This is a genomic window from Comamonas sp. 4034, assembly GCF_050434545.1.
GTDB lineage: Bacteria > Pseudomonadota > Gammaproteobacteria > Burkholderiales > Burkholderiaceae_C > Comamonas > Comamonas odontotermitis.
Map to the genome: position 1 here is coordinate 1 of NZ_JBNDIT010000007.1, position 222,373 is coordinate 222,373.

The window sequence follows — 222,373 nt, forward strand, 5'->3', positions numbered from 1 at the left end:
TCACCGAGCTGGGCACGCCCCAAACGGTGGCCGTGGCATAACTACGTCTGGGGTTTGGGGAGACTCAGTCCCAAACCGATTTATGCAACAAGGCCCCGCGGATGCATTGTCGAAAATTGGGGTAAATATCTAAAAAATAGATATATCTGAAGTCAGGTCTTGCCTGTTTCATGGTCGGGTTGTTGATTATTTGCTATCGATGAGCATATGTTGATTGCGTATGGCTTTCAACAACCAAATGACAGAAGGCGCACCATGACGTGGGAGGAATGATGCAAGTCAGGTCTGTCTGATGCTTCATAGCGAAGATGCTGACGATGTGTGGCAGGAATGCTCAGCGCTTCCAGCCCGCTATCAGGCGCGCGGCATGTACCGTTTTTGACTTGAAGAGCTGATCGCCGGGCGACAGTTTTATGCGTGGCTGGCTACCACAGGACGGAGACCCTTAGCCGTGGCATGGCTCACGCCTTCTTGTCGATGCCCAGCATTCTCCACAACCCCGGATATTCTGATACCGCGCCAAAGTCGGTAACTTCCAGCCTGGCGCGGTAGTGGTGCTCGGGGGATGTGTAGTCGTAGGCGTGTGGGCTGACGCGGTGGTAGGTTTGCTGCAGCCTCTTCACCTGCCAATCATCGGCGTCCAGCCACACGGCAATGGTTGAAGCAGTCTCGGAGGCTTGCAGGTTCAAACGCCGTATGGCGTTGGTATTGCTGGCCGGGGTGAAGCCCAGGTCGATGTCGACCAGTCCGTCAAGGCCGTGATCGGGCTGCGCGTTGATGAGCCATGTTCCGCCGGCACCACGGGCGATGTGCAGGTCAATGTTTCTGGTGCCCACCCAGCCCTGCACGGTTGCTTCCTGGCTGGCCCAGTGGCTATCGCAGCGCAATTGGTAGTGCAGGTTGGCAGTGCTGGCAATGTTGCTCTGGTGGTGGAATATGGCTGTGCCTTCGATTGTCCAGCCACCCGGGCCTTGGGTGATGCGGCAGGCGTCCAGGCCTTCCTTGTCCAGGCATTTCCAGAGTACGGTGTACATGGGCTCACTCCTGATTTGGATGGTGGCGGACTCCATGGTGAACGCGCTATTCGTTCGCCGCTTTCAGCATTCCACCTTGGCAAACTCCACTGCCAGATGGTCGATCAGCGCGCGCACCGCGGGCAGCATGCCGCGGCGGCTGGCAAATACGGCGTGCACGGCTTCTTCGCGCGGGCCCCATTCGGGCAGCACGCGCACCAGGGTGCCGGCGGCAATCTGTTCGTGGATCATGATCATGGGCAGCTGCACGACGCCCAGGCCTGCCAGCGCCGCGCCGCGCAGGGCCACCATGTCGGTGGTGATGAGGCGGGGCTGGTGGGCTATGCTGATGGCCTTTTCCTCTGCATGCTGCAGGTGCCAGACGAACTGCTGCTCGGGTGAGCCGAGCCACAGGCTGGGCCAGGTCGAGAGATCCTGCGGCGCGCGCGGCTGGGCCTGGCGTGCCAGCAGGATTGGGCTGGCCACGAGGTGCTGCTTGTGTACGGAGAGCATGCGCACGGACAGTTCGCTGTCTTCGAGTGGCATGGTGCGTACGCGAATGGCCAGGTCCAGCCCTTCGCCGATGACGTCGACGCGGCGGTTGGTGGCATCGAGCTGCACCGTCACATCGGGGTACATCACCATGAAGTCGGTGAGCATCTTGTGCGCCAGCTCGTGCAGCAGGGTGATGGGGCAGGACAGGCGTACCACGCCGCGCGGGGTAGCCTGCACGGCTTCCACGCTGCGCTGGGCCGCATCGGCCTCCACCAGCATGGCCTTGCAGTGCTGGTAGTAGGTCTGGCCGATTTCGGTGACGGCAAATTTGCGGGTGGATCGCAGGAGCAGGCGCACGCCCAGGCGCTCTTCCAGCAGGGCAATGCGGCGGCTGAGCTTGGATTTGGGCATGCCGAGCGCGCGGCCGGCTGGGGCAAAGCCACCGTGGTCCACCACCTGGACAAAGTAATACAGGTCGTTGAGGTCTTGCTGCATGGGCGGTTTCTATATCGTTCTTCAAATAGAACGAATTAGGCCAATTATGCCCTCTAGTGCGAGCAGTGTTCCATCTCCATAATTGCAATACGGCCTCCGGCACGATGGACTGGCGGGCCATAGAAGGAAATACTCTCATGAAAAACGTTCTGCAGGTTCAAGACGCACCCCGCCAGCACTGGGTGGGCGATGGCTTTCCCGTGCGTTCGCTTTTTTCGTACCAGAGCCATGGCAAGGCGCTCAGCCCTTTCCTGCTGCTCGATTTTGCCGGCCCTGCCGAATTCACTCCCGCCACCACGCCGCGCGGCGTGGGCCAGCACCCTCACCGGGGCTTCGAGACGGTGACCATCGTCTATGACGGTGAAGTGGCGCACCGCGATTCGACCGGCCAGGGTGGCGTGATCGGGCCTGGCGATGTGCAGTGGATGACGGCGGGCGCTGGCATTCTGCATGAGGAGTTCCACTCGCCCGCCTTCACGGAGAAGGGCGGCCCGCTGCGCATGCTGCAGCTGTGGGTGAACCTGCCAGCCAAGGACAAGAGTGCGCCTGCGGGTTACCAGGGCATTGGCAATGCGCAGATTCCTGCGGTGGCGCTGCCCGGCGATGCGGGACAGGTGCGGGTGATTGCCGGCAGCTACGCGGGGCAAACGGGCCCGGCCCGCACTTTCACGCCGATGAATGTGTGGGATGTGCGCATCCGCGCCGGGCAGACGGCCACGCTGGAGTTGCCCGATGGCTGGAGCACGGCGCTGGCCATGGTGGAGGGTACCGCGTTGGTCAATGGCGAGCATGTGGCGCGCGAAGCGCAGCTGGTGGTGATGGAGCAATCCGGTACCACGGTCACCATTGAGGCCAACAGCGATGTGGTGCTGCTTTTGATGAGCGGCGAGCCTATCAACGAGCCCATCGTCGGCTATGGCCCGTTTGTGATGAACACGCAGCAGGAGATCGTGCAGGCAGTGAACGATTTCAACAGCGGCAAGTTCGGCAGCATGCGGGCGTGACAGGGTTTTGCCAAAATGGCTGCCAGCGCTTGATGGGTAAGCGCTGACAGCTATCAAAAGCATAGAGCGCGATAGACGCAAAAAACGGACACCTCGGTGTCCGTTTTGCTGTGTGGCACTCTGCCATGCCGGGTTGCCCCGGCGGTGGCATGACCGCCTGTTTGCCAGCTACTTATTAGTGGCTTTAATGGCTTACCAGTTGGCCTTCATGCGGTCATACACCCAATCACCAAAGCGGCGGTGCGCTTCGGGCGTGTAGTTGATCTTGTCGGAAAACACGTACTGCGAGATCTTGCCGCTGTCGACCACGGTGTCGATGGTGCACAGCGACGAGTTGATCTGGCCTGCACCGATGCCAATGCCGTTGGTGGCATCCACGGTGGTGCACAGCGGGTCGGTGTTGTTGGTGAAGTTGAAGTTGCCGGGGTTGCCGGTCATCGAGTTGAAGTAGTACTGCACGTCGGAGTACAGCACCTGGGTGCCGTCCAGATCCACCAGGGAGACCTGCATGGTCTGGTTGAACGCGTTGGTGGCGTCTTCCAGCGTCTTGGTGGGCTGGGGGTCGGCGGCCGGGTTGGCGGTATCGAGGCCCTTGGCCCACAGGGTGCGCGAGACGTTGGGGGTGCCAATGGCCAGCACGCGCGGCGCGCCAGCCACATGCAGGCGGCGCACCTGGTCGGCCATCTGTTTGCCTGCGGTCTTCATGTTGGCCAGGTACTGCTCCACGGTGGTGGTGCCAGCCAGCACTTCGTTGTAGCCCGCAATCACATCGCTCATGCCGCCGCTCAGCAGCACAAACTGCTTCTCGGGGAACTTGGGGTTGGCGGCCAGGTAGCTGTCGATCTGCGAGGTGATGGACGGAGCGTTGGTGCCGGTGGCATCGGGCAGTGCCACCCGGGCATTGCCTTGGGCGTAGGCGGTGCCGCCGGCGCGTGCTGCCGTCAAGGTCAGGTCATAGCGGTAGGCGATCTCGCGCGTCCAGTTGTTTTGGAGGCCGTCGGTGGTGGTGACGGAGTAGGGCCGACCGTTGGAGTTCTGGCCCAGGTCGGACATTGCGTCGCCGAAGGTGATGATGCTGTCGGGGCGAACACTGTTCGCCGTGGTGCTAGAGCCGCAAGCCGCCAGCAGAGCCACCGAGGCAGCTGCCGCGGCGGTCAACAGGGTACGGTGCATCCAGTTTTCTGCCATGTAGGTTCTCCAAATTTGTAGTGCGTAGTGTAGCGAGGCTGGGGGGGACCACCAAAGCACTGAGGTAAAGAGTGGTAAACCTGTATGGGCACCGCAGAGGCGCAGTCGTACGCTCGGGTTCTTACAACCAACAGCAACAGGAGACAGCATGCACGCGCAACGATTTCAAGCCGCCCGCTGGGCGCGGTGGGCTCTGTGGACGGGTGCGGCTGCCGCCGCTGCATTGCTGAGCGCCTGCGGAGGGGGCGGCAGCGATGACGACGACACCCGAGTGACCACCGTGAAGGTGATGGGCGACAGCCTGGCCGACAGCGGCACCTTTGGCTACAAATTCACCGTGCAGGCAGCGCAGGCGGTGGGTGAGGGATCGACCCCGCTGTGGGTCGATCAGGTGGCCACGCAGTACGGCACCAGCCTGTGCGCGCACTACCGTTTCAATGGCAGCAGCTTTGCCGCACAGGCCAATTGCACCAACTATGCCATTGGTGGGGGCCGTATCAACTACCTGCAGTCGGCCAGCTCGCCGCTGTCCATTCCGCAGCAGTTGCGCGATGCGGCGGCGGTGGGCTTCGGCAAGGGAGACTTGCTGCTGATCGACGGCGGTGGCAACGATGCCTCGGATCTGGTGACGGCCTACCTGAGCGCGGCCACCGACCAGGGCGCGGCCTACCAGGCTCTTTTGTCCACCCAGCTTGATGCCGCTACGGTACGAGACTTGATGGGCAAGGGCGCCAGCGGGCTGGCAACGGCAGGGGGGGCCTATCTGCAGGCCTTGGCCAAGAACTGGGCTGCCACCATCCGCAGCCAGACGGTGGACAAGGGCGCGCTGCGAGTGGCGGTGCTCAACATGCCCGATGTCAGCCTGACGCCCAAGCTCCGCGTGGTGTTGCAGGCCGTAGCGGTGCAGCAGGGCGAGGCGGCCGCGCAGCAGCTGCAGGCGCTGATCTCGGGCTGGGTGCGCGCCTTCAACCAGCAGCTCGCCAACAGTCTGGCGGGCGATACCCGTGTGGCCGTGGTCGATTTTTACGCTGCCTTGAACGATCAGGTGAGCCAGCCGCAGAAATACGGCTACACCAATGTGACGACGCCCGCCTGCCCGGCCAGCGGCGCAGATGCCAATGGCCTGCCCCAGTATGACTTGGCAACCTGTACGGCAGCGGGTTTGTCTGCCCGCATTCCTGCAGGCCAGACTTCGGCGGACTGGTGGCAGCGCTATGTGTTTGCCGACAGCTTTCACCCAACGCCACGCGGCCATACGCAGTTGGGTGTTGCCGTCAGCACGCGTCTGGTGCAGGCAGGGTGGTAATTTGCTATAGAAAAAAGAGCTTCTGGCGCTTGTTTAATAAGCGCCAGCAGCCTTTTTTATCAGGAATTGCGTTGTGCGTTGTATCAACCGGCCGCTGCGGCGCGCTGCAGCCGGTCGGCCACGCCTTCCCAGTCGGCCGTCTCGGGCGGTGTCTCGATCCAGATCAGCTTGGCGCCCCAGTCGTCAAAATTGCGCAGCATGCCAAACAGCTCGCGCGCCACGGCCAGTGGTGCCTCTGGCATGCGGCGCAGCAGCAGGTGCGTGTTGCCGGCTTTCAGAGGGCTGCGGTGGTAGATGGCGATGTTCTTGCCATCGGCGCCCAGAATGTCGAGGGCCGATTGCAGCTGCTTGGCATCCATGAGCCGTACCTTGGCATTGGGCGCATAGTGGGCCAAAAGCGTTCCTGATGCACGAGGGGTATGCGCAGGCAGCTCTTCTTTTGAGAGCGGCTGCATGCCGCAGACGCGTGCAATGTCGTCGCGCGTGATGGCGCCGGGGCGCAGCAGCACGGGCACGCCGCGCGTGCAGTCGACGATGGTCGATTCGATGCCGACCTCGCAGGCACCGCCATCGAGCACCAGAAGGTCGTCGCCAAACTCTTCGGCCACATGGCGGGCGGTGGTGGGGCTGACGCGGCCAAACTTGTTGGCGCTGGGCGCAGAGACACCCCAGACGGGAGGATCGAGCTGCTGGCAGGCCTGCAGCACGGCGTGGGCCACGGGGTGCGATGGGCAGCGCAGGCCTACGCTGTCCTGGCCGCCGGTCGAGGCCTTGGCGGCCTGCGGCAGGCGCGGCAGGATCAGCGTCAGCGGGCCGGGCCAGAAGGCGTCGATCAGCTGCTGGGCAAAAACCGGCACTTCCTTGGCGTAGCGGGTGATGGCGTCGGCGCCCGCCACATGCACGATCAGCGGATGGTTGGCGGGCCGCCCCTTGGCAGTGAAGATCTGCGCCACGGCGGCATCGTTGTCGCTGTCTGCTGCCAGCCCGTAGACCGTTTCAGTGGGCAGGCCGAGCAACCGGCCCGCCTGCAGGGCAGCAGCAGCGGTCTGGACCGAGGTGTCCAGCGTTCCATCCAGAATCACATCAAGTCCTTAAAACGCTTCGATACCCAGGATGGCGGCTGCCTTCAGCGCCGTCTCGCGTGCCTTCTCGGGCGTGGCGGCAGTGATGTTCAGGTGTCCCATCTTGCGCCCGGGCTTGGCATCAACCTTGCCATAGAGGTGCAGGTGGGCGCCGGGCAACTGCAGAATCTCGTCCCAGGCTGGCGTTTTGGCCACACCGCCGCTGAACCACAGGTCGCCCAGCAGGTTGAGCATGATGGTGGCGCTGTGCTGGCGCGGCTGCACCAGCGGCAGGTTGGCCATGCAGCGTACCTGCAACTCGAACTGCGACACATCCAGCGCATTCTGGCTGTAGTGGCCACTGTTGTGCGGGCGCGGCGCAATTTCGTTGACCACCAGCTGGCCGTTTTCCAGCACGAAGAACTCTACGCAGAGCACGCCCACGTAGTTAAGGCCAATTGCTACTGATTTTGCAGCTGCAATTGCTTGTTCGGCTTGCGTGGCGGGTACATTTCCTGCAAAAACCTCGGTCACGGCCAGAATGCCGTCGCGGTGCAGGTTGCGCTGCACGGGCAGGTTGACGATGTCACCGTTGCGGCTGCGGGCCACGATGACCGAGCATTCGTGCGCCAGCGGCAGCATTTTCTCGAGCACGCAGGCCACGTGCTTCAGTTCGTCCCAGGCGGCCACCAGTTCGGCGCGGGTCTTGACGCGGATCTGGCCCTTGCCGTCATAGCCCATGCGGGCGGTTTTCAGGATCCCGGGCAGCAAGGCGTCGTTCACGGCGGCCAGCTGCGCTGCGGTCTCGATCACCGCATAGGGCGCGCAGGGCACGCCGCATTTCACGAAATGGGCCTTTTCTGCAGCGCGGTCCTGTGCAATCGCCACGGCAGAGCCTGCGGGCGATACCGGCAGGCTGGCTGCGAGCTGGTTCAGGACACCAGCGGGCACATTCTCAAACTCGGTGGTCACGGCGTCGCACAGGCGAGCCAGCTCTGCCAGGCCTTGTGCGTCTTCGTAGCCGGTGCGGATGTGGTGGTGGCTCACCAGGCCCGCGGGGCTGGTTTCGTCCTTGTCCAGCACGGCGGTGAAGTAGCCCATGGCCTGTGCGGTCTGCACGAACATGCGGCCCAACTGGCCGCCGCCCAGCACGCCGAGGGTGGCGCCCGGCAGGATGGGGGCTGTGTCCTTGGCGGTATGGCTCATGCGTTCACCGGCAAGGTCATGTTGCGGGCCGCTTCGGTCTGCTCGGCGCGGAAGGCGTCGAGCTTCTTGCGCAGCGCGGCATCCTCATTGGCCAGCAGGGCCACGGCGAACAATGCCGCGTTGGCGGCACCGGCGTTGCCGATGGCAAATGTGGCCACGGGCACGCCCTTGGGCATCTGCACGATGGAGTGCAGCGAATCGACGCCTTGCAGGTGGCGGCTCGCCACGGGCACGCCCAGCACCGGCACGGTGGTTTTAGCGGCTATCATGCCCGGCAAATGGGCGGCGCCGCCTGCGCCTGCGATGATGGCCTTAAGGCCCCGGTCCGCTGCGCTCTCGGCGAAGCGGAACATATCGTCTGGCATGCGGTGCGCCGAGACCACCTGGGCTTCGAAGGCGATACCGAATTGCTGGAGAATGGCAACTGCGTGCTGCATGGTGTCCCAGTCGCTGCTGGAGCCCATGACCACGCCAACTTGGATGGGTGTCATAGTGTGCGTTGGCGGGTGCCCCAGGCAACAATGCCGGCCCCGCGCCAGGGTGGAACCCGCCATTTTACTTTTTGCAGTGAAGCTGCCTGATCAACACGGATTTTTAGCGACATGATCGACGTCACCATTCAGAATTTTGAAGCCGAAGTCATTGCAGCCTCGATGCAGGTGCCAGTGCTGGTGGACTTCTGGGCGCCCTGGTGCGGCCCCTGCAAGACCCTGGGCCCGATCCTGGAAAAGCTCGAAGTCGAGTACGCCGGCCGCTTCAAGCTGGTCAAGATCGATTCCGACCAGGAGCAGCAACTGGCGGGCATGTTCGGTATCCGCTCCATCCCCACCTGTGTGCTGATGATTGCCGGCAAGCCGGTGGATGGCTTCATGGGCGCTCAGCCCGAAGGCAAGCTGCGTGAGTTTCTGGACAAGCACCTGCCTTCAGAGGCGGAAATGGCTGCCGAAGCAGGCGCCGGCGAAGCACAGGCGCTGCTCGACAGCGGCGATGTGCAATCGGCCCTGCAGATGCTGCAGGAGGCGCTGGCTGCCGATCCGGCCAATGACGATGCACGCTTTGACTATGTGCGCCTCTTGATCCAGACCGGCGCGCTCGATGAAGCCGAGGCCCAGCTTGAAGAGCCGCTCAAGCGCATTCAGCATCCGCTGCGCTTCGAGGCGCTCAAGGCCTGGGCCCAGGCCATCCGCTTTGTGCACGAAGACGACCGCGGTGAATGGCCCCTGGAGCAGTTCGACGCGCTGATTACCGCCAACAAGCGTGACTTTGACACCCGCTTTGCCAAGGCGCGGGTGCTGATGGCCGAAGGCCAGTGGATGGCCAGCATGGACGAGCTGCTGGAGATCATCATGCGCGACAAGACTTGGAGCGACCAGGCGGCCCGCAAGCTTTACATTGCCATTCTGGAGCTGCTCACGCCGCCCAAGCCCAAGGATGCAGGTGCCGTACCGGGTAAAACCGCAGGCGGCATCGAGCTGACCGGTAAGGCTGGCAAGCAGGAAGACGAGCTGACAGCCATGCTGAGCAGCTACCGCCGCCGCCTGAGCATGGCGCTCAATTGAGCCCTTGCAGGTGCGCCGCCACCGGGCCAACCCTACACCCCGTTGCAACTGCGGCGGCGTAGGGCTCTGGTTTGCACCTATACTGATAGCAGCAAAGCGGCAATGGGCGCGCGCAGGTGCCCAATTCGGGCGTGCGATGGCCTACAGGAATTGGCAGACACGGCGCTCGGAGCGCATGGGGCGTGCCGCGATCGCAGGAGAGCAAATACCATGGGACTGTGGCAAAAACTGTTCGGCTGGCTGAACCCGTCGGCCACAACGGCTGCCCATACAGAGGCGGGCGCAGCGCTGCAGACCGCACCGGGGGGCACGTCGCCTTCCGGTTACCAGGCTGCCCATGAGCCAGCGTTCGATCCCCACGCCGAGCTAGTGGCCCCCACGCCTGTGGCGGATGAGCGTGACATCCCCGGCCCGTCTGACAGCGCGCAATTCCAGGACGCAGAAGACGCCGCTGCGCAAGACACCAACCAGCCCGATCTGTTTGAAGCGGCCGCACAGGCCGAAGCTGCGCGGCTGGCTGCCATTCCTGCGGTCATCAACAACCCGGGCCTGCGCGATGCGCTGTCCACCTATGCTGGCATCGCCTGGGATCGCCAGATTGACTTTGCCGAAAAGGTGGGTGACCGCCCCTGGTCGGCCGATACCAGCCAGGGCCTGATTGCGTTTGGCGATGACCTGCGCTTTCGCATGCAGGTGCTGGGCTCGTACGCGTTTGAATCAGGGTCGTGGCAATGGATCTGGGCCAACACCCAGGCCGAGGTGGCACCCGCGTTCACCGAAGTGGCCCGCCAGCTGCTGGGTTTTGGCAATGCGCAGCAACTGGCACTGTTCACCCAAGCGCGTTCTGCGCTGCGCGAGGAAGACCTGCATACCATCGGCCTGATTGCCGCTGGCGCTGACGAGAGCGCAGGTTACTACCTGGGCAATTACGGCGAAGGCATTCTGCTGGCGCTGATCGACCCGGGCCACGGTCTGCCTGCACCGGCGGCCAGCAAGCCCGAGCGTGTGCTGACCGTTGTGCCCCAGCTCATCAGCGAATTCGAGCTGAACCACCGCCTGCTGCTGCGCCACTACCTGGAGGCCAAGGGCTTTGCCGTGCAGGACGAGGGCGGGCAGATCACTGCGAGCCAGGGCGCCAACCGTGTGAGCGCCAAGCTGGATGCGCAGGGCCGCATCACTGCCATCAACGGCAGTCTCAGCGGCTAAAACCTAGTGCGAAAACGGCTGCTGGCGTCTATCCCATCAGCGCATTGCTATCTAAATTGATAGCAAATCTGTTTTGAGCGGGTTTTTCAGAACCGGAAATCGAGCGATTTGCTGCTTGCGCCAACGTCCACGGTCTGGCTTTTTTCGCGGCCATCCTTGGTAGTGGCTGTCACGGTGTACTTGCCGTGGGGCAACTGCAGCAGGCAGATCGGACCCGAGGCGGTAAACGTTGCCGTGCTGGCGCCGCTCAGGCGCACGGACACATCGGCAAGGTATTCACCATCTGCGGCGGCGAACAGCAGGGCCAGCGGATAGCTGGGCATGTCGCTGCGCATGGCGGTGGATTCGTCCAGTCCAATGCCGCCGCAGCGGTATTGCACGGCACCGACACTCTGCATGGGCGGCGGCTGCTGTGCCTGCACGGCGTTGCTGGCCAAGCCTATCGCCACGAGGGCAATGCCTGCCAATGACTGCGGAGAAGAGGAAAACCATTGCATGCTGAACTCCTGGAGACAAGGGCGCGAGTGAGCGCGCCAATACAGGCTGCAGCTTGCAACTGCGTGGCGGGCTGCATTTTTGCCATGTATCCGAGCTTTGCATGCATAGGCGCGGCTCCCTGTCAGCCGCGGCGCATGCAGCAGGTCAGCGGTGCCAGGGAGTTGGGGGCGCCGGGGGCTCATGTCCAATGAGAACGGCGACCTTGGTCGCCGTTGTGCCTAGAACCGTGCGGTTGGGGTTAAAAGCGTTCCAGCTCCGGGTGCTTGATCGCTCCCGCGCGAACCAGCATCTTGCCGTATTCGGCACAGCGGTTGAGCGTCGGAATCACCTTGCCGGGGTTGAGCAGGCCCTCTGGATCGAAGGCCGCCTTGAGGGCCAGCATCTGCGCGTTTTCCTCCGCAGAAAACTGCACGCACATGCTGTTGAGCTTTTCCACGCCCACACCATGCTCGCCGGTCACAGTGCCACCCATGGCGACGCTGGTCTCCAGAATGTCGGCGCCGAACTGCTCGCAGCGGTGCAGTTGGTCGGGATCGTTCGCATCGAAGAGGATCAGCGGGTGCAGGTTGCCGTCGCCTGCGTGAAAGACGTTGGCGCAGCGCAGGCCGTATTTCTTCTCCATCTCCTGAATCGATAGCAGGATATCGGCCAGGCGCTTACGCGGAATGGTGGAATCCATGCACATGTAATCGGGGCTGATGCGGCCGCTGGCGGGGAAGGCGTTCTTGCGCCCGCTCCAAAAGCGCAGGCGCTCTTCCTCGTTGTTGCTCACGCTGATGGCCGTGGCGCCTGCCTGGCGCAGCACGTGGGTCATGTGGGCAATCTCTTCGGCTACTTCTTCAGGCGTACCATCGCTTTCGCACAGCAGGATGGCTTCGGCCGTCAGATCGTAGCCAGCGCGCACAAAGTCTTCGACGGCAGCAGTCATGGGCTTGTCCATCATCTCCAGCCCTGCCGGGATGATGCCGGCGGCGATCACCGCTGCCACGGCGTCACCCGCCTTGCGCACGTCATCAAAGCTGGCCATGATGCAGCGCGCCAGTTGTGGCTTGGGGATGAGCCTGACCGTCACCTCGGTTGCCACTGCGAGCATGCCTTCGCTGCCGATCACGGCGGCCAGCAGGTCGTAGCCAGCCACATCGAGCGCCTCGCTGCCGAATTCAATCGGCTCGCCCGCCACGGTAAATCCCTTGATCTTGAGCACGTTGTGCACGGTGAGGCCGTACTTGAGGCAGTGCACGCCGCCCGAGTTTTCGGCGATGTTGCCGCCAATCGTGCAGGCGATCTGGCTCGACGGGTCGGGCGCGTAGTACAGGCCGTAGGGCGCCGCCGCATCGCTGATGGCCAGGTTGCGCACTCCGCACTGCACCACGGCCGTGCAGGCGGCGGGGTCCACGCGCAGGATCTGGTTGAAGCGCGCCATCGACAAGGTCACGCCCAACGCAATGGGCAGCGCGCTGCCGGAGAGGCCTGTACCCGCGCCGCGCGCTACCACGGGCGCCTGCAGCGCGTGGCAGGTCTGCAGCACAGCTTGCACCTGCTCATATGTCTCGGGCAGGCAGACGACCAGCGGGCGCTGGCGGTAGGCCGTCAGGCCATCGCACTCATAGGGCGTCGTGTCCTCGTCGTGCCACAGCAGGCAGTCATCGGGCAGCACCTTGCGCAGGGCGGCAACCACTTCACGCTGGCGCGTGGCACGGTCTGCGGTAGAGGTCGGGGGGGAGGCGTTAGCGGACATGCCCCCAACTGTATCGCCATTGGCAGGCGCTGTGGGAAAGGGGCGGGGTGGGAGAGTCGGGAAATCAAAAATAAGAGCTGCTGGCGCTTGAAGGGAGTGGTCTTCAGGCAGAAACTGCAGCAGACAGCCATGCAGCAAGCTTTGTTGTGCGGCACGGCGGCAATTTCATGGCGTGGCAAGCTTGCTGATATAGGCCATGGCGGCTTGTCCATGCGGCTGCAGGAACAATTCCACATCCTGCCCCGACTGGGGGAGGCGCAGGCGGTGGATGCCTTCGGTGACCGGCTGGCTGCACTGGAATTTCAGCGTCCATTGGTCTATACGGCGGTCCACGGCTGCGTGGGTCACATTGACCAGGGTGAGCGTTGTTCCGTTTTCCAGCGTGAATATCGTCCCTGCGAATGCCACGGGGTTGTGCATCAAGGCGTCTGCGGAAGAGGGCTGCGATACCAGTGCGGCGAGCACGGGCGAGCCACTGGCTGCCACCGCCACGCCGGTCAACGCCCGCTTTGCAAAATTCCTGCGATCCATGGCGGCCTCCTTGAGCCTGGTAAAGAGTGAAAGCCGATGACCGGCTCTGCAGACATACATGCCATTTTGACAAAAAATGATGCAAAATGCTTCTAAATATTTCTTTGGTTGGTGTGCGCCTTGGACATGGCAGGCGTGATGCCTGATTGGAAGGAGATCCGATGAGCGAATTTTTTATAGGGCAAGTCATGATCTCTGGCTTCAATTTCGCGCCCAGGGGATTTGCGCAATGCAATGGCCAAATATTGCCTATTGCCCAGAACCAAGCCCTTTTTTCGTTGTTGGGGACGCAGTATGGCGGCAATGGCACGACCAACTTTGCCTTGCCGAATCTGAAGAGCCGCACGCCCATTGGCTCCGGTAATTCTGTTGACCCAGGCTGGAACCCTTCTCCTGCCAGCATTGGCCAGGTAGGCGGCGTCGAAAATGTCACGCTGCTGTCCACCAATCTGCCATCACATACCCATACTCTGCAAGCAACTACAGCCACAGGCACTACCCGTATCCCCAAGGGAAACGCATTGGCAAGCAGTGCTTCAACGGCAATTTACGGGGCAGCACAGACCACGGTTTCCCTGTCGCAACAATCCGTTGCGCAGACGGGCAACACCCAGCCGCACTCCAACTTGCAACCCTATTTGACGCTGAACTTCTGCATTGCCCTGCTGGGGATCTTTCCCTCGCGCGATTGAGCTGCATGAGGCGGATGCCAAGCTTTCAAGACGATTTACGAGGCCTTATCCATGAGTGAACCTTATGTTGGCGAAATACGCATGTTTGGTTTTTGGCGCGTCCCCAATGGCTGGTTTGCCTGCGACGGAAGCCTGAAGTCCATAGCCGAAAATGAGGTGCTTTATGCACTTATTGGTACCACTTACGGGGGGGATGGGCAGGTCACCTTTGCAGTACCTGACATGCGCGGGCGGTTGCCGATTCATCAGGGGGCTGGGCTGGGGCTGAGTCCATACGCCCTCGGACAAAAAGCGGGTACAGAAACCGTCACACTGATTTCCTCGCAGATGCCGGCCCATACGCACACAGTATTGGCAAGTACAGCGGCTGCAACATCGAAATCGCCGACATCCAACCAAGTGCTGGCCGCCATCAGTGGGGACGGACTGTATGCCACCGAGGTTGCGGGAGACCCCATCGCAACCCATTCGCAAACTGTGGGTACTGCGGGAGGCACCCAGCCCCATGAAAACACGATGCCGACCTTGGCAGTGAATTTTTGTATCGCCTGGGCAGGCGTCTTCCCTTCGCAAGGGTAAGTGGCAGTGCCCAGCTGTGCACCGGAGACCTTTCAGAGGTAGTACACCATGTCTGAACCATTCATTGGCGAGATCCAGATTTTTGGCTTCAACTTTGCTCCCAGGGGTTGGGCGTTCTGCAGCGGAGCCACAATGCCCATTCAACAAAATACCGCGCTCTTTTCATTGCTGGGTACCCAGTATGGCGGTAACGGGCAGACCACCTACCAGCTACCCAATCTGACCGGGCGTGCTGCATGCAACCAGGGGCAAGGGCCAGGTTTGACGCCTCGTGACATTGGCGAGACTTTTGGCTCTGGAGCAGTGACCCTGACCTTGCAGCAAATACCTAACCATACCCACACCCTGCAGTTTTTCAACCAAGGTGATCCTGCCAAACGCCTGTCCACACCGCAGGCGAATGCGGCGCTCAATCTGCCGTCGCAAGCTGCATCCAAGTTCTTTGCTCCGGCTGGGGCGATGGCTCCGCTTGCGGCTACTGCGCTTCAGCCCGCAGGCGGCTCTCAACCTCATGAAAACCACCAGCCCTACCTGGCCTTGAATTTCTGCATTGCCCTGCAAGGGGTGTTCCCCTCATTCGGTTAATTGCGCAGTTGCGGGAAGGGCGGATGGGGTGCAGCAGCTTCCATCATTTCCAGGCTCCCGGTACGCGATACCACAGCCTGCTGCATGGGCGGTGCGCGGCCTGTCACTACGGCATGCCTGTGATGAAGACCTGCCCTGGCTGCAGATGCTCTACAGCCAGTCACGCGAAGCCGAGCTGGCCCCGGTGCCCTGGCCTGCAGCCATCAAGGCCGCTTTTCTGGAGAGCCAGTTTGCGCTGCAGCACCGGCACTTTGTGCAGGCGGGTACAGGCACCACCTGGTGGATCGTGTGCCAGAAGAGCGCAGGTGGCACTATTCAACCCATTGGCCGTTTGTACCTTGCCGAGGGTGTGCACACCGTCACGGTGGTGGATATCTGTCTGCTTGGTACGCACCAGTCGCAAGGGGTAGGCACGGCGTTGCTGTGCCAGGTGATGAATGAAGCAGCCCGGGCTGGGCGATCGGTAAGCCTGCATGTGGCGCATGGCAATCCCGGGGCATTGCGGCTCTACCAACGGCTGGGGTTTGCCGTGCAGGAGGATGTTGGCAGCCACTTGCGGATGCAGTGGCTACCGCCAACGGCAAGTTCGGTGCTTTCCTAGTTGAAAACGGCCTGGTAGAGAAAGCCCGTGGCGTCGCGTGCCACAGGCACCACGAAGATGGCCTGATCGCCCATGCTCGCATGGCGCATGGAATAGGTCTGCTGTGGAAACAGCACCGCCGATTCGTTGCGAAACACCAAGGAAAACGGCTGGCGGTACAGTTGCGCCCCACCCGACGATTGCAGCGGCTGTACCTCTACCAGCTGGAAAGGCACTTCGGAATCGGCCAGCAGTCCTACGAATACCGTACCGACATGGGGCTGGAAGTCTTCCAGCGTCAAGAATCTCACCTCAGGGCTCCCATTATTTGTTGTGCCAGGCGCCGCCCTTGCGGCGCGGCGCCTGGCGCCACGCCATCGCCGTCAGCAGCAGCGCAAGCAAGGCCAGCATCCATTCCGACTGGCTAGGTACCGGCACTGCCTCTGCGCTCGCTTGCGCAACACCAAACCCACCAGGATCGGCAATGACGCCGTTGGCCACCAGATCGTCGTCGCCGGTCAGTCCATCTGTCAGCGTGTAGGTGACCGTGTTGGAGCCAAAGCTTGCAGGGTATGCATACCAGGACGGCGCCTTGTTGGGCTGTGGTCCGTATTTCCAGTACTGTGCGCCGGCGGGGATGGCCGTTGGGTAGGTCAGCTCTACCGTGATCGCAGATCCCACATCGCAACCCGTGGTCTTGAAATCGAACAGCCCGTGCGGGAAGCTGACACCGGCCAGGGGTGTAGTCATCTCGGATGCGGGCAGGTAGCGGCTCGTATCAAATCCGCAACCGGCGCCGCCGCCGCTGAGTGTGGCCGTGATGATGCCGGTCCCGCTGGGTGATGGCGCGGAATAGCTCTTGGCGCTGGGAATACCGGTTTGCGCGGCAGACGCGGGGCCGGGCCCCACTTCATTGGTGGCGCTGACCGTGCAACTGTAGGTGGTGCCATTCGTCAGCCCCGTGATCTTCAAGGGGGAGCTGGTTCCGCTGACCGTGGTGGTACTTGCGCCGCACGAGGCGCTGTAGCCCGTGATGGCGTTGCCGCCATCGGAGGAGGGCGCTGCAAAGGTGATGGAGAGCTCTGCATTGCCTGCCGCTATGGCCGTGATGGACGGTGCACCGGGCACGGTCGCCGGTGTAACGCTGACTGCCGCAGATGCTGCGCTTGAGCCGATGGCATTGCGTGCGGTGACGGAGCAGCTGTAGGCCGTGCCGTTGGTCAGGCCGGGAACCATGATGGGGCCCGTGGCGGCGGTGACGGACACAGGGCCCGGCAGGCAGGTGGCGGTGAAATCGATCACGGCAAGGCCATTGGGGGCGGCGGGCGTGAAGTCAATCAATGCCTGCCCATTGCCCCGGGTGGCGAGCCCGATGGTTGGCGCGTCCGGCACGAGGCCTGGGGTCACGCTCACCGTGGCCGATGGCACTCCGGGCCCAGCGGGGTTGCTGGCCGTCACGGAGCAATCATAGGCGGTGGCGTTGACCATGCCTGTCACCACCAGTGGCGAGCTGGTGCCGTTTTGTGTGCGAGTGGGGGCGCTGGCAGCGCTGCAGCTGGCGGTGTAGCCTGAGACGGGGCGGCCTCCGTCAGCCACAGGAGGGGTGAATGTCACCGTTGCCTGCGTATTTCCCGGCGTTGCGCTGGAGATCGTGGGTGCCCCAGGCGGGCCAAATGGCGTGACTGATGCGAGTGCAGATTCGGCGCCAAAGCCTGCCGCGTTCCGTGCAGCAACCGTGCAGGTATAGGCGGTGCCATTTGCCATTCCGCCCACTTCGATCGGTGAACCCGGCCCTGTTGCGGTCAGGCCGCCACTGCAACTGACCCGGTAGTCGCTGATGGGAGCGCCGCCGTTGCTGGCAGGTGCTGAGAACACAATCGATGCTTTTCCGTTGAGCGGGTCCGCACTGGTGATGGTGGGGGCTGCGGGCATGGTTCTGGGCGTCACACTCAGCGCGTTCGATGGCGTACTGCCCAGAGCGTTGGTGGCCAACACCACACAACTGTAGGTGGCGCCGTTGCTCAACCCGGCCACCGTGATACTGGGCAGCGTTCCGTTTTGGGAGATGGTCCCTGGATCGCACACTGCCGTGTAACCGGTAATGGGATCGCCGCCATCAGACGAAGGAGCGCTGAACGTCAAGGTCGCTGAAGAATCGGCAGGCTGAACGGCAGTCAGCGAGGGGGCCTGCGGGGCGCCCTTGGGCATCACGGAAACGTTGCCAGAGGGTGCACTGGGGCCGATGGCGTTGGTGGCCGTGACGGAGCACGTATAAGTGACACCGTTGGTAAGGCCCGTCACTTCAATTGGCGATGCAGTGTCTGTCTGGCTGATCGACCCGCAGGTGGCGGTATAGGACTGGATGGCGCTGCCTCCATTGGAGGCTGGCGGAGTGAAGGCGATCTGGGCCGTACCGTTGCCGCCGATTGCCGTGCCGATGACTGGCGCACCCGGCACGGTGGCATTGGCCACCACGATGGTCAAGGTGTGTATCTCGTTGTAATCGGTATTGGGGGCGACAGGGTTCACCGAGGCATCACTGACCAGCAACTGCACTGCGTGGCTACCCGGCACGGTAGGTGTTCCGGTGATACTGCCGGAGGGGGAGAGCGTCAAGCCTTGCGGCATCACATTGCTGGGTTGCAATGAAAGCGTCAATGGCGCTACCCCACCCGGAACGGGTACCTGGGCAGAGGCAGGCATTCCGGTGGCCAGGTGGATCGTTGCAGGCGAAATCGACAGATCGGGATTGGCCAGGATGCCGGCATAGGACTTGGTGCCGCTGACTGTCAGGCTGTCCGTCGCCCTGACCGTGAAGCTGTAGTTTCCGCGCACAGTCGGTGTGCCGGAGAGCAGTCCGTCCGGGGACAGCGTCAATCCGTCTGGCAATGTGCCGGTGCTGATCACATAGCCGTAAGGCGCGGTGCCTCCGGTAGACGTGAGCGTGGTGTTGACGGCCGCGCCAGCTTGCAGCGCCAGGTTGCCTGGTGCAACAGTGATGCTGGAGCCGGAGGCAGTGATGGTGATGTTGAAAACCAGCCAATCCCCTTGCGGGTCTTCCAACGTGAAGGTATCGGAGGACGTGGCCGAGCCGTCATGGCTATACGTCACAAACTGCTGGCCGTTGATATCAGGGCCAACCACCGCCGTGCCATGCAGTGGGGCTACGGGCTGGTTGGGCGGGGCCACCACACCCTCGCCAAAACCAAAGTTGTCCGGGCCGTCAAAAGTCGAGATGTTGATGGAGACGCTGCCACCTGATGCCACCGAAGCGGGCTGCGGTGAATAAATGGAAGACGCGGCCCAGAGCCGCGTGAGCGGCACCAGGCACAAGGCGCAAAGTAGAAAAAATCCCCATATCGGTTGTCGATAAAGTGGCTTCACGGCTGCGCTTTCCGAAGAAATGGATGGCTGGTGGCGCAGATGAGGCTGTTACGGGATTTTGCCCAAATGCGTCAAATTGTGAACCAAGTATAACAATGCGACAAATTGAGTGCGACTTCTTTTTTGCGTTGCTGCAAATCGCCAGCCAATGCGTCGGCGTGGTTTTGTCGAAGCTGCAGGGACGGTGGCAGGGCAGGCCTCCATGCAAAAAAGCCAGCAGGGTGCTGCTGGCTTTTCTGGGGATGGCTGCAAATCAGCGGAAGACCACGGTCTTGTGGCCGTTCATCAGCACCCGGTGTTCGCTGTGCCACTTCACGGCGCGGGCCAGCACCTGGCTTTCGGTATCGCGGCCGATGGTGGTGAGGTCTTCGACGGTGCGCGAATGGTCCACGCGGGCCACATCCTGCTCGATGATCGGGCCTTCGTCGAGGTCGGCCGTTACATAGTGGGCGGTGGCGCCGATCAGTTTCACGCCGCGCTCGTGTGCCTGGTAGTAGGGGCGCGCGCCCTTGAAGCTGGGCAGGAAGCTGTGGTGGATATTGATGGCGCGGCCCGAGAGCTTGCGGCACAGGTCGTCCGACAGGATCTGCATGTAGCGCGCCAGCACCACGAGATCGGCCGACTCGGCCTTGATGATCTCGAACTGCTTGGCCTCCACCTCGGCCTTGTTGTCCTTGGACATCGGCAGGTGGTGGAAGGGAATGTTGTAGCTGGCCGCGAGCTGGTAGAAGTCGCGGTGGTTGCTGATGATGGCGCGGATGTCGATGGGCAGCAGGCCCGACTTCCAGCGGAACAGCAGGTCATTGAGGCAATGGCCTTCGCGGCTGACGAAAATGACCGTGCGCATGGGCTCGCTGGCCGAATACAGCCGCAGCTTCATGTCCAGTGGCTTGGCAAACTCCGTCAGGGCGCCGCGCAGCGTGTCGTAGTCGGCATTGGCGCAGGCAAAGCGCACACGCATGAAGAACAGGCCCGTGGCATGGTCGTTGAACTGCGCGGCCTCTTCGATATTGCCGCCTTGCTCCAGCAGAAATCCAGACACGGCATGCACGATGCCGGTGCGATCAGGGCAGGAAAGCGTGAGGATGTAAGCGTTGGTCATAAGTCCGCCATTGTCGCAGGACTAAGGGCTAACCCGGGAAACTCAGGCATCCATTTTTACCAAGGTAGAAATTAACCGGGTGGATGTAAATGAGTGTTAAATCAATAGTTAAAAATCATAGCATTTCTTTGCTCGTCAGTTGCGTGAGAAACGAAAAATACCAACAAAATCAAGCATCTTGTGGTTTTGGTGGAATTGCAAAAATGATAGCTAAGAAGCAAACTACAATAACGCCTGTACCCCTTGCCGGGGTGCTCCGCAGAGGGCTTTGGGCCGCTTTTGCGACAAGCCGGGTGCCAGGCTGCGGCCACACAACAGTGGTGGTCTTCGCGGTTTTCAAGCCCGGCTTTTGACGTTAGATTGGAGTGTGCCGAGCAAACGCGATGAAGTTTGTATCGGCTGATCGATTCCATAAAAATTCCCCTCATCCACGCGTTGACCAGCGCCCGGCGCAATGGTGCCCATGGTTGCGGGGAATTTGTCTGAAAAACAGGCGCGGCCCGCAGAGGTGCGCCTGTTTTTTGGGCAGGCATGCTGCACGCTTGCCATCGCAGTACCGATTTTTTGAGGAAATACAACATGAAGCGCGACAACATCACCCAGCCGCACCAGGCGCTGGCCCCCCAGGCCATCAGCATGGATGTGCTGAAAGAAAAATACTTCAAGGGCGATGAGTCGACGATTGATGACCTGTACGCCCGTGTGGCGCGCGCGCTCGCTTCGGTCGAGAAGAAAGACATCCGCGCCGAATGGGAAGCCAAGTTTGCCGCCAACCTGCAGGCCGGTGCCATTGGCGCGGGCCGCATCATGTCGGCTGCGGGAACGGACATCCAGGCCACTCTCATCAACTGCTTTGTGCAGCCCGTGGGCGACTGCATCCAGGGGTTTGATGACGAAGGCTACCCCGGTATCTATGAAGCATTGCGTGAAGCGGCCGAAACCATGCGCCGAGGCGGTGGCGTGGGCTACGACTTCTCGCGCATCCGCCCCCGTGGCGCGGAAGTGAAGGGCACCGCCTCGATGGCGTCTGGCCCCTGCAGCTACATCAACGTGTTCGACCAGAGCTGCTCGACCGTAGAATCGGCAGGCGCCCGCCGTGGCGCGCAGATGGGCGTGCTGCGCATCGACCACCCCGATGTGATGGAGTTCATCACCGCCAAGCGCACGCAAGGCCGCTGGAACAACTTCAACGTCTCGGTCGGCGTGCCCGACGCCTTCATGCAGGCCGTGGTGGACGATACCGACTGGCAACTGGTGCACACCGGCCGCCCCAATGCCAAGCTGCGTGCGGAAGGCGCCGCGCAGCGCGAGGACGGCAAGTGGATCTACAAGACCGTGCGTGCCCGCGACATGTGGGACACGATCATGACGTCCACCTACGATTTCGCAGAGCCGGGCATCCTGTTCCTTGACCATATCAACGACGACAACAACCTGCGCTATGTGGAGCGCATTGCTGCGACCAACCCCTGCGGCGAGCAGCCGCTGCCCTCGTACGGCTGCTGCGATCTGGGCCCGATCATCCTGACCAACTTCGTGCGCAACCCCTTTGGTTTCGGCGGGCTGCCCAGCTTTGATTTTGAGTATTTCCAACAGGTGGTGGCCACGCAGGTGCGCGCGCTCGACAACGTGCTGGATGTGACCTTCTGGCCGCTGGAGCAGCAACGCGAGGAGTCTGCTGCCAAGCGTCGCATCGGCGTGGGCTTTACCGGCATGGGCAACACCCTGGCCATGCTGACGCTGCGCTACTCCGACCAGGAAGGCCGTGACATGGCTCGTCGCATTGCCGAGTGCATGCGCGATTCGGCCTACCGTGCCTCGGTCGAGCTGGCCAAGGAAAAGGGCGCTTTCCCCAAGTTCGATGCCAAGGGGTATCTGGGCAAGGGCACCTTCGCCAGCCGCCTGCCCAAGGACATCCAGGAGGACATCAAGAAGCACGGCATCCGCAACAGCCACCTGCTGTCGATCGCGCCCACGGGCACGGTCTCGCTGGCCTTTGCAGACAATGCCTCGAACGGCATCGAGCCGCCATTCTCGTGGACATACACCCGCAACAAGCGCGAAGCCGACGGCAGTAAGAGCCAGTACCAGGTGGAAGACCACAGCTGGCGCCTGTACCGCGAGCTGGGCGGCGATGTGAACAACCTGCCCTCGTACTTCGTCTCGGCGCTGGAAATGTCCGCCACTGAACATCTGGCGATGATGGAAACCGTGCAACCCTATGTGGACACTGCCATCTCCAAGACGGTGAACATTCCTGCCGACTACCCGTACGAAGACTTCAAGAACCTGTACCTGCAGGCATGGCGTGCCAATCTGAAGGGCCTGGCCACCTATCGCCCCAACAGCATTCTGGGTGCGGTGCTGGAAACCACGCCCGCGCCCAAGGCGGAAGCGCCTGCCGCAGAAGCTGTGGCACCAGCTGCCGCCATCGCTGACCCGATGAAGGTCGTGATCGAACGCCGTCCGGAAGGCGAGCTGTCCGCCGTGGCCGACAAGGTGGAATACTGGACGCAGGAAGGCCAGCAGCGCCTCTACATCATCGTCTCCTTCCTGCCAGTGCCAAGTGCAGACGGCAAGAGCATGGTTGAGCGCGCGGTCGAGTTCTTCATGCCCGTGGGCCAAAGCGGCGAATCGCAGCAATGGATCACCTCGAGCATGCGCCTGCTGTCGCTGGCGGCGCGCGGCGGCTTCCTCGAGCGCGCGCTGGGCGATATGCGCAAGGTTGCCTGGGACCGTGGCCCTGTGCGCCTGGGCACCTACCAGAAGGCCGACGGCACCCATGTGCCGATGTGGCATGACTCCGAGGTGGCTGCCATCGCCTATGCGGTGCAGCAGATTCTGGAGCGCCGCCGCCAGCAGAACCTGCCCGGCGTGACCAACACCACCTGGACGCCAGTGGCCGCAGCGCCTGTGGTGACCACCGGCATGCAGACCATGGCTGGCAAGAAGTGTGCTGAATGTGGCGCGCATGCCGTGATCCGCAAGGATGGCTGCGAGTACTGCACCTCCTGCGGCGCAGTAGGCTCCTGCGGCTGATCAAGCATTGGCAAGCCATGCTGCATACCGAGCCCGGCCCTGAAAGCCGGGCTTTTTTTCGCCTTGCACCAGAAAAGGCGATAAAAAATGTGCGCTTTGGAGAGACTGGCAGGTACGTGCCAGCGTGCAAAACGGGTCTTTTTGGAGGAGAACGCGCCATGCTGGCTTTTTTCAGATTGCTTCAACTGCTGTGTCTTGGCCTCGTGATGACGGGCTTGCCTGCTGCGCATGCGGCGTGTGAAAGCCAGTCGCAGACCCAGTACAACAAGGATGGCTCGCAGATGCGGCTGATGCAGACCCGGTGCGATACCGATGGCGCTACCACCGGGGATGCCGACGCAGGCCAGGACGACGGATCTTCCACCTTCGTGCTCTCCATCAAGCCCAAGGGCAGCGACAGCTTTCGCACGGCGCTGACGCCGGACGCCTTGCCGGAGAGCTGGCGCATGGCCAGGTTGCGCGATCTGGAGGGTGACGGCAACTGGGTGCTGGAAGTGACGGGCACCAACTGCGGAGCCGGGCCCAATTGCCAGGGCTCCATCTACAAGCCCACCGCAGACCGCAAGAGCGTGTACCTGTTCTTTGATGGCGGTTACGCCGAGTTTCTGAGGATTCCCGGCTACTACGTGGAATCGGGCCGGGCCAGTTGCTGCAGCTGGGAATACCACCTCTACACACCACCGGCGCCCGGCAAGGCCATCACCCAGCAGAACTTCCGCTACCGGGTGGTGGTGGGCGGCATCAGCGATGCAACGGCCAACGCCTGCGTGATGACCGATGTGCGCCGCGAAAAGCGCGTGCCTATCCGCGACCCGCACATCCGCAAGCTGTGCAAGGTGTATGACTGATCACCTGCTCTCGAAAATAGAGCTGCCGGCGCTTTTGAGGCGGGTGCCAGCAGCCGTTTCTACCGATTATTTGCGACCCACCTTGGGCAGCAGCACCGCCACCATGCCCAGAAGCGGCAGGTAGGCGATGACCTGGTACACATAGGCGATGCTGGTGCGGTCGGCCAGCACGCCCAGCACGGCTGCGCCCAGGCCTCCCATGCCGAAGGCAAAGCCGAAGAACAGGCCGGACACCATGCCGATCTTGCCGGGGATCAATTCCTGTGCATATACAAGGATGGCCGAGAACGCGGACGAGAGCACCAGGCCGATGATGATGGTGAGCATCACGGTCCAGAACAGGTTGGCGTGCGGCAGGATCAGCGCAAATGGCGCGACGCCGAGGATCGATGCCCAGATCACCGGCTTGCGGCCAATGCGGTCGCCCACCGGGCCGCCGGCCAGGGTGCCGACCGCCGACGCGAACAGAAACACGAACAGCAGCAGTTGTGCATTCTGCACACCCACGTCAAAGCGCTGCATCAGGTAGAAGGTGTAGTAGCTCGACAGCCCTGCGACATAGAAGTACTTGGAAAAGATCAGCACCAGCAGCACGGCCACCGCGCCCAGCACCTGCCGGCGCGAGAGCCCGTTGCTGACCCGCGCGGGCGCCGCCTTGGTCGTGCGGTGCTGCTGCGCATACCAGCGGCTCACATGCGAGAGCAGCACGATGCCCACCACGGCCGCAAGACCGAACCAGGCGGCGCTGTGCTGGCCAAACGGCACAATCACGGCAGCTGCCAGCAGCGGGCCCAGCGCGCTGCCGGTATTGCCGCCCACCTGGAATAGCGATTGCGCCATGCCATGCTGGCCGCCCGAGGCCATGCGTGCCACCCGCGAGGATTCGGGGTGGAAGATCGACGAGCCGGTGCCGATCAGCGCGGCTGCTGCCAGCACGGTGGTGAAGCTGGGCGCAAACGCGAGCAGCAGCAGGCCGCACAGGGTAAAGCACATGCCTATGGGCAGCGAGTACGGCGTGCTGCGCCTGTCGGTGTACAGGCCCACCAGTGGCTGAAAGAGCGAGGCGGTCAGCTGGTAGACCAGGGTGATCAGGCCGATCTGCCCGAAGCTGAGCTGGAAATTGCCTTGCAGCACCGGGTACATGGCCAGGATCAGCGACTGCATCATGTCGTTGATCATGTGGGAGAAGCTGATGGCGCCCAGTATGCCGAAGGCCGCGCGCGGCGCGGCGGCCTGCGGGGCGCTGACGGGAGGGGACGAAGCAAGCGAGGGGTTCATGGTGGCGTGGCGCAAATAGTCTGAATGCTGGCCATGCTACGTATGGCGTGCGTGCCTGTCTTGCGCATTTTGGGTTAGAGTCTTTGCAAAAAGGACATCGCATGCCTCACCACTTTCCAACCCTGGAGGACATGGAGCGCAGCCCGGTGCCGGTGGCATGCCACGCCACCGACTACCCTGCGGGCAGCACCACCGGCCAGCACCGGCACGCGTTGCACCACCAACTCATCCACGCCCTGCATGGCGTGATGGTAGTGGTGGCCGATGCTGGCCAATGGATCGTGCCGCCCACGCGCGGCATCTGGATGCCCGCAGGCACCGTGCACCAGGTGCGCCATATTGGCGATGTGCAGATGCGCAGCCTGTTCGTGCGCCCCCATGCCGCTCCCGGGCTGGCAACGCAGGCCCAGGTTGTCGGCATCTCACCGCTGCTGCGTGAGCTGATCCGCGCCGCCATGGAGGTGGATCTGCCCTACCAGGAGGATTCGCGCGACGGCCGTCTGATGCGCTTTTTGCTGGACGAACTGCATGCCTTGCCGGTGCTGCCCATGCACCTGCCCCGGCCTGCCGATCCGCGCCTGCAGCGCATCTGCAACCACATCCAGCAGCGGCCAGACGACAATGCGACCCTGTCCGACTGGGCAGAGCACCTGGGTGTGGACCCCAAAACCCTGCAGCGCCTGTTTGCGCGCGATACCGGCATGGGCTTTGCCCGCTGGCGGCAGCAGGCGCGCCTGCTCAAGGCGCTGGAGTTGCTGGCGCATGGCGAAAAGGTGATCGATGTGGCGCTGGCTCTGGGATATGACAGCCCCGGGGCATTTGCCACCATGTTCAAGCGCCAGTTCGGCCAGACGCCGACCGGCTTTTACCGCTGAGATGCAAAAAAGCTGCTTGCGCGCAAACGCAAGCAGCTTTCGGTATTTTTGACGCCTGAGTGGCTCTGCGTGGCTTAATGCACGATCACGGGTTGCTGGGCCAGGCCGGTGTAACGGTCAAGCGTGGCTTCCACTTCTTCTTCGGTGGGGGCATTGGCCTGCCAGGCCTGGATCTGCTGGTGAAACATTTCGGCCCAGGCACCGTCCAGGTACAGTTCCTTGCCGCTGCGCTTGTCCACGATTTCAAAGCCTTGGCGCTGCAAATGGCGAAGGGGCTCGGTAACGGAGGGTGTGCTTACGGTTGCTCCGTCGGTGGACAGGGGCAATTCTGGTGTCAGGTGCAACACCACGAAAGAGTCCGAGTCGTAAATCATTTGCATGATGTTCCTCCTTGTGAACCGTAGGTGGTGGCAGACCGCCGGTTTGCAAGCCTGCGTCCACAGCACCGTTGTAGCAGGTTTTGATGGCAGTCAATGCAAACAACGGCGGTTTTGGGCAAGAAACGTAGCAAACGGGGGACAAACATGCGGGACTTTTCCGCAGCTTTACGTCCCCGAGCGCCTTTTCCTCTCGTATCAACACGTGCTAAGGCGATGCCTTCTCAACCGTGGCCGACTGCAGCTGCAGATCGGCAAAGTCGCCATTGGCCTGGGAGATGCGGATGCGCACGGGCAGGTACTGCATGGCCGGGTCGATCCACAGGTGGGCCACCTGGTCGTAGCGCTTGCGCGGTTGACGGGTGAGGCGGATGGTCTGGCGGCTGCCGGCGGGCAGCTCCAGCGTTTCGGGGCCGTCGACGGCGAAGGTCCAGACGTCGGTGGTGCGTGCGCTGGTCACATTGATGTGGATGAGGGTGCCCGGCGGGTAGCGCTCGGGGCCCGCCGCGATCATGCTGGACAGTTGCAGAAAGATGGAGAGCCGGTCCTGCACGCCGGCGCTGGCGGCCTGGGGCTCGTCGTTGCCGCTGTAGGTGATCTGGCCTTTGTCCACATCGACGTGTGCAGCCCGTTCGCTGCGGGCCTTGTCGCCAAAGCGCTGCGGCGAGAGGCCATGCGGCGTGATGCGGCCTGTGCTGGTCTGCGAGCGGCTGCCCACCAGAAAGGCCGAGACCTCTTGCCTGGCCTGGTAGGTGAGGCCATCGGTCTTGAAGCTGAGCTGCGCCTTGGCCGAATACTGAAAGCCCTTGGCCGAGCCCTTGGCCTCGAATTCCAGATGGGCCGAGGGCGGTACACGCACCGGCGGCATCGGGCCGCTGTAGCCCGGGCTGCCTATGCCGACGGGGGCTGGCGGCTCATCGCTGCTTTTGGCGCTGGCGGGAGCTTCTCCATCGCCAGTGCTGCTGCTTTCTCCACCTGCCGAAGCCGCAGGCTGGCCCGCGTCAGATGAGCTTTGTGCATCGGATGCGGTGGTGGCGGTATCGCCCTGCACGCCGGCGGCAGAATCGCCGGGCCCGTCGCCGGACAGCAGGCCATCCAGTGCCGTGGTTCGGGGCTTGGGGACCTGTGGGGTGGGGCCGAGGACGGCAAGACTGTCGGGCGCCTGCTCAGGCGGTGCCTTCTGAGGCAGCGCCTTCGGTGGCGGTGGCTTGGGTTTGGCGGGCTTGGGGGCGGCGGGCGCAGCAGTGGTGCGCGGTGTCTCGGGCGCTGGCGGGGCCGGGGGCTCTGGCGCGATCTGGCGGGTTTCAAACCGCAGCTCTTGCGGGCTGCTGCCGGTGATGCGCGCGGTGCGCCATATTTCCTGCATGCCCGGGCCTGCCAGCAGCGCCACATGGGCGGCCAGAACGGCGGCAGTCAGCAGAATCAACGGGCGTTGGCGCATGGCGGATCGGGAAGACTGCCAGTGTAGCGCTGGCGATGGGCCGTGCGGTCAACCGGGGGTAAAGCCTGTGGCATCGCCAGCCACGCGGTGGCCCAGGTCGTGCGACAGCTGCTGCGCGATCGCCTGCAGGCGCTGGTCCATCGCGCCGCCAAAGCTGGGGTCGAAGGTGGCAACGGTGCCCAGGGTGGTGATGGCGAGCACCAACTGGCCGCGCGCATCAAACACCGGGGCGCACAGTGCAACCACACTGGGCAGCAGGGTGTCGACCACGCGTGCAACACCGTGGGCGCGTACATCGGCAAACAGCTGGGCGGCTGCGTCTGCGGTATGCGGCAGGTCCTGGCGCCGGGCGTTGCGGGCCTGTTCCAGCTCCATCTGCAGTTGCTGCGCAATGCGCCCGGCGGGCAGCCATGCACCAAAGCAGCGCCCTGTTGCAGATGAGAGCAGCGGCATCACATCACCCAGGCGCAAGTGGCCGGTGGTGCCATGCGGAGGCTCTTCCCAATGCACCACGGTCGCGCCATGGTTGCCCCACACGGCCAGGGCCACGGTATGGCCCAGTGCGTCGATCCAGTCGGGCATGCGCTCGCGCGCCAGGCGCACCGCGTCGGTGCGGCGCAGCGCAGCCAAGCCCAGCTGCAAGGCCATCGGGCCCAGGTCGTAGCGGCTGGTGGCCGCATCCTGCCGGACCAGACCGCTGCGCTGGTAGCTGACAAGGTAGCGGTGCGCCTTGGCAGCGGGCATGCCGGCTGCGGCAGCCAGGTCCTTGAGAGCCAACGGGCCGGGCGCATCGATGAGCGCCTGCAGCAGCGCAAAGCCGACCTCCACTGATTGGATACCAGCGCGGTCTTTGTCCAGAGGGTTGTCCATTGCGGCAGTTTACGGTATTCTAAATAAAGGAATCAATTTCACTAATCGTAATTCAATGGTGTGGCACAGGCTCTGTGGTCAGGCTGACAAGGTCTGGCACGATAGAGGCATGTTTGACTGCGGAAACCCAGCATGAAGCTTGCAACCTACAAAGATGGATCGCGTGATGGCCAATTGGTCGTGGTGTCGCGCGACCTGCGCACCGCCCATTACGCCACTGGCATTGCCCACCGCCTGCAGCAGGTGCTGGACGACTGGGCCTTCTACGCGCCGCAACTGCAGGATCTGTATGACGCGCTCAATGCCGACCGCGGGCGCCATCCATTCGATTTCAACCCTGCGCAGTGCATGGCGCCGCTGCCCCGCGCCTACCAGTGGCTCGATGGCTCGGCCTACCTCAACCATGTGGAACTGGTACGCCAGGCGCGTGGCGCGGAGGTGCCCGCCTCGTTCAAGACCGATCCGCTGATCTACCAGGGCGGCAGCGACGATTTTCTCGGCCCCTGCGACGATATCGTGGTGGCCAGCGAAGCCATGGGCATCGATTTCGAGGCAGAGATCGCCGTCATCACCGGTGATGTGGCCATGGGTACCAGCCCCGAGGATGCACTCGATGAGGTGCGCCTGTTGATGCTGGCCAACGATGTGAGCCTGCGCAACCTCATTCCTGCGGAGCTCTCCAAGGGCTTTGGCTTTGTGCAGAGCAAGCCCGCTACCGCATTCAGCCCGGTGGCGGTCACCCCCGACGAACTGGGCGATGCATGGCGCGGCGGCCGCGTCCACCTGACTTTGCAGACCAGCTGGAATGGCCGCAAGGTTGGCATGTGCGAGGCGGGGCCGGACATGATCTTCCACTTTGGCCAGCTGATGGCCCATGTCGCCAAGACGCGCAATCTGCGGGCGGGCACGGTGTTGGGCAGTGGCACCATCAGCAACCCGGGCGTGGAAAAGCATGGCCGCATGGACTGGCCCAAGGGCTATGGCTGTATTGCCGAAAAGCGCAGCATGGAAATGATCCAGAACGGGAAATCGACCACCGAGTTCATGCAGTTTGGCGACAGCGTACGCATCGACATGAAGGGCAAGGACGGCCACAGCGTGTTTGGCGCCATTGACCAGACGGTGGCAGCACTGCACGAAGCCCGCGAAGATGCCCAGCGCGAGGCCGAAGCAGCGGCGGTGCAGTCCTCCGAAGATACCGGAGAGGCCGCCTGATGCCTGCGCTGCATGCGGCCCATGGACGTTTGCGTGCCAGTTGCACGCAAGGCCCGGAGCATGCAGCGATTGGCTTGAAGTTTGCTATTGAAGTTATAGCTTCTGGCGCTTGCCAGATGAGCGCTTGTGGTCAGAGGGGCTCAAATCTTCTTCGGCGCGTGGAAGCGGGTGCACCCATGCCGCCCATGGCTGGCGGCCCGGCATATCCCTTATTCGGGCAGGCTGGTCTTGCGGGCGTGTTGCAGCAAGCGGTCGAGCAGCACATCGAGCTGTGCCTGCTCGTCGGTTGTGAGCCCGGCCAGAATCTCCTGGTTACGGCGCGCCACCACCTCCATCACCTTGACCCACTGCTCCTGGCCCTTGGGCGTCAGCGTCAGCACCACACCCCGGCCATCCACCTCGCTGGCCTGCTTGAGCACCATGCCCTGGTCCACCAGGGCCTGTGTGGAGCGGCTGGCCTGCGCCTTGTTCAGATTGGCGCGCATCGCCAGGTCGTTGACCGACAGCGGATGGAACGCACCAATGGCCGCCAGACATCGGCCTTCGCTGATGGGAATGCCGACATCTTCCTCGTACGCCTGTTGCGTGGCGCGGTCGGTGATCTTGGCCAGCGCGTGCAGGCGATGGGTGTAGGTACGATCCAGCGGCGTGTTCACCACAATTCCTTTGGTCAAAAAGTATCCCCAGCTTGCGCACGCAGAGCGGCAACTGCCCGTTCTGGTGCCAATAAAAGCCGGGGAGAAAAACAAGTATCGCGACTATGTCACGCCCGCCCGCTTTTCGGAAGAGTCAATGTTGCGCCCGCATCTAGTGCTTTCCCTAGCCTAGGGAAAACCCATGGCGATGGATTTGCGTCATCTTTGATAATTGTTGCGCGTGCAACAAATTATCCATCCCCTGCGCTGCACGCACCGTCTTATGGACCTGGTGCAGCGTGGCCGCAGTGCGGACCTTTTTTCAGCAGCACCAGCTTTTGCACGAGGTTGTGATGTCTGCTGCTTACGAATTTGTTCCTTATCCTTTCGCCGCGCGCACCTACGGCGCGAGCCTGCCGCCGCTGCACGATGACCGCGATCCGCAACGCCGCCCGGTAGTGGTGGTGGGCGGCGGCCCGGTCGGCTACTGCACGGCGCTGGGCCTGGCCAACCACGGGGTGCCCGTGGTCGTGCTGGAGGCCGATGATTCGGTGTGCTTCGGCAGCCGCGCCATCTGCATTTCGCGCCGCAGCCTGGAGATCGTGGAGCGCCTGGGCGCGCTGCCCGGCTTTCTGGCCGAAGGCCTGCCGTGGACCGGCGGGCGCAGCTACTACCGTGATCAGGAGGTGCTGCACTTTCGGATGCCGCAGGATGCCAACCAGAAGCTGCCGCCCATGGTGAACCTGGCGCAGTACAGCATCGAGCAGTTCCTGCTGGATGCTTGCGAAAAGCGCTCCGACCTGATCGAGATCCGCTGGCAGAGTCGGCTTGCCGGCATCGACAGCCGCGATGACGGCGCGCGCCTGCAGGTGAGCACGCCCAGAGGCGACTACGCCATGGACGCCGACTGGGTGGTGGCAGCCGATGGTGGCCGCAGCTTTGTGCGCGATGCGCTGGGCCTCAAGCTCCAGGGCACCAGCTACGAAGGGCGCTACGTCATCGTCGACATCCAGATGGAAAGCAGTCGGCCCACCGAGCGCCTGGCCTATTTCGACCCGGACTGCAACCGCGGCTCCACCGTGCTGGTGCACAAGCAGCCGGGCAACGTCTGGCGCATCGATTACCAGCTGCAGGACGGCGAAGACCCGGAAGCCGCCATCCTGCCCGAGAACGTGCTGCCGCGCGTGCAGAGCCTGCTGGCCATGATGGGCGAAACCGCGCCCTGGAACCCGATCTGGACCGGCATCTACAAGGCCAATGCGCTTACGCTTGACCGCTACCGCCACCAACGCGTGCTGCTGGCGGGTGATGCGGCGCACCTGGTGCCCATCTTCGGCGTGCGCGGCGCCAATTCCGGCATCGACGATGCCGACAACCTGGCCTGGAAGCTGGCCTATGTCATCCAGGGCAGGGCAGGCGAAGGCCTGCTGGACAGCTACAGCGACGAGCGCGTCTACGCCACGCACGAGAACCTGAGCTACGGCACCAAGAGCACCGAGTTCATGGCGCCGCCGTCGTTTGCCTTTGATTTGATGCGCCGCGCCGTGCTGAGCCTGGCGGTGGCCCACCCGCAGCTCGCCAGCCTCATCAACCCGCGCCAGACATCGGCCATCACCTACCTGCGCTCGCCGCTGAACGCGCAGGATGATGGTGCGCTGTTTGGCGCAGGCCCCATCGCGGGGGCGCCGCTGCTCGAATGCCCGGTGCAGCTGGTGGAGCCGTCCACGTCTGCAGATGGGCCGCAAATGCGGGCAAGCCATGTGACCGATGTGGTGCGAAACCGCTTCACGCTGTTGGCGTTTGCACCGCAGCCCGCGCTGCTGCAGGCCCTGCAACTGCAGGCCGATGCGCTGCTTGACAAGGACATTCCCACAGCAGTGCTGCCAGTGGTGGGCGCGGTGGATGAAGCGCCCGGCGGCGCAGCTGCGGTGGTTGACGCGAAGGGGCAGCTTGCTGCCATGTATGGCGCGCAGCCCGGCGCGGTGTACATGCTGCGACCCGATGGCCATGTGCTGGGCCGCTGGCAAGGAGGCCGGCACGCGCCGGCCGATGTGGCCGCCGCCGTGCGCCACGCCATCGACAAGGCGCTGGCCTGATCGCCCGCCCACACAACAGCCAAGGACTGCAGCATGAACAACACCGCCCCCCGTTTGACCGACACCGAACTCGACGCCGCCTACACCCAGTTTTGCCGCCAGATGACGGCGCTGGGTGAGGCCCAAGCCCCCTTATTCATGGCCCGCTTTGCGCTGTTGGCGATGCACCGTATCGGCGACGCCGCTGCGGTGCAGACGCTGATTGCGCAGGCGGCCGAGGACATGGCGCCTGCGCAGGCCGCATAGCGCTTTTTTCACCCAAGGAGACATCACCATGACCGACCCACAGGCCAGCGGCGCTGACCAGCCGCACGACACCCGTCATTACATGACCGGCTTTGCCAACGAATGGGCCACCGAAGCGATTGCCGGTGCCCTGCCCGTGGGGCGCAACTCGCCGCAGGTGGCGCCTTTGGGTCTGTATGCCGAGCAGCTGTCGGGCACGGCCTTTACCGCGCCGCGCCACAGCAATCGCCGCAGCTGGCTCTACCGCATCCGCCCCGGCGCTATGCATGAGCCGTTTGCTGCCATGCAGCTGCCGCTGTGGAAAAGCCATGTCAATGGCGGCTTCGACGAAGTGCCGACGCCGCCGAACCAGCTGCGCTGGGATCCGCTGCCCATGCCCGCCGAGCCGCGCGACTTCATCGAAGGCATGGTCAGCATGGCGGGCAATGCGGCCTGTGGCATCCACCTGTACGCGGCCAACCGCAGCATGGAAGGGCGCTACTTCTACAACGCCGACGGCGAACTGCTGATCGTGCCCCAGCAAGGGCGTCTCACCATTGCCACCGAGCTGGGCGTGCTGAATGTCGAGCCGCAGGAAATCTGCGTGGTGCCGCGCGGCGTGCGCTTTGCCGTGCACCTGCCCGACGGCACGGCGCGCGGTTACGTGTGCGAGAACTATGGCGAGCTGCTCAAGCTCCCCGACCTGGGCGTGATCGGCTCCAATGGGCTCGCCAACCCGCGCGACTTCCAGACGCCGGTGGCCGCCTATGAAGACAAGGGGGGCGATTTCGAGCTGGTGGCCAAGCTGCGCGGACACTTCTGGACGGCGCGCATCGGCCACTCGCCCCTTGACGTGGTAGCCTGGCATGGCAACTACGCACCCTACAAGTACGACCTGCGCCGCTTCAACACCATCGGCTCCATCAGCTACGACCATCCCGATCCGTCGATCTTCCTGGTGCTGCAGTCGCCCACGGCGCTGGCTGGTGTCGATTCGCTCGATTTTGTCATCTTCCCACCGCGCGTGCTGGCCATGCAGGACACCTTCCGTCCACCCTGGTTCCACCGCAATTTTGCGAGCGAATTCATGGGCTTGATCGAAGGCGCCTACGATGCCAAGGCCGAAGGCTTTGTGCCCGGTGGCGCGTCGCTGCACAACTGCATGAGCGGCCACGGGCCCGATGCCGACACGTTTGAAAAAGCCAGCCGTGCCGATACCACCAAGGCGCACTACATCACCGATACCATGGCCTTCATGTTCGAGACGCCCGCTGTCATCCAGCCGACCCGGTACGCGCTGGACACCGTGCAACTCCAGCACGAGTACTACCGCTGCTGGCAGGGCCTGAAAAAGCACTTCCAGCCGCAAGGCAAATAATCACAGCACTCGCGCAGACAACGGTGTACAACAGGCTCCTGGCCTGACAAAACGCCTTGTCTGCGTTGGAACTGTGGCAATCATCAATCAAAATTGATAGCTGCCGGCGCTTGATGACAGAGCGCTGGCAGTTGTTTTTATCTGAAAGAGACAAAGCATGAGCATGCTGAACGAAACCCACGACCCTTCCCTGCAAAGCTGGGTGGCCAGCGCCAATGTGGCGGGCTGCGATTTCCCGATCCAGAACCTGCCGTTTGCCAGCTTCAAGCGCAAAGGCAGCAGCGAAGCCCTGCGCTGCGGCGTGGCGATCGGCGACCAGATCCTGGACCTGAAGGCGCTGGCAGCGCTCGGCGCCCTGCAGGGCGAGGCCCAGCAGGCGGCCGAAGCGGGCGCGCAGACGCAGCTGAACGCGCTGATGGACCTGGGCCCGCAGGTCTGGAGCGCACTGCGCCTGGCGCTCTCGCGCGGCCTGCGCACAGGCGCTGCCCAGCAAGGCGTGTGGCAGGCGTGCCTGGTGCCGCAGGCAGAGGCCGAATTCGGCCTGCCCGCGCGCATTGGCGACTACACCGACTTCTACACCTCCATCCACCACGCCACCAACATCGGCAAACAGTTCCGCCCGGACAATCCGCTGCTGCCCAACTACCAGTGGATTCCGATTGGCTACCATGGCCGCTCGTCGAGCATCGTGGTCTCGGGCCAGCCCTTCAAGCGCCCGGTCGGCCAGACCAAGGCCCCCGACGCGGCGCAACCCACCGTCAAGGCCAGCGCACGCATGGACATTGAGCTGGAGCTGGGCGTGTTCATCGGCACCAGCAATGCACTGGGCGATCCGGTGACCATCACTGAAGCCGAAGACCATGTGTTCGGCCTGTGCCTGCTCAACGACTGGTCGGCGCGCGACATCCAGCCCTGGGAATACCAGCCGCTGGGCCCGTTCCTGGCCAAGAACTTTGCTTCGCACATCTCGCCCTGGATCGTGACGATGGAGGCGCTGGCGCCTTACCGCACGGCCTTTGTCCGCCCCGAAGGCGATCCGCAGCCGCTGCCCTACCTTGACAGCGCGCACAACCGCGAGGCGGGGGCGCTCGACATCCACCTGGCCGTCGATCTGCAGACTGGCCAGATGCGCGCGGCGGGCGACAAGCCCGTGCAGATCACCAGCACCAACTACCGCCACGCCTACTGGACCGTGGCGCAGATGGTGGCGCACCATACGGTGGGCGGCTGCAACCTGCAACCCGGCGACCTGCTGGGCACCGGCACCCTCTCCGGCCCCTCGCTGGACCAGGCGGCCGCCCTGATCGAGCTGACCACCGGCGGCAAGAACCCCATCAGCCTGCCCAATGGCGAGACCCGCACCTGGCTGGAAGACGGCGACTCCATCGTGCTGCGCGGCTGGTGCGAAAAGCCGGGCGCCGCACGCATCGGCTTTGGCGAGTGCGAAGGCACCTTGCTGCCCGCACGTACTATCTAAATAATAGCTAATGGCGTCTGAATGGTGGGCGCTTCAGCCTGTTTTCATCACAATAAGGAGACACCTCATGTCCTTGCGTTTTTCTCTGCGCCACGCCGTGGCCGTGGCTGCCGTTGCGCTGCCTGCCGTCAGCTTTGCCGCCTATCCTGACCACCCGATTGAATGGGTGGTGCCCTATGCCGCCGGTGGCGGCTCGGATGTGGTGGCCCGCGTGGTGGCAGAGCCCATGGCCAAGGCCCTGGGCCAGTCCATCATCATCATCAACAAGCCCGGGGCTGCCACCAACATCGGTGCCGACTACGCCGCGCGCGCCAAGCCCGATGGCTACACCGTGCTGACGGGCGACACCGGCACCCTGGCGGCCAACCCGTACCTGTACAAGAAGCTCAGCTACAGCGCCGAGAAGGATTTCTCCTCGGTCGGCCTGCTGGTGCGCTTTCCGATGATCCTGGTTGTCAACCCCAAGCTGCCAGTCAAGAACCTGCAGGAGTTCGAGGCCTGGGCCAAGGCGCAGAGCGGCGGCGTGAGCTACGCCACGCCCGGCGCGGGTTCGCCCCACCATCTGGCGACTGAAATCTTCCGCGAGCGTGCCCACCTGAACCTGGTGCATGTGCCCTACAAGGGTGCGGCACCGGCCGTGCAGGACGTGATGGGTGGCCAGGTGCCGTTCATGTTTGTCGATTCGGTCACCGGGTACCAGAACATTCAGGCGGGCAAGCTGCGGGCCATTGGCATAGCCACGCCCAAGCGCTCCAAGGTCTTTCCCGACATTCCGACGCTGGACGAGCAGGGCGTCAAGGGCTATGAAGCCTACGCCTGGCAGGGAGTGGTTGTCCCCAAGGCGACACCCACAGACCGTACCGAACTGTTGAGTAAGCAACTACAAGCTACCTTGAAGGAGCCTGCCGTGACCAAGCGACTGGAAGAGATGGGCCTGGAGGTGACGCCTTCAAACAGCGCCGACATGGACAAATTCCTTGCCGCAGAGCGCGCCAAGCTTGGGCCTGTGATCAAAAGCAACAATATTCAACTCGATTGAGTAAAAAGTGAACAAATGCGATAAAATAGATTCGCCAGTAGGTTAACCATTCCATTGGTTGAAAAAGTTGAGTCACCAAGCGCGATGTCATAGACATCGCGCTTTTTTTGTGCGCAATAAACGTTCGAAGGCGTCCAGACACCAGGGCGATAGGACGGTGTTTCCTTTTGCTGCATGCTGTATCCATCGATTCTTTTACAAGGAATGGCGATGGAAGCTGCAGTTCTCCCAACTCCCCAGGTGCTGGCGTTCGATGTGTTCGGCACGGTCGTCGATTGGCACGGCTCCATCCTGCGCGAGATGGCGCAGCGTTATCCACAGGTCGATGGCAATGCCTTTGCCTTGGCGTGGCGCGAAGGCTACAGACCTGCGATGGAGCAGGTGCGCAACGGTACCCTGGGCTGGATGCGCATTGACGCACTGCACCGCCGCATTCTGGACAGCATCCTGCCGGAGTTTGGCCTGGGTCATATGCCCGAGGCCGAGCGCGTGGCGCTCAACCGTGTCTGGCACCGTCTCTCGCCCTGGCCGGATGCCGTGGCGGGCCTGCAGCGGCTCAAGAAACGCTTTGTCATCACGCCACTGTCCAACGGCAATATCGCGCTGCTCACCCACATGGCCAAGAATGCCGGTCTTCCCTGGGATTGCGTGCTGTCGACCGAGGTCTTCAAGGCCTACAAGCCTGATCCTGGCGCCTATCTTGGCGTGGCCGATGTGTTTGAGCTTCCGCCCGAGGCGGTGATGCTGGTGGCCGCCCACCACAGCGATCTGGCCGGTGCGCGCGCCTGCGGCCTGCAGACGGCCTATGTCGAGCGCCCGCTGGAGTTTGGGGCGGCGCGCCCCAAGGACGTCTCGCCCAGGTCCGGCAATACCTACCATTGCCGCGACTTTCTCGATCTGGCAGATCGCCTGGGCTGCTGAGAAGGGGTGGGGCCCTGGGCCTCACCGCGCCGCACTGCACCCGAAGATGCAAAAACAGCGCCCGCAGGCGCTGTGGTTGTGATGCGGGAGCGGCTTACTTCTTGCTCTGCGCCAGCCATTTGGTGGCCAGTTGTACCCAGTAGGTGGCGCCCAGGGGAATCAGGTCGTCGTTGAAATCGTAGCTGGGGTTGTGCAGGGTGCAGGGGCCGCCACCGTGGCCGATGGCGCGGTGGTCACCCTCGCCATTGGCGATGAAGCAGTAGGCACCGGGCTTGGCCTGCAGCATGAAGGAGAAATCCTCCGCACCCATGGTGGGCTCCTGCACATTCACGCGGTCTTCACCGATGATGTCCACCATCACCTGGCGGGCAAATGCGGCTTCGTCCGGGGTGTTGACGGTGGCCGGGTAGTTGCGGTTGAAGTAGAAATCGCACTTGGCGTTGTTCATTGCGCAGCAGCCTTCGGCAATCTGGCGCATGCGCGATTCGATCAGGTCCAGCACCTCCACGGTGAAGGCGCGCACGGTGCCCTGCAGCTCCACGCTGTTGGGGATCACGTTGTTGGCTTCGCCGCCATGGATCATGGTGACCGAGATCACGCCGGTGTCCAGCGGCTTCTTGTTGCGGGTGATGATGTTCTGGAACGCGGTGACGATCTGGCAGGCGATGGGAACGGGGTCGTTGCCCATGTGCGGCATGGCGCCGTGGCCACCCTTGCCGGTGATGGTGATCTTGAAGTCATTGCTCGACGCCATGACCGGGCCCGGGCTCACGGCCATCTGGCCGGCGGCCATGCCGGGCCAGTTGTGCATGCCGAACACGGCCTGCATGGGGAATTTCTCGAACAGGCCGTCCTTGATCATCTCGCGCGCACCGCCGCCTCCTTCTTCGGCTGGCTGGAAGATCAGGTACACGGTGCCTTCGAAATCGCGGTGCTTGGCGAAATGCTTGGCAGCAGCCAGCAGCATCGCGGTGTGGCCGTCGTGGCCGCAGGCGTGCATCTTGCCCTGGTGTCGGCTGGCATGGTCAAAGGTGTTGTTCTCCTGCATGGGCAGCGCGTCCATGTCGGCACGCAGGCCCACGGCATAGCCGCTCTTGCCGCCATCCTTGCCGTGCACGATGCCGACCACGCCGGTCGTCCCCATGCCGCGGTCAATGGGAATACCCCACTCGGTGAGCTTGGCTGCCACTAGATCAGCGGTGCGCACTTCTTCAAAGCACAGCTCGGGGTGGGCGTGGATGTCTTTGCGGATCTGGGCAATGCTGGCCGCTTCGGCCACGATGGAGTCAATCAGCTTCATAGCGGGTATGTCCTGGTGAAACAAGCGCTGGCGCGCGTCTGTCGCCAATGGTCACTTGAATTTTGATAGCAAAACTGACGCTGGAGCGCCAAGCCTTCTATGGTGCAGCAAAGCGGATGACCGCTGGTGCCAAATGGCCTGGGAATAACCCTTGAGAGGGGCTCCAGGTGTCACCTTTGGCACTTCTGCTTCCATTTCTGGATCACCTGATTACCCTGGCGGCTTCGCTCGTCGTGCGCAGATGATGGGGCAATGGAATGTCGCCTTTGCAGCAGCGGTGGCACATGCGCGTCGATCCCGCGCTACGATGTGCGGGCAGATCGCCTGCCGATCCATCACGAATACAAGCCCGCCACCATGAACACGCCTCCTGCCTCTTCATCCGTCATCGGCGCCTGTCCGCATGATTGTCCCGACACCTGCTCGCTGATCACCACGGTGGTGGATGGCGTGGCCACCAAGGTCAACGGCAATCCGCAGCACCCGCAGACCGGCGGCGTGCTGTGCGCCAAGGTGAGCAAGTACACCGAGCGCACTTACCACGAGGGCCGTGTGCTGCAGCCGCTCAAGCGCGTGGGGCCCAAGGGGAGTGGCCGGTTCGAGCCGGTGGGCTGGGACGAGGCGCTTTCGGACATTGCGGCCCGACTGCACGCGATTGCCGCGCGCGACCCGCAGGCCATTCTGCCGTACAGCTACGCGGGCACCATGGGCTTTGTGCAGGCCGAAAGCATGGACCGGCGCTTTTTCCACCAGCTGGGCGCCAGCCTGCTGGACCGCACCATCTGCGCGAGTGCGGGCAGCGAAGCGCTGCTGCACACCTATGGCGGCAAGCTGGGCATGCGCGTGCAGTTTTTCGCCGAGAGCCAGCTGATCCTGATCTGGGGCAGCAACAGCATCACCAGCAACCTGCATTTCTGGCGCTATGCGCAGGAGGCCAAGCGCAACGGTGCCAAGCTCATCTGCATCGACCCGCGCAAATCGGAAACCGCCGAGAAATGCCACGAGCACATCCAGATCCTGCCCGGAACCGACGCGGCGCTGGCGCTCGCTCTGATGCATGAGGTGATCGTGCACGATTGGCTGGACCACGACTACATCGCCCAGCACACCCTGGGCTGGGATGCGCTCCGGGCCCGGGCGCTGGAATGGCCGCCCGAGCGTGCCGCTGCGGTGTGCGGCATCACGGTGGAAGAGATTCGCAACCTGGCGCGCGATTACGCCACCACCAAGCCAGCCGCCATCCGCCTGAACTATGGCATGCAGCGCGCGCACGGTGGTGGTAACGCCGTGCGTGCCGTGGCCTGCCTGCCAGCGCTGGTGGGGGCATGGCGCCACCGGGCGGGCGGTCTGCTGCTGTCCACATCGTCCACCTCGCCCGCGCGCCGCGCCGATCTGCAGATGCCGCAATTGCTGGGCGCGCGCCGCCCGCGCACCATCAACATGAGCACGATTGGCGATGCGCTTTTGCACCCAGGCGGAGCCGGTTTTGGCCCCCGGGTGGAGGCGCTCGTCTGCTACAACAGCAACCCGGTGGCCGTCGCACCCGAATCGGCCAAGGTGGCAAAAGGCTTTGCGCGCGAGGATCTGTTCACCGTGGTGCTGGAGCATTTCATGACCGACACCGCAGACCATGCCGACTATGTGCTGCCCGCCACCACGCAGCTGGAGCACTGGGATATCCACACCACCTATGGCCATACCGATGTGCTGCTGAACCGGCCAGCCATTGCGCCGCTGGGGCAGGCGCGCAGCAATGCGCAGATCTTCCGCGATCTGGCTGCGCACATGGCGCAGCACGACGCGGCGTTTGCTGCCGAGCACTTTCGCACCAGCGACGAAGACCTGTGCCGCGCGGCCATGGATGCCAACTGTGTGGATTTCGACACCTTGCTGGCGCAGGGCTTTGCCGTGCAGAACCTGCCCGATGCTCCCTTTGCCAATGGCGGCTATGCCACCGCATCGGGCAAGTGCGAATTCTTCAGCAGTGCACTGGAAAAGCTGGGTGCCAGCCCGCTCCCTGACTATGTGCCCAACTACGAACCACCGACCGCAGCGCACCCCCTGGCCATGATCTCGCCGCCAGCGCGCAACTTCATGAATTCGACCTTCGTGAATGTGCAGAAGCTGCGCCAGGCCGAAGGCCGCCCCACGCTGGAGATGCATGCCCAGGATGCCGCCGCGCGCCAGATTGCCGATGGCGATGCGGTGCGTGTGTTCAATGCGCGCGGCACCCATGTATGCCATGCCAGCATCAACGGCCGGGCGCGGCCGGGTGTGGTGGTGGGCTTGGGCGTCTGGTGGCGCAAGGACGGAGCCAATGGCACCAACGTGAACGAGCTGACGCACCAGCAGCTCACCGACATGGGGCGCGCGCCATCCTTCTATGACTGCGCGGTGCAAGTGGAGCGTCTGTCTGCTGCTTGAGGCAGCCCGCCAAGGAGTTATTTTCTTCAAAAAGCATAGCTGGCTGCGTGCTCTGTCATTGATTCTTGATGAAAAAAGCATTGAAATTCAATATCAATAAGCGCCAGTTGCTCTCTTTTTTATAGGGGCTGACCGAGCAACAGGGATGCATCTCGGGCCCCAGGCGTTTCGGAGCCCACTGAAGAGCGCTGGACGCCATTTCCCAAACCACAACCAACAGGGGACAGACATGATCGGAATCCGTGACGCGTTTTCAACCAGCTATGCGAAGGCGCGCGTCAAGTTTCTGGAGGCCGCCGTGCTGGCGGGGCTGCAGGTCGAATCGCACAATCACCCTGAAGACGGCGCCGAAGACGAAACCCTGGCCATGGATGTGGCACGCGACGGCGCGCTGGATGCCGACAGGCTGCTCATCGTCAGCAGCGCCTGCCATGGCATTGAAGGCTATTGCGGCAGTGGCGTGCAGGTGCATGCATTGCACGACGAGGAATGGCTGCAAAAGGCGCGCAATGTCGGTGTAGCTGTGCTCTATGTGCATGCACTCAATCCGCACGGCTTCTCGTACGGCCGCCGGGTGACGCATGAGAACGTCGACCTGAACCGCAACTTCATCGACTTCAACCAGCCCTTGCCAACCAACCCAGCCTATGACGAGGTGCAGGACCTGATCCTGCCCGCGAAATGGCCGCCGACGCCCGATGTGCAGCAGGCGATTGACCGCTATATTGCCGAGCGCGGCCAGCGTGCCTGGCAAGGCGCTGTCGGCCAGGGCCAGTACCAGCATCCCACAGGCGTCTTCTTTGGTGGCCAGGCCCCCACCTGGAGCAATCGCACCATCCGCCAGGTGCTGCGCAAGCATGGTGGCCAGGTACGCCGGCTGGCCTGGATCGACATCCACACCGGCCTGGGCCCCAATGGCTATGGCGAGCGCATCTTCACCGGGCCGAACGATGCGCAGATGCTGGCGCGGGCACGCCACTGGTGGGATGGGGGCGGCGCCACGCCCGTCACGTCGCTGGACGATGGCAGCTCCTCCTCGCCGCCTCTCACGGGCCTGTTGTGGAACAGTGCGGTGCAGGAATGCCCGCAGGCCGAGTTCACCGGAATTGCGCTGGAATACGGCACCGTGCCGGTGCTGGAGACCACGGGCGCCATCCGCGCCGACCACTGGGTGCACAACCACCCTGATGCACCGAGCGCGCAACGAGCTGCCATTCACCAGCAGATGCGGGCGGCGTTCTATGACGAGCGCGATGCCTGGATGGGCCAGATCGTGAGCCAGGCACGGCAGGCGATGTTCCAGGCGGTGGACGGCCTGTCTGCCTGATTGATTGCCTGACTAACTGGCGGCCTGATCGGGGGGCTTCAACCGTGGTGGGGGCCACGCAGCACCGCCAGGGTCTGCATGCCCCAGTGGTGCAGGCATTCGCGCACCATGATGAGCACGGCAATCTGCCCCTGGCTCAGCGCCAGGCCGCGCAGCGGCCCTCCCATGACCGTATCTGCGTAACGGTTAAACCAGTCCTCCACCGCGTCAGTGGGGTACAAAAGCAACACTGCTGTTGCCTCGGTGACATCGGAGGGCACGGCCAGTTGCTGGAGCAGTGACGCCATCTCAGGCGCGGTACACAGCAGGCTGGTCTGCGCTGATGGTGCGGGCCACATGCGTACCAGGGGCATCACCGTATCTTCCACAGTGGCAATCGCCGCTTCCACATCGGCATCATCGGGCGGGTTGTGGCGCAGGCAGCGCCCCGCCAGGCTGGTGCTGCCGATGGGCAACGCATGGACAAGGGGGCCGGTACTTTGCTGGCGCGCAACGGTGCTCTGATCGCTGCCGATGTCCAGCCAGGCCCAGTCGCGCCCGGGCCATTGCGCCATGCAAAGCGCCAGCAGATCGTTGGATGGGGGTGTGGATGAGGCCATGGCTGCAATGTAGCGCGGCAATGTCAGACAAATGCCATTGACGGGACATGTTTGCTCACCAAAATGGGGTGCCATGAACATGCTGCAGTCCCAATTGGAGGCGAAGCTGTCGGGCCTTCCCGTGGCAGTCGCCATTGCTCTTCCTTCAGGCGAATGGATCGCCAACCCCCATGAGGCCCAGTTGCGCCTGCACTGCCGCAGTGCCAAATCGCTCGCGGCGCTGGCGTCTGGCGATATCGGGATCGTAGGCTCCTATATCGTCGAAGGCGACGTCGAGATCGACGGCAGCATGCGCGATGCCATGGCGGCAGCAGTGGCACTGATGCCGACGGACCCGGTCGCGGCACGCTCCACATGGTGGAGCCGCCTGCTGGCGCGCTCGCGCTCGGCCGCCTTGCACACGCTGACGAAGGATTCGGAGCAGATCCAGTTCCATTACGACGTCTCCGACGAGTTCTATGCGCTGTGGCTGGATCCGCGCCGTGTCTACTCGTGTGCGTATTACGCGCAGCCTGATTTCAACGTGGCGCAGGCCCAGGAGGCCAAGCTTGATCTGATCTGCCGCAAACTGCGCTTGCAGGCGGGCGAGCGCTTTCTGGATGTGGGCGCAGGCTGGGGCGGCCTGCTGCTGTGGGCGGCGGAGCACTACGGCATTCAGGGCACGGGCATCACCCTTTCCAAGAACCAGCATGCCTATGTCCAGCAGTTGATTGCCCAGAAGGGCCTGCAGGACCGTGTGCAGATGCTGCTGATGGATTACCGCCAGCTCAAGACTGTCGAACCCTTTGACAAGATTGCCTCGGTCGGCATGTTCGAGCATGTGGGCCGGGCCCATATGCATGAATACTTTGCCACCCTCAAGAGTCTGATCAAACCCGGCGGCCTGCTGATGAACCATGGCATCACCGCCGGTGGCACCGACAATGAACAGCTGGGCGCGGGCATGGGCGAATTCATCGAGAGATACATCTTCCCTGGTGGCGAGCTGCTGCATGTGAGTGTGGTGCAGCATGAAATGGCCAATGCTGGCTGGGAGATGGTGGACATCGACAACCTCCGCCCGCACTATGCCAAGACGCTGTGGGCCTGGTCCGATGCGTTGGAGGCGCAGCTGGAGACTGCGCTGCGAGTACTCTCGCAAAAGAGCAATCCCGAACAGGCGGCCAAGACGCTGCGCGCCTACCGCCTCTATCTGGCGGGTTGTGCCACCGGTTTCGAGCGCGGCTGGACGGCCTTGCACCAGATGCTGGCCACCGTGCCGGACGGCTCCATGACCACTGGTAGCATCCGTGGTGCACAATCGCATTACCCATTCACCCGGGACTACATGTACCGTTAACAACGTGTTTACGATCTCCTCGCGGAGTGTGGACGCGGACTCGGGCGGTCTGCACACACCCTCACGAAAGATCGTGAACACGTTCGAAGGAGAAGAATTTGGTCTATAAATTTGTATCGCGTGCCACGGCCGACATGATCATGCTGGAAGCGGATGCGCAAAAAATCCTGAAGATCATCGGCAAAGAGGCATCGCCCGCAGGCATCATCACCGCGGCGCAGATTCCCGCTGCCATCGGGGCCTTGCAGGCCGCTGTTGCCGCCGAAGACGAGCGCAGCAAGCAGCCTGCCGAACCAGCGGACAAGAATGCGGAAGACGAAGATGGCGATGACGTCAAGGCCACCGTGGGCCTCAAGCAGCGCGCCGTGCCCTTCATCGTCATGCTGCAGCGCAGCGAGGCCGAAGGCGCCGATGTGGTCTGGGGTCACTAGGCCTGTCATCCACGCCTCCACAAAAAGCGACTGCATGGCAGTCGCTTTTTTCATGGCCTCAGGCCCTCAATCGGGCTTGACCTGCGCGTGCTTGAGCACCTTTTGCCAGCGCGTCTGCTCCTTGGCGATGAACTGGGCAAACTGCTGCGGCGTGTCGCCTATGGGCTCCGCCGCGTCGCCCTGCAGCCGCTTGACCGAGTCGGGCGCCTTGACGGCCTTGGCGCATTCGGCGGCCAGGGTGTCCACGTGGGCTTTGGCCATCGATGCCGGGGCCAGCATGCCGTACCACTGCGTCATCTCGAAGCCGGGAAACCCCTGTTCGGCCACGGTGGGCACATCGGGCAACTGAGGCAGGCGCTGGGTCGAGCCGGTGGCGATGCAGCGCACCTTGCCCGATTTGATAAACGGCAGCAGCGCCGCCGCGCCCACCGATGCGGCATCGAGCCGGCCGGAGAGCAGGTCGGTCATCATGGGGCCCGTGCCTTTGTAGGGCACGTGCAGCATGAAGATGCCGGCCGTCATCTTCAGGTACTCGAACGCCAGGTGCCCGGCGCTGCCATTGCCAGCCGAGCCGTAACTCAGCTTGCCCGGCTTGCTCTTGGCGAGTTTGATCAGGTCCTGCAGGTTCTTGACCGGCAGGTCGGGGTGCACGACGTACAGGCTGGGCACCTTGGCAAGCAGACTCACGGGCCGGAAGTCCTTGTTCGGGTCGTAGGGCAGCTTGTCGAAGATATAGGGATTGACGGCCAGGGTGCCGATGTGGCCCAGGATGACGGTGTGCTGGTCGTCGGAGCGCGCCACTTCCTGCATGGCGATATTGCCTGCAGCCCCTGGCTTGTTTTCCACGAACACGTTCTGGCCCATGGTCTTGGCGAGTTCTGCCGCCGTGGAGCGGGCCACGATCTCGGAGCTGCCGCCCGGAGCGAACGGCACCACAAAGCGGATCGGCCTGCTCGGCCAGTCGGCTGCATGGGCAAACGCGGGCAGGCCGGGCAGGGCCAGCGCACCGCTGGCGGCAAGCCATTGGCGGCGGGTGAGGGAGGGCAGGGTCATGGGCATCTCCTGGAAGTCGTTATCGGTTGATGGATGCAGTGGGGAAAATCGGATGCCTCAGGTGCGGGGCACACGGGGAGGGCGGCTGCCGTGCAGGAGCCGTGCCTTGCGGCAACAAAAAAAGACTGCAGCAGCAGTCTTTTCTTTTGGCTGAAAGTGCTGGTGGCGCCTGCATGGCAAGCGCGTTCAGCTGTCAATGCATGAGCATTTGCCAAGTTACTCGGCAAAGGTGCCTGCCGCCTTGATGACGGGCGTCCACTTGGCGATTTCGGCCTGGACGAAGGCCTTGTGGCCCTCAGGCGTGACGCGGTTGTCATTGGCGACCACGGCGCTCAGGCCTTCTGATTTCTTGATGAACTCAGGGTCCTTCAGGGCCACCTTCAGGGCGTCGTTGACCTTCTTCAGGATGTCGGCGGGCGTGCCCTTGGGGGCGTACAGGCCGTGCCAGATGGTCACTTCAAAACCCTTGAGGCCCTCTTCCTGCAGCGTGGGCAGGTCCTTGAGCGATGGGGTGGTGAGGCGCTTGCTGGTGGTCACGGCATAGGCCTTGACCTTCTTGCCCTCGATCTGGCCGGTGGTGTTGGTGGTCTGGTCGCACAGCACATCCACCTGGTTGCCCATCAGGTCAGCAATCGCCGGAGCAGCGCCCTTGTACGGCACGGGCGTCATCGGCACCTTCAAGGTGCTTTGCAGCAGCAGGCCGCACAGGTGCGAGGCCGAACCAATACCTGCATTGGCGAGGTTGACCTTGTCCTTTTCCTTGTTGATGAAAGCAGCCAGTTCCTTGTAGTTGTTGGGCGCCAGGGTGGGCTTGCCGATCAGGGTCATCGGCACGTCGTTGATGATGCCCAGGTATTCAAAATCCTTCATCACATCGAACGACAGCTTGCGGTACAGGATGGGGGCCGTGGCAACGCCGATGTGGTTGAGCAGCAGGGTGTAGCCGTCAGGCTTGGCGCGTGCTGCCTTGGCCATGCCGATGGTCGAGCCTGCGCCGTCGGCATTGTCGATCACGATGGTGACGTTGTTGCCCAGGGGCTTGCGCAGCGACTCTGCCAGATCGCGCGCCACGCGGTCGGTCGGGCCGCCTGCCGTGAACGGCACCACGATGGTGACGGGTTTGTTGGGGTAGGAAGCATCGGCATGTGCGCCTGCTGCCGCAAAGGCGGCCAGCGCCACCACACTCCATTGCGCCATGGTTTTCATAGTCTCTTGTCTTTCTCTGTATAAAAGGTGAAGCCTTTCATGTCCCCTGTTATTGGTGATGGCGGCCCCTGCTGCTGATGCGGGAGCTGGCCTTGTCCTGGGTCAGCTTGGCGATAAAAGAGTGCCATCCTAACGACACCGGAGGACGGATTTTCCTAAGGTAAACCCTTGTTTTTCCGAAGTTTTTGGCCAGGTTTGAGGCCAGAGGCGCCGCATGACTTCAAGCCAAATTGGTTGTTTGCGCAATGGCTGTGCGCGCAATTTGCTATGAAATTTGATAGTCAAAGCGTCTGAATCCCGGTGCAATATGCATGGCACTTCAGGTGCCGGAATGACGAATTTTTGCTTTCCGTCAGGCCTTTTTGCGCAAAAGCACGGGGGTGCCAGACGCTTTTCAGCGCTTTTCGATGGGTGGTTTGCCCGGGCGGCTGGCTGCAATGCCGCGTGCCATACGCGCGTTGCGCACGGCGGCGGCCGAGCGTCCCAGTTGCAAGGCCAGCTGCGCATCGGGGGCCGTACCCAGTTGCACGATCTCGGCGTCGGTCCAGGGCTGCTGCGTCTCCTTGCCCCGGCTGGCATCCAGCGGGGCAATGCCCAGTGCCCCGCGTTTGGCCACCACGCTGGCCTTGCTGATGCCCCAGCGCGCGGCCAGCTCGGCATCGGTGCTGCGGCCCAACGCGTCCAGCATGGCCTGCGTCCACGCCACGTGGCCAAAGGCGGCAATGCCCAGGCTGTTGCGCTTGAGGTTGACGGTCTTTGCCGTGGTGCCCCAGCGCTCGGCCAGTACCGCGTCCTTGTCGGTGCCCAGTTGGGCGATCATCTCGGCAGTCCACTCTATGCTTGCGCGGCCCATGGAATTTTCGGAAAAATGTGGTTGAAGGTCTGCAGATAAAGCGCCAGATGCTCTTATTTTTGCAGCGATTGCTCAATGGCGGCAGCCATGGCAAGTAACTGGCGGTCCTGCATGCGCTGGCCCACAAGCATGATGCCCACGGGCAGTTCGGTAGCCGCACGCGGTGCGGGCAGCGAGAGGGCGGGCAGGTCGTAGAAATTGAAGATCGAGGTGTTGCGCAGAATCAGGCCATTGGCGGCAAAGAACGCGTCGTCGTCTTCCAGCAGGTCGGCGATGCGTGGCGCGGTGATGGCGATGGTGGGCAGCAGGAGCAAGTCCACATCCTGCATGGCGGCATCCATCTGTGCCTGCAGCCGTAGGCGCTGCTGCAGCAGATTCACGTAGTACGGTGCCATCAGGCTGCGGCCCTTGTCCATGCGCGAGAGCACGCGCGGGTCAAAGGCTTCGCGCTGATGGATGAGCGCATCGTGGTGGATGGCCGCCGCCTCGGCGGCGATGAGGGTGCCCTCGCTCTGCAACTGTCCGGGAGCCGCCATCATGGCTTGCCAGGGCAGCTTGGTGAAAACGGCCCCTTGCGCCTGCAGTGATTCGATAGCCTGCTCTGTTTTTTGTAGAACCTCGGCGCTGCACTGCTCCCATGGCAGGCCTTGGGGCAGGCCAATGCGCAGGCCGCGCACGCTGCGCGTGGGCAAGGGGGTGGGCGCATCGCCCGCCATCACGGCATCGGCAACAGCGCAATCGGCCACGCTGCGCGCCAGCGGCCCCAGGCTATCGAGTGTGAAGGACAGCGGAAATGCGCCCTCGCGCGATACCCGCGCCTGGGTGGGCTTGAAGCCCACCGTGCCGTTGAAGGCCGCCGGAATGCGTACCGAGCCGCCCGTGTCCGAACCAATGGCGATATCGACCAGACCGCGCCCCACGCTGACCCCTGCGCCCGATGACGACCCGCCTGGAATGCGCGTGGCATCCTGCGCGTTGCCCGGCGTACCAAAGTGCGGGTTGATGCCCACGCCGGAAAACGCGAACTCTGTCATGTTGGTCTTGCCAACGATGACGGCGCCTGCTGCACGCAACCGCTGCACCACCGGGGCATCGCGCGTGGCGGGGGCGCTGCTGCGCCGCATGGCGGCGCCTGCGGTGGTCACCTCGCCCGCAACATCCAGAAGGTCCTTCAGCGAGACGAGCTTGCCATCAAGCGGCCCCAGAGACAGGCCGCGCGCAGCCCGCGCCTCGGCGGCCTGCGCGGCCTCCCGGGCAGCATCGGCGTAGATCTGGGTGAAGATGCGATGGCCCTCATCGCCCAGCGCTTTGAGCGCGTGCAGGGTGTGATCAAGGCGTTGGGTGGATGTGGGCATGGCAAGGTAAGCGGGCATTGGTACCTGCGCCATCGTACCCAAAAAATGCCCTGCGTTCCTGCGTTCCTGCGTTCCTGCGGATGCTGTGCCTATGGCGTCGTGGCGGTAAAGCGCAGTTGTCCGTTGTAGGAGCCTGCTGTGCGGCTTGCGCTGTTGGCGTAGGAGAACGTCCAGTTGGCATTGCGGATGGTGACCAGGCTGTTCACCGCGCCCGAGCCGCCGCCATTCACATTCACCGTGGTGCCGTTGCCGCTGTTGGGAATGGGGGGCGCGGGCAGGTTGGCGCTGTCGCTGCTGGTGACCACGATCTCGCTCATCGGAATGGTGTTGGAGCCGCTGGTAAGAGGTGTCGTGACGGTGGCGTACAGGCTCACCTGCCCGCCATTGCTGCGTACTTCCACCGGCAAGACGTTACCGCTTGCGGCCACCACGAAGCCAGGGGCGGCGCCATTCCAGTTGACCGATGTGTTGTTGCCAACTGCGGGTGTGGTCGGCACCGCCGGGATCGATGGTGTCAGCGTGAAGGCCACCTGCGAAGCCGTGCCGCCAGGTGTGGGCCAGGCGCCGTCACCAATCCGGAAGAAGAGGAACTTGTCGATCTGGATGGCAAAGTTGAGCGCCACGCGCGGAGTGGTGCGCGGCAGGCTGCCATTGCCCGACGAGGCGCTGGCGGCATGCACTGTGTTGCCGGCAGCCAAAGCCAGCCCCAGCGCCAACCCGCAGGTGGCGTGGTGCAGGCGGGCGTGGCGGGTTTTCACTTCAGTTCCGTATTGATTTTGAAGCTGCCCTTGTCCCAGTCCAGCAGGCCGCTTGCCTGCACGGGGTAGCTGGGCTGCGGTGCGCTCTGGCCGTCGTCACCCTTGGGCATCAGCGCCAGTGTTCGCGTCTGGCCTGGCATGATGGGGGTGCCTTCGACGACGAGGCTGAAGGTGCGGCCCTTCGCATCTTTGGCGTCCAGCGTGCCTTCAAGGCGGCCATGGGCGTCGCCGGTATTGCTTACGCTCACGGTAGGTGTGCGCTTGCCGGCTACCTCGCGCATGGCGAGCTGGTGCATTTCAAGTTTGGGCTCGGCGCCGCCCAGCATCACATACACCGCCACTGCAATGCGGCCGGTGACGGGCAGGCTGAGGCTTGCGCTGCCGCTGCGGATGATGCTTTGCTGTGCAGGTTCCACGCCTTCGATGGTGATCATGAACCGGCATTCGCTGCGCGGTGTATCGGCCGGAGGGGTGACCTGAAAGCGGAAGCTGTTCTTGGTTTGCGCAGGCACCGTCAGTGTGCGCCGCTCCAGTACCACCCAGGGGCGGCAGCTGCCGGGTAGCAGTTCGTCGTGGTAAGTGATCTGGCCTTCAGGCGAGTAGGTCCAGTCCAGCGTGCGAATCGAGACGGCTGTGGGAGCATTTCCCAGGTTGTGGATGTCGATCGATTGGCCCAGCCGCTCGCCGCCCTTGGCGGTCAGTTCAAAGCGCGATGGCGCAACGGCAATCTCGAAAGGCGCAGCCTGCACGCAGGCGGCAAGCAAGGCCAGACCCAGTGCGGAGGCATTGCGGACGATGGAGGGAACAAAACGACTCATGGCTGTATCTCGATCTCGAAATAGGATTCGAAGCTGAGGCTTGCGCCCCGGCCCAGTTGCAACTGGCGTGGGTCGATGCGCAGTTGCAGGTCAAAGGTGTCGGTGATCCACGGGGTGCGGACGTCGCCGCTCCAGACCAGTACGCGGTCGCCTGGGCGGCCCATGCCGCTTTGAAACAGGGCGCCGCGCCACTGCACCTGCAGCGCGGACGGCGAGCGCAGCCCTGCAACGGCAAGCGGAATGACATAGTAAATACGTGCCCGCCGACCCACATAGGGCGCGGTGGCAAGCCGGTATTCGACCCGGCCAAAGGGCAGCAGCAGGGTCTGGGCATCGATCATCTGTGCCTGGCGGAAGTCGGCCTGCACGTGCGCGCGCGGCGAGGCTGAATCGTCCAGCCGCGCAATCTGTGCGTGGGCCGCTGAAGCCATCACGCAGGCAGCCAGCCCAAGCATGGCTGGAAAACGCTGGAAACTCGGCAAACGGCGCAGAGGGGGCAGATGGGCGGAGTGCAATCGCGGCATATGCATCCTCACTGCATCGATGCGGTGAAGTACACCGTACCCTTGTAGGCGCCAGCGGGGTAGATGACGTCGTTGGCATAGGTGAACGTCAGCCGTGTGGCGTTCATGGTGTTGGATTGGTAGACCCAGCCGAGGCAAAAGATGAGGATGGGGAGCGAGCAATAGGTGGCATTGGCATTGAAGCTGGCAATCTGCTGGTTGACAGCGCCATTGAACTGGCCGTTCTGGATGTCGCCCGCGCTGCCACCGCTGGAATTGCTCACCGTCCAGCTGATCTTGCTGAAGGGGATGATGGTGGTGCCACAACTGGTGCTCTGGCAGGTGAGACCTGCGGATGAGTCCACCTGCAGGGTGACCGGGCGCGCAGTGCCGTCGGAGTTGGCTGGCCGGGTGGGGACGACGGAGATGTCAATGGCAGGCGTGCCTGTTACCGGCCCTGGGGTGAGGCCCACGTTGTTGCCGGTCACATTGAACTGCACGGTGTCGATGGCCGATGCCGATCCCACCTGCAGCGAAATGGCGTGATTGTTGCCGGTGTCGGTCACGGTGGTGATCACCGCGTTGGCGGGGACTGTGCTGCCGCATGCGAGCAGCGCCAGTCCCGCAGCCAGCGGAGCGCGGAATCGCCCCGGGGCTGTGGTCAGGAGAGCTGCGGCACGCATGGGCATCAGACGCCAGTGGCGGTGTAGGTCACCTGGGCAGTATACGAGCCTGCTTTCCAGGAGGCGGCTGCTGCGCTTGCCAGGCTGTAGGCCCAGGTGCCGGTGGCTACCGAGTTCGACGGGATGGTCGCGCTTGCAGCGCCGCAGGCCAGGTTGGTTCCCGGGTGTGGCAGCGTGCCGGTAACGGTGACGGTGAAGTCCGTATTGGCGGGGCCTCCTGTGGCAGGGGTCCAGGTCGGGGCGGCGCAGGTGAGGGTGCCGGTGCCTGCATTGGTCCAGGCATAGACGGTCAGTGCGGCCGGTGTGTTGAGCGTCGAGGTGGGCGCTGCACCACTCCAGTCCACGCTGGTGTTGTTGCCGACCACAGGTGCTGTCGGTACGGCAGGGATGCTGAAGCTTGCAGTCCAGCTGAGGGTATCGATCGTGGTGTTGGTCGAGCCTACGCGCAGCAGGATCAGCTTGGGCACCGCCACCGACAGCTTGACGTTGGCCTGCGCCGTGACATTGCTGCCACTGGTGGAGTAGCCGTACTGGCTGTCGGCCAGTGCATGGCCTGCGGATGCGAGCATCAAGACAGTGCCCAGCGCAATCGGATTCAGAAGTTTGTTGATCATTTTCACAGTCCTTTGTGTCAAAGGGGGTTGGCAAAAGCGCGGGTGCGCTGGTGGAGGCTGGTCTTCAACGTGCTCGGCAGTTCAGGGGTTTACTGCCGTTTACACATTGCCCAGCCTGTGGTCTGCTGCATGGCTACTCCCCCACCTTGATGACGGGAATCTCGGCGTTGGCATCGCCACGCAGCGGAACATTGACGCTCACGCCGGCCTCGTCCGCTGCGCCCCAGGGCAGCGGCACGCTGTCGAGCGTGACAGTGATTCGATGCTGGCCTTGGCCCACCATCGGAAATGAGAAACGGCCTTCGCGGTCGGTGACGGTGCGGTAGCGGCCATCCAGCACCACTTCGACGCCATTGACGCCGCTTTCACCGATCTGCCGCTGTCCATCGCGGTTGGCGTCGTAGAACACGTTGCCCGAGACACTGCCCGCACCTGTGCCGGGCGCTCCACCGGCCACGGCGAAGGGGCGTCCAGTGCTGCCGTCCCAACGCAGATAGACGTAGGCGGTCTTGTCGTTGCTGCGATAGACCTGAGGGCCGGTCCAGTTCGGCAGGGGTACCGTGGAGGCCCGTGCCTGGTTGATGAGCGCAGAGAAGCCCAGGCGCCAGCCGCTGCCCAGATCCTGCTCGGCCGAGAGGGTGCTCGACAGGCCTCGGCTGGTGTACAGGCCTCCGGTCTGCGAGGTGTAGCGCAGGTTGCCAGAGAAGCTCAGCGAGCTGCTGGCCCAGTAACGCACCTGCACGCCGGCGGTTGGGTATTGGCGCGCGGTGCCGCCGCTGCGGTCGTCCGCCCAGCCCAGCGTGGTGGTGAGTTCGGGGCGCATGGTTTCGCGCCGAACCGTGATCCAGTCCTGCTCCCACTGCACTTCACGGCCCGTGGCGTTACCGTCGCCCAGTACGATCTGCTCGTTGCGCCTGGCGGTCAGGCTCAGGCGTGTGCGTGGCAGATCGAAAAAGCGGGTCTGGTAGAAGCCGTAGGCGTAGATGCTGCGCTGCGTGCCCAGTGCCGTCTGGCCGCTGGCGCCGGCGTCGTAACGCGTCTGGTACAGATTGAGGTTGCCACCAATGGAGCTGTCGCGGTTGATGAAGTACTGCACATTGCCGCTGGCGCCCAGGCGGGACGAGCCGGTCTGCATCGCCTGGGCGCTGCTGCGCACTCGCTCGAAATCAAGCCCGCCACCCCAGCTCAGGCTGCTGGCGCTGTGGTCCATCCGCCAGTACGCGCCTTGTGTGCCCGAAGGCAGCAGGTAGTCGCCAAAATACAGATTGGGCCGAGAGACATAGGCACCGAATTCATGGCGAAAGCGCCCCAGCTTTGCTCCCGCCTCCAGGTACAGGCCCTGGGCTCCCCCCGTTGCCGTGCCCGGCGTGGTGCTGGAAGTGCTACTGCCCAAGACTGTCAGGCGGGCACGCAGGTCGCCGTCCTGCCGCAGTTCTCCCCCATAGCCCACAGCTGCGGCCCAGCTTGATACGTTTTTGCTGCCCGAGCCGTCACCGGTGAGGAAGTTGTAGTAACTGGCCGGAATGCTGCGCGCCTGCTCGATCTGGCCGGCGGCATACCAGGAATCGCCGAGGCGGCGGGTGGCGCCTAGCCAGGCAATGCTACCCTGGCTTTTCTCGAAGCCTGGATACGGGCCGCCCAGCAAGTCGCCACGCTCGCCCATGCCTGCGCGCAGATCGAAATCGCTGCCGTAGATGCGGGTCGAGAGCCCGCGCACGGTGCTGGTGCCCAGCGTGAGGCGGTAGTTGCGGCTGAGGCCGGTGGTCAGTTCGCTGTAGGCATCGCCCAAGGTGGTGTCGGCCAGCACACCCGGCGTGAGGGGCATGCCGAGATTGCGCAGGGTAATGCGCTGGCTGCTGGCCTCGCGGGCATAACCCAGGGCGCCAATGCCGTTGCCGGCATCCTGGTCGCCGTGCTGCGAGCGTCCATCGGCTTGCAGAACCCATTCACCATAGTTCAGAGTCTGCTGGCGGTACTCGATGCGCTGGCCAAATTCGGTGGCCTGGCGCTTTCCTGCGCCGGAGCTGCTGGACTGGGCGGCGCCGAGGCGGCCTTCCACCGACCAGCTGCGCAACCCTTCCGGCTGAGACAGGGCCTCTTCTGCGCTGGCGGCCTCGCCAGAGCGCAGGGAGCTGACCTCGTCGGCGCTCATGAACCTGTCCTCATAGGCGGGAGGGGCTGCGTCGATCAGCTTGCGCAGCCGCGCCTGTTCGGCTTCTGCGGGCGTCATGGCCTCAATGCCGGGCACATTGCCTGCAGTGGCGCTGGAGGAGGTGACGGGCTGGGCCATGGCAGAAGAGATGCTGGCAATGCAGGTCAGTAAATAGGCCGTCCCGGGCCTGCGCAGAACGGGCGCAGGCAAGACGGGAAAAAAATGTAAATGAAGCGCTTTCATTTGTAATATTTGGTGATTACATTTGAAATCATTTACATTCCAATTCTTAATCGATTAGTGCAATTCGATACGTAACGTTTAGTTTCTCAGAAAGGATGACAGGCAAACATAGGTGCTTATGTAAAGAAGATTAAAGATTGTTCATGCAATCACGTTATTGATAGTATTTATAATTGTTACAAACAATACTTTTGAAATAGATTTCTCGAATAAATGTTCAGGCTGAATATTCGGCTCTTGAATCGCCCACCATGGCGCCCATATGACGGATTGATTTCTGTTGACACGAGCCATCCTCATGACAAAACAAACCCATTCCTTTCAGGCGGAAGTAGCGCAGCTTCTGCATCTCGTCACCCACTCGCTGTACTCAAACCAGGAGATTTTTCTCCGGGAACTGATCTCCAATGCGTCAGACGCATGCGACAAATTGCGCTTTGAAGCACTGGGCGATGCCAGTCTCTATGGCGATCAGCCCAAGCTTGAGGTGCGTGTGTCCTTTGACCAGGCTGCCAAGACCCTGACGATCACCGATACCGGCATCGGCATGACGGAGCAGGAGGCCATCGACAACCTGGGCACGATTGCCAAGAGCGGTACCAAGGCCTTCATGGAAAAGCTCAGCGGCGACCAGAAGGTCGATTCGCAGTTGATCGGCCAGTTCGGTGTGGGCTTCTATTCCGGGTTCATCGTCGCCGACCGGATTTCGGTGGAATCACGTCGCGCCGGAGTGCCTGCATCCGACGGCGTGCGCTGGGTGAGCGGCGGATCGGGTGATTTCGAGGTGGAGCAGATCACCCGCGAAGAGCGCGGCACCAGCATCACCCTGCATCTGCGGCCCGAGGCTCATGAGTTTCTCAATGGCTACAAGCTCAAGCAGATCATCGCCAAGTACTCGGACCACATCAGCCTGCCGATCCTGATGGAGAAGGAGGAGTGGAAGGACGGCGAGAACGACCAGCCCGGTGAAATGGTCAAGACCGGCGAGTGGGAGACCGTCAACAAGGCGAGCGCCTTGTGGACCCGCGCCAAGAAGGACATCAGCGACGAGCAGTACAAGGACTTCTACAAGGCCATCAGCCATGACTTTGAAGATCCGCTGACCTGGAGCCACAACCGCGTTGAAGGCAACACCGAGTACACACAGCTGCTGTACATCCCCGCCAAGGCGCCGTTCGACCTGTACCAGCGTGACAAGCACGCCGGTATCAAGCTGTACGTCAAGCGCGTTTTCATCATGGACGATGCTGAGGCGCTGATGCCCCAGTACCTGCGGTTTGTGAAGGGTGTGATCGATTCGGCAGACCTGCCACTCAACGTGAGCCGCGAGTTGCTGCAGGAAAGCCGTGATGTGAAACTGATCCGTGATGGCTCGGTCAAGCGTGTGCTCTCCATGCTGGAAGACCTGGCCAGGCACGACAGGCATGATGCAGGTGCGGATGGCGACGTGACTGATGTGGTGAGCGAAGAAGACAAGGCCAAGGAAGGCAAGTACAGCCAGTTCTATGCCGAATTTGGCGCCGTGCTGAAAGAGGGCCTGGGCGAAGACATGGCCAACCGCGACCGCATTGCCAAGCTGCTGCGCTTTGCGTCGACGGCTCAGGACGGGGTCGTGACCTCGTTTGCCGATTACAAGGCCCGTATGAAGGAGGGACAGGACGCGATCTACTACATCACTGCCGATACGCTGGCCGCTGCCAAGAACAGCCCGCAACTCGAAGTCTTCAAGAAAAAGGGCATCGAGGTGCTCTTGATGACCGACCGCGTCGACGAATGGGCACTGAACTTTGTGCACGAGTTCGACGGCACGCCGCTGCAGTCCGTAGCCAAGGGCGCGGTCGACCTGGGCAAGCTGCAGGACGAAGCCGAAAAGAAGGCAGCCGAGGAAGCGGCAGAGGCCTTCAAGCCTGTGCTTGCCAAGCTGAAGGATGCGCTCAAGGACAAGGCAGAGGACGTGCGCGCCACCAGCCGCCTGGTCGATTCGCCAGCGTGCCTGGTGGTGCAGGACGGTGGCATGAGCCTGCAACTGGCCCGCATGCTCAAGCAAGCCGGCCAGGCCGCACCGGAGTCCAAGCCGGTGTTGGAGGTCAACCCCGAGCATCCGCTGATCAAGAAGCTGGACGGTAGTGTCCATTTCCATGATCTGGCTCAAATCGTGTTCGACCAGGCGGTGCTGGCCGAAGGCGGTCTGCCGGAAGACCCGGCTGCCTACGTCAAGCGGGTGAACGCGCTGCTGGCCTGATTTTCCGCGCTGAATCCGTCAGAGAAACAGCCCCCGCTCCATCAAGGGCCGGGGCTTTCTTTTTTGTCTTCTTTCTTTGCTTTTTGGCAGCCTTCTGCAAAAGCGGCGCAGCAACGCTGCGCGCTGCAGGTGTTGCGACGCCGGATGTGTTGCGGCGCGACGCCTTAGCATGAGTTGTTAACAGGTGTATTGGCGCGATTGGCCCCTTTCGGGGCTATATTTACCTCCATGAATGCTCCAGGCGGCGCAAATGGCAGGTGCGGGCCTGAACTGTCTGGCTGAAAAGCTCAGGTGAACGGCGCGGAGACCGCCGCAGTGACCAGGCACATTCCTGGCACCACGATCTCGCCGGGGCACAACGATAAACGCGATGCGGCAATGGATGGAAGACGTCCACCGTTCGAGTGAAGGCAAGCGATCACCATGGTTCGATTCTTTTTTGTTTTTCTGGGCATCCAGCTCACCCTGTTTGGTCTGAACATGCTCAACTGGGTGCAAAAGCATCTGGTGGAGCCGTGGACGGCACTGCTGGCCAAGATCTGTGCTTTCCTGGTGACCTGGTTCGACAAGTCCGCCGTTGCCGAAGGCAAGGTGCTGTGGAACCATGCCTCCAATTTTGGCGTGTCGATCGAGGCAGGATGCAATGGCATCGAAGCCTGCATTGTTCTGTTTGCCGCCATTCTTGCGTTTCCTTCCACATGGCGCCACAAGCTCATCGGCATGGTGCTGGGCTTTGTAGCGGTGCAGGCCATCAATATCGTGCGGGTGATCAGCCTGTTCTACCTGGGCCAGTGGAACATGACGGCCTTCAACTTTGCCCATGAATACCTGTGGCAGGCGCTCATCATGCTGGACGTGCTGGTGGTGTGGCTGGTGTGGGTGCGTGCGGGCCAGCGGGCCAAGCGGGCCGAGGATGGTTCGGACAGCTCGCCACCTTCGGGCAGCATCGCCGGGCAGAATGAGCCGGTGGCGGCCTGAATGTGATGTGAGCCAGCAGCATCGTACTGCTGGCCTTGTTGGACCCGAACAATGACACTCCTGCGTATGTAGCAGGAACCGGAGAGAAGAGGGATGAAGCGCTTAAACCCGATTCAGCGATTTGCCGTGCTGGCTTTTGTCGGCATCATCGTGCTGACCACGGTGTGGACCAAGCTGTCGCCATGGATCAGCTATCCGGTGGCCGTCATCTCCAAGGAAGGGCTTGAGGACTTGGCTGCGGGCTGGGTCAAGCAGGTGCAGATTTCCCCAGGCAAGATGGAGGTGGACACCAATGTCGGCATCGCGAACGCGCAGACGGGCGGGCGGTGGGTGGAGATTTCGGTGGACGCGGACCCGGGCCGCTATGCCTATGGTTTTCCCATCTTTCTTGCACTGCTGCTGGCGGCCTGGCGCAAAGGGCGGGTCTGGCGTGCCATTGTTGGCTATATCGTGCTGCTGCCATTTCAGGCATTCAGCATCTGCACCAGCCTGCTGATGCAGGTGGTGCTCGCCACCAATCTTGATCTGCGCCTGTTGAAGATATCGCAGGGCCAGCTCGAAGGCTTGGCCTATGGCTACCAGTTAGGCAGCCTTGTGCTTCCAACCCTGGTGCCATTTTTGCTGTGGCTGTGGATGGACCGCCAGTTCGTCAACGATGTTCTGGTGGAGGCCTGGAAGAAGAATATCCAGCCCCGGATCGCTCCCAAGCCCATGGTCGTGAAAGCGCCGCCACCCCCACCACCGGAGCAGGTGATCCGCCCTGCCGAAACGGGGGCCGAGATCTCGCACAGCATCAGCATCACATTGCCACCGCGCAATGACCGGTGAAACGGGCATTCAGCGCAGGCTGGAAGGCGCTGGCAGCTATTGATTTTGATTGTGCCCCCGGCAGCACGGCTCGACGGTTTCCAGCACCTCGGCAGCCGATATCTCGTTGACCGGGTGATGGCTGGGGTGGTGGAACAATACCTTTCTATGCAAAAACAGATTTCCGTGTGGCGAGTTGCAGCCATGGGCGCGGTGGCTGCGTTGTCTCTCTCCGCCTGCTCTCCTTACGTCGGCGTTGGCATTCCTGTCGGCCCGTTTTCGGTGGGTGTCGGCGTAGGCAGTGGCGGCGTCAGCGCTGGCGTGGGCACGGGCGTGGGCCCTGTCGGGGTCGGCGTGGGCGTCAACCAGAGTGGCCAGGTCACCGGCAATGCGGGTGTGGGGGTGGGCACTTCGGTGGGCGGCGCGAATGTCGGCGTGGGTGTGGGTACTGGCACAGTGCTCTACGATCCGGCTGCACCTTCGCCGGATGGGAGGCGTTCGCCCGAGCCTTCTGTGCCGGAGGCGGGGCGGGTGGTACCTGGTGCCCAACCCTCGCAGGCTGCGCCAGTGGGCGCTGAGGGTGGTGCGCTGCAATGGCGTGGTGCCGATGGCCAGACGGTGCCGGACTGCAAATTCCGCAGTGCGTGCTGACAGAAGGCGGCTACCGCCGATGCTGATACTTGTCTCGAATCGCGATCGTGCAGGAGATAATTTTTAACAGGTTTTTAAAAACAATAATTACATATTGATATTTAAAATGATTCATAAATAGGAGAAATTTATGAATCTATGCGCCTTCTTTCGCTCGTCGCGGCCCCGCCATCTCCGTCTTTCCATGGCAGGAATGCTGGCGGCCTCTGCCTTGTCCGCGGGGGCGCAGACGCCAGCGCCGCAGGTATTTGCCACGCCGGGCGTGCATACCTATGCCGTGCCTGCGGGCACCGGCAGTCTGCAGGTCATCATCAAGGGGGCAGCGGGCGGCGCAGGCGGATGGGATGACGCAATGGGTGGCAATGGTGTGGGCGGCACGGTAGTCACCGCCACCATTGCCGTGCAGGGTGGTGAAACGGTGAGCCTGCTCGTGGGCGAAGGGGGTGAAGGAGCGCTGGGAACGCCAAAGGCATCCTATGGGGTTGGTGCAGCAGGAGGGGGCGACGGCACGCGCCAGGATGCAGGCTCCGTTACGTCTGCCTTGCCGGGGGCTGGGGGCCGTGGTGGAAACCAGGGCACGCTCAATATCAGTCCGGGCGGGGCCGGCGGTGGTGGCGCTTCGCAACTGGTGGTGGCCGGCGCGGCCATTACGGCGGGCGGCGGTGGTGCTGGTGGCTCCAATTCACGTATTCGCGGCACCAGCGGCAACTGGAGTGTGCCTGGCTCGCCTGCGGCCAACAATCTGGTATTGAATGCGCAGGATGCGCAATGTGCCATGGCAGCCGTGGGCGGCAATGGCGAGAACGGCGGGAATGTGGACGGCGCTGGGGGCAGCGGTGGCGGTGGCAGCTACACCGGCCATGCTGGCGCAGGCGGCGTGCACGGGGTGGATGGCAGCGTCGATGTGAATGGCGCGCCGGGCGGCAGCGGCGATTCCTGCATCCTGGATGCAGGCAGCTACAAGATCACCGGGGCCAGCACTTCGCTGGGCAATCCTTCCATTGCGGCCAATGTCAAGGGCGTAGCCAACCCCTCGGGCGAAAACGGCAGCATCAGCATCACTGCAGTGCCTGCGCCGCCCAACAATGCCCCCAGCGCAGTCCCTGCGCTGAGCGGCACGGCAACGGTGGGCCAGGTACTGACGGGCAGCTACAGCTACGCCGATACCGAATCCGACCCAGAGAATGTCTCTGCCGCAGGCACGCAATACGTATGGGTACGCAGCGCCGCGCCAGGGCTGACGGCTTCGTCGCAGGGCACCGTGGTGCAATCGGGCGCGACCGCAGGCACTTCCTTGGCCTATACCCTGGTGGCTGCCGATGAGCACCAGTACCTGTCGTACTGTGTCACGCCAGTGGCGACCCAAGGCACCCTGACGGGGGCGCAAGCATGCTCGCTGGCGCTGGGGCCAATCGCTGCTGCGGTGGTGCCGCCCGAGCCAGTTCCTGTGGCACCAGCGCCCGTGCCGACGCTCGGGTGGGGCGCCTTGTTGCTGGCTTCTGCAGGGCTGGGCGGATTGGGGGCGCTGCTGTCCCGCCGCCAACTGCGCAGCGGCCGCAGGGTCTGAGGCGTATTTGCTTTGTTATTGATAGCAGTTGGCGCCTGATTTACAGGCGTCAAGTGTCATTTTGACCCAAATACATTGAAGCCATCCAGCGGTATCACACGTACAGCGGCGCTTCGTCCATCGCCTCCACCTGCGCATGCAGCAACTGGGTCTGTTCCTGCCAATAGGCATCGCTGCCGAACCAGGGAAAGTGGATGGGGAAGATCGGGTCATCAAAGCGGCGGGCGAGCCACGCGCTGTAATGGATGAGGCGCAGGGTGCGCAGCGGCTCGATCAGCACCAGCTCGCGCCGGTCAAAGGGCCGAAATTGTTCATAGCCTTCAATCAGGGTGGAGAGCTGCGCCGCCTGCTGCGCCCGGTTGCCTGACAGCAGCATCCACATGTCCTGCACCGCCGGTCCGGTGCGTGCGTCGTCCAGATCCACAAAATGCGGGCCACCGCCCGCCTCATCGGGGGGCACCCATAGCACGTTGCCAGGGTGGCAATCACCGTGCAGGCGCAGGGTCTGGCAAGGACCTGCGGCAAAGTGGCCGGTGGCATTGCCGGGGTCCATGATGTGGCGGATCTTTCCGATGGCGCGCAGGCAGGCATCGCTCCATGCGTTGCGCTGTGAAGGGGCAATGGCCTGGTGGCGCATCAGCCAGTCGTGGGGCTCCAGACCGAAATCGTGCACATTGATGGCCGGGCGCGAAACAAAGGGCTGGGCTGCGCCCACGGTATGGATGCGGGCCAGGAACCGGCCTGTCCACTCCAGCACGTCCCAGTCATCCAGATCGGGTTGCCGCCCGCCGCGCCAGGGCGATACCGAAAAGCTGAAGCCTGCGTGATGGTGCAGGCTGGTGCCGTTCAGGACGAGGGGCGCTACCACCGGCACTTCGGCATCAACCAGTTGCTGCGAGAAGGCATGCTCCTCGGCAATCTGGTCGTCACTCCAGCGGCCGGGGCGGTAGAACTTGGCGACCACCTTGCGGCCATCGTCCAGCCACACCTGGTAGACGCGGTTTTCATACGAGGCCAGCGGGTTCATCCGGCCGTCGCCCATCAGGCCCACATCTGCCAGCGCATCCAGCACCACATCGGGCGTGAGTGCAGCGTAGGCATGGAGCGCCTGGCCAGCGCCGGTGGCCGCAGCCGTGTCCAGGGCGGCAGGTTGGGTGTCATCATCAAAATGGTGGGTGTGCATGGCAGCCATTGTCTGCCGACTGGCTGGCCGTGGCTGTAATCCGGGGTGTGATCAACGGGATTGCTGAGAAATAGCGCTTTTGCGCAATGGCATCTATCGAAGATTGCTATCAATTTCGATGTTTCTGGTGAATTTTCCGGCGCATTCAGGCTGCCAAAGCACGGCCCGCGCAGTCCGCCATTCCCGTCAGACTGCACGGATTGCGGAGCAACCGCGTATCCTTGGCGGTTCTCTATGAACCAATTGCACTTGTTTTTGCCCTGCGCCGCCGGCGTCGAGGGCTTTTTGGCCGACGAAGTCCACGCCATCACCGGCGCTACGGGGCAAGACCTGCTGGTAAGCCGGGGCGGCGTGATGCTGCGCGGCATGTGGCGCGATGCCATGCTGCTCAATCTGCACAGCCGCCTCGCGCAGCGTGTGCTGGTCGAGCTGTCGCACAGCCTGTACCGCAACGAGAATGACCTGTACCGCGCCGCCAGCGAAGTGGCCTGGGAGATCTGGTTCTCCCCCAAGGAGACGTTCAAGATCGAAGTGACGGCCCAGCACAGCCCGCTGACCAGCCTGAATTTCGCTGCGCTGCGCGTGAAGGACGCGATCGCTGACCGCTTCCGCACCAAACGCAATGGCGTGCGCCCCAGCGTGGAAACGCACCACCCCGATGTGCGCGTGCACCTGCACCTGACCACGGATGGCGCCACCATCTACATCGACACCTCGGGCGAGGCGTTGTTCAAGCGCGGCTGGCGCGAAGACAAGGGCGACGCGCCGCTCAAGGAAACGCTGGCTGCAGCCATGATTGCCGCCAGCGGCTGGGACCCGCACGGCGATGATCCCCAGCCGCTGTACGACCCCTGCTGCGGCAGCGGTACCGTGGTGATCGAGGCCGCACAGATCGCACGACGCATTCCCGCCGGCATTCTGCGCCGCTTTGCATTTGAAAAGCTCGTGCCGTTTCAGCGCCATGTCTGGGAAGCCATGCTGGATGAGGCGGAGGCAGCCATCCTGCCCGAAAGTCCGGTAGGCATCTACGGATCGGACATTGCCTTCCGCATGGTCGACTTTGCCCAGCGCAATGCCGAGCGTGCAGGCGTGGCCGGCTCCATCCAACTGCGCGGCGGCGATGCACTGCAGCGCATGCCCCCGAGCGATCAGCCCGGCATGATGCTGCTGAACCCTCCCTATGGCGAGCGCATTGCTGCCGCCGGCAGCGCTGGCCGCAATGCGCAGGAGCGCATGGGTCAGGTGGCGCAGGTGGGCCGCGAAACCGCGCAGACCGAGGACGGCGGGGAGTTTTTCAGCCAGTTGGCCAGCCACTGGAAGAAGAACTACAGCGGCTGGAGCGCCTGGATGCTCACGCCCGACCTCAAGCTGCCCGGCAAGATGCGGCTCAAGGAATCGCGCCGCACGCCGATGTGGAACGGCCCCATCGAGTGCCGCCTGTTCCGCTTCGACATGGTCAAGGGTACCGTCAAACCGCGCAAGAATGAGAGTGATCAAGGCGCCCCGGAAGGCCCTGGCGCATGAAAATCGTGCTCAAGTGGCCCGCCTGCAACGATGGCTATGCAGGCCCGCTGCCACGCCCCGTGGTGCTCGACACCAACGTGGTGCTGGACATGCTGATCTTTGACGACCCGCATATTCCGCCCATCCGTGAACTCGTGGCCCAGGGCCATCTGCGCTGGATTGCCGACCAGGCCCAGCGCACCGAGCTGGAGCGCGTGCTGCACTACAGCCAGATCGCACCGCGCGTCAGCTTCTATGGCAAGACCCCCGAAGGCGTGATGGCAGCCTTCGACGCTGCGGTGCAATACGTGGCAGAAGCGCCCAAGATCCGCTTTACCTGCACCGACCCGGACGACCAGCACTTTCTGGACCTGGCCAGCCAGCACCAGGCACTGCTCGTCAGCAAGGACAAGGCCGTGCTCAAGCAGCGCAAGCGGGTGGCGACCTATTACGGAGCGACGGTGGGTAATATCGTGCAACTGGAGCCAGTGCCTGCTCCGGCGTGACCATTGCATTGCGCAGCATGGCAGGCGGTGCGGCATACACATCCGCTCTGACTTCTCTGGCGTGCATAAATTTTTGCAGCATGCCGCTGTTGCGCTGCAACCACCCAGGCCATGGCCGGTTTTGGGGCGGCAGAGGGTGTGAATGCGGAAGTGGCGCTAGCATAGACACACTTTCGTGCACAGGGACGGCCCTGTAACAGCATCGTCGCGATGCGCACTACTGCCAGGACGGCCTGGCCATTTCACACGACAGGAGTGCAATATGGCTTGGTTTGCTTTGCTGGTGGCGGGCGTTCTGGAAGTGCTGTGGGCTTACACCATGAAGCAGTCGCACGGTTTCTCCAACCTCAAATACAGCGCCGTCACCCTGGTGGCGATGGCTGCCAGCTTCGGGCTTCTCGCCTATGCCATGCGCAGCCTGCCGCTGGGCACGGCCTACACCATCTGGACGGGCATCGGCGCCGTCGGCTCGTTCATTGTGGGCGTGCTGGTGCTGGGCGAGGCCCTGTCGGCCATGCGCATGACGGCGGCGGTGCTGATCGTGGCGGGATTGGTGCTGATGAAGATATCTTCCAGCTGAAACGGCAGAGGGCGCTTTCCCATAAAGCGCCTGTAGCTCTCTTTTGTATAGCATTTCCAATGGGTGAAGCGCATCACGGCTCTGCGGCGCATCAGGTGCAAACCAGACGCAGACCTGGTGCAATTGAGCAGGCTGCGACAATGGCGGGATGACCGACGCCTCTATTTCTGCAATGGCAGCGCAACGCAAGCATGCGTCGCGGCTGACCACCTTGGACAAAACCCGCATTGACGACACGCGCATCAAGATCGTGCGCCCGCTGCTCACGCCTGCGCTGCTGGAGGAGTGGCTGCCGATCCCGGATGAGGCATCCCATCTGGTGGAATCGAGCCGCGCCGCCATCTCGCGCGTTCTGCATGGGCAGGACGACCGGCTGATCGTGGTGGTGGGGCCTTGCTCCATCCACGACCACGATCTGGCCATGGATTACGCCCGCCAGCTCAAGCTGCAGGCCGATGCGTTGAAGGACGATCTGCTGATCGTCATGCGTGTGTACTTCGAGAAGCCTCGCACCACGGTGGGCTGGAAAGGCTACATCAACGATCCCTACCGCGATGGCAGCTTTGCCGTCAACGAGGGACTGGAGCTGGCGCGCCGCCTGTTGCTCGATGTGCTGGCGCTGGGCCTGCCTGCGGGAACGGAGTTTCTCGATCTGCTCTCGCCGCAGTTCATCAGCGACCTGGTCAGCTGGGGCGCCATCGGTGCGCGCACCACCGAAAGCCAGAGCCACCGCCAGCTGGCCAGTGGCCTCTCGTGTCCCGTGGGCTTCAAGAACGGCACCGATGGCGGCGTGAAGGTGGCAAGCGATGCCATTCTGGCAGCACAGTCCTCGCACGCCTTCATGGGCATGACCAAGATGGGCCAGAGCGCCATCTTCGAGACGCGCGGCAACCAGGATTGCCACATCATCCTGCGTGGTGGCAAGGCGCCCAACTACGACGCAGCTAATGTGCAGGCGGCTTGTGAGCTGCTCGAAAAATCGGGCCTGCGCCCGCAGGTGATGATCGACCTGTCGCACGCCAACAGCAGCAAGCAGCACCGCCGCCAGATCGACGTGGCCGCTGATGTGGCGCAGCAAGTGGCTGGTGGCGACCAGCGTATCACTGGGGTGATGATCGAAAGCCACATCCACGAAGGCCGGCAGGACATTGTGGACGGGCAGGAGTTGCAGTACGGCGTGTCGCTCACCGACGCCTGCATCAGCATGGAACAGACGATTCCCGTGCTGCAGCAGCTGGCGCAGGCGGTGCGCGCACGCCGGAAGATCTGAATGTAGACGGGTTGTGGCGCTGAGGGAGAAGACAATGCCGTCTTCTCTTCTCTTCTCTCTGGTATCGCTTCTATCGCTGCTGTTGCGGTTAGCGCTGGGCAGCGCCCACCATGATGACGGCCATGCCCGCCAGGCACAGCGCAACGCCTGCGGCATCCCAGGCGCTGGGGCGCACGCCATCCACCAGCCACAACCAGGCAATGGCCACGGTGACATACACGCCGCCATAGGCTGCATACACGCGGCCGGACGCCGTGGGGTGCAAGGTCAGCAACCAGACGAAGGCGCACAGCGACAACGCCGCAGGCAGCAACACCCACACAGGCGCCTTTTCCTTGGTCCACAGGTAGGGCAGATAGCAGCCCAGGATTTCGGCAATCGCGGTCAGAACGAACAGGGCGGTGGTGGTCAGGAGTTGCATGGGCCGGCAAAGTCTGGAAGGCGCGCTGCCAGATCGGCGTCGTGCCGGGCCAGCGTGTGCAATTGTGCAAAAGCGGTCCTGGCTGCCACCGTCTCCTGCGAGCCGCAGGTCTGCAGGTAGGCGTCCAGAAAGGGCTGCGCTGTGTCGGCGAGGGCGAGCCATGCCGGAGCACAGTCCAGCAGCGCGTGGCATCCCATCTCGCTGCGGCCGAGTTGGCTGATGGCCCACAGCGCCGATTGTGCTTCCACGTCGTCCAGGTCGGCATGGTCCTGCACCAGCAGATCCAGTGCCTGCTGCTTGTCGGCATCGGGCACGGAGGGGTCGGCAAACAGGCGCCCCAGCTCTGCAATGACGGGGACGCGCGATGGAAGGCCGTGGTTGTTCAGGCTCATGGGCAGGAAATTTTGCAGGGGCTCCCTAGGGCAAGCCATGGGAATGAAGGACGCAAATTCCGATTAGAATTTTGTGAGACAAAAGTCTCGTAATCGATAATTTTTTGACGGATTTATGAACTCTGACGCGGATGGAAAGCTGGTCAGCGCCTTGGTGCGCGGCATCAGCATTTTGCAATGCTTCAACAACAAGCGCCAGGAACTCAGCGGCAAAGAGCTGATGGATTTGACGGGATTGCCCAAACCCACCCTGTTCCGCCTGACGGAGACACTGTGCGAGCTGGGCCTGTTGCGCTATTCCGAGCGCCTGTCCAAATACGTGCCGGGTGTGGCGCTGCTCAATCTCGCCTCACCCGTGCTGGCGCGGATGACGATGCGGCAGTTTGCCCGCACGCAGATGGAGGAACTGGCCAACTACATGGGTGGCCAGATCCAGCTGAACGTGGGCAGCGGCCGCGAACTGGTGCTGGTGGAGCTGGCCAAGGGCATTGAAGACAAGCTGTTCGCCCCGGAGATCGGCGTGGGAATTTCGCTCTCGCGCACCGCCACGGGCCGCGCCTATCTGCTGGCCTTGCCGCAGGCGCAGCGCGAAAGTTATCTGACTGACCTGGCGGCACGCGATGCAGAGCGCGCCACGCAATTGCGTGCGCGCCTCGACGATGCCCGGCGCGATTTGGCCGAACATGGCTTTTGCCGCAGCCACGGCGATCTGCACCGAGAGATCCAGTCGATTGCCGTGCCGCTCTCCAAGCCGCAGGACGGCGAGTACTGGGTATTTGCCGCATCGGTGCCTTCGTACAACCCCAAGAGCGGCCACATGGAAACCGACATCGGCCCACGCCTCATCACGCTGGTGCGCTCGGTCGAAGCAGTATTGGGCGGTACAGGGGTGTGACGGCGCAGCGCTATTGATTTGATATTGATTGTGCCCGCCAGAAAAGCGCTACAAGGCATTTTCATAAGAATATGGAGACAGCATGAAAGTACTGGACAGCATTAAGGTTCTGGAGATCGGCGGCCTCGGCCCCGGCCCGTTCTGCGCCATGCACCTGGCCGACCTGGGGGCCGATGTGATCTCCGTCGTGCGCGAGGAAAAGCATGCCGCCCCCACGGGCAATCTGCTCAACCGCGGCAAGCGCTCGGTATTTGCCGACCTGAAGGCGCCTGAAGGCAAGGCCCTGGTGCTGGCCCTGGTGCAAGACGCTGACGTGCTGATCGAAGGCATGCGCCCGGGCGTGATGGAGCGCCTGGGCCTGGGCCCGGCCGAATGCATGGCAATCAACCGCCGGCTGGTGTATGGCCGCATGACGGGCTGGGGCCAGAGCGGCCCGCTCAGCCCCCGGGCCGGGCACGACAACAACTATGCGGCGCTGTCTGGCGCTCTGTGGGGCTGCAGCCCGGCAGATGCGCGCCCTGTATCGTCGTTCGCCATGGTGGGCGATATCGGCGGCGGTGCACTCTACCTGATGACGGGCTTGCTGGCGGGCGTCATCAACGCGCGCCAGACCGGTCAGGGCACGGTGGTGGACGCCGCGATTGTGGATGGTGCCGCCCACATGCTGAACCTGGCGCTGAGTGCCCGGCAAAAGGGCGTGGTCACCGACACGCGCGGCACCAGCATCCACGACAGCGCGCCTTTTTACGAAACCTATGTCTGCGCTGACGGCGCCCACATCACCATTGGCAGCATCGAGCCGCAGTTCTACACCTTGCTGCTGCATACCTTGGGCCTGGCGGATGATGCTGATTTTGAGACTCCTCAATGGGACCAGGCCGCCTGGCCCCGGCGCCGCGCGCGCCTGCAGGCCATCTTCATCACCCAGCCGCGCAGCCACTGGCAGCAGGTGTTCGAAGGCACCGATGTATGTTTTGGCGCGGTACTGAGCCCGCTGGAAGCGTCGCAACACCCCCACATGCAATCGCGCAGTGTGTATGGCGAGCAAGGGGGCGTTCTGCAGGCCGCGCCTGCGCCGCGCTTTGATGGCGCCGCCTACGCCACCAACGCCATGTGCGCGGCAGGCGCGCATACCGAAGCGGTGCTGGCGGCGGTGCAGGCCGGCGATGCGCGCGGCGCTTGGCGGCAAGGATGAAGCGGATTGCTATCAAAAACAATGTGCCAGCGCATACTGTGCGGGCACTGGCGGCCGTTTGGGCACCAACCTGCAATGCAGGCCGTAATGCGGTACAACAGGCACTTGAACGCGTTCCTGCTGTTCTCACCCCTTGCATCGTCGCCGCACCATGAGCATCGCCGTCTTCTACCTGCACAACACCAACCCCGACACAGCGGGCGAAGCCAACTGGCAGCCCCGCTGCATTGCCTACACCGATCAGCAGATGAGCGAGGCCCTGGCGCAGTGCCAGGCATTGCGCAGCGATGCGCGCAATGCGCATGTGGTCATCTCGTCGGAGCTGCGCGACATGGTGGGCAAGATTGGTGTGGCTGCAGTCGAAGGCGGCCAGACGCCCGATGGCCAAACCTACGACTGGAGCAAGGCAGGCCGCGCGGGCAACAGCCGAAAGAACGCCATGGAGCCGCCCAGGCAGCGCAAGGACATGGATTCCTGAGCGCCGCTGTTCCTATCGTCTTTTGCTATCAAAAACAAAGTGATGAATGCCGCAGATATTGCGCGCGCGGCTGATTGCTCATCCAAATTTGCACATCTTGCCCGGTGCGGCACGCCCCCACTCGGCTATCGCCACCCGGGTGCCACCCGAAAACACTAAAATCAAGGGTTTTGACCGCTTTGCGGGCTAAGAACGTGTTTACGATCTCTACGCAGCCGCGTTGGAGTGCAATCGGGATGAGTTCTAAGGCCGCAGTGCTTGCATGCAGCTGGGCCATGCCGCCATGTGCCGTGGAGCATAGGCGTGGGGCGGCGAACTGTATCACCACCAGATTCTCATGTTGACCTTCCAACAAATCATCCTGAAGCTGCAGCAGTACTGGGCCGACCAGGGCTGCGCGCTCTTGCAACCCTACGACATGGAAGTGGGCGCAGGCACCTCGCACACGGCCACCTTCCTGCGCGCCATTGGCCCCGAGCCCTGGAAGGCTGCGTATGTGCAGCCCAGCCGCCGCCCCAAGGACGGCCGCTATGGCGAAAACCCCAACCGGGGCCAGCATTACTACCAGTTCCAGGTGGTGCTCAAGCCTGCGCCAGCCAACATTCTGGATCTGTACCTGGGATCGCTCGAAGCCCTGGGCTTTGACCTGAAGAAGAACGACATCCGCTTTGTCGAGGACGACTGGGAAAATCCCACCCTGGGCGCCTGGGGCCTGGGCTGGGAAGTCTGGCTCAACGGCATGGAAGTGACGCAGTTCACCTACTTCCAGCAGGTGGGCGGCATCGACTGCAAGCCCGCGACCGGCGAAATCACCTACGGCCTGGAGCGTCTGGCGATGTACCTGCAGGGCGTCGAGAACATGTACGACCTGGTCTGGACGGTGGATGCCGATGGCCGCAAGCTCAGCTATGGCGATGTGTTCCACCAGAACGAGGTGGAGCAATCCGCGTACAACTTCGAGCACTCCGATGCCGATTTCCTGTTCACCGCCTTTGCCGCGCACGAAAAGCAGGCCAAGCACCTGATGGAGGCACAGTTGGCATTGCCCGCCTATGAGCAGGTGCTCAAGGCCGCCCACACCTTCAACCTGCTGGATGCCCGTGGCGCGATCAGCGTGACCGAGCGCGCTGCCTACATTGGCCGCATCCGCAACCTGGCTCGCGCAGTGGCGCAAAGCTACTACGACAGCCGCGAGCGCCTGGGCTTTCCGATGGCGCCGCGTGAATGGGTCGCGCAGATGCCTGCCAAGGCTGCTGCCTGATTCTGTATCTGTAAGCCGCGTCCATGCCCACCATCTTCACGCATGTTGCCGTCCCGGTTGCCGCAGCGCTGGCACTGGGCAGCCGCCGTGTGCCGCCCAGCATGCTGCTGATAGGGTGCCTGGCCGCCATCGTGCCGGATTTTGATGGCATCCCCCACCAGTTTGGCTGGCAGGGGCTGGGCATGTGGGGCCACCGCGGCTTCACCCATACCGCCCTGTTTGCTGCGCTGATGGGCCTCATCGGTCTGCTGCTGGCCAGGTGGTGGAAGGTGCCGCGCATTGCTGGCTTTGTGTGGCTGTTTGCCTGCACCGTGTCGCACCCCCTGCTGGACATGATGACCAGCGGCGGCAGTGGCATTGCGCTGTGGTGGCCTTTTACCAGTGAACGTTTTTTCAGTCCGTGGCGGCCGATTGCCGTGTCGCCCATCCTGGCGGACCGCTTTTTCTCGCAGCGCGGCATGCAGGTGATGGTCAGTGAACTCTACAGCGTATGGTTCCCACTGCTGACCATCGGCCTGTCTATCTTTGCGTTGCGCCATACCCGGAAATCCTGATGACTTCCTCTCCCAATCTTCTGGTCGAACTGTTTGTTGAAGAGCTGCCTCCCAAGGCGCTCAAAAAGCTGGGCGAAGCATTTGCCCAGGTGCTGCTCGCGCAATTGCGTGCGCAGGGTCTGGCGGGCGACGCCTCGCAACTGACGGCCTACGCCTCGCCACGCCGCCTGGCTGCCCACATCACCGATGTGCTGCCCCGCGCCGCCGACAAGCAGGTTTCGCAAAAACTGATGCCCGTGACCGTGGGCTTGACAGCCGACGGCCAGGCCACGCCCGCGCTGCTCAAGAAACTGGCCGCACTGGGTGCAGATGCCGCCGCCGTGCCTCAACTCAAGCGCGCGCCGGACGGCAAGGCCGAGGCACTGTTCTACGACAGCACCGTGGCTGGCGCCACCTTGGCCGAAGGCCTGCAGAAGGCGCTGACCGAAGCGATTGCCAAGCTGCCCATCCCCAAGGTCATGACCTACCAGCTTGAAAGCAACTGCGATCTGCCCGGCTGGAGCAGCGTGCAGTTCGTGCGCCCCGCGCACGGCCTGGTGGCGCTGCACGGCTCGCAGGTGCTGGAATCCATCGAAGCCCTGGGCCTGAAGGCGGGCAACACCACGCACGGCCACCGCTTTGAGGCACTGGCCGACCCGGTGCTGATCGCCAACGCCGACAGCTATGCACAGACCCTGGCCGAGCAGGGTGCCGTGATTGCCAGTTTCGATGAACGCAAGGCCACCATCGCCCGCCAGCTCAAGGAGGCTGCCGAGCGTGTGGGCGGAGGCGTTCGCGCCATCGAAGACGAAGCATTGCTGGACGAAGTGACCGCCCTGGTCGAGCGCCCCAACGTACTGGTTTGCCAGTTCGAGAAGGAATTTCTGGACGTCCCCCAGGAATGCCTGATTCTGACCATGAAGGCCAACCAGAAGTACTTCCCGCTGCTGGACGCTGCTGGCAAGCTGACCCACCAGTTCCTGGTTGTCAGCAACATCAGCCCCGCAGACGCGTCGGCGGTGATCGGCGGCAACGAGCGCGTGGTGCGCCCGCGCCTGGCCGATGCCAAGTTCTTCTTTGACCAGGATCGCAAGAAAACGCTGGAATCGCGCGCGCCGCTGCTGGCCAAGGTGGTGTACCACAACAAGCTGGGCACGCAGGGTGAGCGCGTGCAGCGCGTGCGCGCCATCGCCAAGAGCATTGCCCAGCAACTGGGCGCCACGGCGCTGGGCAAGCAGGTGGACCAGGCTGCATTACTGGCCAAGACGGATCTGGTGACCGACATGGTGGGCGAGTTCCCGGAGCTGCAAGGCACGATGGGCCGCTACTACGCGCTCAACGACAAGCTTGACGTGGCCGTGGCCGATGCCATCGAAGACCACTACAAGCCTCGTTTTGCCGGCGACGAGCTGCCGCGCGGCGAAGTAGGCGTGATCGTTGCACTGGCCGACAAGCTGGAAACCCTGGTCGGCATGTTCGGCATCGGCAACCTGCCCACCGGCGACCGCGACCCGTTTGCACTGCGCCGCCATGCGCTGGGCGTGATCCGCATGCTGGTGGAGAAGGACTTGCCGCTGGACCTGGACACCCTGCTGGTCAGCACGCTGCCTGCGTTTGGCGACAAGATCGAAGACGCTACGCCAGCGCTCTCGGACTTCATCTATGACCGCCTGGCTGGCAGCCTGCGTGAGCAAGGCTTCAGTGCGCAGGAAGTGGACGCTGTGCTCGCCCACCGTCCGCAGCGTCTGGCCGATGTGCAAAAGCGCCTGGAAGCCGTGCGTGCCTTTGCCGCCTTGCCCGAGGCGCCAGCCCTTGCTGCGGCCAACAAGCGCGTGGGCAACATCCTGAAAAAGGCGGACGCCCCCGTCAGCCCCAATGTCAACGAAGCCGTGCTGCAGGAACAGGCCGAAAAAGACCTCTACGCAGCCCTGCAGACCGTGGCCCCCAAGGCCCATGCCCAGTTTGCGGCGGGTGACTACACTGCCAGCCTGCAGACCCTGGCCGCCTTGCGCGCCCCGGTCGACGCCTTCTTCGAGCATGTGATGGTGAATGCGGAAGACCCGGCGCTCAAGGCCAACCGTCTGGGCCTGCTGGCCACCCTGCACGATGCGATGAACCGCGTGGCCGACCTGTCCCGTCTGGTCGCCGCCTGATTCTCTGGGTACACTGGTTCCCAGCGGGTCAGAAGCCTGCTGCCGCCCGTGCGGTGGCAGGCAACAACGATGAGGACTGACGCCAGCCAGGATGCGCAACGGGCCGAGCCATGGGCGCCGTCTGTTGCCGGATCCGGATTTGCGGAGGTCGGTACAACAAGGGGACGGTTATGAAACTCGCCATCATCGAGCGCGACGGCATCGTCGGTCAGCCGGTCACGGGCCAGCTCACTGGCCACCACGACTGGCATGTACTGCCCGATGCCGCCAGCGGCATTGCACGGCTCAACCTGTCGGGCTGGCATGTAGTGCTGGTGGCCAACCAGCCCGGCTTGGAGCGCGGCCTGTACGATTGCGCTGCACTCAACGACTACCACCGCCAGATGTACAAGGACCTGGCCATGGTGGGCGCCAAGGTCGATGCCGTCTTCTTCTGCCCGCACGCCCCAGAGGACCATTGCGACTGCTGGGCACCGCAGGCCACCTTGCTGCGCCAGATCACGGAGCGGTTCAATACCGAGGCCGGCAAGGTTGCCGTCGTGGCGCGCAGCACCGAGCTGTTGCAGGCGGCTGCCAGCCTGGGCGCCTGCCTGCACTGGATTGCGCCGGCCGATGCGGCCACAGCACACCCGCAATGCCCATCGGCCCAGGCCGCGCAGCACGCCACTCTGGCGCAGTGCACCGAGGTTCTGCTGCACTGGCAACCGCCCAAATCCCCGTCGCAGCTGGCTGCCGCATAAACCGGCTGCTGCATCAAAGGCCAAAGACAAGCCCCGCATGGCGGGGCTTGTCTTTGAAGCAGGTGCTGCTTTACTTGCGCATGGCGCGCGACTGGCTGTGCACTGCTTCGACGAGTGCGGCCACATGCTCGGGTGGCGTGAACTGGCTGATGCCATGGCCCAGATTGAAGATGTGCGTGGGGCCGGTGGTGGTGCTGTCGGTGTGCGGCTTGCCAAAGCTGCGGAGCACGGACTGCACCTGCTCCGCAATGCGCTCGGGCGGGGCGAACAGCACGTTCGGGTCGATATTGCCTTGCAACGCCTTGCCCGGGCCACCCACTGTGCCACCAACGACAGCGCGCGCATGGCCCAGGTTGGCCGTCCAGTCGAGGCCCAGCACTTCGCAATCCAGTGCGTTCATGTCCTGCAGCCAGATGCCGCCGCCCTTGGTGAAGACGATGCGGGGCACGTCCTGGCCATCGGCGCCGTGGCGCTTCAACTGGCTGAGTACACGTTTGGTATAGGCCAGGCTGAACTGCTGGAACATGCCGTCGGCCAGCACGCCGCCCCAGCTGTCAAAAATCATCACCGCCTGCGCGCCCGCGTCGATCTGCGCATTCAAATACGCCGCCACGCTGTCGGCGTTGATTTCGAGGATGCGGTGCATCAAGTCGGGGCGCGCATACATCAGCGATTTGACCTGGCGGTAGTCGTCGCTGCCTTTGCCTTCGACCATGTAGCAGGCCAGCGTCCAGGGGCTGCCGGAAAAACCGATCAACGGCACGCGGCCATGGAGCGCGTGGCGGATGCTGGTGACGGCATCGAATACATAGCGCAGCTTGTCCATGTCGGGCACGGCCAGCTCTGCGACTGCCGCCTCGTCGCGCACATTCCTCGCAAAGCGAGGGCCTTCGCCTTCGGCAAACGACAGGCCCAGGCCCATGGCATCGGGAACGGTCAGGATGTCGGAGAACAGGATAGCCGCGTCGAGCGGAAAACGCTCCAGCGGCTGCAGGGTGACTTCGGTTGCATAGTCCACATTCGTGGCCAGGCCCATGAAACTGCCCGCCTTGGCGCGCGTGGCCTTGTATTCGGGTAGGTAGCGGCCAGCCTGGCGCATCAGCCACAGGGGCGTGTAGTCGGTGGCCTGGCGGCGGCAGGCGCGCAAAAAGGTGTCGTTGTGCAGAGGGGCAAAGGTCGTGCTCATGGCCTGATTGTCGCCCAGTGACGCAAGGCCGCCGGGGAGAACCTGACTGTGGGTACCGCCTTCACGGCATAGGGCTAATCGCTGTGGCCTGCACTTGGGGTGCCGTAGAGGCGAAAGGCCCATTTCAGCCCGGTGATAGAATTGCGCATCGCCCTGAGAATCATTTCTCCAGGGCGTTTCGTTTCGGAAGGTGCTCGCCTTGGCGAGTGAAACGGGAACAAGGTGCGGTCGATCGACCCAGGCCTTGGCTGCCCCCGCAACGGTATGCAGGAAAACACCCCAGGCAAGCGCTCTGTGCGTTTGCAGCCACTGGATCGGCGTGTGCGCTCCAACATGGAGCGCTGCACGCTACCGGGAAGGTGGGGTTTGGGTCCGAGATGGATCGCCTGCGAGCCCGGAGACCGGCCCGCCGATGTTCACAGCGCATGCTTTTGGGTGCATGCGCTGGCTTTCTACTGTCTGCGGGGTGCGGATGGCGTTCTCGGTACCAGTTTCGGTTCGTGGGTTCGGCCATCGCTTCAGACAGCGGATGTTCTGGGGGCGGCGCGATGCACGGCCTTTATTTTTCTTTCCCTCTCCTGCGGCGCACGGCCTGTGGCCTGCTGCTGTCTCCGGCGGCCGTTCTGGCGCAGCAGACTCTGACCGAGGTGCTCGTCACTGGCAGCCGCAATGAGGCGCCTGCACTGGACACCGCACGCCGCTCTGCAACGGCGTCACACGTTGATGTGCCCACGCTGGACCTGCCCGCCAGCGTGAGCGGCGTGTCGGCCGAGCAGATCGATGAGCGCGCTGACCGAGGTGCCGCTGAAGCGGTGACGCGGACCGTGGGCCTGTCGGCTGCTGGCACGCCGGGCAATGGCGGGCTGGCGTTTGCGAGCCGGGGCTTCTATGGTGTCAATTCGGTAGGTGTGGCCGAAGACGGCATCACGTTGGGCGTGGGCTCGGGAACCATCAGCTACCCGTCGGACACCTGGGGTTATGAACGCTTTGAAGTATTGCGCGGCCCCGCGTCACTGATGTACGGCAGTGGCACCATGGGCGCCACAGTCAATGCCATCCGCAAGCAGCCCAGCCGAGAACGCTCCACCGAACTCTTGCTCTCGGGCGGCAGCCATGGCACTGCGCGCATGGGCCTGGGCAGCACCGGAGCCCTGAGCGATACGCTGTCCTACCGTGTGGACGCCTACGGCGCGCGCAGCGACGGCGACCGAGCCTTCGACAACAGCAAGGGCGGCAAGCTGATGAGCGCGCTGCGCTGGCAGCCGCGTGGCGATTTCACGCTTGATCTGACGGCCGACATCAGCAGCCAGGCGCCATCGCGCTACTACGGCACGCCGACCATCAATGGCCGTGTGGCGCGCGAGCTGATCGGCACGGGCTACAACACCGAAGACAGTGACATCCATTACCGCGACAAACGCTTCAAGGCCAAGGCGACCTGGCAGGTCAACGACGCGCTGGCTGTACGCAACGAGCTCTACCACTTTGGCGCCGACCGCCACTGGAAGAACATCGAGGCCTATGACTACAACCCGGTCGCGGGCACGGTGGCACGCTCGGATTACCTCGAGATTGGCCATGCACTGCAGCAAAACGGCAACCGCCTGGCGCTGGACTGGAAGAGCAGTGCACACCAGGTGGCCGTGGGCTGGGATGTGTCCCAGGCCAACTTCCGCAACACCAGCAATTCTCCATATACGGGAAGCTCCGTCGTCTCTGCATTCGATCCGGTGCCGGGCACATGGATCAGCCCCGATCCGTATCTGCCGCGCATGGGCTCGACCTTGCGACAGAACGCGCTGTACATTGAGGATGCCTGGAAGATCAACGAGCAGTGGTTGCTGATGGGCGGCATCCGCCGCGACTGGTACGAATTCTCGCGGCAGGACTTCGTGGCCAATACGGGCTTTGACAAGGACCTGAATGGCACCTCGTGGCGCCTGGGGCTCACGCGCAAGCTGACCGCGCAGTCGAGCGTCTATGCACAGATGACTACCGGGCACGATCCGGTTACCAGCCTGCTGTCGCTGGCGGCCTCGCAGACCGGCTTTTCGCTCAGCAAGGGCCGCCAGCAGGAAGTCGGCTTCAAGCAGCAACTGGCTGATGGCCGTGGCGAATGGACGGCAGCGCTGTTCCATATCGCCAAGGGCGACATCATCACCCGCGATCCGGCCAATTCGGCTCTGTCGATCCAGGGCGGCAAGCAGTCATCGCGCGGGCTGGAGCTGACTGGCGCATTGCAAGCAAGCCCGGCGTTGCGCCTGGAGGCCAACGCCGCCTATACCAAGGCACGGTTTGACGAGCTGATTGAAGCAGGCGGCGCCGACCGCAGCGGCAATCGCCCGGCCAATGTGCCCAAGGTAACGGCCAACCTGTGGGGGCACTACCGCGAAGGCGGCTGGCGCACATCGCTCGGCCTGCGCTACGTAGGCAGCCGCTTTGGCGACAACGCCAACAGTGCTGGAAAACGCCTGCCGGGCTACACCGTGCTGGACGCCGTGGTGAGCTGGAATGCGACCCCTCAGACCACCGTCAGCCTGATCGGCCGCAACCTGACAAACCGCGTCTACGCCACAGCCGCCTACAACAGCCAATGGCTCGTGGGTGCCAGCCGCAGCGTGGAGCTGATGGCGCAGATGCGCTTCTGAACCATGCAACGAATCTTCCTGCTGCTGATCGCGCTGTGCGCCACGCCTGCATGGGCGCAGGATGCAAAGCGTTCCCCGGTAACTGTCAATGTCTGCGGCCAGCCACAGACCTATGCTTCTGTGCCTCGCCGTGCCGTGACGCATGACGTGAACATTACCGAGATGTTTCTGTTTCTGGGGTTGGCCGACCGGCTGGTGGGATATTCCGGCATGTATGCAGGCAAAGATGCCAGCCCGCAGATCGTGCCCATGCTGGCAGGGGTTCCCAATCTGTCGCCCCAGGGCATGAACCTGGAGAACATCGTCGCCGCGCAGGCCGATTTCGTCTTTGGCGGCTGGAGCTACGGTTTTCAGCAGGGCGGCGTCACGCCACAGCTGCTGGCGCGCTACGGCATTGCATCCTATGTGTTGACCGAATCCTGCATCCGTGTGCAAAAGCGCGCGGACGTGGCCTTGGAAGATACCTTTGTCGATATGGACAACGTGGCGCGCATTTTTGGTGTGCAGCGGCAGGTCGCGCCACGCATTCAGCAGTTGCGCGACGATCTGGCGCTGCTGCGCCAGCAGATGCGCGGCAATGCGTCGCAGCCCAGGGTCTTTGTTTTCGACAGCGGCGAGAAGATCCCCACCACCGTAGGCCGTTATGGCATGCCGCAGGCCATGCTGGAGGCGGCGGGAGCGCGCAACATCTTCGACGATATCGCCAGCAACTGGCCCAAGGGCAACTGGGAAGACGTGGTGCTGCGCGACCCCGAGTGGATCGTCATCATCGACTATGGCCAGCCCAGCGCTCAGGGCAAGATGGATTTTCTGCTGCAGAAAAAAGAGCTGCAGACGGTGAACGCGATCCGCAACAAGCGCTTTTTCGTGATGACCTATGCCGAAGCCACCCCAGGCCCGCGCAATGTGGAGACCTCCCAGCGCCTGGCCGCCGCATTGCACCCACAGCGGGAAATCACCGTGACACCGGTGCGCTTTCAGCCATGAAGACCTCGGCCTTGCCCTGGATGCTGGTGCTGCCTGTGCTGCTGACCCTGGCGGTGCTGGCGGGCGTCACCTGGGGCTCGGCGCAGCTGGACATGGGGCAGGTCTGGTCCATCGTGCAGCACCAGGTGGCGCAGGCGCTGGGCATGCAGACGGCGGAACCCGGCTGGAGCCTGCAGCAGTACCAGATTGTCTGGATGATCCGCCTGCCGCGTGTGCTGATGGCGGCGCTGGTAGGGGCTGGGCTGTCCATCGTGGGCGTGGTGATGCAGGCGATGGTACGCAACCCGCTCGCCGACCCGTACATGCTGGGCGTGTCGTCCGGTGCTTCAGTGGGGGCGGTGTCGGTGCTGGCCTGGGGCGTGTTTGCGGCGGCGGGGCTCTACGCGGTGACAGCGGGTGCATTCATCGGCGCACTGGTGGCCACCGTGTTGGTCTATCTGCTTGCGCAACAAGGCGGACGTATTCCTTCGGCGCGGCTCATCCTGAGTGGCGTGGCCGTGGGCTACATGCTCACCGGACTGACCAGCCTGGTCACCCTCACCGCAGGCCAGCGCGACCTGGCCAATGCCTTGCTTACCTGGCTGCTGGGCAGCCTGGCGGGCACGCAGTGGCAGGCACTGGGCCTGCCCGCAGGCATGGTTCTGGCCGGCATGCTGTGGCTGCTGGCGCAGGCGCGGCCACTGAACGCGCTGCTGGCCGGTGATGAAGCCGCCGCCACACTGGGCGTAGCAGCCGAGCGGCTGCGCCGGCAACTGTTTGTTGTGGTGTCGCTGCTCACTGGAACGATGGTGGCGGTGAGCGGCGCGATCGGCTTTGTCGGGCTGGTCATCCCGCATGTCACGCGCATGCTGGTGGGCAGCGACCACCGGCGCGTACTGCCCGTCGCGGCGCTGATGGGTGCCGTGTTCCTGGTGCTGGTCGATGGTGCCGCGCGCACATGGTTTGCTCCCATGGAGATACCGGTTGGCGTCATCACGGCCTTTGTTGGCGGGCCGTTCTTCATTGCCATGTTGTGGCGCGGCGCCGTGCGGGAGGATCGTTGATGCTGCAGGCACATGGTTTGCACTTTGCCGTAGGCCAGCGCGCCATCGTGCAGGATGCCGCGCTGCATGTGGGCGCAGGCGAGTGTGTGGGCCTGATCGGCCCCAATGGCTGCGGCAAGTCGACACTGCTGCGCATGCTCTACCGCGTGCTGCCGCCGCAACGTGGACAGGTGCGGTTGGAGGAGCAGGATGTCTGGCAGATGGATGCGCGTGCGTTTGCGCGGCAAGCTGCCGTGCTGGCACAGAACAGTGCGCCAGCCTTCGACAGTTCGGTGCAGGAGACTGTGATGCTGGGCCGCCTGCCGCACCAGGGACGTTTTGCCGCCGACAGCCTGCAGGACAGACGCGTCGTTACCGAGAGCCTGGAGCGTGTGGGCGCCGCGCAGCTTGCCGGGCAAAGCATGGCTACGCTCTCCGGCGGCGAGCGCCAGCGTGTGCTGCTGGCGCGTGCGCTGGCCCAGCAGCCGCGCCTGCTGTTTCTCGACGAGCCGACGAACCACCTCGACATTCGCTACCAGCTGGAGCTGATGCGGCTGGTACGCAGCCTCCAACTCACAGTGCTGGTCGTGCTGCACGACCTCAATATCGCCGCCCAGTTCTGTGATCGGCTGTACCTGATGGAGGCAGGCGCGCTCGTAGCCAATGGAGCGCCGCGCGAGGTGCTCACACCCGAAGCAATGGCGCGCGTATTTGGTGTGCGTGCCACCATTGATGACCACCCGGCCACAGGCCGACCCCGCATTGCCTACTGGATGGAGTGGGATGGACCATGACGACAGATGAATCCATTGCCATCGTGCTGCTGGGGCGCGGCGGTGTCGCCAGATCGACCACCGGCGAGCTGACGGAATTGGCACGGCAGCTATCGGCGCAATGGCCGGGTGTGCAGGTGCTGCCCGCCTTCGTTGACCGCTGGCAGCCGGATCTGCCTGCGGCGCTTTCCACCAGTGCGGATGCCGGTGCGCGAACCATTGCCGTTGTGCCGCTGATGCTGCCGGACGAGGCTGCACTGCGCCGCTGGCTGCAAAAGGTAACCATGCGCTGGCTTGCCAGCCGGGGTGATGGCGGACCTCGCCTTGTCTTTGCTGAGCCGCTATCGCAGACCGTGCCGCTGCCTGCGCTGCTGGCCCTGGCTGTGCGCAACGCGCTGACGCACCAGCCTGATGTGCCTGCCATGGTTGGCGATGAGGACTGGCAGCACGATCCCAAGGGCTGGTCCAGCGTGCCGGAGCATACCCACCACGCGCTGTGGTGTACGGGGCCGCGCTGTGCGGCAGCAGGGGCGGTGGCGCTGTGGCCTGTGCTTACCAGTGCCGTCAATGACACGCCTGCCTTGAAGAAATGCGTGCGCCCGCTGCAGACGAGCTGCCAGTATCCCTGCAATCACGGACCGCTGATGATTGTTTACCCCGAAGGCGTGTGGTACGGACCGCTGGATGCGGACGGCATCCGCCACGTGCTCACCCGCCATGTGCTGCATCGCGAAGTGGAACCGGCGCTGCGTGTGCATGGGCCACCGCAGATTGATCAGAAACCATAGCAGTTGGCGATTGATACGCAAGCATTTCAAATAAAAGCGATTTGAAGCCCTTATCCCTAGAGCGCGATCCGCTATCCAACTTCACCTCTCAGGAGTTCACACCATGCAAACCACCAAGATTCCCGCCACCATCGTCACCGGCTTTCTGGGCAGCGGCAAGACCACGCTGATGCGCCATATCCTTGAGAAGGCCCAGGGCCTGCGCGTGGCAGTCATCGTCAACGAGTTCGGCGAGCTGGGTATTGACGGCGAAATCCTGCGGACCTGTGCCATCGGCTGCAAGGACGAAGGCGGCGCCGACGCGCCCGAAGGCCAGATCTACGAACTGGCCAACGGCTGCATGTGCTGCACTGTGCAGGAAGAGTTCTTCCCGGTGATGAAGGCCTTGGCGGAGCGCCGCGCCGATATCGATGTGTTGCTGATCGAGACCAGCGGGCTGGCCCTGCCCAAGCCGCTGGTGCAGGCCTTTCAGTGGCCGGAGATCGCCAGTGTCTTCACCGTGGACTCGGTGGTGACCGTGGTGGACGCGCCCGCAACTGCGGCTGGCCAGTTTGCCCATGATCCGCATGCCGTTGATGCGCAGCGCCTGGCAGACCCCAACCTCGACCATGAAGCCAGCCTGCACGAGTTGTTCGAGGACCAACTCTCTGCCGCCGATCTGGTGGTGCTCTCGAAGGCAGACCTGGTCTCGCCGGAGGAATTGGCGCAGGTGCGTGCCCTGGTGGCTGATGAGGTGCCGGCAGAGGTCAAGATGGTGGAGGCCGTGCAGGGCAGCGTGCCGCTGTCCGTGCTGCTGGGCCAGCAGCGCGCGGCAGAAATCCATATCGATGCACGGCACTCCAACCATGACCACGACGAAGAGCATGACCATGATGACTTCGATTCGCTGTTCATCGACCTGGGGGCTGTGGACCGCGAACGCCTGATGCAGGCGCTGCAAGGCATCGTGCAGCAGCACGCTGTGCTACGCATCAAGGGCTTTGCTGCATTGCCTGGCAAGAAGATGCGGCTTCTGGTGCAGGGCGTGGGGCGGCGTTTCGATGCCTACTTCGACCGCGCCTGGAAGGAAGGCGAAGCCCAGGCAACGCGGCTGGTGTTCATCGGCAGGGGGCTGGATGCAGCACTGCTGCGCACGGCGCTGGCTGCAGCGGAAGTCTGAACCATGCACTTGCTCAGCACCCGCCCGGGTGGCTTTGTAGAAGACGACAGCATCATCACCCGGCTGGACCAGACGCCCGCCGAGATGGTGGTGCTCAGCTCGGCCGACACCACACTGTCTCTGCTGGCCGATGCATACCGGCTGTGGCGGCAGTCTGAAGCGCCCGGGGCCGTTCCCACCTTGCGCCTGGCGAACCTGCTGCACCTGCGCCAGAGCGCATCGCTGGATCTGTACATCGATGAGGTACTGCAGCATGCCAGGCTGGTGATCGTCGATCACCTGGGCGCAGAATCGGCATGGCCCTATGGCATCGAGCAACTGCGCAAGCTTGCACTGCAGCGTGGGCAGCAACTGGTCATGTTCTCGGGAGACAGCCAGGAAGATGCCGAGCTATTGGCCAAGGGCACGCTGGCACCCGCGCAAAGCCGCGCGCTGTGGCAGTACCTGCGCGCGGGGGGCCTTGCCAATGCACGTGAGTTTCTGCGCATGGGAGCGGCCTGGGGATTGGGCAGTGATATGGACGCCGTGCCGGTGCGTGTGCTTCCCCCCGTGGCGGTGCATGTACCCACCGCGTGGGTGAATTCTGAGCAGGGCCACGCCGGGCCGGGCCACATCGCTGGCCTGGATGATCTGCAGGCACGATGGACGCAGGGCGCGCCGGTGGTCATGCTGGTGTTCTACCGTTCGCACCTGCTGGCCGCCAATACGGATGCCTTCGATGCGATGGCAGAGGCGTTGTTGGCCCAGGGGCTGAACCCGCTGCCGCTGGCCCTGGAATCGCTGAAGGACGCGTTGTGCCTGCAAACCCTGCGCGCGCTGTGCGCGGCCCACGATGTGCAGCTCATCCTCAACACCACCGCCTTTGCAGCTCTGGGCGAGCATGCGCGTGCGGGTACAGAGGCAGATGCCCTCGCGGGTGACATTCCGGTGCTGCAGGTGATTGCCAGCGGCGCCAACCGCGACGACTGGCTGGCTGACCACCAGGGCCTGCGCCCGCGCGACATCGCCATGCAGGTGGTGTTGCCCGAGATGGATGGCCGCATCATGACGCGCGCCATGAGCTTCAAGGGGCTGGCCCACCGCTGCGAGCTGACGCAGACCGATGTGGTGGCCTATCAGGCAGAGCCTGACCGGGTGCAGTGGGTTGCCGAGCTGGCGCGGCGCTGGTGCGTGCTGCGCAGCAAGCCCGCTGCCGACAAGCGTGTCGCACTGGTGCTGGCCAACTACCCCGGCAGCGAAGCGCGGATGGGCAGTGGCGTGGGCTTGGATACGCCCGCATCGGTGATCGCGCTGCTGGCGCAACTGGCGCGCGATGGCTGGAATCTCGGCGATCCTGCCGACCGGCCCGCAGACGGTCTGGCTTTGATGGAGCGCCTGCAGCAAGGCATTGCCAATGACCCTGCCAGGTGGCCACTGCGCCGTGCACACCAGGGCTACTCGCTGCAGGCCTACCGCCAGCGTCTGGCGCAACTGCCGGAGGGTATGGCCGATGCCATCACCCTGCGGTGGGGGGCGCCCGAGCAGGACCCTATGTTGCGCGATGGCTGGTTCATGGTGGCCGGAGTGCAGTTGGGCCATGTGTTCGTCGGCATCCAGCCTGCGCGCTCGCTCGATGGCGGCAACGATTACGCCCAGTACCACGACGCCGAACTGGTCCCGCCGCACCATTATCTGGCCTTCTACTTCTGGCTGCGCGATGCGTTTGCGGTCGATGCCGTGGTGCATGTGGGCAAGCATGGCAATCTTGAATGGCTGCCGGGCAAGAGTCTGGCGCTGTCGCAGCAGTGCTGGCCTGATGCCATTCTGGGGCCGCTGCCCCATGTCTATCCCTTCATCGTCAACGACCCTGGCGAAGGCGCGCAGGCCAAGCGCCGCAGCCAGGCCGTCATCATCGATCACCTGATGCCGCCGCTCACGCGCGCCGAAAGCCACGGGCCCATGCAGGAGCTGGAGCGGCTGGTGGACGAATACTACGACGCACTCCTGGTGGACCAGCGCCGCGCTACCATGCTGCGCCGCCAGATTCTGGAGGCCGCCCGCAGCCAGGATCTGCTGCGCGAGTTGGGAGTGCAAGCCGGGCCGGGTGAGCAGGACGAGCAACTGCTGGAGCGCATCGACGCTTACCTGTGCGAGCTCAAGGAAACCCAGATTCGCGACGGTCTGCACATCTTCGGCAGCTCGCCTGAGGGCGCATTGCGCGACAGCACTTTGCTGGCGCTCGCGCGCTATCCGGCGCCGGGAGAGCAAGGGTTGCTCCATGCCCTGGCTGCCGACCTGCTGCCGGGTTGCGACTGGAATCCGCTCGACATGGATGCCGCTGCCGCATGGAATGGGCCGCGCCCGCAGGTGCTGGCCGATCTGGATGCGAGCCCCTGGCGCCATGGCGGCGACACGCGCGAGCGCCTGGAGCTGCTGGCGCTGCGCGTGCTGCAGGAACCAGCGGCAGCCCATGGCTGGTCGCAGACGCAACAGGTGCTGGCGCGCATCCACGAGCAGATCGCGCCAGCACTCGATGCCTGCGGTCATGAAGAACTGCGCCAGTTCTCACGTGCGTTGCGGGGGCGCTTTGTGCCACCGGGGCCCAGCGGCTCACCCTCGCGGGGGCGTTGCGATACCTTGCCCACGGGGCGCAATTTCTACACGGTGGATACGCGCGCCATCCCCACGCAGACTGCCTGGGCGCTGGGCCAGCAGGCCAGCGAGCGGCTGATCGCGCGCTACCTGCAGGAGCATGGCGAGTACCCCGCAGCGATTGGGATTTCGGTCTGGGGTACGGCGACCATGCGCACGGGTGGCGACGATATCGCCCAGGCTTTTGCACTGATGGGCGTGCGTCCCAAATGGGCGCCGGGCAGCCAGCGTGTGGTGGATTTCGAGGTCATTCCGCGTGTAGGCCTGCGCCGTCCGCGCGTGGATGTGACGCTGCGCATCAGTGGCTTTTTTCGCGACGCGTTTCCGGGCGTCGTGCAGATGTTCGATGCTGCCGTGCGCGCTGTGGCAGCGCAGGACGAGGATGCCGAGGACAACCCCATTCGCGCCCGCGTGCTGCGCGATGCCGCCACATGGGTGGCGCAGGGCATGGACGAAGTCCAGGCCCGCGAGCAGGCCTTGTGGCGCGTATTCGGTGCCCCTGCGGGCAGCTATGGTGCCAGCATGCACGAGCTGCTGCGCTCGGGCCAGTGGAGCGATGCGGGCGATTTTGCACGCCACTACCTGCACTGGGGCGCATTTGCCTACGGACAGCAGGCCGATGGGGTTTCGGCACGCCAGGCGCTGGAGCGCCGCATGCAGGGCCTGGATGTGGTGCTGCAGAACCAGGACAGCCGTGAGCACGATCTGCTGGATTCCAGCGAGTACTACCAACACCAGGGCGGCATGGTCGCCGCCGTGCGCCACCTGGGCGGTGGCGAGCCAGCCGTCTACCACGGCGACCACGGAAACCCACAATCGGCCAGGGTTCGCTCGCTGGCCGAAGAGATCGGCCGCGTGGTGCGCGCCCGTGTCACCAACCCCAAGTGGATCGCGGGCGCCATGCGCCACGGCTACAAGGGGGCATTCGAGATGGCGGCGACGGTGGACTATCTGTTTGGCTTCGACGCCACCACGCAGCTGGTGTCAGACGCGCACTATGCGTTGGTCACCGAAGCCTATGTGCAGAATGCGTGCGTGCGGCAATTTCTGCGCGACCACAATCCTCAGGCGCTGAGCGATATCGTGGGCCGTTTGCTCGAAGCCATTGACCGCGGAATGTGGGCGCAACCCGGCACGCTGCACGATGTGCTGCTGGAACACATGCTGGCGCAGGAGGAATTCATGGAAGGACGGGTACGGCAATGACACCGACATTCCCTTTGTCTGCGATCCAGGGCCAGCCGCAACTGGTGCAGGCCTTGCTGCTCGCGGCCATCGAGCCTGCGCTGGGCGGTGTGCTGATCCAGGGGCCGCGCGGCACGGCCAAATCGACGGCCGCGCGCGCGCTGGCCGATCTGTTGGCGCCCGCGCCCTTTGTTACGCTGCCGCTGGGGGCGTCCATCGAGCATGTGGTGGGCAGCCTCGACCTGTCCAAGGCGCTGTCGGGCAATGAGGTGGCCTTTGCCCCCGGCTTGCTGGCCAGGGCGCATGGTGGCGTTCTCTATGTCGATGAGATCAATCTGCTGCCCGACGCCATCGTCGATGTGCTGCTGGATGTTGCAGCTTCGGGCGTGAACCGTGTAGAGCGCGATGGTATCTCGCATGATCACGCGGCACGCTTCGTGCTGATCGGCACCATGAACCCCGAAGAGGGCATGCTGCGCCCGCAATTGCTGGACCGTCTGGGCCTGTGCGTGCAGCTTGCCAATGCGCAGGACCCGGCGCTGCGCAGCGCCATCGTCAAGGCGCGGCTGCGATTTGACCTCGATCCTGTTGATTTTTTGGCGACACACGCCACCCAGCAGACACACATGGCCGAACGCCTGAGGCAGGCCCGCGCGCGCTGCGCCGAAGCCGCCGAGCTGCCATGGAGCGATGCGGTGCATGAGGAAGTGGCGCGCCAGTGTATCGCCGCCTGCGTGGACGGGCTGCGCGCCGATCTGGTGATGCTGCGTGCGGCACGCGCGCTGGCTGCCTGGGAGGGCTGCAAAACCATCGAAAGCCGCCATGTGGTACAAGTGGCGCCTCTGGTGCTGTTGCATCGGGCCAACCAGACGGCAGGTGATGCCGCGCAACGGCAGGCCCCGTCTCCATCGTCCGCTTCTGCGCCAGCGGCTGAGCAATCGCCCGTGCCGTCGCCCGAATCATTGCCCGACCCATCTCCAGCGGCGTCTGCACCATCGGCACTATCGGAGCAATCCGCAAACCCAGGGCAGAGTGGTCCCTCGGCGCGGAATCTGGAGCAGCCACCACCCGATTGGGGGGCGCCCCAGCCTATGGCCAGTGCGCCGGTTGCTGCGCTGCAGGCCGATGCGTTGGCGCAGGCTGCCATGGAGGCACTGGCCGCAAAAAAAGCCCGCGCCCCCGGCCTGCCGCGCTGATGCCATCGGCATACCGCCCCGGCCGGGGGCAGGCTTTTGCAGCCATGGCCAGTGCTGCGCTCGCAGGCCATGTGCAGCCCATGGCGCAACGCGAAGCGGGGGCCGTGCTGGATTGGCCCGCAACATTGCGCGCGCGCCTGGGCCAGCCACTGGCAGGTGAGCATCTGCGCTGGCGCCGGAGCCTGGGCGAGCCCCAGGCGCTCCATGTGTTTGCGCTGGACTGTTCGGCCTCCATGCTGGAGAGCGGCGCTTTCGCAAAAGCCAAGGGACTGCTGCTGCAATGGCTGCGCTGGGCCTATCTGCAGCGCTTGCCGGTGGCGCTGTTGTGCTTTGGCGCAGGGCAGCTTCAGTGGAAGCTGTTGCCGCGCCGGGCGCCGCAGTGGAACGCCGAGTTGATCGAGCCACTGCTCGGTGGCGGCGGAACGCCCTTGGCGCCGGCCCTTCATGCAGCCTGGAAGCTTCTGGCCAAGCGGCCCGAGGCGCGCCCGCATCTTTGGGTGCTGAGCGATTTTCGCAGCGCCGATGTGCTGTCCTTGGTGCAGGAGGGGGCGCCTGCGCCTTTGCACGTTCTGGTGGATTGCGAGCCCGCTGCCCGCACAGGCCAGCGCGGTTTCGGTGGAGCGGAGCGCCTGGCAAAAGCCTGGCCCGGTGCCGTGCGGCTGCAACCCTTTTGAACGGGCGCAGCGGCCATCTTGGGTACTGCGCTTTGCGCCTACGGCAGTGGCAATTGCCGCAGGCACTGCACGATGCGCCGCGCTGCTTCGTCAATGCGCGGTCCGGGCCGCACGAGTGCATCGAACTCCGCATTGGGGATGCGGCAATAGCGCTGGTTGCGCAGGGCGGCAATGCTGCCCCAGCCCTGGCGCTTGGGGGGCGGTACCGGCATGTCGGCCATGGTGATGATCACGTCGGGGTTGGCCCGTACCACGTATTCGGGGCCGAGCTTGGGGTACATGGGCAGATCGCGCCCGGCAATGTTGACGAGTCCCAGGCCATGCAGGGTCTGGCCAATGAACGAGGCTTCGCCGGCAGCCGCCATGCCGCTGTGCAGTTCGAAGTACACCTTCTTGCCCTGCCACTGCCTGGGCATTTCGCTGCGCAGCACGGCCATGCGCTCGTGCATTTGCTGCCACAGCCGTGTGCCTGCGCCGGGCCGGCCCAGCAAGGTGGCCAGCACTTCCAGCTCGCGCGCCATGTCTTCGTAGGTCTGGGCGTTCAGTGTCAACACCTTGATCCCCAGGCTCTCCAGGCGTTCGTCCACCTTGTGGCCCGGGCGCGCCAGCACCACATCGGGCTTCAAGGCCACGATGCGTTCGATATCCGGGTCGCGCAGGCTGCCCACCTGGGGCAGCAAGGCCACCTGCTGGGGCCAGGTGGAAAAGCGGTCCACACCCACCAGTGTGTCGCACCCCCCCAACGCGCAGATGGCCTCGGTGAATGATGGCTGCAGCGAGACGATGCGGCGGGCAGGCGCCGCAAAGGCAATGGTTCGTTGCTTGGCATCGACGAGATGAACAGCACTACCAGCATTGGCGAGCACAGCCGGCGTGAGCACGGAGATGGCTGAGGACAGCGCCAGTACCTTGAGATAGTCGTTCATCTTCTTGTCGTGATGGGAATGCCTTGGCCGTATGCAATCTGCAGGCGCCAGATGCTCATATTTTAATAGTGAGCCCTACCGTTTACCGGACTGGCGCGGCGGATAGATGGCGCAGCTGCCAGCGGCGTCGCCGTGCTCCAGTGCACTGGCCTGCGCCTGCAGCAGCTCCAGGCTGCGTTCCAGCTGGTTTTGCTGCAGGGGATCGAGCACTGAGGCCAGTTGCAGGTTGACGGCGCGCACCTGCGGCAGCAGTTCGTCGTGCAGAGCCAGGCCTTCAGTTGTGAGCTGCAGTGCGGCACTGCGGCGATTGGCGCTGGAGGCCTCTTTGTGGAGCAGGCCCTTGGCTTGCATGGATGCGATGGCGCGCGAGATGCGTGCGCGGTCCAGCTCCAGGTGTGCGGCCAGCTCAGAAGGCGACAGACCTGGCGCGCGAGCCAGCCACATCAGCACGCCCCATTCGCGCCGCGTGATGCCATAGCGCCGCTCCAGCATGCGGGTAACCAGGCGCCCGGCAGCGGAGGAGAGCTTGTGCAGACGGTACATCAGCAGATCACCCGGCTGCTGCGGGTTGGCGAGCGCTGGTGTGCTGGCGGGGGCGGGCTGCGGCAGGCGCGGCATGCGGGTAAATCCTGTGAACAGTTGATTAGAACAATTGTGCCTGTGCTTTTTATATTGAGGTAACACGACCGAGGCGCAGCGGGTGACACAAGCTTATTTCCGCCAGTCATCAAAGCACCGGCAACATAAGAGCTACTAGCACAACCCAGCAAATCGTAGATTTGCGGTTGAGACGAGGCGCGAAGCCGCAGGCAGTACAGACGTACGACAAGGCGAAGTAACGACGTATCAAGGGTTGTGGTAGTGGCTCCAAGCAGCATTGCTGTAACGATTCAAGGAGAGTTCCCCATGGTTCAACGCCGTCAATTTATTGGCCGCTCGGCGGCACTGGCCGCAGCGCCTGTTCTGGCCACCACGGCCGCCTTGTGGGCCACGCCTGTCCAGGCGCAGGAGGTGGTGCGCATCATCGTGGGCTACCCACCCGGCGGCGCGACGGATCGCGTGGCGCGCATCGTGGGCGACAAGCTGCAGGCCGAGATCGGCGCGAGCGTGATCGTAGAGAACAAGGTGGGTGCTGGCGGCCGCGTAGCGGCGCAGTACGTCAAAAATGCCCCGGCCAGCCAGCCGATGCTGATGCTGGCGAACCCCGCCGTGATGGTGGTGGCGCCTTTGGTGGTGGGCGATCTGGGCTACGACGCCGACAAGGATTTTGTGCCGGTGAGCGAGGTGAACAGCTATGTGTTTGGCGTGGCGGTGTCGAGTGCCGTGCCGGTCAAGGAGATGCAGCATCTGCTGGCGTGGCTCAAGGCCAATCCGGCCAAGGCCAACATCGGCGTGCCCGCGACAGGCAGCCTGCCCCACTTTTTTGCGCTGATGCTGGGCCAGCAGGCGGGCGTGCAGGCCGAAGCCGTGGGGTACAAAGGCTCGTCGCCGCTGCTGACCGATCTGATGGGCGGGCAGGTGCCGGTGGCGGTCGATACGCTCGACACCCTGGTGCAGCAGCACAACGCGGGCAAGCTGCGCATTCTGGCGGTGAGCGGCGACGCGCGCAATGCAGCCGTGCCCCAGGTGCCGACCTTGAAGGAAGCGGGCGTGAATCTGGCCGCTGCAGGCTGGAACACCTTTTTCGCCCCCAAGACGATGCCGGCTGCGCAGGTACAGCGCTACGCCGATGCGATCCAGAAGGTAATGAAGGACCCCGAGGTACACAAACAGTTCGCTGCCAACTACCTGGATCCGGTGGTCAGCAACAGGGCCCAGACGCAGCAACGCCTGGACGCCTACAGGAAGCAATGGGCGCCGGTGATCCAGGCGTCCGGCTACAAGCCTTGATGGATGTTGAGAGTCACACCGCAGGCGCTGGAGGCCGGTCTCTGGGAGCAGGGTGCTGATTGCTATTGTTTTTGAATGCCAGGCGCGCACCAGGTGCGCGCTGAGGGCAGATTTGATCTGAATACTGTGTTGAAAAGACCGAACATCATCTTTATCGTGGCCGATGACCTGGGCTATGCCGATCTGGGCTGTTATGGCGGGCGCGATGCCAGCTTTGGCGCCGTATCTCCCCACATCGATGCACTGGCAGAAGGTGGCCTACTGCTCTCGCAGGGCTACTCCAACTCGCCCGTGTGCTCGCCCACGCGCTTTGCGTTGATGACGGCGCGCTACCAGTACCGGCTGCGCGGTGCACTGGAGGAGCCCATCCGCACCGCCACGCGCGGCAACCCCGACCTGGGCCTGCCGCCGCACATGCCCACCTTGCCTTCCTTGTTGAAGGAGGCTGGCTACCGCACCGCGCTGATGGGCAAGTGGCATCTGGGCTATCCGCCGCACTTCAGCCCGCTCAAATCGGGGTATGAGGAGTTCTTCGGTCCCATGTCGGGCGGTGTGGATTACTTCACCCATTGCGGCGCCAACGGCCAGCATGACCTGTGGTTTGGCGAGGCCGAGCGTGCACAGCAAGGCTACCTGACCGACCTGATCACCGACTACTCGCTGGATTACATCGAGCGCATGGCAGAAGGCGCTCGGGGAGACACGCCTTTCTTCCTGAGCGTGCATTACACCGCGCCGCATTGGCCGTGGGAGACGCGCGACGACGAGGCGCTCTCGCGCGAACTGGTGGAGAACCTGCAGGCCATCTACCACCTGCACGGCGGCAGCGTCGATACCTACCGCCGCATGATCCACCACATGGACGAGGGCATCGGCCGCATCGTGGCGGGCCTGCAGGCGCAGGGCCTGCTGGAGGACACGCTGATTGTCTTTACCAGCGACAACGGTGGCGAACGCTTTTCGGACAACTGGCCGCTCGTTGGCGGCAAGATGGATCTGACCGAGGGCGGCATCCGCGTGCCCTGGGTGGCGCATTGGCCGCGCCTGATTGCGCCGGGCAGCCAAAGTCGCCAGACCTGCATGACCATGGACTGGAGCGCAACCATGTTGCACATCGGTGGCGCCAAGCCCCAGGCCGACTTTCCGCTGGACGGCCAATCCTTGATGGCGCTTTTGGAAAACCCGTTGTGGAGCAATGACCGACCACTGTTCTGGCGCATGAACCACCGCGGCCAGCGCGCCATGCGCCATGGCGACTGGAAGTACCTGCGCGTCGATGGCATTGACTATCTCTTCAATCTGAAGGCGGATGAGCGCGAACGCGCCAACCTCGCGACCGTGATGCCCGAGCGCCTGGCCAGCATGCTGCTTGCATGGGAAAGCTGGAATGCGACGATGCCAGCCATCCCCGACGACGCGACCGTGAGCCTGTGCTACACCGAGGACGATATGCCGCAGCGTTGAAACAGCGGCTGGTGCTGCAAAAACAGAACTGCCAGCGCTCTTGAGAAGGGGGCTGGCAGTTTTTTATATGCACAGTGGCAATGCGGCACGGGTGCCGCTGCACTCGCGCTACTTGGTGGTGGCCGGTATTTTGCTCAGCGGCGCGGGTACGGGTTGGGGGACGCCATTGTTTTTGCAGCCTTTGGCCGCATCCCAATCGGCGCCCACGGGGAATCCGTCGCCCAGCAGCAGCGCCGAAGACAGTGGTTTGCCGTCAAAATCAACCGCCTGGGCCTTGGCGGTGATGACGCCCTGCAACCCCGTGGGGCTGGGCATGGACAGCACTTCACAGGTGACCTGCTTGGACAACTGCCCGTTGTTGATACGCTGTACGAAATAGGCGGTAAAGCCTTCGGCATGGGTCACCGTGGATGCCAGCAGCGTTGCCGCCAGGGCCAGGGATGTGCGAATGTGCATCAAAGTCTCCTGAATCAATCAATGTTCAATGGATGGGGCGGTAAGACGCCTCTCAGCCTTGGGCCCGGCGGCGGCGTGCGCCCAGTGCAGCGCATCCTGCCAGCAATGCCGACAGCATACCCAACGCCCAGGTGCCCAGCGAAGGCACGGCAGTGGCGGTGGCCGGTGGCGTGGTGACCAGGGCCAGCATCAGCCCGCCGTCCTGGCTGGACTGCAGGGTATAGGTCTGGCCGTTGATCACCAGCGGTGCGGACAGCACAAAGCTGTTGGCGGGCACAGGCTGCGTACTCTTGATGAGCTGCAGTCCGTTGAGGGTGGCTGGGTCGATATTCGGCAGGCCGGACAGGCTCAGCGTGGTCTGGCCGCTCACCGCGCCATTGATCACGATCGTATCCGGCACGACGGCGGCCTTGGTGGTGGCCGTGGCGCTTTTGGCGGCGGCTGCAGGCGCCAGATCCAGCTTGACGGTGCCTTGCTGTCCCACCCAAGGGCCGTTCACGGTCAAGGTCTGGCCGGCAATGCCGTCTGCCAGGTTGACGGTGCCGCCATTGCGGATACCTGCCGCACTCGCGTTGCCGCTTGCGGTGATGTCGAGGGTGGCACCGCTCGCAATGGTGATCTGGCTGGTGGCCAGTGCGGTTTCCACGCCGGTGCGCAGGCTGCCCGCATCAATGCGGGTGCCTCCGGTATGGGTCGCATTGGCGGCCAGCGTCAGGTTGCCCGTGCCGGTCTTGACCAGCGTGCCCACGTAGTCTGCATCGGTCTTGGCGGCCAACTGGTCGATACGCGCCTGCCACGCGGCGAGGCCTGCATCCACACTGGTGTTGTTGTACCCAGCATAGGCCTGGATATAGGCTGCCATGGCGGCAAGATCCCGGCCGTTGATAAATTTGTCGTAAGTGGTTTTGAACGTGGCATTGGTACGCCAGTCGGGGTACAGGTTCTGGTCTTCCAGTGCTGCCAGCAACGGTTTGCCGTAGGTCACATCGGCCAGCAACTCGTTGCGCAGATTGTCGGCGGCAGAGGCTGGCGTTGCCGGCAGGTCGAATATGGCCTTGAGCTTGACCAGTGCGTTTTCATAGCCCGCCAACACTTCGGGCGTGATGGCCGGAATATTGAATTTCTCTTTCTGCAGCAGGTCGCGATTGGTAGGCCACTCGGCAATTTCCTGCTGGTCGTCCACCCTGCGCTGCTTCAGAGCGGCCTCAGTGATCGGGTTGGTCCATACGTCCGAGGCGCTGCCAGCAATCTGGGCCTCGAAGGTGCCCAGCAACTGGCTCGGGCCGGACATGGCCTTGTCCATATCCGGCACACCCCAGCCAAAGCGCGCATTGGGCACATCTTCGGGGCCATCGCCCAGGTGGCGCGAGGTGGTCAGCAGCACGGTACGCACCGCCTGGTTGGAGAGGGTGGGGTAGCGCTCCATCAGCACGCCCAACGCGCCGGTCACATGAGGCGCGGCCATGGAGGTTCCGCTGGAGCTGACATAGGCGGTGGTTTGCGTGGCATCGTTGGCCGTTGCGCTGAGACTTTTGATGAGATGCCCTGGCGCCGAGACACACCAGTATTTGGCCAGACCGCAATGCTGCGAAAACGAGGCAAGCGTCAGCGGAGCGGTGTTGGTCAGCGCTGGCACCGCGATCCAGTTGGCTTCGATGTCGGACTTGAAGAACGGTACCGCCGAGCGCAGATTGACATTGGGGTACTGTGTATTGCCAGCCGCAAACACCTGCAGCGCCTCGGTTCCGCGGGTGACGTCGACGACCGCATCCAGCCAGGTCTTGTCCTTCGCATCGGGCTCCAGCCGGGCGTGGGTGGCCAGGAAATACTTGCCAAAGTTGCGCACCAGACTGGTGAGCGTCGAGGTGTCGCGGGTGGTGCCGGGGCTGCCCCAACTGCTGTTGGTGACACGTACCCCTTGTGCGATCAGGTCGCCGTAGGCAGCCTTGAAGTAGTTGTAATCCATGTTGGAGCCGTAGATTGCGGCGTCGGCCCCGTTGGTGTTGGCGATGTAGTACCTGCTGTTGAAGGCCACACCCATCATGCTGGTTGCATCACCTGTCTTGGCCGCAGCAATGGTGCCCGAGACATGGCTGCCGTGGTTGTCGTTGACTCGCTCTGCTGAGGGTTTGGTGAAGTCGTAGTTGATGGCGCCATTCACGTTGAAAGCGTCGCCTGCATTCCAGGCACCTTTGCGGGTGGGGGGCACCAGATAGCCGCTGTTCAGATACGTGCCCGAGACCGTGATGGCGACGGGGTCGCGGTTGACAAACTTGACGTGGTTGAGCCGCAGGCCGGAGTCGACCGAGCCCACCTTCACATCCTTGCCCGAGAAGCCACGCGCGTAGGCAAATTGCGCGTTCATGGCGCCCAGGCCCCAATCGCCCTTGAACTCGCCGTGGTCGGCCCAGGTCTGGGCGGCTGCGGCCAGATCGGTGTTGGAGCTGCCGTCGTAGTTGGTATAGACCTGCGCAGACGCGGATGCGGCCCACGCAGGAGCCAGCACCACCAGAACGGCGCGCTGGATGGAATGCCACTGAGGGGCCCGCTGATGGCGCGGGCGCGAGAAAGGATAGGCTACCGCCATGTTGTCTCCTGGTAATTTATCTTTGTGATAGGCCTAGTGAGCGCAATAAATTGGCGTAATGAGACCTATTGAGGAACCACAATGTAGTCAGATGGACACCAGCAGCGGGCCTTGTAGTTGTATTTATTTGAAACTAAATGTTTCTTTTATGCGTTTCTCAGAAGAGAACAATGCCAGGTACTCGGGAAAACGATGAACTTGCCGACTGGTGATTGGCCTTTGCCAGTGCAGGGAAGACCGTGCCGTGCCATATCCATAAAAAATAGCTGCTTGCGCCCATCTGACGGGCGCAAGCAGCTATTGTTTCAGGAGTAACGGGTTACTGACCCGACTTGTGACGGCCTTCCTGCACATCCCGGCGTACCTCTTGCACGGTGGCCAGAAAGTCCCAGAACTGGCGGGCCTGCTTCTTGAACTGGTAGTCCATCTCGCCCATCTGGTCTTCCACGAGATCGGCCATGCGGGTGTCCAGACGGGCGGGCGGCAGCTTGAGGTAGGCCTCGGATTCGGAGCCGTCGCGCTCCACCGTGGCTCCGGCCTTGCGGGCGATCTTGAGCATGGCGGTGTTTTCCGACAGTGCATGGATGAACAGGAGGTGCACGCCCTTGGTTCGCGCGTCCATCGCCGCCCGCTCGAACAGGCGGCTGCCCAGGCCCTTGCCTCGGCCGGCCTTGAGCACCGACACGCCAAACTCTGCGCAACTTTCCATGTCGGACGACGCTGGCGCATAGGCCACATGGGCCATGGCGATGAGCTTGAGGCTGCGGTTGTACACGCCGAAGATCTCGTCGCGCTCGAAATTCAGGTTGTCCACGTAGCGCTGGATCTGCGCGTCGCTGGCAGCATATCCAAAGCGCAGATAGCGGTCATGCTCGTCCAGGCTCAGCAAGTGGGCGAGGATGCGAGGACGATGGCGTTCACTGAGGGCGCGGATCGGAACCATAGAGGAAGAAGTGCTGCGCTTCCTGCCGTCGGGGTTCTGCTGGTTGCCATTGCCCATACGGCCAAAGAAGGGGAAAAAAGCCATCATGCCGTTGGCAACGGATGAGGGGAACCATTCTTTCGTCGTGATCATGATGCAAATATACGGGTTAACCCGTGTATTATCAATCATGCTGCAATGCAGCATCTGCCATGTGTAAACCTTACCCTCCGCTTACAGAGGATATTGCAGCCAGCACTGGCGCGGCTTTGCGGCCGTTTGCTGCTGTAAAAAGGGCTTGTCAACAAAGGTCAGGGTACAGGGCAAATACTGCGCTGGCTCAAACAAAGTGCGGGGGAGAAAGCAACGCCGGAACAACTTGCCTGCGCGCACAGTCCCTCAGGACGACAGGCCGGGCTGCACGGGCAGGGCTGTGGTGACCTTGACGCGGTCCAGCACGAAGCTGGTCTTGCAATCCTGCACGGAAGGGTGGCGCAGCAGGGTGTCCATCACAAAGCGGCTGTAGTGGGCCATGTCGGCCACCACCACGCGCAGCAGGTAGTCCATGTCACCGGTCAGGGCCACGCATTCCACTACCTCGGGCCAGGTCTGTACGCTGGCGCGGAACAGGTCCAGCGGGTTGCGCTTGCTCGCTTCGGTGAATTTCTCCAGCCGAACGTTGAGGTAGGCCGTCATCGACAAACCTACCGACTCGGGCTTGACGAGGGCCACATAGCGCTCGATCACGCCCATTTCCTCCAGTCGTTTGACGCGGCGCAGCACGGCGCTGGACGATAGACCCACCTGTTCGCCGATCACGTCATAGGTTTCGCGGCCGTTGTGCTGCAGGCGCTGGAGGATGGCGCGGTCCAGTTTGTCCAGAGGGTAGGGTGTGGAATTCATGGCGAAGGCAGGATGGGAAACCGGCGATATTGCACTGCAACAGCGAATGTTCTTCAATTCAGGCAATTTTATTGCATGAATTCAAAGAAAATTGCAGATAAATAATATAAAAGAGAGTTTTCAGGCTTCAAATCGCCAAAAACATGCAGGTCAGAATCGGTACAGTGGCATTGTTTTCCGCGCGGGGCAATCGCCCTCGCGCTCTCGCCTCAAGACGATTCACAGGAGACCTGCGATGACAGCCGCTACCCCCCACCAGACCATCGAATTCACCACCTGGGACAACCCCATGGGCACCGATGGCTTCGAGTTTATCGAATACGCCGCACCCGATCCGGTGGCCATGGGCAAGGTGTTCGAGTCCATGGGTTTCAAGCCTGTCGCACGCCATCGCCACAAGAACGTCACCCTGTACCGCCAGGGCGATATCAACTTCATCATCAATGCCGAGCCCGACAGCTTTGCCCAGCGCTTTGCCCGCCTGCATGGCCCCAGTGTGTGCGCCATTGCGTTCCGCGTGCAGGATGCCAAGGCGGCCTACGAGCGTGCGCAGAACCTGGGCGCCTGGGGTTATGCCGGCCAGGCGGGGCCTGGCGAGCTGAACATTCCCGCGATCAAGGGCATTGGCGACAGTCTGATCTATCTGGTGGACCGCTGGCGCGGCAAGAACGGCGCGCAGCCGGGCGATATCGGCAATATCGGCTTTTTCGACGTCGATTTTGAACCGCTGCCTGGCGTGACCGCCGAAGAAGCGCTCAACCCCAAGGGTTTTGGCCTCACCTATATCGACCACCTGACGCACAACGTGCACCGTGGCCGCATGGACGAGTGGGCGGATTTTTACGAGCGCCTGTTCAACTTCCGCGAGGTCAAGTACTTCGATATTGAAGGACAGGTCACCGGCGTCAAGAGCAAGGCCATGACCAGCCCCTGCGGGAAGATCCGCATTCCGATCAATGAAGAGGGCAAGGAAAAGGCGGGCCAGATTCAGGAATACCTGGATATGTACAACGGCGAAGGCATTCAGCACATCGCCATGGGCTCGAACAACCTGTACGACACCGTGGACCAGTTACGCGCCGGAGGCGTGCGCCTGCTGGACACCATCGATACCTACTATGAGTTGATTGACAAGCGCCTGCCCGACCACGGCGAGAACGTGGCGGAGCTGAAAAAGCGCAAGATTCTGGTGGACGGCGCGGGCCGCAAGCTGCTGCTGCAGATCTTCAGCGAAAACCAGCTGGGTCCGATCTTCTTCGAGTTCATCCAGCGCAAGGGCGACGATGGCTTTGGCAACGGCAACTTCAAGGCGCTGTTCGAAAGCATCGAACTGGACCAGATGCGCCGGGGTGTTTTGTAAGTTTATTGTAAGGATTCCTGGCAGGCGGTAGCCACTCTCTCTATACTCCGGAGCGCTCAACATAGTTACCTTGGAAACATTGTGAAACGCTCTTTTGTATTCGCCGCGCTGCTGTGTGGTTCGGTTTTTGGTGCGCTGGCGCAGAATGCCAGCCAGCCATTGACCTTCGTCGTGCCCTATCCGCCCGGCGGTCCGCTGGACACCTCCGCCCACATGCTGGCCCAAGGCGCCAAGCAGGCGCTGGGCAGCATCACCGTCACCAACAAGCCTGGGGCAGGCGGTGCCACGGGTGCGGCCCTGATCGCCCATGCCAAGCCCCAGGAAAATCTGGTGGTGATGGGCGCCGTGGCGACGCACGCGGTGCTGCCCTACCTGGGAACGCCCCCTGCCTATGACGCGCAGAAGGATTTCAAGCCATTGATCCTGGTCGCTCGCGTGCCCAACGTCCTGGTGATGAAGAAGGAACGCGCGGCGCAACTGGGGATCAAAAGCACATCGGATGCAGTGGCCTATATCAAGGCCAATCCGGGGGGGCTGAAGATGGGTACCGGTGGTAACGGCAGCATTGGTCATATCGCCAGCGAGATGTTCAGGTCGCTGGCCAACCTGCAACTGCAGAACCACCCCTATGCCGGCGCAGCGCCTGCGCAAAAGGCGCTGATGGGCGGTGAGGTGGACATGGTGTTCGACAACCTCGCCTCCGCGCTTCCGCTGATCAACAGTGGCGAGCTGGTGGCCCTGTCCGTGACCACGCCGGATCGCAATGTGGCCTTGCCCAAGGTGCCCAGCGTGAACGAGGCCATGCCTGGTTTCGATGTGGCCACCTGGTTTGGCGTATTTGCCCCGGCCAGCCTGCCCGACAAGGATGCGCAGCGCTATGCCTATGCATTCCAGACGGCGCTGGCCGATCCTCAGTTCAAGGATGCCTATCGCAAGATGGGCATTGCGCCCGAAGACATGCGTTTGCAGGAGTTGTCGCACTTTGTCGGCCAGGAGGGCCGCAAGTTTCAATTTTTGATCAACACGATCAAGATCAAGGCCAACTGAGCGCTTGCGGTTCGCAGGTGCTGGTGGTCTTCTATAACGAGATAGGAGTACACAATGGGACAAGCACCTGTGGTCTATGGTCAATCCGACCGCCCGCCGCGCGGCGACTACAGCCGCGCAAGCAGCGACTACACCTGCGCGCAGGATTACGCGGCCTATACGGAGGCGGACCACGATACCTACCGCCGTCTCTATGCGCGCCAGAAGGCACTGTTGCCCGGGCTGGCCAGTCAGGCGTTCATCGATGCCTTGCCATCGCTCGGCGCCGAAGACCGCATTCCGCGCTTTGAGGACATCAATGCACGCCTCAAGCCTGCCACGGGGTGGGAGATCGTGGCCGTGCCCGGTCTGATTCCGGAAGTGCCCTTTTTCAGCCTGCTGGCCAACCGCCAGTTTCCCGTGACCGACTGGATTCGCAAGCCTGAAGAGTTCGACTACGTGGTCGAGCCCGATATCTTTCACGACCTGTTCGGCCATGTGCCGCTGCTGTTCAACCCGGTGATTGCCGACTTCATCCAGGCCTATGGGCAGGGGGGCTTGCGCGCCTCGGAGCTGGGCGCTTGCGAGCTGCTCTCGCGCGTGTACTGGTACACCATCGAGTTCGGCCTGATCCGCGAGGCAGGTGGCGTCCGGGCCTACGGTGCGGGCATTCTCAGCTCTTCGGGCGAGCTGGCCTACAGTGTGACCAGCCCCGAGCCCCATCGTCTGCCGCTGCAGCTGGAGCGCGCCATGCGCACACGCTACAAGATCGACACCTTCCAGCAGACCTATTTCGTCATCGATTCGATGCAGCAACTGCTGGATTTCGCGGCGACCGATTTTGCCCCGCTGTACGAAAAACTGCGCGAACAGCCCACCATTGCTGCCAACGCCTTGCTGCCAGGCGAAACAACGCTGGCGTCATAGCACGGGCCATGGCACGCCACTGAAGCAGGTAGCCAGAGATTTTCGGGCTTTGGCGCTTGTTGGTATTGTGCCAATTGCTATCAAAATAAAAGCATCTACCGTTGCGAGACGGCAGATGCTTCATGGGTGTGCAGCCTCGCTGGCTCTCAGTTCCAGTTCACTTCGATATTGGTGGGCTGGATGGTGGTGCCATTGGCATTGCTTTGTGCAATCAGCCCTGTCAGCTTTCCGGTGGCAATGACCCAATCCGTATTCACCGCCGGTTGGCCGCCATCCTTCTGGATGGTGTACTGCATCTTGCAGGTCTCAAAGGTACCGAACGCGGTCTGGATGGTTTCGCGTCCCAGGTAGGCCGTCGTCTGAACAACCTGGGTGGTGATGGTCCGGATGGGGTCCGTAAAAACGACGGTAAAACTAGCGGTATGGGGTTGATTGAGCGGGAGGGAAAGTGGCACGGCCAGTGCTGGCGTATATACCTCTGTGTAGCGCAATAGTGCGTTGGGAAGGCCTGCGTTGCCCGAGTTTCCGTGGACATAGCTCATGCCATCTGCATTGTTGGTGTACGTGCTGCGATAGGGCGTTCCTTCGTTGGATTTGACTATTTGGTAGGTCTTCCTCCCTTCGAAAGTGGCTTCGCCTGCTGCCTCGTTGCTGGCCCTTTTGTCCGGCGTGACGTATGTCCAGCTGCTGCCTTTGATAAACGGCCGATCGGACGCAAAGCAAGCCGCGCTCGTATCCGCGACGACCGGCTTGTCGGTGCACTGCACCTTGATGTTTGCGACTATTGCATTGGCCGTGCCACTGCCGTTGGTGACCATGCAAGTCTGCGATTGCGGCTGCGTTGCCACCGTGACGTCGTAAGGCTTGCCAGCTTCCACCTTGGCCGAGAACTCGAACGCACCATTGCTCGACAGCGTCAGATCGTGGATGCCGTTGTTCTGCAGCACCAATGATTTGCCACTGGCCATGCCCGTCACTTCTCCGCCAATGCCATAGGTGGGAGTGGGCAGCGGAGGCGTATCGTCATCATCGTCGCTGCCGCCTCCGCCGCAGGCGGTCAGCACAAGTGCTGTCATCAGCGAAGGCAAAAATACCGTAGATGTGGAGCGCATGCGCATATGTCTTCCTTTGTTGTGGATGTTGTTGAACCTGGAACGCCGCGATGGATGCAGAGCAGACGGCCTTGCAATTCCTGATTTTTAATCAATTTTATATATCAAATCATTTAATGAATCGATGAAATTCTGATCAAGATATAGTCTGTTACCTGGATTTGTTGCACTTTTATCTATGTCGGATCCCTTGTTATCGAGCCCCACGGTTGTCCTGCCTGCCGGCCTTCAATTCATCGAGCGTGGCTGGCTGTCTGCCAACAACACGGTGTTTGCTGCCGGGGTGACGGCTGTGGTGGATACGGGGTACTGCAGCCATGCCGAACAGACCGTGGCGCTGGTGGAATCGGCGCTGCAAGGTGGTCCCCTGCAGTGCCTGGCCAACACCCATCTGCACAGCGACCACTGCGGCGGCAACGCGGCGCTGCAGCAGCGCTGGCCAAGCGCGCGGACCTTCGTTCCACCTGGCCACGCCCAGGCGGTGATGGACTGGGACGAGACGCAGCTGACCTACCGACCCACGGGCCAGGACTGCCCGCGTTTTCGCGCCGATGGCGTGCTGCAGCCAGGAGCAGAGGTGCTGCTGGGCTTGCAGCAGTGGCAGGTGCATGCGGCACCCGGGCATGATCCGCATTCGGTCATTCTGTTCGAGCCGCAATCGCGCACGCTGATATCGGCCGATGCCCTGTGGGAAAACGGCTTTGGCGTAGTTTTTCCGGAGATCGAAGGCATTGCCGCGTTTGACGAAGTCGCCGCCACATTGGATGTCATCGAGCAACTGCAGCCCGCTGTGGTGCTGCCCGGGCACGGCAGCCTGTTTGTGGATGTGGGCGCGGCGCTGGCCACTGCGCGGCGCAGGCTGGAGGGCTTTGCCCGCAGCCCCGAGCGCCATGCGCTTTATGCCGCCAAGGTGCTGCTCAAGTACAAGCTGCTGGAGTGGCAGCAGATGCCTCTGAACCGGGTGTATGCATGGCTGGCTGCCACGCCGTACTACGCCATGCTGCATGCCGCCTATTTCGCCGATCAGCCCGCCAGCGACTGGTATGCCTCTCTGGTGGCCGATCTGGAGCGCTCGGGGGCAGCCTTGCACCAGGGCGAACTGCTGGTGAACCAGTAGGGGAGCGCTGACTGTGTGGAGTTCACTGCTTGTCCAGATTCAGACGCAGCCCTGGCTGCAGGCCTTGCTGACCGGAAGCGGCCTGTGTGCCCTGTTCTGGCTGATCGACCACGCGGGTGCGCATGCGATGGTGCGCTACATCCCCATTGGCACACCCGTCTACCGGCGCAACCTGACGGGTATTCTGCGACGGGTATTGCTGCTGTGCGCAGCCGGACTGCTGGCGGTGAGCGACTATCTGATCCTGTTGCCCAGCGCATGGCAGGGCAGGCTCCCGCTGCTGGTGGTGGCATTGCCGATTGCCGCTGCCATTCTTGTGGTGTGGCTGCTCATCGAATCGCGCCTGGTGCGCCATGTGATTGCGGGCGATACCGCTTTGCGCAGCTGGTGGCAGCAGTACATGCAGGCTCGTTCGCCCAGCTCCATCGGGCAGGAGCCGGCCATGGGCCTGTTTGATTTCCTGCACCTGACGCCAGAGCTGAAGCAGCGCATCTACGGCAGCGAGGCCTATGGCGCGCCATCGCAGCGGCTCAATCGTTTGCTGTATCTGCTCACCTGGGCGCACCTCGTAGTCTGGGTGTATGCCTTGCGCATGCAAACCTAGAATCAAAATGGCAGCTGGCGCTTGGCTGATGGGCGCCAATAGCTATAAAAATAATAGAAACTCGATAAAATCCCATGAAAAAAGCGCCCGAGGGCGCTTTTCTTGCAAGTGCCTTGCAGGCGATGGTGCGGCTCAGGCAGCTTCCCAGCGCTTGAGTACCAAGCAGGCATTGGTGCCACCAAAGCCAAAACTGTTGGAGAGCACCTGCTTAAGCTCGGCCATGCGTGCCTTGGTGACCAGGGGCATATCGCCCACGGCCGGGTCAGGCGTTTCGACATTGGCAGAACCTGCGATGAAGCCCTTCATCAGCATGATCAGGCTGTAGATGGCTTCCTGCACGCCAGTGGCGCCCTGCGAGTGGCCGGTGAGCGACTTGGTGCTGGAGAACGGCGGAATCCGGTTGCCAAACACCTTGCGGATCGCGTGCAGCTCGGGCACGTCGCCCACAGGCGTGGAGGTGCCATGGGTGTTGATGTAATCGATGGATCCATCCAGCCCCTCGATGGCCTGCTGCATGGCCGCCACGGCGCCTTCGCCGGAAGGCGCCACCATGTCTTCGCCATCGGAGGAGATGCCAAAGCCGACGATCTCGCCCAGAATATTGGCGCCGCGCGCCTGGGCGTGCTCCAGGCTCTCCAGAACGAGTGCGCCGCCGCCGCCAGCGATGACAAAGCCATCGCGGTTGGCATCGTAGGGGCGCGACGCCTTTTCAGGCGTTTCGTTGTACTTGCTGGACATGGCGCCCATGCCGTCAAACAGCAGTGCCAGGCCCCAGGAGAGCTCTTCACCGCCGCCGGCAAACATCACATCCTGCATGCCCCAGGCAATCTGCTGCGCGGCTGCGCCAATGCAGTGCGCCGAGGTGGAGCAGGCCGAGGTAATGGAGTAATTGATGCCCTTGATTCTGAAATTGGTCGCCAGGTTGGCAGACACGGTCGAGCCCATGCAGCGCGTGACCTGATAGGGGCCGACGCGGCGGATGCCTTTTTCTCGCAGGGTATCGGCGGCTTCGATCTGATTGGCGGGCGAGCCTCCGCCCGAGCCCATGATGAGGCCGGTACGTGGGTGGCTGATCTGTTCAGGCTTCAGGCCCGCTTGCTCGATCGCCTGCTGCAGCGAGATCTGTGCGTAGGCGGCCGCATCGCCCATGAAGCGCAGTTGCTTGCGGTCGATGAACTCTTCCACATTGATCTGTGGAATGCCGGCCACCTGACTGCGCAGGCCCAGTTCCTTGAACACAGGCATGTGCTGGATGCCGGAGCGCCCTTCGCGCAGCGAAGTCTCCACGGCTTCCAGTCCCACACCGATACAGGAGACGATACCGGCCCCTGTAATGACCACCCTACGCTTCATGCTGCGTTTTCCTTGCCGTCACCGTCACGCAGGAACAGGCCCACGCGCAGATCGTTGGCTACATAGATTTCTTTGCCATCGGCCAGCAGGCGTGCATCGCCGATGGCCATGTTCAGCTTGCGCTTGATCACACGCTTGATGTCGATCTCGTACGTGACCAGTTTCACGTCGGGGCCGACTTCTCCGGTGAACTTCACTTCGCCCGCGCCCAGCGCGCGGCCGCGGCCCGGCAGGCGCAGCCAGGTCAGGTAAAAACCGATCAGCTGCCACATGGCATCCAGCCCCAGGCAGCCCGGCATGACCGGGTCGCCCTGGAAGTGGCACTTGAAGAACCACAGTTCCGGATTGACATCCAGCTCCGCCACAATCTTTCCCAGCCCGTGCGCGCCGCCGTTCTCGTCAATATGGGTGATGCGATCGAACATCAGCATCGGCGGCAGTGGCAGACGGCCACTTTCGGGGGTAAACAACTTGCCCTCACCAGAGGCGATCAGTTGCTCATAGGAAAAAGATTCAGCCATTGAATATCCAGTCAGTCCAACTCCAGGGATCCGGGGCGCAGTCATGGGCCGCTTTTCCCGGACGGCAGCTAAACACTGCCGCTATCCATTATCCAGCTTTATCGCGCAAATGCAGCCATACATAGCCGTGGACTGCACTGTGCTTTGTCGAAAAAAAGCACGCTTTGGTCGTTTTTAACAGCACTTACATTTGATGCTTGCCAGCCCTGAAGATGCCGGAAAGTCAACATGCATGGCGCATGTTCTGGTCGTGTGGCATGCATCTGCATGCAGTTGCCGTCATCATCGGCGATCTCGCGTACCCCGGGTGCTGCGGGGTTAATCACTGGCGTGACCGCGTCAGCATGGCTCCTGCCAGCACCACCAAGCCTGCCAGCCAGAGCGGCCACAGGCCAAAATGACCGGCCCAGCGCGCAAATGGGGTGGGGGGCACATCCACGCCCTGTACCTTGGCCTGCAGCACGGCGCGGGTCTGGTGGGGCAGGGCGTGCTCTACCTGGCCCCTGTGGTTGATGATGGCTGTGGAGCCGGTGTTGGTGGCGCGAATCATCGGGCGCGCCAGCTCCAGGCTGCGCATGCGGCTGATCTGCAGATGCTGGTCAATCGCAATCGAGCCGCCGAACCAGGCGATATTGCTGGCATTGACCAGGATGGTGGGCGCAGCGGCTGCATCGACAAAGCGGGTGGCCAGCTCTTCGCCAAACAGGTCTTCATAGCAGATGTTGGGCGCCCAGCGTTCGCCCGCCCAGGCCAGCGATGGCTGGTTCATGCCCCCCCGGTTGAAGTCGCCCAGCGGAATCTGCATCAGATCGGTGAACCAGCGGAACATGGGCGGAATGAACTCGCCAAACGGTACCAGATGGTGCTTGTCATAGCGGTAGGCAGCAGGCTGCCCGGGCGCCAGGCCCACCATCGAATTGGTGTAGCCCACTTCAAAATCGCCCAGTGGCACGCCAATCAATGCGGCCTGCCTGCCGCTGGAAAAGCGCTCTTGCAGTGCGGGCCAGTAATTGTCCGGCGTCTGGCGCAGCAGTACTGGAATGGCGGTTTCCGGCGCAATCACCATATCCGCCTGGCTGGCCTTCAGTTGCTCCGCATACCAGCTGAGCGCCTGCGGAATGCCTGAGCTGGGCTGGAATTTTTCACCCTGGGAGATATTGCCCTGCAACAGTTCGATAGAGACGGGCGGGCGGCTGGTGCCGGTGGCGGAATCCTGTTGCGTTTGATGGGTTATCCACAGCGCTGCTGCAAACAGGGCCACAGCCGCATAGCTTTGCCACTGGAATGCATGGCGTGCCCGCAGGCCGCCCAGCACCACGGCGATGGCCGCTGCCACCGCGCCAATGCCGTACACCCCGACAAAAGGCGCAAGGCCCGCCAGGGGTCCATCGGTGTGGGCATAGCCACCCGCCCCCCAGGGAAAGCCGGTCCACCACTGCCCCCGAGCCAGCTCGCCCAGCAGCCATAACGCGGCAAACAGCAGTACGGCGCGGGTCAGGCGCTCACCCTTATAGGCGACGAACAGTCCGCAGGCTGCGGCGTAATAGCTTGCAAGAAACGCGGCCAGTGCAAGAACGGCCAATACCGCCAGCGGGGCAGCCAATCCACCATAGACGTGCATCGATATGAACAGCCACCAGAAGGTGGCGCACAGCCATGCCGTGGCAAAGCCCCAGCCCAGCAGCACCCCATGCCAGGCGCGCTGCTGGCGGCTGAGCATGGCCGGCAATGCGGCCAGCGACACGATCTGCAGCCACCACAGGGGCTGGCCATACCAGGCTTCATACCCGTCCAGCCGCCACGGCCAGGCCAGCGACCAGGCCTGCAGCACCCCGGCCACGATGGAGAGCAACAGGAAAAGCCACGGAAAGCGGCGCGGCGTCTCATACAGCGAAAAGGATGCGGGCACGGTAGGGCAGCAATGGGGTTACGTCAAAACAAAAACGGCAGCGACGTCACCGTCTGCTGCCGCCTTGCGCACTATACGCGATGCGTATGGCGCCTGGGCCGTGCGCCGTGATCAGGCATCTGCCTCGGGGTCTGACACGGGCGCAGCCCGCTGCACGCGGAACCAGCGCACGGCACCGCCCTTGGTCAGCAGCACTTCGAAGTGCAGGCCGCCCAGCATGATGTGCTCGCCGCGCTTGGGCACATGGCCCAGTTCATGAGCGATCAGGCCGCCAATGGTTTCGAAGGATTCGTCGGCGTCGCTGCTCTCCAGCGTGACCTTGAACGCGTCGGCCACACGCTCGACCGGCGTGTCTCCGGAGATGCGGAAGGTGTCGTCGGCCAGCGCAAAGATATCGCCTTCTTCCTCGGGCAGGTCGAATTCGTCCTCGATCTCGCCAACGATCTGCTCCAGCACGTCTTCGATCGTGACCAGACCGGCCACGCGGCCGAACTCATCGATGACGATCGCCAAATGGTTGCGGTTGCCGCGAAATTCGCGCAGCAGATCGTTGAGCCCCTTGCTCTCCGGTACGAACACTGCCGGGCGCAGCAGGGAGCGGATATTGAGCTGGGGCGAGCGCTGGAGCTTGAGCAGATCCTTGGCCAGCAGGATGCCAATGATGTTTTCCTGCTCGCCCTGGAAGACTGGGAAGCGTGAGTGCGCAGTGTTGATGACGGTGTGCAGCACCGATTCGAAATCGGAGTCGATGTCCACCAGGTCCATGCGCGTCGCGGCAACCATCACGTCGCCTGCGGTCATGTCCTCCATCCGGATCACGCGTTCCAGCATGACGCGCGAGTCGGCATTGATTACATCGTTGTTTTCGGCTTCGGCCAGGGTTTCGATCAGTTCATCGGGTGAATCTGGCGCCGGGTGGATGAACTCCACCACCTTTTGCAAAAAGGTTTTTTTGTCTTCCTTGTCAGGGAATCGCGAAGGATGGGGGTCTGACACTGTCTTGGAATGCAGGACGTGCGGTAGTGAAACAAGCTGCCAGCATAACGGATTGAAAAATTCCTCCGATTTCGCTGTTGATTGCCGTGGCCAGGTTTCCGCACCGCCCGGGTTGAGGTAATTTGAGCTGCCAGCGCACACTGGCAGGGTGTAGGTTGCTATTGATCGGTGAGTGACCCTGTCCTGCTTCTGTCTTTTTTCTGTCCTATTCGCCTTGCGTGGCCGCCAGGCTTTCCAGAATGATCTTGAGTTGGGGGCTCATCGGCAGGCCCAGGGTCTGGCCGGTCGGCAGCTTTTTCAGAAACCAGCGGTTGTACTGGCGTTCGATCTCACCATCGGCTGCCAGCGCCTGAAATGCTTCCGTCACCAGTTGCGCCATGGGGGCGTCGCCCTTGCGATACATCAGCCCGTAGGGGTCGTAGGACAGGAAATCGCCGACGACGGCATACTGCTCGCGCGCTCCCGGCGTTTGCGCCACCAGGCCGTAGAGCAGCACGTCGTCGGTGGCAAAGGCATCGGCCGCGCCGCTCGTGACCTGCGCAAAGGACTCGGCATGGTCGCGCATGGACATGATCTGCAGGTTCAACTGAAAACGGGTGGAGAGGTCGCGCATGGTCTTCTCGTTCGTGGTACCTGCGGTCACGGCCACTTTTTTGCCAGAAAGTCCCATGTAGTCGCGCACTGGCGATCCCTTTTTGACCAGCAGCTTGGTGCCCGAGACAAAAAAGGTGGGCGAAAACGCCACGGTCTGCTGGCGTTCCTTGTTGCTGGTGGTTGAGCCGCATTCCAGGTCGGCCTGGCCGCTGGTGATCGCGTCCATGCGCGTGGCCGAGGTCACGGGTACCCAGCGGATTGACAGCGGCTTGTGCACGGCCACTTCCATGGCATGCACCACCGCCTTGCATAACTCAATGGAGTAGCCAATGGGCTTTCCGCGTGCATCCAGATACGAAAACGGCACCGAGCTGTCCCGGTAGGCCAGGGCCACCTCGCCCTTCTGGTGGACTTTGGCCAGAGTACCCGTCAGCGCCACCGGGGCGGCTGGTGCCTGGGCACTGGCAGCCAGCGGCGCGAGCGCCAGCAGCAGCAACCAGGGGCGCACCCGGCACAGTCTGGAGATGGAGCGTATCACCGCGCGCATCATCAGGCGACGTCCGGTGTGGGGAGGGGATGGGCCGCCAGGGCCGCCTCGGCATCCAGCTTGCGGGCCAGTTCGGCGGCTTCGGCTTCGGGCAGCAGTTCGCCCTCCCACTTGGCGACAACGGCGGAGGCGATGGAGTTGCCCACCGCATTGGTGGCCGAGCGACCCATGTCGAGGAAGGTATCGACCCCCAGGATCAGCAGCAGGCCAGCTTCCGGAATGTTGAACTGGTTGAGCGTTGCGGCAATCACCACCAGCGAAGCGCGCGGAACGCCTGCCATGCCCTTGGACGTCAGCATCAGGATCAGCAGCATGGTGATCTGCGTGGACATGGGCAGATGAATGCCATAGGCCTGTGCAATGAACAAGGTGGCAAAGGTGCAGTACATCATTGAGCCGTCGAGGTTGAACGAGTACCCCATCGGCATGACGAAGCTGGAAATCTTGCGCTTGACGCCAAAACGGTCGAGTGCGTCGAGGATCTTGGGATAGGCCGCTTCGGAACTGGCGGTGGCAAACGACAGCATGAAGGCTTCCTTGATCAGCACAATCAGCTTGAAAATGCGTGGGCCAAGGAATACAAAGCCCGCACTCACCAGAAGTGCCCACAGCAGGAACAGGCCCAGGTAGAAGTCGCCCATGAACACGGCGAATTTGAGCAGGATGCCCAGGCCGTTCACCGCCACGGTGGCGGCCATGGCCGCCAGCACCGCCAGTGGAGCGAGCTTCATCACATAGCCGGTGATCTTGAGCATCACATGCGAGAGTTCATCAATCGCAGCCACCAGGGTCTTGCCTTTTTCGCCCAGCGCGGACAGTGCCACGCCAAAGAACATCGAGAACACGACAATCTGCAGGATTTCGTTGTTGGCCATGGCCTCGGCGAAGGATTTGGGAATCAGGTGATTGACAAATTCCTTCAGCGTGAATTTGCCGGTGGCCAGATTGGCGGAGGCGCCGATATCGGGCAGCGGCAGGCCCAGGTTGTGGCCGGGCTGCAGCACATTGGCCAGCACCAGACCCAGCACCAGAGATACGAGGGAGGCTGTGACAAACCACAGCATGGCCTTCAGGAACACCCGTCCCACCGATGCTGCATCGCCCATGTGTGCAATGCCGACCACCAGGGTCGAGAACACCAGCGGGCCGATCAGCATCTTGATGAGCCGCAGGAATACATCGGAGACGATGGAGATGTAGCCCGCAATATCCTTTGCGGCGCCCTTGTCGGGGAACTCGATGTAGATCAGGTAGCCGATCAAGATGCCCAGTACCATCGCGCCCAGGATCAGGAACGCGACCGGGATGCCTTTTTTGCCCGCTGCAGAAGCCATGGTAATAATCCTTTTTTGCTATCGATTGTTTTCAATACATAGCTTACATCCATGCCATGGCGGCCAGCCATCTTCTCCCCCCTCGGTTTTTACCTAGTTGACCTAGGTTATATAAACTGCCTTTAACGCTGCAGAGGCCGTGGCACATGGAGGACAGCGCTTGCTGTTCAGCACTGCTTGCAGGGCTCTTGAGCGGCTTTCTCAGGCGGGGCTTTCGTCCTCATCGTCCTTGGGCATGGCGGCAAAGCTGATACCGCCGAGCAGCAGCATCACCAGGGCAAACAGATAGACGGCATTGGCAATGCCCAGGCTCAGGCTGTAGCCCCAGGCGATGGCGGCGCACCACAGACTGTCGTTGTACAAGGCCGTGCATTGCGATTGTTGCGGCATGTGCACGTACCAGACCACGGCCACGACAGCAAAGGCCAGCGCCGCCAGCACTCCAAGCACGTTGCGGTGAAAGCGCAGCATCACCAGCAGCGATACCGGCACCAGGGTGCCCCAGACAAACATCATCAGCCAACTGGCCATGGGCGCCTGGGCGAGCCAATGCTCCAGAGGCTTCCAGTGCGCCTGTGCCTGAACCAGATTGAGCGCATCGCGCACCAGCGGCAGGGCCAACGCCGCAATGCCGATGCACAGCAGCAGGACGCCCAGGCAAACGCGCCGCGCACTGAAATGCGCGTGCCGACCCTGTGGCGCGGTTTGCATGGAGGCGTGGGGGTTTGCATGCGTGATGACAGCCATGGTGGTCTCCTTGTGGTGGCTGTCTTGCCTGGCCGCAGGCACGGTATTGCGCACTTGCGGCGGGCATTGCAGCCCTGGGTGACTCCGCTCCTGCTTCTTTTCGGAAGCGCAGCGCGGCATGTGAGTGCAGTGGTGGCCCGTTGAGGAACCTCCTCTGAACCGTGGTTTCAATATAGACCGATTCGGTAGTGGAAGCTAGAGGCCAGAGGCGCATCCGCTCATGGCTGAATATGCGGAAATTTCATTAGCAAGCTTGTTTTTATTCGTTTTTGATTTGTAGGCCGAGGCCTAAATTGGTGGCTATACCCATCTTTCGAATGAAAAGGCTCCTGCGATGACTACCTTGGAAATCTCTCTTCCGCCCGCTCTGGAAGCCGCCTGGCAGCAGGCGCAGTTGCAAGGGCTGGGCTACGCCGGAGGCGTATCGCCCACACAGGCCTGGCAACTGGTGCAGCAGGGCTTGGCGGTGCTGGTGGATGTGCGCTCTGCGGAAGAGCTGAAGTTTGTCGGCCATGTACCCGGCAGCGTGCATGTGCCCTGGGCGACCGGTACGGCGCTGACGCGCAATCCCCGTTTTGTGCGCGAGTTGGAATCCAGACTCGCGGCGCATGGCGGGAAGGAGGCCGTCGCTCTGCTGCTGTGCCGCAGTGGCAAGCGCTCGGTCCTTGCGGCGCAGGCGGCTGCTGCAGCGGGTTTTACGCAGGTGTTCAATGTGCTGGAAGGATTTGAAGGCGAGATCGACGCCACGCAGCACCGTGGCGGCAGCGATGGCTGGCGCTTTCACCACCTCCCCTGGGTGCAGGATTGAGGAGCGTGCCATGACGACCAGTTCTTTCCCCATAGACGAAGTCAGCGCCGCGCTGGCCCAGGCGCGCCAGCAATGGCGCCAGGCGCACCAGCGCACGCAGGAGCCGGGCGGGCGTGAATTCCCTTCACGCGATGCACTCGCCCAGGTAGTGGCCCAGCTCAAGGGTGTGCTGTTTCCCATGCGGCTGGGGCCGCATGATCTGCTGCAAGAGAGTGAAAACTACTACGTCGCGCATACGCTGGATGCCGCCCTGCATGGCCTGCAGGCGCAGATTGCACTGGAGCTGCGCTACGGCAGGCGCGACCTGGCGGAGGCGGTCAGCCAGGCCCATGGGCTGACGCACCAGTTTGCGCTGGCGCTGCCCGGCATCCGGCATCTGCTCGACACCGATGTACAGGCCGCTTACGAGGGAGACCCCGCTGCGCGCACGGTCGATGAGGTGCTGCTGTGCTATCCCGGCGTGCTGGCGCTTATCCACCACCGCCTCGCGCACCAGCTCTACGAGCAAGGCCTGCCGCTTTTGGCCCGCATCGTGGCCGAGCTGGCGCACAGTGAAACCGGCATCGACATCCACCCGGGCGCGCAGATCGGCGCGGGCTTTTTCATCGACCATGGCACCGGCGTCGTGATCGGCGAGACCGCCGTCATCGGCCGCAGGGTGCGTATCTACCAGGCGGTGACTTTGGGGGCCAAGCGGTTTGAGCAGGACGCGCAGGGTCACCTGCAAAAAGGCCTGCCACGCCACCCGGTGGTGGAAGACGGTGTGGTGATCTATGCGGGCGCCACGATCCTGGGGCGCGTCACCCTGGGCGCGGGGGCCGTGATCGGCGGCAATGTGTGGCTGACGCAGGATGTGCCGCCAGGCGCCAGCGTGACGCAGGCCTCGCTGCAGGCGCAGGCACTCTCCCAGGCCGAGCGGCGCGTACGGCTGGCGGTGGAGGCGGCGCTATGAATGGTTTTTCCCACCATTTCGGGCTGGCTGTGCGCCAGTCGCGCGAGGCGCTGGGCTGGTCGCAGGAGCAACTGGCGGCGCGCGCGGATCTGAACCGTTCCTACGTTGGCGAGGTGGAGCGCGGGCGGGTGGCGGTATCGCTGGCCACCGTGGGCAAGCTGGCGCGTGCCATGGATCTGGCGCAGTCCGCCCTGGTGCAGCGCGGCGAAACCCTGCACCAGCATTACCTGGCGCGGTCCGCACAGATTCAGCACCTCTGCAGCCAGGCGCCAGCCACTGTTTAGCCACTTGGCGGCTATAGCCGGTTGAGCGCGGCAAGGCGCTCGCCAACAATTTCGGCATCCCTCAACCTTCCTTTCGATCACAACGGAGTGCTTTATGACAGCAAATGTGGGCGGTACCACCGCTTTGGGCGATGTGGCAGCACGCCAGTTGGCCAATGCCACCAAGACAGTTCCCCAACTCGCAACCATCAGCCCGCGCTGGCTCACCCACTTGCTGCAGTGGGTGCCGGTGGAGGCGGGCATCTACCGGCTCAACCAGGTCAAGAACCCTGAAGCCATCAAGGTGGCATGCACCGCCAAGGAGCACGAGAACCAGCTGCCCCGCACCTTTGTCGAGTACGAAGAGGCACCGCGCGAGTTCTATCTGAACGCCGTCAGCACCGTGCTGGATGTGCACACCCGCGTGTCCGACCTCTACAGCAGCCCGCACGACCAGATCAAGGAGCAGCTGCGCCTGACCATCGAGACGATCAAGGAAAACCAGGAAAGCGAGCTGATCAACAACCCCGACTACGGCTTGCTGGCCCAGGTGACGGACGAGCAGCGCATCTTCCCCTTGACCGGAGCGCCCACGCCCGATGACCTGGACGAGCTGCTGACCAAGGTGTGGAAGGAGCCTGCGTTCTTTCTGGCCCATCCGCTGACCATTGCCGCCTTTGGCCGCGAGGCCACGCGCCGCGGCACGCCGCCGCCTACCGTCAGCCTGTTCGGCAGCCAGTTCATCACCTGGCGCGGTGTGCCGCTGATCCCTTCGGACAAGGTGCCGGTGGCCGATGGCAAGAGCAAGATCTTGCTGCTGCGTGTGGGCGACAAGCGCCAGGGCGTGGTGGGGCTGTTTCAGCCCGGCCTGCCGGGCGAGCAGGGGCCGGGGCTGTCGGTGCGCTTCATGGGCATCAACAATCATGCCATCGCCAGCTATCTGATTTCACTGTACTGCTCGCTGGCCGTGCTCACCCCCGATGCGCTGGCGGTTCTGGATGACGTGGAAATCAACAAGTACCACGACTACCCCGATACCTATAAATAAGCGAAGGGGGCTGCCATGGTTTCCACCGTCACGGGCGCGCCGGATCTGGCGACCGCGCCCATTTCCCCTGAGGTGCTGGCGCAGATGGCCAGCGCCTTGTTCAGCGAGCGCCCGGGTGCTGGCGCTGTGCCGCCAGGCATACAGGCGCCCGTCAATATCGCGCCGCCGGGTTCGCCCCTGGCGAGCCCTGCAGGTCTGGGCCCGGGCGTGCCGGGCACACCGATACCGCAGGGCGTGGCACCGGGTGCCAACCTGCTGCCGGCTTCGCCAACGCCCGTGCTGTCGCTCGCCCACCGGGCGCCTGCCTTGCTGCCGCATGCGCAGGCCGGCAACGGCGTGCCCGACAACGTGCTGAGCAATCTGCCCGCTTACGAGCCGCGCCTGGGCAGCAGTGTGCAAGGCGTGCCGCAGGCGGTGCCAGTCGATGTCAAAACCGATTCTCATGCGCATGCAGAAAGCGCGAGCAGCTATTATTTTTTACAGCAATCGCCAGCGGTACCAGTGCAAGAGGATGGCCTGCTGGCATTGGCCCAGCAGGCCCGTGCTGGCGCACCTGCCTCCGGTTTAGATGGCATTGATCTGCGCGGGCCGCGCGGCGCAAGTGCGGCGGCAGCAGCACCGGCTTCTTCTGGCGCACCGCAGTACTACTTTGCCCACGCAGTTCAGCTGCCGAGCGGCTTTGTCACACCGGCCAAGCCCCATCCACACGGCGAGCAGGGCAGAACCCCGCAGTCGCAGGCAGACCGCCACCCGCCTTTTGATATCAACGCGGTACGGCGGGACTTCCCGATTCTGGCCGAGCGCGTGAATGGACAGCAGCTGGTCTGGCTGGACAATGCCGCCACCACGCACAAGCCGCGCCAGGTGATCGAGCGCATCCGGCATTTCTACGAACACGAAAACTCCAACATCCACCGCGCGGCCCACACGCTGGCCGCCCGCGCCACGGATGCCTACGAGCATGCGCGCGAAGTGGTGCGCCGTTTCATCCATGCGCCTGACGCGCGCGAGGTGATCTTTGTGCGTGGCACCACCGAGGCGATCAACCTGGTGGCCAAGGCCTGGGGCGGGCAGAATGTGGGCGAAGGCGACGAAATCATCGTCAGCCACCTGGAGCACCATGCCAACATCGTGCCCTGGCAGCAACTGGCGCAGGCCAAGGGTGCGCGGCTGCGCGTGATTCCGGTAGACGAGCAGGGCCAGATCCGCCTGGACGAATACCAGAAGCTGCTGAACGACCGCACCAGGATCGTCGCCATTGGCCATGTCTCCAACGTGCTGGGCACGGTGGTGCCGGTCAGGGAGGTGGTGCAGATCGCCCGCCAGCGCGGCATCGCCACCTTGGTGGACGGCGCGCAGTCGATTGCGCATACGCCGGTCGATGTACAGGACATTGGCGCGGACTTCTTCGTCTTCTCCGGCCACAAGATCTTCGCGCCCACCGGCATCGGCGTGCTGTGGGGGCGGCGCGAAGTGCTTGAAGCCATGCCGCCCTGGCAGGGCGGCGGCAACATGATTGCGGATGTGACCTTTGAGAAAACCGTGTTCCAGCCACTGCCCAATACCTTCGAGGCGGGCACCGGCAACATTGCCGATGCCGTGGGCCTGGGCGCGGCGCTGGAGTACGTGGAGCGCATCGGCATCCATGCCATCAGCCAGTACGAGCATGCGCTGGTTGATTACGGCATGCAGCAGCTGGCTGCCATCCCCGGCCTGCGTCTCATCGGCACCGTGCCGGGCAAGGCGAGCGTGCTGTCTTTCACCCTGGCCGGTTACACCACGGAAGAAGTCGGCAAGGCGCTGAACGACGAGGGCATTGCCGTGCGCACAGGCCACCATTGCGCCCAGCCCATTCTGCGGCGCTTTGGCGTGGAGACTGCGGTACGGCCTTCGGTTGCTTTCTACAACACCTTTGACGAGATCGATCAATTGGTGGCGGTGGTGCGGCGGCTGGCAGGCCAGAGGCGTTGAACGGTGTAAGGCCGGGCGCGCATTGCCGCTGCATGACGCTTGTCAACGCATTGGCGGATTTGCAGGCAGGCAAGTGCGCAAAGGCGCAAAACAAAGAAGGGAGCGTTGCTACGCTCCCTTCTTCAAGCTGCCTGCCCCTGTAGAAACGCGCATCGCGCGGCCTTCAGCGGCAATACCGCATCAGCTGGTGTGCTTGCGGCTGCGCCGCTGGCGCAGCAATGCCGCCATGCCGATCAAGGCGCTCAGCCCACCCAAGGCCAGCGGCGCGTTGGTGGGCACGGGCGCGGGCGTGCGAGGTTGTACCGTGTCTTTCACCAAGGTATTGATGATGGTTAAGGTTTGCGTGCTCGCAGAGACCATGGGCGTGCTGGCCGCAGGCAGGTTGGCCGGGCCCCAGCGGTAGCCCGCTGGAGGAGTCGGCAACGCGCCTTCTTCCACCGAGCAGGTGCTGCCAGCTGCGACAGTGATGGGGGCCGCGCTGCCCTGGTTGCTGGCGACGGCAATGCTGCCCGCCTGCGTGAAAGCAGGTGTGGAGCAGGTCAGCGTGAATGGAATGGCGCCGCTGAAGGCGGGCACGCCGGCAGGAACATTCACCTGCTTGGCGACGGTGATGGTGCCAGTGCCAAGCTGCGATTGCAGATACCAGTCGTTGCCCACTTTCACCAGGCTGTAGACGTAGTTGCCCTGGGTGACGACTCCGCCTTCCAGCGAGAAAACGGCGTTGGAGTTGCCTGTTACCTGCGCGACGAGAATGCCGTTGCCATCGCCGGTGGTTGTGGTGTCTGCGCCGGGGCAGGCTGCATCAATGAATGGCGTCACCTTCAGCACGGTGGTGCCGCTGGTGTCGCCCGCGACCCGGAGAACATCCGACGCCGCACCGCTGCCTGCGAGGCAGGTATCCACCGCCAGCGTGGCACCATTGCTGCCGGCGTAGCTTGGCTGCACGGTCAGTACATCGTCAGGCGCGCCGTCCACCAGGTTGACGGTGGAGGCGTCCGAGCTCACCGGCCCGTTCATCACGAACGCTGCCGCTCCCGCCTTGAAGGCGTTGAGTGTCGACCCTGCCGTCATGCCGAATGTAGTGTAGGTGGATGTCTTGTCGCCGTTGCTTTTTTCCACCAGGCTCCAGGTGGATGCATTGTTCACCGCCACATTCAGTGTCGATGTTGCATAGGACTGGTTGGTCAGGCCCTTGGCAATACTGCCGTGGTCCAGCGTCAGCGCCACGGAACTGGGGGTCGTGGAACTGCGGTATTTAATGATGTCGATCAAGTAGCCATTGCTCGCTGCCGTCAGATCAGAGGCATTGTCAAACAGCATCTGCACGCCTTGCTGGCCGCTGTCAGCCATCAGCAGTGGGGCAGTAGTGGATTGGGTCTTGACGGTGGCCCTGCCAAAGAGAGCCTGGATGCCTTGCGAATCCACGTTGCTACCCCAGTCGTCAATCCCGATCGCCAGGGCAGAGCGGCTGGCGTTGATGCTGGCGGAACTGTTGGCGCCATTGGCAAGCAATTGTGAGCCGCTGACGGCCATTTTGATGGCCGGGCTCATGTACGGCTGGTAGGGAAAGAACAGTGGGCCTGTGCCTGATTGCCAGGCCGGGTCCATGTCAATGCTCAAGGCGCCGTTGGAGACAAGCAGTCCCTTGCCTGTGCCCACGGCCCGGGATTTGCCAACCTTGATAGCGCTGCTGTCAGTGGTTTGGGTACCGGTTTTTACCATCTTGATGGTGGCATTGCCCAGGATGACTTGCGAGATGGCTTCGTTGCCACTGGTGTCGGTGCCTGCGCCCGAAACGTAAATGCCCTCGATGCGTCCACCCGTCAGCGTCATGTTCAGGGTGTTCTTGATTTCGATCTTGCCTGCGCTGCCTCCATTGGACGAACCTGCGCCCTGAATGGCGCGCAGGCCGCTGTTCAAAATGGGCTGGGAGAAAGGACCTACGCCGCCTGCCGTGGTCTGGTTGATGGTTGCGTTGTCAAGCGTGATGGTGGAGTACTTGCCGTTGTTGCTGGCAGGCTCGCCTGCGTCCACGGAGGAGCCTGCCAGCACGGCATAGGACGCTACCCCGCCGCTGGAGTTGCCACCGGTGTAGTTGCTGTTGGAGGTCAGGTTGAAGTTGCTGCCATTCATGGCCACCGTAGAGTGGGTGCCAATACCACCGATGCCGCCACCGCTGCCGCTGTTGGCCAGGTTGGCCGTCACATCGGTGAAATTGATGCTGCCGTGGGTGAGGAACTGGTTGCCGATTGCGGAAAAACCATTGGCACCGGTATAGGAAATATTCGTCGCTCCGATCGTGACGACATCGTTGGGTGCTGTCAGGGCGCTTCGCGTCAGAACATACCAACTGGCCGCAGAACCTAATGCCGTGGGCGAGCTGGTCGTTGCGGGCACTTCGTTGCAATTCGTTGGCAACGGTGCCCCTGTCCATCCTGCAAGATAGGAGCCATTTGCATCAGGCGTGCAGGTGACTGCCCAGACCGAGTTGGAGGCCGCTGCAGCCAGCACTACGGCAACCACAGTGGTTTTTCCGATCCGCCGTGTGGCCTCCGAACACGCCACCCAGGCACCCAGCGCCGCATTCCACTTGTTGGTATAGACCTTATTCATATGCGCCCCTTTTCGGAAATGGATGCTTCGGCGTCGGATTGCTAACGAATATTGAAATTCACCTTTGCGCGAAGCTCTTTGCAAGAAGCATATGAAATTTATTAATCAATGACAAATTATTTGATTATTGAATTGATAAATGGAGAGAACTTTCCGTAAAAGTGGATCACTTGCTTGAGGGAGGCGAATGACAAAGATGTGAGTACCCAGACAGCGGCCCTTTCGGCCCGGCCTGACGAAGGGGAGTGTCGGCCGTTCCTGAGCTTCGATATTCTGTGTCGTCAGCAGGCGGATGGCTCAGCCTCGTGATGGCAGCGCCTGCACCGCATCCACCACTTCCTGCACGCTCAGCACTTCGCTCAGCACCACCGGGGCCTTGCCCGGTGCGTAGAGCACATAAACCGGCACGCCGCTGCGGCCCAGCTGGTTGAGGGCTGCTGTAATGGCGGGGTCCTGGCGGGTCCAGTCGGCCCGCAGCAGGGTGACCTGCTTGCCGTCAAAGGCCTGCAGCACCTCGGGATTGCTGAGCGTGGTGCGCTTGTTGTACTGGCAGGTCACGCACCAGGCGGCGGTGAAGTCCACGAACACAGGGCGACCTGCGGCGTTAGTCTCTGCCACCAGCGCCGCCGACCACGGATGCCAGCGTGCATTGGGCTGGGCTGCACTGGCGATCTGGGGTTCTGGGTTGGAGAGATTTTTGCCTGTAGCGCTTATCAGATAAGCGCCTCCAGCTATCAAAAGAATAGAAAGCACCCAGCGCGTGCGGCCCTGCAGCGTCAGTGCCCAGATCAGCGCGGCCAGCAGTACCAGCAAGGCCAGCAGGGTGGCGGCGCCATCGATACCGCTTTGCTGGCCCAGCACCCATACCAGCCAGACCACCGTAGCAAACATCGGGAAGGCCATGGCGCGGCGGAAGGTGTCCATCCATGCCCCTGGGCGTGGCAGCCAGCGCACCACGGCTGGCACCCAGCTGGCCAGCAGGTAAGGCAGGGCCATGCCGATACCCAGTGCGGCAAAAATCAGCAGCGCTTGCCCTGCCGGCATGCTGATGGCAAGCCCCATGGAGGCGCCCATGAATGGAGCGGTACACGGAGAGGCGATGGCCACGGCCAGCACACCGCTCAGAAATGCATTGGTGAGCGGACTGCTGGCCTGCTTGCCTGCCAGGCTGCTGGGCACAAAATGGCCAAACTCGAACAGGCCCGCCAGATTGAGGCCGATCACGGTAAACAGGGTTGCCAGCAGTGCCACTACCAGGGGCGACTGCAACTGAAAGCCCCAGCCCAACTGCTGCCCGGCTGCACGCAGGGCCAGCAAGAGGCCTCCCAGCGCCAGAAAGGACAGCACCACGCCTGCTGTGTAGGCCAGGCCTGCCATGCGTTGCTCGCGCAACTGGTTGCCGTGGCCAGCGAAGCCCAGCACCTTGATCGCCAGGATCGGAAACACGCAGGGCATCAGGTTCAGAATGAGGCCGCCGATCAGGCCGCCCAGCAAAGCCAGCCACAGGCTGCCCGACGCTGCTGGCGGTGCCGCTGGGGCAGCGCCTTGCTGCTCGGCATTTTTGGCCAATGCGGCAGCCAGCTCGGGCGATACCTGGGCCACGGCAGCGGCTTGCCATTGGCCGCTGATGGGGGCGACGGTGCGCCAGGCAACGGTGCTGCCCATTGCGGTGCGTTCGGCGGTGGTCAGCACCAGGGGCAGTTCAGCGGGGGTGTCGCCACGCGCGTCCGACAGCGGTACGGTGGCAGTCCAGACGGGGCCGTCCCACTGCTGGGTGAAGTCCTTGCCGGCTTCCATCGCATGGTGCAGGGTGTTGGCGGTTTCGGGCAACACCTGCAGCAATTGGTTCTGCAGCGGAGCGGGCAAGCCGGAGACGCGCAGTTGCAGCTTGCTGCCCTCCACGGTGGCACTGCTCTCACCTTGCAGCGCAATGGGCTCCTGGGCATGGGCGGTCGCAAATTCGGCGGCATACATGCCGGTGCTGCTCTTGGCCGGAATGGTCAGACTGAAGCTGCCTTCCTCAGGAATGCATTCCACCCGGCATACCAGCCAGCTCGCCTTGAGCTGCACCGTGGCGCTGGTGCTGTCTGCGGCGAACGTGGTGGGAATCTGCACTTTGACGGGGAGCAGCACCTTGCCTTCATAGCCGTAGTTCACCAGATTGCCAATGCGGATCGGGTGGGGCGTTGGCCAGGCGATGTCGGCGGCATCCCAGCCGGGGGGGAGCTGCCACTCCAGCTGAGTCGGCAGACCGGAGTCGCCAGGGTTCTTCCAGTAGGTATGCCATTGCGGCTGGTGTTCGATCAGCAGGCCCAGTTCAATGGCTTTGCCCGGAACGATGCCATCAGGCGCATTGGCCACCAGTTCGGCGCGCACCCTGGGCGTGGTGACGACATGGCTGCCCGTGCCGCCGGTTGCCGGGGTATCCATGGCTGGGGCATTGCCGTTGCCACCAATATTGAGCTTGATTTGGGCGTTGGCGCCCGTCCACAGAGCGCTGGTAGCTATGAAAAGAAGAGTAAAAAACAGCGCCCGCAAAGGCAGGCGCTTGCCGTCATATGCCATGTAAAACCCCAAATCGCTCCAATGCCGGCCCATCCGCGAGGCGCGTGGTGTGCCGATGTCCAGCCTGATGTGTTCCGTGCGCAAGCTCGTTCGGCCCGCGCGCTGACCATATTAGTCACTCCCTGTCGGAGCTGCAGTCACCGGGTTTGGTTCCCCGGCTGGGAGTCGATGCAAGCGGGGTGCCATGCAACGCTCCAAAGGAAAAGGCTGCTGTTCCTGAAAACAGCAGCCCGTTGGCTTGTTGGTCTGGCAAAGAAAAACCGGGCGGGGAGTGTGTGCGCCGCCCGGTTGGTGGCTGGCAGGGTCGTGGGCTGCCAGCGGTCAGAAACGATTATTCGCCTTCAACGATCGAGCCGTTGACCATGGCCTGGTGAGCGGCCTGGGTCACTTCAGCGCGGCTGAGCTGGCCCTTGCCCATTTCGTAGGCGTTCACGGCCACTTTGTCGCCTTGCACCACCATGGTGTGGTTCTTCTGGGCATCGGCCAGCTGGGCTTGCACATCGGCACGGCTCACGGCGCTGGTGGCGGTGGCGCGGGCTGCAATGGCTTGGTCGCCTTCAAAAGGGTTGGCGTTGGCAACGGTGGCACCCAGGGCCAGGGTAGCGGCGATAGCGAGAATACGTGCGTTCATTTTTCATTCCTTTCAAAGTTCGCGGCAGGTCACATGGCCTGCCGTATCGCTCGCTGTGCGTCTTTGCGCGACAGCGTTTTGTTTAACGATGGAATGAAGTTTAGTTTTGGTATGAATGCAGATAAATCACCAAATTGCAGACGCATTGTTTCGTTTTTGAATCCAATAAGCTTGGAACTTTTACAAATATGTGACAGCTAACCCTGGTATTTACCCTTGGTCATGGGTTTTATCCTGGGCAAAATTTCTTTGTGTTGAGGCGCTGTAAAAACGATAGCTGAAAACGCCCGTTGTTTGTACGCTACGGCGCAAATGCCAGGATCACGCGTCGGCTGTTGGCGCCTTTCTTCTCGGTCTTGCTGATGGCGATGGCGCCGATCTCCGTCGTGTTGACCAGGTGCGTGCCGCCGCAGGGCTGAAAATCCACGGCGGGCATATCCCCTGTGCCGTCCCCTCCAATGCGAACGGTGCGCACCCGGCCGCTGCCCCGGGGCGGTTGAACGCTCATGCTTTTGACAAGGGCGGGGTTGGCATCCAGTTCGGCGTCGGTGATGGAGGATATCTGCACCGGCAGCGCCTGGGCAACGATGGCGGCCAGGCCTGCGGTGACGGCATCCTTGTCGATGGCTTCATTGGTCACAAAGTCGATGCGCGCTTGCTCGGGCGTGATGGAGCAGCCATTGACCAGGTGAGGCACCAGGTGGCAGAGCACGTGCGACGCCGTATGCAGGCGCATCAGCCGGTGGCGGCGCTGCCAATCAATGGCAGCGGTGACCTGGTCGCCAGCTTGCAGTCCATGGTCTTCCTGCGCAGGCACATGCAGCACCAAGGGCAGGGGCTGGCCGTCTTCCGCCTTGGCCTTGCGGGTGTCGGCAATGGCAATGCTGCGGCCATCTGCACAGCGCAATACCCCCGCGTCGCCAGCCTGGCCGCCCCCCAACGGGTAGAACACGGTGCGATCGAGCACGATGCCGGTATCGGTCACGGCCAGCACGGTGGCTTCACAGTTTTGCAGGTAGCTGTCGGCGCGGAACAGTTCTTCGGTGGCAGGTAGCAAGGCGAGTGGAGAGGGTACGGAATTCATTTCTGGCAGGGGAGCAAAGACACGTTGGAGACAGCCATGCTAGTGGGTTTGGCGCACCTGGCTTGTCGCCTGTGCAAGCATGGCGGCACAGGTGGCTGGCATACGGTGGCCTATAGCGAATGCGAATCACAGCATTGGCGATTGATATTAGACAGCGCAGGTGGCGCCGCCCACAATCAGCCCAGAGTCGGCCCATAACCACCATTCGAGCAATAGGAGACAAAACCATGAGCGACATCCAACGCCGCCATTTTCTGACCACCCTGGCTGGTGCCGCTGCCACTGCGGGCCTGCCGCAATGGGCACACGCGCAAGCGGCCTACCCGAGCAAACCCGTGCGGGTGATCGTTCCCTTTGCGGCAGGCGGCACCACCGACGTGGTGGCGCGGTTGGTGATGCAGAAGATGGGCGAGCTGATGAAGGCATCCTTCGTCATCGACAACAAGGGCGGTGCCAACGGCATGATCGGCACCGGCGAGGTGGCGCGTGCGCAGGCCGATGGCTACACCTTGCTGTTCAACACGGCAGGTGCGCAAACGCTCAGCCCGGTCATCTACAAGGCCAACTACGAGGCCGCCGCCAGTTTTGCCCCCGTGGCCAAGGTGTGCACGGTGGGTTTTGTGGTGATTGCACGCAAGGATCTGCCGGTCAATTCGATGCAGGAGTTGATCGCGCTGGCGCAGAACAAGGACAAGCCGCTCACCATCTCGTCGGGCAGCGCGATGATCAACCTGATCACCGAGCAGTTCAAGCACGTGATCAAGGCGCCGCACCTCATCAATGCGCAGTACAAGGGCACGAGTCCCCAGATGCAGGCCGTGGTGGCAGGCGAGGTGGATTTCTCGTTCGACTCGTTCGCAGCGGTCGAGATGATCAAATCCGGCAAGGTCAAGGCGTTGGGCGTGATCCTGCCGCAGCGCGCTGCGTCCTTCCCTGATGTGCCCACGTTCAACGAGCTGGGCATCAAGGACATGGAATTCAGCTCCTGGGCGGGCCTGCTGGCCCCCAAGGGCACGCCCAAGGAAGTCATTGCTGCCCTGTCGCAGAACATCGACAAGGTCATGCAGATGCCCGATGTGCTGGCCAAGCTCAAGCAGTACGACTACATCCCCGTCAAGACGACGCCCGAAGAGTTTGCCCAGCAGATCCAGGCCGAATCCGAGCGCTGGAAAAAGGTGGTGAAGGACACGGGTTTCAAGATCGAATAAGCGCTGGCGCTTGACTGGCTAGCGCAAGTCGCTATAAAAAAGAGAGTCGATACCACCACGCGAACGCACCCTGTCCGGGTGCGTTTTGTTTTGGGGAAGTTCCGCGCGGGACGGGCTGGCGCGCCGCTCCAGCCCATAATCGCACCAAATACCTGTTCAAGGCCCCGCGTTGTGTACGGGCGCCTGCCTATCTGGAGAACACGCATGCAAACCCCGATCAATTCCTTCAAGCAAGCCATGGCGGCGGGCGAAGTCAAGCTGGGCCTGTGGCTGGCGCTGGCCGACAGCTACGCGGCCGAGATCAGCGCCGGTACCGGCTTTGACTGGCTGCTGATTGATGGCGAGCACGCGCCCAATGACCTGCGCAGCACGCTGGCGCAACTGCAGGCGGTAGCCAGTGCAACGCAGGCACTGCCGCCAGGCGTACCCGCGCCGCACCCGGTGGTGCGCGTGCCCACGGGCGATGCGGTGCTCATCAAGCAGTATCTGGACATTGGTGCGCAGACCATTCTGGTGCCAATGGTCGATACCGCCGAGCAGGCCGCACACCTCGCCCAGGCCATGCGCTACCCGCCGCAAGGCATTCGCGGCATGGGCAGTGCGCTCGCGCGCTCGTCGCGCTGGCAGGCCTATCCCAACTACCTGCACGAGGCCAATGCCCAGGTGTGCCTGCTGGTACAGGCTGAAACCGTGGAGGCCATGAAGAACCTGGACGCGATTGCCGCCACGCCCGGGGTGGATGGCGTGTTCATCGGCCCGGCCGACCTGTCTGCATCGATGGGCCATGTGGGCAACCCCGGCCACCCGGAGGTGCAGGCGATGATTGCCGACGCGATTGCGCGCATCCGCAAGGCGGGCAAGGCGCCCGGCATTCTGTCCACCAACAAGGCGCAGGGCGACAAATGGCTCGCCGCAGGCGCACAGTTCGTGGCGGTGGGCGCCGATACCATGCTGCTGCATGCGGCAGCCCGGCAATTGGTGGCGAGCTACCGTGGCACGGACGGCGCCGTGAAGAACACGTATTGATTGCTCCGTTCGCGCTCTTGCGCGCATGAAAAAAAGCCACCTGCGAAACCGGTGGCTTTGTTCTTCTTGCGCTTTCTGTACTGATTGCACAGCCCGCGCCTGTGCGGCGGGGCCAGCTTTTATTGCTTGCGCGCAGCAATGGCCTTTTCTGCCACGTCGACCAGATCGGCGCCCACTTGCTGTTTCCACTTGTCATACACGGGGCGGGTGGCCTTCACAAAGGCGTCGCGCTCGGCGGGGCTCAGCTGGGTCACGGTCACACCGTTGGCGGCCAGTTCCTTGACCAGTGGCTTGTCGGCTTCGATCATTCCCTTGCGGGCAATGGCGATCTCTTCCTTGCCCGCCTCGATGGCGGCCTGGCGCACGATGTCCTGGTCAGCCTTGGACCAGCTGTTCCAGATGTCCTTGTTGACGACGAAGATCAGCGGATCGTTGATGTAGCCCCACAACGTCATGTGCTTCTGGCCCACGGTGTACAGCTTGGCAGCCTGGTACACGGCCACGGGGTTCTCCTGGCCATCCACGGCGCCGCTGGCCATGGCAGGCTGGGCATCGGCCCAGCTCATCTGCGTGGGGTTGGCACCCAGCGCGGTGAAGGTGTCCACAAAGAGGGGCGAGCCGACGACACGAATCTTGAGGCCCTTCAGGTCGGCAGGCGTCTTGATGGCGTGCTTGGAGTTGGAGATTTCGCGGTAGCCGTTCTCGCCCCAGGCCAGTGGCACCACGCCAGCTTTCTCCAGGCGGGCAAACAGGCGCTTGCCGGGCTCGCCCTGCGTCAGCGCATCGGCGGCGGCATAGTCGGGCATCAGAAAGGGCAGGGCGAACAGATTCAACTCCTTGATCTGCGGCGACCAGTTCAGCGTGGATCCCACCGCCATGTCGATCACGCCCTGGCGCAGCGCGGAGAACTCACGCGTCTGGTCGCCCTGGATCAGCGACACGCCGGGGTAGAGCTTGATGTTGATGCGGCCCTGGGTGCGTTCGCGCACCTTGTTGGCCCAGATCTCGCCGCCCTTGCCCCAGGGAAAGGCGGTGCCCAGCACCAGCGACATGCGGTATTCGCTCTTGTAATTGCCCTGTGCATGCACGGCAGGAGCGGCAAGGCAGAGCGCGGCAGCTGCGGCCAGCGTGGAGGCGAGGAATTGGCGGGTTTTCATCAGACAGTCTCCTTGTTGAAATACTAAAAAGTGAGCAATCAGCGCTTGCTGGGTAAGCGCTTTTGCATGTTTTTATCAATAACCCAGCTTGGCAGGCAGCCACAGGGCGAGCTGCGGGAAGGCAATGACCAGCACCATCACGCAGAACATGGCAAACAGCATCCAGCCGACCCAGCGCACGGTCGACTCCATGCGCACACCAGCGATGCGGCAACTGACCATCAGGTTGACGGCCAGCGGCGGCGTGAACTGCCCCAGCGCCACCTTCAAGGTCAGAATCACGCCGAACCACACCGGATCCCAGTGGTAGTGCTGCATGATGGGCATGAGCAGCGGCACAAAGATCAGGAAGATCGAGATGCCGTCGAGGAACATGCCGACGGTGATCAGCATCAGGATCAGGAGCGCCATCACACCCCATTCGCCCAGTCCCGAGTTGACGATGGCCGTGGTGATCGGGTCGATCACGCCCAGCGTCGAGAGCGAGAAGGCAAAGATGCCGGCGAGTGACACCACGATCAGGATGACGGCCGACAGCTCGCCCGCTTCGCGCAGGATGGGGAACAGGTCACGCAGGCTGATGGTGCGGTGGATCACCATGCCGACAAACAAGCCATAGAAAACGGCGACCACGGCCGCTTCGGTCGGGGTGAACCAGCCCATGCGCATGCCGCCCAGAATCAATACCGGTGCTGCAAGGCCCCAGGCGGCCTCGCGCAGGCTCTTCCAGAACGGTGGGCGTGGCAGGCTCGACTCCAGTGCGCCCATCTTGTGCTTGCGCGACATCCATACCGCCGGAATGATCAGCGCCAGCCCGGCCAGCACGCCCGGAATCATGCCTGCCGCAAACAGCGCGGGCACCGAGGCGCCGGGCACCAGCACCGAGTAGATGATGAATGCCACCGAAGGCGGAATCAGAATGTCCGTGGCCGCAGCCGCACCCACCACGCTGGCCGAAAAGCTGCCAGGGTAGCCCGCGCGGCTCATCGCAGCGATCATCACACCGCCAACGGCTGCAGCATTGGCAGGGCCCGAGCCCGAAATGCCACCGAGAAACATGGCCACGGCAATCGCTACCAGCGGCAGCATGCCCGGACCACGCCCCACGATGGCAATTGCAAAATTGACCAGCCGTAGCGCAACGCCGGAGCGGTCGAAAATGGAGCCCACCAGCACGAACATCGGAATGGCCAGCAGCGGGTATTTGCCCAGGCCTGCATAGAAGTTCTGCGGCACGGCCAGCAGGCCGAACCATTGCGCATCGGCGTTGGCCAGTGCAATGGCCACGGCTCCGGCCAACCCCAGCGCGGCGCCAATGGGTACGCCGATCAGCATCAGTGCGATAAAGCCTATGAACAGGAGCGTGGCAATCATGCAAGCTCCTTGGTGGTGACCGTGCCGTCGCCGGTATCGTCTGCCGGTGCTTCAAAGCTGGCCTTGCCCTGGCGCGCGAACAGGCCCAGCGCGCGGATCGTGATCAGCGCCGAAAAAATCGGTAGCCAGACGGAGTACCACCATTGCGGCACGCCAATGCCAGGGGAGGTTTCTTCAAAGCGGTAGTCGTCGTAGACCACGCGGATGCTGAGCACGCAGATCAGAGCAAACAGCAGGGCCACCATCAGTGCACCAAAGCGGGCAAAGGCTTTGCGGCGGCGGGCGTTGCCACGGTCGGCAAAGTACTCGATGCGGATGTGCAGGTCACGCGCCACGGCAGCGGAGCCAGCCACCATGGCCAGCAGAATCATCAGGAAGACGGAGATTTCCTCGGTCCAGGCGAAGGAGCCGTCGGTGAAATAGCGCACGATGACATTGGCAAAGGTGATCAGCGCCAGGAGCGCCATGATCAGCACCGTGAGCCAGTCCTCCAGCCACAGGCCTTTGGCGGGTGGTGGTGTGGCGGGAGCGAGAGGGGACGTGTCAGGCGCGGCGGCGCCGCCCGGACGGGTGGAGGAAGGTGGGGTCATAACAACCGGGGTCCAAAAAGGCTCGGCAGAGCCAGACAAAACGCAGAGGCATGAAACACAAGCCGCCTTGTGGGCGGACCATCGCAATCGGGTAGATGGGTTGCTGAACCAGCAAAATTTGCCTGGTGGGTAGACCAGTTGCCGCTGATTATGGCGCGGTTGCGGAGGGCAAAATGCCATGAATTTCCCGCAAACGTTGCGCATATGCACGGAAAGCAAGGTACACGTCGCCGTAGTGACCAATGGCTTCGCCGCAAATTGCGCTGCATTGGTTGGGCCGGTGCGAAGCGTGTGGATAATGCGCGCATGGAAACCAAGTGGCTTGAAGATTTTGTGAGTCTGGCGGAAACGCGCAGTTTCAGCCGGTCGGCGCAGTTGCGCCATGTCACGCAGCCGGCATTCTCACGGCGCATCCAGGCACTGGAATCCTGGGCCGGGGCAGATCTGGTGGATCGAAGCTCCTACCCGACCCGGCTGACGCCCGCAGGCAAGACCTTGTACAACCAGGCCATTGAAATCCTGCAGGCGGTGCAGAGCACGCGCTCCATGCTGCGGGTGCATGCCTCCTCCGGCAAGGACATCATCGACTTTGCCGTGCCGCACACCTTGGCATTCACTTTCTTTCCGGCCTGGGTGTCGAGCCTGCGCAATGATTTCGGCCTGTTCAAGAGCCGCCTGATGGCGCTCAACGTGCACGATGCGGTGGTGCGCCTCGTCGAAGGCGGTTGCGACCTGCTGATTGCCTACCACCATGAATCCCAGCCCATCCAGCTCGACCCGCAGCGCTACGAAATGGTGAGCCTGGGCCGCGAGGCCATGGCGCCGTACTGCAAGCCGGGGCTTGACGGCCTGCCGCTGTTTCCACTGCCCGGCACCTCGGAGGTGCCCCTGCCCTTTCTGGGCTACGCGCCTGGCGCCTACTTGAGCCGTGTGACCGATCTGGCACTGAAACAGGCGCCAGAGCCCGCCTATCTGGATCGCGTGTACGAAACCGATATGGCCGAAGGCCTGAAAGCGATGGCGATGGAAGGTCATGGCATTGCCTTCCTGCCGCAAAGTGCAGTCCGAAAGGAGCTCAAGGCCAAGAAACTGGTCCGCGCCGACCATCCCAGTTCCGCGCAATGGGAGGTGGAGATGGATGTTCGCGTCTATCGGGAAAAGCCGCAGTCCAAGGACTCCGTCAAAAGCAGTGCGCAGGCCCTGTGGGACTACCTGTCGTCGCGCAATCCTGCACGCCACTCCTGATATGGATAGCGCTATTTATTTTTCTGATTTGCAGGGTAATTTCTAATACGGCCCGCAACCATTTTGTGCAATGCTTACGGATTGCTTATTTTTTGCAGGCCGGAGCTTAGGGTTTTCTTTGGAAAATGCTATGGGCAATGATGATGGGATTTAAATTGCTGAAGATGTGTCAGCATGATCGCATCACATTAGCCTGACCGGTGCACAATCGAGCGCGCGGGTTGTCGCATTGGTGTCTTGATGGTTTTTGACAGCGTGACTACAACCAAACTGATTTTTCTGGAGGTCTGATGATGAAGAAACATTTGCTGGCTTTTGCGGTGGCAGCGGTTGCTGCAGGTAGCGCGTTTGCGCAAGCGGGTGATACCCTGGCGAAGATCAAGTCTTCCGGCAGTATTACCCTGGGCGTGCGTGAATCGTCGGGCCTGGGCTATACGCTGGGCAACGGCAAGTACGTGGGCTTCCATACCGAGATGTCGGAGCGCATTGCCGATGACCTGCAAAAGCAGCTGGGTCTGGCCAAGCTGGAAGTCAAGTACCAGCCGCTGACTTCGCAGAACCGCGTGCCTCTGGTGCAGAACGGTACCGTGGATCTGGAGTGCGGCTCCACCACCAACAACCAGGCCCGCCAGAAGGACGCAGCCTTTGCGTTCACCACCTATGTGGAAGAAATCCGCATTGCCGTGAAAGCCAACTCGGGCATCACCGGCATCAAGGACCTCAATGGCAAGACCATTGTGACCACCACGGGCACCACCTCGGTGCAAACCCTGCGCAAGAACAAGCGCGCCGATGGCCTGACCTTCAAGGAAGTCATGGGCAAGGACCACGCCGACAGCTTCCTGATGCTGGAATCGGGCCGTGCTGACGCCTTCATCATGGACGGCTCCATCCTGGCTGCCAACATCTCCAAGTCCAAGGTTCCTGCCGATTTCAAGATCGTTGGTGAAGTGCTGTCGGTCGAGCCTATTGCCTGCATGATGCGCAAGGACGACGCCGCCTTCAAGAAGGCCGTGGATGACTCCATCGTGCGCCAGATCAAGGATGGCTCGCTGGCCAAGCTGTACGACAAGTGGTTCATGCAACCCATCCCACCGAACAACGTGAAGGTGGGTCTGCCACTGTCGGCTGCGACCAAGGAGGCCTGGGAGCATCCTAACGACAAGCCGATGGAAGCCTACGAAGTCAAGTAAGCACACCTCACGGGTACCGCCCTTCCAACCAGCGGTTTGGAGGGGCGTTTTTGTTGGTACTGGTAATTGATAGTTGCGTGCCGGTGCCAAACATTGCTACAACGACAAAAAAAGAGGTGGCCCTATGAATTGGGATTGGCAAGTATTTTGTGAAGACACCATCGAGCGCCAGGTCGTGCAAGGCTGTTTCGGCAAGAACGGCGATATCACGTATCTGGACTGGTTGATGTCTGCATGGGGATGGACGGTCTCCGTGTCTTTGTGTGCGCTGGTGATCGCTTTGATCGTCGGCTCGATCATCGGTACATTGCGTACCTTGCCAGACCGGCCATGGACGGTGCGTTTTGGCAATGCATGGGTGGAGCTGTTCCGCAATGTGCCGCTGCTGGTACAGATTTTCCTGTGGTACCACGTGGTGCCGGCCATCTTCCCCGTATTGAAGCAGGTACCCGGGTTCCTGCTGGTGGTGCTGGCGCTGGGTTTTTTCACCTCTGCCCGTATCGCCGAGCAGTTGCGCGCTGGTATCCAGGCGCTGCCGCGTGGCCAGCGTTATGCAGGTATGGCGCTGGGCTTCACCACGTTCCAGTACTACCGCTATGTGCTGCTGCCCATGGCTTACCGCATCATCATTCCGCCGCTCACCAGCGAGGCGATGAACATTTTCAAGAATTCGTCCGTGGCGTTTGCCGTGTCGGTGGCAGAGCTGACCCTGTTCGCCATGCAGGCACAGGAAGAAACCTCGCGCGGTATCGAGGTCTACCTGGCAGTGACGGGCCTCTACATGATCTCGGCCTTTGTGATCAATCGCATCATGGCTTTCATTGAAAAGAAGAGCCGCATTCCAGGCTTCATTACTGCCGGCGGATCGGGAGGCCACTGAGATGAATCTGAATCTTGACTTTTCCTTCTACAACTGGGACCTGATCCAGAACTTCATCATCAAGGGTCTGGGTTTCAGCGTGATGCTGACCATCATCGCGACCCTGGGTGGCATCTTCTTTGGTACCTTGCTGGCGCTGATGCGCCTGTCGGGCAACAAGCTGCTTACGGTGCCAGCGACGATCTACGTCAACGGCATGCGCTCCATTCCGCTGGTGATGGTGATCCTGTGGTTCTTCCTGCTGGTGCCTTTGTTGATCGGCAAGCCGATTGGCGCTGAAATGTCGGCCATCATCACCTTCGTGGCGTTTGAGGCGGCGTATTTCTCGGAGATCATGCGCGCCGGTATCCAGTCGATTCCGCGCGGTCAGGTGTATGCCGGCCAGGCGCTGGGAATGACTTACGGCCAGAACATGCGTCTGGTGGTGCTGCCGCAGGCCTTCCGCAACATGCTGCCCGTGCTGCTGACGCAGACCATCATTCTGTTCCAGGACACTTCGCTGGTGTACGCCATCGGCGCCTACGACATGCTCAAGGGCTTTGAAGTGGCAGGCAAGAATTTCGGCCGTCCGGTCGAGGCCTATCTGGCGGCTGCCGTCCTGTACTTCATCATCTGCTTTACGCTGTCGTGGTTTGTGAAGCGTCTGCACAAAAAGATCGCCATCATCCGTTGATGCTGCAATACAAAGGATATCCAAATGATTGAAATGAAGAATGTCTCCAAGTGGTATGGCAGCTTCCAGGTGCTCAACGACTGCTCCACCAGCATCAGCAAGGGTGAAGTGGTGGTGGTGTGTGGCCCTTCGGGTTCCGGCAAGTCCACGCTGATCAAGACAATCAATGCACTGGAGCCGGTGCAGAAGGGTGAAATCTGGGTCAACGGCACCGCAGTGCACGATCCCAAGACCGATCTGCCCAAGCTGCGCAGTACCGTGGGCATGGTGTTCCAGCACTTCGAGCTCTTCCCCCACCTGTCGGTGACGGAGAACCTGACCATCGCACAGATGAAGGTGCTGGGCCGCAGTGCGGACGAAGCCAAGACCCGAGGCCTGAAGATGCTGGACCGCGTGGGCCTGATGGCGCACAAGGACAAGTTCCCAGGCCAGCTCTCCGGCGGTCAGCAGCAGCGTGTGGCCATTGCACGTGCGCTGTCGATGGACCCGACCGTGATGCTGTTTGACGAACCCACTTCCGCGCTGGACCCTGAAATGGTTGGCGAGGTGCTGGACGTGATGATCGGCCTTGCCCATGAAGGCATGACCATGATGTGCGTGACGCACGAAATGGGCTTTGCCAAGAAGGTGGCCAGCCGCGTGATCTTCATGGACGTGGGCGGCAAGATCCTCGAAGACTGCAGCAAGGACGAGTTCTTCGGCAACCCCGATGCCCGTCAGCCTCGTACCAAGGACTTCCTGAGCAAGATCCTGCAGCACTGATTCGGTACTGCTTCAAAAACAAGAGCTGCCAGCGCTTGTCTTGTTTGGGTTTTGGATGAGAATCATCATAAAACCCACAACAGGAGTGCGCTGGCAGCTTTTTTTTTGCGCACGGCCACACCGTACGCCTGCGCTCAAGCGGTGTTGCGCAGAACCTGTGCACGGAGCAAAGTGGGCAGGGGATGCATGGGGGCATGGGGGGCAGAACAGCCAGCTTCGTCTATGGAAATCCGTTGCCGAACCGGTCGCTGGGGTAGCGCGGCATGGCGGTCCGCAGGTAGGGCATGGGTGTGGTCAGGTTGATGGCGGCAGAGATAGGACCGATGCGACAATGGCGGGATGAGCACCGCACACCCCACTCTTTCCATCACCCGTCCAGATGACTGGCATATCCACCTGCGCGACGGCGCTGCCTTGGCCACAACCGTGCCGCACGCGGCGCAGCAGTTTGCACGTGCCATCGTCATGCCCAATCTCAAGCCACCAGTTACCACGGCTGGTCTGGCGCAGGCCTACAGGGAGCGCATCCTGGCGGCGGTGCCGCAGGGGCTGTCGTTCGAGCCGCTGATGACGCTGTACCTGACGGACAATCTGGCGCCCGAGGAAATCGTGCGTGCCAAGGCAGCGGGTGTGGTCGCCTGCAAGCTCTACCCGGCAGGCGCCACCACCAACAGCGACCATGGTGTGACCGATATCCGCAAGATCTACCCCACACTCGAGGCCATGCAGCGCGCAGGCATGCTGCTGCTCGTGCACGGTGAAGTCACCAGCAGCGACATCGATCTGTTCGACCGCGAAGCCGCCTTCATCGACCAACACATGATTCCGCTGCGCCGTGATTTCCCGGAGCTGAAAATCGTCTTCGAACACATCACCACCCAGGAAGCCGCGCAGTATGTGGAGGACAGCGACAGCCATACCGCCGCGACCATCACCGCACAGCACCTGCTCTACAACCGCAACGCCATCTTCACCGGTGGCATCCGCCCGCACTACTACTGCCTTCCGGTCTTGAAGCGCGAGGTGCACCGCCAGGCGCTCGTCAAGGCGGCCACCAGTGGCAGTCCGAAGTTTTTCCTGGGTACCGACAGTGCCCCGCATGCCGCGCAGTTGAAGGAGGCAGCCACTGGTTGCGCAGGTTGCTACACCGCGCACGCCGCCATCGAGATGTACGCTGAGGTGTTTGACAATGCGGGTGCGCTGGACAAGCTTGAAGGCTTTGCCAGCTTTCACGGCCCTGATTTCTACAGCCTGCCGCGCAACACGGATCGCATCACCTTGGCACGCCAGAGCTGGACGCCGCCGGAAGCCTTCGCGTTTGGCGAGACAGAACTCAAGCCCTTGCGTTCTGGTGAAGCCCTGCCTTGGAAGCTGCTGGCTGCCTGAGATAGTTGCTATTGAAAGATGAGTCTTCGCGCTTGCCTGCCATGCTTTGGCGGCCTGTTTTACCTTAGAACGCTTTGACTTCGGCAGCCCAATCCCTCTGGTCGGCTCTGGACTGGAGCGCTCCATGGCTGGCGCCATACCGTGGCCTGGCCTCGCAAGTGCAAATGCTGTCCGCAAACCCGGAAAACCGGGTTGCGGACGTGCTCAATCAGCTGGGAGGCTGCGAGCGGCGCTTTGTGCCGCAGACCGACCTGCCCGAAGGCGAGGCCTATGAAGCCTTCATCGCCCGCACCGGCTGTGTGCCCACGCGCGAGCATCTGCACGATGCGCTCAACGGCCTTGTCTGGCACCGCTTTCCGCGCACCAAGGCGCGGCTCAATGCCTGGCAGGCGCAGGCCATTGCATTGCAGGGTGTGGGCGCGCAGCGTGGCGCATTGCGCGACGCGCTTACGTTGTTCGACGAAAACGGGGCAGTGTTGCTGGCCCCCGAGCTGCTGTGGCAGGCGCTGCGGGCGCGCGAGTGGCAGCGTCTTTTCGTCGACCTTCGGCCACTGTGGTCCGATGCGCAACTGATTCTGACGGGCCACGCGCTGCTCGAGAAACTCGTCCAGCCGAGAAAACCGATCACCGCACATGTTTTTTGCCACCCATTCGCTGCGCGCTTGGGGGACAATATCGATACAGCCATCGCACAAGCCCTGGACGCAGCGCCGCTCGCGACCAAACCATTTACACCACTGCCAGTGTTGGGTGTTCCAGGGTGGAGCCAGGAAAACGAGAACTTTTCCTTCTACGATGACTCTTGCGTATTTCGCGCGGCACGACTGCCAAAACCTTGATAACAACACCAGTCGATGCCAGAAAAAGGCAGGTAAGGCCTTGAATTACCGAAACTTTGCCTCAATTAGCGATCAATGCGTTCCCCTTATTGGAGAAACCCCTCAATGAAACGAATTTTTCTGTTCTTGCTGACCAACGTCGCTGTCGTGGTGGTGCTGGGCATTGTCGCCAGCCTGCTGGGCGTCAACCGCTATCTCACATCCAATGGCCTGAACCTGGGCGCCCTGCTTGGCTTTGCCTTCATCATGGGCTTTGGCGGCGCCATCATCTCGCTGCTGATGAGCAAGCCCATTGCCAAGATGAGCATGGGCGTCAAGATCATCAACCAGCCTGCCAATGCGGACGAAGCCTGGATCGTGGAAACCGTGCGTCGTTTTTCCGACTCTGCAGGCATCAACATGCCTGAGGTCGGTATCTACGAAGGCGAGCCCAATGCCTTTGCCACGGGCGCGTTCAAGAACTCGGCGCTGGTCGCGGTGTCCACCGGATTGCTGCAGGGCATGACGCGCGAGGAAATCGAGGCCGTGATCGGCCACGAGGTGGCCCACGTCGCCAACGGTGACATGGTGACCATGGCGCTGATCCAGGGTGTGATGAACACCTTCGTGGTCTTCCTCTCGCGTGTCATCGGCTATGCGGTCGATTCCTTCCTGCGCCGCAACGACGAAGAAAGCTCCGGCCCCGGCATTGGCTACATGATCACCACCATCGTGCTGGATATCGTGTTCGGCTTCCTCGCAGCCATCATCGTGGCCTGGTTCTCGCGCCAGCGTGAATTCCGTGCAGATGCCGGCGCTGCCAAACTGATGGGCCGTAAGCAGCCGATGATCAATGCGCTGTACCGCCTGGGCGGCATGCAGCCCGGTGTACTGCCCCAGAGCATGCAGGCCATGGGCATTACCGGCGGTTTGGGCAAGCTGTTCAGCTCGCACCCGCCCATCGAAGAGCGCGTTGCCGCACTGCAAAACAGCCAGGCGCAATAACAGGCCGCCAGCCCTTTCTCAAAAGCACTGCTTCGGCAGTGCTTTTTTTATGGTTATCGGCTGCCTGCGCCGGATGTGTTGGCGTGCTTGAGATCGGTGTGGGCTATTGGCGCAGATCCGCGGGTGCCTGCCTTTTACCAGCGGTTTACGCACGGCTCACGCAGCGTTAAGGCGGGCTTTCTGTAATAGGCCCATCGCAATGACTGGAGATGTACCATGTCCCCCACCCCCCATTCCTGGCGCCCTGCGGTGCTCTGCGCAGGGGCCTTGGCGGTCGCCGCGCTGATGACCGGTTGTGTCGTGACACCTGCCGACCCGTACTACTACGGCAATGCCGGGGCCGTGGTGGTGTCACCCGAAGCGCCTCCGCCCGTGCAGTATGAGCCGGCACCGGTTGCCGTGGCGCCGGTAGCGGCGCAGATCTGGATTGGCGGCTTCTGGGATTGGAGCGGAGGCCGCTATGTTTGGCGCCAGGGGCGCTGGGCCACGCCGCCGCACCGTGGTGACCGTTGGGTGCCCCGCGAATGGGTGCGTGGCCCGCGCGGCTGGCAGGCCCGTGGCGGACATTGGGAGCGGCGTTGAATATCCTGCTGAGGCAGCCCTTCATGCAGAAAGCGCCTCGCGGCGCTTTTGCTTGGGGAGCGCCGACTGGTGGCGATCAACGGATTGAGTAGTTCAGCTGAAGCATCAGCGCTGATTTGCCCAACAGATTGAGCTGGGCGCCCCAGTGCTCGTCAAAGTTCCAGCCCAGCGCAGGAATGGCAGTCAGGCCCCAACCGTTCTTGTTGTTGAGCGGAATCTTCTTATGGTATGGGTATTTGTAGCCGTGGATTACGCCGCCGGTGAGTTTGAAAAACAGCTGTGGCGTGCCAGACAGAGGCCTGAACTGCCAGCCGTAATAGGCATATTGGCTGGGCTGGCCAAATGAGTTGCTGAAATACGCAAAACCAGCTACTTGGCGTTCATCAAGCTGTTTTTCTGCATTGACCAGCCACACATATTTGTGCTTCTCGTCATCGGGTTCGTAATCGTGCTCTTTTTTGGCGTCTGAAAAGTGGTAGGTATAAGGGGCGTAGCCGAATGACCACCCAGATAGTGCCGAGCCACTGCTGCTGCCCAGGCTGTCTATATCTGCGGCACAAGCCATATTGGAGAGCGCACACACAAGCGCTGTGCCCAGGCAGGAATTCAACGTGCGGAGGATGGAGCCAGCCATGAAAAACCTTCAGCAATATCTTCAGTCAGAACAATCCAAAATTGTAGGATGGGCCTGCGAAGAATGTTCATCACTTGTGGTGCAAAGGCTGCGATGGTGTAAAAAGCGGCATTCTTAAGGAATTTTTAAGCCTATTTGAGCGAGATTAATAACTCGAAAATCCGAAACATGCAAGCGCGTACTGTTCAATAAAAATGCCACCCGAAGGTGGCATTTTTCATTTTTTTAAATCTCTATAAGATTTCTCTCGAAGAGAGTTGTGTCATTGAATGTCGGCTGCGCTTTTACCGTGCGGGATTGCGGCGGCTCATCAATGCGCCCACAAAACCCAAGAGGAGAGCCGTAAACAGCAGCGCAAAGCCTCCCAAGCCTGGAACCGGTGCTGGTGTTTTGATCACCGGAGCAGTCCAGGAGACATTCAGCACGTTGGAGGTAATCGTATTGTTGGAAGAAACAAAAGATGCCTCGATAGCGTCGCTGCCTACACCACCGGTTCCCGGGTAGCTGAAGTTGGCTTTCCCATTGGCGTCGGTATTGGCCGTAAAGGTCTGGCCGGCATTGGGGCCGGAGGTGACCGTGAAGGTGACGCTGACGTTGGGTTGTGGTGCGCCATTTTCATCGGTAATGACGGCTTGTACCTCATGTGAAGTTCCCACGGGGTGCGTGTCCACGGTCTGGCTCAGAGCAATCTGCAGCACTGGAGCGGTCCAGGTGACATTCAGCACGTTGGAGGTAATCGTATTGTTGGAAGAAACAAAAGATGCCTCGATAGCGTCGCTGCCTACACCACCGGTTCCCGGGTAGCTGAAGTTGGCTTTCCCATTGGCGTCGGTATTGGCCGTAAAGGTTTGGCCAGCATTGGGGCCGGTGGTGACCGTGAAAGTGACACTGATATTGGGTTGTGGGACGCCATTGGTGTCGGTGATGACGGCTTGCACATCATGGGTAGCACCCACCGTATGGGTGTCCACCAGTTGGCTCAGCAGAATGCCCGAACCAATGATCGCCGGGGTCGAGCTTTGGAAGTAGGCAAAGAAGATGTTGTCGTCCGAGGACGCGTTGACGGTATAGGTGGAGATGGCCGTTGTGCTGGAGGTCAGGAATGGCAGCAACGAATACAACTCATCGTCTGACCGCGCGTTTGTTGCCAATGCAAGCGGGTCTGCAGGATTGTCATTGCTGTCGCCGATTCCGCCCACCGTGAGCAGTGCGCCATTGGCATGCTCGCCATCGTCATCACCTCCAGCAGAAGAGGTGAGGGTCTGACCATTGATTTGAACCATGCTGTTCTGGTTGGTGGAATTTTCCTGATAACCGAAAGAAATTCCCAACCCCATATCCAATTGGGCACCCGGTACGGCTGGGTCAATAGGACTTGCCAGTGTCACGTTGAAGGTATCGCCGGCGGAGGACTGTGCACCGAAGTTCAACAGAACGCTTGAGTCCTTGGTCTGGCTCGGATCATCAAACACCACAACAAGCACACTGCCGTCCACTCGCCCGCTCGTCGCAACCGACTCATTGACAACGATGTTGGACAGGCCCACCGCTGCGCCATCAATGATGGGTTTGACGACAGAAGTGACGTCTGCACGGTAGTTACTGATGCCAATCACGTTGCTCAGAACGCTTTCGGCCCAGGCAATGGGCTGTCCTGCCAGAGAGATGCTGTTGTCGGCCAAGGTAGCTCCGGGGCTGGCAGCCGTCATCAGGAACGCAATCTTGACGGTGGAGGTTGCACTGGGCTTGTTGACGCGGATGTTGCACTCGTCGGCGGATGTGCCGCAACCGTCAACCGATAGCCCCAGCTTGCCAGTCGCGCTGTAGAAGTTGACCAGTGCGGCTTGGGCTGGTGCACCTGCCATTCCTAAAATTGTCACTATCGTGGCAATTAGATAAAGTAATTTAGATTTTATAAATTTGTTCAATTTACTCTCACTAAAGCAGTTGGAACAGGTATGTGACTTGAGTTGGACGCTGGTGATCACTCACATTGAGTGTACATTCACACACAATTCAACTATTTCCGATAGAGTTATTTGATCAAGAAATATAAAAACATAAATTTAATTTTGTGCTAGATGCCTAAATTTATTCACATTTCGGGTGTAAGGGTCTCCCTTTCGGGGTTGGGTGATTGCATGGACTGGGGTCGAGACTTGGCCTTGCGCCTTCATGCCAAACTGCAGGTGGAAGCGGTAAAAATCTGGACTATCCGCAGGTGGGTCTGACGTGCTTGGCCGAGCTGATCGTCACCACTGGCCAAACTCGGTTCTTGTGCTTGTAGCCGCTGCGGCCAGTAGATCTAAGGTCCCGTAGATGTGCCGCCTGGCCGTCTGAAGTAGGCTGCCATGAAAGGCGCGGACGGGCTCCCGCCAATAAGAGCCGCCAACACAACCCTTGATATGTCGTTGCTTTGTCGGGGGCGCCCAGCCGGGGGCGCCTAGCCGGGGGCGCCAAGCCTTGTCGTACCTTTGTACTGCCTGCGGCCTCGCCTGACGCGGCTCGGCCTGACGTGGCCCGGAGCCTCGTTCCAACCGCAAATCTACGATTTGTTGGGTTGTGTTGGCGGCTCTAAAAACAAGCCAAGAAAGTCGGCTTCATGTGCGGCACATGGAACCGCGCGTGGAGATGCAGGCATATGGGGCACGCTACGGCGCCCCGGCATTGCACCGGGGTCGCGCGGCCAGGCCGCTGTAGTTGGCGTGATGCCGCAGCTGTTTTTACAGAGCCCCGCCCGAGCCGCGCGCGCCCGATGAAGGCACGGGCAGGCCCAGAATGTCGCAGGCCACAGCCTCGCCGACCTTGATGCCATCCACGCCAGCTGACAGAATGCCGCCCGCATAGCTGGCGCCCTCTCCGGCTGGATAGAGGCCGCGCGTGTTGTCGCTCTGAAAATCTGCTCCCCGGCCAATCTTGACGGGGGAGGAAGTGCGCGTTTCCACGCCGGTCAGCACGGCGTCTGCCATGTCGTAGCCACGGATTTTCTTGCCGAACGCAGGCAGGGCTTCGCGCATGGCTTCGATGGCATAGCCTGGCAAGGCCTGGTGCAGGTCGCCCAGGCTGATGCCGGGCTTGTACGAAGGTTGCACGGTGCCGAACTCCGTGGATGGATGGCCTGTGACGAAGTCACCCACCAGCTGGCCGGGCGCACTGTAGTTGCTGCCCCCCAGCACATAAGCCCTGGATTCCAATTGGCGCTGCAGCACAATGCCGGAGAGCGGGTGATGCTCTCCTTTTTGTAGCTTTTCCACGCCATAGGTCTTGCCGCCAAAGGCCCAGGCAAAGCTTTCGGCGTCCTGCGGGTAGTCTTCCGGGGTGATGGCGCAGACCATGCCGGCGTTGGCATTGCGCTCGGCGCGCGAGTACTGGCTCATGCCATTGGTGACCACGCGCTCCGGTTCGCTGGTGGCGGCCACCACGGTGCCACCGGGGCACATGCAGAAACTGTAGACGGCGCGACCGTTCTTGGCATGGTGCACCAGCTTGTAGTCGGCAGCGCCCAGCAGCGGGTGGCCGGCATCCTTGCCCCAGCGCGCGCGGTCGATCACGCTTTGTGGGTGCTCGATGCGAAAGCCGACCGAGAAGGGTTTGGCCTCCATGGCCACGCCGCGCTCGTAGAACATGGCAAAGGTGTCGCGCGAGCTATGGCCCAGCGCCATCACGGCATGGCGGGCGGGCAGGGTGTAGCTCTCGCCTGTAGCCTGGTTCAATACCTGCAGGGCAGTGAGCTGGCGCTGTGCGCCGTCGCCCTGGGAGCCAGTTTCAACCACCACGTCGGTCACGCGCTGCTCAAAGCGGATTTCGCCGCCCAGGCGGATGATTTCCTCGCGGATGCCTTCCACCACCTTCACCAGCTTGAAGGTGCCGATGTGCGGATGGGCGGCATACAGAATCTCAGGCGGCGCGCCGTGTTCGACGAACTCGGTCATCACCTTGCGGCCCAGGTGGCGTGGGTCCTTGATCTGGCTGTAGAGCTTGCCGTCCGAGAAGGTGCCTGCGCCACCTTCACCAAACTGTACGTTTGATTCGGGCGTCAGCTCGCGTTTGCGCCACAGACCCCAGGTGTCCTTGGTGCGCTCGCGCACTTGCTTGCCGCGCTCCAGAACGATGGGCTTGAAGCCCATCTGCGCGAGTACCAGGGCGGCAAAGATGCCGCAGGGGCCAAAGCCGACCACTACCGGGCGCTCTGCCAGACTGGTGGGCGCCTGGCCCACCGGCTTCCAGGCCATGTCGGGTGTGGGGTTCACATGCGAATCGTCTGCAAAGCGGGCCAGCAACTGCGCCTGCAGAGCTTCATCGGTCAGCGTGACATCGACGATGTAGACCGCCAGCAGTGCAGATTTGCGTGCGTCAAAGCTGCGCTTGTGCACATGCAGGCTGGCAATGGCCTGGGCAGGAATCCCCAGGCGCTCGCTCGCCAGCTGCGTGAGCTTTTCCGTGGGCTGGAATTCGGTGTGGTTCTCGGGGTGGTAGGGCACCGCCGCGAGGGGTAGTTTGAGTTCTGCGATCCGGATCATGGCTTGTACCTATCAAGCAAGGCTGGGGATGGTACGGCAAAGCCTGCGCGGGCGGCGGCAATGGCCCGCTTGGCCTTGGCATATGCTCGGAAAAGCGACACAAGGCACTTTTGTTTTGATAGCAATAAGCGCTTGATGGCAAAGCGCTACAGGCTGTTTTTCTTCAATTTTAGGAGGCAAATCGCGCATCCTGGGTCAACGGACTGCTTTACCAACTGTCCATGGCGCCGACCCGCCCTCACATCACCAATCTGGAGTGACCCACCCCCGCGCCTTTTTCCACGCGGATCTGCGCGGGGATGCGCTCCTTGAGCGCTTCCACATGGCTGATGATGCCGATCATCTTGCCGCTGGCGTTCAGCGCGTCAAGGGCCGAGAGCGCCACTTCCAGGGTTTCGCCATCCAGCGTGCCAAAACCTTCATCCAGGAACAGCGAGTCGATCGAGGTCTTGTTGCTGACCAGATCGGACAACGCCAGGGCCAGGGCCAGGCTGACGAGGAAGGCCTCGCCGCCCGAGAGCGTGCGGGTGTCGCGCGCCACATCGCCTTGCCAGCTGTCCACGATGTCGAGTTCCAGCTCGCCCGTGGGTTTGCGGCGCAGCAGGTAGCGGCCATGAAGGCGGGTGAGGTGGCGGTTGGCAAGCAGCAGCAGGTGGTCGAGCGTGAGCCCTTGCGCAAACTTGCGGAATTTGTCGCCCTTGGCCGAGCCGATGAGGCTGTCGAGCCGCTGCCACAGGTCGCTGTCCTGCTCCTGCTCCGCAATCTGTGCCAGCAGGGCCTGCTGGCCGGTGCGGCGGGCCTGGTCATCAGCCAGGCGTGCACGCTGGGCGCCCATGTGCTCTGCAGTGCGGGTGCGCTCGGCCTCCAGCGCCAGCAATTGCTCGGCAATGGCCTGCGGCGCCTCCTGCGTCAAAGCCTGGGCCTGCAGCTGGCGGTGGTGCTGCTCTGCTTCCTCGGTCAGGGTGGCCGCGCGCTGCACGGCAGCGTGCAAGGCATCGCTCAGCGCGGAAAGCCGTTGCTGCTCGGCCTGCGGCAACAGGGCCAGTGCAAAAGCGCGGTCATCGCTGAACGGGCTGGTTTGCAGGGCGGCATTCCATGCCGCATGGGCTTGCGCCTCCTCCTGCTGCAGTTGCGCCAGGTGGCTGCGCGCTTGCTGGGTCTGGCCTTCCAGGCTGGCCAGTTGCTGGTTGGTGCGCTCGAGCAAAGCGGTGCAATCGTCCAGCGTGGCGGGCAGGGCGGATGCCGCCGGGCTAGGTGTATTCAAAGGCTGCAACTGCGCGGCTCGCTGCTGCCATTGCCTCGCTTCCTGGGTGCACTGGCTGACGCGCTGCTGTTGCAGGGCCAACTGCTGTGCCAGAGACTGCTGTTGGGCGCTGTGCTGCTGCCATTGCTGCCAGTCATGCTGGCGCTCCTGTAGCCAGGCATTGGTGGAGGCGTCGCCGGGCACTTGCAAGCCCAGGGGGGCCAGTGCTGCCTGCAGTGTCGCATCTGCGGAAGTGGCGCTGGCCTGCAGGCTTTGCACCGAGGCGGCCAGCCGCTGTTGCAATGTGGCGTTGTCCTGCCGGGCTTGCTGCAGGCGCTCATGCTGGTGTTGGGCGTTTTGCAGCGCCTGTGCGGCCGCGTGGGCGGCGTCCTTGGCACTTTGCAGGCTGCGTTCACCAGCTTCTGCATTCTCCAGGGTCTGTTGCAGGTCGTCGGTTTGCGTGGCGCGTGCCTGTTGGGCCTGGGCAAGCACCGCTGGCTGCTGCCAGGCGTCCTGCGGCAATGCGCTCGCCGTGGTCTGGCGCAGTTGCTCCCATTGGCTGTTCCACTGGGCAATGCGTGCCGCAAGGCCTTCCAGCTGGCTGTGCAGGCTGGTCTGCTGGCTGAGGCTCGCCGCGTGGCCTGCACCCAATTGTTCGCCCTGGTGCTGCAGTGCTTCAAGCTCGGCTTGCGCGCGCTGCAGCGCAGTTGCGGTGGCAGAGATATCCAGCGCCGCGTATGCCGATAGGGCCGGATGCTCCTGCGATCCGCACAGCGGACAAGGCTGGCCGGGCTGCAATGCATGGCGGTGCGCTTCCAGGCTTTGGATGCGCTCTTCCTGAGCCAGCAATTGTTGCTTGTCGGCCACCCGCTCCTTCTGGGCCTTGTATTGGCTGCGCATTGCGGCAAGGGCAGCCTGCTGCTCTTGCGCGTGGGCCGCGCATTTGTTCAGTTCGGCGGTGAGCTGTATCTCTTGCTGGGCCAGCGGCTCGCGCTGGCTGGCATGGTGCTGCAGCTGTTGCCAGGCTTGCAGATGTTGCTGGGCTGTCTGCCAGGCTGCGCGCAACTGGGCCAGGCTGCCGCCATGGGCACTGAGCCGGGCTTGCTGCGCCTGCAAGGCATCGCGCGCTGCGGCGTCTGCCTGCTGCCGGGCCGCCTGGGCCTGCTCCAGCACGCCAGCCTGATCTGTGGCTTGCTGCTGCAAGGCGTTACCCTGTTGCCGGGCTTGCTGCAGCTCGTCTTGTTCACGCTGCAACTGCTGCAGATGGAACTGGCGCCGTTCCAGTTGCTCGCGCCAGCCACTGAGGTGTTCGCCCAGCTGTGCATGGGCTGCGTGGCTATGCAGCCAGTGGGAGTTGTCGGCTTGCTGCGTCTGCAGTTGTTGGAGTTTTTGCTCTTCTTTTTGCAGTGATTGCGTGGCCAGTTGGCTGGCTTGCTGATGGATATGCCATTGCGCGCTGCGGGCCTGGCCCCATGCCTCTTGCAGTTGTTCTTGCTGGGTGCGCCCTGCCACACTGGCGGCCTGAGCCTGTAGCCAGCGTGCATGCAGTGGTGCGATGGCTAGCGCCGGGCCATGGGCTTGCAGGCGCTGCAAGTCAGGCGCAGCAGCCTGCAACGCTTGCCGGGCCTGATCCAGGGCCTGGTTGGCCTGTGTGTGTGCGTGGGTAGCTTGCGCAGTCTGCGTCTGCCAGTGTTGCAGGGCTTGCAATGCGGTGTGGCGCGTGTGGAGCTCCCCCAGGGTGGTTTGCAACTGGGCCGCGTGCGCTTCCAACCGGGCGCGCTCGTCCTCTGGCAGCAGTTGCATGCCGCCTGCATGGGCCTTGTTCCGCTCCAGTGCCTGGCGTGCTTCGCGCGCGCGCTCGAACACGGCTTGCGAGATCTGGCTGTAGATGTCGGTGCCGGTCAGCTCTTCGAGCAGTTCGGCTCGGTCATTGGCGCTGGCTTCCAGGAACTTTGCAAAACCGCCCTGGGCCAGCAGCATCGATTTGGTGAAGCGCGCAAAGTCCAGCCCGGTGATCTGCGCGATCTGCCGGAGCTTGTCTGCACTCTGGGTGCTGAGGATGTGGCCATCTGCCACGCGCGCCAGCTCGACCCTGGGTGCCTGGAGCGCGCCGCTGGCCTTGTCGCGCGCGCGGCGCTGGCTCCAGAAGGCGCGGTAGCGCACGCCTTTGACCTCGAACTCCACCTCGGCTTCGCAGCTCGCGGTATGGCGGGTCATCACATCGTTGCTGCTGGCGCTGATGGCGGACAGGCGCGGCGTCTGGTGGTAGAGCGCCAGGCAGATCGCGTCGAGCAGGGTGGATTTTCCCGCACCCGTGGGGCCGGTGATGGCAAACAGGCTGTTGTCGGCAAAGGGCGCGGCGGTGAAGTCGATGTCCCAATCGCCTTTGAGGGAGTTGAGGTTCTTGAGGCGAAGCCTGAGGATTTTCATGCCGCGTCTCCGCCTGGGGCCGTGACCGCGTGCGTGACTTCCTGGTAGCGCTCGGTCAGGGCCTGCTGCAGCGGCGCCTCCAGCGCCTCCAGCGCCAGGCGGCGTGCAAAGACTTCCAGCGGGGTGAGGTCGCCCAGCGATTCCATGGCGGCGCTTTGCAACTGTGCCGCGGCCGTGCCGCGCTGGCGTTTGATGCGCAGCACCTGCACGGGCAGCCCGTCGGTCAGGGCCTGCACGCGGGCGGGCAGGTCGGCGAGGTAGTCGTCTTCTTCAATGGTGATATCCAGCCAGGTGGCATGTTCTGTGTCTGCGCTGAGTGCTATTTTTTTAAGAGCATCTGGCAGTGCTGCCAGGCTGCAGCGAAGAGCGTACATGGGCTGGAACACCGGAATCGGCAGCGGCGTGACGGCCTGCAGGCCATCCTCTCCCACATCGACCAGCAGCACCTGCTTGGTCTGCCGCGCCTCGTCAAAGCCCAGTGCAATCGGCGATCCGCTGTAGCGGATGTGGTCCAGCCCGCCTACCTTCTGCGGCTGGTGGATATGGCCAAGCGCAATGTAGTCGGCAGGCGGAAAGGCATTGGTCGGAAAAGCTTCGAGCGAACCCACATAGATTTCGCGTACCGATTCGCTGCTGCTGGCGCCCACGGTCGTGAGGTGCCCGGTGGCGATGATGGGCAGCTTGCGGCCCAGGGACTGCAGCAGTGCAGCCTGCTGGGTGAGCGCGGCGTCGTAGACCTGCTGGTAGGTGGACTGGATGGCGGCCTGCAGGGCCAGTTGTTTGTCGAGTGCGCTTTGCCCGGCCAGGCTTTGCTGCACATCGCGGGCGCGGATGAAGGGCAGGGCGCAGACGATGCAGCCGGGATCGCCAGATACCCGCAGGGGCAGTGTGATGGCATGCTGGTGCGGCGCGCCTGTGGCGGCAATCACCTGAGTGCCCAGGTGGCGCAGCAGGTCGCGGCTTTCATCGAGCACGCTGACCGAGTCATGGTTGCCGCCCAGCACCAGCAGCGCAACGCCGGCCTGGTGCAGCCGGGCAATCAACTGGTTGTACAGCTCGCGGGCATAGCTGGGCGGTGCGCCGGTGTCGAAGATATCGCCGGCAATCAGCACGGCATCCACCCCATGGGTATCGACCTGCGCCACCAGCCAGTCAATCAGCGCCCGGTGTTCGGCCTGGCGGCTCTGGCCCATGAAATGCTGGCCCAGATGCCAGTCGGAGGTGTGGAGGATGCGCATGTGGTGATCGGCGAGAACAGCCGCTTATCGTAGTGCTTGCTGCCGTGCTGCAAGAGACGGCCGGACCCGAATGGTTATAAATAATAACAATGGTTTCATTGAAGCAAGGCAATTAATTGATTTGTTCTATGGAATTGCGGGGTTCTATAATCCGCCGCACCATGATTGCGCCCATAGGGGGCGGCAACGTGACATGCGCAGCTGACAGGCGGGGCGCCCGCTGCAATACGGAGAAGCATATGGCAAAGTTTGCAAATTGGATGGCAGTGGCTGCCGTGGTGGCTGGTGCTGGCCTCGTGGGTTGCGGCAAGAAGGATGAGGCTGGCAGCGCACCTGCGCCTGCAGCCGCCCCCGCAGCAGCACCTGCCCCGGCTGCAGCACCTGCGGCCAAGGTTCAGGCTGGCAAGTGGAGTGCTACCACCGAGATGAGCGGTCCCATGGGGCAGCAGGCACTGGCAGGCATGGAGCAGGCGTTCAAGAGCATGACGCCTGAGCAGAAGAAGGCCGCCAATCTGGAAAATGCCCGCATTGAAGGCGGCAAGCTGATCCAGGAGATGTGCATCACCGCCGATATGGCTTCCAAGACCTTGCAGGCGCTGGCCGATTCGCAGCTCAAGAACATGCCCGGCTGCAATGCGCCAGACATCAAGACCAGCGGCAGCAAGGAAACCATGTCGTTCAGCTGCGGCGAGGGCAAGATGAGCATGGTGCTCGAAGCCGATTACAAGTCACCGACCGAGAACGTCGTGACCACCAAGATGGACATGGCAGGCCAGAACATGCAGACCACCGTGACCAGCAAGCGCATCGGCGACTGCTGATCCCGCTTCTGATTTCAGTTGCGAGGACGAGCGCAGCCACCTGGCGGGGTGGCTGCGTTTTTTTATGGGGCTCGGGCGGCTGGTGGAAGTATTTGCCAAAGGCTTTCTGCGCCTGCCCATCAAGCGCCATGACTCCTGATTCTGTAGCGGCTTGCCTCGGCAAAAGCGCAAAAAAGGCCACTGCTGGGGTCAGCAGTGGCCATCAAGAGCACGGCCTGAGAGCTTTGCGGCTCCCTGTCTTGCGACGTTCAAGCCGTGCCACGCACTTCATGCCGTGGCGGTGGGCGCTTTGCCCGCCACCGTCAATCTGCGTTTGATTTGAACAAAAGGCGACCGGGTTCATGGCGGTCGCCTGGAGGACGGGGAGGCTGCGTCAGCGCCGCCCGATCCGGATGAGGCTACCGTGCTTATTCGCCGAAGGAGCCGTTGCCTTCAGGCAGCTTGCCAGCGATCAGGGCGTCATGGGCAGCTTGTACCACTGCACCGCGTGACAGGCCCTGGCCTTGCTCGTAGGGGTTGGCTTGCAGCTTGTCGCCCTTGAGCAGCAGGGTGCCATTCTTCTGGGCATCGACCAATTGGGCTTGCACTTCGGCACGGCTCAGGCTGCTGGTAGCTGCGACGCGTGGCGCAATGGCCTGGTCGCCTTCAAATGGGTTGGCCTGTGCAACACCGGCACCCATGGCCAGAACAGCGGCAAGACCTGCAATCGAAAAAATACGTGCGTTCATCATTTTTAAATTCCTTTGAGATTCCGGCGGGTCACCATGGCCTGCCGGTTCGCTCAACGGGTGGCGGCGTCTGTCACCGCGTTTGTTTCTCGTTGATCGATGTATTCAGTGTATTTTTGCGACCGTTTGGGATAAACCCATTGATATGAGATTGATTGTTCTGAATATCGAATCAATCAATCGGCGGAGCAGGTGCGCGATGGCCTACCCTGGTGGCCGCTATCGACGGTAGATAAATAAAAATAGCATCCAGCGCTTGCTGTGTAAGCGCTGGATGCTATTGATTCAGGAGTTTGATGAAGCGGCCGCAAGTGCCATCTCAATAAGCGGCCTGCAGCGGTATTACAGGGGCCCTTCCATGGGCTCGGCCAGAAAGCCACCGCTCTGGTGGGCCCACAGCTTGGCGTAGATGCCGCCGCGCGCCAGCAACTGCTGGTGCGTGCCTTCTTCCACGATCTGGCCCTTGTCCATCACGATCAGGCGGTCCATGGCGGCGATGGTGGACAGGCGGTGCGCAATCGCAATCACCGTCTTGTCATGCATCAGGTTGTCCAGGCTCTCCTGGATGGCGGCTTCAACCTCGCTGTCCAGGGCGCTGGTAGCCTCGTCCAGCAGCAGGATCGGTGCGTCCTTGAGCATCACGCGTGCAATTGCCACGCGCTGGCGCTGACCGCCCGAAAGCTTGACGCCGCGCTCGCCCACCTGCGCGTCATAGCCCGTGCGGCCAAACCGGTCGGACAGGTTGCCGATGAAATCTGCCGCTTCGGCGCGTTCGGCGGCGCGCAGCATCTCCTCCTCGGTGGCATCGGGCCGGCCGTACAGGATGTTGTCGCGCATGGAGCGGTGCAGCAGCGAGGTGTCCTGCGTCACCATGCCGATGTTGCTGCGCAGGCTGTCTTGCGTAACATGGGCGATGTCCTGGCCGTCGATGCGGATCTGGCCGCCCGCCACATCGTGAAAGCGCAGCAGCAGGTTGACCAGGGTCGATTTGCCAGCGCCCGAGCGCCCGATGAGGCCAATGCGCTCGCCCGGGCGGATGGTGAGGTTGAGATGGTCGATGACCGGGCGGCCCGCGTCCTTGTATGCAAAGCTCACGTTGTCGAAGGTGATCTCGCCACGGTTCACCACCAGTGGCTTGGCCTCCTTTGCATCCACGATCGTGCGCGGCTTGGTCAGGGTATTGATGCCGTCCTGGATGGTGCCCACGTTCTCGAACAGGCCAGTCATCTGCCACATCACCCAGTGCGAATAGCCCATCAGGCGCAGCGCCATGGCAATCACCGCCGCCACGACGCCGGCCGTGGCCTGGCCGTTGGTCCACAGGTACAGCGCCGTGCCGGTCGAGCCCAGCAGCAGCAAGGTGATCATCAGGTGGTTGGTGATCTCGAACAGGCTCACCAGGCGCATCTGCGCGTGGCCGGTCTGCTTGAAGGCGTCCATCGCGCTGCGGGCATATTCAGCCTCGCGGCGGGTGTGCGCAAACAGCTTGACGGTGGCGATGTTGGTATAGGCGTCGGTCACGCGGCCAGTCATCAGTGCGCGCGCATCCGCCTGGGCCTTGCCGATCTTGCCCAGGCGTGGAACAAAGAACACGCAGGCACTGATATAGGCAGCCAGCCACAGGGCAAATGGAATCATCAGCCGCCATTCAAAGCTTGCGGCCAGAATCAGGATACCGATCATGTAGACGCTCACGCCTACCAGCACGTCGACGATCATGAAGATCACCTCGCGCACGGACAGCGCCGTCTGCATGATCTTGGTCGTGATACGCCCGGCAAACTCGTCGGCGTAGAAGGACATGCTCTGCCCCAGCATCAGCCGGTGGAACACCCAGCGCAGTCGCATCGGGAAGTTGATCGCCAGCACCTGGTGCATCACCTGCGTGTGCAGGGCCAGCAGCAGCACACTGCTGAGCAAAATGGCGACGATCCCGACGACCGTGCGGCCCTGGTCGGCCCAGAACGTCGTGGGTGAGAACGTGGCCAGCCAGTCAACCACATGGCCCATGATGGCAAACAGCACAGCCTCATACACCGCCAGCAACGCTGACGTGGCCGTGAGCAGGCCGATCCAGCCGCGCATGCCTTGCGTGCAGGCCCACATGAAAGCGAAAAAACCCTTGGGCGGAACTTGTGGCTCGGCCGTTGGGTAGGACGGCACACGCCGTTCAAACCATGAAAACATGCACAAATCTCCTGCGATGCGGTCCAGATGCAGCCGGAAAAGATACGGTGGGCAGAAGGTGTCGTGGAGACACCATGGCCGCAAACGGGACAACCAGCGCAGCCGCTGTGTGCAAGCGGCTGATGGTGAAGTGGGAAAAGCGGGAACAGGCCCGGTCTGCCGAGTCTAGCGGGCCTGTGGCAAGACGGGGGCCGCCTGTGGGATAGCCCTTGGATGACGAAATGTTTTTGGGTTACCGTTGTTTGCTGCAATGCGTCAATTTATAGATTCGTGAAAAGCCATAGGGATGTTCACCAATGCGACACATAGCCCGACTTTTTTAAGATAGAGGTTTTATCTCAAAGCCAAAGGCATCCGATGTCTTCCAACCCAACTACAACTTTGCATCACGTTCCTGCCACCCGCTGGAAACTGCCTGCGATGAGCGCCCTGGCGCTGGCCATCACCATGAGCCTGGGCGCCTGCGCAAGCAGCCCGCAAGCTGCCAGCGCGCCCGCAGCGGCAGCACCTGTTGCGGCAGCGCCAGCAGCAGCGGCGCAGCCAGCACAGCAAGGGGCACGCAATGTGGTGGTGCTGGCCACTGGCGGCACCATCGCGGGCGCAGGTGCTTCGGCCATGAACAGTGCAACCTACAGTGCGGCCAAGGTGCCTGTGGACAAGCTGCTGGCAGGGCTGCCCGAGCTGTCCAAGGTCGCCAATGTGCGCGGCGAGCAGGTCTTCCAGATTGCCTCCGAGAGCTTCACCAACGACAACCTGCTGGTGCTGGCCAAGCGCGTGTCGGCCCTCGTCAAGCAGGCCGATGTGGATGGCGTGGTCATCACCCACGGCACGGACACCCTGGCTGAGACGGCTTATTTCCTGAGCCTGACGGTGCACACCAACAAGCCCATCGTGGTGGTGGGATCGATGCGCCCTGGCACGGCCCTGTCGGCTGATGGCGCTTTGAACCTGGTGAACGCCGTGAGCGTGGCCGCCGCCAAGGATGCCGAAGGCAAGGGTGTGGTCGTCACGATGAACGACGAGATCCAATCGGGCCGTGATGTGAACAAGGACGTGAACATCAAGACCGGCGCATTCCAGAGCCAATGGGGCCCGCTGGGCATGGTGGTGGAGGGCAAGAACTACTGGTTCCGCGCGCCGGTCAAGCGCCACACCATGCAGTCCGAGTTCAATATCGATTCCATCACCAGTCTTCCACCAGTGGAGATCGTCTATGGCTACGGCAATGTGCCGCGCACGGGCATCGATGCCTTCGTCGGTACGGGCGCCAAGGCGATCATCCACGCAGGCACCGGCAACGGCTCGGTGGCCGACCGCATTGTCCCGGCGCTGCAGGAAGCCCGCAGCAAGGGCGTGCAGGTGATTCGCTCGTCGCGCGTGCCTTACGGCTTTGTGCTGCGCAATGCCGAGCAGCCTGACGACAAGTACGACTGGGTGGTTGCCCACGACCTGCGTCCTGAAAAGGCACGCCTGCTGGCCGCACTGGCCCTGACCAAGACCAGCGACCCCAAGGAAATCCAGCGCATCTTCTGGGAATATTGATGCATGGCGCCCGGTGCTGCCGGGCCTGATTGCGTAAGCGCCATGAAAAAGGGGACAGCCTGAACCGGGCTGTCCCTTTTTTCAATGGCGTGGATCAGAAGGTGAGGACCTTGTCGGCGGTCAATGTCCAGTCGGCCAGCTCGGGCAGCGTGCCAATGCTCACACCGTTGATCAAGGTCAACTCGGCCAGGCCCCGTGCCAGCGCACAGGTGCGGCAGAGCCTGATGGTGACGCCCTCGGCCACCAAGGTTTCCACCATGGGTTGCAGGCCGGGGCCCGTGCCGTCATGCTGGTTCGGCAGGCCGACGACAGTGGCATCGGACATCAGGAACACCTTCACTTCCGGCTTGGCATCGTGCCCGGCCAGTGCGGTGGCCACGCGCAGGGCCGACAGGCAGCGCTCGCTGCCATAGGGTGCGGCATGCACGATGATGACGATTTTCTGGGTCATGGGGAATCCTTTGCAGAGGGGGTGGCGAAAGTGCCTGGTGCCTCAGGGAGGTCACTTCCTGATCAGGTAACGGATGGTCGGGCCATCCTGCTGGATTTCCAGCACTTCGTAGCCGTGGTTCTTGGCGTCCAGCGGAATGTTGTTGATCGACTGTGGGCAGTCGGAGATCACTTCCAGAATTTCGCCAGGTTGGAGGCTGGGCATGGCTTCCAGCGTGGCAACGGCTGGGTACGGGCAGGGCTCGCCCATCATGTCGAGGCGGTAGTCGGGCGTGTAATTGGACATGGGAAGAACTCCTTACTGAACGGCAGGGCGCACGCTGGCCTGAATGGATTGCTGGCGCTGCTTGCGGTTGAAGAAATGGCGCTCCCACCACAGCACGAGCAGCAGCGAGATGGCCAGCATCACATAGGTGGTGAGCAGGCCCGCCTGCGGGCCCAGGGCCTTGAGCAGGTTGATCTTGTCGTAGTTGATGGCGATGGCGGGGGCCAGATCGTCCCATACCAGCGCCAGCAGGGTGGAGCCGATGATGTTGCCCAGACCCACCCACCAGTAATGCACCTGGCCTTCGACGGCGCGGTACATCCAGCCGGTCTCGCACCCGCCTGCGAGCACGATGCCAAAGCCAAACAGCAGGCCGCCAATCACGGCATTGGGGCCTGCCCAGAAGATCTTGGGATCGAGCCCCAGCTGCACGTAGCTGTAGACGCCGATGGTGCCAGCGGCCATGCCGAAGATGATGGCCTTGGCCATCTGGGTGCGTCCGGTCAGCCACAGGTCACGGAAAGCCGATGTGAAGCACACCTGGGCGCGCTCGATGATCAGGCCGAACATCAGCCCGAACAACGCGGCAAAGCCGAGCTTGGGTGCATCGAACACCTTGGCAATCGCCCAGCAGATGAAAGCGACGAACAGAAACATGCCCAGGCGAAAGCGCTTCTTGGCCTGGGCTTCGCGCGCAGACAGCGGCTGGGCGGCGTTCACTTTCTGCAGTTTGACCGGAATGCGGAAGATGGGCAGCATGCTCACCTTGGCGCCGAACAGTGAGCCAATGGCCGTGGCAATGGCAAAGAACCATGCGTGCAGCGAGAACTGCGGAATGCCGGTGAAGAACGCCGCCAGGTTGCAGCCCATGGCCAGGCGAGCGCCGAAGCCAGCAATGATGCCGCCAACGATGGCCTGCACCACGCGGATACGGTGGTTGGGCATGCGCAGCTTGACGTTGTTGGCCCAGAGCGCAGCCGAGAAGCAGCCTACGAACATGCCGATGATCATCACACCATCGATGCGGGTGAGCGGCGTCCCCTGCAGGCCGATGACCTTGAAGTAGCCCCAGTTCGAGAGATCGACCCCGAAGAACTGGAGCACATGGCCGCCCCACCGGGTGAACTCGCCGGTGACGGCCCAGAAAGTGCCGGTCAGGCCAAAGTAATATGCAGAGAGGACGCCTGCCGCAATCACTGCGGGTACGGGCGACCAGAAGCGCACCAGGTATTGGTGCTTGAAGTCTTGCCAGGTCATGTTTCTTCCTTGCTGCGCGGGCGTGCGCAGCGTCTGGCCCAGGCCTCCCGGCGCATGCTGCAGCAGCGCGCGACAGGTGGAGGGTCTTTCAAATAGGTGCCTGCAACAGAGGCGAATCCTCCCGGCGGATGCACCGGAGCGGACGGGAGCGATTATGCTCCTTGTGATTTTTCCAGACACTGTCACTGCTACTGCCACCGTCACGGCGCTCGGCAGCTTGCACAATCTGCATCTGATATCCAACAAGGAACTCCATGAACAACACACACGGCTGGGCGGCACTCGTCTGGGAAGGTTTTCCCGCCTGGTACAAGCAATGGGCGGACGGCAGCAGCCTCGTCGTGGCAGAGCAGGGCGCGCAAGTGCTGTCGTGGAAGACAGCAGATGGCCGCGAACACCTGTACCTGAGCCCCGCCAGCGCGCGCGACGGCAAGACGGCCATCCGTGGAGGCGTGCCGGTGTGCTTTCCCCAGTTCAACACGCGCGGACCACTGCCCAAGCATGGCTTTGTGCGCAACCTGGGCTGGCAGGTGGCGGAATGTGGCGCGCAGCATATTGCACTGCGCCTGCAGGATGGCCCGGCTACCCGCCAGTTCTGGCCCGAGGCCTTTGATGCCGTACTGCGTGCTGAAGTTGGCGCCAACTCGCTGGCCATCACGCTGGAAGTGCGCAACACCGGCAGCACGCCTTGGGCCATGACCTGCGCGCTGCACAGCTATCTGCAGGTGGATGAGATCACGCAGACGCAGCTTGCGGGCTTGCAGGGGGCTGCGTGCTGGGATGCGCTGGCCGATACCCGCTTTGCCGAAGCGGCCGATCAGATTGATTTTGGCGCCGCGCCGGGAGCGGGTTTTGATCGCGTGTTCTCGACGCCCGGCGCTGGCGGTAAATTGCTACAAGTTTCGCAGCAATTTGCGTATGAAGGACGTGCGCTGACCATCCAAAACAGTGCAAATGCCAGTGAGGTGGTGGTGTGGAACCCGGGTGCGGCGCTGAGCCAGGAGCTGACCGACATGCCCGACGATGGCTGGCGCCAGATGCTGTGCGTGGAGGCAGCCAGCATCGACGCCCCCGTCACCCTGGCCCCTGGGCAGTCTTGGCGACTGATGCAAACGCTAACTACGGCTGGCGCATAAGCCTGGCTGGGGTCTAAAGCAAGGCGCAGGCTGCGGATTAGCGCCCGCTCCCCGGCAGGGGCGAGCGGCTGCGTTGATAATGGCGCCCTTGTTTGTTGTGCGCGCAGCTATGGCTGCGCTGTTTCTATGCCGGGTACTGCTTCCCGTTCCTCTCCCTCTGGCGCCGCGACCGAGCTGCGCCGCGACCTCAAGGCCCGCCATCTGTCGATGATTGCCATTGGCGGCTCCATCGGCACGGGCCTGTTCGTGGCCTCTGGCGCCACCATTGCCCAGGCCGGGCCCGGCGGCGCGCTGCTCGCTTATGGTGTCATCGGCCTGATGGTGTATTTTTTGATGACCAGCCTGGGCGAGCTGGCTGCCTACATGCCAGTGTCGGGTTCGTTTGCCACCTACGGCGCGCGCTATGTCGATGAAGGCTTTGGCTTTGCGCTGGGCTGGAACTATTGGTACAACTGGGCGATCACGATTGCGGTCGATCTGGTGGCGTCGCAGTTGGTGATGACTTACTGGTTTCCCGATGTGCCGGGTTATTGGTGGAGTGCCCTGTTCCTGCTGCTGATGGTGGCGCTCAATGCCATCTCGGTCAAAGGCTTTGGTGAGGCAGAGTACTGGTTTGCCGCCATCAAGGTGACGACGGTGCTGGTGTTCATCGCGATTGGCGTGGCCATGATCGTCGGCATTCTCCATGGCGGCCCGCAAAACGGCATCTGGGGCGCTCTGGCTACGTGGCAAGTGGGGGATGCGCCCTTTGCAGGGGGCTTTGCAGCGCTGATCGGCGTGGCGATGATTGTTGGCTTTTCCTTTCAGGGGACCGAGCTCATCGGCATTGCAGCGGCAGAGTCGGAAGACCCCGCACGCAATATTCCACGCGCGGTGCGCCAGGTGTTCTGGCGCATTCTGCTGTTCTATGTGCTGGCGATTGCGGTCATCAGCTCGCTCATTCCCTACACCGACCCGCAGCTGCTGCGCAACGAGGTGGGCGACATCAGCGTGAGCCCCTTTACCCTGGTGTTCCAGAAAGCCGGGCTGCTGTCGGCGGCTGCCGTCATGAATGCGGTGGTGCTCACGTCGGTGCTGTCGGCAGGCAATTCGGGCATGTATGCCTCTACGCGCATGCTCTACACGCTGGCCTGCCAGGGCATGGCGCCCAAGGCGTTTGCGCGGCTGTCGGGCAACGGGGTGCCGGTGCTGGCGCTGCTGGCCACCACGGTAATGGCCGGGCTGTGCTTTTTCAGCTTTCTTTTCAGCCCCAAGACCGTGTATCTGTGGCTTTTGAACCTTTCGGGCATGACGGGCTTCATCGCCTGGCTGGGCATTGCCGTGAGCCACTACCGCTTTCGCAAGGGCTTTGTGGCGCAGGGGCATGATGTGTCGCAACTGCCCTATGTATCGCCCTGGTTCCCTTTCGGGCCGATCTTTGCTTTCGTTCTGTGCCTCATCATCACACTGGGCCAGAACTATGAGGCTTTCCTGAAAGACCAGATCGATTGGGGCGGCGTGGTGGCTACCTATATCGGCCTGCCGGTATTTCTGGTGATCTGGTGGGGTTACCGCATGGCCAAGGGCTCACGCACCGTGGCCTACGGCGATATGCGTTTTGACGGGCATGTCACTACCAAAAAATGAGCTGAAGGCGCTTGATGGTTGTGCGCTATAGCGTGTTTTGACCGTAAAAAAGCAAGTCCGTGGACTTGCTTTTTTTGTGCGTGCACCCGATCCCGCTGTTGGGGGCGCGCTTCAATGGCCCTTGGGCTGTACGGGCTGGCGACCGATGGAGACATAGCCCAGGCCGTGGCTTGCCACGAGCGCCGGGTCGTAGAGGTTGCGGCCATCGAACACCATGCGGTCCTTCAGGCTGGCGGCGAGTTGCTCGAAATCGGGCGCCCGGAAGATTTGCCACTCGGTGACGATTGCCAGGCAATCGGCGCCCTGCACGGCTGCATCCACGCTGTCCACCAGTACCAGATCGTCGCGCTCGCCATAGATGCGCTGCGCTTCCTTCATCGCCACCGGGTCGTAGGCCTGTACCCGGGCGCCTGCCGCCCACAGGGCCTCGAGCAGGTTGCGGCTGGGTGCCTCGCGCATGTCGTCGGTATTGGGCTTGAAGGCCAGGCCCCACAGCGCAATGGTCTTGCCCTGCAATTGCCCGCCATAGAAGGCTCTGATGCGCTCGAACAGCACGTTGCGCTGGGCTTCGTTGCGGGCCTCCACGGCGTTCAGCAATAGGGGCTCGAATCCGGTGTCCTGCGCGGTGCGGACCAGGGCTTTCACATCCTTGGGGAAGCAGCTGCCGCCATAGCCCGCGCCGGGGTAGATGAAGTGGTAGCCAATGCGCGGATCGCTGCCGATGCCGCGGCGCACGGCTTCCACATTGGCGCCCAGCCGTTCGGCCAGGTTGGCGATCTCGTTCATGAAGCTGATCTTGGTGGCCAGCATGGCATTGGCGGCGTACTTGGTCAGCTCCGCGCTTCGCACATCCATCACGACGATCCTGTCGTGGTTGCGGTTGAAGGGCGCGTACAGCTCGCGCAGCCGGGCCTCGGATGCCGGGTTGCCCGTGCCGATGATGATGCGGTCGGGCCGCTGGCAGTCGGCCACCGCAGCGCCTTCCTTCAGGAATTCGGGGTTGGAGACCACGTCAAAGTCGTAGCTCGCACCACGAGCGGCGAGGCCCTGCGCGATCACGTCGCGCACTTTGTCGGCGGTGCCAACGGGGACTGTGGATTTGTTGATGACGATGCGCGGCCCCGTCATGTGCTGGGCAATGGTGCGGGCCACCGCCAGCACGTATTGCAGGTCGGCGCTGCCATCCTCATCGGGGGGGGTGCCCACGGCCAGGAAGATGACCTCGCTGTGCCGTACGCCTTCGGCCGCATCGGTGGTAAAGCGCAGGCGGCCGTTGGCGTGGTTGCTGGTCACGAGCTTGTCGAGGCCCGGCTCATGGATGGGAATCTGCCCGGCCTGCAGTGCGGCCACCTTGGCGGCGTCCACATCCACGCAGAGCACCTGGTGGCCTACGTCGGCCAGCACGGCCCCTTGTACAAGACCGACATAGCCGGTTCCGAAAACAGTGACTTTCATACGCGGTAGAACGAGCGGTACCAGTCCACAAAGCGCTGGACACCGTCTCTGACAGTGGTCGATGGGGCAAAGTTCACCCAGGCCTGCAGGGCGCGGGTGTCGGCCGATGTGCTGTGCATATCGCCCGGCTGTATGGGCAGCATACGCTTGTTGGCGGTGGTGCCCAAGGCCGATTCCAGCGCTGCGATGTAGTCCATCAGCACCGTGGGATTGCTGTTGCCGATGTTGAAGATGCGGTAAGGGGCGGTGCTGGTGCCCGGGTTGGGCTGCAGCGCGTCGTAGCCGGCATCGGGAGCCGCAGGCTTGTCCAGCACGCGCAGGATGCCTTCGACAATATCGTCGATGAAGGTGAAATCGCGTACCAACTCGCCGTTGCCATACACGTCGATGGTCTCGCCCGCCAGAATCGCCTTGGTGAACTTGAACAAGGCCATATCGGGCCGACCCCAGGGGCCGTACACGGTGAAGAACCGCAGCCCGGTCGTGGGCATGCCATACAGGTGCGAATAGGTGTGCGCCATCAGCTCGTTGGCCTTCTTGGTGGCCGCGTAGTAGCTGATCGGGTGGTCGACCGTATCGCTTTCGGCATAAGGCATCTTGGCATTGCCGCCGTACACGCTGGAGCTGCTGGCGTACACCAGGTGCGCCACCTCGTGCTTGCGGCAGCCTTGCAGAACATTGCCAAAGCCCAGCAGGTTGCTGTCGGTGTAGTCGTCGGGCTGGTCGATGGAGTAGCGCACGCCGGCCTGGGCGGCCAGATGCAGCACGCGCTGGGGGCGCACTTCGTCAAAGAGGGCTGCCATGCCTGCGCGGTCGGCCACATCCAGCTTCACGAAGCGGAAATGGGGGTGGCTTTGCAGCTGTGCCAGGCGCGCATCCTTCAGCGCCACATCGTAGTAGCTGTTGAGGTTGTCGATGCCCACCACAGCCAGGCCCTGGGCGAGCAGGCGCTGGGCACAGTGCATACCGATAAAACCGGCGGCGCCGGTGACGAGGACAGTGTTCATGGGTTCACGGGGGCAGGCAGCCACACATACTGGTATTGCATGGGCGGCGTGCTGGCGCGCATATGGACGAAAGGAATGGTGAAGGACTGCGGTGCAGCCCCTGGGTGGCTGGCGAGCACGGTGTCCCACCAGTCGGGCGCGGCCTTGTCCATGCGTGCAATGTACAGCAGGCCTACACGGGAATCGGCAGCCCGGGCGCGGCCACCTGCAAGGCATTCGGCCATGCGGCCCCACTCGGCGGTGCAGGACATGGCATAGGCATGCGGGTTGTGCGAGCGCAGCATGGCGGCCACCATGTGGTCGGATCCAACAATCACGCCCTTGCCGTCGTAGCCAGCGGCCGCCAGCTGCTGGGCCAGTTGGGCAACCGGGTGGTTCAGCTCGTCGGGGTCGTGGCGCCAGTCAGCCTGCCAGGGGCGGATCGTGGCGAGGGTCCAGAACACCAGCGCAAACAGCACTACCGCCGTGGTATAGCCGCGGCCCGTTCCTTCCGCCAGCAGGGCCGGGCGCCAGGCATACAGCGCCAGCGGTGCAATGGCCGTCAGGGGCAGCACCCAGCGCTGCTTGAAGCTGCTGACATCGCCCACCACCACCATGGCGATCAGAATGAGGAATACCAGGGCAAGATAGCGGCGCAGCAGCGGCCATGCCCAGGCGCGCCAGTCGGGCACGGCACCTGCTGTTGCCCCTGCGCGGTAGGCGGCCTTCCACAGGCGGCCCCGATGGGTTGCCAGCGCAACAATAAGCCACAGCCCCAGCGTGGAAAATACCGCCTTGGCCAGAGCCCCCAGGCCTTTGAGATGCGATACCTGGGTGGAGATGTCCATCTTGTGGATGGTCTCCGTAGTGGCCTCACGCCAATGCTGCGACAGCCACCAGGCATGTGGCGCAAAGATCAGCAGGCCCACCAGCGGAGCGAGCCACCAGCCATGGCCCAGTATGGCGCGGCGCACCTGCGGCACCGTCAGTGCAGTCACAAAGAGCACGCCGATCAGCATGGCAAAGCTGTATTTGGCCAGCATGCCCAGGCCGCAGAACACGCCCAGCCAGACAAAATGGACAGGGTTGGGCGTCTTGACCTGGCGCAGCACCATCCACCAGGTACCAAAGGTCATGGCGGTCACGAGGATGGTGTGGGTCTGGTCGCGCACGCTGTCCCAGCCAAAGGGCAGCATCAGCAGCAGGCCGCCTGCCACCCAGAAGGCGCCCTTGGCGGGCAGCAGCACGCGCGCAGCCTGCCAGGCCAGCACATAGGTGAGCACGATCAAGCTGTGTTTGACGATGGAGAGCGCCAGCACCGATGGGCCCAGCACCTGGCCCACGGCCCATTGCAGCCAGCTGTAGGCGGGGGGCTGAGAGCCGTAGCCCAATAGGAACTCCTGCGACCAGAGGATTTGCTCGGACTCGTCCCACTTCATGCCCTCCGAGATGGTGACGCGCGAGATGATGTGTGCACAGGCCAGCAGCAGTATCCAGGCCAGCGGGTGCTGGTAGAGGGGCTGCTGCCAGTCTTTGGCAGAAGCGGAGGGCGAAGACGTCATGGCAGAAACACGGATGCGCCCATGCGCACGGGGCCTGGGCGAGAGCCTGGCCTGTCGCATCAGCAGCAGAGGAAAGGGCGGATCAGGTAGTATAGGCGACCGCTGTTTTAGCAAAATACCAAGCGCCGTGTCTTCTCCTGCCGTATCCATCGTCGTCCCCATCTATAACGAATTTGACAACCTGACCGCCCTGGTGGACCGGATCGATGCGGCCATGCGCGCGCAGCCGCTCAGCTACGAGCTGATTGCCGTGGACGATGGATCGAAGGACGACAGCGCCAGGCTGCTGCTGGAGCTGGCATCGACCCGCCCCTGGCTGCGGCCGGTGATTCTGGCCCGCAACTACGGCCAATCGAGCGCGCTGCAGGCCGGGTTTGACCGCGTGCGTGGCAAATATGTGGTGACGCTGGATGCCGACCTGCAAAACGAGCCGGACGATATTCCGCTGCTGCTCAACCGCCTGGAAACCGATGCCAGCGTGGACATGGTGTCCGGCTGGCGCAAGGATCGCCAGGATGCAGCAATTTCGCGCAAATTACCGTCAAAAATAGCCAACCGGCTCATATCCAACGCCACTGGCGTGCAATTGCACGACTATGGCTGCGCCCTCAAGGCGTACCGCCGCCACATCATCGACCGTATTCACCTGTACGGCGAGCTGCATCGCTTCATTCCGTCGCTGGCGCGCGATGCCGGTGCGCGCATCACCGAAGTGCCGGTGCGCCACCATGCGCGCACGGCGGGCGTGTCCAAATACGGCATTGACCGTACCTTCCGCGTCATCCTGGATCTGATCCTGATGGTGTTTCTGATGCGCTATCGCCAGCGCCCGCTGCACGCCTTTGGCGGCCTGGGTCTATGGCTGGCCACGCCCGGCTTTCTCATCCTGGCCTATCTGTTCGTCGTCAAGCTGATGGGCGAGAGCATCGGTGGCCGGCCGCTCCTGATTGTTGGCGTGATGCTGGTGCTGATGGGCATGACCTTTGTGGCCGCAGGCCTGATCGGGGAAATGCTGACCCGTGTGTACTATGAATCGGGCGGTGGTCGCCAGTACTACGCGGACGAATACCGCATCGACACCACGGCGGAGGCCCCGCAGATGGTGCGCGTAGAAGTGCCGCGCGCGGCAGCCACTGCCGCCATATGAGCCTGGCGCCTGCGTGAACCGAGTCCACAAAGCCTGTATCAAGGCCGCAAGCGGCGCCCTCCTGCTGGGCGCCGTTGCCTATTTTGCCGACCCCGCTGCACTATGGGCGCGCCTGCGCGCGGCCAATGGCGGGTGGCTGGCAGCGGGCTTGTGCGCGGCCATCGCATCCAACGTGGTTTCTGCATGGCGCTGGCGCGCACTGGCGCGCTGGCTGGGCGCGGAGATGCGCTGGCCCGATGCACTGCGCTGGTACTTTCAGGCCATCGGTCTCAATGCCTTGCTGCCCGGTGCCGTGGTGGGCGGCGATGTATACCGCGCCGTGGTGCTGCAGCGCACGGGGCAGGGCAAGGCGGCATCGTCGCTGTCGGTGCTGCTGGACCGGCTGAGCGGCCTGTGGATGCTGTGCGCGATTGGCGCCCTGGGCGCGGCGGTGGCAGCCCCTGTACTGGCACCCGTAGTGCGGGTGCCGCAGGCCTGGTTTATTGCGGCCATGCTGGCAGGCACGGCACTGTGGATTGCACTGCCCTGGTTGCTGTTGTGGTGGCTGGGCAGGCGCGATGCGGCTCATTTGCCTGTGTGGCTGCTGCCACTGCTGCAGGCGGCGCAGCGGCCTGATTTTCATGCGCAGATGCTGGTGCAGGCGGCTTCGTCGGCGCTGGTGCAGGTGTTGTCGGCAGGGGCTCTGGCGCTGGGCGGTCTGGCGCTGGGCATTCATCTGCCGGTTGCCGCATGGGCCTTTGCCATGGCGCCCATCTTTTTGATGGCGGCGCTGCCGGTGAGTGTGGGCGGCTGGGGCACGCGCGAGGCGGCCAGTGCTGCGGCACTGGCGCCCTTCGGTGTGCCGGCTGCTGTGGCGGTTGGCGTAGGCTTGATCTATGGCGTATATGCGCTGGTGCAGGGCGCACTGGGGGCGGTGGCCTTCGGTCTCCCCAGCCGGCGCGAAAGGGAAGCGGAAGCTGCAGAGCGTTGAACCGCCTTTGTACAGCGTTTTTCAATCAAAGCAGGCTTTGGCGCTTAATTGGTAAGCACAGTTCGCTATTTAAAATGTAGCGTTTGATGAGAGGTGTTGCCTTCCGCAATAAAAAAGCAAGCCCGCAGGCTTGCTTTCTTTTTTGGGGCAGGTCTGGGTTGGTACAGCTTATGCAGCGGTGATCGACACGGCCTTGGCGTTGAGATATGCCTCCATCGCCTCGGGGCCGCCTTCGCTGCCGTAGCCCGAGTCCTTCACGCCGCCAAAGGGGAATTCGGCCGTTGGTGTGGCGGGCTGGTTGATCCAGACCATGCCGGCCTCGATCTGGTTGGACAGCATCTGCACGTTCTTGTACGAGCGCGTATAGGCATACGCGGCCAGGCCAAAGGGCAGGCGGTTGGCTTCGGTGATCGCGTCTTCGAGCTTGTCGAAGGTGCGGATGGCGGCAATCGGGCCGAAGGGCTCATCATTGAACACCGAGGCGTTCATGGGCACGTCGGCCAGAATGGTTGGGGCGAAGAAATTGCCTTCGCTACCCACGCGCGCGCCACCGGTAGCCACCTTGGCGCCCTTGGCAGCAGCATCTTCCACCACCTTGGCCATGGCGGTCAGGCGGCGGGCATTGGCCAGAGGGCCCAGGGTCGTGCCATCGGCAAGGCCATCGCCCAGCTTGAGGCCCTCGGCGCGCTTGACAAAGGCGTCGATGAACTCGTTCTTGATGCTGCTATGCACCAAAAAGCGCGTCGGCGAGATGCAGACCTGGCCCGCGTTGCGGAACTTGGCCGCCGCAGTGGCCTTGATGGCCAGTTCCACATCGGCGTCTTCGGCCACGATCACCGGCGCGTGGCCGCCCAGTTCCATGGTCACACGCTTCATGTGCGCGCCAGCCAGTGCAGCCAGCTGCTTGCCAATGGCGGTGGAGCCGGTAAACGTTACCTTGCGGATAATGGGGTGGGGAATCAGGTATTCCGAAATTTCAGCGGGCGAGCCATACAGCAGGCCCAGCACGCCCTTGGGAATGCCTGCGTCCACGAAGCACTGCAGCAGCGCGGCGGGCGATGCGGGAGTCTCTTCGGGCGCCTTCACCAGGAAAGAGCAGCCCGTGCCCAGGGCTGCACCCAGCTTGCGCACTACCTGGTTGATCGGGAAATTCCAGGGCGTGAAGGCAGCAATCGGGCCAACAGGCTCCTTGATCACCAGTTGCTGCACGTTGGCCACACGCGCAGGAACGATACGGCCATACACGCGCAGGCCCTCGTCGGCAAACCATTCGATGATGCCGGCACCGGCCAGCACTTCGCCCTTGGCTTCCACCAGCGGCTTGCCTTGCTCCTGCGTCAGCAGGCTGGCGATGGCGTCGGCGCGCTCGCGCAGCAGGGCGGCAGCTTTGCGCATGATGCCTGCGCGCTCGATTGCGGGCATGGCGCGCCAGGTGTTGAAACCTGCTTGCGCGGCTTCCAGCGCGCGATCCATGTCTTTCTTGGTGGCATGCGCCACCTTGCCGATGGTCTTGCCGGTCGCAGGGTTCACCACATCAATGGTCTTGCCATCCGAGGCGTCGCACCATTCGTTGTTGATCAGCAGTCGGGTATCCGGATACGCGGTGGTCATTGCGGTTGTTCCTTGCATGTCTTGAGAATGTTTCGGGTCTGCCTGGGCAAACCATGCCTTGTGGAGGCAAACTCTGGTGATCGCGCCGCAGCACAGGCGGACGGGCGCATACATGCTAACCGCAAGCGCAAATACGCGGAGTCACCAACGTAATTCCAGGCCCGCAGGCGCGGTGGAGAAGACTTGCACCCAGGTTTCTCCACAATGTGGCCGCGCGCTCATGGTAAAACATGGGGGTTGTGGTGTGCCGCCCTGTTGCCAAAAAGCGCAGGCGGATGCGCCTTGCCGTGTATCTAATGCATGATTTGCGCAAATTTGACGTGAGCAAAGTGATGCTCCGATGGAAATGCCGATGATGCATTCCTGTTTGCGCAAGTTCTATTCTGGAAGTTTTCAGGCCATGTCTTTTATCCGTACCAGTTCTGCCGTTGTGACCATGTTTGCCGCCTTGCTGGCCGGTTGTGCCACACAGGAAACCGCCAAAACCGCCGAGAAACCTGATGCGGCAGCAGCAGCGTCGGCTCCTGCGGAGCCGTTGTCCGCAGCAGGCTGCGCAGGAAACGCCTGTGACAGTGCACCTCAATTGCTGACGGGCGCATCTCCGCGCTATCCCTACCCAGCAGGCGCGCTGGCGCAGCCTGCCAGCGTGCGCGTTCAATTTGTCGTGAATGTGGACGGCACCGTGAGTGAGGTCAAGACCTTGACCACCACCTCCAAGGACATGGCCGGCGAAGTGGAACGAGCCGTGCGCAAGTGGAAATACCGCCCCGCAATGAAGGCCAACCAGCCCATCAAGGTCATCCTGCAGCAGCAGTTCGATTTCAAACCCTGATCGCTACTAAAAAAAGAGCGTTAAGCGCAAGTTGGGCAATGATTTTGATATGAAAACATCTAAAATCATTGACTGCTGAGCGACCCATGCTCTCCTTTCGTCTATTCAAAAACAAAAGGTGATGGCTGCGCGTGGTGCGAAAGTGTGGGCGCGAGGAAGCGTTTTTCATTGCCGGGCCAGCTCAAGATGAAAAATGCCCCTCTTGGAGGGGCAGTAGCCGCATATGGTGTGCAAGCTTGAGGAGCCTGATCCCGCTGCTTACGCCACCGCACACAGGCGTTCGGCCAGCTCCACAAAGCCTTCGCCGCGCTCGCCACGCGTTACATAGCGCGGCAGGTGCGACAGTTGGGGCACAAACCGCTCAATATTGGCAACGCCAAAGCTGTTCTCAAAGTGCTGGAACATCAACTGGTCGTTGGTGGAATCACCGATGTAACACCACTGGCCGATCTCGGCATCCAGATCCCTGCCAAACAGCGTCTTTACGATCCAGCGCGCGCCTTCAAGCTTGTTGTGTCCGCCGAACCAGCCGTTGATATGGATGGAACTGACCGTGGCATTCATGCCTGCAGCCTTCATGATGGCGACGCACTGGTCGATCTGGGCCTGCGGCATATGGGTGAATTCGCTGTGATCCACCGCAATGTCGCATTCACGGCCCACCGAGTCGGTGGCGCGCAGTGCGCCTGGTACCGTTGCCTCGATCTGCTCCAGTACTGCCTGCATCTTGGCATAGTTGGCAATGCGTGTCGCATCGTCCTGCTGGTAGAGCTTGTCCAGCCCTCCGAGGGCGTTGCGGCGCAGCGCCACAGCACCGTTTTCTGCCACGATGGCATCGACAGGCCACTCTTGCGCAAAAGGCACACTCCAGCCCACGGGGCGCCCCGTGATCGGAATCACCGCCAGGCCCTTGGCCTTGAGTGCTGCGATGGCTTGTACCACTGCGGCGGGCACTACGCCTTCAGTGGTCAGGGTATCGTCAATATCGGTCAACAGGCCAACAATGGGGCCGTGGGAAGGATTCCAGGTATCAAGAGCTTGCATTGCGGAAAAACGAGGCTATCAAGGATGCGAGGGTTGTTTTTGGTCGAATTCTGCCAGTGGGCAGCGTCAACTGCGGGGGAATACGGCACAGAAGGGCATTGAGGGGCCTTGCTGTTCGGTAGGAGGGGCCATCATCGCAGATAGGTTTTTAGGCGCAAAGCAGGGGCCTCCACCAGACGCCAGGAGAGCCACCCTGCCGCGAGCGTGAGCGCAACGACCACCACCAGGCTGGTGGTGAAACCGAGGCCTGGGGCCAATGCACGCACGCACTGCTGAATCGGGAATGCATATAGATACACCCCGTACGATACATCGCCAAGCCGGCCGGCCTGAGACAGTATGGGCCATGATGCGGTGCCAACCGCCAGCAGTGTGGCAGGCATGAAAAGCAAAAGCGCCGAATATGAAAACCCAAGAGCGTATGCCACAAGTGCACAGACTGATGCAGCAACTGCAAACACTGCACGATGCTGCAGAAATTGCTTGTTGAATGCGGCTATCAGGGAGCCAAAGACGAAATAGGCAGGAAATTCCCAATAGTGGTTCATGGCCCCCGTCAGGTCCATCGTCATGGTCGTGAGAAACCAGACCAAATAGGCCACGCAGAGCAAGGCCCATATGCGCCGCGAGCGCAGCAAGCCCAGTAGTCCGGCAGCAGCCAGCATTGCATAGCAACTGACCTCGATGGGGATGGTCCATAGGGAGCCGTTGACGGCGTTGGGCAGCGGATGATCGGTAAAAACGCCGGGCAGGCTGAAGCGTATCTGCAGTGCGATGTTGCGCAGATAGTCCCAGGTCATGGGGCTCTGCCAGTAATCATGCAATGGGACCTTGGTAAACACGGGGCCCAGTACGAACAGCGCGAGCAGGACCACCGCTGTCAATGCAGGCCAGATACGCAGGACACGTTTGGCTGCAAACGGCAACAGCCGTGGCTGTGCCCACCAGCTCAAGGTGACCAGATAACCACTGATGACGAAAAAGGCCATCACTGCGGCACCTCCAATCATGGCCACGTTCATCCACGCAGGAGGCGTTGTCGCTGTAAGAGGAAATTGATGGCTGTAAAGCACGGACAATGCGGCAAACAGCCGCAGGGCATCAAAGTTGTTGGCTGGGCGCAAATCCATTTGTTTCATGCATTCTTTGGACGGATACGGTCTGTTGTCTTGTGGGGTAGCAGGCCATGGCCATCAATCCCTGTTGCCGGTATGAGCGGCTGCGGTACACGCCGCAGCCCATGCAGTGGTCGACCACCCATTGCCATGGAGCTAGTCTGCCCGCCGCTTGCGGTACAGCAGCCGGCTCAGGCCCAGATAATTGACCGCCATGCCCGCTACGGTGCCTGCAGCCACGTACAGCATGAGCCACCATGGGCCTTGCGGCAGCAGCCAGGCCAGCAGCGAGTAGACGCCAAGGTTCACTGTACCGCCACCAAGCATCAGCCCCAGGTAGCGAAGATACTCGGCTCCCAGTCCGCCAGACGCATTGCGGCCGGCAAACGAAATATTTCGGTTGATCAGCCATGTGGTGGTGGCCGCCAGCCAGAATGATATGGCGCGCGCGGCATAGACCCCCAATACGTCACGCAGCAGGGTCAGCACGCCCGCATCCACCAGAAAAGCCAATCCGCCCGCAACCAGAAACCAGAGAAACGAGCGGCTGATTCCGAGTGGCTTCACTTTCCAGCTGCCGTGCTTGCCAGGTAGGCAAATTGCTTGGCCTCCCGGCGGGCCAGTGTGATGGCCTGCAGAATCAGCCCTGTGACAAACGAGATGCCACCACACACCACCAAGGCGGTTACCAGGCCCAGGGTTGGAAAGCGGCGGACAAATCCGGTATGGCCATACTCGATCAGGATGGGCGCAGCCAGCATCACCGCCAACAGGGCCAGCGCTGCACCCAGCAAGCCAAAGAACTGCAGCGGCTTTTCGCTCACAACAAGTCGACCGATTGTCTTGAGAATGCGCCAGCCATCGCGGTACGTTGACAGTTTGCTCGCGGATCCCTCGGGCCTTGCGCCATAAGGCGTATCGACCTCGGTACAGGGCATGCGCAACTCCAGGGCATGCACATTCAGTTCTGTCTCGATCTCGAAGCCGTGTGAATGCGCGGGAAACGATTTGACATAGCGCCGTGAAAACACCCGGTAGCCAGAGAGCATGTCGCGAAAGCTCCCACCAAAGATTTTCTGCACGGTGCCCGTCAGCAGCTTGTTGCCCCAACGATGGCCCGGCCGGTAGGTCTCGCCCTTATCACCCGGTTCCGGCTCGGCTTCCACGCGTGCGCCCACAACCATGTCCAGCTGCTGGTCGATCAATTGGTCGATCAGGATGCGCGCCGAGGGGGCATGGTAGGTCGCATCGCCGTCGGCCATTACATACACATCGGCTTCCACATCGGCAAACATGCGTCGCACCACATTGCCCTTGCCCTTGAGATTGACGTTGCGTAAATGCGCGCCGACTTCAATGGCCAACTCAGCGGTTCGATCAGTAGAGAGATTGTTGAAGATGTAGATTTCCGCTTCGGGCAAGGCCTCGCGAAAGCCCTCGACCACCGGGCGCACCGTCAACTCCTCATTGTGGCAGGGGAGGATGACGGCAATGCGCTGGTTGCGATAGAGCTGGACTGGTTGTTGTGCACTCATTTTCAGGATTCTTCTCAATCATTCAGGCAGTTGCTGCATTGTGCCCGCTGTTTCTGCGACTCTTGAGGCGCTGGGCAACGCTCCAGAGCACCACGACCGGAAACGCGAGGGACAGAGGTACTGCCGGGTACAGGTAGAGGATGTAGTTGCTCGGGATCGATGTTGCCTCCAGAAAGCCAAGCAATGCGATCCGGGTTGCCAGAGCGGCGGCCAGGCTGGCAGCCAGCATCCAGGTGACATCGGGCATGCGCCTTTTGACAAGCAATACCACCGTCCACAGAAACCACAAGGCAAAAGCCAATGGCAGTGCTACTGCCGACGCCTTGCTCATGGCGGTTGCGATCCATTGAGCAAGCTGGAGTCGCAATGTATCGCGCGGCGATGTCAGGTCTACTTCCAGTGGCGGCGGGTCGGCCATGGGGGCGATCGGGCCGTTGGTCACGACCTCGAACAATCTCAGATGCAGTGGCTGACCCACGCTGTGATAGGCCCTGAGCGTTGCGTGGTCCAGGGTTGCAAGCGTCCAGAAGACCTGCCCGGAAGCCTTGATGGCATCGAGTGCATAACCCTCATGCCACGGTGGCACCATGGTGGCTCGCGGCGGGAGGCAGTCGCCGGGACGCTGGCGACAGCCGGCGTCGATTTCTGCGGCCAGCCTGCGGTAGAAAGACTGTGCTTCTCCCGCGCTTTGGTAGTGTCCTGTGGTGGCTACGGCGCGGCGCAACGCCCACATGAACCAGCCCGATAGAATTTCAGGGCAAGGGGAAGTTTGGGTCTGTGCGCAGCCTCCTTGGCGCCAGAATTCGCCTCCATCACCCTCGAAATAGGGCTTCAACTCACGTGCAGCCGCACTCATGGCATAGGCGCGCTCGCGGGCATCCTTGGGAAAGGGGACATAACGCTGCCAATGATCGTGGCGAATGCGGGTGAGCGCCCCATAGCCCCCCAGAAAATCGCTCGAGCGGAAATCGTTGTTGCGGAACACTCCGTAGACCGCATAGTTGGTCGTATTGACTGCGCCGACCATCACCGTGGCCACCACAATGGGTAGTGCAGCAAAGGCCAGTGCAGGCCGCCACTGGCGCAGCAGCACGTGGCGCTGCATCCACAGCCAATAGGCCAGCAGCAATGCCAGCGCGGGCAGAAGCCATACACCTTCTTCCCGAGTCAGCCAGAACCATCCGCCGACCAGCCCCATGGCGAGCAGTGGATGCCATTGCGCACGCAATTGCACGGCTGGCAAGGCCTGTGTCGCAGCAAGCACCCAGCAGCGCAGGCCCAGGGTCAGCAGCAGCAAGGTTTGCGAGACATAGATGCCCTCGCGCATCACACGGCCTCCCGATTGCTCCAGCCATGCTGCTGGCTGGAAGGCCATCACGGCAAACAGCACCAATGCAAAAGGTCGTGAGCGCAACATCTGCCCAGCGGTATGTGCAAAAAATGCCGCCGATCCCAGATACAAGGCGTGTTCCGAGAACTTCAAAGGCAGAGAGGTTGCATGATTGAGCAATAGGAAAAGGGGATAGCCGACCCCTTTGGCATGCGTGAGCTCGTTGTAGTTGCCCAGCCAGTGGCCCATTCCGATTTCAGCCGCAAGGCGCACAAACAGCAGATCATCATGCGCGGCCCAGCCCACGGCCAGTATTGGAAAGGCCATGCGTAGCCAGAGGGACAATGCACTCACGAGTGCGATCCATCCCCAATAAGAAAGAGGCGAGCGCATCCAGGCTGTCTTGCTGACAGCAAAGGGAGAGGGATGAAGGCTTTCAACGATTGACATCAGCGTTGCGCGACTCACAAGACGACTTGGAACAGGAATTGGCTTCTAAGCGAGTTTTCGGCCAACAGTGATAAATTTTCTCTCGATCACCTCATAAATTATATTAGAGAATATAAATATGGTCAGATATGCTAGGGCAATCGAGAAATTTCCCAACGATGCATTGAATTTTTGAACAAAAAATATAATGACCGGAAAATGAATCAGATAGACAGAGTAAGATATTTTTCCAAGACGGGGGAGAATCTTATCTTTCGTAGGCGGCGCACGCAGCACCTTGATCAGCAAAGCACCAAGGCCGAGACCCGTCAAGAATATAGGTGACGGCAGCTTACCCTGGTAAACACCGATCAAAAGAATGAATGCTACGATGGTTGCATTGATGAGGGTTTCATTGATGCGAAAGAAGAAGTCACGATAAAAATAGATGCACCCACCAAGTATGAAGAAGAACATCTGTGCGGGAAATGCATTGTTGATGATGATCCCCACCTGACCCGGATCCGCCGGATTTCTCAACGACGTAAATCCATTGGCAAACCATGCATTGAAATAACCGTGTGCTGCGAGATAGCTCCATGATGTGGATATCAGAATGCTGGCAATCAGCCACCAAAGAGCCCAGCGCCCTTTGCCAAGTATGAATATTGGTGCAATAAAGTACCAGATCAATTCAACCGTCAAGGTCCAAGAGACATGCAGAACGTCATATTCAATCAATGCCTTGGGTGAGAGTTGTTGAAAGTTGATGATATTCAGAAGGAGTGCAAGCCAATCCTGATTGGGCTTCAGAAAAATTCCCGCAGGTATTGCGAGCAGCAAGTATGTGAGCCAGTATGCAGGGAAAATTCTGAATAGGCGATGGATGGCGTATTTTTTTAGATCACTTCTGCAAGCACTGTCAGTAATCAAGAATCCGCTGATGATGAAAAAAAGCTCTACACCCAACAGCCCGCCATAGTCGCCAATAAAAGGAATATTGAAGCCCGTTACGGCCTTCGTGTGATGCGCGACAACTCCGATCACAGCGAGCGCCCGCAGCATATCCATATTGACGAGGTATGTCTCTCTTGGATTTTTAATTTCTTGCATTTAGGCTTGGAATTTATAATATGGATTTTTAAAATTGACTTTTAGAATCTGTATTCTCATAAAATCAAGGTGTTGCAGCTTTGCAAGACGGAAGATTGTTCGGATTTTCGAGCAAGGTGCGAACCTGGGTTTTTCTATCTAATGCAATCAGTGAAAGGCAATCAAAGGGTTTCTTGTCGAGGGTTGGAATCAATAGCTTGAATCCATTTAATGAAGGAATTGCCCCACTGGTGTTGCGCGGCAGGTCAGGCCGAATTATAGGGGTGACTTCTGCTTTCCCTGTGATCTGAGGTTGGGATATTATTTCAATTGCATGGAACTCTGGCGCGCTTTCCCAGGCGCCCCATCCGCTGATGAGCAACGCTCTGGGGTATTGTTTTTCAATACTGAATCCACCTGTTTTCTTGATGTTGTCAGGATAACCACTGGCGGCAATCGCATGGTCCACTTTTGTAAAACGATCAATGGGAACCTGAACCGCATCGGGCTGTTGAGAAAAGGGAGATGGTATCAAATCCGGCATGATATGCGAGTAGCGATTGAATGCGTGATTCAATTCATCGGAACTCAATTCTGGGAAATTTTTTCTCCAGAATGCCATTTGAGGCACTGCAGTCGTGTGGCTCAATGAGCGAAAACCCAAGCCGTTGGCAGTTGCTCCATGGAGATGAGGAAAAACAAGTATGTTGTTATTCTTGGTTTCTTGCTCTTGCAGGTATTTTACAATTTCATTCGGTTGAAGGTTGAAGATTGGCCAAGCAGATTGCAGCGGATTGAATCGACCAAAAATGATGACGCCAAAAACCAATGAGGCAAGGGCAATGGATTCGTGATGAAGTATTGCTTTCTTTCTTGCGACAATGTATATGGCAATCAGTACAAAAACAAAAAGAAGGTCTTCCATTTTTTTTGCACCAAAAGGATATTTGAAAACGGCCCATCCGGCCAGAATGGAAGCGGAAAGCAACGCAAGACGTTTCAGTGAAAATTTCAAGCCGATGGTGTTTGCTGTATATAAGAAAATCAAGGTTAAAAGTACACCACTGGCATATTGCATTCTTGCTGGCTCAACATGGTCCCAAAGCAGTATTTTTCCAAATTGGTATGGAATGGGTATGGTTATCCAGATCAGCTGAATAACAAGACCTCCCAATAATGTGATAAAAGCTCTTCGCTTCGAAGCATCACTCCACAATTGTCCATAGTTTTCATAGTTCAGAAAGAAGAGCACAGTCGCATAGTAATACATGCCAACCGTTCCGATCTCGCAGATATTGATTCCAATCAGGCTGTTATAAACCCAGCTGAAATTGATGGCAGGGAGAAACCATGAAGCGATGAACCTGACGGGGACTCCACCACCCATTGAATGGCGGCTGCCTGGGTATATGGTGCTGCTCGTAGCAGAAAGGTAATCGTAGAGATACAGGGCTGCAGTTCCCGCAGCAAGTGCTGCGGCAATTAGCACCCATACCAGTTTTCGTGGTCTGAAGATGTGTGGCTGCTTGGCAATCAATACAACTAGGCCGACAAATGCGAGTGAGATCTGTATTGGTGGATAAAAATTAGTCAGTAGCCAGAAGACAGCTGCATAATAAAACCATATCAGTTGCAATGATAATCTAATATTCAGAAGGAATGGAATAATGGTCCACGGAAAAATTGCAAGCAATGGACCTTTCTCATTCCACCAAAATTGACTAAATCCGGTGAAGTACAGGCCGAAAGAAAGCATGGCTGCGACCGCATCGCTGGCACCAAATTTCTTGAAAAGGAATGCGTAGCCACTAATGAAGAGTGCAAAGATAGCAAACCAGTGAAATGAATAGGCATAGGCTGGATTTATCAGTCCATACAGCCACATTGTGGGCTTAAAGGCAATGCCCCAATCAGCGATAGGTAAACCATAATTGATGCGCAGATCTTCTTCGTATAGCGATGTCTTGTTATAGCGCTCGAAATGGTTGCGTACTGTTGCTTGCGTCAGAGGCGTTACGACCGCCCACTCATCCGCGCGAATCGATCGCGGCTTTCCTAGCGTGGGGCTGATGTCCTGGTAGCCATAGTGATTGCTGAGCGCGTAGGCATAAGAGGAGGGAGACCAACTATGGCTCACATACACTGCACCAATGATCAGCCAAAAAGAGAAAAAAAGCGTCCGCCAACTTATTTTTTTCATTAATCACTCAGTGAATTTATTTCTGTGACCAAGAGCGCCTTTCGGCTCTACAGGGGCTGACCTTGGCCGAAAATCCAGCCAATGATCTGCCTATTTCCCAAGGTTCTTGTCTAATTGACTCGAATACCTTGCATGATGAAGGCTTCGGAGGTCTCCTGTCGAGCGGATGCGAAGGGAGTTTGTGAGTTGCTGCTACTTTATCCAACGCCATGCTTGGAGTGGTGCAGAGCGGATGGTACAACGTATCTTCAAGATTGATTTAAAAAATCTTTGATTTTAGATATTTTTTGGATAACGTGAATCGCTGCTCTGGGGAAGGCGAAGCCGCAACCAGCACTTCATGTGCAAACGTACCAAGTGGAGGAGGGTGAACCGTGATCGTTTCGTCCCTTCTGCGGCCTTTTGAGCGGCAGGCAGAAGGATTGTTCCCAATACGATGCACGATAGTTGCCTGAGAGAGTGGGTGCCATACCCTGAAAAATTCGTACGGACCACCGTTGGGGTAGTGCAGGCTGCGATGGCTATCGCGTATGACTGTGCTGCCCACAGGTCATGGAAACAGGGCACAGTAACTGTGCCTGGGTGAAGTCAGGGCCCAGGACATGCGCCTTTGGCAGTCTGCCCGTGAGGCAACGGCAGGTAAGGTGCCGTGATCTGGAGTACTGGGCCCCCGCCATTGGCTCTTGGTGGCCGATGGCGCCACCTCTGGGCGAAGGTGCTATCCGTTGGCCTGCAATTCCAACCCCGCATGCTCCCGCAGCGGATGGAAATGGATCTTGGGGAAGCGTTCCTGGGCCAGGCGCACGTCATACGGGCTGGTGCACAGATAGGCCAGGGTGTCGGCTGCGTCGTGGGCTAGGCGCATGGGGTAGGCGTTTTCAAACTCGCGCAGTTCTGCTGGCGAATCGGCCGTGATCCAGCGTGCGCCGGTGTACTGGCAACCTTCCAGGCGCACGTCGCAGTCGTATTCGGTCTTCAGGCGGTGCTGCACCACTTCAAACTGCAACTGACCCACGGCGCCCAGCAGCATGTTGCCGCCGACATCGGGTTTGAACACCTGGATGGCGCCTTCTTCGCCCAATTGCATCAGGCCTTGCTGCAACTGCTTGGTGCGCAGCGGGTTCTTCAGCACCACGGTCATGAACATTTCAGGCGCGAAGAAAGGCAGGCCCGTGAACTGCAGGCTGGGGCCGTCGGTGATGGAGTCGCCCAGTTGTACGCCGCCATGGATGGTAAAGCCGATGATGTCGCCTGCGTAGGCCTCATCGACTGCTTCGCGGCGCTGGGACATGAAGGTGACGACCGATGTGGGGCGCAGTTCCTTGCCGGTGCGCTGCACCTTCATCTTCATGCCCGGTGTGTATTTGCCCGAGGCCACGCGCACGAAGGCGATACGGTCACGGTGGTTGGCGTCCATATTGGCCTGCACCTTGAACACCACGCCTGAGAAGCTTTTGTCTTCTGGGTGGATGGTGCGCTCTTCGCGATTGCGGTTCACTTCGGTAAAGGCTACGCGTGGGCCGGGTGGGGGCGACATGTCGACCACGGCATCCAGCACTTCCATCACCCCGAAGTTGTTCACACCCGAGCCAAAGAACACGGGGGTGAGTTTGCCTGCCAGGAAGGCTTCATGGTCCCATTCGGCAGAGGCACCCACGGCCAGTTCCATGGATTCGAGCGCATCGTCGAAGGCTTTGCCGAAGCGGGCGCGCAGCTTGTCGGTATCCGACAGCGGGATCACTTCGAAATCCTGCGGGCGCTTTTCGCTGCCCGCGGCAAACACCGTCATGCTCTGCGAGCGCAGGTTGATGATGCCGCCAAAGCTTTTGCCCTGGCCCACGGGCCAGGTGATGGGGCAGCAGGGCATACCCAGCTCGCGCTCCACCTCGTCCATGATGTCCAGCGGATCACGCACTTCGCGGTCCATCTTGTTGACGAAGGTGATGATGGGCGTGTCACGCTGGCGGCAGACTTCGATGAGGCGCCGGGTTTGTGCTTCCACACCGTTGGCAGCATCAATCACCATCAGTGCGGAGTCCACGGCCGTCAACACGCGGTAGGTGTCTTCCGAGAAGTCCTTGTGACCAGGGGTGTCGAGCAGATTGATCACATGGTCGCGGTAGCTCATCTGCATCACCGATGAGGCCACCGAGATGCCGCGCTGCTTTTCGATTTCCATCCAGTCGGATGTGGCATGGCGGCTGGCCTTGCGGCCCTTGACGGCACCCGCGATCTGGATCGCACCCGAGAACAGCAGCAGCTTTTCGGTCAAGGTGGTCTTACCAGCGTCCGGGTGGGAGATGATGGCGAAGGTGCGGCGGCGGCGGGTTTCGGGAGCGTAGGACACAGTAGCAGTACGAATGGGGAGGCAGGTCCGTGCAGGACTGCAAAAAACAAAGCCAGCAGGCGCTGGCTGAAACTGGGGCAATTTTAGCGGATGGCAGAATCTTTGCCCAAAGGGGCTGCTTTACGCAGGAAATCAGGGCGTTTGTAGCGAAGCGCCTGCGATTCGGTGCACCGCCATGGCGTGACACGCTGGGCGCGTGGGAGTGGGGGTGCAGATGGCTGAGGCGAAGCGTTCACTGGGACAGAAAGCGCTTCAGGCGCAGCGCAGGCGCTTCAATCCAGTGCCACAACAGATAGCCCAGCAGCATCGACAGCACGCAGGACAGTGCCATGCTGGCATAGAAGTTCATCGACGGCCACAGGGCATACACGGCCTGTGCGATGGGACAGCCCGAGAGGTAGACGCCGTAGGAGGGATCGCCCAGGCGGCTGACCCATCCCGAAAAAACCGATGTCGTGCTCCCCAGGTAGATGAGCAGCGCTGGCAGCACCAGTAGACCGGATGTGTGCTGCAGCCCGGTGAGCCAGAAGAACAGCGCAATCGGAATGAGGCCGAAGGTGATGGCGGCGGCATGGGGCAGGAATCGATCGCGGTGCAGTGCAATCAGCGCGCCACAGGCAAAATAGGCCGGGTACTCGTACCAGTGCATCATCACGCCCCAGAAATCGGCGTTGTAGCCCACGATGAACACCAGGATGTAGCCCAGTAGGGCAAAGGTTGCAATCCAGCGCTTGCGAAAAACACCCACCACGCCGGCCGCGGCCAGCGCGGCGTAGCACATCGTTTCCATGGGGATGGTCCACAGCGGCCCGTTCATCAGTGTGTCCAGGGGGTTGTTCATGAACACGCCGGGCAGGTTGACGTAGGCGCGGTACATCAACAGGTTCCTGAAGTACTCCAGCGTCTGGCCATGGCTGAGGAACTCCCTGGCCGGCAGATTGGTGAACAGCAGGCCAAATACAAAGATGTTCAGCACCACTGCGGCCAGCATGCCCGGCCACAGGCGCAGGAGGCGCTTGGCGGAGAACTTCACCAGGTGTGGTTCGCGCAGCCAGCTGGTGGTGACCAGATAGCCACTGATGGTGAAGAAGGTCATCACGGCCACGCCGCCGATCATGCCGACATTCATCCAACTGGGGCCCTCGTGGTCACTGATGTAGTAGTGGTGGCAGACGATCACGGCCAGCGCTGCGCAAATCCGGAGGATGTCGAACGAGTTGCCGCGGTGCGAAGTGGATGCCATGGAAAAAGAGATGCCAAAGGGGAAAAACGCTGCGCCACTATACCTTTCATAGCTGATGGCGCTAATCAGTCGGTTGCTGGTGCATGTTCCTGCACCCATCTTGATGCGATCTTGATACCACCTGCCCCATTCTCTACACGCGCTTGATGCGCATATTTTTACATTTCTTCCAGCGTTGGCGTTGGGCCAGCGTCGTTGTATGGCTTCGTCTGCGCACATTGAGCGCTCGGGCGGGGCAGGAGGAAATGGAAATGCCTTACCACTGGGTGGAAGTATTGGCGGTACTTGCCGCTGGCGGGCTCTTTGCCTATCTCGGCTACGCGCTGCTGCGCCCCGAAAAATTCTGAAGGGACCACCATGCAAATGCTGCAAGATCTGATCTTTGTTAGCCTGACGTTCGCCTGCTTTGCGGGACTGTTGGGCTTTTTGCGCGCGCTGACGCGCATCTGACAGGGAGCACACCATGTGGTTACCCTGGATGGAATTTGCCGCAGTACTCGCGGTTCTGACGGTGCTGGTCGTCCCCACGGGCCAGTGGTTGGCGCGGTGTTTTACCAGCGACCACCACACCTGGCTGGAGCGGCTCAGTTACCGCGCGTTGGGCGTGAACCCCGGCGAGCAGATGGGATGGCAGCGTTATGGCGCGGCCCTGTTGCTGTCCAATGCGGCCATGATGCTGCTGGGCTATCTGGTGCTGCGGCTGCAAGGCTGGCTGCCGCTCAATCCGCTGCAGTTCGCGGCCCAAACACCTGATCTGGCATTCAATACCGCTGCTTCGTTCATCACCAACACCAACTGGCAAGCCTATGGGGGGGAGAGCAGCCTCTCTAATGCCACGCAGATGGCGGTCATCACCTTTCTGATGTTTGCGGGGGCGACCACGGGTGTGGCTGCAGGCGCAGGCTTTGTGCGCGGCTTGGCCCGTTCCAGCAGCAAGGATGTGGGTAACTACTGGGTGGACTACGTACGCGTGTTCTGGCGCGTGCTCCTGCCGCTCTCCTTTGTGCTGGCACTGGTCTATGTGTGGCAGGGCATTCCGCAGACGCTGCACACCGAGACCTGGGCAAGCACGCTCGAAGGCGCGCGCCAGCAACTGCTGACGGGCCCCGTCGCAAGCCTGGAGAGCATTAAGCATCTGGGAACCAACGGCGGCGGTTTCTTCAACGCGAATGCTGCGCATCCGTTCGAGAATCCGACGCCGCTCACCAATATGCTGCACATCCTGGCCATGCTGCTGATTCCCGCGAGCATGACCTATGCATTCGGCTCCATGCTGCTGCGCCGCCGCCAGGGTTGGGTGCTGTATGGCGCCTGCATGGTGATGTTCGTAGGTTTTCTGAGCCTGGTGTTCATGGCCGAGCAGCAAGGCAGCAGCCTGCTGGCACGCGCCGGGGCCGACCAGCAGTGGAGCCTTGCGCAGCCAGGCGGCAATATGGAGGGCAAGGAATTGCGCTTTGGCATTGCCGACACCGCGCTGTTCGTGACCACCACCACAGCCGCCACTACAGGCTCGGTCAATGCCATGCACGATTCGCTCACGCCCCTGGGTGCCATCACGCCGCTGGCGCTGATGATGCTCAACTGCGTGTTCGGGGGCGACGGGGTGGGACTGATCAACCTGATTCAATACGCCATCCTCACGGTTTTCCTGGCCGGCATGATGATCGGCCGCACGCCGGAGTTTCTGGGCAAGAAGATCGAGGTGCGCGAGATCAAACTGGTCATGCTCTCGGTGCTGGCGCATCCGGCCAGCATTCTGGGATTCACGGCGCTGGCCATGCTGTGGCCTGGCGCATCCGACAGTCTGAACAACCGTGGCCCGCACGGTTTCTCGGAAATTCTGTATGCCTATGCTTCGGCTACAGCCAACAACGGCTCGGCTTTCGCGGGGTTGAATGCCAATACGCCGTTCTTCAACACCACGCTGGGTCTGGCCATGATCGTGGGGCGTTTTCTCACGCTGCTGCCCATGCTGGCGGTGGCCGGCAGCATGGCGGCCAAAACCACAGTGCCTGCGGGGCCTGGCACCTTTCCCACGGCATCGCCGCTCTTCTTGGGGTTGCTGGTGTTTGTGGTGCTGGTGGTGGGCGGGCTCACCTTTTTGCCAGCGCTGGCGCTGGGGCCTGTCGTGGAGCACCTGCAAATGCTGGTGGGGCACCTCTATCCCTGATGCATGCACACCCCCTGAGTCGCTTCGCGCCTTCCCCAGCTCTTGCTGCGGGGCGGCCCTTGTCCGGCTGCCCACACTTGGGGAATGCCGGTCTCAGAGCCTGGGGCGTTGCCAGGGCGCACTGATATCTCCGCTGGGAGCAACACTATGAAATCGTCTTCTCTTTCCCTCTCCGTATCCGTAGCATCGGCTACGGATACCGAATCGTCTCCGGCTTCCTGGGGGCGTCTGGTAGCCAGCAGCGTACGCGCCGCCGTGGCCGTCATGCTGGTCGGCGGCATTGTCTATCCGCTGGCGACAACCGGCGTGGCTCAGGCTCTGCTGCCGTATGCAGCCAATGGCAGCCTGATCGAGCGCAATGGCCAGGTGCTGGGTTCGGCCCTCATCGGCCAGCAGTTTGCGGGTGCCAACTATTTCCACGGAAGGCCCAGCGCCACGGTGGCGCCGGACCCCGACAAGGAGGGCGCCAGCATCGCTGCGCCCTATAACGCCGCACAGTCAAGTGGCAGCAACCAGGGAGGTACCCACAAGGAACTGGCCGAGACAGTGGCTGCCCGCGTAGTGCAGTACCGCACCGATAACGCCTTGGCCACCGATGCGGTGGTGCCCGTGGACGCGGTCACGGCTTCGGCGTCGGGTCTGGATCCGCACATCTCCGTGGCCAATGCCTTGCTGCAGTTGCCGCGTGTGGCGCAGGCGCGCAAGCTGAACCAAGAACAGGTGCGGCAGTTGATTGCGCAGAGCACGCAGGGGCGTACCTTTGGCCTGCTGGGCGAGCCACGCGTCAATGTGCTGCGCCTCAATATGGCGCTGGATACACAGCAACCTGCTGCAAAGGAGTGAGCCATGAGCAGCCTTAAAGTGAAAGCAGGCACGAGCCTGTTCGAGCCACGCCTGGTGCGCGATGCCCTGTTCGATGCGATGCGCAAGCTATCGCCGCGCACGCAATGGGCCAATCCGGTGATGTTCGTGGTCTATCTGGGCGCCATCTTGACCACGCTGCTGTGGGTGCAGAATCTGCGTGAGCCCGGCTCCGCTGCAGGCGGCGAAGGCGCCGGTTTTGCGTTGGCGATTGCGCTGTGGCTATGGTTCACGGTGCTGTTCGCCAACTTTGCCGAGGCGCTGGCCGAAGGCCGCAGCCGCGCCCAGGCGGCCAGCTTGCGCAGCATGAAACGCGATACCGTGGCCAAGGTGCTGCAGCAGCCACATTTCGGCAGTGCATGGATTCCGGTACGGGCGAGCGAGCTGCGCAAGGGCGCAGTGATTCTGGTGGAGGCCGGAGACACCATCGCTCTGGATGGCACGGTGATCGAAGGCGTTGCCTCGGTGGATGAAAGCGCGATTACTGGTGAATCGGCACCCGTGATCCGCGAGGCGGGCGGTGACTTTTCATCGGTAACGGGTGGCACACGCGTGCTGTCGGACTGGCTGGTGGCGGAAATCACGGTCAACCCTGGTGAATCCTTCCTGGATCGCATGATCTCCATGGTCGAATCGGCCAAGCGCCAGAAGACACCCAATGAACTGGCGCTGACCATTCTGCTCGTGGGTCTGACTCTGGTCTTCCTGCTGGTGATCGTCACGCTGTGGCCGTTCTCGGCCTTTGCCGTGGCGCAGGCGGGTTCAGGCACGGTGGTTGGCATGGCTGTGCTGGTGGCATTGCTGGTTTGCCTGATTCCTACCACCATTGGCGGGCTGCTGTCGGCCATTGGCGTTGCCGGCATGAGCCGCATGATGCAGGCCAATGTGATCGCCACTTCGGGCCGTGCCGTGGAGGCTGCAGGCGATGTGGATGTGCTGCTGCTGGACAAGACCGGCACCATCACCTTGGGGAACCGCCAGGCGAGTGAATTCTTGCCTGCGCCGGGTGTGTCGGTGCAGCAGTTGGCTGAAGCCGCGCAACTGGCATCGATAGCCGATGAAACCCCCGAAGGCCGCAGTGTTGTGGCTTTGGCCCGGGAGCGCCATGGCGTTGCCGAACGCAACGCCCAGGACCTTGCAGCCGAATTTGTGCCCTTTACCGCGCAGACGCGCATGAGCGGCGTGGATCTTTCCACGCCAGAAGGTGCGCGCCAACTGCGCAAGGGCGCCTTTGATGCGGTGCGGCAGCACGTGGAGGCTCTGGGCGGCAGCCTGCCTGCCGGTGTGCAGCAGGCGGTGGACAATGTGTCGCGCAAGGGCAGCACACCGCTGGTGGTGGCCGATGGCGCCCGTGTGCTGGGCGTCATCGAGCTCAAGGACATCGTCAAGCCCGGCATGCGCGAGCGTTTTGCCGAACTGCGCCGCATGGGCATCCAGACGGTGATGGTGACGGGCGACAACCCGCTTACCGCGGCCGCCATTGCCGCCGAGGCGGGCGTGGATGACTACCTGGCCGAGGCCCGGCCCGAGGACAAGCTGCGTCTGATCCGCTCGCACCAGGCGGCTGGCCGCCTTGTGGCCATGACGGGCGACGGCACCAACGATGCGCCAGCCCTGGCGCAGGCCGATGTGGCAGTCGCCATGAACAGCGGCACGCAGGCTGCCAAGGAAGCTGGCAACATGGTGGATCTGGACAGCAACCCCACCAAGCTCATCGAGGTGGTGGAAACCGGCAAGCAGATGCTGATGACGCGCGGCGCGCTCACCACCTTCAGCATTGCCAACGACGTGGCCAAGTATTTCGCCATCATTCCGGCGGCTTTCGTGGGCACTTACCCCCAATTGGCGTCCCTCAATGTGATGCAACTGCACAGCGCCGACTCGGCCATCCTGAGTGCGGTGATCTTCAATGCCCTGATCATCATTGCCCTGGTGCCGCTGGCCCTGCGCGGTGTGCGCTACCAAGCCGTGGGGGCGGCGGTGCTGCTGCGACGGAACATGCTGGTCTACGGGGTGGGCGGGCTGATCGTGCCGTTCGTGGGCATCAAGATCATCGATATGCTGCTGACGGCTCTGGGGCTGGTATGAGCCTGGCGCTGAAAACACCGACAATGCCAAGACGATGGCGGTAAGCACCAACAATACTCCGGCGCCACCAGCGCGTCCAGACCCGGACGCGCTGGTGGCGCAGCTGCATGCCGAGCAGCAGCAGGCTGCACGCGGAAAGCTGCGCATCTACTTTGGCTCCAATGCCGGTGTGGGAAAGACCTATGCCATGCTGGCGGCTGCGCAGCGCGAGCGGCATGCGGGCCGTTCCATCCTGGTGGGCCTCGTGGAAACGCATGGAAGGGCCGAGACAGAACAGCAATTGCACGGTCTGGAGCAATTGCCGCGCCGCCATCTGCCCTACCAGGGGCGGCAATTGACCGAGTTCGATCTTGACGCCGCGCTGCTGCGCCACCCCGAGGTGCTGCTGCTCGACGAGCTGGCGCACAGCAATGTGCCGGGGGCACGCCATCCCAAGCGTTGCCAGGATGTGGAGGAGCTACTCGCCGCAGGCATCGATGTCTGGACCACGCTCAACGTGCAGCACCTGGAAAGCCTCAACGATGTGGTGGGCGGCATCGTAGGCATCAAGGTGCATGAGACTGTGCCCGACCAGGTTTTTGACAATGCCGATGAGGTGATCGTCGTCGACATTCCGCCCGAGGAGCTGCTCAAGCGCCTCAAGGCAGGCAAGGTCTACCCGCTGGAGCAGGCCGAGCGCGCCTCGCACAACTTCTTTCGTCTGGGCAATCTGCTGGCCCTGCGTGAGCTGGCGTTGCGGCGCACGGCCGACCGTGTTGACGAGGACATGCGCGACTACCGGCGCGAGCGCGCCATCGGTGAAGTCTGGCCCGCCCGTGAGCGATTGCTTGTCGGTGTGGGCGGCCATGCGGGCGATGATGCGCTGGTGCGTCAGGTAGCGCGGCTGGCGCGGCGGCTGGAAGCCGACTGGATGGTGGTCTATGTGGATGCTCCCGAGCGCCAGCACCGGCCGCGCCGCGCGCAGGAGGGTGTGCTCAAAACATTGGCGCTGGCCGCGCGCCTGGGCGCCGACACGGCCACGATCCCCGGCGCCGATGTGGCCCAGGCGCTGGTGGCCTTTGCCCATGAGCGCAATGCCAGCCATCTAGTGCTCGCACGCGTACAGCGCCGCGTCTCCCGCTGGCTGCCGTGGGCAGCGGCCAGCCTGCCCGAGCAGATTGCGCGGCTGGACCCGGGGCTGGACGTGCTGGTGCTGTCTCCGCCTGTCCCCAAGAACGGGAGCGCCGTGCGCAAGCCCGTGCATGAGCGCAAGCCGATGGCATGGCTCGGTTACGCCGGAGCCACCCTGGCCTGCGTGGCCGCCGCCGTGGTGGCAGAGCTGCTGCTGCAGGTGTTCGACCCGGCCAACGTGGTCATGCTCTTCCTGCTGGTGGTGGTGCTGTCGTCCTTGCGCTGGGGGCGGGGGCCGGGTGCCTGGGCTGCGCTGCTGTCGGTGCTGCTGTTTGATTTCTACTTTGTGCCGCCGCGCAATTCGTTCAGCGTCAATGACACGCAGTACATCTTCACCTTCTGCCTGATGCTGGGCGTGGCCCTGGTCTGCGGCCAGCTCATGGCGCGGTTGCGCCACGAGGCGCGTGTGGCGGCAGAGCGGGAGCGGCGTGCCGGGGCGCTGGCCCGGTTGGCGCGCGACCTGTCAGGCGCGCTCACGCAGGAGCAAGTGGCGCAGATTGCGCTCACCACGGTATCGGGCGTGTTCGATGCGCAGACAGGTCTGCAATTGCCCGATGCGCAGGAAAGCCTGCATGCCGTTGCCGGTAGCGAAGGCCCCATGGATGCCAGCATTGCGCGCTGGAGCATGGAGCACGGTCAGCCTGCGGGGCAGGGCACTGACACCCTGCCCGCATCGCCCGCGCTGTATGTGCCGCTGATGGCGCCGGTGCGCGCGCGCGGTGTACTGGTGCTGCACCTGCGCAGGCCGCAGCGGCTTCATGTGCCGGAAGAGCGCCGCCTGCTGGATGCCTGTGCGAGCCAGATTGCACTGGCGCTCGAACGCGTGCACTTCGTCGAGGTGGCGCAGGAGACCCAGGTGGCCATGGAAGGAGAGCGGCTGCGCAACACCTTGCTCTCAGCGGTGTCGCACGATCTGCGTACGCCACTGACCGGTATTCTGGGCGCAGCCCAAGCCGCCCTGCCACGGGTGCCACCGGGTGCGGCGGCAGACATGCTGATGCAGATTCGCAACCAGGCCGAGGCATTGCAGCAACTGGTGGATAACCTGCTGACCATGGCGCGCATGCAGCAGGGCGGCGTGCATCTCAAGCGCGAATGGCTGCCCGCCGAAGAGCTGGTGGGCAGTGCGCTGCGGCAGATGCACGGCCGTCTGGCCGGGCATGTGGTGCGCACCGATCTGCCAGCAGGCCTGCCGCTGCTCCATGTGGATGCGGTGCTGATGGAACGTGTGCTGGTCAACCTGCTGGACAACGCTGCCAAATACACGCCGCCCGGCACGACACTGACGCTGGCCTGCCATGTGGAGCAGGATGCACAGGGCATCGATCATTGTCTTCTTACGCTACAGGATGATGGGCCAGGACTGCCAGCACACCTGGATGCGGCACTGTTGTTTGAGCCGTTCACACGCGGGGTGGTGGAATCCTCCGTCTCCGGCATGGGCCTGGGTCTCACGCTGGCACAGCGCATTGTCCAAGCGCATGGCGGGCGCCTGGAAGCCACTTCCGTCGGCCCTGGGCAGGGTACGATCTTCGCCGTCCACCTGCCCGTGCCCGAGCAACCGGCTTTGGACGATTGAAACGGCTTTTCTCATGACTGTTGCAGCCCACCGCGTACTATTGATTGAAGATGACCTGGCCATACGCCGCTTTATCCGCCTGGCCCTGGAGGACGAAGGCTGGCAGGTGTTCGAGGCAGAGACGGCACGGCGTGGCCTGATCGAGGCCGCGAGCCGTCAGCCCGATGTGGTGGTCTTGGACCTGGGCCTGCCCGATGCCGATGGCAAGAGTGTGATTGCCGAACTGCGCAGCTGGAGCCCTCTGCCGGTGCTGGTGCTGTCGGCCCGGGACCGCGAAGAGGAAAAGGTAGCCGCCCTCGACGCCGGCGCTGATGACTACCTGACCAAACCCTTCGGTGTGCCGGAACTGCTCGCGCGGCTGCGCGTGCTGCTGCGCCGCCGCCAGCAGATGCCTGCCGACACAGCGCCTTCCAGCCGCGCACGCTTTGGCGAGGTGACGGTCGATCTGGCCACGCACGAAGTCAGCCGGGGATCGGAGGTCGTGCACCTCACGCCCATCGAGTTCCGACTGCTGGCTGCACTGATCGCGGGCCAGGGCCGCGTGCTGACGCACCGCCAACTGCTGCTGCAGGTGTGGGGTCCGGAATACCTGGATAGGCCCCATTACCTGCGCGTGCACATGGCCAACCTGCGCCAGAAGGTCGAGGCCGACCCGGCCCAGCCCCGGCACCTGCAGACGGAGTTGCAGGTGGGTTACCGCCTCGTGGGGCTGGCGGCGGCTTAGAGCCGCTTCAGAACCCGTTTAACCCATCATTTTTTGCAGCGCCATGGCCGTCGCATACATGCCAAGGCCAAAGACGGCATGGGTGACGATGCTGTGCAAGCGTGCAATCCAGGGCCGGGGCGCGCGGCTGGCCGCCACACCCATGCCCATGCCCGGCTGCATGATGAAGAATGGAAACACCACGGTTGCCACACCAAAAGCCAGTGCAGGCCACAAGGTGGGTGCGCTCAGCCATGCCATACCCTCCAGGGCCACAAGGGTCAGGGCAAACACCAGGCCGATGAGGTAATGCACGGTCCAACCCACGGCGGCCTCGTGTGCCCTGGGTTTGGCAGCGGGGATCGGCACTTGTGCGGGGCGACTCTCGGGCAGATAGAGCAGCCAGCGTCCGACCAGCGCGTAATTGAGTGCAGGGGTGCCGAACAGGCGCTTGCGCAGCAGGGCCCAGAGGTCGGTGATGGCGGTGGCGCCCAGGCCCACTGCCAGGGTCTGGGCCAGGATATGCGAGAGGGGAACAGGGTTGTCAATGTGCATATGGCTTGCCTTGTTGGAAGAAAACACCCACTATGCAAATTGAAGTCAACTTCAAGTCAACCACGCATGCTCATCGATATCGGCGAGGTGGCGCGTCGCTCGGGTCTTACCGCTGCCACCCTGCGTTACTACGAGGCCCAGGGCCTGATTTCCTCCTGCGCGCGGCATGGCCTGCGCCGCCAGTACCAGCCCCAGGTGCTGCAGCAACTGGCCATGATTGCGCTGGGCCGCACGGCGGGTTTCTCGCTGGCCGAAATTCGGCAGATGTTCGGTGACGACGGCGCGCTGGAAGTGGACCGGCAGGCGCTTGCCAGCAAGGCCGATGAGCTGGACCGCTCCATACGCCGGCTGACCACGCTGCGCGAAGGCCTGCGCCATGCCGCCCAGTGCCCCGCGCCTCGCCATATGGATTGCCCGAAATTTCAGCGGATTCTGCTTGCGGCTTCCCGCCCGGCTCCCAAACGGGCTTGAGACCTGCTGCAGCGCAGAAGATGCGGCGGCGTTTATAATGGCGCGCTATCCGAGGAGCGTTGCAGCGTCCCCATCAGGCGGGGCGTGAGGCTCGGATCCCCTATCGCAACGACGCTCACCCACGCTTTCTGTGCGGTGAGATGGTGTATCTCCTTCTGCCGTAGAACGTGGTTTTTCATTCATTTTTTGGAGAAAACCATGAACGCTGCTGTTCGTTTCAACCCCGCTGATTCCGCGATTGCCGACATTTCCCTGGCCGATTGGGGCCGCAAGGAAATCAAGATCGCCGAAACCGAAATGCCTGGCCTGATGGCCATCCGCGAAGAGTTCGCTGCGGCCCAGCCCCTCAAGGGCGCCCGCATCACCGGCTCGCTGCACATGACGATCCAGACCGCCGTGCTGATCGAAACGCTCAAGGCACTGGGCGCCGATGTGCGCTGGGCTTCGTGCAACATCTTCTCCACGCAGGACCACGCCGCTGCCGCCATTGCCGCGACCGGCACGCCCGTCTTCGCCATCAAGGGCGAATCGCTCAAGGACTACTGGGATTACACCCACGCCATCTTTGAATTCGGCGACAAGGGCGCTGAAGGCGAAGGCCCGAACATGATCCTGGACGATGGCGGCGATGCCACCATGCTGATGCACCTGGGCAAGAAGGCCGAGAAGGACCTGTCCGTGCTGGCCAACCCCACGAGCGAAGAAGAAAAGATCGTTTTTGCCGCCATCAAGGCCAAGCTGGCTGTCGATGCCTCCTGGTACAGCCGCAAGTCGGCCCAGATCATGGGCGTGACCGAGGAAACCACCACCGGCGTGCACCGTTTGAACGAAATGTCGGCCAAGGGCACCTTGCTGTTCCGCGCGATCAATGTGAACGATTCGGTGACCAAGTCCAAGTTCGACAACCTGTACGGCTGCCGTGAATCGCTGGTGGACGGCATCAAGCGTGCCACCGACGTGATGATTGCCGGCAAGGTGGCCTGCGTGGCTGGCTATGGCGATGTGGGCAAGGGCTCGGCCCAGGCGCTGCGTGCGCTCTCTGCACAGGTGTGGGTGACCGAGATCGACCCGATCAACGCCCTGCAAGCCGCCATGGAAGGCTACAAGGTCGTGACCATGGAATACGCCGCTGACAAGGCCGACATCTTTGTGACCACCACCGGCAACAAGGACATCATCCGCCACGAGCACATGGTTGCGATGAAGGATCAGGCCATCGTCTGCAACATCGGTCACTTCGACAACGAAATCGACGTTGCCTCGATCGAGAAGTACCAGTGGGAAGAAGTCAAGCCACAGGTCGACCAGATCACCTTCCCCGATGGCAAGAAGATCACCCTGCTGGCCAAGGGCCGGCTGGTGAACCTGGGCTGCGCCACGGGCCACCCCAGCTTTGTGATGTCGTCTTCGTTCGCGAACCAGACCATCGCCCAGATCGAGCTGTTCACCAAGCCCGAGGCCTATGAAGTGGGCAAGGTCTACGTGCTGCCCAAGATTCTGGACGAAAAGGTGGCACGCCTGCACCTCAAGAAGGTGGGCGCGATGCTGACCGAGCTGACCGATGACCAGGCTTCCTATATCGGCGTGAAGAAGGAAGGCCCTTACAAGCCTGAAACTTACCGCTATTGAGCTTCAGGCTGCGTCGCACCGCTCTTTTAAATAAAGAGAAAGACGGTGCAAAAATCATAGCTGTTGGCGCTTGTTTAGAGCTGGTTGTAGATGAAATCTATCCATGATTGGCTTTGAGTATGCGCCAATGGCTATCAAAATGAGAGAGGATTGCGCATGCGCGCTGATGTGTTTTTGGTGGATGCGGGCCTCGCATCAACGCGCTCGCAGGCGCAGCGATTGATTGCGTCTGGCGTGCAGTGGCGCACCACGGTGCTGGCGCCATGGATCAAGGTTGCCAAGAATGGCGACGAGATTCCTGCGGGCGCTGAAGTGCAATTGCTGGATGCATCGGAAGCCAAGTACATCTCGCGCGGTGGCCTCAAGCTTGAAGGCGCGCTGGCAGCCACCGGCATTGCGGTCAAAGACCTGCGCTGTCTTGATGTGGGCCAGAGCACCGGTGGCTTTACCGACTGCCTGCTGCAGGCAGGCGCTGCCCAGGTCATCGGCATTGATGTAGGGCAAGGTCAGTTGCATGAGCGGCTGCGTAGCGACGCACGCGTGGTCTGCGTCGAAGGTTTCAATGCCCGTTCGCTGACTCCGGAATCACTGCAGGCGGCGTGTGATGAAGCCCTCTGCGAAATCGTCGAAGAGGAAGAGGACAACGACACCCAGCCCGTGGCACCCTATGCATGGATGCGCAATGGCGGCCAGGTGAGCGACGACTACGACGACAGTGACGACGCCAAGGAGCAGGAGATAGAAAACTTCAAGGCCGAGCGCAGCGCCAAGGCGCGGGCACGGCTTGAGGGAACAATGCCTGTGGAGCGCCGCCGCAGGCCGGGTACCGAAAATGTGGACATCACGCCCGCTTTCGACGTGGTGACTGGCGATGTGTCGTTCATTTCGCTCACGCTGGTGCTGCCCGCTGTGGCGCGCGTGCTCAAACCCCACGGCCAGTTGTTGATGCTGGTCAAGCCTCAGTTCGAGTTGCAGCCCGGCCAGATCGGCAAGGGTGGCATTGTGCGCGACAAGGCCTTGTATGCCGAGGTCGAGCAGCGCATCCGCGACTGCCTCACGGACCAGGGCCTCACGGTCAGGCAGTGGCTGGATTCGCCCATTGAAGGCGGTGATGGCAACCACGAATTTTTTGTGCATGCCCAGCAAGGCGCACAGATCAAGGCGCCAGCAGATGCTGATACCAGTACCGATGCGGCGGAGACGGGTGAGTCCAAGCCGGCGGTCAAGAAGGCAGCAAAACGCCCGTCACGTGCTGACATGCGTGCCAAGCGTGAGAAACAGGAGCTGTACGAGGACCCCGAGGTGGCCAGTTTTGGCCAGCCCGGCCCCGCGCGTTCCAAGCAGAAGAAGCGCAACGAGCGCTGATCAACCATACCAATGAGACCAAGAGCAGGACGGCCATGACATTCCCCATCAGCTTTGAATTTTTCCCGCCCAAGACGCCCGAGGGCGCGCAGAAGCTGCGCGGCGTGCGCCAGGAGCTGTATGCACGAAAGCCACAGTTCTGCTCCGTCACCTACGGTGCAGGTGGCTCCACGCAGGAAGGCACTTTCGGCGTGGTCAAGGCGATCCTGGAAGAAGGCGTGGATGCCGCATCGCACTTCTCCTGCGTGGGTGCCACCAAGGCCAGCGTGCGCGAGCAGTTGCAGCAGCTCAAGGACATGGGCGTTAAGCGCCTGGTGGCATTGCGCGGCGACCTGCCCAGCGGCTATGGCCTGGGCGGCGAGTTTCACTATGCCAGCGATCTGGTGGCATTTATCAGACAGGAATTCGGCAAGGATTTCTACATCGAAGTGGCGGCCTATCCGGAAATGCATCCGCAGTCGCGCAGCCCTGAGGCCGACCTGCAGGCCTTCATCACCAAGGTGAAAGCGGGTGCTGATTCGGCCATCACGCAGTACTTTTTCAATGCCGATGCGTTTTGCAGATTTCAAGAAGATTTACAAAAACGCGGTGTCGACGTTCCGGTCATCCCGGGTATTATGCCGATCACCGGATCGACGCAGCTGATGCGTTTTTCCGATGCCTGTGGCGCAGAAATCCCCCGCTGGATCCGTCTGCGTCTGCAAGGCTTTGGCGATGATGTTGCCAGCATCCGCTCCTTCGGGCTGGATGTGGTGGCTCAGATGTGCGAAGACCTGCGCCGCAGAGGAGCGGTAGGGCTGCACTTTTACACGATGAACCAAAGCGCCGCCACACTGGCGATCTGCGACCGCCTGGGGCTGTAAGCGCCACTGCCTCGGCCCGCAGCGCAGTGGCTACAAGCGCTGCATGCCGAGGGAGTTGCCGTTGCCACCATTGTTACCATCCATTCCGCCCACCTGCCGCCGCCTGCTGGCCGCCATGGGCGCGGCGCTGTTGGTCAATGGCTGCGTGCACGCGCCGGTGGATGGTGATGGCAACACACAAGCTGCGGCCGATACCGCATCTGCTGCAACACAGCAGGCGACTGCGGACGCAACCGCTCCGGCATCTTCTGCGTCGGCAAGTCCTGCACCGCCCGCTCTGCCGGATACGGCCAAACCTGCCGATACATCTAGCCCGGGCGTCGAGGCCGTTGCGGCCTCTCCGGCGCCCGACAGCGCAGGGGATCGCTCTGCCGGCCTTTTTGACGAACGACGCGGCTTGGGTCTGGCGCTGCCGCCGTCAGGGCAGTTGGGCAGCAGCGACAGCCGTTCGCGGCGCTGGGATGTTCCCGATATTCCAGACACCTTGAAGCAGGACCCCTACCGCTCCAGTGACCAGCAGGGCATGGCCTCCTGGTATGGCGGCCAGTTTCACGGACGCAAAACCGCCAATGGCGAGCGGTTTGACAAGGAAGGTTTCACCGCAGCCCACAAAACCCTGCCGTTTGGCACGCAGATCTGCGTGCGCAGCATGGTCACCGGCAAAACGGTAGTGGTGCGTGTCAACGACCGCGGCCCCTACTCGGGCGATCGCATCATCGATCTCAGCCAGGGGGCTGCGCAGGAGTTGGGCATGCTCGGGCTGGGTATCAAGCCGGTGGAGCTGTGGACGCTGGACGATGATGCAGAACGCTGCCCATCCTTTGTAACGGCCGGTGGCCGCAATGGCGGGCGTCTGGCCGCGCCTGCGCGCCACACGGGGCAGGGCAAATCCACCGTGGCGCGAGACAGAAACACGGGCCGCGTGAAGGCAACCGTTCCCGCCAGGGCCAGCAAACCCGTGCCCGCCAAGACGGCGGCACAAAAGCGCCGCTAAAAATAATAGCAATCAGCGCACAGCTGTCAATAGCTGGTGCGGTATTTGACCCGATATCAATGGCCGCCGCTCTCGAGCGTGTACCCGGCGTTGCTGTCCTGCTGCAGCAACTCTGCCATCTGGGGCAAGGCTTGCTTCAGCTGGTCTTGCAGCACATAGGGCGGGTTGATGATGAACATGCCACTGGCAGGCAGACCGGGCCGCTTTTCTTCGCCTTGGCGCATGGCTGCGGTGATCTTGCTGGACTTGACCGTCAATTCGGCATTCAGCCAGCTCTTGCCTGCCTTGTTGGCCAGGGTCTTGAGACGGCGCGGCAGATCGTGCGCTTCCTGGCGCGGGATGATCGGGTACCAGACGGCGTAGGTGCCGGTGGGAAAGCGCTGCAGGCTGTCCGTCACCATGTCCAGCACGCGGCCGTAGTCGCTCTTCAATTCATAGCTGGGGTCGCACAGCACCAGCGCGCGGCGCGACGGTGGCGGCAGAAACTTCTTGATGCCGTCAAAACTGTCTTCCATCAGCACCTGCACCTGGCGACCGGCTTTGAGTTGGGCGATGTTGCCCGAGAGCGAACGGAAGTCCGTGGGGTGCAGCTCAAACAGCTTGAGCTTGTCGTGCTCGCGCAGCAGACGCTGCGTGATGAAGGGCGAGCCCGGGTAGACCTTGACCGTGGTGCTGTGGTTGAAGGCGGCCACCATGTCCACATAGTCCTGGAGCAGCGGGCACAGGTTTTCTGCACCCTCCAGGCGAAAGATGCCTTCATTCGATTCTGCACTGGTGGTGGCGTAGTCGCCATCCAGCCGGTACAGCCCTGCACCGGCATGGGTGTCCAGTACCGCCAGCGCAGCGTCCTTTTGCGTGAGGTATTGCAAGATGGCAATCAGGGTCGTGTGCTTGAGCACATCGGCGTGATTGCCGGCATGGAAGGCGTGGCGGTAACTGAACATAGGGCGCCAATGGTAGCGATCTTGGAGGCTGCAACCGCGCCAAAGGGGCATGTTGATCTCCAAAACCCCTGGTCTGCAACGTGAATGGGTACTTTACGGCCGCAGCCGATGCTTTTATAATGGAGGGCTTCGCAGCGATTTATGGGTCCCGCGGCGAAGCATGGCCGTCTTGTGCAGACATCTGCGCGAGCCAGCCATATCCCCGCCTAAGAGGCTTCCTGTACCGGCAATCCATAGGGCTGCCGGTATCAAGAAGAAGCACCGACCGCGGAAAAGGGCCTGCCAAACCCTCTATTGAAAGAGAAATCTCATGTCTACATTCAGCGCAAAACCCGCTGAGGTGCAACACGAGTGGTTTGTGATTGACGCCACCGATAAGGTGCTCGGACGTGTCGCCAGCGAAGTGGCACTCCGTCTGCGCGGCAAGCACAAGGCCATTTACACACCTCACGTTGACACCGGTGACTACATCGTCATCATCAACGCTTCCAAGCTCAAGGTCACTGGTACCAAGAACACGGACAAGGTGTACTACCGTCACTCGGGTTTCCCTGGCGGCATCACGGCAACCAATTTCCGTGACCTGCAAGCCAAGTTCCCTGGCCGTGCTCTGGAGAAGGCTGTCAAGGGCATGCTGCCCAAGGGTCCTCTGGGCTACGCCATGATCAAGAAGCTGAAGGTCTACGGTGGTGCTGAGCACCCTCACACCGCTCAACAGCCTAAAGTGCTGGATATCTAAGGAGTCTTGAGATGATTGGTGATTGGAACAATGGCACCGGCCGTCGCAAGTCCAGCGTCGCCCGTGTGTTTCTGAAGAAGGGCTCCGGCAAGATCACTGTGAATGGCAAAGACATTCAACAGTACTTCGGCCGTGAAACCTCCATCATGATCGCAAAGCAGCCCCTGGTGCTGACCGGCAATGTCGAAGCTTTCGACATTCAGGTCAATGTGCACGGCGGCGGTGAATCCGGCCAAGCCGGTGCTACCCGCCACGGCATCACCCGCGCTCTGATCGACTACGATGCAGCACTGAAGCCACAGCTGAGCCAAGCCGGCTATGTGACCCGTGATGCACGTGAAGTCGAGCGTAAGAAGGTCGGTCTGCGTTCTGCACGCCGCGCAAAGCAGTTCTCCAAGCGTTAATTGCTGGCTACTTGCCTCGAAAAGCCGTCCCTCGGGACGGTTTTTTTATGGCCGCCCCATTGCGCTGTGGCTTGCATTTCAGCGGCCCGGTCCAGGCGGCAGCCTGCGTGGCCCAATTCCCACACTGCAATTGGCGTCACCCCCTCGCGCTGCAGCGCCAGACGACTGATTGCGGTACCATCCTTTCCAATTACCAAATATTGACTGGAGTCGCCTCCCATGAGCGAAGTTGCTGAAACCTCCGTGGCAGAAATGCCCGCCCCCATTGTCTTTACCGACAGTGCAGCGGCCAAGGTGGCCGACCTGATTGCCGAAGAGGGCAACCCTGATCTGAAGCTCCGCGTGTTTGTGCAAGGCGGCGGCTGCTCGGGTTTCCAGTACGGCTTTACCTTCGATGAAATCGCCAACGACGACGACACCACCATGACCAAGAATGGCGTGTCGCTGCTGATCGACGCGATGAGCTACCAGTACCTGCTGGGTGCCGAGATCGACTACAAGGAAGACCTGCAGGGCGCGCAGTTCGTGATCAAGAATCCGAACGCCTCCTCCACCTGCGGCTGCGGCTCGAGCTTCTCGGTATAAGCCAGACGCTGCCCATGCAGGAAGGCGCTACACCACCAACAGCCTTCCCACCACCATCTTCCAAGCCGCTGCCTGCCAGCGGCTTTTGTTTTGCCTATGCCCGCTGAAATCACCCGTGCACCTCTGGCGCCGCACAAGGAGCGCCTGCTCTGGCTGGTGGCGATTGCCTTCTTCCTGCAGTCGCTGGATGCCACCATCTTGAACACGGCGCTGCCAGCGATGGCGCGTTCGCTCGGGCAAAGCCCCTTGAAGATGCAGTCGGTGATCGTGGCCTATTCACTCACCACGGCCATGCTGATTCCGGCCTCCGGGTGGGTGGCTGACCGGTTTGGCACCAAACGGGTGTTCATGTGGGCTATTGGCCTGTTTGTATTGGGGTCGGTGTTGTGCGCGCTCTCGCCGAGTCTGGGCTTTCTTATTGCCGCGCGCGTGGTGCAGGGTGTCGGGGGCGCCATGATGCTGCCGGTGGGGCGGCTGGCGGTGCTACGCAGCCACCCCAAGGGGGATTTCATCCGGGCGATGAGCTTCATCGCCATTCCGGGCCAGGTAGGCCCGCTGCTGGGCCCGACGCTGGGCGGCTGGCTGGTGGAGGTGGCAACCTGGAACTGGATTTTCTGGATCAATGTGCCGGTCGGCCTGTTCGGCATCTGGGCGACCAGGCGCTGGATGCCCGAGAGCGCTCCGGTTTTGCAGCGCCAGTTCGATGGCGTGGGATACGCGCTGCTGTCATTTGGCATGGTGGCGATTTCGGTGGCGCTGGACGGCATGTCTGGCATGGGCCTGGGCATGGCGCTGGTGGTGGTGCTGATGGTGTTCGGCCTTGCAAGCCTTGCCAGCTACTGGATGCACGCGCTGCGCGTGCCCGAGCCGTTGTTTGCACCGGTGCTGTTCCGCGTGCGCTCGCTGCGGGTGGGGCTGTTGGGCAATCTGTTTGCCCGCTTCGGTACAGGGGCGGCGCCATTTCTGATTCCATTGCTGCTGCAGGTGGGCCTGGGCCTTGCACCGATGAACGCGGGCCTGATGATGCTGGCCACGGTGCTGGGGAGTATGCTGGTCAAGCGCATTGCGGTGCAGACCGTACAGCGTTTTGGCTACCGCCGTGTGCTGCAGGTCAACTCCATCATGGTGGCCTTGATGCTGGCGACGTTTGGCTGGACGGTTCCTGGCCAGCCCACCTGGTTGTTGCTGCTGCAACTGTTTATCTTTGGTGGCTTCAACTCCATGCAGTTCTCGGCGATGAACTCGGTCACTCTGAAAGACCTGGATGGCGAATTTGCCAGCAGCGGCAACAGCCTGCTGTCGATGGTGCAGATGCTGGCCATGGGCATCGGCGTGGCGCTGGCCGGGGCCTTGCTGTCAGGTTACGCGGAGATGTGGCAGGCCGACCCGGCCAAGTCATTGCGGGCCATCCACGCCACCTTCATGACGGTGGCGCTGATGACCTTGGCCGCCACCCTGGTGTTCAGCCAGTTGGACAAGGACGAGCCGGTCAAGCCTGCACCCGATGGCGGTGATGCCTGATCGCATTGGCACGTGGCGCGAACCCAGTGATTTCCATTGAAAGTGACAATCAGCGTCTGATGGGTGAGCGCTGATTGCTATGAAAACGATAGCTTGCGCGCTCAGGCGGGATAGATGGCCCCCAGCACACGCGGCCCGCGTGCACCGGTTACCGCTGGCAGGTTGCCTGGCAGGCCGTGCCAGCATTGGTGTGCCAGCCACGCAAAAGCGGCGGCTTCCACTTGCAGCGGCGGCAGGCCATGGGTGGCCGTGCTGCCCACCTGTATGCCGGGTAGCAGGGCGGCAAGGCGTTGCATCAGGTGCTGATTGAGCGCACCACCACCACACACGGCCAGTTGCTGGCCAGGGGCAGCGCCATGGCGCTGCATGTCCTGGGCAATGGCCTGGGCGGTGAACTCGGCAAGGGTGGCTTGCACATTGGCGGGAGCAGCCCCTGCAGCATGTGCGGCCAGCAGCGGCGCCAGCCACGCAGGGTTGAACAGGTCGCGCCCGGTGCTCTTGGGCGGTTGCTGGGCCAGAAAGGGCTCAGCCATCAGGGCGGCCAGCAGGGCGGGAATCACCTGTCCTGAGGCGGCCCAGCGCCCGCCATCATCGTAGGGCTTGCCGGTGTGGTGGTGGCACCAGTGGTCCATCAGCGCATTGCCTGGGCCGCAATCCCAGCCACGGACATCGCTTTCCGTTCGCAGATCGAGGCGGCTCACATTCGAGATGCCGCCGATATTGAGCACCCAGCGCAACGCCCCCGGCGCGCCAAACACGCCCTGGTGGAAGGCGGGCACCAGCGGCGCTCCCTGGCCGCCCGCAGCCACATCGCGGCTGCGGAAATCGGCCACCACGGGGATGCCGGTCAGCTCGGCCAGCAGCGCCGGGCTGTTGATCTGCAGGGTGTAGCCGGTGCCATCCCACAGGCCTGGCTGGTGGCGCACCGTCTGGCCATGGGCGCCGATGGCGGTTATGTCCGAAGCCTGCAAGCCGCTGCCTTGCAGCAGGGCGTGCACCACGCCAGCGTAGCAGCGTGCCAGGGCGTTGGCGGCGAGGGCTGCGCGGTGCAGTTCGTTGTCACCGGCGCTATTGAGCGCCAGCAATTCAGCGCGAAGTGCTGCGGAAAATGGAGCGGTGGCGAACTGCTGCACCTGCAGTTGCCCCTGCTCGAACTGGGCCAGCACACCGTCTGCACCGTCAAGTGAGGTGCCGGACATCAGGCCGATAAAACGTTCAGTCATGACTGCAGTATTCCCTACCAAAACCAAAGGCCCCAACGATAGCGTATCGCTGGGGCCTTGGGGTGTACTTGGACTGTGTTGTACGCGGCGGCAGCCTATTCGCCAGCCAGCGACTCCATCTGCGTATTGAGGGCGAGGCGCATGCTCTTGGAGAGCGCATCGAATGCCGGACGCGACTGCTTGTTGATCGGCTGGTTGGTTTCGCTGTTGGCCACCATGGCGAGCGGATCGACCTGGTCACCTGCCACGCGGAACTCGAAATGCAGATGCGGGCCGGTTGCCCAGCCGGTTTGGCCCACGGCGCCGATTTCCTCGCCCTGGGTCACTTTTTCGCCTTGCTTGACCTCGATGCGGCTGAGGTGGGCGTACACGGTTTCGTGCTTGTTGCCGTGATCGATGTAGATCACATTGCCGTAGCCGTTCTGCACACCGGCAAAGGTGACCACGCCGTCGCCCACGGTGCGCACAGGGGTGCCCTGCGGGGCGGCCAGGTCGGTGCCCTTGTGGGCGCTCCAGGTCTTGTGGATGGGGTGCAGACGCATGGCAAATGCGCTGGAGACGCGGGTGAACTTGACCGGCGAGCCGATGTAGGTGCGCTGGTTGCTGTCACCTGCGAAATTGTAGTAATCGCCCTTGACCTTGGGCGAGGGCTGGAACCACAGCGCCTCGTGCGTCTTGCCGTTGTTGCGGAACTCGGCACTCAACAGGCGCCCAGAGCGCAGGATTTCACCGTCGGCTTCCAGGGTTTCGTAGACCAGCGAGAAGCGGTCGCCCGGGCGCAGCGCGCGGCGGAAATCGATCTTGTCGCCAAACACATCGGCCATCTGGTTGGCCACGTTGTCCGGGATGTTGGCTGCATCGGTAGATGCATACAGCGAGCTGCGGATGACGCCACCGGCCAAGCGTGTACCTCGGGAGAGTGGCACGAATTCGGTGATGGTGTCGAACTGCCGACCGTTCTTGCGGATGGTGAAGCGCTGGAAGACCTCGCTGCTCTCACCTGCCCAGCGCACGGTCAGGGCCGTCAGCTCATGGGTGTTGGTGGTTTCTGCGGTGATCTGGCGGCCTGCCTTGCCGATGATGGCGGCGCGGGCCTTGGCATTGCTGCGGATGAAGGCGGCAGCAGCCGGATCGGCAACGCCCAGGCGGCGCAGCAGCGACTCCGGGGTATCGTTGCCGCGTACTTCATCGGTGCGGTACAAAGAAAAACCTGGCCCATCGACCAGGTCTGCAATGGAGAACTCCGAAGCCAGCGAAGGAACGCTGTATTCCACCGTGTGCACCGGCATGTCTGCCGGGTTGGGGCCCAGCTGGGCCACGGCGAAGGCACCGCCGCCGGCGGTCATCAGCAGAACAGCCAGGGCGGCCGCAATGCGCTTTGGGTGTTGTTGGGCGGTATTGACGAGCTGGCGCGCGATGGCGTGGCCTGCCGTGATGAATCCGTTGTTCAATGTTCAATCCCGATAAACGGTATGCAGTTTTGCCAGGCCACATGCGCTTTGCGACAGCGGGACACAAAAATCGACCGCGCTGATCTGCACGGTCCGTGACAAAAGGGCACAAAAAATGGATGGATGCAGTGTCAACAACTGTGGCTTTCTACCACTACAGGCGACGTCTGACAGACGCGACTAGAATAAAACGCTGCAAAACAAGGGGCTGAGTATAACGCCCCTTGCTTTTTGGGCAACCTGAGAAACCCCATATGAATCAATCGACTGTTACAACTTATTCCGTGACCGACCGCGTACAGGAGGCTTTGCAGGTCAGCCTGCGTGGGGTGGACGAGCTGCTGCCTCAGGAAGACTGGATCAAGAAGCTGGCCAAATCGGAAGCCACGGGCGTGCCCCTGCGCATCAAGCTCGGCCTCGATCCGACGGCGCCCGACATTCACATCGGCCACACCGTGGTGCTCAACAAGATGCGCCAGCTGCAGGATCTGGGCCATACCGTGATCTTCCTGATCGGCGACTTCACCACCCTGATCGGCGACCCTTCTGGCCGCAACAGCACGCGCCCGCCGCTGACGGCCGAGCAGATCAAGGTGAACGCCGAAACCTACCGCGAGCAGGCCTACAAGGTGCTGGACCCGAGCAAGACCGAGCTGCGCTACAACAGCGAGTGGAGCGACAAGCTGGGCGCGCGCGGCATGATCGAGCTGTCGGCCAAGTACACCGTGGCCCGCATGATGGAGCGTAACGACTTTCACCAACGCTTTACAGAAGGCAGCTCCATCAGCCTGCACGAATTCCTCTATCCGCTGCTGCAGGGCTACGACTCGGTCGCGCTCAAGAGCGACCTGGAGCTCGGCGGCACCGACCAGAAATTCAACCTGCTGATGGGCCGCCACCTGCAGATGGAATACCAGCAGGAGCCGCAGTGCGTGCTGACCATGCCGCTGCTCGTGGGGCTGGATGGCGTGCACAAGATGTCCAAGTCCAAGAACAACTACATCGGCATCACTGAAGACGCCAACACTATGTTCGCCAAGGTGCTGTCGATCTCGGACGACCTGATGTGGGACTGGTTCACCCTGTTGTCCTTCATGAGCCTGCCGGAAATTGCCTCGCTCAAGCTGGAAATCGAAGGTGGCCGCAACCCCAAGGACGCCAAGGTCATGCTGGCCAAGGAAATCACTGCGCGCTTCCACAGCGGCGCGGCAGCCGAAGCGGCTGAGCAGGATTTCATCAACCGCAGCAAGGGCGGCATTCCCGACGAAATCCCTGAAGTCACCCTGAGCGGTGCGCCGCTCGGCATTGGTGCCTTGCTCAAGCAGGCGGGCCTTGCGCCATCGAGCAGCGAAGCCAATCGCCTGATCGACGGTGGTGGCGTGCGCATCGATGGCTCTGTCGTCAGTGACAAGGCGCTCAAGCTGGATGCCGGCACTTTTGTGGTGCAAGTGGGTAAACGCAAGTTTGCGCGGGTAACGCTGGCGTAAAGCTGGGCCTGCCGGGCTGGCCTTGCAGGGCTGGTTGTTCTATAAAAGAGCCGCTCCTCCAATGGGGGCGGCTCTTTTTCTATCCGAACTCCTATTTTCATAGCTGCTGGCGCGCTCCAGCAAAGCCAGGAAGGCCTGATTCATGCAAAAAAACAAACCCCAAGCCTTGTGGGCGCTTGCCTTGGCGCTGGGCATGCCCGCTGCGGTCTGGGCGCGCGCCGGTGCCGAGCCTGCGGCTGCCGCCTGCCCGCCTTCGGTGCCTGCCGACGCGCATTGCTTTACCGCTGCAATGCCTTCCGGCGCGCAGGTGATGGCCATCATTCCAGCGGGCTGGCAGGCAGCGCAAGGCGTAGCAGTGATGCACGCCCACGGCGGCCCCAGCCTGGGCAAGGCCAGCATCAAGCGGGTGGAGGAGGACGCCACCCGCTGGGCGGTGATGTCGGCCACCGGCTACGCCTGGGCGGGCACCAGCTACCGGCGCGGGGGGTACGGCGTGACGATGGCGGCAGACGACATGGAGGATCTGCGCCAGTGGTTTGTGCAGCGGTTCGGCCAGCCGCGCCGCATGGTGCTGCACGGCCAAAGCTATGGCGGCGGTGTGGCATCGGTTGCGGCAGAGCGGTACGGCAGTCAGCCGGTGGGTCAATCCGGCCGTCCCGCGTTCGACGGTGTGTTGCTCACCAGCGGCGTGCTGGGCGGTGGCATCGATGCCTACACCATGCGGCTGGATCTGCGCGCGGTCTACCAGTACTACTGCCAAAACCACCCGCTGCCCAGTGAGCCGCAGTACCCGCTGTGGCAGGGGTTGCCCGCTGGCAGCACCATGACGCGCGCCGAGCTGGAGCGCCGCGTGCACGACTGCACGGGCATTGACAAACCTGCAGCCGAGCGCACGCCTGAGCAGGCCCGGCGCCTGCAGGGCATTCTGGCGGCGGTGCCCGTCACCGAGAAAAGCCTGAACGGCCACCTGAACTGGGCGACTTTTCTCTTCCGCGATCTGACGCAGCACCGCCTGGGCGACCGCAACCCCTTTGACAACACCCGTACCTATTACCAGGGTGTGGATGCACAGGCGCAGCAGCAGCTCAACGCAGGCGTGCTGCGCTACGCAGCCGACCCGCAGGCCGTGGGCCAGTTGCTGGCGGACAGCCGCCCCACGGGCCGCACGCAGCTGCCCACCGTCACCCTGCGTGGCATCCGCGACCAGACGGCTTTTGTGGAGCTGGCCAACAGCTACCAGCAGATCCGCGAAGCGGCGGGCACGGCTGGCACGCTGGTGCAGGTCTACACCAGCGAGGGCGGCCACAGCTACCTGAGCGACCCGGAATACCGCGCCGCCATGACGGGCTTGCTGGCCTGGATCGACCAGGGCGACAAGCCCACGCCGCGCAGCGTGGCCGAGCGCTGTACCCAGGAGGCATCGCGCCCGGCTGTAACGCAGGAGGGCAAGGCCAGCAGCAACACGGGCTGCCATATCGAACCCGACTACCAGCCTCGGCCCATTGGCAACCGGGTGCCCGGCCCACGTCTTTGAGGGCCGCGTGGGTGCAGTCCGCGCAGTTATGCCGTTTTCAGGCGCTGGCGACCAATGGGTAAGCGCTTTTTGCTATCAAAAAGATAGTTTCTATTTGCGTTCGTGAAGCGGCGCGCGTGAAGGCGTGCCGTGGACTCGGATTCTGCCGCGCTGCTATCGTCAACACCTTCTAAGAGACTGGTTTAAAAGGACATCCATGCAAGACCGCGTCAACCTGGGCAAAGCCCTTCCCGCCATCTACAAAGCCGTTGCAGCCACCGACGAGCTTGCCACCAAGGCCGCCATCGACGCGGGCTGGAGCGAGGGCTTCACCCACCTGATCAAGATGCGCGCCTCGCAGATCAATGGCTGCGCATTCTGTCTGCGCATGCATTCGCGCGACGCACTGGCTTCGGGCGAAAGCGCTGACCGTCTGGCCGTATTGCCCGGCTGGCGCGAGACGGGCTACTTCAGCGCCAAGGAGCAAGCTGGCCTGGCTCTGACCGAGGCCATCACCCAGATTGCAGACGGCCAGTTGCCCGACGAGGTGTACGCCGCAGCTGCCACGCAATTGAGCCCCGCCGAGATCGCCTCCATCGAATGGCTGGCCATCGTCATCAACATGTGGAACCGCGTGGCTATCTCCAGCCGCTACCCTGTGGCCGCTTGATTTGGGGCGAAAACAAGCGATGGCACCCTAGTGGTATGCGCTGAATGCTACTGAAAACATAGTATTCAGTTCACTGCAGCTCGATCTTGGCCTGCGCGGCAATCCGCTTCCACAGCGCAATCTCATCCGCCTGAAACTTGCGCATCTGCTCCGGGCCGCCGCTCATGGCGGTGGCGCCCAGGTGGGCGTAGAACTGCTGGGTTTCCGGCAAGCTGGCAATCTGGGTGAACCAGCCGGCCAGCTTGGCGGCAATGTCGGGCGGCGTCTTGCTGCTCACCATCGCGCCCACCCAGGTATAGGCCTCGATGCCGGGCAGGCCCGCTTCTTTGGCGGTCGGCACCTGGGGCAGGGCGGGCACGCGCGCATCCGATGCCACAGCTAGGCCCCTGAGGCGTCCGGCCTTGATCAGCTCCTGCACCGAGGTGGCTTCGGCAAACGCATAGTCCACGGTATGGCCTGCGACGGCGGTGGCCACTTCGCCCGCGCCCTTGAAAGGCACATGCACGGTCTGCACCTTGGCCACATCGTTGAGCAATTCGCCCATCAACTGGTAGCCCGCCGAGCCGGCGCCAAAATTGACCTTGCCCGGCGCAGCCTGCGCCTTGGCCACCAGTTCGCGCAGCGTCTTCACCTCGCCATCACCGGGTGCCACCACCACGGCGGGGGAGCGCATCAGCATGGTGAGCGGCGCAAAATCCTTTTGCGGATCGTAGGGCAGGGCCTTGAACAGCGCGGTATTGACCGCCAGGGTGGAATTGCTGCCGATGAACACCGTGTAGCCATCGGCGGGGGCTGATAAGGCCTGCTTGACGGCAATGAACCCGTTGCCACCGGGCCGGTTTTCCACCACTACAGGCTGGCCGGTCACTTCCTGCAGCTTTTTGCTGTAGTAGCGCGCGGACGTATCGGTGCCGCTGCCCGGCCCGAAGGGCACGATGAATTTGATGGGCTTGCTGGGGAAATCCTGCGCGTGCAGCACAGGGCTGAAGGCGGTGGCTAGGCTCGCGGCGCACAGCGCAAGCGCGCCGCGGCGGGTAAAGAAGGTGTTCAAGGCGGTCTCCTGCTGTCGTTATGGGCTGCGCGCCTGTGCGGCGCAGTCACAACCGACTGTAGGGAGGGCTCCTGGGCCTGTCTATGTGCGATTTGGGTCGGCGTGATACGCAGGGCGTATCAAGAGGATGCGCGGTTCAGAAACCAAAGAACTACGGGCGTCACGAGCAAGCCCGCGATCAGCAAGACCACAGGAATGCCTACCAGCCACCACAGCATGATTTTGCTTTCACGCCGAAAGTGGTGGTGGATGCCTGGGTCTTTCTTGTCTTTCATCCAATCTCTGGCCGGTCCCCGATCGCCGCCCGCGTTGCCGCGGCCTGCAGCTGCAGCCAGGCGCAGAAGGCGGTGACTTCGGGGCGCTGCTGGCTGCGCGGACCGATCAGCAGCCAGTAGGCGAGGGGTGAGTCCATGCGAAATTCGGGCAGCACCTCGACCAGGTCGCCACTGGCCAGTGAATCAGCCACGAGCGGCATGCGTGCCAGCGCGAGGCCCTGGCCGGTGAGGGCTGCCTGGGCAATCTGGTGGGCGTAGTTGAGGAACAGCCAGCGCTTGGGCTGCAGATTGGCGCAGCCGTGCAGGTCCAGCCAGCGCTCCCAGGTCAGCCAGTCCAGGTGCTGCAGGCGGTGGGCGTCGCCCGCTTCGATCAGGGTGTGGCGGGCCACATCGGCTGGTTGGGTGATAGGCGCTGTGCTTTTGAGCAGCCAGGGGCTCGCGACAACGGCCAACTGCTCGCCAAACAGGCGCTGTGCACCGCGCGCGGCGTGCTGGGGCAGGCTGTAGCGCAGGGCCAGATCGACATCGGAGGTTTCCAGGTCCAGCACGTTGTCGGTGGCGTCGATGCGGATGTCGATCTCGGGGTTGTCGCGCTGAAATGCTTCCATGCGCGGAATGAGCCACATCGACGCAAAGCTGGCCCAGGTGGTGATGGCCACGCTTTTGCGTCCGCTGGTCTGGCGGATCAGGCGCACGGAGGCATCGATGCGCTCCAGCGCCGGGGTGACGGCGCGCTGCAACTGGGCACCGGCACTGGTGAGTTCCACAGCACGGGTGTGGCGCAGGAAGAGCGCAACACCCACCTCGTCTTCCAGCGCCTGAATTTGTCGGCTGACAGCCGATTGGGTCAGTGCCAGCTCTTCCGCTGCCGCGCGGAAGTTCAGGTAACGAGCCACGGCCAGAAAGGCGCGCAGGTGGCCGACAGCAATCGGGCGGGTGCGGAGCGGCGATGTCGGCTGGGCGTCGTCGGGCATGGTGGATGGCAGTGTCGGCACGGGGGCATTGCACCAGCCAGCAAAGGCGTAGTGCAGAGGCGATCTGCCATTTTCAGGCTTTATGTGGGCGCGGTACCCGTTTCTGGTTCGCCGCCCATGGATGTACCCCCTGCTGTGGCAGGAAGCACACAGGAGTCCGAACGGGTCGGTGGCGAGAAGGCCTTTGGTACTCATTTTTTGATAGCTGACAGTGCTTTGCCCCTCTGCATTGGTATCAAAAATCACCAAATACTAGGGTAAACCATTAATGCATAACCCGCATGGATCCGCATTCTTTAATTCATTGGACGGGGCACAGGCTACGTAGGAAGATACGTGTCTAGGGTTAACCCGATGTTTCATTCGGGCGCTCTACAGCAAGGAGTCCATACCATGGCAATGTCTGCATCTCATGTTCTGTCCGCTGGCACTATTGCGGGTGCTGGCGCTCTGCGTTCTTCCGGTCGTGCTGCTTCGGCAGCGGCAGAGATGCGCAGCCTGTCCATTGGTCAGGCCACCAGCTTTGTGCCCCAGCGCGATGCGGTGCTGCGTATCTCGCAAGGCGCTGCCTGGGTCACGCTGGGCCTGGGTCTGAGCAACGAAGCAGGCCAGAAGGCTGGCGACGTGGTGCTGCAGGCGGGCCAGACCCTGCAGCTCAAGGCGGGTCAGTCGGTGGTGCTGGAAGGCAAGGGCGGCGAGCCGCTGGTCTACCACTTCCCCAAGAACCAAGGCGGTCAGCCCAATCTGGACGAGCAGCCAGCCAAGTGGTTCTCCCGCTTCCAGTGGGGCAAGACCGACGGCAGCATGCTCTACAACATCTGAGTTGACTCGCATCAAGTACGCCGTGACGGCGTAATCCCCAACACGCCAACAGCCTGCCTTGTGCAGGCTGTTTTGTTTCAGGGTGTCGCATCGGGTACCCGCCAGCACAGCCTGGGGTGCTGGCGCGCGATAATTGCGCAGTTTTGTCCTTCTGTTCCCATTTGGCAGCGCTATAGAGTTGCCTCCCATTCATTCTCCATGACTGCTCCACTCGACATCATCATCATGGCCGCGGGCAAAGGCACGCGCATGAAAAGCCGCCATCCCAAGGTTTTGCAGAAGCTGGCGGGGCGCGCTTTGCTGCAGCATGTGCTGCACACGGCAGGCCAGTTGCAGGCGCGCTCTGCCGTGGTGATCACCGGGCACGGCGCTGCAGAAGTAGAAGCAGCCATCGTAAAAGGGACGGGTGCCGGAGCTGTTTTTGATCTGAAATTTGTCCGGCAGGAGCCGCAGCTGGGAACGGGCCACGCCGTGCAGCAGGCCGTACCGGCTTTGGCGGGCGATGGCATGGCGGTGGTTCTGTCGGGCGATGTACCGCTCACGCAGGCCGATACCCTGCAAGACCTGCTGCGCGCCGCTGGCAACGACAAGATGGCGCTGCTCACGGTTGCCATGCCCGACCCGACCGGTTACGGTCGCATTGTGCGCAACGATGCAGGCACCGTGCAGCGCATCGTCGAGCAAAAGGACGCGACGGAGGCCGAGCGGGCCATTGCCGAGATCTACAGCGGCATCATGGCCGTGCCGGTCAAACACCTGAAACCCTGGTTGGCCAGGCTGAACAACAACAATGCACAGGGCGAGTACTACCTGACCGATATCGTCGCCATGGCAGTGGCAGACGGCGTGCCCGTGGTCGGTCACCGCATCGGCGATGTGCTGCAGGTGGCAGGAGTCAACAGCCCCTTGCAACTGGCCGAGCTGGAGCGTGCCCACCAAGTGCGAGCGGCCCGGGCGCTCATGGAGCAGGGCGTGCGGCTGGCCGATCCAGCGCGCTTTGATGTGCGCGACGATGCCCGGGGTGTGCCCGCGCAATTGGCATGCGGACAGGATGTGGACATTGATGTGGGCTGCATCTTTACCGGCGAGGTATCCATTGGAGACGGTGCGCAGATCGGTGCGTACTGCCATATCAGCAACGCCAGCATTGCAGCGGGCGCTGTGATTCACCCCTTTACCCACATCGATGGCGAGAAGCTGGGTGCCAGTGTTGGCGAAGGTGCGCTGATTGGGCCTTTCGCGCGTCTGCGCCCGGGCGCGCAACTGGGGCGTGAGGTGCACATCGGCAATTTCGTCGAGGTGAAAAACTCCACGCTGGCCGATGGCGCCAAGGCCAACCACTTGGCCTATCTGGGCGATGCCACGGTGGGCGAGCGCGTCAATTACGGCGCTGGCAGCATCACCGCCAACTACGATGGCGCCAACAAGCACCGCACGGTGATCGAGGCAGATGTACACATCGGCAGCAATTGCGTGCTGGTGGCGCCGGTCACCATAGGCGCAGGGGGCACAGTGGGCGGCGGATCTACCATCACCAAGAATACGCCGCCCGGCGCCTTGAGCGTGGCGCGGGGCAAGCAGGTAAGTATTGCCAACTGGGCGCGGCCTGCCAAGAAAACAGGCAATTAAGCAAGCAATCGAGCCGTGGAGGTGCATTCCAGCCCAGCTGGGGGTGGGCCACAAACGGATCAGTGCGCAGGCCAAAGCAAAAAGCCCGCCGTGTTGAACTGGCGGGCTTTTTGGCGTGAGCGCTTGGGTCTCAGGCGCGGGCGGGTGCCGAAGGGGTGGGGTTGCCTGCCAGCTCGGCCAGGTGTTCGGCAGAGATCGGCTCCAGCTCCGGCATGGCGGCAGGCATGCGCGGGGCTCCCTTGGCTTGCTCCAGCGCGCTTTCGGCCTGCTTGATCCATTCTTCTACCGATTGGTGGTACTTGGCCAGGCTGGCGATGCCGATGCTGACGTTGATCTGCACATCGGGCCAGTCCCGCAGGCGGCGCGTCTGCACCTGGTTGTGGATGCGGTCGGCAATCTTGTTGGTCACATCCAGGTTCACACCCGACAGCAGCACGCCAAACGAATCACCACCAAAGCGGCAGGTAGCGTCGCCGGGGCGCACGCAGGTACGCAAGGTGTTGGCTACGGCAATGATGACTTCGTCCCCTGCAGTCTCGCCCTTGCGGCTGTTGATGTCGCGGAAGTTGTCCACATCCACCACCAGCATGAAGGCGGGAATGTCCTTTTGCCTTGCATAGCTGAAAAGGCGTGCGGCCAGATCGTTCCAGTAGGCACGGCCAAAAAATCCGGTCATGGCATCCACCCGGCGCATCACGGTCAGCATCTGTTCCTTGTGCACCAGCGAGTCCTGTAGTCGGCTGGTGATGATGCCCTGCGTCGTCAGGTAGATCGCCAGGCCCAGCAGGCTGCCCAGAACGGCGGCTATGCCGGGGTTGTACCGCATGGCAAAAGAAGTGAGCAAGCCGCAGACTGCCAGACCAGCAATGGCGCCCGCGACCACGAGAACGGCATGGCGCGCACTTTGCAGCACAAAAGTGCTGTGCACCAGCACCATCAGCATCACGAGGCTGGCGAGCAGATTGAAATGTGTCAGCGCCATCCAGATGCCGATGATGACGCCATCCACAAAGGCAAGAATCACATCGTTGCTGTCTGATTGTCCGCTGCGCTGCGACATCCATTGGGCCAATGCGGGCCATAGCAGCGCCGGTGCCACCACGGCCAGCCACGCGGGCCAGCCTGCATCCAGCTGCCACAAGGCGCCTGCTGCAGCCAGCGCGCAGGCAAGCATGAGAACCATGCGGCCCCATGGACCTCGCTGCAAGGTGCTGTCGTTGTTGATGTATTCCATGCGGACCTCTCTTTCTCAACGAGTGAACTCGTGATGGTTATCTGACCCAAATTTCAAAAACCAGTTACGAATTGATACCCGTATGGTAAGTATGAAGCTTCGCTCGCAAGGCGGCAAGGGTGTTGCGGATGGTTACCGGTGATATTCGACAGGCTGTGGGTTCAAATGCCGTAGTGATCCTGTGTCGGCGCGAATGCGAACTGGTGTCTGATAGCCGAAGGGCTTCATTGGAGGCCTGACCTATTGCTACTGGAGGCATCCATCGGTGGCAGTGCTGAACAGACAGATTTCAAACGAACCGCATTCATCAAAACAATCAGCAGCGCAATCCACGCAGACCTGAGCAGCTATCCATTCAAGAGCATATAGAGGGTCTGGCCTGGTGGGTTACCAGTGCAGCTCTGCCGCAGATATTGCGGCAGCGCCCTGACCTTTGTTTGCATTGCCTGTGGCGCAGGAGCCGCGCAGACGTGTGTGAGTGGGTGATTTGCCAGGCACATGAAAGACTCTAAACTCATTCAGCAGATCGAAAACATGTGCAGCGCTGGTTACTGTACATGGGTGAGATGAGGACCTTTCTGAATGGGGATGCGTGTTACAAATTTGCTGCGCTTGGTCGCGAAATAGGCTTTGACATTGCGCACATTGGCCTGCGATGTGAAAAGCCTTTGTGCCATGGCCAGATAGGCGGGCATGTCGTGCGCATAGACCACCAGCACGAAATCCGGTCCCGGGCTCACGCGCCAGCATTGCTGTACGTGGTCGCTTGCCACCACCAGGGCTTCAAATGCATCCAGCGCCTCGGCTCCTTGCCGCTCCAGGCTGACTTCCACCAGCACGGTCAGGCCAAAGCCCTGCAGCCGAGCCAGCGCATCACTGGAGAGCAGGGCGACCTGCGTCTCGATCAAGCCCAGCTCGCGCAGACGTTTGATGCGGCGCAGGCATGTGGGCGGCGAGACATGCACCTTTTCCGCCAGCGCCTGGTTGCTGATGGAGGCATCGTGTTGCAAGGCGTCCAGCAATTGCAGATCGATGATGTCGAGTTCTAATTCATTCAAAATTTTGTCCATTTAGAAATAATATTTCAAATCATTGAAATGGAGAAATTTAATTTCATAAAAATGAAAAAATAGATGAATAATTTTCTTTTGACGTATCTACACTGCAGCCATCGATCAAGGAGTGAAACCCATGTGTGGCATTGTTGGAGCTGTTTCTACGCGCAATATCGTCCCGGTGCTGGTGCAAGGCCTGCAGCGGCTGGAGTACCGGGGCTATGACTCATGTGGTGTGGCAGTGCACGATGCCAGCCTGGAAGGCAACCAGGGCACCGGTCTGCACCGTGCCCGCAGCACGGCCCGCGTGGCAGAACTGATGGAGCAGGTGACCAAGGAACACCTGCAGGGCGCCACCGGCATTGCCCACACACGCTGGGCCACCCATGGTGCGCCAGCCGTGCACAATGCGCATCCGCACTTCAGCGCCGGCCCGGGCGTGGGCGACTCCAACGCTGTGGGTCGCGTGGCGCTGGTGCACAACGGCATCATCGAAAACCATGAAGCCCTGCGCGCTGCCTTGCAGGCCAAGGGCTATGAGTTCCTGAGCCAGACCGATACCGAGGTCATCTCGCACCTGGTGGACAGCCACTACAACGGCGATCTGTTCGAAGCCGTGCAGGCTGCCATCAAGGAATTGCGCGGAGCCTATGCCATTGCAGTGATGCACAAGGATGAGCCGCACCGTGTGGTGGGCGCGCGGGCTGGGTCGCCCCTGATACTGGGGGTGGGGCAGAGCGAAAACTTTCTCGCCAGCGATGCCATGGCGCTGGCGGGCGTCACCGACCAGATCGTCTACCTCGCGGAAGGTGACATGGTCGACCTGCAGATCGGCCGCTACTGGATCGTGAACCATGCGGGCAAAACCATGGAGGCGAGCGAGCGCCCGGTCAAGACCGTGCATGCCCATAGTGGTGCGGTAGAACTGGGGCCCTACCGCCACTATATGCAGAAAGAAATCTTCGAGCAGCCGCGCGCCATTGCTGAAACCCTGGAAGGTGTAGTGAGCGTGGTGCCCGAGCTGTTTGATGGCGCGGACGGCACCGCCGCGTGGCGCGTGTTCAAGGAGATCGACAACGTCCTCATCCTGGCCTGCGGCACCAGCTATTACAGTGGCTGCGCAGCCAAGTACTGGATCGAAGGCCTGGCGGGCATTCCCTGCAATGTGGAAGTGGCCAGCGAATACCGCTATCGCAAAAGCGTGCCCAACCCCCGGTCGCTGGTCGTCACCATCAGCCAGTCGGGCGAAACCGCTGATACGCTGGCTGCGCTGCGCCATGCACAAGGCCTGGGCATGACCCATACCTTGACCATCTGCAACGTGGCGACCAGCGCCATGGTGCGCGAATGCAAGCTGGCCTACATCACCCGGGCAGGCGTGGAGATTGGCGTTGCCTCGACCAAGGCCTTCACCACGCAATTGGCAGGCCTGTTCCTGCTGACCCTGGCGCTGGGCCAGGCCAAGGGCAAGATCACCGAGAGCGAGTCCGACCATTACCTGGAGCAGATGCGCCATTTGCCGGTGGCGCTGCAGGCCGTGCTGGCGCTGGAGCCCCAGGTGGTGAGCTGGGCCGAAGACTTTGCGCGCAAGAACAACGCGCTCTTCCTGGGGCGTGGCATCCACTACCCGATTGCACTGGAGGGCGCACTCAAGCTCAAGGAAATCAGCTACATCCACGCCGAAGCCTACCCGGCTGGCGAGCTGAAACACGGCCCCCTGGCCCTGGTGGACAGTGAGATGCCGGTGGTGACCGTCGCCCCGAATGACGAATTGCTGGAAAAGCTCAAGAGCAACATGCAGGAAGTGCGCGCGCGGGGCGGGGTGCTTTATGTGCTGGCTGATGCCAACACCGACATCGAAAACGCCCCGGGCATCCATGTGATCCGCATGCCCGAGCACTATGGCGCGCTCAGCCCCATTCTGCATGTGGTGCCGCTGCAATTGCTCTCGTACCATACGGCCCTGGCACGCGGCACGGATGTGGACAAGCCGAGAAACCTGGCCAAGAGTGTGACGGTGGAGTGACCGGCAACTCCATGGTGGGTGGGGCAATGACGCATGGTATTTGCAAAGCCTGCTCTGCCTCGGCAGGCGCAAAACCCAGGGGTAGGTCTGACGCACACCCGGCTAGGTACGTAGCCAAGCGTCACTCCATGGCATGAGATCAACGGACGCTCAAGAAGTCGCATGGACTGCCCCTGGTCAGGGGCAGTACAGCAGGTCAGTGCACAAAACAGACGAAGTAATGCTGGATATATGGAAAAGTCGTGTTCTTGGGCTCAATGATTACCATGACATTTGTTCTGTCAAATCCTGGGTTGCAAGCGCGAATGACTAGCAACATCTTTCAATAGGCTGCTAAGGCTTATATACGGTAGGAAGCGTCTTGAGGGGCGCCTACGTAGCAGGTTGATGCCCCGCTTTGGGTTTGTGAACGTTTTGTTTGCTATCAGTTCAAGCTGACAGCATCCTGACGATGGCCGTTTGTCGGATTGATCCTGCTGTCTTTACAAAGTAACTTGGCAGCTTTGTAAAGCTCGTTTACATTTGGTTTGATAGTCATACTAAATAGAGACGGGCTATGCATAGAAAAATACTGCCAGTTCATCTGGCGAGGGGTTGGTTCACCATATGCGCGCTATTTGTGCTTGGGGTGTTGTATTCCATCAGCAATGCATTTGCCCAGGCGGCAGATGCGGTTTGTGCTGAAGTCAAGATTGTCATCGAGCAAAAGCTATCGCTCGAGCGCCAAGCGTTTGATGCCAGGATGGTCATCACCAATGGCCTCTCCGATCAGAAACTGGAAAACGTTTCCATCGAGCTCAAGTTTCTCGATGCGAACAACAACGTTGTCACAGCAACCGTTGACCCCAATGCCCAGGGCGCAACCTTCTTTTACCGCACCGATCAAGTCACTGGCATCACCAATCTCAGCGGTGGTGTGATTGAGCCCAAGGCTGTTGCCAACATCAACTGGCTCATCATCCCCGCGGCAGGCAGTGGAGGTAACAAGCCAGAAGGCACTGTTTATTACGTAGGCGCCAAAGTCACCTATACCTTGAATGGCAAGACTGACACGGTCGACGTCACGCCAGAAGCCATTGTTGTGCGCCCACAGCCTGAATTGGTGCTGGACTACTTCATGCCTCGCGATGTGTATGCCGATGATGCATTTACCCCGGAGACTGAGGTGGCCGAACCTTTTACCCTGGGTGTCAGAATCAAGAACCAGGGCGGCGGCGTATCGTATAAAACCAAGATAGAGACGGCTCAGCCCAAGATCGTCGAAAACCGGCAAGGCTTGGCGGTCAGCTTTCAGATTCTAGGTGGATTCGTTGGGGACCAACCAGCAGGCAAAAGCCTGCTGTTGGACTTTGGAGATATTGAATCCGGGGTCTCCAAAATGGGACGCTGGTCCATGGTGACCAGTCTGGCAGGCAAATTTGTCGACTTTACTGCCAGCTTTACACATGCCGATTCTTTGGGCGGGGCTGTTACCTCTCTGATCAAAGAGGTTCGTACCCACACCTTGATCCAAGACGTACGTGTCGATCTTCCAGGGCGTGACAAGGTGCGTGACTTCCTCGCCAAGGATGGTGATGTTCTCCGCGTCTACGAATCGGATGGGGCCGATACGGAAGTGCAGAACCAGACAGCTTCCGCACAGATGACCGTACAGGGCAACAACGCCGTCCTCAAGTTTGCAGCCGTCGCGCAGGGCTTTGCTTATGCACGTGTCCCGGATCCTAGCCGTGGGGCCAAAGTACCTGTGCAAGTGATTCGCTCCGATGGCTACATCGTTCCTGCAGAGAATATCTGGCTATCCAAAGAACGCAACGAAGACCTCAGCTGGAGCTATTTTCTCAACATCTTTGATGCCAATACTACGGGTCAATACACCATTGGTTTTGTAGCGGGGGGCGCGGAGGTCAGCATAGCCGGCGTGGTGTACAAGGATGCCAATGCCAACGGAATGCGCGATGACGGCGAACCTGGAATCCCTGTTGTGGAGATCAAGCTCACCGGCACCCAGGCAGGTACGGGTACCTCCGAGTTGCAAACTGCCTACACCGATGCACAAGGCGCATTCAACTTTACCAAGCTAAAGCCCGGTGTCTATACCTTGGTCGCAGGCGTTACTGATGGCTTGGTAGATGGGGTGGCGCTGGCAGGTTCTGCAGGTGGTAAGAGCGAAGCGGGCAAATTCAGCAGCATGGAATTGACCGCAGGCACAGCTGCCACTGGTTATTTGTTTGCCAAACGTGTAGCCACGCCGGAGACTACTGATCCCGAGCCCAAAGCCGATCTCAAAATCGCTGCCGGAGCAACTCCTTCCATCGTCAAGCGTGGTGACAAGTCCACTGTCACCATCACTGCAGAAAGCTTTGGCCCAGCGACAGCTAAGGCAGTGACCGTCAATGTGGAATTGCCCGCGGGCCTGACAGTGCTGAATCAATCAGCTGCTGTGGGAACCTATGCCAATGGCGTATGGACATTGGGTGACATGGCCAAGAACTCCACTGCGATCCTGACTATGGAAGTGCAGACGGCCAAGGACGGCACCGCCAAAGAGTTTTTGGTGGCTGCGCGTATCGGCGCGGCTACCAAGGATGACATCACCAGCAATAACAGTGCTCAGGCGGTGATCAGGATCCAGGACAGCGAAACCGTGACTGCTAGCCAAATGGCAGACCAAGGTGTGCGAATCCTCGCCTATATCGGCTGCGGTGCAGATTCGGCATGCGCCGAGGCCAAGCGCCAGACCGCACAAACCGTACTGGTTGCCTATGACAGTGAACCAGAGATTGTCGCGACCGCAGCCGCCTTCCAGAAGGCCTTGCGTGCAGGAGACTTCAGCCTTATGTGGCTGAGTGGTTCACTCACCGACCTGAATGCGAATCTGCAGGAGGAAGTGCGTGCCGCTGTGCTGCGTGGCGCTTCGTTGGTCGTGGACGGTGCAGCTGACACCAATCTGCGTGCCATCGCTGAAATGTGGGGCGGTTACGCGGACCTGCCTCTGACAAGCGCTGCGCTGCAGGTGGGAGGGGCTCAACTGCCGCTGGCATCCCCCAGCTGGTCCTTGGTGCCCAATGCTCAAGCCACCAGCCAACTGAACTACGTTTCAGGAGAAGTCGCTGCCATACGTACGAACTATGGCAAGGGGCAGGTACTGACCATGGGCTTTGATCAGTTCGGCGACAAGCTTACTGGCGCCGCCTGGAGCGAGTGGCTCAAGGCGCAAATCGCCTCCAGTACGCCCAAGCTGGTAGATCCGATGTTGGTCCAATCCAGTGTTCACTTGAAGACGGTTGTCACCAATGGCGACAGCAAGTCTCGCCAGGTGACCCTCTCCAGTGCTTTGGGCAATGGCACCAAGCTGCTGTCGTCCAAGCCAACCGCTGCGCAAAATGGTGATCAGTTCAGCTGGCCGCTGGATATGGCAGCGGGTGTAGAGCAAACGGTTGAGCTGTGGCTGCAACTGCCAGTGGAATCCAAAGCCTTCACGCTGGAATCCCAGCTGCGCAACACTGCAGATGCCACGGTGATCGACAGATGGTCGCACAATGTACGCACCGTTGCCCAGCAGCAGGCTGAAGCCAATGCACGTGCTGCGGTACCTGTGGTGCAAGGACTGACCGAGGCTGCCAAGGCAGAGATTGCCGCGCTGTTTGATCAAGCGGCAGCCGCCGTTCAGCAGCAAAAACTGGGTGATGCCATCAGCGCGCTGCTGCAAGCCCAGCAAAAACTGCGTGCGGTTGCACAAGATGCAGGACGCGATGCGGCACTGCAATCGGTTGCACAGTGGATTGGCCTGGTGTCTGCCGCCTGGAAGGATGACGGCACTACCACCAAGAACTGGACCTTGACCATCAACAGTGGCAACCAGCAAGCCGCCAAGGTAGGGACCGCCTTCGGTGCTCCGCTGCAAGTGCGTCTTGCCGATGACAACAACGCCCCGGTGGCAGGCCAAACCGTCAAGTTTGTAACCCCAGCCAGCGGCGCTAGCGCTGTCTTCACCAATGGCACGCAGCAGTTGCAAGTGACCACCGATGCCCAAGGTTTTGCCTCGACGGGTGGTATCACGGCCAACGCGGTGGCGGGATCCTACCAAGTCGTTGCCAGTGCAGACAATGTAACAACTTCGCTGGTCTTTGATCTGAGCAACAGTGATGCCGCAGCGCCAATCCTGTCGCTGCAGTCGGTGGCGGGTGATGCCCAGTCCGCTCAAATCAACCAAGCCTTCGCCCAAACCTTGCGAGTCTTGGTGGTTAACGAGCAAGGCGTGGGAGTCGCAGGCAAGGTGGTGATCTTCTCGTTGCCATCGGCTGGGGCCAATAGTGCTACTGCCAGCTTCGCCGGTGGCTCCAGTACCGCAAGTGTCACGACAGATGCCCAAGGCCTGGCCATCTCTCCTGTGTTGATGGCCAACGGCACCGAGGGCAGCTACAAGGCGATCGCCGCTGCAACAGGTGTCTCTGGCGAGGTTCAGTTCTCGCTGAGCAACACCAAGCAGCCGGTGCAAGTGTTCAATTTGCTGAGCGTTTCCGGCAGCGGCCAGTCCGCCAACGTGGGTACTACCTTTGTGCAAGCCCTCAAGGTCAAGCTGGTCGACGGCCAAGGCGCCGGCGTGGCAGGCCGCCTGGTCAGCTTCCAGCTGCCCGTAAACGGTGCGGGTGCAACGTTCGCTGGTGGTGCACTGCAAGTACAGGTGCAAACCGATGCCGATGGTTTTGCCAGCTCACCACTGCTCATTGCCAACAACACTGAGGGTAGCTTCCAGGCGGTAGCGACGGCGCACGATGCTGCAGACACAGCGCAGTTTGCGCTGACCAATACCGCCGCCACCGTGCCTGTGCTCAACCTGCAAGTGGTATCTGGTGGTGGTCAATCTGCCATCGTCGACACCGCATTCACCGATGTGATCCGGGTCAAACTGGTCAATGGCCAGGGTAGTCCGATTGCAGGACGCGCAGTGACCTTCACTCTGCCGGCGAGCGGCGCGAGTGCAGTCTTTGCTGGTGGTGGCTTGTCCGTGCAAACTACGACCGATGCGCAAGGCATGGCCGCATCGCCCAAGCTCACTGCCAACAAGACCGTGGGGGACTACGAGGTGCTTATTGCCGCTGCTGGGGTGACGGAAGTGCGCGTGGGCCTCAAGAACACGGCGGCGCCTGCTGGTGACAAACAAGTCACCATCAAGACTCCAACAGGTACAGGATCGCTCAAGGCTTCCGTGACCGGTGGTGGTGCAACGTGCCGCTTTGATCCAACCAAGACCTTTGTCAAGAAGGCTGAAGGCTTGCTGCCGCTCTTCAATGTCCTGCTCTTCCCGCATGGTGTGTTCGAGTATGAACTCGTCGGCTGTGATGTGGGCAGCACGGTTACCATTACGACGGAGTGGCCAAACCTGTTTGGTATCAGCAACTACATGAAGTACGGCCCAACTCCCACTTCGCGAGGCCGGAGCTTGTGGTACGTACCCAGGAATCTGCGGTTGCAAGGCAACAAGATCAGCTACACCATCACTGACGGTCAGTTGGGCGATGACGATCTGACCGTCAATGGTGCGATCAAGGACCCTGGCGGCCCCGTGATCCAAAGTGGGCCATTGCCAGATGGCGAGCAGGCTGGGCCCATTGAAGTGCCAGGCTTGAGTCCGATATCGGTCGCTTTGCTGTCGCTACTGACTTTGTTGGGAGTTGCCCTTTGGCAGCGCCCCTTGCGCTCGCAAAAAGGAGCTGCTTCGCATCGTGCCACCAGCGAGGGTGCTCATGATGAGTAAGCTACAGGCTCAATCACTGCAAATCAGCGCAAGTACTGCGTTGGCTGTTGCTGGCATGGTGCTATTCGCTGCATCGATCAGCGCATCTGCAGCAACGCAAGACGCTGCAGCAGCTCCACTGGCGGATGATCTCATCTGCCAGGCTAAAAACTATGCTGCGCATGATGCCCAGGCGCAAGCCTCCTATTGGCCTGCCCAAGTCTCAGCGCCTGCACTGGATGGTACCTGCTGGATCAGTGGACAACAGCTGGCGACTTCAATCGAAGGCTCCATCAGCAAACCCATGTTGATCGATGTACGTCCGCGCAGCATGCAAAAGGCGACTCCGCTGGCCAATGCACTGCAAATGGAGCTAACGGAGGTCGCCAGCAAGCGGTTCTTGCAACAAGGGCCGATAGTGCTGGTGGGCACCGGGCTGGACTATGCCAATCTCAGCAGCGCATGCCAGCAGTTGAAGGAACAAGGTTTTATCAAAGTGCAGGCTGTTCGGGGTGGTGTCCGCTCATTGCTTGCTGGAGCAAAAGTCGGTGATTCTTTCGCTGTTGCTGACCAACTGATTTTGCAGCCATTGGATGCCAATGACTGGATCGTTTCGCTAGTGCAGGGTCTGCAGTGGACGGTCATCTCGGCCAGTGAGGCCATGCACAGCGCACCCAAAGATCGGCTGCCCGTTTCGGCAAGCCAACTGGTTTCTGTGCAGGTGGAGGGTAAAGAGCGTGATGCCAAGCTGGTTGCAGCTGTGAAGCGCGCCTATCTGGACAAATTAAACAACCATAAAAACACTGCCCAAGCCCAGGCACTCATTGTGGTGACCGATGAATCGTTCAGTGATGCCATACGCCTACAGGTCGAACAGGCATTGGCCAAGGCCGTGAAATCACCTAGCAACGCAATTGCATCTCTGCCTGCCTATTGGCTGCGGGGCGGATGGCAAGGCTATGAGCAGCAAGTTGCGCAAACCGCTGTCATCCAGCAAACCGCCAATCACAAACTTCAAGTTCCATGTGGGCGCATCTAGGCGCATCAGGGCATTACCAAGAATGAAAAAAACAGAGGGACGTATGTTGTACCCATCACCAACATTCACCGCATACACTTCGCCCGCCTCTTGCGGGAAAAGCCTGGGGCCCGACCGCCAAAGCCCTGGCGCACTGAAGCCGTGTGCGGGAAAAGCGTCGCAGGCGCTGACTCGCATGGTTTACCAAGTGCTGGTGCAGGTGTGGATACTGTTGGCTGCCATCCTGGGTATGCAGCAGGCGACGGCACAGACCGTGGTAACAGGCTCCATTACCGGCAACACCACCTTGCGTGCGGCACAGTCGCCATATTCCTTCCAAGGCGATGTGATTGTCGATAACAACGCAACCCTGAGCATCGAGCCTGGCGTCACCATTCAAATGGCTGCCGCGGCCAGCTTTACCATCAAAAAAGGCGCACTCCAGGCTGTTGGCACGCCCAGTCTACCCATCAAAATTACCTCTGCTGCAGCCACGCCTGCAGCCGGAGACTGGCGCCAATGGCGCTTTACGACGGGCACCAACAATGCACTGACACAACTCAGCTATGTCACGATCGAATATGGCAGTGGTGTAGCCATTGAAGGCTCATCTCCTGTCATCAACAATACCGCCATCAATCACCACAGTGGCCCTGCCATCACGATTGACCTGGCCTCCTCCCCGGTAGGAACTGGCAATACCGCTAGCGGCAATTCTCTCAACGCCATTTCTGTGCCAACAGGCACGATTCGTGCGCAGGTCGTTTGGGGTGTGGTGGGTATCCCGTATTTGGTGCAGCAAGGCTTGGTCAATATCGGTCAAGCGCCATTGGCGCTGGAGCCCTCCAAGCTCAAGCTCAGCCCAGGCGTAGTCGCCATGCTCCGTGTCACGGTCAACACACCGGCCCCTGTCGGCGGTATCTTGGTGGATGTATCCAGCAGTGTTCCCTCCGTCGCTTCGGCGGTGTCGCGAGTAACAATTCCAGAGGGATCTATCAGCGCTGATCTGGAAGTGCAGGCTAGTAGCTTGGGCACGACCAAGGTAACTGCCAGCCACGCCACGCTGGGTTTTGCAGAAACCCAGATCGAGGTGGTCAATCTTCCTTCTTTGGGGTTGGCACCGTCGAGCCCAACAGTGGGTATCAATCGCAGCTATCCCATGACCCTGTCGTTGCCAGCGCCTGCAACGGCAAATGTTGCAGTGCAGATCAACAACGCAGATGCCGCCGTATTGTCTGCACCGACCAGTCTGGTGGTGCCTGTGGGTCAGCAAAGCGTGAACTTTGAAGTGACGGGCCTGGCTGATGGCGTGAGTCGCTTGACTGCGCAGGCCGACGGCTATGCCAGTGCATTGGCCACCGTGACAGTACGTGGCAAAGCCTTGGTGTTGCCGTCGAGTGTAGTGGTGGCCCCGGGGGGAAGCACGGCGGTGGCGATAGAGGTGACCGAGCCAGCTCCTGCAGGCGGGCTATCAGTAGGTCTGAGTCTGGCGCAAAGCAGCTTGGCACAGATTCCTGCAACCGTGCAAATCCCCGCAGGCCAAAGCAAGGCAAGCTTCACGATCAACGGGACAACGTTAGGTACGACCACACTGACGGCGGCTGCCTCAGGCTACCAGTCTGGGCAGACCACGTTGCGGGTTGACGCGATCAGCCTGAATACCGACCCCACCGCAGACTTGGTGATGAATGTGGAGCTGAGCCGCTCTGTGCGCGTGCAACTGAACAAGGCGGCTCCGCAAGGCGGCATCACGGTGGCTGTGGTGAGCCAAGACCCGATGATTGCAACGGTGAGTCCTGCAGAGGTGTTCATTCCCCAGGGGCAAATCTATGCAACGGTACCGGTCACGATCAAGGCATTGGCTGAGGGCAAGACTGCTATCAGTATCACTTCGCCGGGGTTGATTGCCAAGACGCTGAATGTGGATGTTAAGCAGAAGTTTGCATTGCACTTGTTTAGAGCCTACGGACCTCAAGCGGTATTGGGTAAAGGAATGAACACCCACTTGTATGAAATAGGTGTTCAGAGATTGATCAATGGTGTTGTGAGTGGTGGAGCGGATGCGGTGACAGTGAACTTGCGCTGCGTAGCTGCTGAGGTGTGTAAGACACCGGCGACGGTGACAATTCCTGCGGGTCAAAGCAGCGTGAACTTTGTCGTGACGGGTGTAGACATCGGATCAACGCAGATTGAGGCAACGGCTGCTGGGGCGACTGCATCAACGCCATTGCAAACGGAAGTCATTGCGCCGCAAATAATAATTAG

The 222,373-nt window shown here is 62.0% G+C and carries 187 protein-coding genes and 2 riboswitches; of the genes, 101 read left to right on the top strand and 86 right to left on the bottom strand.

All coding sequences use genetic code 11. From position 1 onward, the window contains the following. Nucleotides 1-461 precede the first annotated feature (461 nt). Nucleotides 462-1,034, bottom strand: coding sequence for a putative glycolipid-binding domain-containing protein (locus tag ABIE32_RS09235; protein ID WP_429015426.1), 573 nt, complete (start codon nt 1,032-1,034; stop codon nt 462-464). A 63-nt stretch (nt 1,035-1,097) separates the two neighbouring features. Then, nucleotides 1,098-2,003: a LysR family transcriptional regulator gene (locus ABIE32_RS09240; protein WP_224150520.1), complete on the bottom strand. Its 906-nt coding sequence runs from the start codon at nt 2,001-2,003 to the stop codon at nt 1,098-1,100. 137 nt (nt 2,004-2,140) lie between these two features. Here ABIE32_RS09240 and ABIE32_RS09245 point away from each other — a divergent pair, with 137 nt between their 5' ends. Further along, the gene (locus ABIE32_RS09245) at nt 2,141-3,007 is read left to right on the top strand and encodes a pirin family protein (protein ID WP_429015427.1); all 867 of its coding nucleotides are present in this window, start codon (nt 2,141-2,143) and stop codon (nt 3,005-3,007) included. Between the two features lie 192 nt (nt 3,008-3,199). On the opposite strand, the gene ABIE32_RS09250 is transcribed toward ABIE32_RS09245, so the two are convergent. Then, the gene (locus ABIE32_RS09250; protein ID WP_224150518.1) at nt 3,200-4,195 is read right to left on the bottom strand and encodes an SGNH/GDSL hydrolase family protein; all 996 of its coding nucleotides are present in this window, start codon (nt 4,193-4,195) and stop codon (nt 3,200-3,202) included. A 148-nt stretch (nt 4,196-4,343) separates the two neighbouring features. Between ABIE32_RS09250 and ABIE32_RS09255 the strand changes: the two genes are divergently transcribed. Then, on the top strand, nt 4,344-5,501 hold the full coding sequence (locus ABIE32_RS09255; protein WP_224150517.1) for an SGNH/GDSL hydrolase family protein: 1,158 nt from the start codon (nt 4,344-4,346) through the stop codon (nt 5,499-5,501). Between the two features lie 83 nt (nt 5,502-5,584). On the opposite strand, the gene ABIE32_RS09260 is transcribed toward ABIE32_RS09255, so the two are convergent. From ABIE32_RS09260 to purE, 3 genes are read right to left on the bottom strand one after another with little or no spacing between them, the layout of a single operon-like run. Next, nucleotides 5,585-6,583 carry an L-threonylcarbamoyladenylate synthase gene (locus tag ABIE32_RS09260; protein ID WP_224150516.1) on the bottom strand — a complete coding sequence of 333 codons (999 nt, stop codon included), beginning with the start codon at nt 6,581-6,583 and terminating at the stop codon, nt 5,585-5,587. A 9-nt stretch (nt 6,584-6,592) separates the two neighbouring features. Next, nucleotides 6,593-7,768, bottom strand: a complete 1,176-nt coding sequence (locus tag ABIE32_RS09265) for a 5-(carboxyamino)imidazole ribonucleotide synthase (RefSeq protein WP_429015428.1) — start codon at nt 7,766-7,768, stop codon at nt 6,593-6,595. Then, nucleotides 7,765-8,259, bottom strand: a complete 495-nt coding sequence (purE, locus tag ABIE32_RS09270) for a 5-(carboxyamino)imidazole ribonucleotide mutase (protein WP_224150514.1) — start codon at nt 8,257-8,259, stop codon at nt 7,765-7,767. The genes ABIE32_RS09265 and purE overlap by 4 nt, the downstream gene beginning before the upstream one ends. A 111-nt stretch (nt 8,260-8,370) precedes the next feature. On the opposite strand from purE, the gene trxA reads away from it, so the two are divergent. Further along, nucleotides 8,371-9,327 (top strand): thioredoxin, encoded by a 957-nt coding sequence (trxA, locus tag ABIE32_RS09275; RefSeq protein ID WP_224150513.1) that lies wholly within the window; start codon nt 8,371-8,373, stop codon nt 9,325-9,327. A gap of 210 nt (nt 9,328-9,537) precedes the next feature. Further along, nucleotides 9,538-10,533 (top strand): DUF6882 domain-containing protein, encoded by a 996-nt coding sequence (locus ABIE32_RS09280; RefSeq protein WP_429015431.1) that lies wholly within the window; start codon nt 9,538-9,540, stop codon nt 10,531-10,533. 86 nt (nt 10,534-10,619) lie between these two features. On the opposite strand, the gene ABIE32_RS09285 is transcribed toward ABIE32_RS09280, so the two are convergent. From ABIE32_RS09285 to ABIE32_RS09295, 3 genes are all read right to left on the bottom strand, one after another. Then, complete coding sequence (locus ABIE32_RS09285) at nt 10,620-11,030, bottom strand: hypothetical protein (protein WP_429015432.1); 411 nt, start codon at nt 11,028-11,030, stop codon at nt 10,620-10,622. A 239-nt stretch (nt 11,031-11,269) separates the two neighbouring features. Beyond that, nucleotides 11,270-12,769, bottom strand: a complete 1,500-nt coding sequence (locus ABIE32_RS09290) for an FAD-linked oxidase C-terminal domain-containing protein (protein WP_224150510.1) — start codon at nt 12,767-12,769, stop codon at nt 11,270-11,272. Nucleotides 12,770-12,934: 165 nt separating this feature from the next. Beyond that, nucleotides 12,935-13,300 (bottom strand): hypothetical protein, encoded by a 366-nt coding sequence (locus ABIE32_RS09295; protein ID WP_429015434.1) that lies wholly within the window; start codon nt 13,298-13,300, stop codon nt 12,935-12,937. 161 nt (nt 13,301-13,461) lie between these two features. Here ABIE32_RS09295 and ABIE32_RS09300 point away from each other — a divergent pair, with 161 nt between their 5' ends. The 4 genes from ABIE32_RS09300 to ABIE32_RS09315 are packed head-to-tail and all read left to right on the top strand — an operon-like array spanning nt 13,462 to nt 15,757. Then, on the top strand, nt 13,462-13,992 hold the full coding sequence (locus tag ABIE32_RS09300) for a phage tail protein (protein WP_429015435.1): 531 nt from the start codon (nt 13,462-13,464) through the stop codon (nt 13,990-13,992). 51 nt (nt 13,993-14,043) lie between these two features. Beyond that, entirely contained in the window at nt 14,044-14,571 is a 528-nt protein-coding gene (locus ABIE32_RS09305; protein WP_429015436.1) for a phage tail protein, read from the top strand. Nucleotides 14,572-14,619: 48 nt separating this feature from the next. Next, nucleotides 14,620-15,156, top strand: a complete 537-nt coding sequence (locus ABIE32_RS09310) for a phage tail protein (protein WP_429015437.1) — start codon at nt 14,620-14,622, stop codon at nt 15,154-15,156. A 28-nt stretch (nt 15,157-15,184) separates the two neighbouring features. Then, entirely contained in the window at nt 15,185-15,757 is a 573-nt protein-coding gene (locus tag ABIE32_RS09315) for a GNAT family N-acetyltransferase (RefSeq protein WP_429015439.1), read from the top strand. On the opposite strand, the gene ABIE32_RS09320 is transcribed toward ABIE32_RS09315, so the two are convergent. The 3 genes from ABIE32_RS09320 to purU all read right to left on the bottom strand — a co-directional run bounded on the left by ABIE32_RS09320 (nt 15,754) and on the right by purU (nt 20,222). After that, the gene (locus ABIE32_RS09320) at nt 15,754-16,047 is read right to left on the bottom strand and encodes a DUF6916 family protein (protein WP_429015441.1); all 294 of its coding nucleotides are present in this window, start codon (nt 16,045-16,047) and stop codon (nt 15,754-15,756) included. The genes ABIE32_RS09315 and ABIE32_RS09320 overlap by 4 nt on opposite strands. Before the next feature lie 13 nt (nt 16,048-16,060). After that, nucleotides 16,061-19,060: a fibronectin type III domain-containing protein gene (locus tag ABIE32_RS09325; protein ID WP_429015717.1), complete on the bottom strand. Its 3,000-nt coding sequence runs from the start codon at nt 19,058-19,060 to the stop codon at nt 16,061-16,063. Nucleotides 19,061-19,373: 313 nt separating this feature from the next. Then, nucleotides 19,374-20,222, bottom strand: coding sequence for a formyltetrahydrofolate deformylase (purU, locus tag ABIE32_RS09330; protein WP_429015444.1), 849 nt, complete (start codon nt 20,220-20,222; stop codon nt 19,374-19,376). A 579-nt stretch (nt 20,223-20,801) separates the two neighbouring features. Between purU and ABIE32_RS09335 the strand changes: the two genes are divergently transcribed. Both ABIE32_RS09335 and ABIE32_RS09340 read left to right on the top strand, forming a co-directional pair. Further along, on the top strand, nt 20,802-23,261 hold the full coding sequence (locus ABIE32_RS09335; RefSeq protein WP_429015446.1) for an adenosylcobalamin-dependent ribonucleoside-diphosphate reductase: 2,460 nt from the start codon (nt 20,802-20,804) through the stop codon (nt 23,259-23,261). A gap of 158 nt (nt 23,262-23,419) precedes the next feature. Then, complete coding sequence (locus ABIE32_RS09340; protein WP_224150501.1) at nt 23,420-24,109, top strand: hypothetical protein; 690 nt, start codon at nt 23,420-23,422, stop codon at nt 24,107-24,109. A 66-nt stretch (nt 24,110-24,175) separates the two neighbouring features. Here ABIE32_RS09340 and ABIE32_RS09345 read toward each other — a convergent pair whose 3' ends face one another. Further along, a complete protein-coding gene (locus ABIE32_RS09345) occupies nt 24,176-25,387 on the bottom strand; it encodes an MFS transporter (protein WP_429015448.1) in 1,212 nt (403 codons plus the stop codon). Nucleotides 25,388-25,488: 101 nt separating this feature from the next. On the opposite strand from ABIE32_RS09345, the gene ABIE32_RS09350 reads away from it, so the two are divergent. After that, nucleotides 25,489-26,262, top strand: a complete 774-nt coding sequence (locus ABIE32_RS09350) for an AraC family transcriptional regulator (RefSeq protein ID WP_429015451.1) — start codon at nt 25,489-25,491, stop codon at nt 26,260-26,262. A gap of 74 nt (nt 26,263-26,336) precedes the next feature. Here the strand turns inward: ABIE32_RS09350 and ABIE32_RS09355 are convergent, their stop codons facing one another. The 3 genes from ABIE32_RS09355 to ABIE32_RS09365 all read right to left on the bottom strand — a co-directional run bounded on the left by ABIE32_RS09355 (nt 26,337) and on the right by ABIE32_RS09365 (nt 28,938). Beyond that, on the bottom strand, nt 26,337-26,642 hold the full coding sequence (locus ABIE32_RS09355; protein WP_224150497.1) for a BTH_I0359 family protein: 306 nt from the start codon (nt 26,640-26,642) through the stop codon (nt 26,337-26,339). A 205-nt stretch (nt 26,643-26,847) separates the two neighbouring features. Next, on the bottom strand, nt 26,848-28,080 hold the full coding sequence (locus tag ABIE32_RS09360; RefSeq protein WP_429015453.1) for a DUF3108 domain-containing protein: 1,233 nt from the start codon (nt 28,078-28,080) through the stop codon (nt 26,848-26,850). Nucleotides 28,081-28,128: 48 nt separating this feature from the next. Beyond that, entirely contained in the window at nt 28,129-28,938 is an 810-nt protein-coding gene (locus ABIE32_RS09365; protein WP_429015718.1) for an IclR family transcriptional regulator, read from the bottom strand. 144 nt (nt 28,939-29,082) lie between these two features. Here ABIE32_RS09365 and ABIE32_RS09370 point away from each other — a divergent pair, with 144 nt between their 5' ends. After that, nucleotides 29,083-30,165 carry a fumarylacetoacetate hydrolase family protein gene (locus ABIE32_RS09370; RefSeq protein WP_429015456.1) on the top strand — a complete coding sequence of 361 codons (1,083 nt, stop codon included), beginning with the start codon at nt 29,083-29,085 and terminating at the stop codon, nt 30,163-30,165. 209 nt (nt 30,166-30,374) lie between these two features. On the opposite strand, the gene ABIE32_RS09375 is transcribed toward ABIE32_RS09370, so the two are convergent. Next, nucleotides 30,375-30,839: a MarR family winged helix-turn-helix transcriptional regulator gene (locus ABIE32_RS09375; RefSeq protein ID WP_224150494.1), complete on the bottom strand. Its 465-nt coding sequence runs from the start codon at nt 30,837-30,839 to the stop codon at nt 30,375-30,377. Between the two features lie 314 nt (nt 30,840-31,153). Here ABIE32_RS09375 and ABIE32_RS09380 point away from each other — a divergent pair, with 314 nt between their 5' ends. The 6 genes from ABIE32_RS09380 to ABIE32_RS09405 all read left to right on the top strand — a co-directional run bounded on the left by ABIE32_RS09380 (nt 31,154) and on the right by ABIE32_RS09405 (nt 37,936). After that, the gene (locus ABIE32_RS09380) at nt 31,154-32,896 is read left to right on the top strand and encodes an FAD-dependent monooxygenase (RefSeq protein ID WP_429015458.1); all 1,743 of its coding nucleotides are present in this window, start codon (nt 31,154-31,156) and stop codon (nt 32,894-32,896) included. Nucleotides 32,897-32,929: 33 nt separating this feature from the next. Beyond that, the gene (locus tag ABIE32_RS09385) at nt 32,930-33,142 is read left to right on the top strand and encodes a hypothetical protein (RefSeq protein ID WP_429015459.1); all 213 of its coding nucleotides are present in this window, start codon (nt 32,930-32,932) and stop codon (nt 33,140-33,142) included. A gap of 28 nt (nt 33,143-33,170) precedes the next feature. After that, nucleotides 33,171-34,499, top strand: coding sequence for a homogentisate 1,2-dioxygenase (gene hmgA / locus ABIE32_RS09390; RefSeq protein WP_429015462.1), 1,329 nt, complete (start codon nt 33,171-33,173; stop codon nt 34,497-34,499). A gap of 157 nt (nt 34,500-34,656) precedes the next feature. Then, nucleotides 34,657-35,976, top strand: coding sequence for a fumarylacetoacetase (fahA, locus tag ABIE32_RS09395; RefSeq protein ID WP_429015463.1), 1,320 nt, complete (start codon nt 34,657-34,659; stop codon nt 35,974-35,976). Nucleotides 35,977-36,043: 67 nt separating this feature from the next. Beyond that, on the top strand, nt 36,044-37,015 hold the full coding sequence (locus tag ABIE32_RS09400; RefSeq protein WP_429015465.1) for a Bug family tripartite tricarboxylate transporter substrate binding protein: 972 nt from the start codon (nt 36,044-36,046) through the stop codon (nt 37,013-37,015). Between the two features lie 210 nt (nt 37,016-37,225). Beyond that, the gene (locus tag ABIE32_RS09405) at nt 37,226-37,936 is read left to right on the top strand and encodes a haloacid dehalogenase type II (protein ID WP_429015468.1); all 711 of its coding nucleotides are present in this window, start codon (nt 37,226-37,228) and stop codon (nt 37,934-37,936) included. A gap of 94 nt (nt 37,937-38,030) precedes the next feature. Here the strand turns inward: ABIE32_RS09405 and ABIE32_RS09410 are convergent, their stop codons facing one another. Continuing rightward, nucleotides 38,031-39,236: a M20 aminoacylase family protein gene (locus ABIE32_RS09410; protein WP_429015470.1), complete on the bottom strand. Its 1,206-nt coding sequence runs from the start codon at nt 39,234-39,236 to the stop codon at nt 38,031-38,033. A 357-nt stretch (nt 39,237-39,593) separates the two neighbouring features. Here ABIE32_RS09410 and ABIE32_RS09415 point away from each other — a divergent pair, with 357 nt between their 5' ends. Together ABIE32_RS09415 and ABIE32_RS09420 are read left to right on the top strand one after the other, a co-directional pair. Next, on the top strand, nt 39,594-41,660 hold the full coding sequence (locus ABIE32_RS09415; protein WP_429015472.1) for a molybdopterin-containing oxidoreductase family protein: 2,067 nt from the start codon (nt 39,594-39,596) through the stop codon (nt 41,658-41,660). Nucleotides 41,661-41,889: 229 nt separating this feature from the next. Then, a complete protein-coding gene (locus ABIE32_RS09420; protein WP_429015475.1) occupies nt 41,890-42,987 on the top strand; it encodes a M14 family metallopeptidase in 1,098 nt (365 codons plus the stop codon). A gap of 38 nt (nt 42,988-43,025) precedes the next feature. On the opposite strand, the gene ABIE32_RS09425 is transcribed toward ABIE32_RS09420, so the two are convergent. Next, complete coding sequence (locus tag ABIE32_RS09425) at nt 43,026-43,586, bottom strand: hypothetical protein (RefSeq protein WP_429015478.1); 561 nt, start codon at nt 43,584-43,586, stop codon at nt 43,026-43,028. A gap of 73 nt (nt 43,587-43,659) precedes the next feature. Here ABIE32_RS09425 and ABIE32_RS09430 point away from each other — a divergent pair, with 73 nt between their 5' ends. After that, nucleotides 43,660-44,925: a class I SAM-dependent methyltransferase gene (locus ABIE32_RS09430; protein ID WP_429015479.1), complete on the top strand. Its 1,266-nt coding sequence runs from the start codon at nt 43,660-43,662 to the stop codon at nt 44,923-44,925. A gap of 98 nt (nt 44,926-45,023) precedes the next feature. After that, nucleotides 45,024-45,356 carry a DUF1840 domain-containing protein gene (locus ABIE32_RS09435; RefSeq protein ID WP_429015481.1) on the top strand — a complete coding sequence of 111 codons (333 nt, stop codon included), beginning with the start codon at nt 45,024-45,026 and terminating at the stop codon, nt 45,354-45,356. Between the two features lie 66 nt (nt 45,357-45,422). Here ABIE32_RS09435 and ABIE32_RS09440 read toward each other — a convergent pair whose 3' ends face one another. The 10 genes from ABIE32_RS09440 to ABIE32_RS09485 form a co-directional block, all read right to left on the bottom strand. Then, nucleotides 45,423-46,415, bottom strand: coding sequence for a Bug family tripartite tricarboxylate transporter substrate binding protein (locus tag ABIE32_RS09440; RefSeq protein WP_429015483.1), 993 nt, complete (start codon nt 46,413-46,415; stop codon nt 45,423-45,425). 210 nt (nt 46,416-46,625) lie between these two features. Further along, the gene (locus ABIE32_RS09445) at nt 46,626-47,615 is read right to left on the bottom strand and encodes a tripartite tricarboxylate transporter substrate-binding protein (RefSeq protein ID WP_184704167.1); all 990 of its coding nucleotides are present in this window, start codon (nt 47,613-47,615) and stop codon (nt 46,626-46,628) included. 394 nt (nt 47,616-48,009) lie between these two features. Next, nucleotides 48,010-48,435: a peptidoglycan recognition protein family protein gene (locus ABIE32_RS09450; protein WP_429015486.1), complete on the bottom strand. Its 426-nt coding sequence runs from the start codon at nt 48,433-48,435 to the stop codon at nt 48,010-48,012. A gap of 86 nt (nt 48,436-48,521) precedes the next feature. Further along, a complete protein-coding gene (locus ABIE32_RS09455; RefSeq protein WP_429015488.1) occupies nt 48,522-49,823 on the bottom strand; it encodes an amidase in 1,302 nt (433 codons plus the stop codon). Nucleotides 49,824-49,912: 89 nt separating this feature from the next. Continuing rightward, the gene (locus ABIE32_RS09460; RefSeq protein WP_429015490.1) at nt 49,913-50,581 is read right to left on the bottom strand and encodes a hypothetical protein; all 669 of its coding nucleotides are present in this window, start codon (nt 50,579-50,581) and stop codon (nt 49,913-49,915) included. After that, entirely contained in the window at nt 50,578-51,399 is an 822-nt protein-coding gene (locus ABIE32_RS09465; RefSeq protein WP_429015491.1) for a hypothetical protein, read from the bottom strand. The genes ABIE32_RS09460 and ABIE32_RS09465 overlap by 4 nt, the downstream gene beginning before the upstream one ends. Then, nucleotides 51,396-51,854: a hypothetical protein gene (locus ABIE32_RS09470; protein ID WP_224150477.1), complete on the bottom strand. Its 459-nt coding sequence runs from the start codon at nt 51,852-51,854 to the stop codon at nt 51,396-51,398. The genes ABIE32_RS09465 and ABIE32_RS09470 overlap by 4 nt, the downstream gene beginning before the upstream one ends. 77 nt (nt 51,855-51,931) lie before the next feature. Beyond that, nucleotides 51,932-52,585, bottom strand: coding sequence for a hypothetical protein (locus ABIE32_RS09475; RefSeq protein ID WP_429015495.1), 654 nt, complete (start codon nt 52,583-52,585; stop codon nt 51,932-51,934). Between the two features lie 5 nt (nt 52,586-52,590). Further along, entirely contained in the window at nt 52,591-53,199 is a 609-nt protein-coding gene (locus ABIE32_RS09480) for a hypothetical protein (protein ID WP_429015497.1), read from the bottom strand. A gap of 133 nt (nt 53,200-53,332) precedes the next feature. Continuing rightward, nucleotides 53,333-55,489: an SdrD B-like domain-containing protein gene (locus ABIE32_RS09485; protein WP_429015499.1), complete on the bottom strand. Its 2,157-nt coding sequence runs from the start codon at nt 55,487-55,489 to the stop codon at nt 53,333-53,335. 403 nt (nt 55,490-55,892) lie between these two features. On the opposite strand from ABIE32_RS09485, the gene htpG reads away from it, so the two are divergent. The 5 genes from htpG (at nt 55,893) to ABIE32_RS09510 (ending at nt 61,839) form a co-directional block, all read left to right on the top strand. After that, complete coding sequence (htpG, locus tag ABIE32_RS09490) at nt 55,893-57,836, top strand: molecular chaperone HtpG (protein WP_429015502.1); 1,944 nt, start codon at nt 55,893-55,895, stop codon at nt 57,834-57,836. A gap of 423 nt (nt 57,837-58,259) precedes the next feature. Further along, a complete protein-coding gene (gene xrtH, locus ABIE32_RS09495; protein ID WP_429015505.1) occupies nt 58,260-58,814 on the top strand; it encodes an exosortase H in 555 nt (184 codons plus the stop codon). A gap of 93 nt (nt 58,815-58,907) precedes the next feature. Then, nucleotides 58,908-59,642, top strand: coding sequence for an exosortase H-associated membrane protein (locus ABIE32_RS09500; RefSeq protein WP_429015507.1), 735 nt, complete (start codon nt 58,908-58,910; stop codon nt 59,640-59,642). A 147-nt stretch (nt 59,643-59,789) separates the two neighbouring features. Then, nucleotides 59,790-60,272, top strand: a complete 483-nt coding sequence (locus ABIE32_RS09505; RefSeq protein WP_429015509.1) for a hypothetical protein — start codon at nt 59,790-59,792, stop codon at nt 60,270-60,272. A gap of 184 nt (nt 60,273-60,456) precedes the next feature. Then, on the top strand, nt 60,457-61,839 hold the full coding sequence (locus ABIE32_RS09510; protein ID WP_429015512.1) for a hypothetical protein: 1,383 nt from the start codon (nt 60,457-60,459) through the stop codon (nt 61,837-61,839). A gap of 94 nt (nt 61,840-61,933) precedes the next feature. Here ABIE32_RS09510 and ABIE32_RS09515 read toward each other — a convergent pair whose 3' ends face one another. After that, a complete protein-coding gene (locus ABIE32_RS09515; RefSeq protein ID WP_429015513.1) occupies nt 61,934-63,022 on the bottom strand; it encodes a serine/threonine protein kinase in 1,089 nt (362 codons plus the stop codon). A 234-nt stretch (nt 63,023-63,256) separates the two neighbouring features. Here ABIE32_RS09515 and ABIE32_RS09520 point away from each other — a divergent pair, with 234 nt between their 5' ends. The 4 genes from ABIE32_RS09520 (at nt 63,257) to ABIE32_RS09535 (ending at nt 66,881) form a co-directional block, all read left to right on the top strand. Further along, nucleotides 63,257-64,546: a THUMP domain-containing class I SAM-dependent RNA methyltransferase gene (locus ABIE32_RS09520; protein WP_429015515.1), complete on the top strand. Its 1,290-nt coding sequence runs from the start codon at nt 63,257-63,259 to the stop codon at nt 64,544-64,546. Then, entirely contained in the window at nt 64,543-65,031 is a 489-nt protein-coding gene (locus ABIE32_RS09525; RefSeq protein ID WP_224150468.1) for a putative toxin-antitoxin system toxin component, PIN family, read from the top strand. The genes ABIE32_RS09520 and ABIE32_RS09525 overlap by 4 nt, the downstream gene beginning before the upstream one ends. Nucleotides 65,032-65,293: 262 nt before the next feature. Continuing rightward, nucleotides 65,294-65,611 carry a DMT family transporter gene (locus ABIE32_RS09530; RefSeq protein ID WP_184704138.1) on the top strand — a complete coding sequence of 106 codons (318 nt, stop codon included), beginning with the start codon at nt 65,294-65,296 and terminating at the stop codon, nt 65,609-65,611. Nucleotides 65,612-65,759: 148 nt separating this feature from the next. Then, nucleotides 65,760-66,881, top strand: a complete 1,122-nt coding sequence (locus ABIE32_RS09535) for a 3-deoxy-7-phosphoheptulonate synthase (RefSeq protein WP_317986718.1) — start codon at nt 65,760-65,762, stop codon at nt 66,879-66,881. An 88-nt stretch (nt 66,882-66,969) separates the two neighbouring features. On the opposite strand, the gene ABIE32_RS09540 is transcribed toward ABIE32_RS09535, so the two are convergent. Together ABIE32_RS09540 and ABIE32_RS09545 are read right to left on the bottom strand one after the other, a co-directional pair. Beyond that, nucleotides 66,970-67,302: a YnfA family protein gene (locus tag ABIE32_RS09540; protein ID WP_429015517.1), complete on the bottom strand. Its 333-nt coding sequence runs from the start codon at nt 67,300-67,302 to the stop codon at nt 66,970-66,972. Further along, nucleotides 67,290-67,694, bottom strand: a complete 405-nt coding sequence (locus ABIE32_RS09545) for a hypothetical protein (protein WP_429015519.1) — start codon at nt 67,692-67,694, stop codon at nt 67,290-67,292. Before ABIE32_RS09545 ends, ABIE32_RS09540 begins: the two co-directional genes overlap by 13 nt. 115 nt (nt 67,695-67,809) lie before the next feature. Here ABIE32_RS09545 and ABIE32_RS09550 point away from each other — a divergent pair, with 115 nt between their 5' ends. The 7 genes from ABIE32_RS09550 to ABIE32_RS09580 all read left to right on the top strand — a co-directional run bounded on the left by ABIE32_RS09550 (nt 67,810) and on the right by ABIE32_RS09580 (nt 74,949). After that, nucleotides 67,810-68,589 carry an IclR family transcriptional regulator gene (locus ABIE32_RS09550; protein ID WP_429015522.1) on the top strand — a complete coding sequence of 260 codons (780 nt, stop codon included), beginning with the start codon at nt 67,810-67,812 and terminating at the stop codon, nt 68,587-68,589. An 82-nt stretch (nt 68,590-68,671) separates the two neighbouring features. Further along, nucleotides 68,672-69,784, top strand: a complete 1,113-nt coding sequence (locus tag ABIE32_RS09555) for a CaiB/BaiF CoA transferase family protein (protein WP_429015525.1) — start codon at nt 68,672-68,674, stop codon at nt 69,782-69,784. A gap of 151 nt (nt 69,785-69,935) precedes the next feature. After that, nucleotides 69,936-70,262: a hypothetical protein gene (locus ABIE32_RS09560; protein WP_224150463.1), complete on the top strand. Its 327-nt coding sequence runs from the start codon at nt 69,936-69,938 to the stop codon at nt 70,260-70,262. 337 nt (nt 70,263-70,599) lie between these two features. Next, nucleotides 70,600-71,523 carry a glycine--tRNA ligase subunit alpha gene (gene glyQ / locus ABIE32_RS09565; RefSeq protein WP_224150462.1) on the top strand — a complete coding sequence of 308 codons (924 nt, stop codon included), beginning with the start codon at nt 70,600-70,602 and terminating at the stop codon, nt 71,521-71,523. A gap of 23 nt (nt 71,524-71,546) precedes the next feature. Then, complete coding sequence (locus ABIE32_RS09570; protein ID WP_429015527.1) at nt 71,547-72,077, top strand: metal-dependent hydrolase; 531 nt, start codon at nt 71,547-71,549, stop codon at nt 72,075-72,077. After that, a complete protein-coding gene (gene glyS, locus ABIE32_RS09575; RefSeq protein WP_429015529.1) occupies nt 72,077-74,209 on the top strand; it encodes a glycine--tRNA ligase subunit beta in 2,133 nt (710 codons plus the stop codon). Before ABIE32_RS09570 ends, glyS begins: the two co-directional genes overlap by 1 nt. 170 nt (nt 74,210-74,379) lie before the next feature. Continuing rightward, nucleotides 74,380-74,949: a histidinol phosphate phosphatase gene (locus ABIE32_RS09580; protein WP_224150459.1), complete on the top strand. Its 570-nt coding sequence runs from the start codon at nt 74,380-74,382 to the stop codon at nt 74,947-74,949. Nucleotides 74,950-75,019: 70 nt separating this feature from the next. Here ABIE32_RS09580 and hemE read toward each other — a convergent pair whose 3' ends face one another. Then, entirely contained in the window at nt 75,020-76,135 is a 1,116-nt protein-coding gene (gene hemE, locus ABIE32_RS09585; protein ID WP_429015532.1) for a uroporphyrinogen decarboxylase, read from the bottom strand. 171 nt (nt 76,136-76,306) lie between these two features. Beyond that, nucleotides 76,307-76,559, top strand: a riboswitch (cobalamin riboswitch). A 124-nt stretch (nt 76,560-76,683) separates the two neighbouring features. On the opposite strand from hemE, the gene ABIE32_RS09590 reads away from it, so the two are divergent. The 9 genes from ABIE32_RS09590 to ABIE32_RS09630 all read left to right on the top strand — a co-directional run bounded on the left by ABIE32_RS09590 (nt 76,684) and on the right by ABIE32_RS09630 (nt 89,198). Then, nucleotides 76,684-78,783 (top strand): TonB-dependent receptor, encoded by a 2,100-nt coding sequence (locus ABIE32_RS09590; RefSeq protein ID WP_429015534.1) that lies wholly within the window; start codon nt 76,684-76,686, stop codon nt 78,781-78,783. A 3-nt stretch (nt 78,784-78,786) separates the two neighbouring features. Continuing rightward, a complete protein-coding gene (locus tag ABIE32_RS09595; RefSeq protein ID WP_429015536.1) occupies nt 78,787-79,770 on the top strand; it encodes an ABC transporter substrate-binding protein in 984 nt (327 codons plus the stop codon). Then, nucleotides 79,767-80,813: a FecCD family ABC transporter permease gene (locus ABIE32_RS09600; RefSeq protein ID WP_224150455.1), complete on the top strand. Its 1,047-nt coding sequence runs from the start codon at nt 79,767-79,769 to the stop codon at nt 80,811-80,813. Before ABIE32_RS09595 ends, ABIE32_RS09600 begins: the two co-directional genes overlap by 4 nt. Further along, nucleotides 80,813-81,586 (top strand): ABC transporter ATP-binding protein, encoded by a 774-nt coding sequence (locus ABIE32_RS09605; protein WP_429015539.1) that lies wholly within the window; start codon nt 80,813-80,815, stop codon nt 81,584-81,586. Before ABIE32_RS09600 ends, ABIE32_RS09605 begins: the two co-directional genes overlap by 1 nt. Then, nucleotides 81,583-82,353 (top strand): CbiX/SirB N-terminal domain-containing protein, encoded by a 771-nt coding sequence (locus tag ABIE32_RS09610; RefSeq protein WP_429015542.1) that lies wholly within the window; start codon nt 81,583-81,585, stop codon nt 82,351-82,353. Before ABIE32_RS09605 ends, ABIE32_RS09610 begins: the two co-directional genes overlap by 4 nt. Nucleotides 82,354-82,456: 103 nt before the next feature. Beyond that, nucleotides 82,457-83,512 (top strand): cobalamin biosynthesis protein CobW, encoded by a 1,056-nt coding sequence (gene cobW, locus ABIE32_RS09615; RefSeq protein WP_429015543.1) that lies wholly within the window; start codon nt 82,457-82,459, stop codon nt 83,510-83,512. A 3-nt stretch (nt 83,513-83,515) separates the two neighbouring features. Then, nucleotides 83,516-87,349: a cobaltochelatase subunit CobN gene (gene cobN / locus ABIE32_RS09620; protein WP_429015546.1), complete on the top strand. Its 3,834-nt coding sequence runs from the start codon at nt 83,516-83,518 to the stop codon at nt 87,347-87,349. Further along, nucleotides 87,346-88,524 carry an ATP-binding protein gene (locus ABIE32_RS09625; RefSeq protein ID WP_429015549.1) on the top strand — a complete coding sequence of 393 codons (1,179 nt, stop codon included), beginning with the start codon at nt 87,346-87,348 and terminating at the stop codon, nt 88,522-88,524. Before cobN ends, ABIE32_RS09625 begins: the two co-directional genes overlap by 4 nt. Next, nucleotides 88,524-89,198, top strand: a complete 675-nt coding sequence (locus tag ABIE32_RS09630; RefSeq protein WP_429015550.1) for a vWA domain-containing protein — start codon at nt 88,524-88,526, stop codon at nt 89,196-89,198. The genes ABIE32_RS09625 and ABIE32_RS09630 overlap by 1 nt, the downstream gene beginning before the upstream one ends. A gap of 38 nt (nt 89,199-89,236) precedes the next feature. Here the strand turns inward: ABIE32_RS09630 and ABIE32_RS09635 are convergent, their stop codons facing one another. Together ABIE32_RS09635 and ABIE32_RS09640 are read right to left on the bottom strand one after the other, a co-directional pair. Beyond that, nucleotides 89,237-90,124: an ABC transporter substrate-binding protein gene (locus ABIE32_RS09635; RefSeq protein ID WP_224150448.1), complete on the bottom strand. Its 888-nt coding sequence runs from the start codon at nt 90,122-90,124 to the stop codon at nt 89,237-89,239. A gap of 75 nt (nt 90,125-90,199) precedes the next feature. Next, the gene (locus ABIE32_RS09640) at nt 90,200-90,742 is read right to left on the bottom strand and encodes a MarR family winged helix-turn-helix transcriptional regulator (protein WP_429015553.1); all 543 of its coding nucleotides are present in this window, start codon (nt 90,740-90,742) and stop codon (nt 90,200-90,202) included. Between the two features lie 288 nt (nt 90,743-91,030). Here ABIE32_RS09640 and ABIE32_RS09645 point away from each other — a divergent pair, with 288 nt between their 5' ends. Together ABIE32_RS09645 and ABIE32_RS09650 are read left to right on the top strand one after the other, a co-directional pair. Next, nucleotides 91,031-92,014: a Bug family tripartite tricarboxylate transporter substrate binding protein gene (locus ABIE32_RS09645; RefSeq protein ID WP_429015555.1), complete on the top strand. Its 984-nt coding sequence runs from the start codon at nt 91,031-91,033 to the stop codon at nt 92,012-92,014. A 75-nt stretch (nt 92,015-92,089) separates the two neighbouring features. Next, nucleotides 92,090-93,478, top strand: coding sequence for a sulfatase family protein (locus ABIE32_RS09650; RefSeq protein ID WP_429015556.1), 1,389 nt, complete (start codon nt 92,090-92,092; stop codon nt 93,476-93,478). A 108-nt stretch (nt 93,479-93,586) separates the two neighbouring features. Here ABIE32_RS09650 and ABIE32_RS09655 read toward each other — a convergent pair whose 3' ends face one another. The 4 genes from ABIE32_RS09655 to ABIE32_RS09670 form a co-directional block, all read right to left on the bottom strand. After that, nucleotides 93,587-93,934, bottom strand: a complete 348-nt coding sequence (locus ABIE32_RS09655; RefSeq protein ID WP_429015558.1) for a hypothetical protein — start codon at nt 93,932-93,934, stop codon at nt 93,587-93,589. A gap of 52 nt (nt 93,935-93,986) precedes the next feature. Further along, a complete protein-coding gene (locus tag ABIE32_RS09660) occupies nt 93,987-96,521 on the bottom strand; it encodes an IPTL-CTERM sorting domain-containing protein (RefSeq protein WP_429015560.1) in 2,535 nt (844 codons plus the stop codon). 319 nt (nt 96,522-96,840) lie between these two features. Then, on the bottom strand, nt 96,841-97,596 hold the full coding sequence (locus ABIE32_RS09665; RefSeq protein WP_429015563.1) for a GNAT family N-acetyltransferase: 756 nt from the start codon (nt 97,594-97,596) through the stop codon (nt 96,841-96,843). A 246-nt stretch (nt 97,597-97,842) separates the two neighbouring features. Next, nucleotides 97,843-98,346, bottom strand: coding sequence for an Lrp/AsnC family transcriptional regulator (locus ABIE32_RS09670; protein WP_224150441.1), 504 nt, complete (start codon nt 98,344-98,346; stop codon nt 97,843-97,845). A gap of 235 nt (nt 98,347-98,581) precedes the next feature. Between ABIE32_RS09670 and hppD the strand changes: the two genes are divergently transcribed. The 3 genes from hppD (at nt 98,582) to phhA (ending at nt 101,659) form a co-directional block, all read left to right on the top strand. After that, a complete protein-coding gene (gene hppD, locus ABIE32_RS09675) occupies nt 98,582-99,706 on the top strand; it encodes a 4-hydroxyphenylpyruvate dioxygenase (protein WP_224150440.1) in 1,125 nt (374 codons plus the stop codon). A gap of 81 nt (nt 99,707-99,787) precedes the next feature. Continuing rightward, entirely contained in the window at nt 99,788-100,753 is a 966-nt protein-coding gene (locus tag ABIE32_RS09680; protein WP_429015566.1) for a Bug family tripartite tricarboxylate transporter substrate binding protein, read from the top strand. A gap of 54 nt (nt 100,754-100,807) precedes the next feature. Beyond that, complete coding sequence (gene phhA / locus ABIE32_RS09685; protein WP_429015569.1) at nt 100,808-101,659, top strand: phenylalanine 4-monooxygenase; 852 nt, start codon at nt 100,808-100,810, stop codon at nt 101,657-101,659. Nucleotides 101,660-101,805: 146 nt separating this feature from the next. On the opposite strand, the gene ABIE32_RS09690 is transcribed toward phhA, so the two are convergent. Further along, on the bottom strand, nt 101,806-102,777 hold the full coding sequence (locus ABIE32_RS09690) for a hypothetical protein (RefSeq protein ID WP_429015571.1): 972 nt from the start codon (nt 102,775-102,777) through the stop codon (nt 101,806-101,808). A gap of 172 nt (nt 102,778-102,949) precedes the next feature. Between ABIE32_RS09690 and ABIE32_RS09695 the strand changes: the two genes are divergently transcribed. Together ABIE32_RS09695 and ABIE32_RS09700 are read left to right on the top strand one after the other, a co-directional pair. Further along, nucleotides 102,950-103,888: an MBL fold metallo-hydrolase gene (locus ABIE32_RS09695; protein ID WP_429015573.1), complete on the top strand. Its 939-nt coding sequence runs from the start codon at nt 102,950-102,952 to the stop codon at nt 103,886-103,888. Between the two features lie 13 nt (nt 103,889-103,901). After that, entirely contained in the window at nt 103,902-104,492 is a 591-nt protein-coding gene (locus tag ABIE32_RS09700) for a hypothetical protein (protein WP_429015576.1), read from the top strand. Between the two features lie 132 nt (nt 104,493-104,624). Here ABIE32_RS09700 and fabB read toward each other — a convergent pair whose 3' ends face one another. From fabB to ABIE32_RS09735, 7 genes are all read right to left on the bottom strand, one after another. Beyond that, nucleotides 104,625-105,845 carry a beta-ketoacyl-ACP synthase I gene (fabB, locus tag ABIE32_RS09705; protein WP_224150434.1) on the bottom strand — a complete coding sequence of 407 codons (1,221 nt, stop codon included), beginning with the start codon at nt 105,843-105,845 and terminating at the stop codon, nt 104,625-104,627. Next, nucleotides 105,842-106,366: a bifunctional 3-hydroxydecanoyl-ACP dehydratase/trans-2-decenoyl-ACP isomerase gene (gene fabA, locus ABIE32_RS09710; protein WP_184704072.1), complete on the bottom strand. Its 525-nt coding sequence runs from the start codon at nt 106,364-106,366 to the stop codon at nt 105,842-105,844. Before fabA ends, fabB begins: the two co-directional genes overlap by 4 nt. A 322-nt stretch (nt 106,367-106,688) precedes the next feature. Further along, complete coding sequence (gene lnt, locus ABIE32_RS09715; protein WP_429015578.1) at nt 106,689-108,275, bottom strand: apolipoprotein N-acyltransferase; 1,587 nt, start codon at nt 108,273-108,275, stop codon at nt 106,689-106,691. Between the two features lie 111 nt (nt 108,276-108,386). Beyond that, complete coding sequence (locus ABIE32_RS09720) at nt 108,387-109,271, bottom strand: HlyC/CorC family transporter (RefSeq protein WP_224150432.1); 885 nt, start codon at nt 109,269-109,271, stop codon at nt 108,387-108,389. 205 nt (nt 109,272-109,476) lie between these two features. Continuing rightward, complete coding sequence (locus ABIE32_RS09725) at nt 109,477-110,412, bottom strand: amino acid ABC transporter substrate-binding protein (protein ID WP_429015579.1); 936 nt, start codon at nt 110,410-110,412, stop codon at nt 109,477-109,479. Nucleotides 110,413-110,414: 2 nt separating this feature from the next. After that, entirely contained in the window at nt 110,415-111,746 is a 1,332-nt protein-coding gene (locus ABIE32_RS09730; RefSeq protein ID WP_224150430.1) for a dicarboxylate/amino acid:cation symporter, read from the bottom strand. A 201-nt stretch (nt 111,747-111,947) separates the two neighbouring features. Next, nucleotides 111,948-112,493 (bottom strand): hypothetical protein, encoded by a 546-nt coding sequence (locus ABIE32_RS09735; RefSeq protein ID WP_429015583.1) that lies wholly within the window; start codon nt 112,491-112,493, stop codon nt 111,948-111,950. Between the two features lie 334 nt (nt 112,494-112,827). Between ABIE32_RS09735 and ABIE32_RS09740 the strand changes: the two genes are divergently transcribed. From ABIE32_RS09740 to ABIE32_RS09760, 5 genes are all read left to right on the top strand, one after another. Further along, nucleotides 112,828-113,301, top strand: a complete 474-nt coding sequence (locus ABIE32_RS09740) for a rhodanese-like domain-containing protein (protein ID WP_429015585.1) — start codon at nt 112,828-112,830, stop codon at nt 113,299-113,301. A 10-nt stretch (nt 113,302-113,311) separates the two neighbouring features. After that, entirely contained in the window at nt 113,312-114,253 is a 942-nt protein-coding gene (epsC, locus tag ABIE32_RS09745; protein WP_429015586.1) for a serine O-acetyltransferase EpsC, read from the top strand. Next, nucleotides 114,250-114,537 carry a helix-turn-helix domain-containing protein gene (locus tag ABIE32_RS09750; protein WP_224150426.1) on the top strand — a complete coding sequence of 96 codons (288 nt, stop codon included), beginning with the start codon at nt 114,250-114,252 and terminating at the stop codon, nt 114,535-114,537. Before epsC ends, ABIE32_RS09750 begins: the two co-directional genes overlap by 4 nt. 94 nt (nt 114,538-114,631) lie before the next feature. Next, the gene (locus ABIE32_RS09755) at nt 114,632-115,564 is read left to right on the top strand and encodes a family 2A encapsulin nanocompartment shell protein (RefSeq protein ID WP_184704056.1); all 933 of its coding nucleotides are present in this window, start codon (nt 114,632-114,634) and stop codon (nt 115,562-115,564) included. A 15-nt stretch (nt 115,565-115,579) separates the two neighbouring features. Beyond that, on the top strand, nt 115,580-117,535 hold the full coding sequence (locus tag ABIE32_RS09760; RefSeq protein ID WP_429015590.1) for a family 2A encapsulin nanocompartment cargo protein cysteine desulfurase: 1,956 nt from the start codon (nt 115,580-115,582) through the stop codon (nt 117,533-117,535). Between the two features lie 180 nt (nt 117,536-117,715). On the opposite strand, the gene ABIE32_RS09765 is transcribed toward ABIE32_RS09760, so the two are convergent. The 4 genes from ABIE32_RS09765 to ABIE32_RS09780 form a co-directional block, all read right to left on the bottom strand. Continuing rightward, nucleotides 117,716-120,148 (bottom strand): ESPR-type extended signal peptide-containing protein, encoded by a 2,433-nt coding sequence (locus tag ABIE32_RS09765; protein ID WP_429015593.1) that lies wholly within the window; start codon nt 120,146-120,148, stop codon nt 117,716-117,718. A gap of 297 nt (nt 120,149-120,445) precedes the next feature. Next, nucleotides 120,446-122,713 (bottom strand): protein-disulfide reductase DsbD family protein, encoded by a 2,268-nt coding sequence (locus ABIE32_RS09770; RefSeq protein ID WP_429015595.1) that lies wholly within the window; start codon nt 122,711-122,713, stop codon nt 120,446-120,448. A gap of 331 nt (nt 122,714-123,044) precedes the next feature. Next, nucleotides 123,045-123,344: a hypothetical protein gene (locus ABIE32_RS09775; protein ID WP_184704050.1), complete on the bottom strand. Its 300-nt coding sequence runs from the start codon at nt 123,342-123,344 to the stop codon at nt 123,045-123,047. A 301-nt stretch (nt 123,345-123,645) separates the two neighbouring features. Further along, nucleotides 123,646-124,428, bottom strand: coding sequence for an alanyl-tRNA editing protein (locus ABIE32_RS09780; protein ID WP_429015598.1), 783 nt, complete (start codon nt 124,426-124,428; stop codon nt 123,646-123,648). A gap of 227 nt (nt 124,429-124,655) precedes the next feature. Here ABIE32_RS09780 and ABIE32_RS09785 point away from each other — a divergent pair, with 227 nt between their 5' ends. Beyond that, nucleotides 124,656-125,636: a Bug family tripartite tricarboxylate transporter substrate binding protein gene (locus ABIE32_RS09785; RefSeq protein ID WP_224150421.1), complete on the top strand. Its 981-nt coding sequence runs from the start codon at nt 124,656-124,658 to the stop codon at nt 125,634-125,636. A gap of 204 nt (nt 125,637-125,840) precedes the next feature. Next, a complete protein-coding gene (locus tag ABIE32_RS09790; RefSeq protein WP_429015600.1) occupies nt 125,841-126,662 on the top strand; it encodes an aldolase/citrate lyase family protein in 822 nt (273 codons plus the stop codon). Between the two features lie 119 nt (nt 126,663-126,781). Here ABIE32_RS09790 and ABIE32_RS09795 read toward each other — a convergent pair whose 3' ends face one another. From ABIE32_RS09795 to ABIE32_RS09805, 3 genes are all read right to left on the bottom strand, one after another. Continuing rightward, the gene (locus ABIE32_RS09795) at nt 126,782-127,819 is read right to left on the bottom strand and encodes a DctP family TRAP transporter solute-binding subunit (RefSeq protein WP_224150419.1); all 1,038 of its coding nucleotides are present in this window, start codon (nt 127,817-127,819) and stop codon (nt 126,782-126,784) included. 75 nt (nt 127,820-127,894) lie between these two features. Further along, complete coding sequence (locus ABIE32_RS09800) at nt 127,895-129,193, bottom strand: TRAP transporter large permease (protein ID WP_224150418.1); 1,299 nt, start codon at nt 129,191-129,193, stop codon at nt 127,895-127,897. Beyond that, nucleotides 129,190-129,783, bottom strand: coding sequence for a TRAP transporter small permease (locus tag ABIE32_RS09805; protein ID WP_429015603.1), 594 nt, complete (start codon nt 129,781-129,783; stop codon nt 129,190-129,192). The genes ABIE32_RS09800 and ABIE32_RS09805 overlap by 4 nt, the downstream gene beginning before the upstream one ends. Before the next feature lie 306 nt (nt 129,784-130,089). On the opposite strand from ABIE32_RS09805, the gene ABIE32_RS09810 reads away from it, so the two are divergent. The 9 genes from ABIE32_RS09810 (at nt 130,090) to ABIE32_RS09850 (ending at nt 138,327) form a co-directional block, all read left to right on the top strand. Then, nucleotides 130,090-131,028: a LysR substrate-binding domain-containing protein gene (locus tag ABIE32_RS09810; protein ID WP_395023926.1), complete on the top strand. Its 939-nt coding sequence runs from the start codon at nt 130,090-130,092 to the stop codon at nt 131,026-131,028. Nucleotides 131,029-131,321: 293 nt separating this feature from the next. After that, complete coding sequence (locus ABIE32_RS09815) at nt 131,322-132,221, top strand: transporter substrate-binding domain-containing protein (protein ID WP_224152804.1); 900 nt, start codon at nt 131,322-131,324, stop codon at nt 132,219-132,221. 124 nt (nt 132,222-132,345) lie between these two features. Next, nucleotides 132,346-133,101 (top strand): amino acid ABC transporter permease, encoded by a 756-nt coding sequence (locus ABIE32_RS09820; protein WP_224150415.1) that lies wholly within the window; start codon nt 132,346-132,348, stop codon nt 133,099-133,101. 1 nt (nt 133,102) lies between these two features. Continuing rightward, the gene (locus tag ABIE32_RS09825) at nt 133,103-133,774 is read left to right on the top strand and encodes an amino acid ABC transporter permease (RefSeq protein ID WP_224150414.1); all 672 of its coding nucleotides are present in this window, start codon (nt 133,103-133,105) and stop codon (nt 133,772-133,774) included. 24 nt (nt 133,775-133,798) lie between these two features. Continuing rightward, nucleotides 133,799-134,536 (top strand): amino acid ABC transporter ATP-binding protein, encoded by a 738-nt coding sequence (locus tag ABIE32_RS09830; protein WP_184704033.1) that lies wholly within the window; start codon nt 133,799-133,801, stop codon nt 134,534-134,536. 339 nt (nt 134,537-134,875) lie between these two features. Continuing rightward, nucleotides 134,876-135,922, top strand: a complete 1,047-nt coding sequence (pyrC, locus tag ABIE32_RS09835) for a dihydroorotase (RefSeq protein WP_429015607.1) — start codon at nt 134,876-134,878, stop codon at nt 135,920-135,922. 74 nt (nt 135,923-135,996) lie between these two features. Beyond that, entirely contained in the window at nt 135,997-136,761 is a 765-nt protein-coding gene (locus tag ABIE32_RS09840) for a DUF3025 domain-containing protein (protein WP_429015608.1), read from the top strand. 105 nt (nt 136,762-136,866) lie between these two features. Then, the gene (htpX, locus tag ABIE32_RS09845; protein WP_224150410.1) at nt 136,867-137,745 is read left to right on the top strand and encodes a protease HtpX; all 879 of its coding nucleotides are present in this window, start codon (nt 136,867-136,869) and stop codon (nt 137,743-137,745) included. A 216-nt stretch (nt 137,746-137,961) separates the two neighbouring features. Beyond that, nucleotides 137,962-138,327 (top strand): hypothetical protein, encoded by a 366-nt coding sequence (locus ABIE32_RS09850; protein ID WP_429015611.1) that lies wholly within the window; start codon nt 137,962-137,964, stop codon nt 138,325-138,327. 76 nt (nt 138,328-138,403) lie between these two features. On the opposite strand, the gene ABIE32_RS09855 is transcribed toward ABIE32_RS09850, so the two are convergent. The 5 genes from ABIE32_RS09855 to sbcD all read right to left on the bottom strand — a co-directional run bounded on the left by ABIE32_RS09855 (nt 138,404) and on the right by sbcD (nt 148,392). Continuing rightward, nucleotides 138,404-138,961, bottom strand: a complete 558-nt coding sequence (locus tag ABIE32_RS09855; RefSeq protein WP_429015614.1) for a hypothetical protein — start codon at nt 138,959-138,961, stop codon at nt 138,404-138,406. 284 nt (nt 138,962-139,245) lie between these two features. After that, nucleotides 139,246-140,889, bottom strand: coding sequence for a hypothetical protein (locus tag ABIE32_RS09860; RefSeq protein WP_429015616.1), 1,644 nt, complete (start codon nt 140,887-140,889; stop codon nt 139,246-139,248). Nucleotides 140,890-141,684: 795 nt separating this feature from the next. Next, nucleotides 141,685-143,481, bottom strand: a complete 1,797-nt coding sequence (locus ABIE32_RS09865) for an NAD(P)/FAD-dependent oxidoreductase (protein ID WP_429015619.1) — start codon at nt 143,479-143,481, stop codon at nt 141,685-141,687. A 238-nt stretch (nt 143,482-143,719) separates the two neighbouring features. After that, entirely contained in the window at nt 143,720-147,154 is a 3,435-nt protein-coding gene (locus tag ABIE32_RS09870; protein ID WP_429015620.1) for an AAA family ATPase, read from the bottom strand. Beyond that, nucleotides 147,151-148,392, bottom strand: a complete 1,242-nt coding sequence (sbcD, locus tag ABIE32_RS09875) for an exonuclease subunit SbcD (protein WP_429015622.1) — start codon at nt 148,390-148,392, stop codon at nt 147,151-147,153. Before sbcD ends, ABIE32_RS09870 begins: the two co-directional genes overlap by 4 nt. Nucleotides 148,393-148,631: 239 nt before the next feature. Here sbcD and ABIE32_RS09880 point away from each other — a divergent pair, with 239 nt between their 5' ends. Next, on the top strand, nt 148,632-149,213 hold the full coding sequence (locus tag ABIE32_RS09880) for a DUF3617 domain-containing protein (RefSeq protein ID WP_429015624.1): 582 nt from the start codon (nt 148,632-148,634) through the stop codon (nt 149,211-149,213). Nucleotides 149,214-149,620: 407 nt separating this feature from the next. Here ABIE32_RS09880 and ABIE32_RS09885 read toward each other — a convergent pair whose 3' ends face one another. Then, nucleotides 149,621-149,941, bottom strand: coding sequence for a DUF4148 domain-containing protein (locus ABIE32_RS09885; RefSeq protein ID WP_429015626.1), 321 nt, complete (start codon nt 149,939-149,941; stop codon nt 149,621-149,623). A gap of 342 nt (nt 149,942-150,283) precedes the next feature. Then, nucleotides 150,284-152,128, bottom strand: coding sequence for an ABC transporter ATP-binding protein (locus ABIE32_RS09890; RefSeq protein WP_429015628.1), 1,845 nt, complete (start codon nt 152,126-152,128; stop codon nt 150,284-150,286). 447 nt (nt 152,129-152,575) lie between these two features. Between ABIE32_RS09890 and ABIE32_RS09895 the strand changes: the two genes are divergently transcribed. Continuing rightward, on the top strand, nt 152,576-153,670 hold the full coding sequence (locus ABIE32_RS09895; RefSeq protein ID WP_224152802.1) for a type II asparaginase: 1,095 nt from the start codon (nt 152,576-152,578) through the stop codon (nt 153,668-153,670). A 94-nt stretch (nt 153,671-153,764) separates the two neighbouring features. On the opposite strand, the gene ABIE32_RS09900 is transcribed toward ABIE32_RS09895, so the two are convergent. The 3 genes from ABIE32_RS09900 to yedE are packed head-to-tail and all read right to left on the bottom strand — an operon-like array spanning nt 153,765 to nt 155,924. After that, on the bottom strand, nt 153,765-154,121 hold the full coding sequence (locus tag ABIE32_RS09900) for a DsrE/DsrF/TusD sulfur relay family protein (RefSeq protein WP_429015630.1): 357 nt from the start codon (nt 154,119-154,121) through the stop codon (nt 153,765-153,767). A 51-nt stretch (nt 154,122-154,172) separates the two neighbouring features. Beyond that, nucleotides 154,173-154,406: a sulfurtransferase-like selenium metabolism protein YedF gene (gene yedF / locus ABIE32_RS09905; RefSeq protein ID WP_184704016.1), complete on the bottom strand. Its 234-nt coding sequence runs from the start codon at nt 154,404-154,406 to the stop codon at nt 154,173-154,175. A gap of 12 nt (nt 154,407-154,418) precedes the next feature. Beyond that, entirely contained in the window at nt 154,419-155,924 is a 1,506-nt protein-coding gene (gene yedE / locus ABIE32_RS09910; protein ID WP_429015632.1) for a selenium metabolism membrane protein YedE/FdhT, read from the bottom strand. Here yedE and ABIE32_RS09915 point away from each other — a divergent pair. Together ABIE32_RS09915 and ABIE32_RS09920 are read left to right on the top strand one after the other, a co-directional pair. Continuing rightward, the gene (locus ABIE32_RS09915) at nt 155,897-156,778 is read left to right on the top strand and encodes a D-hexose-6-phosphate mutarotase (RefSeq protein WP_429015635.1); all 882 of its coding nucleotides are present in this window, start codon (nt 155,897-155,899) and stop codon (nt 156,776-156,778) included. The genes yedE and ABIE32_RS09915 overlap by 28 nt on opposite strands. Nucleotides 156,779-156,904: 126 nt before the next feature. Further along, a complete protein-coding gene (locus ABIE32_RS09920; RefSeq protein ID WP_429015637.1) occupies nt 156,905-158,404 on the top strand; it encodes an amino acid permease in 1,500 nt (499 codons plus the stop codon). Between the two features lie 111 nt (nt 158,405-158,515). Here ABIE32_RS09920 and ABIE32_RS09925 read toward each other — a convergent pair whose 3' ends face one another. From ABIE32_RS09925 to ABIE32_RS09935, 3 genes are read right to left on the bottom strand one after another with little or no spacing between them, the layout of a single operon-like run. Next, on the bottom strand, nt 158,516-159,859 hold the full coding sequence (locus ABIE32_RS09925) for a UDP-glucose dehydrogenase family protein (RefSeq protein ID WP_429015639.1): 1,344 nt from the start codon (nt 159,857-159,859) through the stop codon (nt 158,516-158,518). Then, complete coding sequence (locus ABIE32_RS09930) at nt 159,856-160,866, bottom strand: NAD-dependent epimerase (RefSeq protein WP_429015641.1); 1,011 nt, start codon at nt 160,864-160,866, stop codon at nt 159,856-159,858. Before ABIE32_RS09930 ends, ABIE32_RS09925 begins: the two co-directional genes overlap by 4 nt. After that, on the bottom strand, nt 160,863-162,407 hold the full coding sequence (locus ABIE32_RS09935; protein ID WP_429015642.1) for a glycosyltransferase family 39 protein: 1,545 nt from the start codon (nt 162,405-162,407) through the stop codon (nt 160,863-160,865). Before ABIE32_RS09935 ends, ABIE32_RS09930 begins: the two co-directional genes overlap by 4 nt. A 127-nt stretch (nt 162,408-162,534) precedes the next feature. Between ABIE32_RS09935 and ABIE32_RS09940 the strand changes: the two genes are divergently transcribed. Continuing rightward, nucleotides 162,535-163,554 carry a glycosyltransferase family 2 protein gene (locus tag ABIE32_RS09940; RefSeq protein WP_224150393.1) on the top strand — a complete coding sequence of 340 codons (1,020 nt, stop codon included), beginning with the start codon at nt 162,535-162,537 and terminating at the stop codon, nt 163,552-163,554. A gap of 13 nt (nt 163,555-163,567) precedes the next feature. Beyond that, the gene (locus tag ABIE32_RS09945; RefSeq protein ID WP_429015645.1) at nt 163,568-164,524 is read left to right on the top strand and encodes a lysylphosphatidylglycerol synthase transmembrane domain-containing protein; all 957 of its coding nucleotides are present in this window, start codon (nt 163,568-163,570) and stop codon (nt 164,522-164,524) included. A 168-nt stretch (nt 164,525-164,692) separates the two neighbouring features. On the opposite strand, the gene ABIE32_RS09950 is transcribed toward ABIE32_RS09945, so the two are convergent. Continuing rightward, entirely contained in the window at nt 164,693-166,135 is a 1,443-nt protein-coding gene (locus ABIE32_RS09950) for an NAD-dependent succinate-semialdehyde dehydrogenase (protein ID WP_224150391.1), read from the bottom strand. A 400-nt stretch (nt 166,136-166,535) separates the two neighbouring features. Between ABIE32_RS09950 and ABIE32_RS09955 the strand changes: the two genes are divergently transcribed. Next, nucleotides 166,536-166,967, top strand: a complete 432-nt coding sequence (locus ABIE32_RS09955; protein ID WP_429015648.1) for an energy transducer TonB — start codon at nt 166,536-166,538, stop codon at nt 166,965-166,967. Nucleotides 166,968-167,225: 258 nt separating this feature from the next. Here ABIE32_RS09955 and ABIE32_RS09960 read toward each other — a convergent pair whose 3' ends face one another. The 9 genes from ABIE32_RS09960 to ABIE32_RS10000 all read right to left on the bottom strand — a co-directional run bounded on the left by ABIE32_RS09960 (nt 167,226) and on the right by ABIE32_RS10000 (nt 179,302). Next, the gene (locus tag ABIE32_RS09960; protein WP_429015650.1) at nt 167,226-168,011 is read right to left on the bottom strand and encodes an HAD-IIB family hydrolase; all 786 of its coding nucleotides are present in this window, start codon (nt 168,009-168,011) and stop codon (nt 167,226-167,228) included. A gap of 131 nt (nt 168,012-168,142) precedes the next feature. Then, a complete protein-coding gene (locus ABIE32_RS09965) occupies nt 168,143-169,141 on the bottom strand; it encodes an acyltransferase family protein (RefSeq protein ID WP_429015652.1) in 999 nt (332 codons plus the stop codon). 141 nt (nt 169,142-169,282) lie between these two features. Then, nucleotides 169,283-169,693: a GtrA family protein gene (locus ABIE32_RS09970; protein WP_224150386.1), complete on the bottom strand. Its 411-nt coding sequence runs from the start codon at nt 169,691-169,693 to the stop codon at nt 169,283-169,285. Continuing rightward, nucleotides 169,690-170,661 (bottom strand): glycosyltransferase family 2 protein, encoded by a 972-nt coding sequence (locus tag ABIE32_RS09975; RefSeq protein WP_429015654.1) that lies wholly within the window; start codon nt 170,659-170,661, stop codon nt 169,690-169,692. The genes ABIE32_RS09970 and ABIE32_RS09975 overlap by 4 nt, the downstream gene beginning before the upstream one ends. 22 nt (nt 170,662-170,683) lie before the next feature. After that, nucleotides 170,684-172,345 (bottom strand): hypothetical protein, encoded by a 1,662-nt coding sequence (locus tag ABIE32_RS09980; protein WP_429015657.1) that lies wholly within the window; start codon nt 172,343-172,345, stop codon nt 170,684-170,686. A 141-nt stretch (nt 172,346-172,486) separates the two neighbouring features. Further along, on the bottom strand, nt 172,487-173,533 hold the full coding sequence (locus ABIE32_RS09985; protein ID WP_429015659.1) for an acyltransferase family protein: 1,047 nt from the start codon (nt 173,531-173,533) through the stop codon (nt 172,487-172,489). Nucleotides 173,534-173,597: 64 nt separating this feature from the next. After that, on the bottom strand, nt 173,598-175,712 hold the full coding sequence (locus tag ABIE32_RS09990; RefSeq protein ID WP_429015661.1) for a DUF7657 domain-containing protein: 2,115 nt from the start codon (nt 175,710-175,712) through the stop codon (nt 173,598-173,600). 718 nt (nt 175,713-176,430) lie between these two features. After that, nucleotides 176,431-178,059 carry a peptide chain release factor 3 gene (locus tag ABIE32_RS09995; RefSeq protein WP_429015664.1) on the bottom strand — a complete coding sequence of 543 codons (1,629 nt, stop codon included), beginning with the start codon at nt 178,057-178,059 and terminating at the stop codon, nt 176,431-176,433. Between the two features lie 232 nt (nt 178,060-178,291). Then, nucleotides 178,292-179,302, bottom strand: coding sequence for an acyltransferase family protein (locus ABIE32_RS10000; protein ID WP_429015666.1), 1,011 nt, complete (start codon nt 179,300-179,302; stop codon nt 178,292-178,294). A 251-nt stretch (nt 179,303-179,553) separates the two neighbouring features. On the opposite strand from ABIE32_RS10000, the gene kdpF reads away from it, so the two are divergent. From kdpF to ABIE32_RS10030, 6 genes are all read left to right on the top strand, one after another. Further along, complete coding sequence (kdpF, locus tag ABIE32_RS10005; RefSeq protein WP_429015668.1) at nt 179,554-179,649, top strand: K(+)-transporting ATPase subunit F; 96 nt, start codon at nt 179,554-179,556, stop codon at nt 179,647-179,649. Nucleotides 179,650-179,765: 116 nt separating this feature from the next. Beyond that, nucleotides 179,766-181,472, top strand: coding sequence for a potassium-transporting ATPase subunit KdpA (gene kdpA, locus ABIE32_RS10010; RefSeq protein WP_429015670.1), 1,707 nt, complete (start codon nt 179,766-179,768; stop codon nt 181,470-181,472). Nucleotides 181,473-181,619: 147 nt separating this feature from the next. After that, complete coding sequence (gene kdpC / locus ABIE32_RS10015) at nt 181,620-182,315, top strand: K(+)-transporting ATPase subunit C (protein WP_429015672.1); 696 nt, start codon at nt 181,620-181,622, stop codon at nt 182,313-182,315. Between the two features lie 3 nt (nt 182,316-182,318). Then, nucleotides 182,319-184,421 carry a potassium-transporting ATPase subunit KdpB gene (kdpB, locus tag ABIE32_RS10020; protein WP_429015674.1) on the top strand — a complete coding sequence of 701 codons (2,103 nt, stop codon included), beginning with the start codon at nt 182,319-182,321 and terminating at the stop codon, nt 184,419-184,421. A gap of 34 nt (nt 184,422-184,455) precedes the next feature. Beyond that, nucleotides 184,456-187,170 carry a DUF4118 domain-containing protein gene (locus ABIE32_RS10025; RefSeq protein ID WP_429015675.1) on the top strand — a complete coding sequence of 905 codons (2,715 nt, stop codon included), beginning with the start codon at nt 184,456-184,458 and terminating at the stop codon, nt 187,168-187,170. A 13-nt stretch (nt 187,171-187,183) separates the two neighbouring features. Next, nucleotides 187,184-187,894, top strand: a complete 711-nt coding sequence (locus ABIE32_RS10030; RefSeq protein WP_429015677.1) for a response regulator — start codon at nt 187,184-187,186, stop codon at nt 187,892-187,894. Between the two features lie 18 nt (nt 187,895-187,912). On the opposite strand, the gene ABIE32_RS10035 is transcribed toward ABIE32_RS10030, so the two are convergent. Further along, nucleotides 187,913-188,428 carry a DUF2938 domain-containing protein gene (locus ABIE32_RS10035; RefSeq protein ID WP_429015678.1) on the bottom strand — a complete coding sequence of 172 codons (516 nt, stop codon included), beginning with the start codon at nt 188,426-188,428 and terminating at the stop codon, nt 187,913-187,915. 66 nt (nt 188,429-188,494) lie between these two features. Between ABIE32_RS10035 and ABIE32_RS10040 the strand changes: the two genes are divergently transcribed. The 5 genes from ABIE32_RS10040 to ABIE32_RS10060 all read left to right on the top strand — a co-directional run bounded on the left by ABIE32_RS10040 (nt 188,495) and on the right by ABIE32_RS10060 (nt 193,750). Beyond that, on the top strand, nt 188,495-188,899 hold the full coding sequence (locus tag ABIE32_RS10040; RefSeq protein ID WP_429015681.1) for a helix-turn-helix domain-containing protein: 405 nt from the start codon (nt 188,495-188,497) through the stop codon (nt 188,897-188,899). Nucleotides 188,900-188,944: 45 nt separating this feature from the next. Next, nucleotides 188,945-189,023: riboswitch (S-adenosyl-L-homocysteine riboswitch) on the top strand. A 74-nt stretch (nt 189,024-189,097) separates the two neighbouring features. Further along, nucleotides 189,098-190,528, top strand: coding sequence for an adenosylhomocysteinase (ahcY, locus tag ABIE32_RS10045; RefSeq protein ID WP_224150373.1), 1,431 nt, complete (start codon nt 189,098-189,100; stop codon nt 190,526-190,528). A gap of 156 nt (nt 190,529-190,684) precedes the next feature. Next, nucleotides 190,685-191,893: a TlyA family RNA methyltransferase gene (locus ABIE32_RS10050; protein WP_429015684.1), complete on the top strand. Its 1,209-nt coding sequence runs from the start codon at nt 190,685-190,687 to the stop codon at nt 191,891-191,893. A 35-nt stretch (nt 191,894-191,928) separates the two neighbouring features. Next, nucleotides 191,929-192,756 (top strand): methylenetetrahydrofolate reductase [NAD(P)H], encoded by an 828-nt coding sequence (gene metF / locus ABIE32_RS10055; RefSeq protein WP_224150371.1) that lies wholly within the window; start codon nt 191,929-191,931, stop codon nt 192,754-192,756. A 61-nt stretch (nt 192,757-192,817) separates the two neighbouring features. Further along, nucleotides 192,818-193,750, top strand: a complete 933-nt coding sequence (locus ABIE32_RS10060; protein WP_429015687.1) for a septal ring lytic transglycosylase RlpA family protein — start codon at nt 192,818-192,820, stop codon at nt 193,748-193,750. Nucleotides 193,751-193,806: 56 nt separating this feature from the next. On the opposite strand, the gene ABIE32_RS10065 is transcribed toward ABIE32_RS10060, so the two are convergent. Then, nucleotides 193,807-194,694, bottom strand: a complete 888-nt coding sequence (locus ABIE32_RS10065) for a 23S rRNA (adenine(2030)-N(6))-methyltransferase RlmJ (RefSeq protein ID WP_429015690.1) — start codon at nt 194,692-194,694, stop codon at nt 193,807-193,809. A 310-nt stretch (nt 194,695-195,004) separates the two neighbouring features. On the opposite strand from ABIE32_RS10065, the gene rplM reads away from it, so the two are divergent. The 4 genes from rplM (at nt 195,005) to mdtD (ending at nt 197,943) form a co-directional block, all read left to right on the top strand. Beyond that, nucleotides 195,005-195,433, top strand: a complete 429-nt coding sequence (rplM, locus tag ABIE32_RS10070; protein ID WP_224150369.1) for a 50S ribosomal protein L13 — start codon at nt 195,005-195,007, stop codon at nt 195,431-195,433. A gap of 11 nt (nt 195,434-195,444) precedes the next feature. Next, nucleotides 195,445-195,837: a 30S ribosomal protein S9 gene (rpsI, locus tag ABIE32_RS10075; protein ID WP_184711245.1), complete on the top strand. Its 393-nt coding sequence runs from the start codon at nt 195,445-195,447 to the stop codon at nt 195,835-195,837. A 219-nt stretch (nt 195,838-196,056) separates the two neighbouring features. Further along, nucleotides 196,057-196,422 carry an iron-sulfur cluster insertion protein ErpA gene (erpA, locus tag ABIE32_RS10080; RefSeq protein ID WP_429015694.1) on the top strand — a complete coding sequence of 122 codons (366 nt, stop codon included), beginning with the start codon at nt 196,057-196,059 and terminating at the stop codon, nt 196,420-196,422. A gap of 96 nt (nt 196,423-196,518) precedes the next feature. Continuing rightward, a complete protein-coding gene (gene mdtD / locus ABIE32_RS10085) occupies nt 196,519-197,943 on the top strand; it encodes a multidrug transporter subunit MdtD (protein ID WP_224150368.1) in 1,425 nt (474 codons plus the stop codon). Nucleotides 197,944-198,044: 101 nt separating this feature from the next. Here the strand turns inward: mdtD and ABIE32_RS10090 are convergent, their stop codons facing one another. Together ABIE32_RS10090 and ABIE32_RS10095 are read right to left on the bottom strand one after the other, a co-directional pair. Then, entirely contained in the window at nt 198,045-199,166 is a 1,122-nt protein-coding gene (locus ABIE32_RS10090) for an anhydro-N-acetylmuramic acid kinase (protein ID WP_429015696.1), read from the bottom strand. Nucleotides 199,167-199,261: 95 nt separating this feature from the next. After that, nucleotides 199,262-200,617, bottom strand: a complete 1,356-nt coding sequence (locus ABIE32_RS10095) for a peptidoglycan DD-metalloendopeptidase family protein (RefSeq protein WP_429015697.1) — start codon at nt 200,615-200,617, stop codon at nt 199,262-199,264. A gap of 254 nt (nt 200,618-200,871) precedes the next feature. Between ABIE32_RS10095 and tyrS the strand changes: the two genes are divergently transcribed. The 3 genes from tyrS (at nt 200,872) to ABIE32_RS10110 (ending at nt 204,287) form a co-directional block, all read left to right on the top strand. Next, on the top strand, nt 200,872-202,104 hold the full coding sequence (gene tyrS / locus ABIE32_RS10100) for a tyrosine--tRNA ligase (protein ID WP_429015698.1): 1,233 nt from the start codon (nt 200,872-200,874) through the stop codon (nt 202,102-202,104). Between the two features lie 142 nt (nt 202,105-202,246). Continuing rightward, nucleotides 202,247-203,638, top strand: a complete 1,392-nt coding sequence (locus ABIE32_RS10105) for an alpha/beta hydrolase family protein (RefSeq protein ID WP_429015699.1) — start codon at nt 202,247-202,249, stop codon at nt 203,636-203,638. A gap of 196 nt (nt 203,639-203,834) precedes the next feature. Beyond that, nucleotides 203,835-204,287, top strand: coding sequence for a carboxymuconolactone decarboxylase family protein (locus tag ABIE32_RS10110; RefSeq protein ID WP_224150363.1), 453 nt, complete (start codon nt 203,835-203,837; stop codon nt 204,285-204,287). Nucleotides 204,288-204,357: 70 nt separating this feature from the next. Here the strand turns inward: ABIE32_RS10110 and ABIE32_RS10115 are convergent, their stop codons facing one another. The 3 genes from ABIE32_RS10115 to ABIE32_RS10125 form a co-directional block, all read right to left on the bottom strand. Continuing rightward, nucleotides 204,358-205,338 carry a Bug family tripartite tricarboxylate transporter substrate binding protein gene (locus ABIE32_RS10115; protein ID WP_429015701.1) on the bottom strand — a complete coding sequence of 327 codons (981 nt, stop codon included), beginning with the start codon at nt 205,336-205,338 and terminating at the stop codon, nt 204,358-204,360. Between the two features lie 119 nt (nt 205,339-205,457). Then, a complete protein-coding gene (locus ABIE32_RS10120) occupies nt 205,458-205,613 on the bottom strand; it encodes a hypothetical protein (RefSeq protein WP_429015702.1) in 156 nt (51 codons plus the stop codon). Then, complete coding sequence (locus ABIE32_RS10125) at nt 205,610-206,587, bottom strand: LysR substrate-binding domain-containing protein (RefSeq protein ID WP_395023983.1); 978 nt, start codon at nt 206,585-206,587, stop codon at nt 205,610-205,612. The genes ABIE32_RS10120 and ABIE32_RS10125 overlap by 4 nt, the downstream gene beginning before the upstream one ends. Before the next feature lie 393 nt (nt 206,588-206,980). Between ABIE32_RS10125 and ABIE32_RS10130 the strand changes: the two genes are divergently transcribed. Together ABIE32_RS10130 and glmU are read left to right on the top strand one after the other, a co-directional pair. Next, nucleotides 206,981-207,409: a DUF2917 domain-containing protein gene (locus ABIE32_RS10130; protein ID WP_395023984.1), complete on the top strand. Its 429-nt coding sequence runs from the start codon at nt 206,981-206,983 to the stop codon at nt 207,407-207,409. A gap of 198 nt (nt 207,410-207,607) precedes the next feature. Further along, nucleotides 207,608-209,038, top strand: a complete 1,431-nt coding sequence (glmU, locus tag ABIE32_RS10135) for a bifunctional UDP-N-acetylglucosamine diphosphorylase/glucosamine-1-phosphate N-acetyltransferase GlmU (protein ID WP_429015705.1) — start codon at nt 207,608-207,610, stop codon at nt 209,036-209,038. A 130-nt stretch (nt 209,039-209,168) separates the two neighbouring features. Here glmU and ABIE32_RS10140 read toward each other — a convergent pair whose 3' ends face one another. Both ABIE32_RS10140 and ABIE32_RS10145 read right to left on the bottom strand, forming a co-directional pair. Continuing rightward, the gene (locus ABIE32_RS10140) at nt 209,169-210,272 is read right to left on the bottom strand and encodes a diguanylate cyclase domain-containing protein (protein ID WP_429015708.1); all 1,104 of its coding nucleotides are present in this window, start codon (nt 210,270-210,272) and stop codon (nt 209,169-209,171) included. Between the two features lie 548 nt (nt 210,273-210,820). Then, nucleotides 210,821-211,330 carry an Lrp/AsnC family transcriptional regulator gene (locus ABIE32_RS10145; RefSeq protein WP_224150357.1) on the bottom strand — a complete coding sequence of 170 codons (510 nt, stop codon included), beginning with the start codon at nt 211,328-211,330 and terminating at the stop codon, nt 210,821-210,823. 133 nt (nt 211,331-211,463) lie between these two features. On the opposite strand from ABIE32_RS10145, the gene glmS reads away from it, so the two are divergent. From glmS to ABIE32_RS10165, 4 genes are all read left to right on the top strand, one after another. Then, nucleotides 211,464-213,353: a glutamine--fructose-6-phosphate transaminase (isomerizing) gene (glmS, locus tag ABIE32_RS10150; protein WP_224150356.1), complete on the top strand. Its 1,890-nt coding sequence runs from the start codon at nt 211,464-211,466 to the stop codon at nt 213,351-213,353. A 628-nt stretch (nt 213,354-213,981) separates the two neighbouring features. Beyond that, nucleotides 213,982-219,111 carry a choice-of-anchor U domain-containing protein gene (locus tag ABIE32_RS10155; protein WP_429015711.1) on the top strand — a complete coding sequence of 1,710 codons (5,130 nt, stop codon included), beginning with the start codon at nt 213,982-213,984 and terminating at the stop codon, nt 219,109-219,111. After that, a complete protein-coding gene (locus ABIE32_RS10160) occupies nt 219,104-220,129 on the top strand; it encodes a hypothetical protein (protein ID WP_429015713.1) in 1,026 nt (341 codons plus the stop codon). The genes ABIE32_RS10155 and ABIE32_RS10160 overlap by 8 nt, the downstream gene beginning before the upstream one ends. Nucleotides 220,130-220,151: 22 nt before the next feature. Then, the coding region (locus tag ABIE32_RS10165) for a hypothetical protein (RefSeq protein WP_429015715.1) at nt 220,152-222,373 on the top strand (2,222 nt) is incomplete at its 3' end.

Excerpts from the sequence above, each read along its gene's own strand:
- purE (WP_224150514.1), bottom strand. The coding sequence starts at position 8,259 with ATGACACCCATCCAAGTTGGCGTGGTCATGGGCTCCAGCAGCGACTGG.
- kdpB (WP_429015674.1), top strand. The coding sequence starts at position 182,319 with ATGAGCAGCCTTAAAGTGAAAGCAGGCACGAGCCTGTTCGAGCCACGC.
- ABIE32_RS09465 (WP_429015491.1), bottom strand. The coding sequence starts at position 51,399 with ATGAGTCGTTTTGTTCCCTCCATCGTCCGCAATGCCTCCGCACTGGGT.
- ABIE32_RS09735 (WP_429015583.1), bottom strand. The coding sequence starts at position 112,493 with ATGGCTGTCATCACGCATGCAAACCCCCACGCCTCCATGCAAACCGCG.
- ABIE32_RS09670 (WP_224150441.1), bottom strand. The coding sequence starts at position 98,346 with ATGAATTCCACACCCTACCCTCTGGACAAACTGGACCGCGCCATCCTC.
- ABIE32_RS09415 (WP_429015472.1), top strand. The coding sequence starts at position 39,594 with ATGAACACGCCTCCTGCCTCTTCATCCGTCATCGGCGCCTGTCCGCAT.
- kdpA (WP_429015670.1), top strand. The coding sequence starts at position 179,766 with ATGTGGTTACCCTGGATGGAATTTGCCGCAGTACTCGCGGTTCTGACG.
- ABIE32_RS09815 (WP_224152804.1), top strand. The coding sequence starts at position 131,322 with ATGAAGAAACATTTGCTGGCTTTTGCGGTGGCAGCGGTTGCTGCAGGT.
- ABIE32_RS09280 (WP_429015431.1), top strand. The coding sequence starts at position 9,538 with ATGGGACTGTGGCAAAAACTGTTCGGCTGGCTGAACCCGTCGGCCACA.
- ABIE32_RS09265 (WP_429015428.1), bottom strand. The coding sequence starts at position 7,768 with ATGAGCCATACCGCCAAGGACACAGCCCCCATCCTGCCGGGCGCCACC.
- ABIE32_RS09285 (WP_429015432.1), bottom strand. The coding sequence starts at position 11,030 with ATGCAATGGTTTTCCTCTTCTCCGCAGTCATTGGCAGGCATTGCCCTC.
- ABIE32_RS09535 (WP_317986718.1), top strand. The coding sequence starts at position 65,760 with ATGACCGACGCCTCTATTTCTGCAATGGCAGCGCAACGCAAGCATGCG.
- ABIE32_RS09765 (WP_429015593.1), bottom strand. The coding sequence starts at position 120,148 with ATGAATAAGGTCTATACCAACAAGTGGAATGCGGCGCTGGGTGCCTGG.
- ABIE32_RS09790 (WP_429015600.1), top strand. The coding sequence starts at position 125,841 with ATGCAAACCCCGATCAATTCCTTCAAGCAAGCCATGGCGGCGGGCGAA.
- ABIE32_RS10125 (WP_395023983.1), bottom strand. The coding sequence starts at position 206,587 with ATGCCCGACGACGCCCAGCCGACATCGCCGCTCCGCACCCGCCCGATT.
- ABIE32_RS10040 (WP_429015681.1), top strand. The coding sequence starts at position 188,495 with ATGCTCATCGATATCGGCGAGGTGGCGCGTCGCTCGGGTCTTACCGCT.
- glmU (WP_429015705.1), top strand. The coding sequence starts at position 207,608 with ATGACTGCTCCACTCGACATCATCATCATGGCCGCGGGCAAAGGCACG.
- ABIE32_RS09290 (WP_224150510.1), bottom strand. The coding sequence starts at position 12,769 with ATGTCCGCTAACGCCTCCCCCCCGACCTCTACCGCAGACCGTGCCACG.
- ABIE32_RS09355 (WP_224150497.1), bottom strand. The coding sequence starts at position 26,642 with ATGCAAATGATTTACGACTCGGACTCTTTCGTGGTGTTGCACCTGACA.
- ABIE32_RS10050 (WP_429015684.1), top strand. The coding sequence starts at position 190,685 with ATGCGCGCTGATGTGTTTTTGGTGGATGCGGGCCTCGCATCAACGCGC.
- ABIE32_RS09340 (WP_224150501.1), top strand. The coding sequence starts at position 23,420 with ATGCTGGCTTTTTTCAGATTGCTTCAACTGCTGTGTCTTGGCCTCGTG.
- ABIE32_RS09770 (WP_429015595.1), bottom strand. The coding sequence starts at position 122,713 with ATGGCATATGACGGCAAGCGCCTGCCTTTGCGGGCGCTGTTTTTTACT.
- ABIE32_RS09730 (WP_224150430.1), bottom strand. The coding sequence starts at position 111,746 with ATGGCTTCTGCAGCGGGCAAAAAAGGCATCCCGGTCGCGTTCCTGATC.
- ABIE32_RS09900 (WP_429015630.1), bottom strand. The coding sequence starts at position 154,121 with ATGACCCAGAAAATCGTCATCATCGTGCATGCCGCACCCTATGGCAGC.
- ABIE32_RS09520 (WP_429015515.1), top strand. The coding sequence starts at position 63,257 with ATGAACCAATTGCACTTGTTTTTGCCCTGCGCCGCCGGCGTCGAGGGC.
- ABIE32_RS09610 (WP_429015542.1), top strand. The coding sequence starts at position 81,583 with ATGACGACAGATGAATCCATTGCCATCGTGCTGCTGGGGCGCGGCGGT.
- ABIE32_RS09475 (WP_429015495.1), bottom strand. The coding sequence starts at position 52,585 with ATGCGTGCCGCAGCTCTCCTGACCACAGCCCCGGGGCGATTCCGCGCT.
- ABIE32_RS09755 (WP_184704056.1), top strand. The coding sequence starts at position 114,632 with ATGACAGCAAATGTGGGCGGTACCACCGCTTTGGGCGATGTGGCAGCA.
- ABIE32_RS09420 (WP_429015475.1), top strand. The coding sequence starts at position 41,890 with ATGATCGGAATCCGTGACGCGTTTTCAACCAGCTATGCGAAGGCGCGC.
- ABIE32_RS09235 (WP_429015426.1), bottom strand. The coding sequence starts at position 1,034 with ATGTACACCGTACTCTGGAAATGCCTGGACAAGGAAGGCCTGGACGCC.
- ABIE32_RS10030 (WP_429015677.1), top strand. The coding sequence starts at position 187,184 with ATGACTGTTGCAGCCCACCGCGTACTATTGATTGAAGATGACCTGGCC.
- ABIE32_RS09580 (WP_224150459.1), top strand. The coding sequence starts at position 74,380 with ATGAAACTCGCCATCATCGAGCGCGACGGCATCGTCGGTCAGCCGGTC.
- pyrC (WP_429015607.1), top strand. The coding sequence starts at position 134,876 with ATGAGCACCGCACACCCCACTCTTTCCATCACCCGTCCAGATGACTGG.
- ABIE32_RS10000 (WP_429015666.1), bottom strand. The coding sequence starts at position 179,302 with ATGGCATCCACTTCGCACCGCGGCAACTCGTTCGACATCCTCCGGATT.
- glyS (WP_429015529.1), top strand. The coding sequence starts at position 72,077 with ATGACTTCCTCTCCCAATCTTCTGGTCGAACTGTTTGTTGAAGAGCTG.
- rpsI (WP_184711245.1), top strand. The coding sequence starts at position 195,445 with ATGATTGGTGATTGGAACAATGGCACCGGCCGTCGCAAGTCCAGCGTC.
- cobN (WP_429015546.1), top strand. The coding sequence starts at position 83,516 with ATGCACTTGCTCAGCACCCGCCCGGGTGGCTTTGTAGAAGACGACAGC.
- ABIE32_RS10035 (WP_429015678.1), bottom strand. The coding sequence starts at position 188,428 with ATGCACATTGACAACCCTGTTCCCCTCTCGCATATCCTGGCCCAGACC.
- ABIE32_RS09430 (WP_429015479.1), top strand. The coding sequence starts at position 43,660 with ATGAACATGCTGCAGTCCCAATTGGAGGCGAAGCTGTCGGGCCTTCCC.
- ABIE32_RS09885 (WP_429015626.1), bottom strand. The coding sequence starts at position 149,941 with ATGAACGCACGTATTTTTTCGATTGCAGGTCTTGCCGCTGTTCTGGCC.
- ABIE32_RS09425 (WP_429015478.1), bottom strand. The coding sequence starts at position 43,586 with ATGGCCTCATCCACACCCCCATCCAACGATCTGCTGGCGCTTTGCATG.
- ABIE32_RS09640 (WP_429015553.1), bottom strand. The coding sequence starts at position 90,742 with ATGCCGCGCCTGCCGCAGCCCGCCCCCGCCAGCACACCAGCGCTCGCC.
- ABIE32_RS09300 (WP_429015435.1), top strand. The coding sequence starts at position 13,462 with ATGAGCGAATTTTTTATAGGGCAAGTCATGATCTCTGGCTTCAATTTC.
- kdpC (WP_429015672.1), top strand. The coding sequence starts at position 181,620 with ATGAAATCGTCTTCTCTTTCCCTCTCCGTATCCGTAGCATCGGCTACG.
- ABIE32_RS09925 (WP_429015639.1), bottom strand. The coding sequence starts at position 159,859 with ATGAAAGTCACTGTTTTCGGAACCGGCTATGTCGGTCTTGTACAAGGG.
- kdpF (WP_429015668.1), top strand. The coding sequence starts at position 179,554 with ATGCCTTACCACTGGGTGGAAGTATTGGCGGTACTTGCCGCTGGCGGG.
- ABIE32_RS09440 (WP_429015483.1), bottom strand. The coding sequence starts at position 46,415 with ATGCCCATGACCCTGCCCTCCCTCACCCGCCGCCAATGGCTTGCCGCC.
- ABIE32_RS09600 (WP_224150455.1), top strand. The coding sequence starts at position 79,767 with ATGAAGACCTCGGCCTTGCCCTGGATGCTGGTGCTGCCTGTGCTGCTG.
- ABIE32_RS09660 (WP_429015560.1), bottom strand. The coding sequence starts at position 96,521 with ATGGCGGTAGCCTATCCTTTCTCGCGCCCGCGCCATCAGCGGGCCCCT.
- ABIE32_RS09935 (WP_429015642.1), bottom strand. The coding sequence starts at position 162,407 with ATGACGTCTTCGCCCTCCGCTTCTGCCAAAGACTGGCAGCAGCCCCTC.
- ABIE32_RS09695 (WP_429015573.1), top strand. The coding sequence starts at position 102,950 with ATGTCGGATCCCTTGTTATCGAGCCCCACGGTTGTCCTGCCTGCCGGC.
- ABIE32_RS09505 (WP_429015509.1), top strand. The coding sequence starts at position 59,790 with ATGCAAAAACAGATTTCCGTGTGGCGAGTTGCAGCCATGGGCGCGGTG.
- ABIE32_RS09870 (WP_429015620.1), bottom strand. The coding sequence starts at position 147,154 with ATGAAAATCCTCAGGCTTCGCCTCAAGAACCTCAACTCCCTCAAAGGC.
- ABIE32_RS09305 (WP_429015436.1), top strand. The coding sequence starts at position 14,044 with ATGAGTGAACCTTATGTTGGCGAAATACGCATGTTTGGTTTTTGGCGC.
- ABIE32_RS10140 (WP_429015708.1), bottom strand. The coding sequence starts at position 210,272 with ATGGAATACATCAACAACGACAGCACCTTGCAGCGAGGTCCATGGGGC.
- yedF (WP_184704016.1), bottom strand. The coding sequence starts at position 154,406 with ATGTCCAATTACACGCCCGACTACCGCCTCGACATGATGGGCGAGCCC.
- erpA (WP_429015694.1), top strand. The coding sequence starts at position 196,057 with ATGAGCGAAGTTGCTGAAACCTCCGTGGCAGAAATGCCCGCCCCCATT.
- ABIE32_RS09805 (WP_429015603.1), bottom strand. The coding sequence starts at position 129,783 with ATGACCCCACCTTCCTCCACCCGTCCGGGCGGCGCCGCCGCGCCTGAC.
- ABIE32_RS09955 (WP_429015648.1), top strand. The coding sequence starts at position 166,536 with ATGTCTTTTATCCGTACCAGTTCTGCCGTTGTGACCATGTTTGCCGCC.
- tyrS (WP_429015698.1), top strand. The coding sequence starts at position 200,872 with ATGAATCAATCGACTGTTACAACTTATTCCGTGACCGACCGCGTACAG.
- ABIE32_RS09750 (WP_224150426.1), top strand. The coding sequence starts at position 114,250 with ATGAATGGTTTTTCCCACCATTTCGGGCTGGCTGTGCGCCAGTCGCGC.
- fabB (WP_224150434.1), bottom strand. The coding sequence starts at position 105,845 with ATGAAGCGTAGGGTGGTCATTACAGGGGCCGGTATCGTCTCCTGTATC.
- glyQ (WP_224150462.1), top strand. The coding sequence starts at position 70,600 with ATGTTGACCTTCCAACAAATCATCCTGAAGCTGCAGCAGTACTGGGCC.
- ABIE32_RS09540 (WP_429015517.1), bottom strand. The coding sequence starts at position 67,302 with ATGCAACTCCTGACCACCACCGCCCTGTTCGTTCTGACCGCGATTGCC.
- ABIE32_RS09930 (WP_429015641.1), bottom strand. The coding sequence starts at position 160,866 with ATGAACACTGTCCTCGTCACCGGCGCCGCCGGTTTTATCGGTATGCAC.
- ABIE32_RS09830 (WP_184704033.1), top strand. The coding sequence starts at position 133,799 with ATGATTGAAATGAAGAATGTCTCCAAGTGGTATGGCAGCTTCCAGGTG.
- hmgA (WP_429015462.1), top strand. The coding sequence starts at position 33,171 with ATGACCGACCCACAGGCCAGCGGCGCTGACCAGCCGCACGACACCCGT.
- ABIE32_RS09525 (WP_224150468.1), top strand. The coding sequence starts at position 64,543 with ATGAAAATCGTGCTCAAGTGGCCCGCCTGCAACGATGGCTATGCAGGC.
- ABIE32_RS09385 (WP_429015459.1), top strand. The coding sequence starts at position 32,930 with ATGAACAACACCGCCCCCCGTTTGACCGACACCGAACTCGACGCCGCC.
- cobW (WP_429015543.1), top strand. The coding sequence starts at position 82,457 with ATGCAAACCACCAAGATTCCCGCCACCATCGTCACCGGCTTTCTGGGC.
- ABIE32_RS09515 (WP_429015513.1), bottom strand. The coding sequence starts at position 63,022 with ATGCACACCCACCATTTTGATGATGACACCCAACCTGCCGCCCTGGAC.
- ABIE32_RS09965 (WP_429015652.1), bottom strand. The coding sequence starts at position 169,141 with ATGGATTTGCGCCCAGCCAACAACTTTGATGCCCTGCGGCTGTTTGCC.
- ABIE32_RS09825 (WP_224150414.1), top strand. The coding sequence starts at position 133,103 with ATGAATCTGAATCTTGACTTTTCCTTCTACAACTGGGACCTGATCCAG.
- ABIE32_RS09690 (WP_429015571.1), bottom strand. The coding sequence starts at position 102,777 with ATGCGCATGCGCTCCACATCTACGGTATTTTTGCCTTCGCTGATGACA.
- ABIE32_RS09470 (WP_224150477.1), bottom strand. The coding sequence starts at position 51,854 with ATGCTTGGGCTGGCTGCCTGCGTGATGGCTTCAGCGGCCCACGCACAG.
- ABIE32_RS10105 (WP_429015699.1), top strand. The coding sequence starts at position 202,247 with ATGCAAAAAAACAAACCCCAAGCCTTGTGGGCGCTTGCCTTGGCGCTG.
- ABIE32_RS09345 (WP_429015448.1), bottom strand. The coding sequence starts at position 25,387 with ATGAACCCCTCGCTTGCTTCGTCCCCTCCCGTCAGCGCCCCGCAGGCC.
- ABIE32_RS09555 (WP_429015525.1), top strand. The coding sequence starts at position 68,672 with ATGAAAGTACTGGACAGCATTAAGGTTCTGGAGATCGGCGGCCTCGGC.
- ABIE32_RS09485 (WP_429015499.1), bottom strand. The coding sequence starts at position 55,489 with ATGGCCCAGCCCGTCACCTCCTCCAGCGCCACTGCAGGCAATGTGCCC.
- ABIE32_RS09480 (WP_429015497.1), bottom strand. The coding sequence starts at position 53,199 with ATGATCAACAAACTTCTGAATCCGATTGCGCTGGGCACTGTCTTGATG.
- htpG (WP_429015502.1), top strand. The coding sequence starts at position 55,893 with ATGACAAAACAAACCCATTCCTTTCAGGCGGAAGTAGCGCAGCTTCTG.
- htpX (WP_224150410.1), top strand. The coding sequence starts at position 136,867 with ATGAAACGAATTTTTCTGTTCTTGCTGACCAACGTCGCTGTCGTGGTG.
- ABIE32_RS09405 (WP_429015468.1), top strand. The coding sequence starts at position 37,226 with ATGGAAGCTGCAGTTCTCCCAACTCCCCAGGTGCTGGCGTTCGATGTG.
- ABIE32_RS09960 (WP_429015650.1), bottom strand. The coding sequence starts at position 168,011 with ATGCAAGCTCTTGATACCTGGAATCCTTCCCACGGCCCCATTGTTGGC.
- ABIE32_RS10110 (WP_224150363.1), top strand. The coding sequence starts at position 203,835 with ATGCAAGACCGCGTCAACCTGGGCAAAGCCCTTCCCGCCATCTACAAA.
- ABIE32_RS09775 (WP_184704050.1), bottom strand. The coding sequence starts at position 123,344 with ATGAACGCACGTATTCTCGCTATCGCCGCTACCCTGGCCCTGGGTGCC.
- ABIE32_RS09545 (WP_429015519.1), bottom strand. The coding sequence starts at position 67,694 with ATGAGCCTGAACAACCACGGCCTTCCATCGCGCGTCCCCGTCATTGCA.
- sbcD (WP_429015622.1), bottom strand. The coding sequence starts at position 148,392 with ATGCGCATCCTCCACACCTCCGACTGGCATCTGGGCCAGCATTTCATG.
- epsC (WP_429015586.1), top strand. The coding sequence starts at position 113,312 with ATGACGACCAGTTCTTTCCCCATAGACGAAGTCAGCGCCGCGCTGGCC.
- ABIE32_RS09780 (WP_429015598.1), bottom strand. The coding sequence starts at position 124,428 with ATGAATTCCGTACCCTCTCCACTCGCCTTGCTACCTGCCACCGAAGAA.
- ABIE32_RS09595 (WP_429015536.1), top strand. The coding sequence starts at position 78,787 with ATGCAACGAATCTTCCTGCTGCTGATCGCGCTGTGCGCCACGCCTGCA.
- ABIE32_RS10065 (WP_429015690.1), bottom strand. The coding sequence starts at position 194,694 with ATGTTCAGTTACCGCCACGCCTTCCATGCCGGCAATCACGCCGATGTG.
- ABIE32_RS09635 (WP_224150448.1), bottom strand. The coding sequence starts at position 90,124 with ATGAACGACTATCTCAAGGTACTGGCGCTGTCCTCAGCCATCTCCGTG.
- ABIE32_RS09985 (WP_429015659.1), bottom strand. The coding sequence starts at position 173,533 with ATGCAAGAAATTAAAAATCCAAGAGAGACATACCTCGTCAATATGGAT.
- ABIE32_RS09570 (WP_429015527.1), top strand. The coding sequence starts at position 71,547 with ATGCCCACCATCTTCACGCATGTTGCCGTCCCGGTTGCCGCAGCGCTG.
- ABIE32_RS09795 (WP_224150419.1), bottom strand. The coding sequence starts at position 127,819 with ATGAAAACCCGCCAATTCCTCGCCTCCACGCTGGCCGCAGCTGCCGCG.
- ABIE32_RS10160 (WP_429015713.1), top strand. The coding sequence starts at position 219,104 with ATGAGTAAGCTACAGGCTCAATCACTGCAAATCAGCGCAAGTACTGCG.
- ABIE32_RS10130 (WP_395023984.1), top strand. The coding sequence starts at position 206,981 with ATGGCAATGTCTGCATCTCATGTTCTGTCCGCTGGCACTATTGCGGGT.
- ABIE32_RS10090 (WP_429015696.1), bottom strand. The coding sequence starts at position 199,166 with ATGACTGAACGTTTTATCGGCCTGATGTCCGGCACCTCACTTGACGGT.
- ABIE32_RS09655 (WP_429015558.1), bottom strand. The coding sequence starts at position 93,934 with ATGCACATTCGCACATCCCTGGCCCTGGCGGCAACGCTGCTGGCATCC.
- ABIE32_RS09295 (WP_429015434.1), bottom strand. The coding sequence starts at position 13,300 with ATGGATCGCAGGAATTTTGCAAAGCGGGCGTTGACCGGCGTGGCGGTG.
- ABIE32_RS09590 (WP_429015534.1), top strand. The coding sequence starts at position 76,684 with ATGCACGGCCTTTATTTTTCTTTCCCTCTCCTGCGGCGCACGGCCTGT.
- ABIE32_RS09310 (WP_429015437.1), top strand. The coding sequence starts at position 14,620 with ATGTCTGAACCATTCATTGGCGAGATCCAGATTTTTGGCTTCAACTTT.
- fahA (WP_429015463.1), top strand. The coding sequence starts at position 34,657 with ATGAGCATGCTGAACGAAACCCACGACCCTTCCCTGCAAAGCTGGGTG.
- ABIE32_RS09455 (WP_429015488.1), bottom strand. The coding sequence starts at position 49,823 with ATGCCCACATCCACCCAACGCCTTGATCACACCCTGCACGCGCTCAAA.
- ABIE32_RS09530 (WP_184704138.1), top strand. The coding sequence starts at position 65,294 with ATGGCTTGGTTTGCTTTGCTGGTGGCGGGCGTTCTGGAAGTGCTGTGG.
- ahcY (WP_224150373.1), top strand. The coding sequence starts at position 189,098 with ATGAACGCTGCTGTTCGTTTCAACCCCGCTGATTCCGCGATTGCCGAC.
- ABIE32_RS09760 (WP_429015590.1), top strand. The coding sequence starts at position 115,580 with ATGGTTTCCACCGTCACGGGCGCGCCGGATCTGGCGACCGCGCCCATT.
- ABIE32_RS09410 (WP_429015470.1), bottom strand. The coding sequence starts at position 39,236 with ATGAAGCTGATTGACTCCATCGTGGCCGAAGCGGCCAGCATTGCCCAG.
- hppD (WP_224150440.1), top strand. The coding sequence starts at position 98,582 with ATGACAGCCGCTACCCCCCACCAGACCATCGAATTCACCACCTGGGAC.
- ABIE32_RS09380 (WP_429015458.1), top strand. The coding sequence starts at position 31,154 with ATGTCTGCTGCTTACGAATTTGTTCCTTATCCTTTCGCCGCGCGCACC.
- ABIE32_RS09855 (WP_429015614.1), bottom strand. The coding sequence starts at position 138,961 with ATGGCTGGCTCCATCCTCCGCACGTTGAATTCCTGCCTGGGCACAGCG.
- ABIE32_RS09890 (WP_429015628.1), bottom strand. The coding sequence starts at position 152,128 with ATGTTTTCATGGTTTGAACGGCGTGTGCCGTCCTACCCAACGGCCGAG.
- ABIE32_RS09650 (WP_429015556.1), top strand. The coding sequence starts at position 92,090 with ATGCCAGGCGCGCACCAGGTGCGCGCTGAGGGCAGATTTGATCTGAAT.
- ABIE32_RS09335 (WP_429015446.1), top strand. The coding sequence starts at position 20,802 with ATGAAGCGCGACAACATCACCCAGCCGCACCAGGCGCTGGCCCCCCAG.
- ABIE32_RS09865 (WP_429015619.1), bottom strand. The coding sequence starts at position 143,481 with ATGATCCGGATCGCAGAACTCAAACTACCCCTCGCGGCGGTGCCCTAC.
- ABIE32_RS09350 (WP_429015451.1), top strand. The coding sequence starts at position 25,489 with ATGCCTCACCACTTTCCAACCCTGGAGGACATGGAGCGCAGCCCGGTG.
- ABIE32_RS09645 (WP_429015555.1), top strand. The coding sequence starts at position 91,031 with ATGGTTCAACGCCGTCAATTTATTGGCCGCTCGGCGGCACTGGCCGCA.
- ABIE32_RS09630 (WP_429015550.1), top strand. The coding sequence starts at position 88,524 with ATGCCATCGGCATACCGCCCCGGCCGGGGGCAGGCTTTTGCAGCCATG.
- ABIE32_RS09240 (WP_224150520.1), bottom strand. The coding sequence starts at position 2,003 with ATGCAGCAAGACCTCAACGACCTGTATTACTTTGTCCAGGTGGTGGAC.
- mdtD (WP_224150368.1), top strand. The coding sequence starts at position 196,519 with ATGCCCGCTGAAATCACCCGTGCACCTCTGGCGCCGCACAAGGAGCGC.
- ABIE32_RS09245 (WP_429015427.1), top strand. The coding sequence starts at position 2,141 with ATGAAAAACGTTCTGCAGGTTCAAGACGCACCCCGCCAGCACTGGGTG.
- ABIE32_RS09920 (WP_429015637.1), top strand. The coding sequence starts at position 156,905 with ATGCCGGGTACTGCTTCCCGTTCCTCTCCCTCTGGCGCCGCGACCGAG.
- glmS (WP_224150356.1), top strand. The coding sequence starts at position 211,464 with ATGTGTGGCATTGTTGGAGCTGTTTCTACGCGCAATATCGTCCCGGTG.
- ABIE32_RS09255 (WP_224150517.1), top strand. The coding sequence starts at position 4,344 with ATGCACGCGCAACGATTTCAAGCCGCCCGCTGGGCGCGGTGGGCTCTG.
- hemE (WP_429015532.1), bottom strand. The coding sequence starts at position 76,135 with ATGAGCACGACCTTTGCCCCTCTGCACAACGACACCTTTTTGCGCGCC.
- ABIE32_RS09400 (WP_429015465.1), top strand. The coding sequence starts at position 36,044 with ATGTCCTTGCGTTTTTCTCTGCGCCACGCCGTGGCCGTGGCTGCCGTT.
- ABIE32_RS09785 (WP_224150421.1), top strand. The coding sequence starts at position 124,656 with ATGAGCGACATCCAACGCCGCCATTTTCTGACCACCCTGGCTGGTGCC.
- phhA (WP_429015569.1), top strand. The coding sequence starts at position 100,808 with ATGGGACAAGCACCTGTGGTCTATGGTCAATCCGACCGCCCGCCGCGC.
- ABIE32_RS09975 (WP_429015654.1), bottom strand. The coding sequence starts at position 170,661 with ATGAGTGCACAACAACCAGTCCAGCTCTATCGCAACCAGCGCATTGCC.
- ABIE32_RS09810 (WP_395023926.1), top strand. The coding sequence starts at position 130,090 with ATGGAAACCAAGTGGCTTGAAGATTTTGTGAGTCTGGCGGAAACGCGC.
- rplM (WP_224150369.1), top strand. The coding sequence starts at position 195,005 with ATGTCTACATTCAGCGCAAAACCCGCTGAGGTGCAACACGAGTGGTTT.
- ABIE32_RS09665 (WP_429015563.1), bottom strand. The coding sequence starts at position 97,596 with ATGATCACGACGAAAGAATGGTTCCCCTCATCCGTTGCCAACGGCATG.
- ABIE32_RS10120 (WP_429015702.1), bottom strand. The coding sequence starts at position 205,613 with ATGAAAGACAAGAAAGACCCAGGCATCCACCACCACTTTCGGCGTGAA.
- ABIE32_RS09360 (WP_429015453.1), bottom strand. The coding sequence starts at position 28,080 with ATGCGCCAACGCCCGTTGATTCTGCTGACTGCCGCCGTTCTGGCCGCC.
- ABIE32_RS09605 (WP_429015539.1), top strand. The coding sequence starts at position 80,813 with ATGCTGCAGGCACATGGTTTGCACTTTGCCGTAGGCCAGCGCGCCATC.
- trxA (WP_224150513.1), top strand. The coding sequence starts at position 8,371 with ATGATCGACGTCACCATTCAGAATTTTGAAGCCGAAGTCATTGCAGCC.
- ABIE32_RS09500 (WP_429015507.1), top strand. The coding sequence starts at position 58,908 with ATGAAGCGCTTAAACCCGATTCAGCGATTTGCCGTGCTGGCTTTTGTC.
- ABIE32_RS09950 (WP_224150391.1), bottom strand. The coding sequence starts at position 166,135 with ATGACCACCGCGTATCCGGATACCCGACTGCTGATCAACAACGAATGG.
- ABIE32_RS09740 (WP_429015585.1), top strand. The coding sequence starts at position 112,828 with ATGACTACCTTGGAAATCTCTCTTCCGCCCGCTCTGGAAGCCGCCTGG.
- ABIE32_RS09990 (WP_429015661.1), bottom strand. The coding sequence starts at position 175,712 with ATGAAAAAAATAAGTTGGCGGACGCTTTTTTTCTCTTTTTGGCTGATC.
- ABIE32_RS09895 (WP_224152802.1), top strand. The coding sequence starts at position 152,576 with ATGAGCCTGGGCGCCTGCGCAAGCAGCCCGCAAGCTGCCAGCGCGCCC.
- fabA (WP_184704072.1), bottom strand. The coding sequence starts at position 106,366 with ATGGCTGAATCTTTTTCCTATGAGCAACTGATCGCCTCTGGTGAGGGC.
- purU (WP_429015444.1), bottom strand. The coding sequence starts at position 20,222 with ATGACCAACGCTTACATCCTCACGCTTTCCTGCCCTGATCGCACCGGC.
- metF (WP_224150371.1), top strand. The coding sequence starts at position 191,929 with ATGACATTCCCCATCAGCTTTGAATTTTTCCCGCCCAAGACGCCCGAG.
- ABIE32_RS10025 (WP_429015675.1), top strand. The coding sequence starts at position 184,456 with ATGGCGGTAAGCACCAACAATACTCCGGCGCCACCAGCGCGTCCAGAC.
- ABIE32_RS09800 (WP_224150418.1), bottom strand. The coding sequence starts at position 129,193 with ATGATTGCCACGCTCCTGTTCATAGGCTTTATCGCACTGATGCTGATC.
- ABIE32_RS09850 (WP_429015611.1), top strand. The coding sequence starts at position 137,962 with ATGTCCCCCACCCCCCATTCCTGGCGCCCTGCGGTGCTCTGCGCAGGG.
- ABIE32_RS09445 (WP_184704167.1), bottom strand. The coding sequence starts at position 47,615 with ATGAAAACCATGGCGCAATGGAGTGTGGTGGCGCTGGCCGCCTTTGCG.
- xrtH (WP_429015505.1), top strand. The coding sequence starts at position 58,260 with ATGGTTCGATTCTTTTTTGTTTTTCTGGGCATCCAGCTCACCCTGTTT.
- ABIE32_RS09370 (WP_429015456.1), top strand. The coding sequence starts at position 29,083 with ATGAAGCTTGCAACCTACAAAGATGGATCGCGTGATGGCCAATTGGTC.
- ABIE32_RS09880 (WP_429015624.1), top strand. The coding sequence starts at position 148,632 with ATGGCAAAGTTTGCAAATTGGATGGCAGTGGCTGCCGTGGTGGCTGGT.
- ABIE32_RS09510 (WP_429015512.1), top strand. The coding sequence starts at position 60,457 with ATGGCAGGAATGCTGGCGGCCTCTGCCTTGTCCGCGGGGGCGCAGACG.
- ABIE32_RS09820 (WP_224150415.1), top strand. The coding sequence starts at position 132,346 with ATGAATTGGGATTGGCAAGTATTTTGTGAAGACACCATCGAGCGCCAG.
- ABIE32_RS09915 (WP_429015635.1), top strand. The coding sequence starts at position 155,897 with ATGAACAACACACACGGCTGGGCGGCACTCGTCTGGGAAGGTTTTCCC.
- ABIE32_RS09250 (WP_224150518.1), bottom strand. The coding sequence starts at position 4,195 with ATGGCAGAAAACTGGATGCACCGTACCCTGTTGACCGCCGCGGCAGCT.
- ABIE32_RS09725 (WP_429015579.1), bottom strand. The coding sequence starts at position 110,412 with ATGCGCGCGGTGATACGCTCCATCTCCAGACTGTGCCGGGTGCGCCCC.
- ABIE32_RS09450 (WP_429015486.1), bottom strand. The coding sequence starts at position 48,435 with ATGATCGCCCAACTGGGCACCGACAAGGACGCGGTACTGGCCGAGCGC.
- ABIE32_RS09550 (WP_429015522.1), top strand. The coding sequence starts at position 67,810 with ATGAACTCTGACGCGGATGGAAAGCTGGTCAGCGCCTTGGTGCGCGGC.
- ABIE32_RS09560 (WP_224150463.1), top strand. The coding sequence starts at position 69,936 with ATGAGCATCGCCGTCTTCTACCTGCACAACACCAACCCCGACACAGCG.
- ABIE32_RS09625 (WP_429015549.1), top strand. The coding sequence starts at position 87,346 with ATGACACCGACATTCCCTTTGTCTGCGATCCAGGGCCAGCCGCAACTG.